The sequence below is a fragment of the Burkholderia sp. Bp9012 genome (assembly GCF_003853825.1).
Taxonomy (GTDB): domain Bacteria; phylum Pseudomonadota; class Gammaproteobacteria; order Burkholderiales; family Burkholderiaceae; genus Burkholderia; species Burkholderia diffusa.
Genome location: NZ_QTQA01000003.1, coordinates 230687 through 413525 on the forward strand (window position 1 = coordinate 230687; position 182839 = coordinate 413525).

The 182839-nt window shown below is 66.9% G+C and carries 172 protein-coding genes, 1 tRNA gene and 4 pseudogenes (1 of these 177 only partly in view); 78 read left to right on the forward strand and 99 right to left on the reverse strand.

The annotated features are described in order from the left end of the window. Positions 1–201, forward strand: the final stretch of a protein-coding gene (locus DIE11_RS05205) for an isochorismatase family cysteine hydrolase (protein ID WP_124622005.1). Its footprint begins 435 nt before the window's first position; the window shows 201 of its 636 coding nt (coding positions 436–636); its start codon lies off the left edge, out of view; its stop codon occupies positions 199–201. A 67-nt stretch (positions 202–268) separates the two neighbouring features. Here the strand turns inward: DIE11_RS05205 and DIE11_RS05210 are convergent, their stop codons facing one another. Continuing rightward, entirely contained in the window at positions 269–1000 is a 732-nt protein-coding gene (locus tag DIE11_RS05210; RefSeq protein WP_124622007.1) for a ribonuclease T2, read from the reverse strand. A 425-nt stretch (positions 1001–1425) separates the two neighbouring features. Then, positions 1426–2829: an HdeD family acid-resistance protein gene (locus tag DIE11_RS05215; protein ID WP_124622009.1), complete on the reverse strand. Its 1404-nt coding sequence runs from the start codon at positions 2827–2829 to the stop codon at positions 1426–1428. 322 nt (positions 2830–3151) lie between these two features. Here DIE11_RS05215 and DIE11_RS05220 point away from each other — a divergent pair, with 322 nt between their 5' ends. The 3 genes and pseudogenes from DIE11_RS05220 to DIE11_RS36820 form a co-directional block, all read left to right on the forward strand. Then, the gene (locus tag DIE11_RS05220) at positions 3152–3709 is read left to right on the forward strand and encodes a helix-turn-helix transcriptional regulator (RefSeq protein WP_059600331.1); all 558 of its coding nucleotides are present in this window, start codon (positions 3152–3154) and stop codon (positions 3707–3709) included. A gap of 85 nt (positions 3710–3794) precedes the next feature. After that, positions 3795–4376: an HD domain-containing protein gene (locus tag DIE11_RS05225; protein ID WP_124622011.1), complete on the forward strand. Its 582-nt coding sequence runs from the start codon at positions 3795–3797 to the stop codon at positions 4374–4376. Next, positions 4373–4471: pseudogene (locus tag DIE11_RS36820) on the forward strand (LysR family transcriptional regulator); the annotation flags it as partial. The gene DIE11_RS05225 and the pseudogene DIE11_RS36820, both read left to right, overlap by 4 nt. 71 nt (positions 4472–4542) lie before the next feature. Here DIE11_RS36820 and DIE11_RS05235 read toward each other — a convergent pair. From DIE11_RS05235 to DIE11_RS05260, 6 genes are all read right to left on the reverse strand, one after another. Continuing rightward, a complete protein-coding gene (locus DIE11_RS05235; protein ID WP_124622013.1) occupies positions 4543–5682 on the reverse strand; it encodes an enoyl-CoA hydratase/isomerase family protein in 1140 nt (379 codons plus the stop codon). Further along, the gene (locus DIE11_RS05240; RefSeq protein WP_124622015.1) at positions 5679–6470 is read right to left on the reverse strand and encodes an enoyl-CoA hydratase; all 792 of its coding nucleotides are present in this window, start codon (positions 6468–6470) and stop codon (positions 5679–5681) included. Before DIE11_RS05240 ends, DIE11_RS05235 begins: the two co-directional genes overlap by 4 nt. Then, positions 6467–7369 carry a 3-hydroxyisobutyrate dehydrogenase gene (mmsB, locus tag DIE11_RS05245; RefSeq protein ID WP_059600174.1) on the reverse strand — a complete coding sequence of 301 codons (903 nt, stop codon included), beginning with the start codon at positions 7367–7369 and terminating at the stop codon, positions 6467–6469. Before mmsB ends, DIE11_RS05240 begins: the two co-directional genes overlap by 4 nt. Positions 7370–7387: 18 nt before the next feature. Beyond that, a complete protein-coding gene (locus tag DIE11_RS05250) occupies positions 7388–8917 on the reverse strand; it encodes a CoA-acylating methylmalonate-semialdehyde dehydrogenase (protein ID WP_124622017.1) in 1530 nt (509 codons plus the stop codon). A gap of 107 nt (positions 8918–9024) precedes the next feature. Beyond that, a complete protein-coding gene (locus tag DIE11_RS05255; protein WP_124622019.1) occupies positions 9025–10731 on the reverse strand; it encodes an AMP-binding protein in 1707 nt (568 codons plus the stop codon). Between the two features lie 305 nt (positions 10732–11036). Continuing rightward, positions 11037–12170, reverse strand: coding sequence for an acyl-CoA dehydrogenase family protein (locus DIE11_RS05260; RefSeq protein ID WP_124622021.1), 1134 nt, complete (start codon positions 12168–12170; stop codon positions 11037–11039). 137 nt (positions 12171–12307) lie between these two features. On the opposite strand from DIE11_RS05260, the gene DIE11_RS05265 reads away from it, so the two are divergent. The 3 genes from DIE11_RS05265 to DIE11_RS05275 all read left to right on the forward strand — a co-directional run bounded on the left by DIE11_RS05265 (position 12308) and on the right by DIE11_RS05275 (position 15790). After that, positions 12308–13342, forward strand: coding sequence for an AraC family transcriptional regulator (locus tag DIE11_RS05265; protein WP_124622023.1), 1035 nt, complete (start codon positions 12308–12310; stop codon positions 13340–13342). A gap of 121 nt (positions 13343–13463) precedes the next feature. Beyond that, positions 13464–15020, forward strand: a complete 1557-nt coding sequence (locus DIE11_RS05270; protein WP_059600178.1) for a nodulation protein NfeD — start codon at positions 13464–13466, stop codon at positions 15018–15020. Next, positions 15017–15790, forward strand: a complete 774-nt coding sequence (locus DIE11_RS05275) for a slipin family protein (RefSeq protein ID WP_124622025.1) — start codon at positions 15017–15019, stop codon at positions 15788–15790. Before DIE11_RS05270 ends, DIE11_RS05275 begins: the two co-directional genes overlap by 4 nt. Before the next feature lie 93 nt (positions 15791–15883). Here DIE11_RS05275 and DIE11_RS05280 read toward each other — a convergent pair whose 3' ends face one another. Continuing rightward, complete coding sequence (locus tag DIE11_RS05280; RefSeq protein WP_124622027.1) at positions 15884–17161, reverse strand: haloacid dehalogenase-like hydrolase; 1278 nt, start codon at positions 17159–17161, stop codon at positions 15884–15886. A gap of 471 nt (positions 17162–17632) precedes the next feature. Between DIE11_RS05280 and DIE11_RS05285 the strand changes: the two genes are divergently transcribed. The 5 genes from DIE11_RS05285 (at position 17633) to DIE11_RS05305 (ending at position 22290) form a co-directional block, all read left to right on the forward strand. Then, on the forward strand, positions 17633–18511 hold the full coding sequence (locus DIE11_RS05285; RefSeq protein WP_124622029.1) for a M24 family metallopeptidase: 879 nt from the start codon (positions 17633–17635) through the stop codon (positions 18509–18511). A gap of 49 nt (positions 18512–18560) precedes the next feature. After that, positions 18561–20348: an SDR family oxidoreductase gene (locus DIE11_RS05290; protein ID WP_059600182.1), complete on the forward strand. Its 1788-nt coding sequence runs from the start codon at positions 18561–18563 to the stop codon at positions 20346–20348. 34 nt (positions 20349–20382) lie between these two features. Then, positions 20383–21288 (forward strand): metal-dependent hydrolase, encoded by a 906-nt coding sequence (locus tag DIE11_RS05295; protein WP_124622031.1) that lies wholly within the window; start codon positions 20383–20385, stop codon positions 21286–21288. A gap of 88 nt (positions 21289–21376) precedes the next feature. Beyond that, on the forward strand, positions 21377–21664 hold the full coding sequence (locus tag DIE11_RS05300) for a hypothetical protein (RefSeq protein ID WP_059600184.1): 288 nt from the start codon (positions 21377–21379) through the stop codon (positions 21662–21664). Between the two features lie 251 nt (positions 21665–21915). Beyond that, positions 21916–22290, forward strand: coding sequence for a DUF2917 domain-containing protein (locus tag DIE11_RS05305; RefSeq protein ID WP_059600333.1), 375 nt, complete (start codon positions 21916–21918; stop codon positions 22288–22290). Between the two features lie 173 nt (positions 22291–22463). On the opposite strand, the gene DIE11_RS05310 is transcribed toward DIE11_RS05305, so the two are convergent. Then, positions 22464–22742, reverse strand: coding sequence for a hypothetical protein (locus DIE11_RS05310; RefSeq protein ID WP_006480752.1), 279 nt, complete (start codon positions 22740–22742; stop codon positions 22464–22466). Between the two features lie 761 nt (positions 22743–23503). On the opposite strand from DIE11_RS05310, the gene DIE11_RS05320 reads away from it, so the two are divergent. After that, positions 23504–24805, forward strand: a complete 1302-nt coding sequence (locus tag DIE11_RS05320; protein ID WP_059600185.1) for an NCS2 family permease — start codon at positions 23504–23506, stop codon at positions 24803–24805. A gap of 109 nt (positions 24806–24914) precedes the next feature. Here the strand turns inward: DIE11_RS05320 and DIE11_RS05325 are convergent, their stop codons facing one another. Then, positions 24915–25766 (reverse strand): LysR substrate-binding domain-containing protein, encoded by an 852-nt coding sequence (locus DIE11_RS05325; RefSeq protein ID WP_124622264.1) that lies wholly within the window; start codon positions 25764–25766, stop codon positions 24915–24917. Between the two features lie 199 nt (positions 25767–25965). Here DIE11_RS05325 and DIE11_RS05330 point away from each other — a divergent pair, with 199 nt between their 5' ends. Genes DIE11_RS05330 through DIE11_RS05340 form a run of 3 tightly spaced genes read left to right on the forward strand, consistent with a single transcriptional unit; the run spans position 25966 to position 27703 of the window. After that, positions 25966–26496, forward strand: a complete 531-nt coding sequence (locus tag DIE11_RS05330) for a sugar ABC transporter (protein ID WP_124622033.1) — start codon at positions 25966–25968, stop codon at positions 26494–26496. 13 nt (positions 26497–26509) lie between these two features. After that, positions 26510–26836, forward strand: coding sequence for a hypothetical protein (locus DIE11_RS05335; protein WP_124622035.1), 327 nt, complete (start codon positions 26510–26512; stop codon positions 26834–26836). Between the two features lie 3 nt (positions 26837–26839). Beyond that, positions 26840–27703, forward strand: coding sequence for an MBL fold metallo-hydrolase (locus DIE11_RS05340; RefSeq protein WP_124622037.1), 864 nt, complete (start codon positions 26840–26842; stop codon positions 27701–27703). A gap of 152 nt (positions 27704–27855) precedes the next feature. Here the strand turns inward: DIE11_RS05340 and DIE11_RS05345 are convergent, their stop codons facing one another. Both DIE11_RS05345 and DIE11_RS05350 read right to left on the reverse strand, forming a co-directional pair. Beyond that, entirely contained in the window at positions 27856–28143 is a 288-nt protein-coding gene (locus tag DIE11_RS05345; protein ID WP_014898618.1) for a DUF1488 domain-containing protein, read from the reverse strand. Positions 28144–28384: 241 nt separating this feature from the next. After that, on the reverse strand, positions 28385–28576 hold the full coding sequence (locus tag DIE11_RS05350; protein WP_059527249.1) for a DUF2964 family protein: 192 nt from the start codon (positions 28574–28576) through the stop codon (positions 28385–28387). A 281-nt stretch (positions 28577–28857) separates the two neighbouring features. On the opposite strand from DIE11_RS05350, the gene DIE11_RS05355 reads away from it, so the two are divergent. The 8 genes from DIE11_RS05355 (at position 28858) to DIE11_RS05385 (ending at position 34209) form a co-directional block, all read left to right on the forward strand. After that, entirely contained in the window at positions 28858–30747 is a 1890-nt protein-coding gene (locus DIE11_RS05355) for a sigma-54-dependent Fis family transcriptional regulator (RefSeq protein ID WP_124622039.1), read from the forward strand. A gap of 104 nt (positions 30748–30851) precedes the next feature. Beyond that, the gene (locus DIE11_RS05360) at positions 30852–31154 is read left to right on the forward strand and encodes a 2Fe-2S iron-sulfur cluster-binding protein (protein WP_059527056.1); all 303 of its coding nucleotides are present in this window, start codon (positions 30852–30854) and stop codon (positions 31152–31154) included. A gap of 56 nt (positions 31155–31210) precedes the next feature. Continuing rightward, positions 31211–31705: an SRPBCC family protein gene (locus DIE11_RS05365; protein WP_124622041.1), complete on the forward strand. Its 495-nt coding sequence runs from the start codon at positions 31211–31213 to the stop codon at positions 31703–31705. Positions 31706–31809: 104 nt separating this feature from the next. After that, complete coding sequence (locus tag DIE11_RS05370; protein WP_124622043.1) at positions 31810–32187, forward strand: DUF2946 domain-containing protein; 378 nt, start codon at positions 31810–31812, stop codon at positions 32185–32187. A 226-nt stretch (positions 32188–32413) separates the two neighbouring features. Beyond that, positions 32414–32779 carry a copper homeostasis periplasmic binding protein CopC gene (copC, locus tag DIE11_RS05375; protein WP_124622044.1) on the forward strand — a complete coding sequence of 122 codons (366 nt, stop codon included), beginning with the start codon at positions 32414–32416 and terminating at the stop codon, positions 32777–32779. A gap of 52 nt (positions 32780–32831) precedes the next feature. After that, positions 32832–33278 carry a copper chaperone PCu(A)C gene (locus tag DIE11_RS05380; RefSeq protein ID WP_059600194.1) on the forward strand — a complete coding sequence of 149 codons (447 nt, stop codon included), beginning with the start codon at positions 32832–32834 and terminating at the stop codon, positions 33276–33278. 32 nt (positions 33279–33310) lie between these two features. Further along, entirely contained in the window at positions 33311–33487 is a 177-nt protein-coding gene (locus DIE11_RS36215; RefSeq protein ID WP_170296371.1) for a hypothetical protein, read from the forward strand. A 92-nt stretch (positions 33488–33579) separates the two neighbouring features. Next, positions 33580–34209 (forward strand): LysE family translocator, encoded by a 630-nt coding sequence (locus tag DIE11_RS05385; protein ID WP_124622046.1) that lies wholly within the window; start codon positions 33580–33582, stop codon positions 34207–34209. Positions 34210–34253: 44 nt separating this feature from the next. Here DIE11_RS05385 and DIE11_RS05390 read toward each other — a convergent pair whose 3' ends face one another. Then, positions 34254–35576 carry a leucine-rich repeat-containing protein kinase family protein gene (locus DIE11_RS05390; protein ID WP_124622048.1) on the reverse strand — a complete coding sequence of 441 codons (1323 nt, stop codon included), beginning with the start codon at positions 35574–35576 and terminating at the stop codon, positions 34254–34256. A 141-nt stretch (positions 35577–35717) separates the two neighbouring features. Between DIE11_RS05390 and DIE11_RS05395 the strand changes: the two genes are divergently transcribed. Then, positions 35718–35802, forward strand: a tRNA-Leu gene (locus DIE11_RS05395). 172 nt (positions 35803–35974) lie between these two features. On the opposite strand, the gene DIE11_RS05400 is transcribed toward DIE11_RS05395, so the two are convergent. Further along, on the reverse strand, positions 35975–36859 hold the full coding sequence (locus tag DIE11_RS05400; protein ID WP_185633725.1) for a LysR family transcriptional regulator: 885 nt from the start codon (positions 36857–36859) through the stop codon (positions 35975–35977). 78 nt (positions 36860–36937) lie between these two features. On the opposite strand from DIE11_RS05400, the gene DIE11_RS05405 reads away from it, so the two are divergent. Beyond that, positions 36938–38239, forward strand: a complete 1302-nt coding sequence (locus DIE11_RS05405; RefSeq protein ID WP_124622052.1) for an aspartate aminotransferase family protein — start codon at positions 36938–36940, stop codon at positions 38237–38239. Positions 38240–38323: 84 nt separating this feature from the next. Here DIE11_RS05405 and DIE11_RS05410 read toward each other — a convergent pair whose 3' ends face one another. Next, complete coding sequence (locus DIE11_RS05410) at positions 38324–39073, reverse strand: SDR family oxidoreductase (RefSeq protein WP_124622054.1); 750 nt, start codon at positions 39071–39073, stop codon at positions 38324–38326. Between the two features lie 41 nt (positions 39074–39114). On the opposite strand from DIE11_RS05410, the gene DIE11_RS05415 reads away from it, so the two are divergent. The 3 genes from DIE11_RS05415 to DIE11_RS05425 all read left to right on the forward strand — a co-directional run bounded on the left by DIE11_RS05415 (position 39115) and on the right by DIE11_RS05425 (position 41556). Next, positions 39115–40092 carry an AraC family transcriptional regulator gene (locus DIE11_RS05415; protein ID WP_124622056.1) on the forward strand — a complete coding sequence of 326 codons (978 nt, stop codon included), beginning with the start codon at positions 39115–39117 and terminating at the stop codon, positions 40090–40092. Positions 40093–40246: 154 nt separating this feature from the next. Then, the gene (locus DIE11_RS05420; protein ID WP_124622057.1) at positions 40247–41104 is read left to right on the forward strand and encodes an AraC family transcriptional regulator; all 858 of its coding nucleotides are present in this window, start codon (positions 40247–40249) and stop codon (positions 41102–41104) included. Positions 41105–41148: 44 nt separating this feature from the next. After that, positions 41149–41556: a DUF2000 family protein gene (locus DIE11_RS05425; protein ID WP_124622059.1), complete on the forward strand. Its 408-nt coding sequence runs from the start codon at positions 41149–41151 to the stop codon at positions 41554–41556. Positions 41557–41704: 148 nt separating this feature from the next. Here DIE11_RS05425 and DIE11_RS05430 read toward each other — a convergent pair whose 3' ends face one another. From DIE11_RS05430 to DIE11_RS05475, 9 genes are all read right to left on the reverse strand, one after another. Continuing rightward, the gene (locus DIE11_RS05430) at positions 41705–42406 is read right to left on the reverse strand and encodes an ABC transporter ATP-binding protein (protein ID WP_006484776.1); all 702 of its coding nucleotides are present in this window, start codon (positions 42404–42406) and stop codon (positions 41705–41707) included. Continuing rightward, positions 42406–43179 (reverse strand): high-affinity branched-chain amino acid ABC transporter ATP-binding protein LivG, encoded by a 774-nt coding sequence (gene livG / locus DIE11_RS05435; RefSeq protein ID WP_059600203.1) that lies wholly within the window; start codon positions 43177–43179, stop codon positions 42406–42408. The genes DIE11_RS05430 and livG overlap by 1 nt, the downstream gene beginning before the upstream one ends. Further along, positions 43176–44447, reverse strand: coding sequence for a high-affinity branched-chain amino acid ABC transporter permease LivM (locus DIE11_RS05440; RefSeq protein WP_059447699.1), 1272 nt, complete (start codon positions 44445–44447; stop codon positions 43176–43178). Before DIE11_RS05440 ends, livG begins: the two co-directional genes overlap by 4 nt. A gap of 11 nt (positions 44448–44458) precedes the next feature. After that, a complete protein-coding gene (gene livH / locus DIE11_RS05445; RefSeq protein ID WP_124622061.1) occupies positions 44459–45385 on the reverse strand; it encodes a high-affinity branched-chain amino acid ABC transporter permease LivH in 927 nt (308 codons plus the stop codon). Positions 45386–45559: 174 nt separating this feature from the next. Then, positions 45560–46678 carry a branched-chain amino acid ABC transporter substrate-binding protein gene (locus DIE11_RS05450; RefSeq protein ID WP_059534285.1) on the reverse strand — a complete coding sequence of 373 codons (1119 nt, stop codon included), beginning with the start codon at positions 46676–46678 and terminating at the stop codon, positions 45560–45562. 722 nt (positions 46679–47400) lie between these two features. Continuing rightward, the gene (locus DIE11_RS36220; RefSeq protein ID WP_185633726.1) at positions 47401–47862 is read right to left on the reverse strand and encodes a hypothetical protein; all 462 of its coding nucleotides are present in this window, start codon (positions 47860–47862) and stop codon (positions 47401–47403) included. 363 nt (positions 47863–48225) lie between these two features. Beyond that, positions 48226–48735 (reverse strand): OmpA family protein, encoded by a 510-nt coding sequence (locus DIE11_RS05465; protein WP_124622066.1) that lies wholly within the window; start codon positions 48733–48735, stop codon positions 48226–48228. Positions 48736–48819: 84 nt separating this feature from the next. Next, on the reverse strand, positions 48820–50088 hold the full coding sequence (locus DIE11_RS05470; protein WP_124622068.1) for a diguanylate cyclase domain-containing protein: 1269 nt from the start codon (positions 50086–50088) through the stop codon (positions 48820–48822). Beyond that, positions 50085–50792: a YfiR family protein gene (locus tag DIE11_RS05475; protein ID WP_124622070.1), complete on the reverse strand. Its 708-nt coding sequence runs from the start codon at positions 50790–50792 to the stop codon at positions 50085–50087. Before DIE11_RS05475 ends, DIE11_RS05470 begins: the two co-directional genes overlap by 4 nt. 609 nt (positions 50793–51401) lie before the next feature. On the opposite strand from DIE11_RS05475, the gene DIE11_RS05480 reads away from it, so the two are divergent. Then, positions 51402–52643 (forward strand): FAD-binding oxidoreductase, encoded by a 1242-nt coding sequence (locus DIE11_RS05480; RefSeq protein WP_124622072.1) that lies wholly within the window; start codon positions 51402–51404, stop codon positions 52641–52643. Between the two features lie 16 nt (positions 52644–52659). On the opposite strand, the gene DIE11_RS05485 is transcribed toward DIE11_RS05480, so the two are convergent. The 9 genes from DIE11_RS05485 to DIE11_RS05525 all read right to left on the reverse strand — a co-directional run bounded on the left by DIE11_RS05485 (position 52660) and on the right by DIE11_RS05525 (position 61903). Then, positions 52660–53421: a FadR/GntR family transcriptional regulator gene (locus DIE11_RS05485; protein ID WP_124622074.1), complete on the reverse strand. Its 762-nt coding sequence runs from the start codon at positions 53419–53421 to the stop codon at positions 52660–52662. Between the two features lie 71 nt (positions 53422–53492). Further along, positions 53493–54383 (reverse strand): amidohydrolase, encoded by an 891-nt coding sequence (locus DIE11_RS05490; protein WP_124622075.1) that lies wholly within the window; start codon positions 54381–54383, stop codon positions 53493–53495. Between the two features lie 48 nt (positions 54384–54431). After that, the gene (locus DIE11_RS05495) at positions 54432–55373 is read right to left on the reverse strand and encodes an ABC transporter substrate-binding protein (protein ID WP_059600212.1); all 942 of its coding nucleotides are present in this window, start codon (positions 55371–55373) and stop codon (positions 54432–54434) included. Between the two features lie 76 nt (positions 55374–55449). Further along, the gene (locus DIE11_RS05500) at positions 55450–56487 is read right to left on the reverse strand and encodes an ABC transporter permease (protein WP_059685655.1); all 1038 of its coding nucleotides are present in this window, start codon (positions 56485–56487) and stop codon (positions 55450–55452) included. 30 nt (positions 56488–56517) lie between these two features. Then, a complete protein-coding gene (locus DIE11_RS05505) occupies positions 56518–58086 on the reverse strand; it encodes a sugar ABC transporter ATP-binding protein (protein ID WP_260437090.1) in 1569 nt (522 codons plus the stop codon). A gap of 12 nt (positions 58087–58098) precedes the next feature. Continuing rightward, entirely contained in the window at positions 58099–58875 is a 777-nt protein-coding gene (locus DIE11_RS05510; RefSeq protein ID WP_124622077.1) for an SDR family oxidoreductase, read from the reverse strand. A gap of 81 nt (positions 58876–58956) precedes the next feature. Then, positions 58957–60234, reverse strand: a complete 1278-nt coding sequence (locus DIE11_RS05515) for an L-fuconate dehydratase (RefSeq protein ID WP_124622079.1) — start codon at positions 60232–60234, stop codon at positions 58957–58959. A gap of 23 nt (positions 60235–60257) precedes the next feature. After that, on the reverse strand, positions 60258–61100 hold the full coding sequence (locus DIE11_RS05520; RefSeq protein ID WP_124622081.1) for an ureidoglycolate lyase: 843 nt from the start codon (positions 61098–61100) through the stop codon (positions 60258–60260). 38 nt (positions 61101–61138) lie between these two features. Next, complete coding sequence (locus DIE11_RS05525; RefSeq protein WP_124622083.1) at positions 61139–61903, reverse strand: SDR family oxidoreductase; 765 nt, start codon at positions 61901–61903, stop codon at positions 61139–61141. 675 nt (positions 61904–62578) lie between these two features. On the opposite strand from DIE11_RS05525, the gene DIE11_RS05530 reads away from it, so the two are divergent. The 3 genes from DIE11_RS05530 to DIE11_RS05540 all read left to right on the forward strand — a co-directional run bounded on the left by DIE11_RS05530 (position 62579) and on the right by DIE11_RS05540 (position 64508). Beyond that, on the forward strand, positions 62579–62869 hold the full coding sequence (locus DIE11_RS05530; RefSeq protein WP_044847789.1) for a DUF3331 domain-containing protein: 291 nt from the start codon (positions 62579–62581) through the stop codon (positions 62867–62869). Between the two features lie 137 nt (positions 62870–63006). Then, positions 63007–63993, forward strand: coding sequence for an oxidoreductase (locus DIE11_RS05535; protein WP_124622085.1), 987 nt, complete (start codon positions 63007–63009; stop codon positions 63991–63993). A 212-nt stretch (positions 63994–64205) separates the two neighbouring features. Then, the gene (locus DIE11_RS05540) at positions 64206–64508 is read left to right on the forward strand and encodes a DUF4148 domain-containing protein (RefSeq protein ID WP_059600219.1); all 303 of its coding nucleotides are present in this window, start codon (positions 64206–64208) and stop codon (positions 64506–64508) included. Between the two features lie 191 nt (positions 64509–64699). Here the strand turns inward: DIE11_RS05540 and DIE11_RS05545 are convergent, their stop codons facing one another. The 7 genes from DIE11_RS05545 to DIE11_RS05575 all read right to left on the reverse strand — a co-directional run bounded on the left by DIE11_RS05545 (position 64700) and on the right by DIE11_RS05575 (position 71739). Then, positions 64700–65896 (reverse strand): TauD/TfdA family dioxygenase, encoded by a 1197-nt coding sequence (locus DIE11_RS05545; protein WP_124622087.1) that lies wholly within the window; start codon positions 65894–65896, stop codon positions 64700–64702. Between the two features lie 22 nt (positions 65897–65918). Beyond that, positions 65919–66875 carry an alpha/beta hydrolase gene (locus DIE11_RS05550; RefSeq protein WP_124622089.1) on the reverse strand — a complete coding sequence of 319 codons (957 nt, stop codon included), beginning with the start codon at positions 66873–66875 and terminating at the stop codon, positions 65919–65921. A 43-nt stretch (positions 66876–66918) separates the two neighbouring features. Beyond that, the gene (locus tag DIE11_RS05555; protein ID WP_124622090.1) at positions 66919–67407 is read right to left on the reverse strand and encodes a thioesterase family protein; all 489 of its coding nucleotides are present in this window, start codon (positions 67405–67407) and stop codon (positions 66919–66921) included. Positions 67408–67413: 6 nt separating this feature from the next. After that, a complete protein-coding gene (locus DIE11_RS05560; protein ID WP_059685629.1) occupies positions 67414–68379 on the reverse strand; it encodes an L-carnitine dehydrogenase in 966 nt (321 codons plus the stop codon). A gap of 87 nt (positions 68380–68466) precedes the next feature. Next, the gene (locus DIE11_RS05565; protein WP_124622092.1) at positions 68467–69396 is read right to left on the reverse strand and encodes a 3-keto-5-aminohexanoate cleavage protein; all 930 of its coding nucleotides are present in this window, start codon (positions 69394–69396) and stop codon (positions 68467–68469) included. Between the two features lie 100 nt (positions 69397–69496). Then, positions 69497–70450: a choline ABC transporter substrate-binding protein gene (locus DIE11_RS05570; RefSeq protein WP_059600224.1), complete on the reverse strand. Its 954-nt coding sequence runs from the start codon at positions 70448–70450 to the stop codon at positions 69497–69499. A 317-nt stretch (positions 70451–70767) separates the two neighbouring features. Next, positions 70768–71739: a LysR substrate-binding domain-containing protein gene (locus DIE11_RS05575; protein WP_124622094.1), complete on the reverse strand. Its 972-nt coding sequence runs from the start codon at positions 71737–71739 to the stop codon at positions 70768–70770. 135 nt (positions 71740–71874) lie between these two features. On the opposite strand from DIE11_RS05575, the gene DIE11_RS05580 reads away from it, so the two are divergent. Beyond that, positions 71875–74175 carry an NADP-dependent malic enzyme gene (locus tag DIE11_RS05580; protein ID WP_124622096.1) on the forward strand — a complete coding sequence of 767 codons (2301 nt, stop codon included), beginning with the start codon at positions 71875–71877 and terminating at the stop codon, positions 74173–74175. 266 nt (positions 74176–74441) lie between these two features. Here the strand turns inward: DIE11_RS05580 and DIE11_RS05585 are convergent, their stop codons facing one another. The 9 genes from DIE11_RS05585 to DIE11_RS05625 all read right to left on the reverse strand — a co-directional run bounded on the left by DIE11_RS05585 (position 74442) and on the right by DIE11_RS05625 (position 81248). After that, on the reverse strand, positions 74442–75011 hold the full coding sequence (locus DIE11_RS05585; RefSeq protein WP_124622098.1) for a YdeI family protein: 570 nt from the start codon (positions 75009–75011) through the stop codon (positions 74442–74444). A gap of 260 nt (positions 75012–75271) precedes the next feature. Continuing rightward, the gene (locus tag DIE11_RS05590; protein WP_059600227.1) at positions 75272–76399 is read right to left on the reverse strand and encodes an aminotransferase class V-fold PLP-dependent enzyme; all 1128 of its coding nucleotides are present in this window, start codon (positions 76397–76399) and stop codon (positions 75272–75274) included. Between the two features lie 249 nt (positions 76400–76648). Next, positions 76649–77026, reverse strand: a complete 378-nt coding sequence (locus DIE11_RS05595; protein ID WP_124622100.1) for a RidA family protein — start codon at positions 77024–77026, stop codon at positions 76649–76651. A gap of 264 nt (positions 77027–77290) precedes the next feature. Further along, entirely contained in the window at positions 77291–77755 is a 465-nt protein-coding gene (locus tag DIE11_RS05600) for a cytochrome c (protein ID WP_124622102.1), read from the reverse strand. A gap of 59 nt (positions 77756–77814) precedes the next feature. Continuing rightward, complete coding sequence (locus DIE11_RS05605; protein WP_124622104.1) at positions 77815–78315, reverse strand: cytochrome c; 501 nt, start codon at positions 78313–78315, stop codon at positions 77815–77817. Further along, positions 78312–78857 (reverse strand): methylamine dehydrogenase light chain, encoded by a 546-nt coding sequence (locus tag DIE11_RS05610; RefSeq protein WP_124622106.1) that lies wholly within the window; start codon positions 78855–78857, stop codon positions 78312–78314. The genes DIE11_RS05605 and DIE11_RS05610 overlap by 4 nt, the downstream gene beginning before the upstream one ends. 39 nt (positions 78858–78896) lie before the next feature. After that, the gene (gene mauD, locus DIE11_RS05615; RefSeq protein WP_124622108.1) at positions 78897–79532 is read right to left on the reverse strand and encodes a methylamine dehydrogenase accessory protein MauD; all 636 of its coding nucleotides are present in this window, start codon (positions 79530–79532) and stop codon (positions 78897–78899) included. Continuing rightward, positions 79529–80083: a MauE/DoxX family redox-associated membrane protein gene (locus DIE11_RS05620; protein ID WP_124622110.1), complete on the reverse strand. Its 555-nt coding sequence runs from the start codon at positions 80081–80083 to the stop codon at positions 79529–79531. The genes mauD and DIE11_RS05620 overlap by 4 nt, the downstream gene beginning before the upstream one ends. 7 nt (positions 80084–80090) lie before the next feature. Continuing rightward, positions 80091–81248, reverse strand: coding sequence for an amine dehydrogenase large subunit (locus DIE11_RS05625; protein WP_124622112.1), 1158 nt, complete (start codon positions 81246–81248; stop codon positions 80091–80093). Between the two features lie 241 nt (positions 81249–81489). On the opposite strand from DIE11_RS05625, the gene DIE11_RS05630 reads away from it, so the two are divergent. The 5 genes from DIE11_RS05630 to DIE11_RS05650 all read left to right on the forward strand — a co-directional run bounded on the left by DIE11_RS05630 (position 81490) and on the right by DIE11_RS05650 (position 87547). Further along, complete coding sequence (locus DIE11_RS05630) at positions 81490–82452, forward strand: helix-turn-helix domain-containing protein (protein ID WP_124622114.1); 963 nt, start codon at positions 81490–81492, stop codon at positions 82450–82452. Positions 82453–82594: 142 nt separating this feature from the next. Continuing rightward, a complete protein-coding gene (locus tag DIE11_RS05635; RefSeq protein WP_124622116.1) occupies positions 82595–83539 on the forward strand; it encodes a GlxA family transcriptional regulator in 945 nt (314 codons plus the stop codon). Between the two features lie 483 nt (positions 83540–84022). Next, positions 84023–85735, forward strand: a complete 1713-nt coding sequence (locus DIE11_RS05640) for a M36 family metallopeptidase (protein WP_124622118.1) — start codon at positions 84023–84025, stop codon at positions 85733–85735. A 78-nt stretch (positions 85736–85813) separates the two neighbouring features. Then, a complete protein-coding gene (locus DIE11_RS05645) occupies positions 85814–87067 on the forward strand; it encodes a M20/M25/M40 family metallo-hydrolase (RefSeq protein WP_124622120.1) in 1254 nt (417 codons plus the stop codon). A gap of 117 nt (positions 87068–87184) precedes the next feature. Further along, positions 87185–87547 carry a YbjQ family protein gene (locus DIE11_RS05650; RefSeq protein ID WP_059600237.1) on the forward strand — a complete coding sequence of 121 codons (363 nt, stop codon included), beginning with the start codon at positions 87185–87187 and terminating at the stop codon, positions 87545–87547. 6 nt (positions 87548–87553) lie between these two features. Here DIE11_RS05650 and DIE11_RS05655 read toward each other — a convergent pair whose 3' ends face one another. The 4 genes from DIE11_RS05655 to betC all read right to left on the reverse strand — a co-directional run bounded on the left by DIE11_RS05655 (position 87554) and on the right by betC (position 92919). Beyond that, positions 87554–88777, reverse strand: coding sequence for an MFS transporter (locus tag DIE11_RS05655; protein WP_124622122.1), 1224 nt, complete (start codon positions 88775–88777; stop codon positions 87554–87556). A 196-nt stretch (positions 88778–88973) separates the two neighbouring features. Continuing rightward, a complete protein-coding gene (locus DIE11_RS05660) occupies positions 88974–90113 on the reverse strand; it encodes a porin (RefSeq protein WP_059534205.1) in 1140 nt (379 codons plus the stop codon). 256 nt (positions 90114–90369) lie between these two features. Continuing rightward, complete coding sequence (gene choX / locus DIE11_RS05665) at positions 90370–91338, reverse strand: choline ABC transporter substrate-binding protein (protein WP_124622124.1); 969 nt, start codon at positions 91336–91338, stop codon at positions 90370–90372. Between the two features lie 45 nt (positions 91339–91383). Next, positions 91384–92919, reverse strand: a complete 1536-nt coding sequence (gene betC, locus DIE11_RS05670) for a choline-sulfatase (RefSeq protein ID WP_124622126.1) — start codon at positions 92917–92919, stop codon at positions 91384–91386. A 202-nt stretch (positions 92920–93121) separates the two neighbouring features. Here betC and DIE11_RS05680 point away from each other — a divergent pair, with 202 nt between their 5' ends. After that, positions 93122–94048, forward strand: coding sequence for a choline sulfate utilization transcriptional regulator (locus tag DIE11_RS05680; protein WP_124622127.1), 927 nt, complete (start codon positions 93122–93124; stop codon positions 94046–94048). 262 nt (positions 94049–94310) lie between these two features. Beyond that, a complete protein-coding gene (gene purU, locus DIE11_RS05685; protein WP_059600242.1) occupies positions 94311–95198 on the forward strand; it encodes a formyltetrahydrofolate deformylase in 888 nt (295 codons plus the stop codon). 150 nt (positions 95199–95348) lie between these two features. Here the strand turns inward: purU and DIE11_RS05690 are convergent, their stop codons facing one another. The 11 genes from DIE11_RS05690 to DIE11_RS05740 form a co-directional block, all read right to left on the reverse strand. Then, positions 95349–97004 carry an APC family permease gene (locus DIE11_RS05690; RefSeq protein ID WP_124622129.1) on the reverse strand — a complete coding sequence of 552 codons (1656 nt, stop codon included), beginning with the start codon at positions 97002–97004 and terminating at the stop codon, positions 95349–95351. 225 nt (positions 97005–97229) lie between these two features. Beyond that, positions 97230–98093, reverse strand: a complete 864-nt coding sequence (locus DIE11_RS05695; protein ID WP_059692033.1) for a glycine betaine ABC transporter substrate-binding protein — start codon at positions 98091–98093, stop codon at positions 97230–97232. A 138-nt stretch (positions 98094–98231) separates the two neighbouring features. After that, positions 98232–99380, reverse strand: a complete 1149-nt coding sequence (locus DIE11_RS05700; protein WP_059600245.1) for a hybrid-cluster NAD(P)-dependent oxidoreductase — start codon at positions 99378–99380, stop codon at positions 98232–98234. Between the two features lie 30 nt (positions 99381–99410). Next, positions 99411–100652 carry an aromatic ring-hydroxylating dioxygenase subunit alpha gene (locus DIE11_RS05705; RefSeq protein ID WP_124622131.1) on the reverse strand — a complete coding sequence of 414 codons (1242 nt, stop codon included), beginning with the start codon at positions 100650–100652 and terminating at the stop codon, positions 99411–99413. A gap of 52 nt (positions 100653–100704) precedes the next feature. Then, the gene (locus DIE11_RS05710; protein ID WP_124622133.1) at positions 100705–101490 is read right to left on the reverse strand and encodes an electron transfer flavoprotein subunit beta/FixA family protein; all 786 of its coding nucleotides are present in this window, start codon (positions 101488–101490) and stop codon (positions 100705–100707) included. Next, a complete protein-coding gene (locus DIE11_RS05715) occupies positions 101487–102656 on the reverse strand; it encodes an electron transfer flavoprotein subunit alpha/FixB family protein (protein ID WP_124622135.1) in 1170 nt (389 codons plus the stop codon). The genes DIE11_RS05710 and DIE11_RS05715 overlap by 4 nt, the downstream gene beginning before the upstream one ends. 4 nt (positions 102657–102660) lie before the next feature. Next, positions 102661–104586 carry a (Fe-S)-binding protein gene (locus DIE11_RS05720; RefSeq protein ID WP_124622137.1) on the reverse strand — a complete coding sequence of 642 codons (1926 nt, stop codon included), beginning with the start codon at positions 104584–104586 and terminating at the stop codon, positions 102661–102663. A 2-nt stretch (positions 104587–104588) separates the two neighbouring features. Next, on the reverse strand, positions 104589–106652 hold the full coding sequence (locus tag DIE11_RS05725) for an NADH:flavin oxidoreductase (protein ID WP_124622139.1): 2064 nt from the start codon (positions 106650–106652) through the stop codon (positions 104589–104591). 74 nt (positions 106653–106726) lie between these two features. Beyond that, positions 106727–107260, reverse strand: a complete 534-nt coding sequence (locus tag DIE11_RS05730) for a DUF5943 domain-containing protein (RefSeq protein WP_006488993.1) — start codon at positions 107258–107260, stop codon at positions 106727–106729. Positions 107261–107399: 139 nt separating this feature from the next. Beyond that, positions 107400–108371: a dipeptidase gene (locus tag DIE11_RS05735; RefSeq protein ID WP_034186088.1), complete on the reverse strand. Its 972-nt coding sequence runs from the start codon at positions 108369–108371 to the stop codon at positions 107400–107402. Positions 108372–108414: 43 nt separating this feature from the next. After that, positions 108415–109689: a serine hydroxymethyltransferase gene (locus tag DIE11_RS05740; RefSeq protein ID WP_059600252.1), complete on the reverse strand. Its 1275-nt coding sequence runs from the start codon at positions 109687–109689 to the stop codon at positions 108415–108417. 449 nt (positions 109690–110138) lie between these two features. Here DIE11_RS05740 and DIE11_RS05750 point away from each other — a divergent pair, with 449 nt between their 5' ends. Beyond that, entirely contained in the window at positions 110139–111164 is a 1026-nt protein-coding gene (locus DIE11_RS05750) for a GlxA family transcriptional regulator (RefSeq protein WP_059600253.1), read from the forward strand. A gap of 55 nt (positions 111165–111219) precedes the next feature. On the opposite strand, the gene DIE11_RS05755 is transcribed toward DIE11_RS05750, so the two are convergent. Beyond that, on the reverse strand, positions 111220–112632 hold the full coding sequence (locus DIE11_RS05755) for a discoidin domain-containing protein (protein WP_124622141.1): 1413 nt from the start codon (positions 112630–112632) through the stop codon (positions 111220–111222). Positions 112633–112916: 284 nt separating this feature from the next. Between DIE11_RS05755 and DIE11_RS05760 the strand changes: the two genes are divergently transcribed. Both DIE11_RS05760 and DIE11_RS36225 read left to right on the forward strand, forming a co-directional pair. Next, a complete protein-coding gene (locus DIE11_RS05760) occupies positions 112917–114338 on the forward strand; it encodes a PLP-dependent aminotransferase family protein (protein ID WP_124622143.1) in 1422 nt (473 codons plus the stop codon). 8 nt (positions 114339–114346) lie between these two features. Next, on the forward strand, positions 114347–115186 hold the full coding sequence (locus DIE11_RS36225) for an ATP-dependent serine protease (RefSeq protein WP_185633727.1): 840 nt from the start codon (positions 114347–114349) through the stop codon (positions 115184–115186). A 93-nt stretch (positions 115187–115279) separates the two neighbouring features. On the opposite strand, the gene fdhA is transcribed toward DIE11_RS36225, so the two are convergent. From fdhA to DIE11_RS05815, 8 genes are all read right to left on the reverse strand, one after another. Continuing rightward, complete coding sequence (gene fdhA, locus DIE11_RS05770; protein ID WP_059600256.1) at positions 115280–116476, reverse strand: formaldehyde dehydrogenase, glutathione-independent; 1197 nt, start codon at positions 116474–116476, stop codon at positions 115280–115282. A 268-nt stretch (positions 116477–116744) separates the two neighbouring features. Next, positions 116745–117935, reverse strand: coding sequence for an efflux RND transporter periplasmic adaptor subunit (locus DIE11_RS05780; protein ID WP_124622148.1), 1191 nt, complete (start codon positions 117933–117935; stop codon positions 116745–116747). Then, positions 117935–119713, reverse strand: a complete 1779-nt coding sequence (locus tag DIE11_RS05785) for an efflux transporter outer membrane subunit (protein WP_409364562.1) — start codon at positions 119711–119713, stop codon at positions 117935–117937. The genes DIE11_RS05780 and DIE11_RS05785 overlap by 1 nt, the downstream gene beginning before the upstream one ends. An 89-nt stretch (positions 119714–119802) precedes the next feature. Beyond that, positions 119803–120741 (reverse strand): glycosyltransferase family 2 protein, encoded by a 939-nt coding sequence (locus DIE11_RS05790; RefSeq protein ID WP_124622152.1) that lies wholly within the window; start codon positions 120739–120741, stop codon positions 119803–119805. Positions 120742–120751: 10 nt separating this feature from the next. After that, the gene (locus DIE11_RS05795) at positions 120752–122338 is read right to left on the reverse strand and encodes a DHA2 family efflux MFS transporter permease subunit (protein WP_124622154.1); all 1587 of its coding nucleotides are present in this window, start codon (positions 122336–122338) and stop codon (positions 120752–120754) included. Continuing rightward, positions 122335–123618 (reverse strand): glycosyltransferase, encoded by a 1284-nt coding sequence (locus DIE11_RS05800; protein WP_124622156.1) that lies wholly within the window; start codon positions 123616–123618, stop codon positions 122335–122337. The genes DIE11_RS05795 and DIE11_RS05800 overlap by 4 nt, the downstream gene beginning before the upstream one ends. Before the next feature lie 16 nt (positions 123619–123634). Next, a complete protein-coding gene (locus tag DIE11_RS05810) occupies positions 123635–124204 on the reverse strand; it encodes an isoprenylcysteine carboxylmethyltransferase family protein (protein ID WP_059685557.1) in 570 nt (189 codons plus the stop codon). Between the two features lie 67 nt (positions 124205–124271). Further along, positions 124272–125174 (reverse strand): alpha/beta fold hydrolase, encoded by a 903-nt coding sequence (locus DIE11_RS05815; RefSeq protein ID WP_124622158.1) that lies wholly within the window; start codon positions 125172–125174, stop codon positions 124272–124274. A gap of 720 nt (positions 125175–125894) precedes the next feature. On the opposite strand from DIE11_RS05815, the gene betI reads away from it, so the two are divergent. From betI to betA, 3 genes are read left to right on the forward strand one after another with little or no spacing between them, the layout of a single operon-like run. Further along, positions 125895–126479: a transcriptional regulator BetI gene (betI, locus tag DIE11_RS05820; RefSeq protein ID WP_059534154.1), complete on the forward strand. Its 585-nt coding sequence runs from the start codon at positions 125895–125897 to the stop codon at positions 126477–126479. Positions 126480–126511: 32 nt separating this feature from the next. After that, positions 126512–127981 (forward strand): betaine-aldehyde dehydrogenase, encoded by a 1470-nt coding sequence (betB, locus tag DIE11_RS05825; RefSeq protein WP_124622160.1) that lies wholly within the window; start codon positions 126512–126514, stop codon positions 127979–127981. 25 nt (positions 127982–128006) lie between these two features. After that, positions 128007–129707 (forward strand): choline dehydrogenase, encoded by a 1701-nt coding sequence (betA, locus tag DIE11_RS05830; RefSeq protein WP_124622162.1) that lies wholly within the window; start codon positions 128007–128009, stop codon positions 129705–129707. Between the two features lie 78 nt (positions 129708–129785). On the opposite strand, the gene DIE11_RS05835 is transcribed toward betA, so the two are convergent. The 6 genes from DIE11_RS05835 to DIE11_RS05860 all read right to left on the reverse strand — a co-directional run bounded on the left by DIE11_RS05835 (position 129786) and on the right by DIE11_RS05860 (position 136539). After that, positions 129786–130907: a hypothetical protein gene (locus DIE11_RS05835; RefSeq protein ID WP_124622164.1), complete on the reverse strand. Its 1122-nt coding sequence runs from the start codon at positions 130905–130907 to the stop codon at positions 129786–129788. 242 nt (positions 130908–131149) lie between these two features. Then, entirely contained in the window at positions 131150–131653 is a 504-nt protein-coding gene (locus DIE11_RS05840; protein WP_059534146.1) for a hypothetical protein, read from the reverse strand. Between the two features lie 123 nt (positions 131654–131776). Beyond that, the gene (locus DIE11_RS05845) at positions 131777–132601 is read right to left on the reverse strand and encodes an OmpW family protein (RefSeq protein WP_059600267.1); all 825 of its coding nucleotides are present in this window, start codon (positions 132599–132601) and stop codon (positions 131777–131779) included. A 73-nt stretch (positions 132602–132674) separates the two neighbouring features. Beyond that, complete coding sequence (locus tag DIE11_RS05850) at positions 132675–133928, reverse strand: DUF2957 domain-containing protein (protein WP_124622166.1); 1254 nt, start codon at positions 133926–133928, stop codon at positions 132675–132677. A 71-nt stretch (positions 133929–133999) separates the two neighbouring features. Next, complete coding sequence (locus DIE11_RS05855; RefSeq protein WP_124622168.1) at positions 134000–135613, reverse strand: DUF2957 domain-containing protein; 1614 nt, start codon at positions 135611–135613, stop codon at positions 134000–134002. Positions 135614–136242: 629 nt separating this feature from the next. Next, positions 136243–136539 (reverse strand): cupin domain-containing protein, encoded by a 297-nt coding sequence (locus DIE11_RS05860; protein ID WP_059600270.1) that lies wholly within the window; start codon positions 136537–136539, stop codon positions 136243–136245. A 429-nt stretch (positions 136540–136968) separates the two neighbouring features. Here DIE11_RS05860 and DIE11_RS05870 point away from each other — a divergent pair, with 429 nt between their 5' ends. The 3 genes from DIE11_RS05870 to DIE11_RS05880 all read left to right on the forward strand — a co-directional run bounded on the left by DIE11_RS05870 (position 136969) and on the right by DIE11_RS05880 (position 139535). After that, positions 136969–137913, forward strand: coding sequence for an ABC transporter ATP-binding protein (locus tag DIE11_RS05870; RefSeq protein ID WP_059600271.1), 945 nt, complete (start codon positions 136969–136971; stop codon positions 137911–137913). A 5-nt stretch (positions 137914–137918) separates the two neighbouring features. Further along, positions 137919–138689, forward strand: a complete 771-nt coding sequence (locus DIE11_RS05875) for an ABC transporter permease (RefSeq protein ID WP_121856849.1) — start codon at positions 137919–137921, stop codon at positions 138687–138689. A 144-nt stretch (positions 138690–138833) separates the two neighbouring features. Continuing rightward, complete coding sequence (locus tag DIE11_RS05880; RefSeq protein WP_059600272.1) at positions 138834–139535, forward strand: MBL fold metallo-hydrolase; 702 nt, start codon at positions 138834–138836, stop codon at positions 139533–139535. 42 nt (positions 139536–139577) lie between these two features. Here the strand turns inward: DIE11_RS05880 and DIE11_RS05885 are convergent, their stop codons facing one another. Continuing rightward, the gene (locus DIE11_RS05885) at positions 139578–139808 is read right to left on the reverse strand and encodes a hypothetical protein (RefSeq protein ID WP_124622170.1); all 231 of its coding nucleotides are present in this window, start codon (positions 139806–139808) and stop codon (positions 139578–139580) included. Positions 139809–140174: 366 nt separating this feature from the next. Here DIE11_RS05885 and DIE11_RS05890 point away from each other — a divergent pair, with 366 nt between their 5' ends. The 4 genes from DIE11_RS05890 (at position 140175) to DIE11_RS05905 (ending at position 143241) form a co-directional block, all read left to right on the forward strand. Next, the gene (locus DIE11_RS05890) at positions 140175–140606 is read left to right on the forward strand and encodes a YciI family protein (protein ID WP_059600274.1); all 432 of its coding nucleotides are present in this window, start codon (positions 140175–140177) and stop codon (positions 140604–140606) included. A 132-nt stretch (positions 140607–140738) separates the two neighbouring features. Next, entirely contained in the window at positions 140739–141545 is an 807-nt protein-coding gene (locus DIE11_RS05895; protein WP_124622172.1) for a DinB family protein, read from the forward strand. After that, positions 141542–142273: an alpha/beta fold hydrolase gene (locus DIE11_RS05900; RefSeq protein WP_124622174.1), complete on the forward strand. Its 732-nt coding sequence runs from the start codon at positions 141542–141544 to the stop codon at positions 142271–142273. The genes DIE11_RS05895 and DIE11_RS05900 overlap by 4 nt, the downstream gene beginning before the upstream one ends. A gap of 119 nt (positions 142274–142392) precedes the next feature. Continuing rightward, complete coding sequence (locus DIE11_RS05905; protein WP_124622175.1) at positions 142393–143241, forward strand: alpha/beta hydrolase family protein; 849 nt, start codon at positions 142393–142395, stop codon at positions 143239–143241. Positions 143242–143322: 81 nt separating this feature from the next. On the opposite strand, the gene DIE11_RS05910 is transcribed toward DIE11_RS05905, so the two are convergent. Both DIE11_RS05910 and DIE11_RS05915 read right to left on the reverse strand, forming a co-directional pair. Next, positions 143323–143553 carry a hypothetical protein gene (locus DIE11_RS05910; RefSeq protein WP_059600278.1) on the reverse strand — a complete coding sequence of 77 codons (231 nt, stop codon included), beginning with the start codon at positions 143551–143553 and terminating at the stop codon, positions 143323–143325. A gap of 280 nt (positions 143554–143833) precedes the next feature. Next, positions 143834–144739, reverse strand: a complete 906-nt coding sequence (locus DIE11_RS05915; RefSeq protein WP_059600279.1) for a hypothetical protein — start codon at positions 144737–144739, stop codon at positions 143834–143836. A gap of 78 nt (positions 144740–144817) precedes the next feature. Between DIE11_RS05915 and DIE11_RS05920 the strand changes: the two genes are divergently transcribed. Then, entirely contained in the window at positions 144818–145156 is a 339-nt protein-coding gene (locus DIE11_RS05920; RefSeq protein ID WP_044844401.1) for a helix-turn-helix transcriptional regulator, read from the forward strand. A 602-nt stretch (positions 145157–145758) separates the two neighbouring features. After that, the gene (locus DIE11_RS05925) at positions 145759–147705 is read left to right on the forward strand and encodes a Xaa-Pro dipeptidyl-peptidase (protein WP_124622177.1); all 1947 of its coding nucleotides are present in this window, start codon (positions 145759–145761) and stop codon (positions 147703–147705) included. A 156-nt stretch (positions 147706–147861) separates the two neighbouring features. Here the strand turns inward: DIE11_RS05925 and DIE11_RS05930 are convergent. Continuing rightward, positions 147862–148137: pseudogene (locus tag DIE11_RS05930) on the reverse strand (M28 family peptidase); the annotation flags it as partial. Between the two features lie 151 nt (positions 148138–148288). Then, a complete protein-coding gene (locus DIE11_RS05935; protein ID WP_124622179.1) occupies positions 148289–149218 on the reverse strand; it encodes a 2-hydroxyacid dehydrogenase in 930 nt (309 codons plus the stop codon). Between the two features lie 168 nt (positions 149219–149386). Here DIE11_RS05935 and DIE11_RS05940 point away from each other — a divergent pair, with 168 nt between their 5' ends. From DIE11_RS05940 to DIE11_RS05960, 5 genes are all read left to right on the forward strand, one after another. Beyond that, positions 149387–150310, forward strand: coding sequence for an ABC transporter substrate-binding protein (locus DIE11_RS05940; protein WP_124622181.1), 924 nt, complete (start codon positions 149387–149389; stop codon positions 150308–150310). Then, positions 150307–151485: an ABC transporter permease gene (locus DIE11_RS05945; protein WP_124622183.1), complete on the forward strand. Its 1179-nt coding sequence runs from the start codon at positions 150307–150309 to the stop codon at positions 151483–151485. Before DIE11_RS05940 ends, DIE11_RS05945 begins: the two co-directional genes overlap by 4 nt. Further along, positions 151482–152420, forward strand: coding sequence for an ABC transporter ATP-binding protein (locus DIE11_RS05950; RefSeq protein ID WP_059600285.1), 939 nt, complete (start codon positions 151482–151484; stop codon positions 152418–152420). The genes DIE11_RS05945 and DIE11_RS05950 overlap by 4 nt, the downstream gene beginning before the upstream one ends. Continuing rightward, on the forward strand, positions 152417–153184 hold the full coding sequence (locus tag DIE11_RS05955) for an ABC transporter permease (protein ID WP_124622186.1): 768 nt from the start codon (positions 152417–152419) through the stop codon (positions 153182–153184). The genes DIE11_RS05950 and DIE11_RS05955 overlap by 4 nt, the downstream gene beginning before the upstream one ends. Before the next feature lie 218 nt (positions 153185–153402). Continuing rightward, complete coding sequence (locus DIE11_RS05960; RefSeq protein WP_124622188.1) at positions 153403–154071, forward strand: lytic transglycosylase domain-containing protein; 669 nt, start codon at positions 153403–153405, stop codon at positions 154069–154071. Positions 154072–154146: 75 nt separating this feature from the next. On the opposite strand, the gene DIE11_RS05965 is transcribed toward DIE11_RS05960, so the two are convergent. Next, positions 154147–155022, reverse strand: coding sequence for a LysR family transcriptional regulator (locus tag DIE11_RS05965; RefSeq protein WP_124622190.1), 876 nt, complete (start codon positions 155020–155022; stop codon positions 154147–154149). A gap of 168 nt (positions 155023–155190) precedes the next feature. Here DIE11_RS05965 and DIE11_RS05970 point away from each other — a divergent pair, with 168 nt between their 5' ends. After that, the gene (locus DIE11_RS05970) at positions 155191–156297 is read left to right on the forward strand and encodes an alkene reductase (RefSeq protein ID WP_124622192.1); all 1107 of its coding nucleotides are present in this window, start codon (positions 155191–155193) and stop codon (positions 156295–156297) included. A 76-nt stretch (positions 156298–156373) separates the two neighbouring features. Here the strand turns inward: DIE11_RS05970 and DIE11_RS05975 are convergent, their stop codons facing one another. From DIE11_RS05975 to DIE11_RS06000, 6 genes are read right to left on the reverse strand one after another with little or no spacing between them, the layout of a single operon-like run. Then, the gene (locus tag DIE11_RS05975) at positions 156374–156814 is read right to left on the reverse strand and encodes a dihydroneopterin aldolase (RefSeq protein ID WP_059452158.1); all 441 of its coding nucleotides are present in this window, start codon (positions 156812–156814) and stop codon (positions 156374–156376) included. Then, a complete protein-coding gene (locus tag DIE11_RS05980) occupies positions 156811–157440 on the reverse strand; it encodes a sarcosine oxidase subunit gamma (protein ID WP_124622194.1) in 630 nt (209 codons plus the stop codon). Before DIE11_RS05980 ends, DIE11_RS05975 begins: the two co-directional genes overlap by 4 nt. Then, entirely contained in the window at positions 157430–160441 is a 3012-nt protein-coding gene (locus DIE11_RS05985) for a sarcosine oxidase subunit alpha family protein (RefSeq protein ID WP_124622195.1), read from the reverse strand. The genes DIE11_RS05980 and DIE11_RS05985 overlap by 11 nt, the downstream gene beginning before the upstream one ends. Beyond that, the gene (locus tag DIE11_RS05990) at positions 160438–160737 is read right to left on the reverse strand and encodes a sarcosine oxidase subunit delta (RefSeq protein WP_059534095.1); all 300 of its coding nucleotides are present in this window, start codon (positions 160735–160737) and stop codon (positions 160438–160440) included. The genes DIE11_RS05985 and DIE11_RS05990 overlap by 4 nt, the downstream gene beginning before the upstream one ends. Before the next feature lie 28 nt (positions 160738–160765). After that, positions 160766–162010, reverse strand: coding sequence for a sarcosine oxidase subunit beta family protein (locus DIE11_RS05995; protein ID WP_006480591.1), 1245 nt, complete (start codon positions 162008–162010; stop codon positions 160766–160768). A 15-nt stretch (positions 162011–162025) separates the two neighbouring features. Next, positions 162026–163411, reverse strand: a complete 1386-nt coding sequence (locus tag DIE11_RS06000) for an L-serine ammonia-lyase (protein WP_059600290.1) — start codon at positions 163409–163411, stop codon at positions 162026–162028. Positions 163412–163672: 261 nt separating this feature from the next. Here DIE11_RS06000 and DIE11_RS06005 point away from each other — a divergent pair, with 261 nt between their 5' ends. From DIE11_RS06005 to denD, 8 genes are all read left to right on the forward strand, one after another. After that, positions 163673–164746, forward strand: a complete 1074-nt coding sequence (locus tag DIE11_RS06005; protein WP_059600291.1) for a GlxA family transcriptional regulator — start codon at positions 163673–163675, stop codon at positions 164744–164746. Between the two features lie 206 nt (positions 164747–164952). Continuing rightward, positions 164953–165657 carry a FadR/GntR family transcriptional regulator gene (locus tag DIE11_RS06010; RefSeq protein WP_059452152.1) on the forward strand — a complete coding sequence of 235 codons (705 nt, stop codon included), beginning with the start codon at positions 164953–164955 and terminating at the stop codon, positions 165655–165657. An 84-nt stretch (positions 165658–165741) separates the two neighbouring features. Continuing rightward, positions 165742–166632, forward strand: a complete 891-nt coding sequence (gene ltnD, locus DIE11_RS06015) for an L-threonate dehydrogenase (protein WP_124622197.1) — start codon at positions 165742–165744, stop codon at positions 166630–166632. Between the two features lie 19 nt (positions 166633–166651). Next, positions 166652–167938: a 3-oxo-tetronate kinase gene (otnK, locus tag DIE11_RS06020; RefSeq protein WP_124622199.1), complete on the forward strand. Its 1287-nt coding sequence runs from the start codon at positions 166652–166654 to the stop codon at positions 167936–167938. Further along, on the forward strand, positions 167938–168576 hold the full coding sequence (locus tag DIE11_RS06025) for an aldolase (protein ID WP_124622269.1): 639 nt from the start codon (positions 167938–167940) through the stop codon (positions 168574–168576). Before otnK ends, DIE11_RS06025 begins: the two co-directional genes overlap by 1 nt. A 139-nt stretch (positions 168577–168715) precedes the next feature. Next, positions 168716–170041 carry an MFS transporter gene (locus DIE11_RS06030; protein WP_170296397.1) on the forward strand — a complete coding sequence of 442 codons (1326 nt, stop codon included), beginning with the start codon at positions 168716–168718 and terminating at the stop codon, positions 170039–170041. Between the two features lie 60 nt (positions 170042–170101). Next, positions 170102–170878 (forward strand): 2-oxo-tetronate isomerase, encoded by a 777-nt coding sequence (gene otnI, locus DIE11_RS06035; protein ID WP_059600295.1) that lies wholly within the window; start codon positions 170102–170104, stop codon positions 170876–170878. Between the two features lie 28 nt (positions 170879–170906). Continuing rightward, the gene (denD, locus tag DIE11_RS06040) at positions 170907–171878 is read left to right on the forward strand and encodes a D-erythronate dehydrogenase (protein ID WP_124622201.1); all 972 of its coding nucleotides are present in this window, start codon (positions 170907–170909) and stop codon (positions 171876–171878) included. A 79-nt stretch (positions 171879–171957) separates the two neighbouring features. Here denD and DIE11_RS06045 read toward each other — a convergent pair whose 3' ends face one another. From DIE11_RS06045 to DIE11_RS06055, 3 genes are all read right to left on the reverse strand, one after another. Continuing rightward, positions 171958–173046 carry a lysylphosphatidylglycerol synthase domain-containing protein gene (locus DIE11_RS06045; protein ID WP_124622203.1) on the reverse strand — a complete coding sequence of 363 codons (1089 nt, stop codon included), beginning with the start codon at positions 173044–173046 and terminating at the stop codon, positions 171958–171960. Further along, complete coding sequence (hpnI, locus tag DIE11_RS06050) at positions 173043–174212, reverse strand: bacteriohopanetetrol glucosamine biosynthesis glycosyltransferase HpnI (RefSeq protein ID WP_124622205.1); 1170 nt, start codon at positions 174210–174212, stop codon at positions 173043–173045. The genes DIE11_RS06045 and hpnI overlap by 4 nt, the downstream gene beginning before the upstream one ends. A gap of 68 nt (positions 174213–174280) precedes the next feature. After that, positions 174281–174679, reverse strand: a complete 399-nt coding sequence (locus DIE11_RS06055; protein WP_124622207.1) for a hypothetical protein — start codon at positions 174677–174679, stop codon at positions 174281–174283. Between the two features lie 231 nt (positions 174680–174910). Here DIE11_RS06055 and DIE11_RS06060 point away from each other — a divergent pair, with 231 nt between their 5' ends. The 3 genes from DIE11_RS06060 to DIE11_RS06070 all read left to right on the forward strand — a co-directional run bounded on the left by DIE11_RS06060 (position 174911) and on the right by DIE11_RS06070 (position 177616). After that, a complete protein-coding gene (locus DIE11_RS06060; RefSeq protein WP_059600300.1) occupies positions 174911–175570 on the forward strand; it encodes a response regulator in 660 nt (219 codons plus the stop codon). After that, positions 175567–177018: an ATP-binding protein gene (locus DIE11_RS06065; RefSeq protein WP_124622209.1), complete on the forward strand. Its 1452-nt coding sequence runs from the start codon at positions 175567–175569 to the stop codon at positions 177016–177018. Before DIE11_RS06060 ends, DIE11_RS06065 begins: the two co-directional genes overlap by 4 nt. 70 nt (positions 177019–177088) lie before the next feature. Beyond that, the gene (locus tag DIE11_RS06070; RefSeq protein ID WP_124622211.1) at positions 177089–177616 is read left to right on the forward strand and encodes a cytochrome b; all 528 of its coding nucleotides are present in this window, start codon (positions 177089–177091) and stop codon (positions 177614–177616) included. 269 nt (positions 177617–177885) lie between these two features. Here the strand turns inward: DIE11_RS06070 and DIE11_RS06075 are convergent, their stop codons facing one another. Both DIE11_RS06075 and DIE11_RS06080 read right to left on the reverse strand, forming a co-directional pair. Further along, the gene (locus DIE11_RS06075) at positions 177886–178164 is read right to left on the reverse strand and encodes a DUF4148 domain-containing protein (RefSeq protein ID WP_124622213.1); all 279 of its coding nucleotides are present in this window, start codon (positions 178162–178164) and stop codon (positions 177886–177888) included. A gap of 71 nt (positions 178165–178235) precedes the next feature. Then, positions 178236–178580, reverse strand: a complete 345-nt coding sequence (locus DIE11_RS06080) for a DUF4148 domain-containing protein (RefSeq protein WP_124622215.1) — start codon at positions 178578–178580, stop codon at positions 178236–178238. 204 nt (positions 178581–178784) lie between these two features. Here DIE11_RS06080 and DIE11_RS06085 point away from each other — a divergent pair, with 204 nt between their 5' ends. Next, positions 178785–179474 carry an aspartyl/asparaginyl beta-hydroxylase domain-containing protein gene (locus tag DIE11_RS06085; RefSeq protein ID WP_124622217.1) on the forward strand — a complete coding sequence of 230 codons (690 nt, stop codon included), beginning with the start codon at positions 178785–178787 and terminating at the stop codon, positions 179472–179474. A 28-nt stretch (positions 179475–179502) separates the two neighbouring features. Here DIE11_RS06085 and DIE11_RS06090 read toward each other — a convergent pair whose 3' ends face one another. Beyond that, on the reverse strand, positions 179503–180444 hold the full coding sequence (locus DIE11_RS06090; protein ID WP_124622219.1) for a LysR substrate-binding domain-containing protein: 942 nt from the start codon (positions 180442–180444) through the stop codon (positions 179503–179505). A 78-nt stretch (positions 180445–180522) separates the two neighbouring features. On the opposite strand from DIE11_RS06090, the gene DIE11_RS06095 reads away from it, so the two are divergent. Next, entirely contained in the window at positions 180523–180921 is a 399-nt protein-coding gene (locus DIE11_RS06095; RefSeq protein ID WP_124622221.1) for a nuclear transport factor 2 family protein, read from the forward strand. A 61-nt stretch (positions 180922–180982) separates the two neighbouring features. Continuing rightward, positions 180983–181060, forward strand: a pseudogene (locus DIE11_RS06100) (aspartyl/asparaginyl beta-hydroxylase domain-containing protein); the annotation flags it as partial. Between the two features lie 185 nt (positions 181061–181245). Here DIE11_RS06100 and DIE11_RS06105 read toward each other — a convergent pair. Further along, entirely contained in the window at positions 181246–181521 is a 276-nt protein-coding gene (locus tag DIE11_RS06105; protein ID WP_260437091.1) for an ASCH domain-containing protein, read from the reverse strand. A gap of 42 nt (positions 181522–181563) precedes the next feature. Here DIE11_RS06105 and DIE11_RS06110 point away from each other — a divergent pair, with 42 nt between their 5' ends. Beyond that, complete coding sequence (locus DIE11_RS06110; protein ID WP_260437092.1) at positions 181564–181812, forward strand: hypothetical protein; 249 nt, start codon at positions 181564–181566, stop codon at positions 181810–181812. A 362-nt stretch (positions 181813–182174) separates the two neighbouring features. Continuing rightward, positions 182175–182839: pseudogene (locus tag DIE11_RS06115) on the forward strand (RHS repeat protein); the annotation flags it as partial.

Consider the following 182839-nt stretch of genomic DNA (forward strand, 5'->3'; position numbering starts at 1 on the left):
CTGATCCTCGTCGGAATTGCGTCGACCGGCGTCGTGCTGTCGTCGGTTGCGCACGCAAGCGATGCGGATTTCCGGCTGTATACGGTGAAGGACTGCTGCTACGACCCGGATGAGGTCGTGCACGAGCATCTGTTCGCGACGGCGTTCGAGACGCGCACGACAGTGCTGTCGCTCGCCGACGCACTGCTGCTGCTCGCATAGACGCGCAACACCCGCACCACGCCGGCCGGAACGCTCCCGACCGGCGCATCCCGTGCAACTTCGCGCGTTACTTCGCGATATACACGCCCGACGTCGGGCACGTCCCCTGCGTATTCCCGTCCGTCACGAGCGAGGCCGCGCTCGGAAATTGCGTGGTCGCATTCGTCTTGACCGCGATCCACGCTTCCGTGAAATAGCTGACGCCGTTGGTCTTCGTGCACTTCAGCGACACCGCGCTGCGCGTATTGCTGCCGAACGCGCCTTCGAACGCGGACAGCAGCTGGTTGCGCGTCACGGTCTTGCCCGCGTTCGCCTGCAGGAACGCGTTGAACGACGTGTTGCCGAGCCGGCTGACCATGCCGGCCGCCTCGTTCCAGTATGCGTCGGGCGATGCCGAATTCGAGCAGGTGCCATGCTTGAACCATTCGTGCTTGTCGAGGCACGACGCCACGCCCGGCATGTAGGTTGACAGCGTGTTGCGCGTCGCGGTGCTGACCGGATACGCATCCATGCTGCACCACTGGTGCGCATTGTCGAGATCGACGTCGCTCTGCGGCACGCCACAGTAGAACGGCTGGTTGCCGTCGTACCTGTTCGGCCACAGGCCGTGCAGAGACAGGCTCGTCGCCGCGTACGTACCGGCGAGGTTCGTACACTCCGGCGTGTCGTGCGACGCGCAGAAGCCGGGCTCCCACGAAGCCGCGAGCAACAGGTAGTCGTAGCTGGTCTGCGCGACGGCGTGCAGCGAGGCGGATGCGACGGCGAGTGCGGCCGCGGCGCGGGCGAGCGTCTTGAGCATGGCGTTTCCTCGGAAAAGGCTTGCGGTCGCGGGATGCGCCGCAAGATTGTCGAATGTCTGCCCGCGATTGTTGTCCGCGCAACGTGGCATCAATATGAAGGTCGACGAAGGAATTCGTCGTGCAACGCCGAGCCCGTTATCGGCGGCACCGATCCCGACGCTCGCCTTCCTGCGCCTGCGACGCCGGCCTGCCCTGTCGCCATCTTCATCCTGCGACGGAGCATCCCAGGATGACGGCCTCCCGGCCAGGCAAGCCATACCGCGTCGAGATCGGGAACCGGGGAAGCTTCAAACGGGAATCAGGATGCGGAATGCGCTCGTGGAGTTCACTGTTGTTCGCCAGGCAAGTTCCGATAGCGGGCAACCACGCCGGATCGTCCGGCGGCGGAACCTGTCGCGCCCGGCCCTCGTCCGGCACCGCACGATTATTTCACCGACGCGGCTTCCGATTCACCCGGTGACAGTGCCGCGCTGTCCTGCTCTCGCCACGCGCGGCGCGACGCCATGATCGCCTTCACGGCCGAGCGCGCGACCTTCCACCACGCGAACGGCCGCGGATCGGCGAGCATGCTGAGCGCGCGCGCATAGTCGAGCGTGAGGCCGGGCGTCCAGGCCATCGTCACCGCACGCTTGCGGATCTGCGCGGCGACCCACAGCTCGGGCGTGAGCAGCAGCCGGATGAATGCGCCCCACCCGGCACGCGTGCCCCTGAGCCGCCACACCGCGCCGTCGAGTGCCGCTTCGAGCGCGTTCGAGACGGTGCTCGAGCAGTTGCGGTGCGTGAGGTTGTACGTGACGGTCTGCCGATACGACGACCAGAATGCGGCCAGCTTCGCCGGATCGTAATTGCGGATCCGCACGCGCACGGTCGACGGACACCACGCTTTCGACTCGGTCGCATAGTCGGGCTGGAACAGGCCCGGCACGTCGTTCTCGCGCGTCGCGCGCAGAATCCGCGTGAATTCGTCCGGAGAACGATCGATTTCCACCGCCGGATAGAGGCTGATGTAGATGCCCTCGGGCGACTCCAGCGCCGCATGGCCAGTGGAGATCACGCCGTTGACGTCCACCGCCGCGATGTAGCGGTCGATCACCGGATAGCGCTGGGCTTCGGCCTTCGACGTGCCGGTCGGCGTCCACACGTGCACGGTCAGCGCGTGCTCGTGGTCGGCCGGCGGGCCGTCCCATTCCGATTGCGTGAAGCGCGGGATGTCGGGCGCCGCGTCGATGTCGGGCACGATCGACGGCGCCGGCGATGTGACGAACGCGGGATTGCGCGTCAGCCGCCGCACGCGCGCGGCAAGGCTCAGCATGTGCATCCCGCCAAACATCAGCAGCAGGCCGAGGCAGTACGGCACGGTACCCACATAGTGGGTCGGATACGGCTGATAGAAGAAGACGGCCAGCAGGATCTCGACGACGCCCCACGCGAATGCAACGTTCCAGCGCCGGTAACGCACCATCCATGCGGACGTGCACTGCAGCAGCCCGTCGACGAGGAACAGCGTGCCGAAGATCATCGACAAGAGGAAGTGGCCGTGATGATGGCCCGCGAACACGAGCCCGGCGGCCACGACGACCGCGATGCCCTTCACGTAGCGCAGGATGCGCTGCCCGCCAACGCCGCTGCCAGCCACCGCGAGCGTCGCGAGCCCCTCGATCAGGAACAGCCAGGCGAACAGTTCGATCGGAAAATGCAGCGCACCGTCGAGCGCGTCGACGAAGATGCCGACGCCCGCGACGACCCACAACCAGCCCAGCACGGTCAGCCCGCGCGAGCGCGTTCGCAGATATTCGATGCCCAGCAGCAGCAAGACCAGTCGTACCATGGCGCCCTCGTATGTTTTTCGGGATACGCGCTGGCCACGTGTCCCGCGTCGTGCCGACCGCGCATTCGTGCGATGCGGAAGTCGGAAGACGGTACTGACCGGCGCATCATGTTTCAACATGAACAATGACAGCCGGCGCACTCCGCTTTCGCCGAATAATAAGATATGGAGGAGCCGGTTGAAAGCCTGGCGAAAACAATTCCGGTGAGTCCTGACGCCCGACGTCAAGCTCATCGTGATCCAGGCATCCCCGGAACAACGGCCGATTCATCCATTCGCAACGCGGCGCCAGCGCGGCCCGCATCCCGAACGGAGCACGAACATGCGCGCCTCACCGCTTCATACCCCGCCGCTCGGCCCGCAACTCAAGCGGTGGCGCACGCTGCATCGCATGAAGCAGAGCCACGCGGCCGAGTTGTTCGGCGTCGCGCAATCGACGATTTCGCGCTGGGAAGCCGGCATCCAGCAGATGTCGCCCGACGAGCGCGCGATGGCCGAGCGGCTGCTTGCCGCGCGCCTGGATTCAGCGGGCGACCACGCACTCGCCCGGCTGATCGCGAGCAGCACGGCCCGCATGCATCTCGTGTGCGACCTCACGCACCGCCTGCTCGCCTGCTCGCCATCGCGCGCGGCCGAGTTCTCGCGGCCGCTGCCGACGTTGCTCGGCACATCGCTGTGGCGCTACGCGACGCCGGAAATCGTCCGCATGGAAGCCGCGCTCGACCCGCTTGGCTGGCACGATCGCGCGGGGCCGCCGAGCGTCGAATTCGCGACCGGCGCAAATGCATCGCGCGTCGTGCCGATCCGCGGCAGCACCTGCCGATGGACACGGATGACGCTGTCGGACGGCTCCGCCGCGCGGCTCGTCGAAACGTTGTAGCAAGCGCGGCGCGCATATTTCATGCGTGGACGCATCGCGTCCGCGCGACGTACGCTTGAGGGCTCGAATCAAGCACTTCCCTGCCATGAACCTCGACACGATCCACGCGCGGCTCGATTTCCTGCGCGAAGCCGAACGCCTGAAAGACGTGCTGCGCAGCGGTCATACGTCGACCGGGCGCGCCGAAAGCACGGCCGAACACAGCTGGCGGCTGTGCCTGATGGCGCTCGTGTTTGCCGATGCGCTACCCGACGTCGACACGACGAAGCTGCTGAAGCTGTGCGTCGTCCACGATCTCGGCGAAGCGCTGCACGGCGACATCCCCGCGATCGAGCAGGCCGCGCATCCGGACAAGCACACACACGAACGCGACGACCTGCTGATGCTGACGGCCGGGCTGGATCGCGTGCTGCGCGACGAGATCGTCGCACTGTGGGACGAATACGAGGCGGCGGCATCACCGGAAGCGCGCGCTGCGAAGGCGCTCGACAAGCTCGAAACGATCCTCCAGCACAACCAGGGCAGCAATCCGCCGGATTTCGACTACGCGTTCAATCTCGGCTACGGCCGGCGCTACACCGACGCGGTGCCGCTATTCAGCACGATCCGCGCGATCGTCGACGCGGACACGCAACGCCGGATCGACGCTCGCGGCAACGGCGCGTAAGCGCGATCTGGCCGAAAACGCGCTACCTGCCGCGCAAGACGCGCTGCGTGATCGACGCGCTCGTGCAGGCGGTGCCGCCGATGATCGAGCGCTGAGCGCAGACGCGCAGAAAGGAAATGGGTTGAAGCCGACGCGCCGCACAGGCGCGTCGGTGCATCACGTCACCTCACGCCGCGCCAAGATCGGCGAGCGGATGTGCGAACAGTTTCCACGGCGACGTCAGGAAATGCCGCACGCGTTCGGCGCGCAGTTCGACGAGCGACGCCGGCGCCCAGCGCGGCTTGCGATCCTTGTCGACGAGGTGCGCGCGCACGCCTTCGCAGAAGTCGCCCTCCTCGATCGCGCGCGCCACGATGCCGAGCTCCATCCGGAACGACTCGGCGAGCGTCATCTGACGGCCGCGCAGCAGCGCTTCGCGCGTCACGCACAGCATCGTCGGCGAATGGCCGGTGAGTGCGTCGAGCGTCGCCTGCAGCCATTGGCGATGCTCGCGCGCGAGCTCGTCGCGTTCAAGCTCCTGCTTCAGCGTCGCGACGATCCGCTCGACGGTCGAGCGCTTGTCGAAGTGACGAACGATCCACGCCATCTGGCTGTCGAGCGCCGAATGCGGCACGACGTTGCACGGCGGCTCGAACACCTTGCGCAGCGCCGGCAGCACGTCGCCGTCCCATTTGACGCTTTCGATGCGCGTCTCGAACGTATCGAGCCACGACGACGGCACGCACAGATCGGCGAGCTTCGCGGTCAGCGCGTCGGCACCCGACAGCATCGCGCCCGTCAACCCCACGTACAGCTCGAGTTCGACCGGCATGCGCGACAGGAAATGCGTCGCGCCGACGTCCGGCACGAGGCCGATGCGCGTCTCCGGCATCGCGATCTTGCTGCGCTCGGTCGCGACGCGCAGCGCCGCCCCTTGCGCAAGCCCCATTCCGCCGCCCATCGTCACGCCGTCCATCAGCGCGACGACCGGCTTCGGGAACGCATGGATCGCGTAGTCGAGCCGGTATTCGTCGACGAAGAACGGCAGCCACGTCTCGCGCTGCGCGACCATCCGGTGCAGCGCGCGCACGTCGCCGCCCGCGCAGAAGCCCTTCTCGCCCGCGCCGCGCAGCACGACCGCGACGATCTGGTCATCGGTGCGGCACCGTTCGAGGTGTGCGGCCAGCTCGCCGATCATCGAATAGGACAACGCATTGAGCGCGGCCGGCCGGTTCAGCGTGATGAGCGCCACGCGGTTCACCACGCGGAACAGCACCTCCGGCGCGGGTTGCGCGAAGCTGTCATGAGTCTTGACCGGCGTGCTCATCGTTGCGTCTCTCCATCGGTATGCCATTGCGGCGCGCGCTTGCCGAGAAACGCGGCCACGCCTTCGCGCGGATCGTTCGTGTCGAACAGGTCGACGAAGCGTTCGCGCTCGACCGCGAGCGCCGCGCTGCGCGGCACGCCGCGGCGCGCGAGACCGATCAGTTCCTTGCTGTATGCAATCGCGTGCGGGCTCTGCCGCGCGACGTTGCGCGCGAGCGCCAGCGCCGCATCGCGTGCCGCGCCGCTTTCGACCACGTCCTCGACGAGGCCGATCCTGAGCGCCGTTGCCGCGTCGACGCGCGTGCCGGCCAGGATGATCTTCTTCGCCCAGCCCTCGCCGACGAGCCAGGGCAGTGTCTGCGTGCCGAGCCCGCACGGCAGCAGGCCGACCGACGGTTCGGGCAGCGCCATCTGCGCGTGCGTCTCCGCGATCCGCAGGTCGCACGCGAGTGCGCATTCGAGGCCGCCGCCCATCGCATAGCCGTTGATCGCCGCGATCGTCACGACACGCGCGTCATGCAGCGCCTCGAACGCCGCGCCAAAGCGCGCGGCCATCGCGCGCGCGACCGCGCGGTCACCGTCGGCGAACGTGTTGAGGTCGGCGCCCGCGCTGAAGAACTTCGGGCCGTCGCCGGTGATCACCAGCGCGCGCACGCGCGGGTTCGCGTTCAGTTCGGCGACGGTTTCCTGCAGTTGCCGCAGCCCGTCGGCGGTAAAGGCGTTCGCGGGCGGACGCTTGAGCGTCGCGCACGCGATCGCGCCGTCGTCGACGTAGTCCAGTTCGATCATGAGGCGTCCTTCTTCGTGGCCGGTTGGTACAGGCGGATCACCGCCGAGAAATCGAGTTGCCCGTCGCCGCGGCTGCTCATCGTCTGGTACAGCTGCTGCGCGAGCGCGCCGAGATAGACGGGCTGGCGCGCCTGCTTCGCGGCGTCGTTCGCGAGGCCGAGATCCTTCAGCATCAGGTCGGTGCCGAAGCCGCCGCTGTAGCCGCGCGACGACGGCGCGGTGTCGATCACGCCCGGATACGGGTTGTAGGTGTCCGAGCTCCAGCAACGGCCCGTCGACGTATTGACGATCCCGGCCAGCACCTTCGGGTCGATGCCGAGCGCGACGCCGAGCGACATCGCCTCCGACACGGCCGCCATCGAGATGCCGAGCACGAGGTTGTTGCATACCTTCGCGACCTGCCCCATCCCCGTCGCGCCGCAATGGACGATGTTCTTGCCCATGCCGGCGAGCACGGGCTTCACGCGCTCGAAATCGGCGTCGCTGCCGCCGACCATGAAGGTCAAGGTGCCTGCCGCCGCGCCGCCGGTGCCGCCCGACACGGGCGCATCGACGAACGCGCCGCCGCGCTCGCGCACGAGCGCGCCGAACGCCTGCGCGCTCGCCGGATCGATCGTGCTCGAATCGATCACGGTCGCGCCGGCGCCGAGGCCGGCCAGCACGCCGTTCTCGCCGGCGAGCACCGAGCGCACGTGCGGCGCGGCCGGCAGCATCGTGATGACGAAGGTCGCGCCCGATGCGGCTTCGCGCGGCGACCCGGCCACCTGCGCGCCGGCGTCCTGCAGCGCGCGCAATGCGTCGGCGCTCAGGTCGAACGCGTGCACTTCATGGCCAGCCTTCAGGAGGTTCAGCGCCATCGGCCCACCCATGTGGCCCAATCCGATAAATCCGATCTTCATGTTCGTGTCCTCCCCGGCTCAATGCAGCCGGATCGTCGTGTTCACCGGGCCGGCCGTCGTGTCGTCGTCGAACCAGCGCGCGGTGACCGTCTTCGTCTGCGTATAGAACTGCACGACCTGCTTGCCGTACGGGCCGAGATCGCCGAGCTTCGAGCCGCGCGAGCCTGTGAAGCTGAAGAACGGCACGGGCACCGGAATCGGGATGTTGATGCCGACCTGGCCGACGTCGATCTCGCTCTGGAACTTGCGCGCGGCCGCGCCGCTCTGCGTGAAGATGCCCACGCCGTTGCCCATCGGGTTCGCATTGACGAGCGCGATCGCTTCGTCGAGCGTGTCGACTTCCATCACGACCAGCACCGGCCCAAAGATTTCATGCGTGTAGATCGTCATGTCGGTCTTCACGCCGGAGAAGATCGTCGGGCCGATGAAGTTGCCTTCCTCGAAGCCGGCGACCTTCACGTCGCGGCCGTCGAGTTCGAGCTTCGCGCCTTCCTTGATGCCCGTGTCGATCAGCGACAGGATGCGCGCCTTCGCGCCGCGCGACACCACCGGCCCGACGTCGGTGCCCGCTTCCGAGCCCGCGTTGACCTTCAGCTGCTTGGCCTTCGCGACGATGTCCGGCAGCCACTCGCGCGCGTTGCCGACCAGCACCGCGACGGAGGTCGCCATGCAGCGCTGGCCAGCCGCGCCGAAGCCGGCGCCGACCAGCGCGTTGATCGCCTGCTCGCGGTTCGCGTCGGGCAGCAGGATCGCGTGGTTCTTCGCGCCCATCATCGACTGCACGCGCTTGCCGTGCTGGCTGCCGAGGTGGTACACGTGCGTGCCGACGGCGGTCGAGCCGACGAACGAGATCGCCTTCACGAGCGGATGCGTGCAGATCGCGTCGACCACTTCCTTGCCGCCGTGCACGACGTTCAGCACGCCCTTCGGCACGCCGGCCTCGATCGCCAGTTCGACGAGCGCCATCGTCGACATCGGATCCTGCTCCGACGGCTTCAGCACGAACGTGTTGCCGCACACGATCGCCATCGGGAACATCCACAGCGGAATCATCGCGGGGAAGTTGAACGGCGTGATGCCCGCGCACACGCCGAGCGGCTGGCGCAGCGTGTAGGTGTCGACACCGCCCGCGACGTTCTCCGCGAATTCGCCGAGCTGCAGCGTGCCGACGGAGCACGCGTGCTCGACCACTTCGAGGCCGCGGAAGATGTCGCCTTCGGCGTCGGGCAGCGTCTTGCCCTGTTCGGCCGTCAGCGTCTTCGCGATGCGCTGCAGGTTCGCGCGCACGAGATCCTGGAACTTCAGCATGATGCGCATGCGCGCGGAAATCGGCGTGTTCTTCCACGTCGCATACGCGGCGTGCGCGGCCTGCACGGCCGCGTCGACTTCCGCGACGGTCGCGAACGGCACGCGCGCGAGGACCTGCTGCGTCGCCGGATTGACGATGTCGCGCCACTCGCTCGTGGTGGACTCGACGAAGGCGCCGTCGATCAGCAGCTTGACCGTCGGCACGTCTTGCCCCGTGCGGGGCGTCGGATTCGCGTTCATCGATGCACTCTCCTTGCAGTGGGCCGTGTCGCGTCATGCAACGCGCGGCCGGTTCAATCGGTGCCGCGGGCGACGGCCGCGACATGCGGCACGCGGCCCACGGCCGGTCATTTCAGTTCGGCGGCGAAATCTTCTTCCCAGTATTCGCCGGGCATCCGCGTGGTTGCATCGTCGCCGCGCTCGATCTCGCGGCGGCGCAGCTCGACGCGGCGGATCTTCCCCGAGATGGTCTTCGGCAGCTCCGCGAACTGCAGGCGCCGGATGCGCTTGTACGGCGCGAGTTTCTCGCGCGAGAAGCGGAAGATCTCCAGCGCGAGCGCGGGACTTTCCTCATACCCCTGGCGCAGCGTGATGAAGGTCTTCGGCACCGACAGCCGCACCGGGTCCGGGCTCGGCACGACGGCCGCTTCCGCGATCGCCGGATGCTCGATCAGCACGCTTTCGAGTTCGAACGGGCTCAGCCGGTAGTCGGACGACTTGAACACATCATCCGCGCGGCCGATGTACACGTAGTAGCCGTCGTCGCCGCGCATCGCGATGTCCGACGTGCGGTAATGGCCGTCGCGCATCGCGTAGGCCGTCGCGTCCGGATTGTTCGCATAGCCGTTCATCAGGCCGACCGGGCGCGTCACGCCCGCGCCGATCGGCAGCGCGACCTCGCCTTCGCTGACGGGCGCGCCGTCCGGGTCGAGCAGCGCGATCCGGTAGCCGGGCAGCGGGCGCCCCATCGAACCGGCGACGACGGGCTGGCCCGGTGTGTTGCCGATCAGGCAGGTCGTCTCGGTCTGGCCGTAGCCGTCGCGAATCGTGATGCCCCATGCCTTCTTCACGCGCTCGATGATCTCGGGATTCAGCGGCTCGCCGGCGCCGACGATCTCGCGCAGCTTCACGTCGAACGACGCGAGCGGCTGCTGCACGAGCATGCGCCACACCGTCGGCGGCGCGCACAGCGTGGTCACCTGGTATTTGACGAGCGCGTCGAGCACGACCTTCGGCTCGAAGCGCGCATAGTTGAACGCGAACACGCACGCCTGTGCATTCCATGGCGCGAAGAAGCAGCTCCACGCATGCTTCGCCCAGCCCGGCGAGCTGATGTTCCAGTGAATGTCGCCCGGCTGCAGGCCGACCCAGTACATCGTCGACAGGTGCCCGACCGGATAGGTGCGGTGCGTATGCTCGACGAGCTTCGGCTTCGAGGTGGTGCCCGACGTGAAGTACAGCAGCATCGGATCGTTCGCGTGCGTGATGGCGTCGGGCTCGAACGCGGCGCTCGCCGCGTAGCCGTCGTTCATCGCGAGCCAGCCCGCGCGCGGCGCGCCGGCGACGATCTTCTGCTTGAGGCCGAGATCGGCCTGTTCGAATTTCGCGGTTTCGTTCTCGTCGACGATCGCGTATTTCGCGCCGCCGATCTGCACGCGATCGCGCACGTCGTCGGCCGACAGCTGCGTGGTCGCGGGCAACACGATCGCGCCGAGCTTCATCGCGGCGAGCATCGCGTCCCACAGCTCGACACGGTTCGGCAGCATCAGCAGGATCCGGTCGCCGCGCACGACGCCGATGCCGCGCAGCCAGTTCGCGACCCGCGACGAGCGCTCGGACATCTGCGCGAACGAATACGGATCGCCCATGCCGGTTGCCGCGTCGACGATCCACAGCGCGGGCTTGTCGTTGCCGCGCGCCATTGGGTCGAAGTAGTCGAGCGCCCAGTTGAACGCATCGAGCACCGGCCATTCGAAATCGCGGTACGCGGTTTCGTAGTCGGTGCGATGGCGCAGCAGAAAGTCGCGTGCGTCCAGGAATGCCTGTACCGTCATCGTGTCGTCTCCTGTCTCCTGTCGACGAGAGTCGGCGCATCAACGCTTGCTCTCATCCCATGCCTCGTGCGGTCGGTCCAGTGCAAATGCTTCAGCACTTGCGCCTGCCCCATGGCCGGGTGAATCTCCAAGCCCCGCGGCCAACCAGTGCATGTGCTGCAGCGCATGCCCGGTTCCGTGTCGCGCGGCGCACGGTCACGTCGTTGCGTGCCGCGTTTGCCGCGCTGCCTTCGTGCCCTGCCTGTTTGCCTGCCTGTCTGGTTCTTCGCGTGGTTGTCGGTGGAGCGCGCGTCGCGATTCGGGACTCAAAGCTCTCGCGCGATCACCATCCGCTGCACTTCGCTGGTGCCCTCGTAGATCTGCGTGATGCGCGCGTCGCGATAGTGACGCTCGACTTCGTAATCGACGAGGTAGCCGTAACCGCCGTGGATCTGGATCGCGTCCGAACACACGCGCTCGGCCATCTCGGACGCGAACAGCTTCGCCTGCGATGCTTCGGACAGGCACGGCAGCCCCGCCGTGCGCAGCTTTGCCGCGTGATGCACGAGCAGGCGCGCCGCGTTGATCTGCGTGGCCATGTCGGCCAGCTTCTGCTGGATCGCCTGGTGCTCGGCGATCGGCTTGCCGAACTGCACGCGCTCGCGCGCATAGCGGCGCGCCTTGTCGAACGCGGCACGCGCGATGCCGAGCGCCTGCGCGGCAATGCCGATGCGCCCGCCTTCCAGGTTCGACAGCGCGATCTTCAGCCCTTCGCCGCGATTGCCGAGCAGGTTTTCTTCCGGAATCGCGCAGTTCTCGAACGTGATCGGGCATGTGTCGGATGCGCGGATGCCCATCTTCTTTTCCGGCTTGCCGACGATGAAGCCCGGCGTGTCGGTCGGCACCAGGAACGCGGAAATGCCGCGCTTGCCGGCTTCCGGGTCGGTCATGGCAAAAACGATCGCGACCCCGGCGCGCTGGCCGTTGGTCACGAACTGCTTCGCGCCGTTCAACACCCACTTGCCGTCGCGCAGTTCCGCCCGCGTACGCAGGTTGTTCGCCTCGGAGCCGGCCTGCGGCTCGGTCAGGCAGAACGCACCGATGATGCGGCCCGCCGCCATCTCGGCCAGCCAGCGATCCTTCTGCGCGGGCGTACCGAAACCGAGGATCGGCCCGCAGCCGACCGAGTTGTGCACGCTCATCAGCGTCGCGCACGCGGCATCGCCGGCGGCGATTTCCTCAATCGCCAGCGCGTAGGCGACGTAATCCGTATATGCGCCGCCCAGCTCCTGCGGCACGATCATCCCGAGCAGGCCGAGTTCGCCGAGCTGCGCGACGACGGCGTCGGGCAGGTGCGCGTCGTGGTCCCACTGCGCGGCGTTCGGTGCCAGCACCTCGGTGGCAAAAGCACGCGCGGCGTCGCGGATCATCCGCTGGTCTTCGGTGTAAAGCTCGTCCATGGCGCTGCTGTCTCCTGCGGCCGCGTGCCGCGACCGACCTTTCGTTTCGATGCAACAAGTGTAGGCAAGCGCGCGCGACTGTTCGATGCTCGCGCCGCTCATTTACACTGAGCGTTTTTGCCATACCGGCGGCTTCGATGAAGCAGGAAGACAAGGGAACCGTCGCGATCAGCCTCGTCGCCTACAGCGTCGCGCTCGCCACCCGGCGCGGCGTCGCGGCCGAGCCGCTGCTCGCGCAAGCCGGCATCGCGCCCGCGCTGCTCGCGCAGCCGCGTGCGCGGGTGTCCGCGCAGCAGTACGGGGCGCTGTGGAACGCCATTGCGCGCGCGCTCGACGACGAGTTTTTCGGGCAGGATCGCCACCCGATGCGCAGCGGCAGCTTCATCGCGATGAGCCAGGCAGCGCTGTCCGCGAAGGACGGGCTGCATGCGATGGCGCGCGCGGTGAATTTCATGCACTGCGTGCTCGACGACCTGCACGCGGAGCTCGACGCCAACCCGCAGCGCGTGCGGCTGCGTTTTGTGCACCGCAACAGCACCTCGGCGCCCGCGATGTTCACGTACGCGACCTATTTCATCATCGTGTACGGGCTCACCTGCTGGTTGATCGGGCGACGCATCCCGCTGCTCCACGCGAGCTTCCGTTGCGACACGCCGCCGGCCGACCACGAATACCCGTCGATGCTGTGCGACGACATGCGGTTCAACCAGCCCGATTCGTATGTCGATTTCGATCCCGAATTCGCCACGCTGCCGGTCGTGCAGAACGCCAGGACGCTGAAAACGTTCCTGCGCAACGCGCCGGCCAGCTTCATCGTCAAGTACCGCAACCCGAACGCGCTCGCGCAACGCGTGCGCACGGTGCTGCGCGGCATGCCGCCCGCCGCGTGGCCCGGCGCCGACGGGATGGCCGCGCGGCTGCACGTGGCCGAGGCGACGCTGCGCCGCAAGCTGCACCAGGAAGGCCACGCGTACCAGTCGATCAAGGACACGCTGCGGCGCGACCTCGCGTTCGAGGCGCTGGCCGATCCGTCGCGGACCATCGCCGACGTCGCAGCGGCCACCGGTTTCGCGGAACCGAGCGCGTTCTACCGCGCGTTTCGCAAATGGAGCGGGCGCAGCCCGGCCGAATACCGGCAAGAAGCGCTCGCGCGCAGCGGCGGCGCCGGCTGAATCAGCGGCGCGCCGCCGCACCTTCGCGCTTTCCGCGGAAACCGCCTAATCTTCAATCATCGGGCCAACGCCCTTTACGCGAGCCGGACGGCGTGCGGCTGCGCGCCACCCGGACGCCCCGATGCGCATTCACCGTCATGGGCCGCCGCCGGCACCTGTATCGCCCGGCGGCCGTCCCCGTCACCCGCTGTCCGCGCGGGTCGCGCGCGCCGCGCTGTTCGCGGCGCTGCTCGTCGTGTGCGCGGCGGTTGCCGCCCCGCCCCCCGCCGCCGCACCCGCGGCCGCGCCGCCGGTGTTCGTGATTCCGGTCAACGGCGCGATCGGGCCGGCCAGCGCCGACTTCATCGTCCGCTCGCTCGAGCGCGCGGCGCGCGAGCACGCGCCGCTCGCGATCCTGCAACTCGATACGCCCGGCGGGCTCGACACGTCGATGCGCCAGATCATCAAGGCGATCCTCGGCTCGCCGGTGCCGGTCGCCGCGTTCGTCGCGCCGGGTGGCGCACGGGCCGCGAGCGCCGGTACCTATATCGTCTACGCGAGCCACATCGCCGCGATGGCGCCCGGCACCAATCTCGGCGCGGCGTCGCCGGTGCAGTTCGGGATCGGCGGTGGCGCGCCGGGGACGCCAGGCGCGCCCCGAGCGCCGCCAGCCGGGGCATCGGGTGCCGCCGGTGCATCCGCGACGCCGGCCGAGCTGCCGAACGATACGCAGTCGACCGAGATCCGCAAGGCGACCCAGGACGCCGCCGCGTACATCCGCGGCCTCGCGCAGTTGCGCGGACGCAATGCCGCATGGGCCGAGCGGGCGGTGCGCGAGGCATTGAGCCTGTCCGCGACCGAGGCGCGCGCGCAGCATGTCGTCGACCTGATCGCGCAGGACCCGGCCGACCTCGCGCGCCAAGTCGACGGTCGCACCGTGACGACGACCGCCGGCACGCTGCACGTCGCGACCGCGCATGCGCCGCTCGTCGTGCTCGCGCCCGACTGGCGCAGCCGCTTCCTGTCGATCATTGCCGATCCGAACGTCGCGCTGATCCTGCTGACGATCGGCATCTACGGTCTCTTCTTCGAATTCGCGAATCCCGGGTTCGTGCTGCCGGGCGTCGCCGGCACCATCTGCCTGCTGATCGGGCTGTTCGCGATGCAATTGCTGCCGATCAGCTATGCGGGCCTCGGGCTCGTGCTGCTCGGACTCGGCTGCCTCGTCGCCGAGGCGTTCCTGCCGACCTTCGGCGTGCTCGGTTTCGGCGGAATCGTGTCGTTTACGATCGGCGCATTGATGCTGATCGATACCGACGTGCCCGGCTACGGTATTCCGTGGCCCGTGATCGGGAGCCTCGCGCTCGGCGGCGGGCTGCTCGTCGCGGGCGTGTCGAGCGTCGCGCTGCGCGCGCGGCGGCGGCCGGTCGTGACGGGCGCCGAGGCAATGGTCGGCAGCATCGGCGAAGTGCTCGACGACGGTTTGCAGGCCGACCAGCCGCACGGCGCGGCCGGCCCCGCACCATCGGCCGCGGGCTGGGCGCGCGTGCATGGCGAGCGCTGGCGCGTCGCGAGCAGCGTGCCGCTCGCCGCGGGCTGCCGCGTGCGCGTCACCGGCCGCCAGGGGCTGACGCTCACGGTCGCACCGCTCTACGACGTGCCGGCACACGAACAACAACACCAGGGAGCACCGTCATGATGGGCTACACGTTTGGCTTCAGCAGCGTCCTGATCGTCTTCGTCGTGGTGCTCGTCGCATCGTCGATCCGCATCTTTCGCGAGTACGAGCGCGGCGTGGTGTTCATGCTCGGCCGCTTCTGGAAAGTAAAGGGGCCGGGGCTCGTGCTGATCATCCCGATCGTCCAGCAGGTCGTGCGGATCGACCTGCGCACCGTCGTGTTCGACGTGCCGCCGCAGGACGTGATCACGCGCGACAACGTGTCGGTGAAGGTGAATGCGGTCGTGTATTTCCGCGTCGTCGATCCGGAGAAGGCCGTGATCCAGGTCGCGCGCTTCTTCGACGCGACGAGCCAGCTCTCGCAGACGACACTGCGCTCGGTGCTGGGCAAGCACGAGCTCGATGCGCTGCTGGCCGAGCGCGAGCAGCTGAATGCCGACATCCAGAAGACGCTCGACGCGCAAACGGATGCGTGGGGGATCAAGGTGTCGACGGTCGAGATCAAGCACGTCGACCTGAACGAGACGATGGTGCGCGCGATCGCGCGGCAGGCCGAGGCCGAGCGCGAACGGCGCGCGAAGGTGATTCATGCGGAAGGCGAGCTGCAGGCGTCGGAGAAGCTGCTGCAGGCCGCGCAGCGGCTCGCGCAGGAGCCGCAGGCGATGCAGCTGCGCTATCTGCAGACGCTGACGACGATCGCGGCGGACAAGAACTCGACGATCGTGTTTCCGCTGCCGATCGATCTGCTGGGGGCGCTGCTGGACCGGTTGGGCCCGCCGCGCGAGCATTGAGTCGCGCGGGCGCCGGCCCGCACGGCGCCGCAGCCGATGCCGATGCCGATGCCGACGGGCGCCCGGCCGCGGCGGCCCGGCGCCCGGCCCGCGTCAGGCCAGCAGCTTGCGGTCGGTCTTGCCGTACTTGATCGACTTCTCGTCCGGAATCATCAGGCCCGTGTGCTCGTCGCGGCCCTGCAGCAGGAAGCGGGCGTCCCGGTTGCCGATCTGTTCGGCCGCGAGCTTGCTGTCCGCGCCGATCTCGCCCTTCTTCATCCGGTTGACGATCACACCGGCCGCGGTGTCCTTGAAGTCGCGCAGCATCCATGCGTCGCCGTCGCTGTCGCCGAACACCAGCAGCGGGCCGTAGCCCTTCTTCGACGCGAGGACGTTGCGGATGCCAATCGTCTTGCCGGGACCCCAGTTGAAATGCCAGCCGGCCGGATAGGTGCTCGTGTATTTGCCGTCCTGCATGTCGAGCCGCAGGCCGATCACGTTCTCGGGCGCCACGCCGTAGCCATAGTTCGGATTGCCGGCGAATACGCGCACGACATCGTCGAGCGACGCGGTGCTCACGTACACGTCGATGCCATTCGCACGCAGCGTATGCATCACCGCGCGGATTTCCTCGTGAATGCGGATGCCATGGAAATGCGTGTCGGCCACCACGCCGGCCTTGCCAGGCAGCGCCTTCGGGCTTTCGTAACGGACCTTGCGCAGCGCGTCGCCGATACCGTAGTTGTTCGACGCTTCCGCCATCGCCTGCAGCTCGGCGGTCGTCATGTTCTTGTAGAAGTAGATGATCCACTTGTAGCCGACTTCGAGCGGATGCGTGTCGCAGATCGCGTCGTACATGAAGTACAGCTTCGCGCGAAAATCCTTGAACTGGTCGGTCTCGCGAATCTCGTCGAGGCTCTTGTCGCCGCCGAGGCCCTTGTAGTTCGCATGGAGCCAGCGGTAGTCGGATTCGACGTCGGCGGCGAGATCCTCCATCGTCACCGGCTTGCCGTCGACGGTCGTGTAGTCCTTCACGAACGCGCCCTTCGGCACGTCCTTCCACATCACATCGACGAACTCGTCCGGGGTCAGCTTGTACTGCAGATGGTTGATCTGGTACATCAGCAACGCCTCTTCGCAGTCGTTCATGATGCACGTGTTGTCCCAGTCGAATACCGCATACGGGCGGCGCTTTCCGTCGTAGCGCGCGCTCGCGACGCCATGCTGGTCGAGCACCGCCTGCAGGCGCGCGGCGTTGAACGGCGACCAGCGGCCCGGGTCCAGCGCGTCCGGCGCGGTTGCGCTCTTCGCGCCGGCCATGCCGGCCTTGAGCATCAGCGGCGTCGCAGCGGCCGCCGCGGCAAGGGTGTTCATGAACTTGCGGCGTTGCATGGTCTCTCTCCGTGGAATTGTCGAATCGGCTTGGGTCATAGCCCCGCGAAGCCGGAAAGGCTTCGAATCGGGGGCGAATGATGTGACGAAATTATTTCGGCAATTTGACAGCGTCTCGCCACGACACGACGGGGAGTTGATCCGGCGCGACATTCCAGGCCTGCGTCGGCACCGCGCGGGGCGCACTCCGGCCGGCTCCCCCGCACGGGACACGCGCGCGGCGACAGCCCTCCGGCCACGATCGCCGGAAACCTAGAGCTTCCCCTCCATTTCGGCCTTCATTAGGAGAAGCCCTCACCTCCGCGCCAGGTCGAACCGGCTATGATCTTTACATCGATCAATGACACATTAAATGCTGACTGAATAATTCGCCCTGGATCACCGGCGAATGGATTCCGGATCAGCGCCCCAGCCTTGCACAGGCCCCGCGTCGCCGAAGCGCGAACGCGGGCCGTCACATGGAGACGCCTCATGCCCGACCATCCGCTGCCGGAAGTCCATCTCGACGAGCTGCCGCAATTCCGCGCGGTCCAGCAGCTTGCCTATCGCTGCGTCGAGACCGTCGGCGCGATGCTCTATCCCGGCATCACCGAGAAGGAAGCCGCGCGCCTGCTGACCGAATGGCTGCGGGACAACGGCGTGCACGACTGGCTGCACAAGCCATTCGCGTGGTTCGGCGACCGCACCGCGTTCGAAGGCTTCTCCGGCCTAAAGCACATGGGCGGCTTCAACCTCGCGTTCTTCCCGAGCAACCGCCAGCTCGAGACCGACATGCCCGTGATCCTCGACGTCGCGCCGGTGCTCGACGGCATCGTGGCCGACGTCGGCTACGCGCACTGCCTCGGCCACAACCCCATCCTTGAACAGTTGCAGGACGACCTGATGGACCATCGCGACATGATCGTGCGGCTCGTGAAGGAGCGCCGCCCGATGGCCGAGGTCGCGCAGGCGGTGGACGCGCTGTGCCGCCGCCAGGGCGTCGAGCCGCGCCACAAGGCGTATCCGTTCAAGGTGCTCGCGCATCGCGTCGCGAAGATCCACAAGCTGTCGACACCGCGCTTCGTCGCGCGCTTCGGGCTGAACGCGACGCGCAACCTGCTGCTCGACCAGGGCCGCGCGGCGAAGCAGCAAGGCTGGTCGCCGCTGTGGTCGATCGACCGCCGCTCCGAACACGCGCCGGTGCCGGGCCTGTGGGCCGTGGAGCCGCATCTCGGCTTCGCCGGCGTCGGCGCGAAATTCGAGGAACTGCTGGTGATCACCGACGACGACGCGTACTGGCTCGACGACGACCTGCCGCACGTGCGCCGTCGGCAGCGCCGCCAGGCCGAACGCATGCAGGCCGTCGCCTGACACGCACGCGTCTCGCCCACTTCCCGAATCCCTGAACGACGGACTCACGATGCAGCCTCTTTCCGATGAAGCGCCGCTGGCCCTGTTCGAATCGGTTCACAGCGAGACGGCCGTCGCTTCCGGCGACCTGACGCTCGCGGTCAGGACCTGGGGCGACCCGGCCCGCTCGCCGGTCGTGCTCGTGCACGGCTACCCCGACGACAGCAGCGTCTGGCAGCAGGTCGCGCCGCTGCTCGCGCGCAAGCACTACGTGATCGCCTACGACGTGCGCGGCGCGGGCCTGTCCGGCGCGCCCAAGCGCACGGCCGACTACCACCTCGCGAAGCTGACCGACGACTTCATCGCGGTGATCGACGCGCTCTGCCCCGGCCGCGCGGTGCACCTGATCGCGCACGACTGGGGCTCGATCCAGGGCTGGGAGTTCGTCACGGATCCGCGGCTCGCCGGCCGCATCGCGTCGTACACGTCGTGCTCGGGGCCGTGCCTCGACCACGTCGGCTTCTGGCTGCGCGAACGCGTGCTGCATCCGACGCCCGCGTCGTTAGCCAGGCTCGGCGGGCAGCTCGTGCGCTCGTGGTACGTGTATCTGTTCCATCTGCCGTTCATCCCCGAGCTCGGCTGGCAGCTGTGGCTCGGCCGCGCATGGCCGGGCCTGCTGCGCCGGGTCGAGAAGACCCCCGCCACGCCGCGCGCGACGCAGGCCGACGACGGCGCGCGCGGCGTACGCCTCTATCGCGCGAACTTCATCCGCTGCCTGTTCGCGCCGCGCGAGCGCTACGCGCACGCGCCGGTGCAGACGATCGTGCCGCTCGGCGACAAGTACGTGAGCCCGGCGCTGTCCGAGAACCTGTCGCGCTGGGTGCCGCAGTACTACCGCCGCGAAGTCGCGGCCGGCCACTGGCTGCCGCTCGCCGATCCCGCGCGCTTCGCGGGCCTCGCCGAACAGTTGATCGACGCGGTCGAATCGGGCGACGAGCCGCCCGCGCTCGCGAACGCACGCCGCCGCGCGACCAGCGGCCGCTTCAGCGGCAAGGTCGCGGTCGTCACCGGCGCGGGCAGCGGCATCGGCCGCTGCGCGGCGCTCGCATTTGCCCGTGAAGGCGCGACCGTCGTCGCGTGCGACATCGATCTCGCGAGCGCCGAGCGCACCGCCCTGCTGCTCGGACTCACCGGCGCGCAGGCGCATGCAAAACGCGTGGACGTCGGCTCCGCCGACGAGATGGAAGCGCTCGCGGCATGGGTCGGCAGCGAACTCGGCGGCGCCGACGTCGTGATCAACAACGCGGGCATCGGCATGGCCGGCGGCATTCTCGACACCAGCGAGCGGCACTGGGAGCGCATCCTGCACGTGAACCTGTGGGGCGTGATCCACGGCTCGCGGCTGTTCGCGCAGCAGATGGCCGCACGCGGCACGGGCGGCCACATCGTCAATACCGCGTCGGCCGCCGCGTTCGGGCCGTCGCGCGACCTGCCCGCGTACGCGACGACGAAGGCCGCCGTGCTGATGCTCAGCGAATGCATGCGCGCGGAACTCGCGGAAAAAGGCATCGGCGTGACGGCCGTCTGCCCCGGCTTCGCGGAAACCGGAATCATGGCGTCGACGCAATACGCGGGCGCCAGCGCACAGGACGAGGCGCGGCTGCGCAAACGCGCGACGAAGCTGTACCAGATGCGCGGCCTGAAGCCGGAAACCGTCGCGCAGGCGATGGTCGACGGCGTGCTGCGCAACCGGCCGGTCGTGGCCGTCGGCACCGAGGCGCACGCACTGCGCTTCGTCGGCCGCTTCATGCCGTGGCTCGGCCGGGTGCTTGCCCGCGTCAGCATGGCATCGCATTGACGGCGCGGCGCGCCGCACGGAAACGGAGACACAGATGACCTCTACCGCCGACTATCACAAGATCAAGGCCCGGCACGTGAAGTTCGACTTCAGCGACACGCCGATCACCTGGGTGCCAAACGACCCGGGCAGCACGCACATCATCAACACGCTGAACCTGCTGTTCCCGGAGGGCGAACTGTGGTTCTGCCGCGTGTACAACAAGGCACTGCCGAACATCACCGATGCGCGCCTGCGCGACGAAGCCGAAGGCTTCCTGCGCCAGGAAGCCGTGCATTCGCGCTCGCACGGCGGCGTGCTCAAGCATTACTACGACCGGCACGGGATCGACACGAAGCCGTTCACGCAGAAGCTGAACTGGCTGTTTACGCGCGTGCTGGGCGAAGCGCCGTTCGGGCTGAAGATCGGCCATACGCGTTTCTGGCTGCGTCAGCAGCTCGCGGTGATCGCATCGCTCGAACATTTCTTCGGCTATCTCGGCAACTGGGTACTCAATGCGCACGGGCTCGACGAAGGCCGTGCCGACCCGACGATGGTCGACCTGCTGCGCTGGCACGGCGCGGAGGAAGTCGAGCACCGGACCGTCGCGTTCGACATCTACAACCACATGGGCGGCAACTATCCGGAGCGCTGCGTGCACATGGCGTTCGTGATCGTGCTGTTGCTCTACTTCATCACGAGCGGCGCGAAATTCATGTACCGGCGAGATCCCGCCGCCGGCCGCTACCCGGGTTTCGTGCTGTCGTGGTGGAAGGGTTCTCGACGCGGGCACCTGCCGTCGTTCTGGAAAGTGATCGGCGCGGCGTTGCGCTATTTCAAGCCGGGCTATACGCCGCATCACGAAGGCTCGACCGAGCAGGCGCTTGCGTATCTGGCGCGCTCGCCGGCCGCGCAAGCGGCCGCGCATGGCGGCAACTGGGGCACGACGAAGGGCGTGTGACCGCGTCCGCAAGCGGGTTCGCGACAGTTTCGGCGGGGCGCCGGCCGAAATGCGTACAATCGCGGCTTCATTTCCCGGAGGTGCCGCGATGGCCATGAAGAAAACCGATCTAGAAAAGAACAAGGCGCTCAAGCTGACGCACGCGATGAAGCAGTCCAGCTCCGCCCGCTTCGGCAAGGCTGCCGAGGACGCAGCGAAGCTCGACCGCCGCGCGCAGCGCAAGCTCGACCAGGAACAGGGTCTCGTGCCGTTCGCGTGCAAGCTCAACGCCGAACTCGTCGAACAGCTGAAGGCACGCGCCGCCACCCATCCGAACGGGATGACCGGCCTGCTGTCCGAACTGCTCGTCAACGGCCTCGCCCAGCGCGACGCGTGATCGTCGCAAATCTCGAAAATAGTCGTTGACAACGCCGTACGACATCGACAAACTCGTTCGCATGCCTACGTTCAAGCTCATCGCCATCGCGAATCATTGCCCGGTGAACATTCGAAAGAATGGATCACGGGAGGCGCTTGTGCGTTAGCATCCGAGCAGTACCGCATGTCACACAAGGCCTCACCGGAAACGGATGAGGCCTTTTTGTTCTGGTGCGCGTCATCCGTCCGGTTCAACGAATGGAGCAGACGATGGACCAGGCAAGCCCGTTGTTCGACCGTCCCGATTCGCGCCGCGTCGGTGCGATCGCGTTACCGACCGTCGTGATCCGCTTCGCGGTCGCGCCGCGCACGACACTGACCTGGCGCGCGCCGAGCGATGCGGAAATTCGCGCGCACGGCGCACCGCTGTGGATCACGCGGCCGCCGAGCGTCGACGACTACTGGGTACAACCCGGCGACGTGCTGCGCATCGCGCGCGGCGATCGCATCTGGCTCGGCACCGATGACGACCGGCCGGCCGAAGCATCGATCACGACGGCGTACGTGAGGCGCGGCGAACGGCTGAGGCGCACGCTCGCGCGAATGCAACGTTTGCTCGCCGGACGTTGGCGAAGACGGGATTGACGATGCGCGCTCACGCGCGCGGCGGGGATGCCGGAACGCGCGGAATCACCGTATGCGGAAACGGACGCACCCGCGACGCAACGCGTCGCGGGTGCGCATCGAATGACGCGGCACGCACGTGCGTGCCGCGTGCGATCGCGCGCCGTGCGCAACCCTCACATGCATCACGTGCATCAGGTGCTGGCGGCGAGACGCGGGCCCGTGCTGCGAGGCGTGGAATCGAGGTCGGGGCGTTGCGCCGCCTGCGAGGTCACCCACGGGTCGATGCCTTGCTTTTGCACCTCCTCGAGAAATGACACTCGCGTACGCCAGTAATCCGCCTGTAATTTCGCATCGATGACGCGCTGTTCGGCTGCGAACAGTTCCATGCGCGCCGTCACGAGCATCGATGCAGCGGTTTTTTCCGGCGTGGGGGCGTGCCGCATCGCCCAACGGCTGATCCAGTTCAACATGCTGACCTCCGTGATGACGGGCGAACCCGCATCGGGCAATCGCAACCGGTCGCGCCTGCCCGAATGCGCAACGACCGTCACCGCGCTTCACCGCCCGGCCTGCACGGACTGCGACTCCCCCGCGTCGGCAACATCTGGCCGGCGTGTGCGCGCGGTGTATCTATCCTAGAAAGACTTGCCGGTTAACGCGATGACGTCTTGCAATCTTTTACACAGAAACCACAGTCGGGCTCGCACCGCGAAATGACAGTTGCGGACGCGACGGCTTCGGCGCAGGATAGCCCGATATCTGCAACCGCCTGGACTGACGAATGGCTGCTGCATGCCGCCGCGCACCCGCGCCGGTCATGCGCGCACTCGCGCACGTATTGCGTCCGTCCTGCGTTCGCCCCTCGTGCGGGCGTGCCATTGCAGTCGCATGCCGTCGCGTTGCGGCAGCCCCCCGCATGTCGATCATGCCGTTGCGCCCGCATCGGCCGACACGGCCCGCCCGTCGTCGAATCGTTTCCATCGTTTCTACCTGCCCGCCTCGTCCGAACCGGTAAAATGCGCGCCTTCCTCGCGCGGCCGGCCTGTCCAGCCGTTCGCGCGAACGCTGCCGATCGTGCCCCGCAACTATATCGTCCGAGCTATCCGCGCTATTACAATCCGCCGATAGCGTCGCAATAGTGGCTGGTTACAGTACGCCGGCCTCGCGCTGCCTTACAACAATTCGGCACGAACAACAAGCAACACGACAACCCGACCGGAGAAACGCCTTCATGGAATCCATCAAGCGGTATTTCGGCTTCGACGAAGCCGGCACCGACTTCCGCACCGAAATACTCGCGGGCGTCACCACGTTCCTGACGATGGCCTACATCATCTTCGTCAACCCCGCGATCCTGGGCGATGCCGGCATGCCCAAGGAATCCGTGTTCGTCGCGACCTGCCTCGTCGCGGCGCTGGCGTCGATGATCATGGGGCTGTACGCGAACTACCCGATCGCCTGCGCGCCCGGCATGGGCCTGAACGCGTATTTCGCGTACACGGTCGTCAAGGGGATGGGCTTCACGTGGCAGGCCGCGCTCGGCGCGGTGTTCATCTCCGGCTGCCTGTTCCTGCTCGTCACGCTGTTCCGCGTGCGCGAGGCGATCGTCAACGGCATTCCGAAATCGCTGCGCATCTCGATCACCGCCGGCATCGGCCTGTTCCTCGGCATCATCTCGCTGAAGACCTCGGGTGTGATCGTCGGCAACCCCGCCACGCTCGTCACGCTCGGCGACCTGCACAAGCACGATACGATCCTCGCGATCATCGGCTTCTTCACGATCGTCACGCTCGACCACCTGCGCGTGCGCGGCGCGATCCTGATCGGCATCATCGGCGTCACGATCCTGTCGTTCTTCTTCGGCGACAACCAGTTCCACGGCGTGTTCTCCGCGCCGCCGTCGATCGACGCGACGCTGTTCAAGCTCGACATCGGCGCCGCGCTGTCGACCGGCATCATCAACGTGATCCTCGTGTTCTTCCTCGTCGAACTGTTCGATGCGACCGGCACGCTGATGGGCGTCGCGAACCGCGCGGGCCTGCTCGTCGAGGGCAAGATGAACCGCCTGAACAAGGCGTTGCTTGCCGACAGCACGGCGATCGTCGCGGGCTCGCTGCTCGGCACGTCGTCGACCACCGCGTACATCGAAAGCGCGTCGGGCGTGCAGGCCGGCGGCCGCACGGGCGTGACGGCGATCACCGTCGCCGTGCTGTTCCTCGCGTGCCTGTTCATCGCGCCGCTCGCCGGCGTCGTGCCGGCCTACGCCACGGCACCGGCACTGCTGTACGTGTCGTGCCTGATGCTGCGCGAGATGGTCGAGGTGCCGTGGGACGATGCGACCGAAGCCGTGCCGGCCGCGCTGACCGCGCTGCTGATGCCGTTCACTTACTCGATCGCGAACGGCGTCGCGTTCGGCTTCATCGCATACGGCGGCCTGAAGCTGCTGACGGGCCAGGCCCGCACGGTCAAGCCGATCGTGTGGATCATCGCGGCCGTGTTCCTGTTCCGCTTCTTCTATCTCGGCAGCGAGTGACGCACGCGCGCCCCTGTGCGCTGCAAGATGAAACGAAAACGCCACCTTCGGGTGGCGTTTTCGTTTTGTTCTCGTTTCGGCTACGCGGGGTGGTGCAAGCGAGCGCCGGTCAAACGTCCGCCTGCCGGAGCACCCAGCGCGCGAAGGTCTGCAACGGCCCCTCGCCCAGTTCCAGCGCCTCGGGCAACACGAGACAGAAGCGCTTGACCACGCCCCGCCCGGCGGGCCAGGGCGCCGCTAGCAACCCTTGCGCGATCTCGGCGTCGACATAGAGGCGCGGCACCAGCGCGACACCGAGCCCGGCGAGCGCCGCCGCGATCAGCATCGAGTAAAGATCGTAGCGTGCGCCGGCGGCCGGATTGTTCACCGGCAGCCCCGTCTCCTGCACGTACGCCGACCACGCATCAGGCGTCTGGCGCTTGTGCAGGCGCGGCAGCGTGCCCAGCAATACGTCCGGCTGCCCGGCCGCGAGCAGCGACGGATGGCAGACCGGCACCAGCACCTCCTCGCACAACCGGTACGTATGCATGCCGGCCCAGGCCGGATGCTCGAAGTGAATCGCCGCATCGAAACCGCTGCCGGCCAGCACGAACGGCTCCGCGCGATCGGCGAAATGCACCGTGATGTTCGGATGCTGCGTCTGGAATCCCTTGAGCCGCGGAATCAGCCAGCGCGTCGCGAATGTCGGCGTCACGGCGATATCGACGCTGCCGCCGTCGCCGGGCTGCCCCATCATGTACTGGCTGTCGCGCTCGAGCCGGTCCAGCACTTCGCGAACCTGCGCCGCGTAGCGCACGCCGTTCGGCGCCAACCGCACGCGGTTGCCGACCCGCTCGAACAGCGCGACACCCAGGAACGTCTCCAGCCGGCCGATCTGCCGGCTGATCGCGCCTTCCGTCAACGCCAGTTCGTCGGCGGCGCGCGCGAAGCTTCCATGCCGCGCCGCGGCCTCGAATGCCATCAATGCCGAATTGCTCGGAATCCTGCGTCGCGTCACGATTGCTCCCGGTCCGACCGCCGTCGGTCATGGCTTGATCAAATGTCATTGAACGGTGACGAATCATCGTTTTTCTGCCGTACATCGGCTCATTATCATGACAAAAACTCAACCCGTCGAGCAGCCATCGGTCCCGAAGGCCGCTCGCCCCCGTGGAGAAACCATGATCTATGCCGTTGAATGCAGCATCGCCGAGCCCGCCGTCGAAGCCGAGTGGAACGACTTCTACAGCCGCGTCAAACTGCCGGCGCTCATCTCCGTATCCGGCTTCCGCACGTCGCAACGCTTTCGCGCACTCGGCGGCGACGGCCCCGTCTACCTCGCGCTGCATACGATCGACGGCCCGGACGTGCTGACGTCGGCCGAGTATCGCGACAAGGGCGGCGGCAATTTCGCGCGCTGGCAGCCGCACATCGTCGAGTGGCGCCGCAACGTCTACGACTGCGCGGCCCCCGCGCCGGCCGTCTCCGGCCATCAATGGCTGGCCGTTTGCGACGACCCCGCCCCGTTCGAGCGAGCAGCGATCGCAGCCACGGCCATGCATGCGGTCGCGCTGGATCGGCGGCCGGCCGCGCGCTGGCTGGCCGTCCTCACGCACGATCAGGCTCGGCTCGGGTCCGATGCCGCGATCCGGCTCTATGCACCGATGGGTGACCCACTCGTCAGCACACCGACGTCGGCAACCGCACGCTGACCGGAGCCCGACCATGCCCAGCGTCACGATCTTGATTCCCGAGGCGAGCATGCCGGCCAGCACGGCGCTCGACGCGTTGTCGTCGGCCTGCGAGAGGCTCTGCACCGACGTGCTGAGCGCCGCACCCGGCACGGTCCACGTCGTATACGTCCCGGTCCGGCACGGCTGCGGACATCCGGTCAGCGCGGAGATCCGCTTTCGCACCTCGTCATTTCGCACCCCTGAACTGATGGACCGGTTCATGACCGAACTGGATCGCGAGATTCTTCGCCACACCGGATTCGTCGCACGCATCCGCTGCTTCGGCTACGACGCCACCCACCTTCACGCCCGACATTGACCCGTGAGCACGCCTGTTCAACTCCCTTCCTTCCCGCGTCGCCAGATTGGCGATTTCACAGTGATCGCGATCAGCGACGGCACGCTGACGGCCGGCCTCGACCTGCTGTCGAACATCGACGTCGACGACGCGACCGGCATCATGCACCGGGCCGGCATACACGCGCCGTCCGACGTCAACATCAACTGCTACGTGATACGCGGGAACGGGCGCACCGCACTCGTCGACACCGGCGCCGGCGGCATCCGGAACTGGGGCGGCCTGCTGCGTCCGTCGCTGTCGCAAGCCGGCATCGATGCACGCGACATCGACACGGTCCTGCTGACGCACGCGCATCCGGATCACATCGGCGGCCTCCTGGACACGGACGGACATCCGGCCTTTCCGCAAGCGGAGGTGCTCATTCACGAACGGGAACGTGCGTTCTGGCTGGACGACGCCATGTACGAGCGGGCAAACGAGCGCGCACGCGTCAATGTCCGGATCGCGCGGCGCACGTTCGACGTGTATCGCGCGCATCTACGCACCATCGAGGCAGGCGACGTGCTGCCCGGTATCGTCGCGGTCCCGCTGCCGGGGCACACGCCCGGCCACACCGGCTATCGCGTCGAATCGCGCGGCGAGCGCCTGCTGATCTGGGGCGATCTCGTGCATTTCGCGCCGATTCAGGTTGCGCGCCCCGACGTGTCGATCGCGTTCGATCACGATCCGTCGCAGGCATCATCGACGCGCGCGGCCACGCTCGCCGAAGTCGCTTCGGATAACTTGCTGATTGCGGGCATGCACCTCGCCGACACGGGCTTCGCACGCATCGCGCGCACGAATGGCGCAACCGGCGGCGCGTATGTGCTTGGCGGGGTGGATTGAGCGAAACGGAACGCGGGCACGCCAGTGCGCCGCACGATGCTCGAATCGTGCCACGCACCGCTCCGGGCGAGCGCGCTACCGGACGAGCATGCGCCGATATGACACGGGCGCCGGTATCCGGCGCCCGCTCCGTCGCTGCCCGGTCGTCCGGCTCAGCGCCAGTTCGCTTCGTAGAAGCGCACGTAGCCGCTGCGCAGCGTCACGCATTGCGCGCGCGTCTCGGACAGCAACCGCCGTGCGGCCGCCTCGATACGCTCGCGGTGCTGATCGTACGCACCGACCATGTCCTCGAAGCGCGGCGATGCCGCACCGAAATGATCCTCCAGCGCCTCGGCGGTGATCTGACATTGAACGCGCTCGCCATTGACCAGCGCCGTGAAACCAAGCATCAGGTCGCGCCCCGAATATTCGGGCTTCTCATTCGTGAAATGAATCTGCATGGGAGCCGCCTTGTCCGGTAGAAAGCAAATGACCGCGTCCGTCGTCCGCTACCGGCCGGACGAAAATTTACGCGGGCTCGCCGGCAGAGGCAGGATCCACGGGGTATGGCGCGGACACCGCATGCCGGTTGCATTCCACTTTAGACGGTTTCGCGCAGGAGGCAAATTTTGCGATGTGCGGCGTTCCGACGCGTATTTTCATCAGACCAGCGCGACATCCGGCACCGTTTGCCGGGTGGCGTCAGTGGGGATCGGTGGGCCAGATGTTCAGTGCGATCGCGGCGGTCGTGGCGCCTACCGCGATCGCGGCCGCCCCGTATTGCACCGCGTCGCTCAGGTCGAACAACAGACCGTGGATCGCGACGGCGATGCCGCCCAGCATGATGAAGGTGGCGATGGCCGCCAGCACGACTCTCAGTTCCGTCCGAACCATGATGGGTCTCCCGAACGGATGCATGTCACGTCGCATGCATGTTGCGATGCGGAACACGGCGCGTGCGCGTTCCACTTTCATCATTGCATGCGGGCGCTTAAAAGCAAGGGGTTTTTGTACGCAGTCGCACAACGCGTGCGGCGCTTGTATGATGAGGCGATATCGATAGCGGCGGCCCGGGTGGCGGATGGTGCGGCGCAAAGCGTCAAGGCGGGGCGACCGCGAAGCATGGAGCCCCAGTAAGCGCTGAAGCGCCAACTGGGGCCGACAGGAGACAAGACATGCCTCAATCTTTCGTGCTGCCCGCCACCGCGGGCCGCAACGACCTGCTCGCGCAGGCGCATGCCCGTTCGACCGCGATCGGCCTGCGCGCCAACGAGCAACCCGATTTCTCGCCGCTGTCGCGGCTCGCGCTGCGCGAACTGCTCGACACGAACCATGCATTGTTCGCACACGCGCGCCCGGTGATGGAGAACCTCCACGCGCAGATCGCCGACACGCAAAGCCTCGTGCTGCTCACCGACGCCGACGGCGTGATCCTGCACAGCATCGGCGACGCGGACTTCATCGAAAAGGCGAACCGCGTCGCGCTGTGCACCGGCGTGTCGTGGGCCGAAGGCGCACGCGGCACCAATGCGATCGGCACCGCGCTCGCATCGGGCCAGGCGGTCGCCGTGCACGGGTCCGAGCACTTCCTGCGCGCGAACCATATCCTCACCTGCTCGTGTGCGCCGATCATCGACTCGTTCGGCCGCACGCTCGGCACGCTCGACGTGAGCGGCGATCCGCGCGGCTTCAGCTCCCATACGCTCGCGCTCGTGCGGATGTCCGCGCAGCTGATCGAGAACCATCTGTTCGCGAACCAGTGCGCGGAAGCACTGCGGCTGCGCTTCCACGCCCACGAGGACTGCGTCGACTCGCTGTTCGCCGGCCTCGTCGCATTCGGCCCCGACGGCGGGCTGATCGCCGCGAACCGCAGCGCGCAATTCCAGCTCGGCGCGACCTTCGATGCGTTGCAGCATCAAGGCTGCGATGCGCTGTTCGGCATGCGCTTCGGCCAGCTCGCGCAGCAGGCAGCCCGGGCACCCGGCGCACCGTTCAGCCTCACGCTGTCGACCGGCGTGCGCGTGCTTGCACGCTGCGAATTCGCGGAAGCGCACAAGACGGCCGTCGCCGTCACGCCGCCCGCGCCCGCCGTGCGCATGCGGGCTCCGGACCCCGACGCGATCACGTTCGCGACGCTCGACACCGGCGATGCGCGGATGGCCGCCGTGCTCGAACGCGTCGCGAAGATTCGTGGACGCGATCTGCCGTTGCTGATCCTCGGCCAGACCGGCACCGGCAAGGAATGGCTCGCGCGTGCGCTGCACCAGGCCTCGCCGCGCGCGGACGGCCCGTTCGTCGCGGTCAACTGCGCGGCACTGCCGGATTCGCTGATCGAGGCCGAACTGTTCGGTTACGAGGACGGCGCCTTCACCGGTGCGCGCAAGCGCGGCAGCCCCGGCAAGATCGCGCAGGCCGACGGCGGCACGCTGTTTCTCGACGAAATCGGCGACATGCCGCTCGCGCAGCAGGTCAGGCTCATGCGCGTGCTGCAGGAGCGCGCGGTGATGCCGCTCGGCGGCGCACGCGCGGTGCCGGTCGACGTGCGCGTGGTCTGCGCGACCCACCGCGACCTGCGTGCGATGATCGCCGAAGGCACGTTCCGCGAAGACCTGTTCTACCGGATCAACGGGCTCGCGGTCACACTGCCGCCGCTCGCCGCGCGCACCGACCTGCCGGCACTGGTCGAGCGGATCCTCGCGCGGCTCGGTCGCAGCGAGCCGATGCCGAGCCGCCTCGCGACCGACGTGCTCGACGCGTTCATGCGGCACCGCTGGCCCGGCAACCTGCGGCAAATGACCAACGTGCTGCGCACGGCCGGCATGCTCGCCGAAGACGAAGCCGAAATCACGCTCGCGCACCTGCCCGACGATTTCTGGCTCGACTGCGACGACACACCGGCGGCACAGGCCGCACCGGCCGACACGCGCGAAGCGACGACACTGCAGAGCCACCAGGCCGCGGTGATCGACGCGGTGCTCGCGCGGCACGGCGGCAACGTATCGGCAGCCGCGCGGGAGCTTGGGCTCGCGCGCAATACAGTGTACCGCTACCTGCGCCGACACTGACGTCCCGCGCCGGCTGCCCGACGGGCGCCGGCCGCGCCGCCTTCGGGTATGCTTGTCGGTTGCCTTGCCTTGTCTTGCCGCCGCGCCGGCACCCGCTTCGCCCCATGACCGATCCCGACCACCCGCCCCTCGTACGCATCGAGCCGCTCGGCGCGACGTTCGACGCCCCCGATTCGCTGACGCTGCTCGAGGCCGCCGCGTTCGCGCACGTCAGGCTGCCGCGCTCGTGCCGCAACGGCACGTGCCGAAGCTGCCTGTGCAGGATCGTCAGCGGCAGCGTACGCTATACGATCGAATGGCCGGGTCTGAGCCGCGAGGAAAAGGCCGACGGCTATACGCTGCCGTGCGTGGCCGTAGCGACCTCGGATGTCGTGCTCGACGTGCCCGACGCGGTGATGATCGACTGAACGCGGCGAGCGCGCGTGCGCCGTCCCGCGGCAAGGATGCCCGCCTGGAGAACGTGATGACCCAGTCCACCGATCGCATCGAGAAACAAGCCTTGCTCACCGCGCCGCTGGCGCGCGTCTGGGAAGCCGTCAGCAATGCCGGGGAATTCGGCATCTGGTTCGGCGTGACGTTCGACGGGCCGTTCGTCGCCGACCGGCCGCTGTTCGGCCGCATCACGCCGACGCGCGTCGACGACGACGTCGCCCGGGCACAGGAGCCGTATGCCGGCACCGTGTTCGAGATCGTCGTCGATCGCGTCGAGCCGATGCACCGATTCTCCTTTCGCTGGCACCCGTTCGCGATCGATCCGAACTTCGATTACGCGTCCGAGCCGATGACGCTCGTCACGTTCTCACTCGCCGAAGCGAACGGCGGCACGCTGCTGACGATCACCGAAACGGGCTTCGACCAGTTGATCGAAGCGCGCCGCGCAAAGGCTCGCGAGATGAACGATCAAGGCTGGGCCGCGCAGATGACGCTGATCACGAAATATCTCGCGAAGCACGCGTAAGCGTGCCGCGCGTCATGCCCGGTATCCGCGTGCCCGCATGCCCTCGCGGCGGGTGCGTGGCATAATCCGCTCCATCGCCGTTCATACCCCGCCCCGCGCATCGCATGCTGAGCCGTCGTTTCCGGAAGATCGTCAGTCTGATCGGGATGCTCGCCATCCTGATGACAACGCTCGCGCCGACGATCTCGCAGGCGCTGACGACGCAAGACCGCGTCGACTCGCTCCTTGCCGGTTACTGCACGGCCGGGCCAGCGGGCGGCAACCATGCCGGCGATGCGTCGTCGAAAAGCCTGCAGGCCCACCTGCAGGCTTGCGGCTATTGCAGCCTGCTCTCCCATACACCCGCCCTGCCCGCGCCCGAACTGACGTTCGCGGCCAACTTCCACCCGCGCGAGCATCGCGAAGCAACCCGCTTCGAAAGCCTGCGCCGCACGCTGCCGCTCACGGCCGCGCAACCACGCGCCCCGCCGTTCGCGTCCTGATTCGTCGTCACCGCGCGTGATGCCCTCGCGCATCACGCCGTGAGCACGCGCGCCGCGCGTGCATGCCGTGTCACGTTTCGAAGGACGATCTCATGTTCGACCGTATTGCTCGAGGCATCGTGCCGTGCGTGCGCTCGCCCGCCTCCGGTGGCCACGCGTGCACGCACGCGCGACCATTCGTCGAATGCATCGTTCTCCTTGTCATTTCCAACCGGATCATCCCGTCATGAAAACCACTGCTTTCATTCGCGGCGCACTCGTCGCGCTCGGCTTCGTCGTCGCACAGGCCGCTCACGCGCACGCACACCCGAAAAACCTGGACCCGGCCGCCGACGCCACGCTGTCGAGCGCGCCGCACGCGGTCACGATCGACTTCAGCGAAACGCTCGAACCCGCATTCAGTTCGATCGCCGTCACCGACAGCCATGGACAGTCGGTCGTCGACGGGAAAGCTGCCATCGACGCCGGCAACCGGAAGCGGATGCATGTGGAGCTGGCGAACCTGACGCCGGGCACGTACACGGTCGCTTGGGTTGCAGTGGCGACCGACGGGCATCGCACGCAGGGCCACTACACGTTCACGCTGAAGTAACGCACACGATGCCCGCGCGGCGATCTTCCCCACCCGATCAGGAACACACTCGATGAAACGCTCGATTCCGACCAGCCTGCTGTTTGCACTGCTGGCGCTGCAGGCGCCCGCCACGTTCGCCGCATCGGCCGTCCAGGCCGATGCCTGCTGGATCCGCACAATGCCGGCGACGGTGCCGTCGTCCGGTTATTTCACGCTGAAGAACGACGGCGACAAGCCCGTCACGCTCACGGGCATCGATACGCCCGCGTTCGGGATGGCGATGATGCACGAAACGCAAACGGCCGGCAGCACCGCGAAAATGGTTCACGTCGAAGCGGTCGACGTGCCCGCGCACGGCACGGTGACGTTCAGGCCGAAGGGCTATCACGTGATGCTGGAGGAACCGCGCCAGCCCGTCGCGCCCGGCGCGAAGGTACCGCTGCGGCTGCATTTCGCCGACGGCGCGACGGTGTCCGTGACCTGCGACGCGAAGGCGCCCTCCTACACCGGCCAGTAACGCCGCAACCGCATCGACCGAAGGAGACGCACATGAGCAAGGAACGCGTGCCGCTGGCCAGCCTGATCGTCCGCTACCGGACGCCGCTGAACGTCGCCGTGTTGATCGCCTGCGGGTTATGGGCGGCGTGGATCGCGTGGATGACGCGGCCTTCGGCGATCGATTCGCCGTCGTCGATCGCCGCATACTGCGTGCGCGACACACGCTGACGCGCCGCGCCGGTTCCGGCGGCGGTCCGCGTCATTTTGGCGTGGCATCATCGCTTCATCCCGACCGCCGGAACCCCCTCCCGGAGCAACGCATGTCCATTCAGACCTGGATGCTGTTTGCCGCCGCCTATCTCGCGACGACGCTGTCGCCGGGCCCCAACGTGCTGCTCGTCATCCGCAACACGGTGCGCTACGGCTCGCGCGGTACCGCCGCGACGATCGCGGGCAACCTCGTCGCACAAGGCGCGGTGGTCATGCTCGTCGCGCTCGGCGTCGGCGCGGTGCTGGCCGCGATGCCACCGCTATTCATCGCGATGAAGGTCGTCGGCGCCGCGTACCTGATGTTTCTGGGCATCCGGCAACTGCGCGGCGACCGCAACGCACGCTCGCCCGACGGCCGGGCCGAGATCGTCGAGCCCGACCGCAGGAAGCTGTTCCGCGAAGCGCTGTTCGTGTCGGGCAGCAATCCGAAGACGATGATCTTCCTGTCGGCGTTCATGCCGCAGTTCGTCGCACACGGTCGCCCGCTCGCGATGCAGTTCGTCGTGATGTATGTGACGATCGCATGCACCGTCGTCGTCGTGCACAGCGTCTATTCGTTCGGCGTGCGCCGGCTCCATCGTGGTATCGGCGTCAGCCCGTGGGTACGCGCGGCCAAGCGCGCCAGCGGGCTGCTGTTCGTTGGCCTCGGGATCAAGCTGCTGACCGCACGGCAGGCGTAAGCGTCCGCACGGCGACGGCCGGCGCCGCGGCGTGATCGGAACCGTCAGTCCTTGACGGCCAGCGTGGCCGCAATCTCGCCGAACGATGGCCGTGCGTCGATCTCCTCGTTCAGGCAGGCGGCGGCCAGCGCGTCGAGTACGTGCGAACCTTCCCACGCACGCGGCTCGCATCGCGCCAGCAACTCGCCGAGCAGATGGCCGAACGCCCTGACTTCCAGCCGTTCGAGCCGCGCCGCGCGCACGCGGTCGTTCACGTCGTAGACCGACGCCGCGCCGAAATCGCCGAGCAGCGCGCCGCCCTTGCCGTCGTGCAGGATGTTGTGCGCGTACAGGTCGCCGTGCATGATGCCGCGCGCGTGCAGATGCGCTGCAACCGACGCGATGCCGAGCGCGATCCGCGATGCCTCGGCCGGCGCGAATCGCTCATCGGCCGCATAGACGTCGCGCGTGCAAGACGCAAAGCTCGGCGGCTCGGCGAGGTTCGTCAGCGCCGGATCGACCAGTTCCATCACGAGGCCGTGCGTGCCGTCCGGATGGCCGCGCACCTTGCCGATCACCGGAATCATGTTCGGGTGACGCCCGGCGTGCAGGCACGCGGCCATTTCGCAATCGGGCAGCCCGTCGCTCGTCACGGCCCCCTTGAACAGCTTGACCGCGACCGCGCGCGGCGCTTGGCCGTCCACCCGCCACTGCGCGCGATAAATGACACCCGATGCGCCTTCGCCGAGCTTCCGATCGAGGGCGAGCGACGTCCAGTCGATATCCGCGACGCCCGGCTCGGCCGAAGCCGCCGCTTCCGGCGCGGTGCCGAACGGATTGCCCGCGGACGCGAGCCACGCGAGACGCGGCAGACGCAGCAACCAGTCGGGCAGTTCGTCCAGCCGGTTCGCCGACAGCCGCACCAGTTCGAGCGCACGGCACGCGGCCATTTCGGGCGGCAACGCGCGCAGCCGGTTGCCCGCGAGCATCAGCTTCTGCAAGCGCGAGCAGTCGCCGATCTCGGCGGGTAGCGCGCCGATTTCGTTGTCGGTCAGGATCAGCCAGCGCAGCGCGCGCGGCAGCGATCCGCGCGGCACCGTGCGGATCCGGTTCGCCTTGAAGCCGATCATGTCGAGCTGGGCGCATGTGCCGAGCACCTCGGGAAATTCGGTGAAGCGATTGCCGGACGCGAACAGGATGCGCAGGCGATGCAGCCGCGACAGGTCGTCCGGCAGCGCCGACAGCGCATTGCCGGACAGGTCGAGCACTTCGAGCGTGTCGGCCAGATCGAAGATTTCGCGCGGAAATTCGGTCAGCCCGCACGCGAGCTTGAGTTGCCGGGCGCCCGACAGCTGGCCGGCCTGCAGTTGTTCGAGGGTGGTGGTCACGGGGAGAAAGCGGATGGCAGTAGCGATGGTCGTCGGACCGATCGTCCGAATTCTACCGGGATCGCTTTCACGCATCCGCTCGCCGTGTCACACCCTCTTCACAAACGCGCGATGTAACGCTACAATTCGGCCCCTTGCAGTGCCGACGTGGTGAAATTGGTAGACACGCTATCTTGAGGGGGTAGTGGCGAAAGCTGTGCGAGTTCGAGTCTCGCCGTCGGCACCAAATACGGTTTTTCCGTGTTTCGTGCATTTGCAAAACCCGCGACAGCGCATGGCTTCGCGGGTTTTTTTATTGCTTCGGCGATGCGGAACGAAGCACTCGGTCAGATGGACGGCAAACGTCGATGTCTCGAATCCCGCGTCGATGCCTGCGTTTCCGGCGCGACGACTTCGCGTCACAGCATCGGCAACACGGCCCGAATATGCTCGGCGAACGCCGCCGTCAGATGCGACGGCCGTTTCCGGTCGAACCTCAGCGTAATGCCCACCGCCGGCAACGGCGGCAACCGCGGATCGCCGTTGACGATCGCCAGGTCGGCCGGCACGGCCGTCTGCGTCATCACCGCGAACGCCTGCCCCGAGCGCACCAGCGCGATCAGCCCCGCGAGACTGCTGCTCGCATACGCGACGCGGTAATCGCGACCGGCGCGATGCAACGCGTCGCAGGCCGCGATGTGATCGAGCGTATCGGGATCGGACAGCGCGAGCGGCAGCGGATCGAAATGCGCGGGCTCCAGCCCCGGATAGCCGATCCAGACCAGTTGCTCGCGACGAATGATGTCGTCGTTCGCCCCGTCGTCCGGCAATGAAATCATCGCGAGATCGACCGCGCGCTTCTCGAGCTGTTCGAGCAGCCGCGGCGTCGGCCCGCATACGATTTCGACGATCGCCTGCGGATGCTGGCTCGAAAACTGCCGCAGCAGCGGCGGCAGAAACACCTCCGCGTAATCGTCCGGGCACCCGAACCGGATCGTCCCCGTCAACCCCGTGCCGCACAGGTCGGCCATTGCCTCGTCGTGCTGCCGCAGGATGCGCTGCGCATGCACGAGCAGCCGCTCGCCGGGGTGCGTCAGCACCACGCCGCGGCCGGTGCGCTGGAACAGCGGCTGGTCGACGATATCCTCGAGCCGCTTCATCTGCTGGCTGAGCGCGGACTGCGTCCGGCCGACGCGCGCGGCCGCGCGGCTGAGCGCGCGCACCTCGGCGATCACGACGAACGAACGCAGCAGGTCGATTTCGAGCGAGCGTCCCAAGGTATTAGCTCCCTTTCTACCTTGCATAAGCACTATTCGTTTCCATCAAACCAGACGCGCGCCTAGACTGCAAGCGATCCCTGCCCCCTTGCCCGGAGAAGCCCGATGTCCCTGAACGACGACGCAACCTTCTGGCGCAACGCCAGGCAGCACCTGGTCCGCTACGGCGGCACGTTCGAGCCGATGATCATCGAGCGCGCGAAGGGCAGCTTCGTCTATGACGCCGACGGCCGCGCGATCCTCGATTTCACGTCGGGGCAGATGAGCGCGGTGCTCGGCCACTGCCATCCGGAGATCGTCTCCGTCATCGGCGAATACGCGGGCAAGCTCGATCACCTGTTCAGCGGAATGCTGTCGCGGCCCGTCGTCGACCTCGCGACGCGCCTCGCCGACATCACGCCGCCCGGGCTCGACCGCGCGCTGCTGCTCAGCACCGGCGCGGAATCGAACGAAGCGGCGATCCGGATGGCGAAGCTCGTCACCGGCAAGTACGAGATCGTCGGCTTCGCGCAGTCGTGGCACGGGATGACGGGCGCGGCCGCATCGGCCACGTACAGCGCGGGCCGCAAGGGTGTCGGCCCGGCCGCCGTCGGCTCGTTCGCGATTCCGGCGCCATTCACGTACCGGCCGCGCTTCGAGCGCAACGGCGCGTACGACTATCTTGCCGAACTCGACTACGCGTTCGACCTGATCGACCGCCAGTCGAGCGGCAACCTCGCGGCATTCATCGCGGAGCCGATCCTCAGTTCGGGCGGGATCATCGAACTGCCGGACGGCTATATGGCGGCGCTCAAGCGCAAGTGCGAGGCGCGCGGGATGCTGCTGATCCTCGACGAGGCGCAGACGGGCGTCGGACGCACCGGCACGATGTTCGCGTGCCAGCGCGACGGCGTGACGCCCGACATCCTGACGCTGTCGAAAACGCTCGGCGCCGGGCTGCCGCTCGCGGCCATCGTGACGTCCGCGGCGATCGAGGAACGCGCGCACGAACTCGGCTACCTGTTCTATACGACGCACGTGTCGGATCCGCTACCCGCGGCCGTCGGCCTGCGCGTGCTCGACGTGGTGCAGCGCGACGGGCTCGTCGCACGCGCGAACGTGATGGGCGACCGGCTCAGGCGCGGCCTGCTCGACCTGATGGAGCGATTCGACTGCATCGGCGACGTGCGCGGGCGCGGGCTGCTGCTCGGCGTCGAGATCGTCAAGGATCGCCGCACGAAAGAGCCGGCGGACGGCCTCGGCGCGAAGATCACGCGCGAGTGCATGAACCTCGGGCTCAGCATGAACATCGTGCAGTTGCCCGGCATGGGCGGCGTGTTCCGGATCGCGCCGCCGCTGACGGTCAGCGAGGACGAGATCGATCTCGGCTTGTCGCTGCTCGGTCAGGCGATCGAACGCGCGCTGTAACGCCGCCGCCCGGTAACGCCCTTCTCCGCATCGTGCGATTCGTCGTGCCGGTTCGAGCGACCGGCGCGACGGATTCCCGATCGATCAGCGCGTTTCGGCCGCCCACGCTTCGGCATCGGCACCGGCCGGAATGCGCATCGGGCTCGACGGGTCCGTCGCCGCGCGCCACACGGCGTCGGCAACATCCTGCGCATGGGTGATCGGCCCCGACGCATCGAGCATCCTCGCGACGGCCTTTCCGGCGAACTCCGCATACGCCTCGTGTTCGAAGCCATGCATGTGCGCACGCGCGTTGTCGCCGAAACGCGTGTCGGGTGCACGGCCCGGCAGCACGAGATGCGCGCGCACGCCGAACGGTTCGAGTTCGACCGCCATCGATTCGGTGAACGCATTGACCGCCGCCTTGCTGGCCCGGTACGCGCCGACCAGCGGCAACACCTTCAGCGTGACGCTCGACGTGACGTTCACGATCACGCCGGCCCCACGCCGGCGAAACTGCGGCAGCACGGCCTGCGTCACCGCAATCGTGCCGATCGTGTTGGTTTCGAACAGCGCACGCACCGTGTCGAGCGGCGTGAGCTCGGCCGGCGCGGCCGCGCCGAAGCCTGCGTTATTGACGAGCACGTCGATCGGGCCGGCCGCGTCGATGGCGGCGCGGATGCTGTCCACGTTCGTCACGTCGAGCGCCAGCACGCGCAGGCGTTCCGACGGCGGCAGCACGTCCTCGCGCGGTGTGCGCATCGTCGCGACGACCTGCCAGTCGCGGGCCAGGAAATGGCGGGCAATCTCGAGGCCGAAGCCGGAGGAACAGCCGGTGATCAGTACGGTCTTCATGCGAACTCCTGGGATGTGTTGGGCATGTGTCCGTACGATAGATGGCCGGACCCGTATTCGCTACAATCGAAAATCCGATTTTCTTTTGCGAGAGTCCGGCGATGATCGACCCGTTGACCGAAGTCGTGACGCTGCTGCAACCAGGCGCGCGGTACTCCAAGTCGGTTCACGGCGCGAGCCCGTGGTCGATCAACCGCACGGTCGCCGGCGAGCCGTTCTATTGCGCGATCCTCGACGGCGGGTGCCGGATCGCCATCGACGGGCACGCGCCGATCGAGCTGCTACCCGGCGATTTCGTGCTGATTCCGGCGGCCTACGGCGTCGCGATGTCCAGCCTCGAACCGCCGCCGCCGGGCGTCGAAACCGGGCCGCCGGTCGCACTCGACAACGGCGAATACCGGATCGGCGATCCGGGCAACCCAATCGACACGCGGATGATGGCCGGCAACTGCAGCTTCGGTTCGCCGGACGCAGCGCTGCTGGTGTCGCTGCTGCCGCAATTCGTGCACGTGCGCGGCGAACCGCGGCTGACCACGCTCGTGCAACTGGTGCGCGACGAATCGCGCGCGCAGCGGCCCGCTCGCGAGATCGTGCTGGCGCGCCTGCTGGAAGTGCTGCTGATCGAGGCATTGCGGTTCACGACCGAAACGAACGCGTCGCCCGGCCTCGTGCGCGGGCTCGCCGACAATCGACTGGCAGCCGCGATCCGTGGCATGCACGCGCGCCCCGCCTATCCGTGGACGGTCGTCGAACTCGCGAAGGAAGCGGCGCTGTCGCGCTCGACGTTCTTCGAACGCTTCAGCCGCGCGGTCGGCGTCGCGCCGATGGAATACCTGCTCACGTGGCGCATGGCGCTCGCGAAGGACCTGCTCCGCCGCAACGAAGGCCGCATCGCCGAAATCGCGGGGCGTGTGGGCTACAGTTCCGCGAGCACCTTCAGCGTCGCGTTCACGCGGCATGTCGGGCGGCCGCCGGCGCAATATGCGCGTGACGAGCAGGCGGTGACGAGCGAAGCATGAACCGCGCATGCACGCCACGCCGCGTGTCGCGACACGCGCCGGGATCCCGCTCCGCTTCTCGCCCGATTGCCGGACGAACGGCCCGCGTTTGCCACCGGCATCACGCGATCTGCGTACACTGCCCGACACGCAACAACGACGCGCGAGGCATTCGATGACGACAGCGGCAAAGGACATCGGCACGACCGACCACTGGCTCGTCGCGCGCCGCGATCAGGAAACCGGCATCGAAAGCCTGCACGCGCATTTCAACGGCCATGCGTACGATGCACACGATCACGACGACATGCTGGTCGGCTTCACCGAACAAGGCGTGCAGCAATTCCAGTGCCGCCGGTCGCTGCATACGAGCGTGCCCGGCCGCGCGATCCTGATCGAGCCGGGCGCGATGCACGACGGCCATGCGCCCGAAGCCGGCGGCTTCACCTACGGCATGCTGTACCTGCCGCAAGCATGGGTCGAGCGCGCGGCGCGCCGGCTGAATCTTCCCGGCATGGGTGGCGTCGAGGCCGCTTTCGGCAATACGCTGGTCGACGATCCCACGCTCGTCGACACGATCCGGCAAGCGTTTCTGGCGATCCACGGCAACGAAGGCAGGCTCGCGCGCGACCAGACGCTCGACCGCCTGCTGACGCGGCTCGGCGGCGAACTGCGCGGCCCGCTCGCGCTGGAAAGCGGTGTCGTGCCGCCCGCGATCGCGCGCGTGCGCGATCTGCTGCATGCGCAGATGGACGGCAACATCGGGCTCGACGAACTCGCCAGCGTCGCCGGGATCGACCGGTTCCGGCTGACCCGGCTGTTTCAGCGCGCGTTCGGCACGTCGCCGCACGCGTATCTGGTGCGCTTGCGGCTGCGCGCCGCGCGCCGGCTGCTGGCGATCGGCCGCACGCCCGCTCAGGTCGCGGCCGATGTCGGCTTCGCCGACCAGAGCCACCTGGGCCGCTGGTTCCGCCGCGCGTACCGGATCACGCCGGCCGCGTACCGGCAAATGTGCACAAACGTTCCAGACTGATCGCACGCGGCATCCGATCATGAGTGCCCCAATGAGGAGCAAGCATGTTCGATACGAAAGTGGCACTGATCGTGCGCGACGATCTCGCGGCGTGGCAGAAACTCAACGTGGTCGCGTTTCTCGCGACGGGCGTCGCGGCCGGCGCGCCCGACGCGCTCGGCGAACCGTACGAGGATGCGGCGGGCAACCGCTACGGCCGCATGTTCGGCCAGCCGATGCTGGTATTCGCGGCCGACCTGAACGGCCTGCAGGCCGCGCACCGGCATGCGCTGTCGCGCGACGTGAGGATCGTGCCGTACGTGCGCGCGATGTTTTCGACCGGGCACGATGCGGCCAACCGCGCAGTGTTTCGCGCCGAGGATGCGGAGAATCTGGATCTGGTCGGTCTGGCGTTGCACGGGCCGAAGAAGGCCGTGGACAAGGCGGTGAAAGGGCTCGCGTTGCACGCGTAAGCGGGTCGTGCAACGTCGTCGTTTTCGTTCGATTCGCGTTTGGGCCCATGTCGCCGAATCTGCGACGAATGACGCAAATCCGGCGACATTCTTCTTGCAAGATGATGGGCTGCGCCGCCGGCCCGTTGCAGGCCGGCGGCTTTCCCCATCAACCGCCGAGATACGCCTGCTTGATGCGGTCGTTCGCGAGCAGGTTCGCGCCCGTGTCCGCCAGCACCACACGCCCCGTTTCGAGCACGTAGCCGCGATCGGCCACGCCCAGCGCCTTGTTCGCGTTCTGCTCGACCAGGAACACCGTGACGCCCTCGTCGCGAATCGTCCGGATGATGTCGAAGATCTGCGCGATCACGAGCGGCGCGAGGCCGAGCGTCGGCTCGTCGAGCAGCAGCAAGCGCGGCTTGCTCATCAGCGCACGGCCGATCGCCAGCATCTGCTGCTCGCCGCCCGACATCGTGCCGGCCCGCTGCGCCGCGCGCTCCTTCAGGCGCGGAAACAGCTTGAACACATGCTCGATGCCGTCGTCGATTTCATGACGGCTCGCGAAGAACCCGCCCATCTTCAGGTTCTCGAGCACCGTCAGGCTCGGGAACACGCGCCGCCCTTCGGGCGAGATCGCCATCCCCTGCCGCATGATCTGGTGCGTCGACATCGCTGTGATGTCGTTGCCCTCGAACAGCACGCGGCCCGACGATGCGCGCGGCGTGCCGCACACGGTCATCATCAGCGTCGTCTTGCCGGCGCCGTTGCTGCCGATCAGCGTGACGATCTCGCCCTTGTTCACCTCGATCGACACGCCCGCGAGCGCCTCGACCGCGCCGTAGTGCGTATGGACCTGTTCCAGCTTCAGCATCACTCTTCCCCCAGATACGCCTTGATCACGCGCGGGTCGTTGCGGACCGCTTCCGGCGTGCCGATCACGATCGGCCGGCCGTGCTCCATCACGAGGATGCGGTCCGACACGCCCATCACGAGGCTCATGTCGTGTTCGATCAGCAGCACCGATACGCCGAACTCGTGGCGCAGCTTGTCGATCAGATGCTGCAACTCGATCTTCTCCTGCGGGTTGAGACCGGCCGCCGGCTCGTCCAGCATCAACAGACGCGGCTCGGTGATCATGCAGCGCGCGATCTCGAGACGCCGCTGGTGCCCGTACGACAGCGTGCCCGCCTGCCGGTTGGCGACCGACGTCAGCCCCATCCGGTCGAGCCATACGGCCGCGCGTTCGAGCGCTTCCTTCTCGGCGCGGCGATACGCGGGCGTCGCGAACAGGCCGTGCAGCATCCCCGACTTCACCTTGCGATGCTGCGCGACGAGCAGGTTCTCGACGACCGTGAGCGACTTGAACAGGCGGATGTTCTGGAACGTGCGCACCAGGCCCTTCAATGCGATCTTGTGGCTCGGCAGCCCGGCGATCGCGTGGCCGTCGAGCACGACGTCGCCGCCGGTCGGCTTGTAGAAACCGCCGACGCAGTTGAACACCGTGGTCTTGCCCGCGCCGTTCGGCCCGATGATCGCGAACACCTCGTTGCGGCGCACGTCGAAATCGATGCCGTCCACCGCGAGCAACCCGCCGAAGCGCATCTGCAGCCCGGCGACCTTCAACAGTTCTGCATTCGCGCTCATTGCGGCAGCTCCACGTGGGGACGGCTCGCGGGCAGCAGGCCCTGCGGACGCCACATCATCATCAACACCATCACCAGACCGAAGATCAGCATCCGGTACTCGGCGAACCCGCGCGCGACTTCCGGCAGCACGGTCAGCAGGATCGCCGCGAGAATCACGCCGAGCTGCGAACCCATCCCGCCGAGCACGACGATCGCGAGGATCAGCGCCGATTCGATGAACGTGAACGATTCAGGATTCACGAGGCCCTGACGCGCGGCGAAGAACGCGCCGCCGATGCCCGCGAACGCCGCGCCGAGCGTGAACGCCGACAGCTTGATGCGCGTCGGGTTCAGCCCCAGCGAACGGCATGCGATCTCGTCGTCGCGCAGCGCTTCCCACGCACGCCCCATCGGCATGCGGATCAGGCGGCTCGTCACGAACAGCGTGAAGCCGACCAGTACCAGCGCGATCAGGTACAGGAAGATCACCATGTGCTCGCCGCTGTATTCCAGCCCGATCAGTTCATGGAAGGTCTTCGCGCCTTCGACGCTCGCCGAGCGCGCCATCTCGAAGCCGAACACCGTCGGCTTCGGAATGCTCGAGATGCCGTCCGGGCCACCCGTGAGGCTCGTCAGGTTGTTCGCGAGCAGGCGGATGATTTCGCCGAAGCCGAGCGTGACGATCGCGAGATAGTCGCCGCGCAGACGCAACACCGGGAAGCCGAGCAGGAAGCCGAACGTCGCCGAGGCGATCGCCGCAATCGGCAGGCACTCCCAGAACGACAGCCCGAAATACTGGTTCAGCATCGCGTAGGTATAGCCGCCGACCGCGTAGAACCCGACATAGCCGAGATCGAGCAGCCCCGCGAAACCGACCACGATGTTCAGCCCGAGGCCGAGGATCACGTAGATCAGCGCGAGCGTCGCGACGTCCACGGCGCCGCGCGAACCAAAGAACGGCCACACGAGCCCGACCGCGAGCAGCACCCAGATGATCGCGCGCTGCTGCTGCGCGCCCATCGCGGGCATCGCCGGCAGCTTCACCGCGGATTTCGCGCGCACGAGCCACGGCTTGAACAACTGGAACAGGAACACGGCCGCGACCGCGATCCACACCGGGCGCCAGTGCGGCGTGAGCACCACCTGATAGCCGTCGAGCTTCAACTGCAGGCCGAGCACCGGAATCGTGAGGATCGCCGTCAGCAGCGCGGCGGCCGCGGCATTCTTCAGCGCCTGGCCGATCGAGGCGTCGGCGGCCGGGCGGCGAACGGAAATGACTTGACTCATCTGCGTCTCCCTCAAACCTTTTCGATGTCCGACTTGCCGAGCAGGCCGGTCGGGCGGAAGAGCAGGATCAGCACGAGCAGGCCGAACGCGACGACGTCCTTGTACTCGGCCGGCATGTAGCCTGCGGCGAAGGTTTCGGCAAGGCCCAGCAGCACGCCGCCGAGCATCGCGCCCGGGATGCTGCCGATCCCGCCCAGCACCGCGGCGGTGAACGCCTTGATGCCCGCGACGAAGCCGATGTACGGATTCAGCTTGCCGATCGTCAGCCCGATCAGCACGCCGCCGACGGCCGCCAGCATCGCGCCGAGCACGAACGTGAACGAGATCACGCGGTTCGTGTCGATGCCGAGCAGGTTCGCCATCTTCATGTCTTCAGCGCATGCGCGGCAGGCACGGCCCATCCGCGAATGCGAGATGAACAGCGTCAGCGCGATCATCAGCACGATCGTCACGCAGACGATCAAGAGACGCGCATACGGAATCGTCACGTCGTAGTCGCCGCCGAGATGGATGTCGAACGCGCCCGAGATCAGGATCGGCACGGATACGTCGCGCGCGCCCTGGCCGATCTGCACGTAGTTCTGCAGGAAGATCGACATGCCGATCGCGGAGATCAGCGGCACGAGGCGCGGGCCGCCGCGCAGCGGCCGATACGCGACGCGCTCGACCGCGAAACCGTACAGACCGGTGACGATCACCGACACGATCAGTGCGGCGCCGAGCACGAGCGGCAGCGGATAGCCGGCGGAGATGCCGATGGCAGTCAGGGTCACGAGGCCCACGTACGCGCCGATCATGTAGATCTCGCCGTGGGCGAAGTTGATCATGCCGATGATGCCGTAGACCATCGAGTAGCCGATGGCGATCAGCGCATAGATCGCACCCAGCGTCAGGCCGTTGACCAGTTGCTGAGCGAATTGAGGAAAGAAGTCAGTCATGTGCGGGAAGCTCCCGTTGGCGCTGGGTCGCATGCCGTCGCCGGATCACGGCGTTCGGCCGCGCGCAACGCACGGTGTCGTCTCGGGCCGCCCGTTGGCCGTGCAACGGCCAAATGCGCACGCACCCTGCCCGGGTGACGGGCAGAGCGGGTGCGCGGGGCGGATACTCCGTTGTTACTTGGCGGCGGTCTTCGTCGCGTCCTTGTGCCACGTGTAGACGACGAACTTGAACGCCTTCAGGTCGCCCTGTGCGTCATACGCGACCTTGCCGATCGGCGTGTCGAACGTCGTCTTGTGCATGTACGCGGCCACCTTCGTCGGGTCGGTCGTCTTCGCGCCGGCAATTGCGTCGGCGATGATCTTCACCGCTGCGTACGACGGCATCTGGAACGGGCCGTTCGGGTCGCGCTTCTTGTCCGCGAAGGCCTTCACCAGCGCCGCGTTGGCCGGGTCGGCCGAGAAGTCGGCCGGCAGCGTGACCAGCATGCCTTCCGAAGCCGGGCCGGCGATCGCCGTCACGTCCTTGTTGCCCACGCCTTCAGGCCCCATGAACGTGGCCTTCACGCCCTGCTCGCGCGCCTGGCGCATCAGCAGGCCCATTTCCGGGTGGTAGCCGCCGAAGTAGACGAAATCGACGCCTTGCGACTTCAGCTTCGTGATGATCGCCGAGTAGTCCGAATCGCCGGCGTTGATGCCTTCGAACAGGACGACCGGAATCTTCGCGGCTTCGAGGTCCTTCTTCACCGACGACGCGATGCCCTGGCCGTACGACTGCTTGTCGTGCAGGACCGCGACCTTCTTCGGCTTCACGTTGTTGATGATGTAGTGCGCGGCGGCCGGGCCTTGCTGGTCGTCACGACCGATCGTGCGGAAGATGAAGTGACGCTTCTTGCCTTCCGTCAGTTGCGGCGCGGTGGCCGACGGCGTGACCATCACGATGCCTTCGTTTTCGTAGATGTCGGATGCGGGGATCGTCGAACCCGAGCACACGTGGCCGATCACGTACTTGATCTTCTGGCTGACGATCTTGTTGGCGACGGCGACGGCCTGCTTCGGTTCGCATGCGTCGTCCATCTGCACGACTTCGAACTTGTTGCCGCCCGCACCGCCGGCCGCGTTGATCTGTTCGATCGCGGTCAGCGCGCCGGCCTTCACCATGTCGCCGTACTGGGCGACCGAGCCGCTCATCGGACCAGCGATGGCGATCTTCACGGTTTCCGCTTGCGCGGCGGCGGCGCCGGCGGCGAACAGCACGGCGGCGGCGGAAATGGACGTAAGACGGGACAGCGTCATCTGGGAGCTCCTCGATGTTGTTTAGTCATACGGGCAAAGGCGGCATGACTTGCGCAATCGAACAGCACCCGGGGCGAGGACATGGGACACGCCCGAGACACATGAAGACGGACCTGCGGATGGATGTTGCGTAGCGGGGCCCGGCTCTTGCAGTCCCCAACGGGGACGTCTGGTTCGGAAAGACATCGTGATGCGTCTTGCATTGCGCAAGCGTTTCGCCTGCCCCGCTTGCCAAATCGCTAGTTCGGAGGGATGGTCCGACAGCCGTTGGCAAGGCAGTCGAAATTATATGGGGGTTTTTAAATCGTCTGTCAAAAATGCTGCTTCTATGAGGGAAAACACGGAGAAACTTGGCTCGCGCGAGGTGGCGATTCGGGAGCAACCGAGATGGGCCGAGAACGTTTGCGGTGGGTGCAATTGGGTTGCGATTTTGGGTGAGTTGGTGGGCAGATTCCTTGCCGGGTATGGGTTTCGGCGATTTGGTGTCACGCGTTTCCTGCTTCTTTGGATGCTTGGGGGCCGATCATCGAAGATCAATCAACTGATGATTGTGTCGGCGCGCACCGAGTGGGGACGATGTATCTGTGCTGTCAACCATTCTTTTTGCCGACATCGACCATCAAAACGAAAGCAGATTGTTATTTTCATGAAATAATTCGCGCTCGCTTCTGCAATCCAGCCAGCCTTCCTGCGAGTCGCCCCCTCCGCGATTCGCAGTTGCTTCAGGGCCGCTTCGACACCCACACGTCGCCGAGCCGCCAGCCAGTGATCTGCCGTTTTTTCTCGATACATGTCACCTGGTTCGGATCCCGATGAATCATCCTCTCCGTTTTTCTTCCGCCGCCGCGCTTGCTTGTGCGCTTTCCGTTTCCATTGCCGACGCTTCGGGCCGCGATTCGCTGGTCGATCGTCCGGGCACTGCCAACGTGTTTCGTTCGGAACGTCGGGCTGGGGCTGCGCATGATGCGCGTGCGGCGCTCACGACGCGGCGCGCGAAGTACGCGGCGCCGGTTGAACGCAGTCCGTTCGATACGCCTGATACGCGGCCGTTGCGGGTTTCGGGCGATACGCTCGAGCCGCAGCCTTCGGTCGAACGCGAGCCCGGCGATTCTGTATGGCCCTCGAATCGCGTCGCGCTCGGCGCGGGCGGCAGCGATAGCTTCGGTCGCGCGTTGCCACGACACGAACAGCGTGCGCTGAACTGGGATGAATATCTGAGGGCCAACGGGTCGCACGCGCCTGGCGGCAGGAATTCGTATGCGCCCACGCGACCTTTCGATGCCGCGCGCGGTCCGCACGGCGCGCCGAATCCGCACGATCCGTCAGTGCCGCAGCCGGAGACGCGGACGTTCTATGACAACGGCGCGGGTTCGCATTGCACGGCGACCGGCGGTGCGGGAACGTCGCGGTCGTCTTGCAATATTGCTTGGTGAGGCACGGGGCGATCGGCAGCGGCCTCACACAGCAAGTTGCGCAATCTCAGTCTGGTCACGCACGCAAAGCGCACGATACGCATCGCCAAACGGCGACATCGCGCTAAAGCCGCTTCACCTCGGCGAAACCACAATCGCCGCCCGCCGATTCTGCATTCTCCCGGCCGGCGTCCGGTTATCCCCCACCGGATCGCTCTTCCCCTTCCCCACGATCGCAATCCGCTTCCTGTCCAGCCCGACGTCCACAAGCTCGATCGCCACCACTTCCGCCCGCCGCCGGGACAACTCGAGATCGTAGGCAGCCTCCCCCTCCTCGTCGGAGTACCCGTACACCCGCACCCCGTTGATCCCCGCCGACCTCAACGTCCTGCCAATCCGCTCGACGATCCGCCTGACATCCGGCTTGAGGTTATACCGATCGAAATCGAACAGAATCGGCCCCGTCGACCCGAACTCGAACCCCTGCTGCGTCTCCTGGAACCCGGCCGACTTCAGCGCCGTGACCTGCGTCTGCGTGAGCCCCCGATGAAGCGGCGGCGTCTTGCATCCGCCAAGCAGCAGGCACAGAAGCACCGCGCTCGCGACGCACATTCGCCCAATGCTCACCGGCAACGAGTCATCCATGATCGCCCCCTTCGTACGCGCCCGCTTCGCGCGCGCTTATTATCCCGCCGCCGCGGCCTCGCCCACGGCGCGAAACGACAGACATCAAACCCGTCCCGCTACGCCCTCCGCCAGCTGCCACGACCCCGGCCGCGCACGCTTGGCGCGGTACATCGCGGCATCCGACGCGCGCAGCAAGCCGCTCGCGTCGGACGCATGATCGGGATACAGCGCAATACCGGCACTCATCATGGTGGCCACCATGCGCCCGTCGGACAACTCGATCGACGGCACCATGCCGGACAAAATCTCATCGGCGATCTGGCACACGCTGTCCGTATCGCGCACAGCCGTCAGCATCACCGCGAATTCATCGCCGCCCAGCCGCGCGACGAGATCGGTCTCGCGCACCTGCGCGCGCAACCGCGCCGCGATGCCGATCAGCACCGCGTCGCCCGCATCGTGGCCAAGACCGTCATTGATTTCCTTGAAGCGGTCGCAGTCGAGATACAGGACGGCGACCCGCTGCCCCGTCACCACGGCGTCGCAGAGGGCAACCGACAGACGCGACTCGAACTGCACGCGGTTGGGCAGCCCCGTGAGCGCATCGTGCGTCGCCTTGTGTTCGAGCGACGCGTTTTCGTCGCGCAGCGTGTTCTGCCAGTCTTCGAATTCGTCGAGCAATGCATTGAAGTCGTCGCCGAGCTGATTCAGTTCGGCGATCGCCACTGGCTCGACGCGACGCGCGAACGCACGCTCGCGGCGCGCGGCGTGCGCGACGTCGGCCAGCGCGCGCAGCGGCGCAACGATGTTGCGCAACAGACGCTTGGAGCTGACATACGCGCCGATCACGCTGACTGCCAGACAACCGAGAATGCCGCCGATGCCACCGATCAGGAACCCGAAGAACTGGTGCCCCCGGCCACGCACGATGACCTGGCCGATGACGATGCCGTCGTGCATCACCGCGGCGCTCACTGGCCCGGGCAGCGCCAGCGCGGCGACGCCGCGCTCGAGACGGGCGATCCGGCCTGCGGCGGGCAGTTTCCACGTCGCGAACAACTGGCCTTTGCCATCGGTGACGACCACCTGCGCGACGTCCTCGTCGTTGGCGATCGTCGCGATCGCCTCGTTCGCCGCGACACGGTCGCCGAACACGAGCGCTGCCTCGACCGTGTAACCGAGCGAGCGCGCCAGCAGGTTCAGGTTGTTGCCGGCGTACGCGCGCAACGCGATCACGGCGACGACGATCAGCGACACGGCGGCCATCGCGACCGCGACGAACGCAAGACGCAAATGCGCGCGGCGCAACACGCTTTGCAGCGTCGAGCGCGATACACGTGAAGGCGAAATGGCGGGCCCCGAACGTGTCATGGCGTCAGCGTCCGCCGCGCGAGATTGAGCACGTTCGGATGCACGCGCACGCCACTGCGCGCGACGGCGTCGAGATTGATGTCGAACGTGACGCGTTCGCCTTCGACCGCGAGACAGAACATGCTGCCCGCGGTGCAGGACGGATCGTGTTCGGCGATGGTCAGCACCGGGCGGCCGACCAGCGCGGTCCTCACCCGCTTTCGCTCTTCGTCTCCGAGCACGCCGAGATACACGACGTCGCATGCGACGCCGAGCGCGGGGTCGTCGAAGCGGACCCGCTGCACGTCGAGCACGGTCGAGCCGGCCTGTATCGTGCCGGTCAGGTCGCCCGCGTAGTCTGACCTGCCCGTCACGCACAGATGCAGGCGAACCGGCGTCGTCGGCCAGCGCGTGAAACTGATGATGCCGAGCACGACCTGGCGCACGGCGGAGTCGTGTGACGAAAAGGCGGGACTAGTGGGATTGACGGGTGTCGTGGTGGCGACGAGCCGCACCGTGTCGATCGGCGCGTCGGCATCGCCAGGCGCCCCGGCGAGAACGGAGGGCGCGACGCTCAGAGCGCAAACGATTGCGATGCATGCGTGGCGCAGCGTGGCGACTCGGCCGGACCGGCCGGATGCCTTCCGCGCGGCGATTACCGCCGCGCCCGCTGGCGTCGATGCGGCCGCATGATTCTCGGCCGCCGCGCACATACTCGCATCCATGATGGAAACATCTGCTGCAGTCGTTCCCGGCGCTGCCCCTTCCTGCCATGCGCGTGCCGGCACCGTATCACACGCACGATTGCTTCCATCTTAGGTAAATATTCGTATCCCAAACCAGTGGGATACACCCGCGATTCATGTCGGAAAGTATGCGGAATCGGTGCTGTTCGTGGCGATGCGACGCCGAAGGATTGGCCAGCGAACAGGACGAACGTGCGAGTCAAACTTCATACGTTCCGCAGGGGTGCGCCAGACTGGTTTCCCCACGCAACGATGCGACGCCGGTGGAAGTTGCCGCGCGATTCCGTCGCCGGACGCAACGAATCCTTCACGCGATGCTCGACACAACGACGTTTCATTCGCCCCCGGAACGCATACCCGTTCCCGTCCTTCACGGACATGGCGGGCTCAGACGAGCGGTCGGCAAATTCGATCGAAGCAACCCGTCGCCAGATGCCCCCATCGCGCCGGACGAGGGAGCGCGATTCGCGCATCACCGCGTTCGCGAGTATCCTTGCTGATCATTCGATTGCAGTTCCGCGCACCCGGCCGAAGCGCGCGTCGCCGACGCCGAGTGTCGATCATCAACCGTCTATCTCGTCTTCCCTCATGGACTTCGACGTAATCGTTCTGGGCGCGGGCATCGTCGGCGTCTCCGCCGCGCTGCACCTGCAGGATCGCGGCCGCAAGGTTGCCCTCGTCGACCGCGGCGCGCCCGGCGAAGGCACGAGCTTCGGCAACGCGGGGCTGATCGAGCGCTCGTCGATCGAACCGTATCCGTTCCCGCGCAGCCCGTTCACGCTGATGCGCTATGCGCTCAACCGCTCCACCGATCTCTATTGGCACAGCGCGTCGCTGCCCGCGTTCGCGCCGTGGCTCGCGCGTTTCTGGTGGGAATCGGCGCCGCTGCGTCACGCGGCAGCCTCGCGCGACATGCTGCCGCTGATCGAGCGCTGCATCGTCGAGCACGACGCACTGATCGCGCGCGCCGGCGCCGGGGAACTGGTGCGCGCCAGCGGCTGGATGGAAGCGTTCCGCACGCCCGCCGCGTTCGAGCGCGCGGTCGCCGATGCGGGACTCACCGCGCGCCGCCACGGGCTCGGCATCACACCGCTCGATGCCGCGGCACTTCGCGCACGGGAGCCGAGCCTCGCTGCAGGCTTCTGCGGCGCGCTGCACTGGCTCGATCCGAAAAGCGTCGTCGATCCGTCCGCGCTCGTCAAAACCTACGCGCAACTCTTCGTGCAAGGCGGCGGCACGCTGCTCACCGGCGATGCCGCGAGCCTGGAGGCACTGTCGCCCGGCTGGCAGGTCACGACGGACGACGGCAAGATCGCCGCGCCGGCCGTCGTCGTCGCGCTCGGCCCGTGGTCCGACACGGTGTTCGGCAAGTTCGGCTACAAGATTCCGCTGCGCGAGAAGCGCGGCTACCACATGCACTACGCGCCGTCCGAACGCGGCGCGCCGTCGGCGCCGATCGTCGATCGCGAATACGGCTACGTGATCGCACCGATGCGGCGCGGACTGCGGCTGACCACCGGCGTCGAGATCGCGCGGCGCGGCCTGCCGCCGACGGGCGTGCAGCTCGATCGCGCGGAACGCGTCGCGCGCCCGGTGTTCGGCTTCGGCGAGCGGCTCGACCCGCACCCGTGGCTCGGCTTCCGGCCGTGCACGCCCGACATGCGGCCGGTGATCGGCCCCGCCCCGGCGCATCGCGGGATGTGGTTCTCGTTCGGGCACAACCATCACGGGTTGACGCTCGGCCCCGTCTCCGGCCGCCTGCTGGCCGAGATGATGACCGGCGAGACGCCGTTCACCGATCCGACGCCCTACCGCGCCGACCGCTTCTGATGCCGATCGCCCGCGCTCAGTCGAGGGCGCGGCCGAAGATCCGGATCACTTCGTCGAGATGCTCGGCCATCGCGCGGCGCGCGGCCTCCGGGTCGCGCGCGCGGATTGCATCGAGGATCGCGCGGTGTTCGAGCTCCGACCGATGCGGCATGTCGTTCGGCATGTACAGCGACTGCAGCCGCTGGAACATCAGGTCGTACTTGTGCGCGAGCAGTTGCTTGATCATCAGCGCATACGCGGGGTTGTCGCTGGCTTCCGCGATACGGATATGGAACAGCCGATCGCCCGGATGCGTGAGCGACCCGCTACGGTTGTCTTCCTGGTTGCGCAGGAACGCCTCGTGAATCCCCTCGATCTGCGCGTCCGAGCCGTGTTTCGCGGCGAGCGACGCGGCTTCCGGCTCGATCAGCCGGCGCGCCTGCAACAACGCGAACGGCGGGATTTCGGTATCGAGGTCGACAGCGATACCGAGCTCCGGATCGACCTCGACGATCGAGAACGGCGCGACCGTCGTGTCGATCCGCGGTTGCGGTGCGGTGGCCGCCTCGGGTTGGCGCACCTTCACGCCGTCGCCGACGCGCACGCTGACGAGACCGTTCACCTCGAGCGCGATCAGCGCCTCGCGCACCGATGTGCGCGACACGCCGAACTGCTCGGCCAGTTCGCGCTCGGGCGGGAGGTAACTGCCCGGCGGGAAGTCGCCCGACTCGATCATCGCGCTGAGCTTGTCGGCGATCTGCTGGTAGAGGCGGCGGTTCTGAATCGGCTGGATGGACATACGTTGATACAGGTAAGCGGTTGCGTTGCGGACGGTCTGACGAATGCCGCACCAGACTGATCGCGCCTATTCTATATGCCGGGCTTCATATCGTCCGGCACCGCATAGCACCGCGCGGCCGTACCGCCCCACAACGCGTCGCGCTCGGCCGCCGACAACCGCGCTTGTGCCCAGCGCTCGACCAGCGACGCCACTTCGTCGTACGACGCCGCGAGCAGACACACGGGCCAGTCCGAACCGAACATCAGCCGCTGCGGGCCAAACGCGTCGAGCGCCGCATCGAGGCATAGTTCGATGTGGCGGATGTCCTGCCCGCGCAGGCCGCGCCGCCAGTCCGTCTCGGTCACGAGCCCCGACAGCTTGCACACGACGTGCGACATCGCACCCAGTTCGCGCAACGCCGCGCGCCAGCGTGCGAGCGCGGTGTCGTCGCGGTCGAACTCGGCGAGCGCGGGCTTGCCTGCGTGATCCAGCACGAGCCAGTGCGCATCGTTGCGCGCACAGAACGCGCGCACGTCGCGCAACTGACGTTCGAACACGAGCACGTCGTACACGTAACCGTTCGCCTGCAGCCATGCGACGCCGCGATTGAACGCGGGATCCGCGACGTACGCGCCGACGTCGGCTTCGTCCTGCAGCAGGTGACGAAAGCCGCGAAGCTTCGGGCTGCGCCATTCCGCGATACGATCGGCGAGCGCCGGCGCACCGAGGTCCTCCCAGCCGACTACCGCCGCGATGCGCGCTTCGTCGCGGGCCAGATCGAGCAGGAATGCCGTCTCGTCGCGTCCGACGCGCGCCTGCACCGCGATCGACGCACCGAACGCCTGCGCACGCATCTGCGGCCACAGCGCGTCGGGCATGTAATCGCGGGCGAGCACGCCCATTCCGGCGCCGATCCATGGAAATTCGGCTGCGCGGTAACGCCAGAAGTGCTGATGAGAATCGATGCGCACTGCGCCCATGGTGTCCTCGCCTTTCGCCGTCGTCCGCCGTGTCAGGTCACGTCACGTTCAGTCGTACAGCACCGCCGTGATTTTCGGGTCGTCGATGTTGGTCTTGTCGTACCAGTAGAAACCGGTATCGATGACCTTCGGCAGCTTCTCGCCCTTGATCGCCTTCACGGCCGCCTCGACGGTCTTGTAGCCGATCCCGACCGGATTCTGCGTGATCGCGCCGGCCATGATCCCGCTGCGGATCGCATCCTTCTGCTGCTTGCCGGAATCGTAGCCGATGATCACGACCTTGCGCTTCATCTCGCGCACGCCGTTCACCACGCCGATCGCCGAGCCTTCGTTGGTGCCGAAAACGCCCTTGAGCTTCGGGTACGCCTGCAGGATCGACTTCGTCACTTCGGTCGACTTCAGCTGGTCGCCCTCGCCGTACTGCACGGTCACGATCCGCACCTTCGGGTGCGCCGATTTCATCCGTTCGAGAAAACCGTCGCGGCGATCGATGCCGGTGCGGCTCGTCTGGTCGTGCGCGACCACGGCCACCTCGCCCTCGTCGCCGATCAGCGCGGCGAGCTTGTCGGCGGCGAGCGCGGCGGCGGCCTTGTTGTTGGTCGCGGCGGTCGTCACCGGGATGTCGCTGTCGACGCCCGAGTCGAACGCGATGACCGGGATCTTCTCGGCCTGCGCCTTCTTCAGGAGCGGTAACGCGGCCTTGCTGTCGAGCGCCGCGAAGCCGAGCGCCGCCGGCTTCTTCGCGATCGCGGCGGACAGCATGTCGATCTGCTTGTCGACCATCGCCTCGGTTTCGGGGCCTTCGAACGTCACCTTCACCTTGTAGTCCTTCGCTGCCTGCATCGCGCCCGCCTTCACGGCCTGCCAGAACTGATGCTGGAAGCCCTTCGAAATCAGCGGGATGTAGGTTTCCTGCGCCTGCGCGCCGGCCGTCACGCCAACGGCGAACGCCAGTCCGACGATCGCGTTCAACACCTTGCTCCTGATCACTTCGCGTCTCCTTGGTTGGTATCGACTGAAATGCCGGACGGGCCGGCGGTGAAGCACATGTGTGTTCGTGCGTGCGTCAGCGGCGCCGCCGGCGCAGGATGTCCACGTAGACGGCGAGGATGATGATCACGCCCGTGACGACCGTCTGCCATTCCTGCGCGACCGACATGATGCGCAGGCCGTTGGTCAGCACGCTCATGATGAACGCGCCGATGATGGTGCCGACGATGCTGCCCGCGCCGCCCGACAGCGACGTGCCGCCGATCACGACGGCCGCGATCGCATCGAGCTCGTAGCCCTGTCCGAGCGCGGGCTGCGCGGAATTCAGCCGCGACGCGATCAGGAGCCCGGCGATCCCGCACACCGCGCCGCTGAACGTATAGACGGCGATCTTCCACGCGTCGACGTTCACGCCGGACAGCCGCAGCGCTTCCTCGTTGCTGCCGAGCGCGAACGTGTAGCGGCCGAAGATGGTCCGGTTCAGCACGATCGACGCGCCGGCCGCGACGAGGAACAGGATCAGCACCGCGTTCGGAATCGGCAGCGCGGGAATCAGACTGCCGATCAGCGAATCCTGCGCAATCGACGTGAAGCCCGGCGTGTCGTTGAAGTAAATCGGCCGCGTGCCCGAGATCACGAGCGACAGCCCCTTGAGCAGCATCATCATCCCGAGCGTCGCGATGAACGGCGGCACCTTCATCTTCGCGATCACGAAACCCGACACACTGCCCGACAACGCGCCGAAGCACAGCGCGGCCAGGATCCCGAGCGGCAGCGGCATGCCCCAGTTCGTCAGCACGACGCCTGCCATCACCGCGCAGAACGTCATCAGGGTGCCGACCGACAGGTCGATGCCCGACGAGATGATCACGTAGGTACACGCGACCGCCAGCACGCCGTTCACGGCGGTGGCCTGCAGGATCGTCACGAGGTTGTCGACTTCGAGGAAGTTCGACGACGCGAAGCTGAAGAACACGATCAGCAGCACGAGGCTCGCGAACGCGAGCAGCTTCTGCCGCGCGGCCGGGTTGAAGAAGCGCGACTTCAGGCTCGATGCGGCGGCCGGCGTGTCGCCGGAAGCCAGGGGCGGGACGGGATGCGTATCGTTGGACATGGTCGGTAGGCGTATGAATCGGCGTCTGAATCAGGACAAAACGGTCGACTCGCGCTGCGTTGCGAGCTGCATGATCTTTTCCTGCGTGGCGTCGGCCGCGCGCAATTCGCCGGTCACGCGCCCTTCGCACATCACGAGAATCCGGTGGCTCATGCGCAGCACCTCGGGCAACTCCGACGAGATCATCACGATCGCCTTGCCGTCGGCGGCGAGCGCGTCGAGCAGCTTGTAGATCTCGCTTTTCGCGCCGACGTCGATGCCGCGCGTCGGCTCGTCGAAGAACAGGATGTCGCAGTTGCGCAGCAGCCACTTCGCGATCACGATCTTCTGCTGGTTGCCGCCCGACAGGAGGCGCGCCGGCTGCGCGACCGACGGCGTGCGGATCGCGAGCTGCCGCACGTACGACTGCGCGGTGTCCCGCATCCCGCGCGCATCGAGGAACATGCCGCGGCGCACGAAGCGCTGCATGCTCGACAGCGCGATGTTGTTCTGCACGTCCATCCCGAGCGCGAGCCCGAAGTGCTTGCGGTCCTCCGACAGATAACCGATCCCGTGCGCGACCGCGTCGGCCGGCGTGCGGATCGTCACGGTCTTGCCGTGCACGCGAATCTCGCCCGCGTCGACCGGGTCCGCGCCGAACACCGCGCGCGCGACCTCGGTGCGGCCCGCACCCATCAGCCCCGCGAAGCCGAGAATCTCGCCGCGCCGCACCGTAAAGCCGACGTCGCGGATCGCGCGGCCGCGCGACAGCCCGCGCACCTCGAGCGCGACCTCGTTGGCCGACGTATCGGGCGGCGTGCGGAACGTCGTATCGAGCTGGCGACCGACCATCATCGCGATGATCGCGTCCATCGACGTATCCGCCATCGGCACGGTCGCGACGTACTTGCCGTCGCGCATCACCGTCACGCGATCGGCGATCTGGCGCAGCTCGTCCATCTTGTGCGAGATGTAGACGATGCCGACACCGTGCGCGCGCAGGTCGCCGATGATGCGGAACAGCTCGGCGATCTCCGCGTTGTTCAGCGCGGCGGTCGGCTCGTCCATGATCAGCACGCGCGAGTCGAACGACAGCGCCTTCGCGATCTCGACCATCTGCTGCTTCGCAACCGTCAGCCGGCCGACCGGCGTGCGCGGATCGAGATCGAGCCGCATCCGTTGAAAGATCGCGGCCGCGTCGCGGTTGAGCGTGTCCTCGTCGACGAACACGCCGAAGCGGCCGCGCGGCTCGCGCCCGATGAAGATGTTCTGCGCGACGCTCAGGTGGTTCATCAGGTTCAGCTCCTGATGAATGATGCCGATGCCGAGCGCCTGCGCGGCGCGCGGATCGTCGATCTCCACCGCGCGGCCGTCCATCCGGATCTCGCCTTCGTCCTTCTGATAAACACCCGCGAGAATCTTCATCAACGTCGACTTGCCGGCGCCGTTCTCGCCCATCAGCGCGTGGACTTCGCCGGCATGCAGGTCGAACCGGCAATCGTCGAGCGCCTGCACGCCCGGGAAGCGCTTGCCGATGCCTGTCAGCGCAATCAGCGCGGCGGGTCCGGCGGGCGCGGCGGGCGCGGCGGGTGCGGCGGTCGGGTTCAGATCGGGTTGCATGGCTCGATGGCCTCAGCCGATCGCGCGATCGAGATGCGTATAGCCGCCGTCGACGAACAGCCACTGGCCCGTCGTGTGCGACGCGCGCGCCGACAGCAGGAACACGGCCGTGTCGGCGATCTCGTCGGCGGTCGTGAAGCGCTTGCCGAGCGGCACCTTGCCGGCGATTTCCGCGAGCTTCGCTTCGGGGTCGTCGAAACCGGCGATCCAGGTCTGGTAGAGCGGCGTCATCACCTCGGCCGGAATCACGGCGTTCACGCGCACACCGTCGTCGCGCAGTGCGACGGCCCATTCGCGCGTCAGCGCGAGTTGCGCGCCCTTCGATGCGCAATAGCCGCTCGTGTTGCCCTGCCCGGTGACGGCCGTCTTCGACGAGATGTTGACGATCGCGCCGCGCGTCGCCTTCAGGTGCGGCACGCAGTAATGCGCCATCACGTAGTAGTGGATCAGGTTGCGTTGGAGCGATGCGACGAACGCGTCGCGCCCGGCGTCGAGCCCGACGCTGTCGTTGATGCCCGCGTTGTTGACGAGGCCGTCGATGCGGCCGAAGCGCGCGACGGTTTGCGCGACCGCGTCGCGGCATTGCGCGTCGTCCTGCAGTTCGACGGACACGCACGCGGCGCGCGGCTGTTGCTGCGTGAGGGCGCGCCAGAAGCCGTCGTCCGGCGTGTGGCGCGCGAATATCACCGGAATCGCGCCTTCGCCGGCCAGCCGCATCGAGATCGCGGCGCCGATGCCCGATGCGCCGCCGGTCACGATCACGATCTTGTCTTGCAGATTCAAATCCACTTCGCGTCTCCGTCGTTCATGTTGTCGCCGCGCGGGCCGCGCGCGGTGCATCGCGCGTCGTCGTGCTGCGTGCCGCGTGCTTCAGCCGCGGAATCGATACCGCTCCAGCGATTCCGGCTTCATCTCGATCGAGAAGCCGGGCGCCGTCGGCGGCATGTAGGCCGCGCCGCGCACGACGCACGGCTCGACGAAATGCTCGTGCAGGTGGTCGACGTATTCGGTCACGCGCCCTTCCTTCGTGCCGGCAATACACACATAGTCGATCATCGACAGATGCTGCACGTATTCGCACAGCCCGACACCGCCCGCGTGCGGACACACCGCCAGCCCGTATTTCGCGGCCAGCAGCATCACCGCGAGAATCTCGTTGACGCCGCCAAGCCGGCACGCGTCGATCTGCACGATGTCGATCGCGCCGCGCGCGATGAACTGCTTGAACAGCACGCGGTTCTGGCACATCTCGCCGGTCGCGACCTGCACGGGCGCGATCGCCTCGCGGATCTTGCGATGCCCTTCGACGTCGTCGGGGCTCGTCGGCTCCTCGATGAACCACGGTTTCGCGAACGCCAGCTCGCGCACCCAGTCGATCGCTTCGTCCACCTCCCACACCTGGTTCGCGTCGATCATCAGCTTGCGGTCCGGGCCGATCACCTCGCGCGCGATCGTCACGCGACGGATGTCGTGCTCCAGGTTCGCGCCCACCTTCAGCTTCACGTAGTCGAAACCGGCGTCCACCGCCTCGCGGCACAACCGACGCAGCTTGTCGTCGCTGTAGCCGAGCCAGCCCGCCGACGTCGTGTAGCACGGGTAGCCTTCGCGCTCGAGCGTCGCGATCCGCGCCGCCTTGCCCGGCGCCTGCCGTCGCAGCAGGTCGAGCGCCTCGTCCTGCGTCAGGCAGTCGGTCAGGTAGCGGAAATCGATCGCGCGCACGATCTCCTCGGGGCTCATGTCCGCGACGAGCCGCCACAGCGGCTTGCCCACCGACTTCGCCCACAAATCCCACACCGCGTTGACGACGGCGCCCGTCGCCAGATGGATCGCGCCCTTGTCGGGGCCGATCCAGCGCAACTGGCTGTCCGACGTCACGTGCCGCCAGAAGCGGCCCATGTCCTCGCGGATCCAGTCGAGGTCGAGGCCGACGACGAGGTGACGCATCGCGTCGATCGCCGCGCAGCAGATTTCGTTGCCGCGCCCGATGGTGAACGTGAGCCCGTGGCCTTCGAGCCCGTCGTGGTCGGTTTCCAGCACGACGTACGCGGCCGAATAATCGGGGTCCGGATTCATCGCATCGGAGCCGTCGAGCTGCTGCGAGGTCGGGAAGCGCACGTCGAGGACGCGCATCGATCGAATGATAGGCATGACGAACGGTCCGTAAAAGGAAATCAGGCCTGCACGGTGCGCTGGCGCTGCTCGCCGAGCCCGTCGATGCCGAGCGTGATCACCTGCCCGGCGCGCAGATAGACCGGCGGCTTCTGCCCGAGGCCGACGCCCGGCGGCGTGCCGGTCGAGATCACGTCGCCCGGCTGCAGGCTCATGAAGCGGCTCAGATAGCTGATCAGGTGCGGCACGCGGAACACCATCGTCGCGGTCGTGCCGTTCTGGTAGCGGTGGCCGTCCACCTCGAGCCACAGCCGCAGCGCGTGCGGATCGGGCACTTCGTCGGCCGTCACGAGCCACGGGCCGAGCGGGCCGAACGTGTCGTTGCCCTTGCCCTTGTCCCACGTGCCGCCGCGCTCGAGCTGGTATTCGCGCTCCGACACGTCGTTCACCACGCAGTAGCCGGCGACATGCGACAGCGCGTCGGCTTCGTCGATATAGCGGCCACCCTGGCCGATCACCACGCCGAGCTCGACTTCCCAGTCGGTCTTCTCCGAGCCGCGCGGAATCTCGACGTCGTCGTTCGGCCCGGAGATCGCGCTCGTCCATTTGCCGAACACGACCGGCTCCTTCGGGACTTCCATCCCGGATTCGGCCGCGTGGTCGGAATAGTTGAGCCCGATGCAGATGAACTTGCCGACGCGGCCGACGCACGCGCCAAGCCGCGGCGTGCCTTCGACGCGCGGCAGCGACGACGGGTCGATGTCACGCAGCCGCGCGAGCGACGCGGGTGTGAGCGCATCGCCTGCGATGTCGTCGATCACGCCGGACAGGTCGCGAATGTGGCCCTGCGCATCGAGCAAGCCCGGCTTTTCGTGGTGCTTGTCGCCAAATCTCAGCAGTTTCATGTTGTGTGAGGAAACGGAAAGTGAAGAGGAAGACGCGGTCAGTTCGACCAGCCGCCATCGATCAGGTGAATCGCGCCGGTCGTAAACGACGCTTCGTCGGACGCGAGGTACAGCGCGAGCGCGGCCACTTCTTGCGCGGTGCCGATGCGGCCGATCGGCTGGCGCGCGACGAACGCCTGGCGCACCTCGTCGGTCGACACCTGACGCGTGCGCGCCTGGTCCGCGATCCGCTGCTCCAGCGACGGCGACTCGATCGTGCCCGGGCAGATCGCGTTGCAGCGGATGCCCCGCTCGACGAAATCGGCAGCGACGGCCTTGGTCAGGCCGATCACGGCCGCCTTGGTGGTGCCGTAGACGAAGCGGTTCGGCACGCCCTTCACGCTCGACGCGGCCGATGCCATGTTGATGATCGACGCGCCGCCCGCTTCCAGCATCGCCGGCAGCAGCGCGCGGATCAGCCGGTACATCGACGTGACGTTGAGATTCAGCGAGAACGCCCACGCGGCATCGTCGCAATCGAGGATCGAGCCGTGGTGCACGAACCCCGCGCAGTTAAAGAGCACGTCGAACGCGCGCGCCTGCGCGGCGAGTGCCGAAACGTCGCCCGCATCGGTCACGTCGAGCCGCCGCGTGGCCAGCCTGCCGCCGGCGCGCTCGGCGTCGGCCGCGAGTTGCGCGAGCGCAGCCTCGTTGATGTCGGTCGCCAGCACGTCGGCCCCCTCGCTTGCGAACCGCAGCGCGGTCGCGCGGCCGATACCCTGCCCGGCCGCCGTCACCAGCGCGCGCTTGCCCTGCAATCTCATGAGCACCACTCCTGTAGAAGCCGGCCGAGCCGACTGATTGGCACAAAGGACCAAAGGTCCAACCAATCATAGGACAGATTCCGGATTTGTCACGATCGCGGGATTCAGTATTTTCCCGAACGGCAGAATCGGGGCGGCGGCGGTGCCCCGGACTTCGGCGACCGTCTTGTTCTGATTCCGGCGATCAACTACTTGTCCCGCAAAGCCAATGTCGGCGGGGGTTTGCGCCGGCCACGGGCGCCTGGGTCGCGCCGCCGTCGCGGCGAAACTGACAAAAAAGTCACGTTCCCGTCAGGGTGTCAACGGGGGGCGCGCGCGATCATGATGTTGCCGGACCGCGCTTCCCGGATCACCGCACCCCGCCCGTCGCCGATCCCTGACGGGCACCTCCGTCCCCCGCGGTGTCCACGTGACTGAGCGAGCAGACACGGTGGCGCGGGCCGATTTTCCGCCCCGGGCGTTCGCGTCCGGGGCGCTTTTGTCGTTGGTTTTTCGGGAAAATGCGCGTCGATTGTTTCTGAATCGGCAAAAGGTAATTTGAGCCAGACAGGATGTTTTTTCCGGTCACAGACGCTTACATTTAGCGCACCACTCATGGAAACCGCTACGGAATCGCCGTCGGGTAGTGACATCCACTGCCACGGCCGAAACCGCACGAGCTTTAGGAAACGGCAAATGAAGGCCTCCAAATCCCTGCCTGTGCTCGATCCCGCCGACGTCCACGTCGAAATTCTGGAACGTTCCGATACGCTGCTCGTCGTTCGCTGGGTCGAACCCGGCCGCTGTCATTACGGCGAACAGCGCTGGCGCCGCCGCTTCGCGCAGCGCACCGGCACCTGTGCGCTGTCGCGCCAGGTCATCCAGCGCGGCGACGAAGTCTTCCGCCCGGCCGAGCGCCCGGCACCGGCGAACGCGGCCGCGATGATCTCCGCCGCCGAAGTGCTGGCCCTGGCCGGCAGCCGGTAACGCACAACGCGCAAGCCGGCCTAGAACCACCGATCTAGTTCCCCCGCTTGTCTGCTCCGCCCGCGCGGACTATCGTTACAGCATTCGATGTAACGATTGCGCGTCGTGGCGCACCGGCCACGCCGATGGAGGCAGACATGCATGCATGGAGCGCGCGCCACGTCCCGGCGCAAGGCGGCAAAGTTGCGGTCGTGACCGGCGCCAACAGCGGGCTCGGCTGGCACATCGCGGAAACGCTGGCCGCCAAGGGCGCAACCGTCGTGATGGGCTGCCGCGATGCCGCGCGCGCCGCGCAGGCCGCCGATGCGATCCGTCGGTTCCATCCCGCCGCACGGGTCGAAGTCGATCCGCTCGACCTCGCCGATCTCGCGTCGATCCAGCGCTTCGCCGCCGACGTCTCCGACCGCCACGGCCGCGTCGACATCCTCTGCAACAACGCAGGCGTGATGTTCCTGCCGCTGCGGCACACGCACGACGGCTTCGAGATGCAGTTCGGCACCAACCACCTCGGCCATTTCGCGTTGACCGGCCATCTGCTGCCCGCGCTACGCGCCGCGCGGCGCGCGCGGGTCGTGACGATGTCGAGCGGCTTGAACCGCGGCGGCCGGATCCGCGTCGACGACCTTCGGGCCGAACACCGTTACAACCGTTATCTCGCCTACTGCGACAGCAAGCTCGCAAACCTCGTGTTCGCGATCGAACTGCAGCGCCGCTTCCAGGGAGCGGCGTTCGCGGGCATCAGCGTCGCCGCGCATCCCGGCTACGCGGCGACCAATCTGCAGTTCGCGGGCCCCGCGATGGACCGTTCGCCCACGCGCGCCGCGCTGATGCGCGCGGCGAACCGTTATCTCGCGCAACCGGCCGACCAGGGTGCGCTTCCCGCGATTCACGCAGCGACGTCGCCCGACCTCACCGGCGGCTCGTACGTCGGACCGTCCGGCTGGTTCGAGTCGCGCGGCCTGCCGGCACCGGCAAGCGTGCCGCGCGCGGCACGCGATGTAGCGACCGCCGCGCTGCTGTGGGAGGCCTCCGAAGCCGCGACGGGCGTGCGTTTCCTGAGCTCGGGCGTGGCCGAGGGTCGCCTGCCCGCCACGCCGCTCGACACGTCGGCCGAGACACGTTGAATCGCGCCCCTCGCCTCAACATTCATCATACTTATTACACTTACAGAAACGAAAGCTTGGTGAAAGCCTGATTGGACAGCCCACTGTTACCAGTCCGGAAACAATCTATCGTCAAAATCAGCGTTTACCCTCAACCACCCGGTGACTAAGATTTAGTCAATCGCTGCAGACATGGTGTCGCAAGCGAACCCAATAGAACACCGGAGGTCATCATGAAATCGCTCGTTTCCGCAGTCGTTGCCGCTGTCGCCCTGTCCGCTTCGTTCGGCGCTTTCGCACAAAGCACCGTGACCCGCGCACAAGTCCGCAACGAACTGGTCCAGCTCGAACAAGCCGGCTACAAGCCGGGCGTGTCGAGCCCGTATTACCCGAACGACATCCAGTCGGCGGAAGCGCGTGTTCATGGTGCCGACGCCAGCGGCTACGGCGCGCAACCGGCTCCGGTCGTCCACTCGGGCGCCCCGGTTGCCGCAGCGTCGTCGAACGCTCGCGACTCGATCTTCTTCGGCCAGTAAGCCGACGCGCCCTGACGGGCGCACCGCGCACGGCGCGACGAAGCTGTACCCGGACGAGCCCCCGATGCGGGCTCGTCTTTTTTTGTGAAACGCATACCTCCGCCGCCCGGCAGCGGGTGGCTTCGCCCGGGCGCGCTGCGTCCGGGCGCTTTTTCGCGGCGAGGTATGCGTGGCGATGCCGTATGCGCCGGTCAACGCCCCGCGGCTGCCGCAGGCGCCGCACGCGACAGCACGCGCCAGCGCGACAGCAGTTCGTCGCGATCGACGTAGCAGCCCTGCAGATGCCGGCGGCCCGTCGACGGATCGAACTCGGTGCGCGCGTGCAGCACGCGCCGGTTGTCGAATGCCCACATGTCGCCCGCCCGCAGCCGGCGCTGCACCCGGAAACGTGGCTCGCGCGCGAGCCCGAGAAAGCGCCGGTACGCGCGGTAGATGGCCGCGACCGAGCCGGCCGGCGCATCGAGCGGCCCGCGCAGGAAATTCGCGACGCGCACTTCCGTCACGTTGCCGCGTGCATCGAGGCCGATCACCGGCGCCGAACAGCGGTAGTCGCTGTTCGCACTCTTGTTCCAGAACTCGAACGGCGTCGAGGCAAGGTGTTCGAAATCGGCCGGATAGTCGCGCCGCAGCGCTTCCGCGAGCGCAAAGCCGTCGAGGAAAATGCTGTCTCCGCCCGTCGCGTCGTTCGCGAGGCAATGCAGGAACTGCACGCCCGGCTGCAATTCACGCGTCGGCAAGTCGGTGTGTGGCGGCAGGTTGAGCGACGTGTAGGCGTTGCTGTCCGGTCGCGGCTTCGACTCGACATCGAACAGCACGCCGAAATTGCTTTCGCGGATCAGACCGACACGACGCGCGATCTGGTCGACCCGGCCGCGTTCGGCCGGCACGCCCTCGACGAGCGTCAACCCCGTGCGCTGCAACGCGGCGAGCCACGCGCGCAACGCGCCATCGTCCTCCATCACGTCACGCCACGCGAACACCCCGATCGCCGTCGCATCGTCGCCGGCCCATACGTGCCGCCCGTGCGCGGCCTGGCGTTCCGCGCGCGACGCATCGTCGTATGCATGCGCGCGCAACCATCCCGGCGACCAGGTACTGCGATGCCCGTCGTTCCACTCGACGTGCAGCGCGCCGTCGGTTTCGACATGCACGGCGAGCGCCGACAGATCCTCGCGCGCGTCGGCGATCTCGAACACCTGTTCGCGCGTGAGCGCATGCACGCACGCGGAACACGCGCAGTTGTCGCGCAGCCAGTCGAAGTGAAACGGCGATCGTCGCGTGTCGCTCCACTCGACGTTCACCGCTCCATCGCCAATCGTCGCCGCCGCAATGGCCGCGTCGGCGGAATAGGTCCGCCAGTCCTCGATACGGTGTTGCGCTGCCTGCATCGTTGCCTCCCGGAAACGCCCGCTACGCGTGTGGTGCGAGCAGAAACCCGCCGATCATCCGGTGCATCCGCGCCGCCTGCGGGCTCGTTCCGAGCGCGCGCCAGCAACCGTGCACCAGCCCCTCTCCCCTCCAGTAACGCGCGGCGCCGCCGGCCGCAAGGATTCGTTCGACATAGACGCGTGCATCGTCGCGCAGCGGATCGTGTTCAGCGCCGATCGCGAGCACGGGCGGCAGCCCGTCGAAGCGCGACGCCGCGAGCGGCACCGATGCACGCAGCAGCGGATCGTCGTTCAATGCGGCTTCATCCGCATCGCCCCAGTACAGCGCGCGATAACGATGGACGTCGTCGAGCGTCAGCATCGGCGCGCGCGCTTCCGTTTCGCGCGCCGGCGATTGCGGCTCGATGCCGAGCATCGGATATACGAGCGCGATCCCGTCGATGCCGCCTTCGCCCGCGTCGCGCAGCGCGGTCGCGACGGCCGCCGCGAGATTGCCGCCCGCGCTGTCGCCCGCGAGTGTCAGCGGTCGTGCGCACGAGTCGAACGGCCAGTTGACTGCGTCGCGCGCGGCACGCGTGACGGCCAGGCAATCCTCGAGCGCGGCCGGCGCACGATGCTCGGGCGCGAGCCGGTAGTCGACCGCGATCACGGCAAGCCCCGTGTCGGCCGCCAGTTGCGCGGTGATCAGCGCGTGACTGTCGAGCGAGCCGACGACGAAGCCGCCGCCATGAAAGAACAGCACGGTGCCGCGCGGCTCGCCCTGCGCGGGCGCGTAGCGCCGTAGTGCGATCGCGCGTCCGTCCGGCGCATGCCACACGGCGTCCTGCCGCACGATGCCGGCCGGCAGTTCGGCGGGCGTCCATGCGGCCGCGAAGCGATCGTAGACGCGGCGTTGCTCGACGGGCGAGCGCGCCGCCGCGTCGGCTGGATACCACGCGTCGACGGCCGCAACGAACGCCGCGATTTCCGGTTCGAGCATCGTGTGCGCTCCGCAGTCGACGGTCGAAAGTTGAACGCCGATGCTAGCGACGCGGCGGCAGCCCGATCACGCGGCCCGCATACGCGGGCGCCGCGCAATCGCGCTGCAACGCATGCAGTTCGGCCACGCGCGCGGCGACGTCGTCGTCGAACGGCGCCGATTTCGCGCCGTCGCGCGTGTCGACGTGCAGCAGCATCTGCTCGCTCGCCGACACCGCGCCGTCATGACCGTCCGCGAACAGCTCGAGATACAGGTGCAGCCGCTTCGCGTCGTGCGCGAACACCCGCGCGTCAACGCGTACGCGCGTGCCTTCCTTGATCTCCTGCAGATAGTTCACGTGCGCCTCGAGCGTGTAGACCGAGCGGCACCGCTCGCGACGCACGGCGTCGTCGAGGCCGATGCGGTCGAGCAGCGCATCGGTCGCGAAACTGAAGATCAGCAGATAGAACGCGTCGCGCAGGTGGCCGTTGTAGTCGACCCACTCGGGCCGCACGACGTCGTGGTAAATCGTCAGCGGGGTATCGCCGGTCATGTTCGTTCAGTCCTCGAATCGCATCCCGTGCCGCGCCTTCACCGCGGCGATCGCCTTCAGCACCTCGGTGATGCACTCGTCGCGATAGCGTTCGAGCTCCTTGATGCTGCGCGTGCCCTGCTGCTCGCTCGTGCCTTCGACGACGCTGTCGATCAGTTCGTCGGTCAGCTTCGGCGCGACCAGCTTGGTCCATGGCAGTTCGAGCGCGGGGCCGAACTGCTGCATGAAGTGTCGCATGCCTGCGTCGCCGCCAGCCAGCGTGTAGGTCAGGAACGTGCCCATGAACGACCAGCGGATGCCCGCGCCGAAACGGATCGCATCGTCGATCTCGCCAGTCGTCGCGACGCCTTCGTTGACCAGATGGAGCGCCTCGCGCCACAGCGCTTCGAGCAGCCGGTCCGCGATGAAGCCCGGCACCTCCTTGCGCACGTGCAGCGGCCGCATGCCGAGCTTGCGATAGATCGCCATCGCCGCCTCGACCGCTTCCGGCGACGTGCGCGCGCCGCCGAGCACCTCGACGAGCGGCAGCAGGTAGACCGGATTGAATGGATGGCCGACCACGCAGCGCTCCGGATGCGTCGCGCGCGCGTAGAAGTCGGTCGGCAGCAGCCCCGATGTCGATGACGCGATGATCGCGTCGGGCTTCGCCGCGCGGCTGATCTGTTCGTGCAGTTCGAGCTTCAGCGCCTCCCGCTCGGGCGCGCTTTCCTGGATGAAGTCCGCGTCGGCGACGCAGGCCTCGATCGTCGACTCGAAACGCAGCCGCGCGGGATCGGCGCCCGGCGCGAGGCCGACGCGTTCGAGCGCAGGCCAGGCATTCGCGACATTCGCGCGCAACCGCGCCTCGGCGCCCGGCGCCGGGTCCCACACGACCACGTCGAGACCGTGCGCGAGCGCACGGCAAATCCATCCGCTGCCGATCACACCGGTGCCGATCGCGGCGAACGTCTTGATGTCGGTCTTCACTGCCATGTCAACACATCCTTCAAATCGAGGGAAATCGGACGGCGACCGCGCTCGTGCGCGCCGCCGCATTGAATCGGAATCAGCCGTGAACGCTCACGCGAATTCGGTCACCGCGCGGCGTTCGAGCAGACGCTCGCCGCGCGCCGGCAGGCCGAGCTTGCGACGCCCTTCGGCCGGCGTCAGCACGCGGCCGCCGAGGCGTTCGACGATTTCCCGTGCACGCTCGACGAGCGTGCCGTTGGTCGCATGCACGCCACGATCGAGCCAGATGTTGTCTTCGAGGCCGACGCGCACGTGACCGCCGAGCAGCATCGCCTGCGCGACCATCGGCATCTGCATGCGGCCGATCCCGAAGCCGGCCCAGTGCGCGCCCGGCGGCAGGTTGTCGACCATCGCCTTCATCGTGCCGGTGTCGGCCGGCGCGCCCCAAGGAATGCCGAGGCACAGCTGGAACAGTGGCGGATCGTCGAGCAGCCCTTCCTTCAGCAATTGCTTCGCGAACCACAGATGGCCCGTATCGAAGATTTCCAGCTCCGGCTTCACGCCGAGTTCCTGGATGCGCTTCGCGCCGGCGCGCAGTTGCGCGGGCGTCGATACGTAGATGTAGTCGCCGTCGCCGAAATTCAGCGTGCCGCAATCGAGCGTGCAGATTTCCGGCAGCAGTTCCTCGACGTGCGCGAGGCGCGTGAGGCCGCCGACAAGATCGGTGCCCTTGCCGAAGCGCATCGGGTCCTCGCCCGGGCCGATCTCCAGATCGCCGCCCATGCCGGCCGTCAGGTTGATGATCACGTCGACGTCCGCCGAGCGGATCCGGTCGACCACTTCGCGGTACAGGTTCGGGTCGCGGCTGCCGCGGCCCGTCTGCGGATCGCGCACGTGGCAGTGCGCAACCGTCGCGCCGGCCTTCGCCGCTTCGATCGCGGCGGCCGCGATTTCCTTCGGCGTGACCGGAATCGCCGGATGCTTGCCGACCGTATCGCCCGCGCCGGTCACCGCGCAGGTGATGATGACTTCGTGGTTCATGCTGAATGCCCTCGCTTGATTCGTTTCGTGTCGCTCGACTTCTGTCGTACTGCAGATTATTTGTCGCTGCGCGCCGCTCGCTTGCGGCGCGCACGGGCCGTTACAGGCCGAGGTACGCCTTCACGGCAGGCAGGCCGTCCTTGCCGTCGAACGTCTTGACGCCGGCGAGCCAGGCATCGAGCACCTGCGGATTCTTCTTCAGGTATGCCTTCGCGGCGTCCGCCGGTTTCGTCTTGTTCATCACCGACTGCATCAGCTGGTTCTCGAGCTGCGTCGTGAAGCGCAGGTTCTCGACGAGCTTGCCTGCGTTAGGGCAGCGCGAGATGAAGTCGGGCGCCGTCAGCGTGTACACGCGCGCTTCGCCATAGTTCGGGCCGAAACTCGCATCGCCGCCGGACAGGTAGTTCATGCTGATCTGGATGTTCATCGGATGCGGTTCCCAGCCCAGGAACACGACCCACTTCTTCTCGCGGATCGCGCGCTCGACCGTGACGAGCATCCCGGCTTCGCTCGATTCGACCAGCTTGAAGCCACCGAGACCGTATTGATTCGTGTCGATCATCTTCTGGATCGTCGCGTTCGCGCTGCTGCCCGGTTCGATCCCGTAGATCTTGCCGTCGAGTTCCGCGCGGTGCTTCGCGATGTCCTCGAAACTCTTCAGGCCGGCCTGGTATGCGTAGCTCGGCACCGCGAGCGTCGCCTTCGCACCCGACAGGTTCGGCGGCTCGACCACGTTGATCGACTTGCTGTCGAGGAACGGCTGGAGCTGCTTTTGCTGCACCGGCCACCAGTAGCCGAGCGAGATGTCGAGCTGCTTGCTCTTCAGGCCGGCGAACGAGATCGGCACCGATGCGATTGTCGTCGTCGGCTTGTAGCCGAGCCCTTCGAACACGGTCGAGGCGAGCGCCGTGGTGGACGTGATGTCGGTCCAGCCGATATCCGCGAAGCGTACGTTGCGGCAGGTCGCGGCATCCGTTTCGGCGTGCGCCGCGGTCGCGAATGCGCCGGTCGCCAGCACGGCCGCGACGAACGCGGCGATCTTTGTCGACTTCATGGTTTCTCTCCCGATTGGACCGATGTCCGACGGGTTCGCGGAGTGCGTCCCGGCCTGCATCGTGGGAGTAAAAGTAACGAGCCATATTGGTCGAAAGACGACCGGCGGCGACCTTTTCTTGACTATTTGCGACTATGGGTGAAAACCACTACGCTCGGGCAATGGCTTGTATGGCGGGGGTTTGAGGCGAATTACGGTGAAGATGGGTTTGTCCGGATGCGGCGTAACGGATGCCGACGGAGCGTGCTTCGGCGGCGATGCCGGAGCGGGCGTGGCGCCGCTTCCGGCCGGGCGGGTGCGGGCCGGCGCCCGACGCGTTATCGCGGTCCCTCGACGTAGGTTTCCCTGCAGATCTCGCGCAGCGCCTGGACGAGCAGATCCCGCGTCGGCGCATGCGTTTCGGCGGCGCGGGTAAACAGCGCGATGGGCGGCAGCGTCCAGACCAGCGAGTAAGGCACGATCGCCACGCCGGCGATGCGCACCATTTCTTCCGCGATATCGGTCGGCACGATCGATACGGCGTCGTCGCTCGATGCGATCATTTCGCCGATCAGCTTCGACGAGTAGCTTTCGACGATCGGCACGGGCGGCGCGATGCCGGCCGACAGGAACAGGTCGGTCACCTGCTCCCGCATCGGCGTGTGCGGCGCGCCGAGAATCCAGTCCAGCTCGTGCAGCTTCTCCCAGTCGAGCTTCATGCGGGCCAGTTTCGCGGCGAGGCGCCGGCTCGCGATCATCCGGGGCTGCTGCTGGTACAGGACTTCGAAGGAAACCTGTCCCAGATCGACCGCCGACGACGCCCGCCCGATGACGAGATCGACGCTGTGGTCCTTGAGCTGGAGCAGCAGCTGGTCGCTGGTGCCTTCGTGGATCGTCACGGTCAGGCGCCGCTCCATCCGGGATTGCAGCCGCTTGAGCGCCGCCGACAGCATCTGGCCCGAGATAAACGGAATCACGCCGATATGCAGGTGGGCGGCGTGGCCAGCGGCGACCGCCTCCATCTCGCGGGCGAGATGGTCGAGGTCCTTCAGCATCGCCCTGGCGCGCTCGAGCACGACCGAACCGAGCGCGGTCGGCCGCATCCCGCGCGACGAGCGCTCGAACAGCGGCGTGCCGAACATGCTTTCCAGCTCGGACAGCGCGTTCGTCACGGCGGGCTGGCTGCTCGCCATGTGCTCCGCGACGCGCGTGAGCGACCCGTGCTGCTGGATCTGCAGCAGCAGCATCAGGTGCCGCATCTTCAGGCGCGCACCGAGCCGCCTGACCACGTCGTTCGCGTCGAATGTCATTGCCGGACCGCCACATCATCATGAAAAAGTGATGGACCGATATTAAAACAGAATCATCTCCTTATGGACGATCCCTAGAATCACCTCATGGATCGCGTCGGGACTGGCCTGGCGCGCACGCCCGGACCCAAAAACATGAAACAGACAGAGACTCAGCAGCAGGCCGCGTACGACTATCACGAGTTTCCGACCCCGGGGAAGATCTCCGTCGTCGCCAGCAAGCCGCTCGTGACGCAGCGCGATCTCGCGCTCGCCTACACGCCCGGCGTCGCCAGCGTGTGCGAGTCGATCGCCGCCGAGCCGCTGAACGCGCATCGCTTCACGAGCCGCGGGAATCTGGTGGGCGTCATCACCAACGGCACCGCCGTGCTGGGTCTGGGCAACATCGGCGCGCTCGCGTCGAAGCCGGTCATGGAAGGCAAGGCCGTGCTGTTCAAGAAGTTCGCCGGGATCGACGTGTTCGACATCGAGATCAACGAGACCGATCCGGACAAGCTCGTCGACATCATCGCCGGCCTCGAGCCCACCTTCGGCGGGATCAACCTCGAGGACATCAAGGCGCCGGAGTGCTTCACGGTCGAGCGCAAGCTGCGCGAGCGCATGAAGATTCCCGTCTTCCACGACGACCAGCACGGCACCGCCATTACCGTGGCCGCCGCGTTCATCAACGGGCTGAAGGTGGTCGGGAAGTCGATTTCCGAGGTGAAGGTCGTGACGTCGGGCGCCGGTGCCGCGGCGCTGGCCTGTCTGGACCTGCTCGTCGACCTCGGGCTGCCGGTCGCGAACATCTGGGCGACGGATATCGAAGGCGTCGTCTATCGCGGCCGCACCACGCTGATGGATCCCGCCAAGGAACGCTTCGCGCAGGAAACCGACGCGCGCACGCTGTCCGAAGTGATCGGCGGCGCCGACGTGTTCCTCGGGCTGTCGGTCGGCGGCATTCTGAAGCCGGAAATGCTGAAGGCGATGGCCGCGCGTCCGCTGATTCTCGCGCTCGCCAATCCGACGCCGGAAATCTTCCCTGAACTCGCGCATGCGACGCGCGACGACGTCGTGATCGCGACAGGCCGTTCGGATTTCCCGAACCAGGTCAACAACGTTCTCTGCTTCCCGTACATTTTCCGCGGCGCACTGGATGTGGGCGCAACGACGATCACCCGCGAAATGGAAATTGCCGCGGTTCACGCGATTGCCGGCCTCGCGCAGGAAGAGCAGAACGACATCGTCGCGGCAGCCTATGGCGGCGATGAAGTGTCCTTCGGTCCGCAATACCTGATTCCCAAGCCGTTCGATCCGCGCCTGATCGTGCGTATCGCGCCGGCCGTGGCCAAGGCCGCGATCGAAGGCGGTGTGGCGACGCGCCCGCTCGCGGATCTCGACGCGTATGTCGAACAGTTGCAGCAGTTCGTCTATCACTCGGGCGCGTTCATGAAGCCGCTGTTCGCGACCGCGCGTCAGCTCGTGCGTGACGGCGGCAAGGCACGCATCGTGTTCACCGAGGGCGAAGACGAGCGCGTGCTGCGCGCGGTGCAGGTGATCGTCGACGAGAAGCTCGCGCGTCCGATCCTGGTCGGGCGTCCGGAGGTGCTGCTCGCGCGTATCGAGCGATTCGGCCTGCGCCTGCGTCTCGGTCAGGATGTCGAAGTGACCAATCCGGAATATGACGAACGTTTCCCGCAATACTGGACGACGTATTGGGAATTGCGCTGCCGCGACGGCATCTCGAAGGAAATGGCGCGCGTCGAAATGCGGCGCCGCCTGACGCTGATCGGCGCGATGATGGTGCGGCTCGGCGATGCGGACGGGATGATCTGCGGGACGGTCGGCGAATATCACAATCACCTGCGGTTCGTGGACGAAGTCATCGGCAAGAAGCCCGGTGCGTCGACCTACGCCGCGATGAACATCCTGCTGCTCAATCAGCGGACGGTCGCGCTGGTCGATACGCATGTCAACGACAACCCGGATGCGGAGCAGATCGCGGAATTCACGATCGCGGCCGCGCGGCAGATGGAGTGGCTGAATCTCTCGCCGAAGGCTGCGTTGCTGTCGCGGTCGAACTTCGGGTCGGGGAGCGCGGCTTCGGGCGTGAAGATGCGCCGAGCGCTCGAAATCATTCGCACGCATGCGCCGGATATCGAGGCGGATGGCGAAATGCACGGCGACTGTGCGCTCGACGAGGCGCTGCGGTCGCGGCTGCTGCCGATGTCGCCGCTGAAGGGTGCGGCGAACCTGCTCGTGTGTCCGAACGTGGATGCGGGGAATATCGCCTATAACCTGCTCAAGACCGAGGCCGGCAGTAACGTTGCGGTCGGGCCGTTCCTGCTGGGGGTCAATGGGCCGGTGAACATTCTCACGTCCAGTGCGACCGTGCGACGGATCGTGAACATGACGGCGTTGACGGTGATCGAGGCGAATCGCAACGCGGCCGTGTAATTGCAGTTGATGCGGGTCGGCTACGGCCGACCCCGTCGGTCATCGGGCCGTGGTCCGCTGAAAAAACGATATCCGCGATTCAGGTATCAGGATCGTCGGCAAGCGGCGCCGGCTTCGGCAGCCGCCCCTGTTCGCGAGCCATGGCGATGACGGTAACGACTGCGTACATCGACGAACCGCCATCTGGCTGGACCGCTGCAGAAACGAATCGGCCATGACAGGTTCGGTGCCCGCGTTTCGCAAGATCTCCATCAGACGCACGAGATCTACGGATGGAGGGTTTCACCGCGGTTCAGCATGTCGACGAATTCCGCAATTTTACGCGCCCGTGTTTCCGGCTTTTTCGCATTCTGTATCCGGAACAGGATGGCGTAGCGGTTGCGGCTATTCAGGGTTTCAAAGAACGCCTTGGCTTCCAAATTTGCGTTCAACGCAACCTGCAGGTCGTCCGGCACGGTCGAGTTGCCGGCCGACGTATACGCAGCCTTCCAGCGGCCGTCCTGCCGCGCCCTCTCGATCTCGCGCATGCCCGGCGCGCGCATTCTGCCCGCGGCGATCAGCGCTTCGGCCCGGTCTTTGTTGAGTTTGGACCAGATACTTTTTGCGGAGCGTGGAGTGAAGCGTTGTAGCCAGTGCGTCGCGCTCTCGGCCTGCTTTTGGCCATCGATCCAGCCATAGCAGAGCGCGCTTTCCAACGCTTGACCATAGGTGACGGTTCGCTGCGTGGCGCCCTTTTTCGCCAGACGCAGCCATACTCCGCTCGACGTGCCGCCATTTTGCGCTAACCAGCTTTCCCATTCGGTCTGACTGGCAAATGTCAGCGCGCATTCGGTCATGTCACTGTCCTGAATGGTTGAGTACGGGCGTGGGAAACCGTCCGCAGTCCAACAGTGCTTATACGAATAGCAGCGTCCGTGGTGCGACCCAATGCGGGCGTGCAGTCGCCACTATCCGTCGGCTCGTTTGGGTCGGAAGCCGCCGCCGAGTCTGGCGGCTTCCAACCTCGGTCGATCGTTCGGATGGCACATCCCTTCGATGGCCTCGATCATGTCGAGCGCACCATGCGTGCGCCCCACCCTTGGATCGAAAGCACGCCCTACAGAATCCGTTCCAACGCGCTGGCAAACCTACGGACCGCGGCATCGACGTCATGCAGCTTGTCGAGACCGAACAAGCCAATGCGGAACGTCTTGAAATCCGCCGGCTCATCGCATTGCAGCGGCACACCGGCCGCGATCTGCATGCCGACATCGACGAATTTCTTGCCGGACCGGATGTCGTCATCGTCGGTGTAGCTGACCACGACGCCAGGCGCCTCAAACCCTGGCGCCGCCACGCTCCTGAAACCCTTCTCGGCCAGCAACGCGCGAATCCGCGTGCCGAGTTCGAGCTGTTCCGCCCGCACCTTGTCGAAGCCGTATGCGTCCGTTTCCTTGATCACATCGCGCAGCGTCGCAAGGCTGTCCGTGGGCATCGTCGCGTGGTACGCGAAGCCACCGTTCTCGTAGGCTTCCATGATCTGCAGCCACTTGCGCAGATCGCAGGCAAAACTGGTGCTGGTCGTCGCATCGATGCGCTCGCGAGCGAGCGGGCTGAGCATGACCAGTGCGCAACCCGGCGACGCACTCCAGCCCTTTTGCGGCGCGCTGATCAGCACGTCGACACCGCTCTTCTCCATATCGACCCAGATCGTGCCGGACGCGATGCAATCCAGCACGAACATGCCGCCGACCGCATGCACGGCGTCGGCCACCGCGCGCAGATACGCATCGGGCAACATCATCCCGGAGGCGGTTTCGACGTGCGGAGCGAACACCAGGTCCGGTTTGTGTTCCTGAATCGCGGCGACGACTTCTTCGATCGGGGCCGGCGCAAACGCCGCCTGCCGGCCTGATTCGACAGGACGCGCCTTCAACACGATCGATTCGGACGGAATGCTGCCCATGTCGAAAATCTGCGACCAGCGGAAGCTGAACCAGCCGTTGCGGATGACCAGACACTTCTTGTTCGTCGCGAACTGCCGCGCCACGGCTTCCATGCCGAACGTCCCGCTGCCGGGGACGATGACGGCCGCCTTCGCGTTGTAGACCTTCTTCAGCGCGGCGGAAATATCGCGCATGACGCCCTGAAAGCGCTGCGACATGTGATTGATCGACCGGTCGGTGTACACCACCGAATATTCGAGAAGCCCGTCGCGGTCGACATCGGGAAGTAATCCTGGCACGTTCGCCTCCGGTAAAGGATGAAGCATGGGATGAGGGGGCGCGGTATTCGTGAGTGGCTACCGCTGCGCCCATGCAAATCTGCATGATTGCCTTGACGACGAACGATTCTAACGAATGCAGTCTGACGTTGGGGATTTGCGTGTTTTGTGCGGTGCACGCACGAAGCAATCATGTGGCGCATGTCTCGGCGCATCCGACCGCGTCGCTTGCAAGACCGGCTCTCGTCGGTTTTCCGGCATTTCCCGCGCTCAAGGCCTGCAGGCAATCGCCTCGATCTCGATCTTGGTGCCCACCATGTTCGTCGCCTGCAAGGTCGATCGTGACGGCTTGTTCCCCGGGAAGAACTCCCCATAGACACGATTGAATTCGGCGAAGTCGCGCGCGTCCTCGAGCCAGACGGTGGTTTTCACCACGTCGCCGAGTGTGCATCCCGCCAGCGAGAGTACGTGGGCGACGTTCTTCAATGTCTGACGCGTCTGCGCTTCGATTCCGCCCGCGACGAGGCTCCCGTCTTCGTTTCTCGCCACCTGACCGGATACGAATACCAGATCGCCGGCTTTGGTCGCCAACGATCGGGGCAGGTTTCGTGTGACCGGATTGCACTCTGCAAAGTATTCGATCGCCATTTGAGCCTCCCACGATCCATCCGGCGCCGGTGTTGGCTTACGAAAACGAGCGTAACGCGGAAATGGCGCGCTGCCAATTCGGTATTCTCGGTCGGGAAGCCGCTACGCGCCGCAGCATCCGGTCAACGCAATGCGCATCGCCTGCGCGGCGTGCCCGATCCTCGGCGTCGAGTTGATCCGCGCGTGACGGCGCGGGGATACCGCGCCGCCCCGAATACCGGCAATCCGCCGTGCCCGGTGCCGAATCTCCATCAGCGAAGTCGATCAGTACCGATCCGACACGCCGTCGATCCCACGTTCGTGCAGCGCACGAACCAGCCTGGCACGTACCGTCGCGACGTCCGAAAACGCCGGCCGTCGATGCGAGGCGACTTCGGCGGCGGTATAAGGCTTGAAGCCACGCGGCAGCGCATCGCGGTTCATCGTCGTGAGCACCCAGTTGAGCACGTCGGCGAGTTCCTCGTCGGACAACGCCGAGTTCGACGCGCCGGGCACGCGCATCACGTACTCGCGCCCCGCCGGCAGATGCGTGAAATAACCGAGCGAATTCGCGAGAGGCGGCACCTTGCCCGGAATGCCGCCACCTGTCGCCGTGTGGCAGCCCATGCAATTGAGCACCCAGTGTTGTCGCGCGAGTGTGGCGTCGGCCACGCCGTCGGCATGTGCGGGTACGGCAATCGCGAATGCCGCGGCAGCGACCGCCAGCATCGAAGACAGACGGCGTGCCATGAACGCTCCGATCCGCGACGCCGCCACACGCCGGCCGCGACCACGAATGCGCAGGGTATTCAAAGCCCCAGCCCCTTCGTCACGACCGCACGTTGCGCATGAACGGCCGTGCCGTCCATCTCCTTCGCGCGTGCCGCGCGAATGTCGGCCGCCGTGAACGGCTTCGCGTCGCCGTGCTTGTCGTTGAGATCGAATACGACATAGTTGAGCACGTTCGCAATATCGTCATCGCTCGCACTCGCGAACGACGGCATCTTGAAGTTGTAGCGCTTGTCGTGCACCGTGATTTCGCCGAACATCCCGTGCAACAGTGTCGCGACAAGCTGCGCACGGCCCGCATCGGCCGTTGCATACCTGCCCGGGTATTCGGTCAGCGGCGGCGCGAGGCCGTCCTGCCCCTTGCCGCCCGCCTGGTGACACACCGCGCACTGCGCATCGAACAGGCTCTTGCCCGCCGGGTAGTGGACGGCCTGCTGCGCACCGGCGAGACCCGGCCACGCAAAACCCGCAACAGCCGCCACGCACGCGACAACCATCGTTCCAGCTTGCTTCATTTTCATTGCTTCGCCGCCCCCAGCAGGACCGAAACCGAACAGTGGTAATTCGAATTGCCGTTCGCCATGCACCAGTTGATGTCGTTGTTCAGCGACAGCTTGTACAGCGGCTTCTCGCGCTCATTGCGGTTGCAGAAGCACTTGCCGCACGACGTCTTTCCGCAGCAATCGTTGTACGACACGATGTAGTCCGAACCGTCGTGCGGGTTGCGGCACGTGCCGATCCACGTGATCGGCGACGGCGTCGTGCCCGGCGGGCAACTGCTCGACGTACCGCCGCAGCAGCTGCACAGCCAGCCGTCGATGGCGCAGTATTTCCAGTAATCGCAGCTCATCGGATCGTCGCTCGCGCCCGGCGCGGCAGCACCCGAAGCCGCCGATGCGCCCGACGTTGCATCCGCTGCATATGCGGTGCGATCGACGGGCAAGAGCGGCAGCATCGCCGATCCGACCAGCACCTTGCCGAGCTTCGCCATCGCGCTGCGCCGCGAACTATGCTGCGCGACGCCGCGCGCCGACCGCTCGAACCATGAATCAAACAGCCCCATGTGGTTGTTCTCCGTTGACGTTGAAAGAGAGCCGGCCGATCACGCGTGCTGCGCGTGCCCTTCGTGACCGCCATGGTCGAGATTGCCGTGCACGAACTGCTGCAGCGATGCAACGCCGCGCTCCTTCGCTTCGAACAGGCTCTCGAGATGCTCGCGGGTGTTGACGAGACCCTTTGCGCGCACGGTACCGGTGTCGTCGAGCAGCACCGCGTACGGCAGCTTGCCGATCTGGTACGCGAGGCCCAGCTCCTGCGACAGCACGTACGGGAAACGCGCGAGGTCGTGCTTCCGTGCGAAGCGCGTGTGGTCGTCGAGATCGCCGTCGCTCGCGAGCACGATGTTCACCGGCGTCGATTCGCTCGCCTGCAGCGACGGCAACAGCGGCAGCAGCTTCTTGCAGACCGGGCACGTCGGCGACAGGAAGAACAGCAGCGTCGCCTTGCCCGATGCATCGATACCGCCGACCTTCACCTGCGAGCCGCGAATGTCGGTCAGCTCGAACGTCGGCGCGATCGCGCCGACCGCCGGCCCCTTGTCGATCATCAACGCGCCGGCCGGCATGATCCGTTCGTACAGGATGCCGATCTGACGCACGAGCGCGAGACAGATCGCGCCGAGCGCGAGAACGGCGACCCACAGCAAGGCGGTGGAAACGGTGAGAGCGGTTTGCATCATGAATTCCTCAGATGGGAAAGGCGCGGTACGTTGGCGAGCAGCACGTCGACGGTGAGCAGCGCGCAGACGATCAGAAGCACGGAAGAGAACAGCGTCAGGTAGTCGAACCACACGATCGCGCGGCTGCCCGGTTCGACGAACGCGATCGCGGCCAGCACGACGAGCAGCAGCACGCGCGCGACATGCAGCCAGCCGATGCCGCGCGGCGCGGCCGCGCGCGCGGCGGCAAAACCGGAGCAGCCGCAGTCGATGTCGGTATGGCCGCGCAGGATGTTGATCGTCATGCCGGCCGCGAAGACGAGCAGCAGTGCAATCAGGCCGAGCGCACCGGTCGTGCGCGTATCGGGAAACAGCAGCGCTGCGGCGCAGACGGCTTCCGCGAGCGGAATCGCGAACGCGGCGGGCGCGTTGAGTACCTCAGGCAGCAGGCGATAGCCGGCGAGCGCCTGCCGGAACGCCGCGGGCCGGCGGATCTTGGCGAAGGCGCCGAGCAGCACGACGACGGCAGCGCCTGCCTGCGCGCTGGTGGCAAGTACGGGATCGAGCGTCATCGCGGCCTCACGGGTTCACGAGCAGCGTCGACGTACTGCCGATCTGCTTCTCGATGTGCTGCGGCTTACCCGTTTGCGCGTCCATCACGGCAAGATCCGACGTGCCCGTCAGCCCGTAGAACAGCGGCTTGTCGTCCTCGCTGACCTGGATCGACACGAGCGGATCGACCTTCAGCTGCGCGAGGTCCCAGCGCGCGACACGCTGTTTCGACTTCAGGTCGTACACCCAGACCTGCGTGCCGGGATCCTTGTGCGTGCCGTCCCCGCCCTTGTGCATCAGCACGTAGTAGCGGTTCTGCTTCACCTGCACGGCCGTCTGCTGCATGCCGCCCGGGCGCCAGCCTTCGGCTCGCTCGGCGTCGGTCAGCAACGACCACGACTTGCCGAACGCCGGCTTGTCGCCGCTGAAGTCGGCGCTGCGCACGTTGCCGTGGTACGTCGTGAACAGATAGCCGCCGTGGTAGCGCGAAGCGTTGATGAAGGCCGGATCATTGTCGACGTCGATGAATGCATCGGACATCGTGCGCTTCATCTCCTTGCCGTTCGCGTCGAGCGTAACGGTGAGCGCCTTGCCGCTCTCGCACAGCGCGGTGAACCGGTCGTTCCCTGACGGATAGGCGAGCACGCATGCCGCGGTATCGATCTCCGACAGCACCGCCCTCGACACCGCGTCGATCACCGTCACCGACGCGGCCGGCGTGATGTTCGCGACGTACAACCGCTTGCCGTCGGCGCTGAACGCGGTGTTGTACGGTGACGGCACGTGCTGCCCGTGCTTCGCCGGAATCACGATCTCGCCCGTGTGATCGAGTGTCGTGTTGTCGGTCATCTCGACGACGTCGGTGCGCGTGCCGTGCGAGCCGCGCGAGAAATAGGTCGTCGCGATGAAGCTCGTCTTGTGGTCGGGCGAGATCGCGAGGCCGGGCGCGAAGCCGCCATCGATCTGGCCGAGCAGCTTCTTTGCGTCGGCGTCGTACACGAAGATGCGTCCGTCGGTCATCGTCGGCATTGCGATATCGACAACGTACACCTCGTGCGGATGCCACGGCGGCATCTTCTGCACGACCAGTTCCTCGGGCTTTTCTGTCGCGTATGCGCTGCCGGCCCACGCCGCCGCGAACGCCAGCGTCGCCGCGAAAGCCGCGGTGCGTCGCCTTGTTCTCATGTCGCCTCCAGTTGGGATTCACGTTATGTTGGGCGACTGTAGTTCGACAATAAATCCGTTCAGCACCCGGACCGGCAACGCGTGCGTGCCGATTCGGGATATTGGAAAACCGCCTGAAAGGCACCCGCGGTCGAGACCTTCCGCCCCCTCCAAAACCCCCATGGAAATAGCGCTCATCCGTATTGCACCGACCGTGCGGTCGGTTTAATCTTGCGCGGTCCGAACGACCGCCGGAGGCGCCATGCTCGTGTTTCATCAGATGTTCGACGACGCGGACCGGCATGCCGAGGCGCTGCGCGGTTGGGATCAGCGCTATGACCAGATCGGCTCCGGCTCGTATCGCAGCGCGGTCAAGCACGCGGAGTTCGACGGCGTGCAACTGTTCCAGGAAGCGGCGAACGTGCGCATCATCCAGCGCGGACGCCTGCCGCCCGGCCATACGGTGCTCGGCATGCCGCTCACCGGCTCGGGAACCTTCGCATTCGGCGATGCGCGCATCGAGCGCGGCACGATCGTACTGGCGCGCGGCGGCTCGCCTTTCGAACTCCATTCGCCCGACGACATGTCGCTGATCGGCGTGGTCGTCGATTCCGAGCTGATGCAGCAAATCGAGGATGCCGCCGATGTCCGGCTCGACGAGCGCGCGTTGCGGCGCGGCGTCGTCGACGTGCCGGTCGCCGCACGCGAACGCGCGAGCGTGCAGCTCGCGACGCTGCTCGAACGCGTGCTGTCGGCGCCCGATACGTTCGATACGGCGCGTGCGAAGTCCGGGCTGCGCGGCGATGTCGCGAACGTGCTCGTCGATTTGCTCACGTATCGCATGCCCGAGCCGTCGAATCGTCTGACGCATGCGTGCCATGCCGACATCGTGCGGCGCGTGCACGACTACGTGATCGAGCACCCGGAGGCGCCCGTCGACATCCTGAGCCTGTGCACGCAACTGCGCGTGAGCCGGCGCACGATGCAGAACAGCTTCCAGTCGGTCGCGCAAACCGGCCCGCTGAACTACACGCGCTCGCTACGCCTCGCGCAGGTGCGACGTCTGCTGCTCGACACGCGGCAGTCCGACCTGCCGATCAGCGAAGCGGCCGCGCGCTGGGGCTTCATCCACCTCGGGCATTTTGCGAACGCGTACAAGGCCCAGTTCGGCGAACTGCCTTCGACGACAGCGCGCCGCGCGGTGCGCGGCGCAAAAACGCGCTGAGCACCTGAAAAACCCGCGATAATCGTGCGTTGAACGTTCGGCTTGCGCGAGCCGGGCGCGGCATGCGCGTGCCTGCCCGCTCGCCGTGCCACGTTGCGTCGCGCCCGTACGTGACGACCACCCGATTCCACCCCACGCCCCGATGCCCGAGGATTTCCACTTTCTGTTGCTGCCCGGCTTCTCAGCGCTCGGCTTCATGTCGGCGGTCGAACCGCTGCGCGTCGCGAACCGCTTTCGCACCGAGCTGTACCGCTGGCACGTGATCAGCGCGGACGGCTCGCCCGTCGCCGCGAGCAACGGCATCCCGGTCGCCGCCGAAGCCGCGTACGCGGACGTCGCGCAGGTCGAGACGGTGTTCGTCGTCGCCGGCTTCGATCCGCTGGTGTGCTACGACCGCGCACTCGGCGACTGGCTGCGCCGCCAGAACCGGCACGGCGCGACGCTCGGCGGCATCGACACCGGCAGCTTCGTGCTCGCGGAAGCCGGGCTGTTCGACGCATCGCAAACGCTCACGCTGCACTGGGAAGCGCTCGCCGCGTTCCGCGAACGCTATCCCGGCCTGAACGCGACGCAGGAACTGTTCGAGATCGATGACCGGCGCATCACTTGCGCGGGCGGCACCGCGTCGATCGACATGATGCTCGACCTGATCGGGAGACGGCACGGCGCCGATCTCGCGGCGGCGATCTCCGAGCAGTTCGTCGTCAGCCGCATCCGGCAACGCTCGGACAGCCAGCGGCTCGAGATCGCCGCGCGCTACGGCGTGCACAACCGCAAGCTGATCCAGGTGATCGACATGATGCAGCGGCATATGGAGAGCCCGCTCGGCTCGGACGCGCTCGCGCAGGACGTGTCGATCACGCGGCGCCAGCTCGAACGGCTGTTCAGCGCGACGCTGAACGACACGCCGACACACTTCTACCTCAACCTGCGCCTCGATCGCGCCCGCGAGCTGCTGCAGCAGACCGACATGAGCATCACGTCGGTCTGCGTCGCATGCGGCTTCGAATCGCCGTCTCATTTCTCGCGCGCGTATCGCTCGCGTTTCGGCGTGAGCCCGCGCAGCGACCGCCGCGCGACGCGCTGAGCAGCGCCGCTTTTACGTACAATCCGGCGCGCTATTGCGCGCTTCGACAGCGTTTCACGTCATTCGATGAACAATGCCGCCGATTGATCGACTGACCGAAGCGGCCTTCGAAAATAAATTGCAATGTCGCCGAAAATATTCTGTAACATACCTCGCAATTAATTAGATAGGCAGCCCTAAGGAGATGAGAGCCCGGGCCTGACACACGTCGCGCCACGCAGGCTGCCGAACCGCTATCAATGCCGATCCGAGGGGTATGACATGACGATGCTCGCTTCGCCGTCGCCGCACCTGCCTTCCGTTCGCTTCCCCGCCGCCTTTCCGCTTCAATTCGTTTCGACCTGACGCTTAGTCGTCCTCAGTCAGTCGAATCTCCCTGCACCGCTTTCTCGCACCGGTTCCATCGAGCCGGCGCGTGGGCCGTGTCGTGCCTGCTCGCCACAAGCGCGCGGGCGTGTTCAACCGTTGAGATGAGGATCACGTATGCAGACATCACGCAAAGCATTGCCGCTCGCCCTGGGTCTCGCGCTCGGCTTCGGCATCGTCGGCGGCAGCGCGGCCGATACCAAGGTCGCGAACCCGCAGGCGTCGAGCCTGCGCGAAAGCCTGACGCGCGGCGTGGCACCGGCCGCGACCAAGGCCGACACGGCCGCCGGCCAGTTCCGCGCGGACGGCGTCGCCGTCACGCTGTACAACCCCGCGTATCGCGCAAAGAAGGCGGCCGCCACGCCCGCCGCCGCCGCGCGCGATTTCGTCGCATCGCAGGCAACGCAGCTCGGGCTCGACCCAGCCGCGCTCGCGAGCCTCGCGGTGACGTCGGAGCGCGACGACGCCGATTTCACCGTCGTGCGCTTCCAGCAGCAGGCGGCCGGGCTGCCCGTATACGGCAGCGATATCGCGGTGACGGTCGCGAAGGACGGCCGCATCCTGTACGTCGCGAGCAACACGATCAACGGCGTGGTCGCCACCGCGCGCAAGGCGCAGGCCGTCGACCAGCAGCAGGCGCTCGACCGCGCGCGCGCGTATCTCGGCGTCGGCGGCTTCACGAACCTCGACGCGCAGCTCGTCGCGTTCGTCGACAAGGCCGGCACGCATACCGCATGGAAGGTGCGCGGCCGCCCGCAGGACGGCCCGAAGGGCGACTGGGAACTGCTGATCGACGCGGGCAGCGGCGAAGTGCTGCGCGCCGAGGACAAGGCGTTCTATGCGACCGACGGCACCGGTTTCGTGTTCCGGCCGGATCCGCTTTCGTCGACGAAGAGCAGCTACGGCAGCACGGGCTACAAGGACAACAACGATGCGGATTCCACGCAGCTCACGGCCTCGCGCGTACGCGTGACGCTGAAGGATCTCGCGCAGTCGAATTCACGCTACGTGCTGTCGGGCCCGTATGCGTCGTGCGTCGACTTCGATGCGCCGCGCGACAACGCCTGCCCGGCACAGGCCACGCCTACATTCGAGTTCACGCGCGGCAACCTGTACTTCGAGGCGGTGAACACGTACTACCACATCGACACGTTCCTTCGTTACGTGAATCAGACGCTCGGCATCAAGGCGATGCCGTACCAGTACACGGGCGGCGTGCAGTACGACCCGCACGGCGAATCGGGCGACGACAACTCGTCGTACTCGTCGAGCAGCGGCCGGCTCACCTTCGGCCAGGGCGGCGTCGACGATGCGGAAGATGCGGACGTCGTGATCCACGAGCTCGGCCACGGCATCCACGACTGGGTGACCAACGGCGGCCTGTCACAGCAGGAAGGCCTGTCGGAAGGCACCGGCGACTATCTCGCCGCCGCGTACAGCCGCGACTTCAACCAGTGGAGCCCGTCCGACGCGCAGTATCACTGGGTCTACAACTGGGACGGCCACAACGAATACTGGGGCGGCCGCGTGACGAACTGGAACGTCGGGCGCACCTACGCGCAGGCACGCGGCGCCGAGATCCACACGGCCGGCCAGTACTGGGCGTCGTGCAACCTCGTCGCGCGCGACGCGATCGGCGCACAGGCGATGGACAAGGCGTTCCTGAAGGGCCTGTCGATGACCAACAGCTCGACGAACCAGAAGGCCGCCGCGCAAGCGGTGCTGACAGCCGCCGCCGCACTCGGCTACAGCAGCGCGCAGCTCACGGCGATCGGCAATGCGTACAACAAGAGTTGCACGTACGGCGTGACCGTGCCGCAGAAGTCGTAATTCCGTAGCAGGCGGGGGGCGTCGCACGACCTGCGGCGCGCCCACTTCCTCGACATCGCCATCCTCACGAGATCGAACATGCCTACTCTGACATTGACCCGCCTGAGCGCCGCGCTGGGCGGCATGCTGCTGACCGCCGCCGCGCACGCCACGCCGGTATGGATCACGCTCGGCGACACCGCTTTCCGCCAGCTTCAACGCATCGATGCGAGCGCAACCGCGCAATACAGCACCACGCTCGACGCCGGCAAAGCGGCCGACGGCGCCGCGCGCCGCGAAACCGTGCACGTCGTCGAGATCGACGACGCGCGGCTCGGCGAACTCGCCCACGCGGTACACCATGCGCGCGGCCACGGGCCCGGCTACATCGTGCACGACTCGTTCGACGACGCACGCCTGGCGTTGCAGCCGGTATCCGCGGCGCTCGCGAAACAGGTGGCCGCGACCGCTTACACGGTGTCGAACGCGCCGCAGATCAAGACCTGGGTGCAGCAACTGCAGGCCAGTAACATCGTCGGCACGATCGCATCGATGTCCGGCTTCACCAACCGCTACTACACGACGTCGTACGGCGTCGCCGCATCGGACTGGCTCGCGCTGCAGTGGAAGCAACTGGCCGGCTCGCGCACCGACATCGCCGTCGAGCAGTTCGCGCATACGGGCTTCCCGCAGAAATCCGTGATCCTGACGATCCGCGGCAGCGATCCCGCCGCAGGAACGGTCGTGCTGGGCGGCCACCTCGATTCGACGGTCGGCCGCACGACGGAAAACACGCGCTCGCCTGGCGCCGACGACGATGCGTCCGGCATTGCCAGCCTGACCGAAGCGCTGCGCGTGCTGCTCGCGAACGACTACCGGCCGAAGCGAACGATCAAGTTCGTCGGCTACGCGGCCGAGGAAGCCGGGCTGCTCGGATCGAAGGCGATCGCCAAGCAGTTCCGCACGCAGAATGCGAACGTGGTTGGCGTGCTGCAGCTGGACATGACGAACTACAAGGGCGATCCGAAAGACATCTACCTGATCACCGACTACACGAACGCCGCGCAGAACACCTACCTGACGAACCTGGCGAAGACCTACCTTCCGGAACTCGCGATCAGCACGTCGCAATGCGGATATGCCTGTTCGGACCACGCGTCCTGGAATGCGCAGGGTTATCCGGCGTCGTTCCCGTTCGAGGCCGACCAGAACGACAGTCCGTACATCCATACCGTGAACGACACGCTGGAGAATTCGGACCGGCAGGCGAACCACGCGCTGAAGTTCGGCAAGCTGGCGCTCGCGTATGCAGTCGATCTCGGCGGTGACGGCAGCGCGACCGTCAAGCGCTGACGCGACCTCGCCGCCTCGAGCCGCACCGGGCGCGCGCGTCGTGCGCGCCCATTCGAGTGCGTTTCCCGTTCCGGATAGAATCGTCGTTCGATCACTTCCGCAACACGGTGCACATCCATGACCGACCTCCCCCGCTCCGCCGACGATCTCTCGCCCGAGCGCGTCACGACCGCGTTCGACCTGCCCGGCCACACGACCGTCCGTTCGCTCGGCGTCGCGCAGGGCATCATCGTGCGTTCGCGCTCGATCGTCGGCTCGTTCGGTGCGGCGCTGCAGACCATTTTCGGCGGCAACATCACGCTCTATACGTCGCTGTGCGAGAAGGCGCGCGAGCAGGCATTCGACAAGATGCTCGCCGACGCGCGCAAGCTCGGCGCGAACGCGATCGTCGCGATGCGCTACGACTCGACCGAGATCGGGTCGGGCGTGACGGAAGTCATCTGCTACGGCACGGCCGTGCGCGTGACGCAGGATGCCTGACGCACGTCATGCGTCGCGTTCGAGCGACTTCATGTTGGTCAGCTGAGGAAACAGCTTCATCCATGTCAGCGCGACGGCGATCGTCGCCGCGCCGCCGACGACGATCGCGGCCGGCGCGCCCCACCACGCCGCCGTCACACCCGATTCGAATTCACCGAGCTGGTTCGACGTACCGATGAACAGCGAGTTGACCGCGCTCACGCGGCCGAGCATGTCGTCGGGCGTACGCAGTTGCACGAGCGACAGGCGCACGACGACGCTCACGACGTCCGACGCACCCAACGCCGCCAGCGCGACGAGCGACACCGCGAAATGCCTCGACAGCCCGAACACGATGGTTGCGATGCCGAACGCGATCACGCCGCCGAACATCGCGCGGCCGGGCCGCCCCTTCAACGGAAAACGCGTGAGCCACAGCGTGCCCGCGAGTGCGCCGACCGCGGGCGCCGCGCGCAACGCGCCCAGCCCCCACGGCCCGACCTGCAGAATGTCGCGCGCATAGATCGGCAGCAGCGCGGTCGCGCCGCCGAACAGCACCGCGAACAGGTCGAGCGACAACGCACCGAGGATCGCCGGTTCGCGCCGGATGAACGCGATACCGGAAAACACCGAGCGCAGCGTGACCGGCTCGCGCGCGGGGGGCGCGCTGCGCAGCGGAATCGTGCCGCTCAGCACCGCCGCGATCGCGAACGCGACGACGCTCGTGCCGAACGCGGCGGGCGCGCCGACGCCATACAGCAGCCCGCCGAACGCCGGCCCGAGAATCTGCGCGGCCTGGTTCGCGGACGTCGATAGCGCGGTCGCGCGCGGCAGGTCGCCGCGCGGCACGACGGCCGGCAGCAGCGACGACACCGACGGCGATTCGAACGCGCGCGCGGTGCCGACGATCGCCGCAAGCGCATACACGCCCGGTGCGGTGAGCCCCCCTTTCGCAGTGCCGAGCAGGAATACGCCGGCGGCCAGCGCCTCGACGCTCTGGCAGATCGTCGCGATGCGCCGGCGATCGTAGCGGTCGGCCACCTGCCCGACGACGAGCGTCAGCGCGAACATCGGCACGAACTGCGCGAGCCCGACGAGACCGAGCGCGAACGCGCTGTGCGTGAGCGCATAGACGTACCAGCCGATCGCGACCGACAGGATCTGGAACGCGAGCGACGACATCACGCGCGTGCCCCAAAAGCGCTGGAACGGTGCGTGGCGGAACAGGTTGGCGGGTAACGGTGCGGTCATCGGAGGGATGTGTGGAAGCGGGCGATCGGCGAGACACGGGGCGCGTCAAACCGCGATGATATCGCCAACCGCCGAAACCTCGTCTCGCGCGCGTCCGCCACGCGCGGCACCACACCGTACAAAAAAAAAGCGCGAACCGCGGTTCGCGCCAAAGAGAGACCTCGCTGAAGACGTCGAATGAACTACCCCACCCCGCTCAGAACGAATGCCGCATCCCGATCCGCACATCGGCCTGCGTCTGCGTCGTCGACGGCGTGAAGCTGTAGCCGATCACCGCATCGACACCCTGCGAAGCACGCAGGTAATCGCCGGAGATGTACACGTCGGTGCGCTTCGACAGCAGGTAGTGCAGGCCGGCCGTGCCCTGGTTCCAGTGGTGGCCTTCGAAGCGCGTGTGCTGGTAGCCCGCGATGAAGCTCAGCGCCGGCGTGAACTGGTACAGGCCGCCGCCTTCGTACACCTGCATGTGCGACGACTGGCCGAAGCCCTTGATCGTCGTGTACGAGAAGTTCGCGTCGAGCGACAGCTTGCCGATCGTGTAGCTCGTGCCGATGCCGAACGTGCCCTGGCTGTCGACGTCCATCGCGGTGTTCGCGAACAGGTCGGTGCGGGCGCCGGTCGCCGGATCGACGGTCACGGTCTGCTGGCCGAGGAACGTATGCGTGCCGATCATCGCGTACGGGTCGAACGCATAGATGCCGTTCGGGTTGTTCAGGCGCGTGTAAGCGGCGCCGATCGAGAAGTCGCCCTTCGTGTAGCTTGCGCCCGCGCTCCATGCGCTGTTGCGATGGAAGTTGCCGGCGACGTTGCCGAACGAGTACATCGCGCCGAACTTGAAGCCGCTCAGGTCGTTCGACAGGAACTTGACCGAGTTCGGCAGGCGGTCGCCATTGAAACGGTCGAAGTCGCCCTGGTGGATCGCGTAGCCGCTGCCCCATGCCGAGATGTTGTAGATCGACACGAGCTCGTTGGTGATGTCCAGCTGGTTGCCGAACGACAGCGTGCCCCAGTCGTTCTGGAGACCGACATAAGCCTGCCGCCCGAACTCCGCCCCGCCGAAGCCGAGCTGGCCGTTGCCGAGGTGGAACCCGCTCTCGAGCGCGAACACGGCCTTCAGGCCGCCGCCGAGATCTTCCGTGCCCTTCAGGCCGAAGCGGTTCCCGTAGGAAACGCCGTCATCGAACTTGACCACGTGCGAACCGCCCGTGTTGTTCACGTACGTAATGCCCGCATCGAGAATCCCGTATAGCGTCACGCTGCTCTGCGCGTGGCCGATGGCGGGAATACAGGCCGCGCATGCCAGCGCGGCGGCTACGGCAACTTTCTTTTGCTTCATTGTCGACCACCCTCCCTGAACCCTTCGATGGAAAGAACCGTGGCCTGGCGCGCGCAGCAATACGCCGGCTGATTCGAATTCGTTACGTCCGCTGGCTTCGGCATTTCGTTTTCCGCAATAACGCAGCCATTGGCGAAAAATACAAACCCATATTTCAGGCCACCAGTCTGAAGGCGACACCAAATGGTCTTGATGCGACTGGTCGGGAAAACACCGAGACGGGCGGCACGGCAAAAACCGGCCGCCCGGAGGCAGGTCAGCGGGCGTCGAGCGCCGCGCGCACGGCCGGCAGGGCCGGCGTGCCGGATGCGGTCGTCACGCCGTCCAGCCAGCCCTCGACGAGCGCCGGGTCGGCCTTCAGCACATGCTGCGCCGCGAGCGCGGGCGACGTTTTGTGGTCGAGCATGTCCGCGATCATGCGGTTCTCGACGTCCACGGAAAACGTCATCTGCCGGAACAGCCGCGCCAGGTTCGCGCACTGGCCGGCAAAGCCCGGGCGCGTCACCGTGTTGACGGTCGCACCGCCATAGTTCGGGCCGAAATACGCGTCGCCGCCCGACAGGTAGGTCAAGTGGAACTTCGTGTTCATCAGGTGCGGCTCCCACGCGAGAAAGACGATCCAGCGCTTGTCCCGCACCGCGCGCTCGACCTGCGTGAGCATCCCCGTCTCGCTCGATTCGACGAGCGACCAGTTCGCGGACCCGAGCGCATGATCGGACAGCATCCGCTTGATGTTCTGGTTCGCGGGCGCGCCGGGCTCGATCCCGTAGATCTTGTCGCCGAAGCGGTCCGCGTAGCGCGCGAGATCGGCGAACGTGTGCACGCCAGCCGCCGCGACGTAGTCGGGCACGGCCAGCGTGAACTTCGCGCCGCTCAGGTTCGCGTGCAACACGTCGATCGACTTCTCGTCGACGAACGGCTTCACGAGCGGCGCCTGCGCGGGCATCCAGTTGCCGAGGAACACGTCGACCTGCCCTTTCTTCAAGCCCTGGTATGTGATCGGCACCGACAGGTTCGCGACGTCCTGCCGGTAGCCGAGCGCCTTCAGCACGACGCCGGCCATCGCGTTCGTCGCGTCGATGTCGGTCCAGCCGGGCGCCGCCATCTTCACGTCGCGACACGTCTGCGGATCGGCGGCGTGTGCGGACTGCATCGCCACCACGCACGCGGCCGCGGCCAGCGCCGTGCCGAGCCTCCGGATTGCTGCATTGCATTGCCGTTTCATGATTCGCTTCCTCCGTCGTTCGTCAATGACCGCGATGCAGTACGTTCAGCGCCCGACGCGCGGAAAGCGCGCCATCGCTTCGAGCGTGTCGAGTTCGATGTGATTGCGCATGTAGCGCTGGCTCGCGTCGGTGAACGGCTGCCAGTCCCATGCCTGGATGCGGCCCTGCGTCGTCGCCGCGTAATGGAACCGGCGCCGCCGCTGGCTCGCGCGCACCTGGGCGTCGAGTTCCGGCAGGTTCCAGCGCCGCGCCGCCTCCGCACGGAATGCGGCGAGCACGTCGGCAGCTTCGGGCAGACCGGCCAGATTCGTACGCTCGCGCGGATCGTCGGCGAGGTTGTAGAGCTGGTCTGGGTCGGCCGGGCAATGCACGTACTTCCAGTCGCCGCGGCGGATCATCACGACCGGCGCGACCGCCCCTTCCGCGAGGTATTCGCCCAGCGCGACGTCGTGCGCGCTCGCGCCCCGCAGATGCGGCACGAGGCTCGCGCCGTCGATCGCGTCGGGCCAGCCGCCGGCCGGCGCCGCGCCAGCCAGGTCGACGAGCGTCGGCAGCAGGTCGACGTGCGATACCGGTCCGCGCACGCGCGCGGCGTCGAAGCGGCCCGGCGCGTGAACGATCAACGGCACGCGGCAGCCGCCCTCGAAGAACGTCATCTTGTACCAGAGTCCGCGCTCGCCGAGCATGTCGCCGTGGTCGGACGTGACGATCACGATCGTGTCGTCTGCGAACCCGCATTGGTCGAGCGCGGCCAGCACGCTGCCGAACTGCGCGTCGACGTAGGACGTCGCGCCATAGTACGCGCGGCGCGCGGCGCGGATCTGCGCGTCGGTCGGCGGCGTGCGGTCGTTTTCGCAGACGAAGCGCAGCCGCTGCGAATGCGGATCGCTCTCGGCCGCATCGAGCCGCACGGCCGGCATGTCGATCTCCTCATCGCTGTACAGATCCCAGTATTCGCGCGTGATCGCGTACGGATCGTGCGGATGCGTCAGCGAGACGACCATGCAGAACGGCCGCTCGTCATGCCGGGCCGCACGCTCGCGCGCGACGTCATAGAGCTTCTGCTTCGCCGCGAACGTGACTTCGTCGTCGAAGTCGAGCTGGTTCGTGCGCACGCACGGGCCGGCCTCGAGCACCGAGCTCATGTTGTGATACCAGCTCGGCCGCTCGGTCGGGCGGTCCCAGTCGGGCACCCAGCCGAAGTCGGCGGGATAGATGTCGGTCGTCAGCCGCTCCTCGAAGCCGTGCAGCTGGTCGGGGCCGCAGAAATGCATTTTGCCGGACAGCATCGTGCGGTAGCCGCCCGCGCGCAGGTAGTGCGCGAAGGTCAGCGTTTGCGCCGGCAGTTCGGCGGCGTTATCGTAGGCGCCAATACCCGACGGCAGCTTGCCAGTCAGCAGGGAGAAGCGCGATGGCGCGCACAGCGGGCTCGCGCAATACGCGGCATCGAACACCACGCCTTGCGAGGCCAGCCGGTCGAGCGTCGGCGTGCGTGCGACGCGATTGCCGTAGGCCGGCAACGCGAACGGCGTCAACTGGTCGGCCATCAGGATCAGGATGTTGGGAGTCGGGTTCGTCATCGGCGGTCGTGGGGAAATCGGTGTTCGAACGGAACGGTGCGACGCCTGGGCAGCGGCGCAGCCAGCATGACGGACGCAGCGTGAAGAAAGTGCCGCGCGCACCGGCCGCGACTGGCTAGAATCGCGGAAGGATCGGCACGGTGCCGTGCCGTCCGAAGCACTATCCCCCGCCCGAATTCGCGCGGGAAGGCGTCCGGCCCTTATGAGGCCATTAGAGAGACTTATGTCGAAATCCGAACCGTTACCGTCGATGCAGGCGCTGCGCGCGTTCGAATCGGCCGCCCGTCTCCAGAGCTTCACGGCCGCCGCGCGCGAGCTCGGCTCGACGCAGCCGGCCGTGAGCCAGCAGGTGTTCCAGCTCGAGGCGGAACTCGGCGTGCCGCTGTTCGAGCGCAGCCCGCGCGGCGTCACGCTGACGAGCGACGGCCAGTGCCTGTACGAAGCCGTGCGGGTGAGCCTCGACACGCTGCGCGGCGCCACCGCGACGCTGCGTGCGCGCCGCGAGCATGGCGCACTCACGATCGTCACGGATTTCGGTTTCGCGACCTACTGGCTGATGCCGCGCCTCGCGGGCCTGAAACGCGTGATGCCGGACGTCGACGTGCGGGTCGTCACGTCACAGGACTTCGACGCGCAGCGCGACCACGCCGACATCGCGATCCTGTTCGGCGATGGCCACTGGCCGTCGTGCACGGCCGCGCGGCTCTTTCCGGAATCCGTCACCCCGGTCTGCTCGCCCGCGTTCCGCGCCGCGCACCCGCACGTCGCCCGGCCCGACCACCTGCATGCGCTCCCGCTGCTGCACGTGCAGCCGACGCGCCCCGAACGCTGGCTGTCGTGGGCCGGCTGGTTCGACGCGCACGGCCAGGACGCGCCGGCCGCCGCGCGCGGCGTGACCTTCAACAGCTATGCGCTCGTGATCCATGCTGCGCTGCTCGGCGAGGGTGTCGCGCTCGGCTGGTCGCCGCTCGTCGACGAGCTCGTCGCGTCCGGGCAGCTCGTGAAGCTCGTCGACGCGCCCGTCGTCACGTCGCGCGGCTACTTCCTCGTGCGTCCACCGCAGCGCCCCGAGCCGGACGCGACCCACGTGTTCCGGCGCTGGCTGCTGGATGCGTGCGCACCTGCCTGAACGATCGTCCGGCCGGCCGGAGGATATGCGCCCGACGCCGGCCGTACCGGCTGCGCCCCGCCGCCCAACGCCCGCCGGCGAGCCCGCACATGAAGCGCCGCCCCCGCCCGGCCGCGCTGGCGCGCCGATACCAGCCACACGGCGGGTTGGTTCTATCCGCGCCGAAAACGTCCTGATTTACTTGAGTCTCCCGCTACCCGCGTAGCCTGGCGCCCCGGTGCGCCGCCGCGCGGGTTCGCGCCCCATGACTCCGAGGAATTTCATGACCGCCGACTCACGCCCCGATCAATTCGTCCTGACGCTGTCGTGCCCGAGCGCTGCCGGCCAGGTCGCCGCCGTCGTCGGCTTTCTCGAGCGCCATCGCTGCTACGTCGATGCGCTGAACGTGTTCGACGACGATCTCAGCAACCACTTCTTCGTGCGCTGCGTGTTTCATCCGACGGATGAGACGCTACAGATCGACGCGTTGCGCCAGGAGTTCGGGCCGATCGCGACCGGGCTCGCCGGCGGCGGTGAAGGCGACACGCAATGGGCGATCCACGACGTGAACGCGCGCCCGAAAGTGCTGATCATGGTGTCGAAGCTCGAGCATTGCCTCGCGGACCTGCTGTTCCGCTGGCGGATGGGCGAGCTGAAGATGGACATCGTCGGCATCGTGTCGAACCATCCGGATTTCGAGCCGCTCGCCGCGCAGCACGGGCTGCCGTTCCGCCACTTCCCGATCACGGCCGACACCAAGGCGCAGCAGGAAGCGCAGTGGCTCGACTTCTTCGAATCGAGCGGTGCCGAACTCGTGATCCTCGCGCGCTACATGCAGGTGCTGTCGCAGGAAACCAGCGCGAAGCTCGCGAACCGCGCAATCAACATCCATCACTCGTTCCTGCCCGGCTTCAAGGGCGCGAAGCCGTATCACCAGGCGCATGCACGCGGCGTGAAGCTGATCGGCGCGACCGCGCACTTCGTGACCGACGATCTCGACGAAGGTCCGATCATCGAGCAGGTGGTCGAACGCGTCGATCACGCATTGCGTCCCGAGCAACTGCTCGCGGTCGGCCGCGACGTCGAATGCATCACGCTTGCACGCGCGGTGAAGGCGTTCATCGAGCGCCGCGTGTTCCTGAACGGCGACCGGACGGTGGTGTTTCCGTAAGCACATATATTCGGCGCGCAGCCAACAAAAAACCCGACCGGCAGCAACAACCGGTCGGGTTTTTTATCGCCTGACGTTCGACGCTTCGCGCGACGGCTCCGGGTGCGGTGTCCGGATTCGTCACGCGCCGCGCGTGCCGTGGTCAGGTGCTCACTTCACCCACGCGAAGTGGTACGACAGCCAGATCGTGAGGCCCGCGCCTACCAGCGCCGCATACGGCATCAGGTTCAGCCACATCGCGCGCTTCGGCACCTCGAGTTCCATGTCGCGCTGCATCTGCGCGGGGAACCGGCCGCGATCCTGCCAGTAGTGGCGATAGAGAAACACCGGCACGATCAGCAGCATCGCGATCAGCCCGTTGCGCAGCGTGCCTTCGCCCTGCAGGTTCGCACCCGTGCCGACATAGACGAGGTTCGCGTAGCCGCAGATCGAACCGGCGACGAGCAGCCAGGTCGGGCAGCGGAACGGCCGATCCCAGTCGCCGCGATCCATCCGGTGGATCCAGCCGGACTGAAGGTTCAGGAATACGAACAGCATGTAGCAGACGTTCGAGATCGACAGCACCGTCATGTAGTCCGACATCATCAGCAACACGAGGTTGAAGCCAAGATCGGTCCACATCGCCCGCGTGGGCGAGCCGTGCTCGTTCACGTGCGACAGATACTTCGGCAGCCAGCCGTCGACCGATGCCTGGTACAGCGTGCGCGACGAGCCCATCATCGACGTCATCACGATCAGCAGGATCGACAGCATCAGCATCACAACGACCGCATTCGCGACCCATGCGCCGCCGCCGACGATCTTCGCCATCGCGGCCGCGACGCCGGTGCCGTCGCCGATCGACGGATCGAGCATCGCCTGCGTGCCGAGTGCGCCCTGGAACGCCATCGGCACGAGCGTCATCACGACGAGACACAGCGCGCCCGACCAGAAGATCGCTTTCGCGGTGTCGCGACGCGGATCACGGAATTCACGCGTATAGCAGACGGCCGTCTCGAAGCCGTACGACGCCCAGCCGGCCATGAACATCGCGCCGAGCGCCATCGTGACGCCCTGCCCGTTCCACGACCCGAAGGTCGCGGTCGTGAGGTTGCCTTGCGCATCATGACCGAGCGGCAGCAGCGGGAGCAGGTTCGACATCGGCACGTCGCCGGTGACGAACGGCACGATGCCGACGATCAAGAGCGGCGTGAGCGACGCGATGCCGAGGATGCGCTGCGTGCGTGCCGCCTTCGACGCGCCGCTGTGCTGCAGTTTGAACGTGATGAGAAGCAGAATCGTCGCGATGATGAATGTCGCGTTGATTCGAAGGGAAAGACCCGGCTTGATGAACCCGAGGTCCGCAACCTTGAGCTGCCAGTGCAGCACCGCCGCATCGGCGGGAAAGAGACTCGTGAGCGCATAGCTCGCCGCGAGGCCGCAGCCGAGCGCGAGCATCGGCGACCACGCGAGCCAGTTGCACCACACGGAAACCGGGGCAATCAGCTTGCTGTATCGAACCCAGCCGATCGCGCCATACACCGACGCGCCGCCCGATTTATGGGGAAATAGCCCCGATATTTCCGCATAAGTCGCGCTTTGAATCAGCCCCATCGTGATCGCGGCGATCCAGATCGCCCACGCGGGCTGGCCGATCGTCGCGCATACGCCGCCGATCGTGAACAGCACGCCTGCCGGCACGCCGCTCGTTACCCAGAATGCGTCTTTCCAAGTCAGGCCACGGTGCAGCGTGTGGCCCGTCGAATCATGTGAGATGGTTGCCTCAACACCACTGGTGCGATTAGCACGCAGTCCTGCCTGATTCATCCAATTCCTCCTCTCGATCAGCGTGAGCGCTTCAGCGCTTACTCCGGTCCGATGCAAAGCAGATGATTCCGCACAAGGGCGCTAGTGTAACAACTTACGCGCATTTTTGCAGAATCGGAAATAGAAAACCGGGATATGGCCGCATGAATTCACGATTATTTCGGATTCCTGCTGACCACTCCCGGCGTGTTCTTTTATGATTTCGCGCGACGAATCGCCGCGGTCTTACTGTGCGCCTTCAGTCCACGAATTCACGCGGTCCGCATGCGCCGCAATCCATGCATCGGCGGCCGCTTCCGGCTTCGAGCCGTTCTGGATCGCGAGCATCACGCTGTCGATCTCGCCCGGCTTCCACTGGAACTTCTTCAGGAACGCGACGACCGGCTTGGCCTTCGTTTCGAGCTGCGGGTTCACGACGCTGTCGACGTGCTCCGCGCCGCCGAACACCTTCTTCGGATCCTCGAGGAAGCGCAGCTTCCACTTCGCGAACATCCAGTGCGGCGCCCAGCCGGTCACGATCACCGGCTTGTTCGCGCCGACGGAGCGCGACAGCTCGGCCGTCATCGCGCTGCCCGAGCTCGGCATCAGCGTGTAGTTCAGGCCGTAGCTCTTGATCGCTTCGTCGGTCTTGCGCATCACGCCCGCGCCCGCGTCGATGCCGACGATCCGGCCGCCGAAGCTGCTTTTCTCGGCATTCAGGTCGTCAATGCTCTTCGCCTTCACGTAGTCGGGGACGATCAGGCCGATCTTCGCGTCGGGGAAGTTCGCGCCGAGATCGACAACCTTCGCCTTGTATTCGCCCCAGTAGGAACCGTGCGTGACGGGCAGCCACGCGGACAGCGTCGCGTCGAGGTCGCCGCGTGCCACGCCCTGCCACATGATCCCGGCAGCGACCGGTACGAGCTGGACCTGGTAGCCGAGCTTCTTCTCGATCACGCGAGCCGCGACGTTCGACGTCGCGACGCTGTCGTCCCAGCCCTCGACGTAGCCGATCTTCAGCGTGGGCTTCGTATCGGCGAGCGCCGACGCGCTCAGTGCCACCATCGCCGACAGTGCGCCGGTCCACAACAGTTTTCCGAACAACTTCATGGTCGATCTCCTTGAAATGCGCACCGTGCGCGTTGTCTCTCTAGGTTCTTCAACCACAATTCCGCGGTATCGTTGTTTTCCGACGGATGCTTGTCCGGGCGCGACGCGACGCCCCCGGACATGCAATGGCTTTTTTGACTATTTGTCGATCACAAGATCCGACAGCGGCTTGCTGCAGCACAGCAGCACCATCCCCTGATCGATCTCGCGCTGGCGGATGCCGCCGTTGTGCTTCATCTCGACCTGCCCCGACACGAGCTTCACCTTGCAGGTGCCGCACATGCCCTGCGTGCACGACGCCGGCAGCCGCACGCCCGACTGGCGCGCCGCGTCGAGCACGTGCTGCTCGGAGCCGCACGAAATCTCGCGGTTGCTCTTCGCGAAGCTGACCGTGTACTGCTTCGTCGCGACATCGGCGCCGTCGGCGGCCGGCACGAGTTCGGCGAGCACGTCGTCGCTCGCGGTCTGCGCGAGCGTTTCGAACGAGAAGCTTTCCTCGTGATACTGCTTGCGATCGAAGCCGGCTTCGTCGAGCAGGTCGCGCACGGCCTTCATGTATGGCGCGGGGCCGCACGTGAAGATCTCGCGCTCCATGAAGTCCGGTGCGATCAGTTTCAGCAGCGGCAGCGTCAGGAAGCCCGTGACGCCCGGCCAGTTGGTGCGTGCACCGACACGCTCGACGACGAACGACGTGCGGAAATTCGTATGGTTCGACGCGATCAGATCGAGTTCGCGCGCGAAGATGATGTCGTCCGGCGTGCGTGCGCTGTGCACGAACAGGATGTCGCGATCCTCTGCAAGATCATGGTGCGCGCGGCTCATCGACATCAGCGGCGTGACGCCCGAACCGGCCGACAGGAACAAATACTTGCGCGCCGGATGCCGCGCGCACGTGAATTCGCCGGCCGGGCCGAGCACACGCACCGACGCGCCCGGCTGCAGGTTGTCGTGCAGCCAGTTCGACACCTTGCCGCCCGGCACGCGCTTGACCGTGATCGAGATCGTGTGCGGCCGCGCCGGCGACGACGAGATCGTGTAGCACCGGTTGATCGTCTCGCCTTCGATGTCGAGCTCGAGCGTGATGAACTGCCCGGGCTCGAACGAGAACGCACGGCCCTGCGGCGAACGGAAGAAGAAGCTCTTCACGTCGTGGGTTTCCTGCCGCACGTGGCAGCACACCAGCGTTTCCTCGACGTCGCTCGTCCAGCGCTCCGGGAGCGCGTTCCAGAACGCCGGGTGTGTAACCCGGCTGTCCGCCGGCTCGAAATTGGCCGCATCTCGCATCATGTGTAACTCCGCTTGCTGTTCCGCTGACTACTACGCGCCGGTCTTTTCGGCGAGCCGGCCGATGTACCAGGCCGAGAATTTTTCGACGAGACCTTCCGTGTACGGCGAATACGGGCCCGGCTCGTACGCGCTGCTGGTCGCGCCGCGCTGCGAGAACTCGACGAGCGCGCGATCCTGGTCGTTGGTCGCGTTCCACACGGCCGTCAGGTTCTTCACGTCGTAGTCGATGCCTTCCTTCGCGTCCTTGTGCACGAGCCACTTGGTACGCACGAGCGTCTTGCCGGCCGACAGCGGAATCACCGAGAACGTCACGATGTGATCGCTCATGAAGTGGTGCCACGAGTTCGGCTGCGTCCAGAACGACAGGCCACCGAGGTCTGCCTGTTCGAACTTGCCGAGCAGCTTCTTCGACGCGACCTTCGCGTCGAGCGTTTGCGATTCGCCGCTACGGTCGAGCGGCAGGCGCTGCGTGCGGAAGCCCGTCACGTCGAGCAGCTTTTCGATTTCGGCGGACGGCAGGCCCATCTCGGCCCACTCCTTGCCACGGCGCACGCAGGTTTCCGCGAATGCGTCCATGCCTTCGGCGTTCGCGTCGGAGCGCTGGTAGCCGAAGCCGTATTCGTACAGCGAGATCGTCAGCTCGGGATGGTTCGCGACGCAGTGATAGCACTCGCGGTTGTTCTCCATCGTGAGCTTCCAGTTGCCTTCCTCGATGATGTCGATCTGTGCGGCGATCTTCGTGCTCGGCAGATCGTGCGGCAGCAGATACGGCTCCATCTGGGCGCGCAGCTGCGCGAAATCGACCGGCGGCTCCTCGGCGAGGCAGATGAAGATCAGCCCCGCGAGGTTCTGCACGTGCACCGACTTCAGGCTGTGCTTGCAGCGATCGAACTGCTCGCCCATGTGCTCGGCGAACATCAGCTGGCCCGTCAGGTTGTAGGTCCAGCTGTGGTACGGGCACACGATGTTGCCGACCGAGCCTTTATCCTCGTTGCACAGGCGCGCGCCGCGGTGGCGGCACACGTTGTGGAACGCGCGGATTTCCATGTCGTCGTCGCGCACGATCAGGATCGAGTCGCTGCCCAGTTCCACGGTCAGGTAGTCGCCCGGCTCGGGAATGTCCGGTTCGACCGCAACCTGGATCCAGTGCTGGCGGAAAATCGCCTCCATGTCGAGGGCGAAGATTTCCTCGCTCGTATAGAACGGCGCTTCGAGGCTGTAACCTTCCTTGCGTCGCTCGATCAGTGCACGAATGTCTGCCGATACTTTCATCGTTTGCTCCGGATTCCTTGCGTCCCAGTGTGGTTGCCGACAGGCATCAAAATCAGTAGTCGATGAGCTGATGCTCGCGCAAATACGCGAGGATCACTTGTGCTTTTTCGACTGAACTCCCTTCATTTACGACGTTGCCGCCGCGGCTTTCGGTCGTCGTCGCCGACAGCATCCGGGCATGCCCGGAGCGCTTCTCGGCGGCGACCAGCTTTACGGGTTTACGCTCGATCGGGCCAACCTTCCACGCGCTGGCATCTGCATCCGCGCCGGTCGACGTCAGCGCCGGGCGGATCGCCCCGGCCCGCAGCCGCGCATACGCGTAGCGCGGCGCCACGTTGGCGAGCGGATGGACCGCGACGACGGCAGGCAGCGCCGCGTCGACGCGCCGCCGCAACCCTTTCGGCAAGAATTGCCGGACCGCCGCGCGGCCGCCGTCGATCGTCACGTCGACGGCCGCGCCGACGAGCGGATAGCCGAGCGTCGCGGCGACGCGATACGGCAGCATCCCGGTGTCGTACGCGCCCTCGGCGCGGGTGCCGGTCAGCACGAGGTCGTAGCCTTCGACGCGCGCGGCGAGCGCATGCGCGGCATCGTCGCCGTCGTGGCAGGCCAGCACCTCGACCTGCCGCGCACCGAGCGCGAGGTATTCAGCAAGCGCTTCATTAGCGGGGTCTCCCGCATGGAGCACGTCGAGCTGCGCGCGATGCCGCTCCGCGAGCTGACGGCCGACCTCGAGCGCGGCCGCGTCGTTGCGGCTGTAGCGCGCGGTGCCGCTGACCGGGTGCCGGCCCACGGAGACGAGCACCGCGATGCGTTGCAACTGGCGGGGGGCGTTCATGCTGCGACTCCTTCGGATTCACGGGCGCCGACCGCGGTCGGCGATTGTCCGCGCGACGCGCGCGCGGCCTGCACCTGTTCGATCAGCGCGGCGATCGTCGCCTGCGCGTCGCCCACCACCGTCAGGTTCGCGCGCTTGGCGATCGGCGCGCTGCCGTCGAGGTTGACCGCGATCACGTGGCGGCAGTCCTTGATCCCCTGCAAGTGCTGCACCGCGCCCGAGATGCCGAACGCGATGTACACGCTGGCCTCGACCGTCTTGCCGGTCGCGCCCACCTGCTTGTCGCGCGTGAAGTGACCGTTGTCGACCGCGACGCGGCTCGCGCCGATCGCCGCGCCGAACGCGCCGGCGAGCCGCTCGAACGCGCCGATGTCGGACACGCCGTTGCCGGCCGACACGATGAAGTCAGCTTCCTCCAGCGCGACCTGCGCCGCGTCGATTTCCTCGAGGCCGAGATCGCGGTACGGTTGCGCCGCGTCGCCGGCCGGGCGGATGAAGTCGGCGGCCAGGCGCTCGCCGGCACCGACGAACGGCAGTTTTGCTTCGACTGCGTTCTGCGCAAGCAGGATCACGTCGGGCAAGCCGCGCGTCGCGAACGCACGGCCGGCCTGCGCATACGCGCCGACGTGCTTCGCGTCGATCTCGACCACGTGGGTCGCGACGCTCGCGCCGGCAGCCGCCGCGTAACGCCGGCCCAGATCGCCGTCGCCGGTCGCGTTGTCGGGCACGAACACGTGCCTCGGCGCGAGCGCCGCGGCGCAGGCCTGCAACGCTTGCAATTCGCTTTCGGGCGCAAAGGCGCGACGGTCGAAGTCGGCCAGCTCGATCAGCTTGTCGACGCCGAGCTCCGCTGCGTCATCCTTCAGTTCGCCGAACGCCAGCAGCGCGACTTCCGTCTGCGCGTCGGCGAGCACCGCGGCGGCGGCGACCGCCTGCCGCGCATGGTCGTCGAGCGCGCCGCGCTCGGTGTGCGCCACCACCAGCATCACGTGCTTCGGGTCCTGCACCGCGCGGCGCGGCTTCGCGGCCGCGGCGCCGTGACCGTGCGCGGACCACTGCGTGGCGCTCGCGTCGGCGCTGCCTTCCTCGCCCAGCGTGATGCGCTTCAGGCCCGCGGCCGTGATGATGAACGGCCGGCGCGGATCGATTCGTTTGATCGTGTTCATCGATTCACTCCAGCGAGGCGGCAACGAGTTCGGCCACGTCGAGCACGTCGGGGCGCGGGCCCACGACGCCTTCGAGCATCGCCGTGCAGTTCGGGCATCCGACCGCGACCACGTCCGCGCCAATGGCGCGCGCGTCGGCGATGCGGATGTCGGGAATGCGCTGCTTGCCCGGGATGTCGGTCAGCGGCGCGCCGCCGCCACCGCCGCAGCAGCGGCCGCGCATGCCGTTGCGCTCCATCTCGACGACCTGGATGCCGATCGTCTTCAGCAGCTTGCGCGGCGATTCCGTCTCGCCGTTGTAGCGGCCGAGGTAGCACGGGTCGTGATACGTGGTGCGCTTCTCGCGCAGCGCCTCGACGGCCTTCGGTGCGATCTTGCCGCTGTCGGCCAGCTCCGCGAGGTAGGTCGTGTGATGCTTGACCGTCACGCGCAGCCCGAGCGCGCGGTATTCGTTGCGCAGGCTGTGCATCACGTGCGGGTCGGCCGTCACGATCTGCTTGTACGACAGCGAGCCGAGCGTGCCGATCAGGCGCTTCGCCATCTGCTGGAACGTCGCTTCGTCGCCGAGGCGACGTGCGACGTCGCCGGTGTCGGTCTCGGTTCCGCCGAGCACCGCGTAGTCGACGCCCGCCTTGTTCAGCACCTTCACGAATGCGCGCAGCGTACGCTGGTAACGCATGTCGAAGGCACCTTCACCGGCGACGAACAGCACATCGACCGGCTTGCCGGGTTGCGCGACGGGTGCGTTCAGGTCGACCGACCAGTCGTAACGTGCAGCCGTGTCGTAGCCGCCCATCGTGCCGGTCTCGCGCAGGTTCGCGAGCACTTCCTGGCCCTTGCCCGGCACCGTGCCGTGCACCAGGGTGCGGTTGCGGCGCATGTCGACGATCGCGTCGACGTGCTCGATCAGCATCGGGCACTCCTGCACGCAGGCACGGCAGGTCGTGCACGACCAGAGCGTCTGCTCCTCGATCAGGCCGGACACGATCGGGCCGTTCGGCTCGCCGCGATGCTGGCCGACCGCGAGGCCCGGCGTCGGGCTGCCGGCGTACGCGGCATCGGTGCCGCCCGCCATGCCGACGACGAGATCCTGGATCAGTTTCTTCGGGTTCAGCGGCTGGCCCGATGCGAACGCGGGGCACGCGGCCTCGCACTTGCCGCACTGCACGCACGCGTCGAAGCTCAGCAGCTGGTTCCAGCGGAATTCGACCGGCTTCGCGACGCCATACTCCTCGTGCTCGATGTCCGGCAGCTTCAGCGCGGTCGGCGGGGTGGCCGTGCCGTTGCCCGTGAACGATTCGCGGGTGGCCGCGAAACGTTCCTGGCGCGGGTGGAATGCGAGGTGCAGAAGGCCGGCGATCGCGTGCTTCATCGGGCCGCCCTTCGCGGCGCCGACGGTCATCGTGAATGCACCGGCGCCGATCAGCAGCGCGCAGAGCACCGCGAACGCACCCGACATCGCGCCGGCCGGCACGACCATGAACAGCACGAGGCCGAGCGCGAACGAGCCGAGCAGCCAGGGCAGCGCGTTCCACGGGCCGCGCGACAGGCGGGCGGGCACGTCCTTGGCCGCGCGGCGGCGCCAGACGAACACCACGCCGACGAGCATCGCGAGCGCCGCGAGGAAGATCAGCTTGTCGAGCCACGGCGAGTAGATCGCCAGGCCGTAGTTGACGAACACCAGCGCGAGCGCGGCGATCGCGCCGCCGGCGGTCGCGACGTGGGTCTTCGCGATGTACGGATCGCGGGCAACCACGTGGTGCAGGTCGACGAAATAGCGCTTCGGGATCGCGAACAGGTTCGCGACGCCGAACGAGCCGGGCGCCGTCGCGCGCCCGAGACGCCAGTAGGACGAGCGCTTCGCGACCGCGAACGCGAGCCCCGCCACCGACAGCCACAGCAGTGCGGTAATGAGGAAAGCCGGATTCATCTTTAGAAATCCTTGACGAGACGCAGCGAGTCGTAGATCGCACCGTGGACGTTGTGCATCGAGATGCAGTCGCCGACACGGAACAGCAGGAAGCGGCCGTTGCCCAGTTCTTCCGACAGGCACGGCTGCGGCTCGGCCGCGAACAGCGTGTGCGGATCGATCTGGCCGTGGTTCACCGACTCCGGCTTGAGCTTCCAGTACAGCTCGTCATTCGGCGACGAACCGTTCTCGATCACCACCTGGTCGACCGCGCGCTCTTCCAGTTCCTCGGTGTATTCGTTGCGCAGCACGGCGATCATCTTGCCGTTTTCCTCGTACACGCGATCGAGCATGGTGTTCGGCGTCGGGATCACGCCGAGCGCATACAGGCGGCGATAGAAGATCGGGAACGTCGTGCCGCCGCAATCGTCGGCCACCTTCACGTCGGGGGTCACGACCTCGACCTTCGAGCCGCGGCTCGCCATGAAGTCCGCCACGCCGGCGCCCGCATGGGTGCTCACGCCGTCGAACAGCAGCACGTTCTGCTTCGGCTCGACCTTGCCGGTCAGGATGTCCCACGAGCTGACGGCCAGCCCTTCGGCCACGCCCCAGGCCGGCACCTGCCACGTGAAGCTCGATCCGCCGGTCGCGAGCACGACGATGTCCGGCTTCTCGGCCATGATCATCTTCTCGTCGGCGGCGACGCCCAGGCGGCGATCAACGCCCAGGCGCTTGGTTTCCATGTCGAACCAGCGAATGATCCCGGACATCTGTTCGCGCTGCGGCGCCTTCGCGGCGATCATCACCTGGCCGCCCACTTCGGTGTTCTTCTCGAACAGCACCACGTCGTGGCCGCGCAGCTTCGCGACGCGTGCGGCCTCGAGCCCCGCGGGGCCCGCGCCGACCACCACCACCTTGCGCTTCGGGCCGCGCGACTTCTCGATGATGTGCGGCATCGTCGCTTCGCGCGACGTCGCGGCGTTCTGGATGCAGAGCACGTCGAGGCCGTTGTACTGGCGGTCGATGCAGTAGTTCGCGCCGACGCACTGCTTGATTTCGTCTTCCCGGCCGTCGCGGATCTTGATCACCATGTGCGGATCGGCGATCTGCGCGCGCGTCATGCCGACCAGGTCGATCATGCCGGTGGCGAGCAGGCGCTCGGCCTGGCCCGCGTCACGGATGCTCTGCGCGTGCATCACGGGAATCTTCACCACCGACTTGATGCCGGCCGCGAGGTGCACGAACGGCTCCGGCGGCAGCGCCATCGGCGGCATGCAGTTGGCGATCGTGTTGTGCGTGTCGCCGCCCGACCCGACCACGCTCAGGTAGTCGATCAGGCCCGTCTCCGACATCGCCTGCGCGATTTCCTTCAGTGCCTCGTGATCGAGACCGTCCTCGTGGAATTCGTCGCCGCACATCCGCAGGCCGACGCAGAAGTCCTTGCCGACCGCTTCGCGCACGGCCGTCAGCACTTCGATGCCGAAGCGCAGACGGTTTTCGAGGCTGCCGCCCCATTCGTCGGAGCGATGGTTCGAACGCTTGCTCCAGAACTGGTCGATCAGGTGCTGGTGCGCGGCGGAGATCTCGATGCCGTCCATGCCGGCTGCCTTCACGCGCTTCGCGGCCGCCGCGAAGTCGCCGATGATGCGGCGGATTTCCTCGATCTCGATGATCTTCGCGTTGCCGCGGTGCACCGGCTCGCGCACGCCCGACGGCGACATCAGATGCGGCCAGTGCTCGCCATGGAACGACGAGCGGCGGCCCATGTGCGTCGCCTGGATCATGATCTTCGCGCCGTGCTTGTGCATCGTGTCGGCCAGACGCGTGAGCGGGTCGATGATCTTGTCGTTCGACAGGTTCACCGACTTCCACCAGCCCTGCGGGCTGTCGATCGACACGGGGCTCGAGCCGCCGCAGATCGCGAGGCCGACGCCACCCTTCGCCTTCTCTTCGTAATAGCGGATGTAGCGGTCGCCCGGCAGGCCGCCCGGCTCGGCATACACCTCCGCGTGCGCGGTGCTGACGATCCGGTTGCGCAGCGTCAGCTGGTTCAGCTGCATGGGTTTGAACAGGTGGGGATAACGCATCGCAGGCGACCTCTGGCGTTCGAATGTCTCGTGTTGCGGGTGTTGTTGTGTTGCTGTGTCGTGATGTCAGCGCATCAGTGCGCGATCGGCGACACTTCGAAGACGCAGTGGTCGTGGTGCTCGGCCGCACACTGCACTTCCTTCGATTGCGCGCGCGGCGCGCCCTTGCCTTCCGGCGTCGTGTCGTTGACCCAGTCCATCGCGCCGGCGAACCAGCCCGCGAACATGTAGCAGAGCTTGCCTTCCTTGCCCGGCTGCTGGAGCACGAACGACGAGTGGCGCAGCTCGATCTTCGCGCGCGCGCTGGCCGGATCGGCCTCGATGATCGAGAACAGGCCCCAGCCGCGTTGCGACAGGCGCTTCAGGTAGTGCTCGAACACGGCCATGCCGGTCAGCCCGTGCAGCTTCGCTTCCTTGTCGCACCAGTGGTATGCGGACTTGTAGCCGGCCTTGTAGAGGATCTCGGCATACGCCTCGACGCCGAGCGCTTCCTCGACGGCGACATGGTTGTTCGTGAAGAAGTGGCGCGGCACGTACAGCATCGGCAGCGCGTCGGTGGTCCAGACGCCGGTATCGGGATCGACGTTGATCGGCAGTTGCGGTTGCATCGTGGTGACTCCGTGAGGAAAAAAGGCCGCGCGGTTCTAGCGCAGGCACGACATCGTCCGCGTGCCCGCGCTGCAAGCGCCGGCACGTCCCGATTGTTCTTGTGTTGAATCGCGGGCGGCGGTTCGGGTCGGCGGGCGCTTACGCGCCCCACACGTCCTTGAACACGCGCACCCAGTTCTCGCCCATGATCTTGCGGATGCGCGACTCCTTCCAGCCGTGGCGTTCCATCGCCGCGGTCAGGTTCGGGAATTCGCCGATCGTGCGGATGCCGTCCGGGTTGATCACCTTGCCGAAGTTCGTCAGCTGGCGATAGCGGCCCTTGTCGTGCGTCAGCATGTCGAAGAATTCCTTCGCGAAATCCTGCGTGAAGTCCGTGCCGATGCCGACCGCGTCTTCGCCGATCAGGTTCACGACGTAGTCGATCGCCTCGATGTAGTCGTCGATGTTCGCCTCGATCCCGCGCTTCAGGAACGGCGCGAACATCGTCACGCCGACGAAGCCGCCGGCGTCGGCGATTTCCTTCAGCTGTGCATCGCTCTTGTTGCGCGGATGTTCCTTCAGGCCCGACGGCAGGCAGTGCGAGTAGCACACCGGCTTCTTCGAGAACGCGATCGCTTCCGACGACGTGTTGCCGCCCACATGCGACAGGTCGACCATGATGCCGACGCGGTTCATCTCGGTGATCACTTCGCGGCCGAAGTCGGACAGGCCGCCGTCACGCTCGTAGCAGCCCGTGCCGACCAGGTTCTGCGTGTTGTAGCAAAGCTGCACGACGCGCACGCCCATGTCGGCGAACGCCTCGATGTAGCCGAGGTTGTCCTCGAATGCGTGCGCGTTCTGGAAGCCGAGGATGATGCCGGTCTTGCCTTCCTTCTTCGCACGGAAGATGTCGTCGGTCGTGCGCACCAGCGTCAGCAGTTCGCCGTTGTCGCGGATCTTCTTCTTCATCACGCCGATGTTGTCGACGGTCTTGGTGAAGTTCTCCCACACCGACACCGTGCAGTTCGCGGCCGTGATGCCACCCTTGCGCATGTCCTCGAACACCGGCTTCTCGAACTTCGAGATGTTCAGTCCGTCGATGATGATGCTGTCCTGATGCAGCGTGCTCATATCTGCCTCTCGCTCCAGTTTCTGCTTTTGTGGGGGTCGTCGATCAGTAAATCGGGAAGCGCTCGCAGAGCGCGAAAATCTCGCGGCGCACGCGCTGTTCGGTCGCGTGGTCGCCTTCCGGGTTCGCGCGCAGCGCGTCGAACACTTCGAGAATCAGGCGGCCGACCTCGCGGAACTCTGCGACGCCGAAGCCGCGCGTCGTGCCGGCCGGCGTGCCGAGGCGGATGCCCGACGTGACGGTCGGCTTCTCGGTGTCGAACGGAATGCCGTTCTTGTTGCAGGTGATGCCCGCCCGTTCCAGCGCCTGCTCGACCGGCGCGCCCTTCAGGCCCTTCGGACGCAGGTCGACCAGCAGCAGGTGGTTGTCGGTGCCGCCGGTGACGAGGTCCACGCCGCCCGCCTTCAGCACTTCGCCAAGCGCCTGCGCGTTTGCGAGCACGTTGTCGATGTAGGTCTTGAAGTCCGCGTGCAGCACTTCGCCGAACGCGACGGCCTTGCCGGCGATCACGTGCATCAGCGGGCCGCCTTGCAGGCCGGGGAACACGGCCGAGTTGATCTTCTTCGCGATCTCTTCGTCGTTGGTCAGCACGAAGCCACCGCGCGGGCCGCGCAGCGTCTTGTGCGTGGTCGACGTGACGACGTGCGCATGCTCGACCGGGTTCGCATGGCGGCCGGCGGCGATCACGCCCGCGATGTGCGCCATGTCGACCATCAGCTTCGCGCCGACGCTGTCGGCGATCGCACGGAAGCGCGCGAAGTCCAGCGCGCGCGGGTACGCCGAGAAGCCGGCGATGATCAGGTTCGGCTTGTGCTCGTGCGCGAGCGCTTCAACCTGGTCGTAGTCGATACGCATCGTGTCGCGGTTCACGCCGTATTGCACGGCATTGAACCACTTGCCCGACAGCGCCGGCTTGGCGCCGTGCGTCAGGTGGCCGCCGGCGTCCAGCGACATGCCGAGCACGGTGTCGCCCGGCTTCGCCAGCGCGAGCATCACCGACCCGTTCGCCTGCGCGCCCGAGTGCGGCTGCACGTTCGCGTAGCCGGCGTTGAAGATCTGCTTCACGCGCTCGATCGCCAGCGCCTCCACCTCGTCCGCGAATTCGCAGCCGCCGTAGTAACGCTTGCCCGGATAGCCTTCCGCATACTTGTTGGTCAGCACCGAACCCTGCGCCTCCAGCACCGCGCGCGACACGATGTTTTCCGACGCGATCAGCTCGACTTGCGACTGCTGGCGCTCGAGCTCCTTCAGGATGGCGCTGCGCACCGGAGCGTCGCGCTCGGCGAGGGGCTGCGAGAAGAAAGGCTGGGTGTTCGACATAGTGCGTCCGTGACGAAGAATAAAGGGCGTGCAACCGAAGCTCGAGGCCCGCCATACCTGGGTTTCCAGCGCATCCAGTGCAAGGCTGCCGACGGCTCTATTCTTGTCGTTCGGATTTTCGGCGGATTGATGAATTTAGACGCGTTCTTTGCCTTTTCCGCCATGCGCGTCCGTTTTGTACAAGTGACCGGTCGTGCTTTTTCCGATGACGAAGCAAACCGGCGTGTGCGGTTTGTCCACGGACAGGCACTTCGCCGGTGCCTGAGCTGCGCGTCAAGGGTGCAGCGCAGCCCGCTTACGGTGCAGTGCAGCATCCGCCTTCCACCCTTACAACGTATGCAGCTAGGGTTTAGCCGTATGGCACGCTTGTTGCGCTCGCTCACACAATACGGCAGCCCGATCCGTGCCTCTCGGGCCAAAAGCTATTAGAGATTCAAGGAACGCCCCCCATGTCGCCCGACCGCACAGCGTCGCTGTCCCACTTCGCGTTCATGCCTTTACCGAACTTCACGATGATCGCGTTCACCAATGCGATCGAGGTGCTTCGGATGGCGAACTACCTGAGCGGCCAGCCGCTCTATCGCTGGTCGATCATCAGCCCGGAAGGCGGCCCGGTCACGGCGAGCAACGGCCTCACGGTCGACACGGGCCCGGCCGAATGCGTGGGGCAGCCGGATATCGTATTCGTGTGCGGCGGTGTCGACGTGCAACGCGCGACCACGCCCGCCCATCTGTCGACGCTGCGCCGCTTCGCGCGCATGGGACTGCCGCTCGGCAGCCTGTGCACGGGCACCTATGCGCTCGCGAAGTCGGGGCTGCTCGCGGGCTATGCATGCGCGATCCACTGGGAAAACATGTCGGCGCTGAAGGAAGAGTTTCCGGACACGCGCTTCCTGAAGGAACTGTTCGTGGTCGACCGCGACCGCATCACGTGCACGGGCGGCGTCGCGCCGCTCGACATGATGCTGAACCTGATCGCCGCGCGCGTGGGCACCGCGCGCGTCACGCAGATCGCCGAGCAGTTCATCGTCGAACACGTGCGCGACACGAGCGCGCAACAGCGGATGCCGCTCGTCGCGCGGCTCGGCTCGGCGAACAAGTCGCTGTTCGAAGTGATCTCGCTGATGGAAAACAACATCGAGGAGCCGCTGTCGCGCGAGGAACTCGCACGACTCGCGAACATGTCGCAGCGCCAGTTGCAGCGCCTGTTCCGCGAGCATCTCGGGATGACGCCCACGCACTATTACCTGACGCTGCGGCTGCGCCGCGCGCGCGAGTTGCTGCTGCAGACCGACATGTCGATCATGCACATCACGATGGCGTGCGGCTTCCAGTCGGCCTGCCACTTCAGCAAGAGCTATCGCGATGCGTTCGGCGTCGCGCCAACGCGCGAGCGCCGCAAGCAGGTCGCGCCGCTCGCGCAGGGCGCGGCAGCTGCCGCACCGGCGTTTCCGGCGCATGTGATTCACGCGTGACGCGGGCGTGGCGCGATAAAAAAGGCGGCCTCGAGGGCCGCCTTTTTGCTGGGGCTTACGATCCCCACACCTGCATTTCGTCGAGCGAGTAACCCCACTGCGTCGCCCGCTTCGTGCCGAGCATCCGCACGTAGCGGCCCTGCGCGTTCAGGTTCGGCAGCGTGACGTGACCGTACGACACGCCGTTGTTCGTCGAGTAGACCGTCGTCCAGTTCGCGTTGTCGGTCGACGTCTGGATCTGGTAGACGAGCGCGCCCGCGTCCCAGTAGAGATCGACGCTGCTGATCTTCTTCACCGCGCCGAGATCGACGGAGATCCATTGCGGATCGACGCCCGCGCCTTCCGGCGAATCCCAGCGCGTGCTCGTCGTGTTGCCGTCGAACGCCTTGTCCGCCGTCAGCGATGCGTTGTAGCTCGCCGACGCAGCAGCCGGACGACCTTGCGACAGCAGCATCGGCTGCGCGGCGGCCGGGCCACCGTAGTAGCTCGAGCCGAGCTTCGCCTTGGTCGTGTCCGCATTCACGCCGAACTGCGACAGGCTCCAGCGCTGGCCGGTGGTCACGTCGCCCACATAAAGCTGGTAGCCGCCCGCCGTCGTCGACGAGAAGAACACGTAGTTCGTGCCGCTCACCGGCGCCGGATCGGAGTTGTTGCTCATGCAGTCGCTGATCGGCAGCGCGTTCGGCGTCGACGCCGGATCCGCGGTCTTCGCATAGATCTGGTCGGCACCGCCCGTGTCCTTCCAGCGCGCGTAGAACACCATGCCGTCGCCGCGTACGATCGGATAGTAGGTCTGCAGACCGGCCGGATGATCGAACACCGCCGTCGTGCCGGTCGTGATCGTGCGCTTCATCAGCCCCATGTTCGAGCCGGTGCCCGTCGCGTAGTAGACGGCGCTCGCGTCCGGCGCGAGGAACGGCATCGAGTATTCGGCGCCCGCCGGTGCGTTGGTCAGGCTCACGACCGACGTGAACACCGGGCCCGTGCTCGTGTACGACAGCGTGCCCTGCTTCACGTCGCCGTTCTGCTTGAACACGAGCGTCTTGCCGTCGGCGCTGAACTTCGGATCCTCGTTGCGCGTCGCGCCCGTGCTGTTCGTCAGGTTGACCGGCGGCGTGCCGGCGCCGAGCTGCAGCATGAACACGTTCCAGGCGCCATTGCTGATACCCATGAATGCAAGCCACTTGCCGTCGGGGCTGAACATGCCGTTCATCGGATCGGTGATGCCCCAGCTGCTCTTGCTCAACTGCGTGAGCGTGCGGGCCGAAAAGTCGTACAGGAACAGCTGGCTCGTGCCGTCGCCGTACTTGACGTAGCTGTGATAGACGAGCTTGCCGGTCAGTGCGGCGGGAAACGACGCATTGGATTGGGTCGGGGGATTGTTGATGCAGGCCGCTTCGGCGGCGCCGCCGAGCAGGTTGAGCGCGAGGCCGCCAACGAGGCCCGCGACGAGGAACTTCGATTTCACGCTGATTGCTTCCGGGTAAGGTAAGGACGTTGCGCACCCGGTCCCGCACATGGTGCGCGGTCGTCACGGATCCGCCGTCAGGGGGCGTGAAGACCGTATCGATCACGCATCGGGAATAAGGCTTGCGAAGAATGCCGGTTCGCTGGTCTGAAGAAAAGGATCAGAGTCGGCCGAAAACGTGCGTATCAGCGGGTTGCGGATGAACGATTGGGGGCGGGATTGAACGCGGCGGACGCCGTGCTACTCTTTTTTCAGCGACGGCCGTGATCGGCCGGAGGCCAGGCATGAAGCGATATGCGGTGCTCGCACAGACGATTGCCGATTCGATCCGGCGCGGCGACCTGCCGGCAGGCGCACGCATTCCGACCGTGCGCTCGGCATGCAGCGCCTATCGTGTCAGTCCTTCCACCGTGTTTCGCGCGTACTACGCGCTCGAAAGCGAGGGCTTGATCGTCGCGCGCGCGCGTTGCGGTTATTTCGTTGCGAACCTCGATGACAAGCGCGTGCGCGCGGGTCGCGACACACCGCGCAAACCGGCTGCATCGCAGACCGGCGGCGACGATGCGCTGTTCCAGCTGATCGACTCGCTCAAACGCGACGACATCGTGCCGCTGGGTTCCGCGTTCGCCAGCTATTCACTGTTTCCGATGAGCAGCCTGTGGCGATATGCGGCGACGGCCGCCCGCAACATGGACCGCGAGAAACTGCTGGCCGGCCTGCCGCCCGGCAACGAGGCGCTGCGCCGCCAGATTGCGTTGCGGTACCTGAACGCGGGCGCGTCGTTGCCGATGGAAGAAATCGTCATCACGACCGGCGCGGCGGAAGCGCTGACGCTGAGCCTGCAGGCGCTCACGCGCCCTGGCGACCTGGTCGCGATCGAGCGCCCTGCCTTCCCCGCGGTGCTGCAAGCCGTGCAGCGGCTGCACCTGAAGGCCATCGAGATTCCGGTTGACCCGCGCACCGGCCTCGACCTCGACGCGCTCGCCGACGTGCTCGACACTCATCCGGTGCGCGCGTGCTGGTTCATGACCTCGTTTCACAACCCGACCGGCGCGACGCTGCCAGACGAGCGCAAGCGCCGGCTGATCGAACTGCTCGCATCGCACCAGGTGCCGCTGATCGAGGACGACGTGTTCGGAGAACTACATTTCGGCCCGACGCCCACGCGCCCCGCGAAACTGTATGACGACAACGGGCTCGTGCTGCATTGCGGTTCGTTCTCGAAGTGCCTCGCCCCCGGTTTCCGGGTCGGCTGGGTCGCGGCCGGACGTTACGTGAAGCAGATCAGGCAGGTGAAGAACGCGAGCGCGCCGGCGGCGGACGTGCCCGCGCAGATGGCCGTGTCCAGCTATCTGCGCAACGGCGCGTACGACCGCTTCCTGCGCAGGCTCCGGCTCAACCTCGCGGCCCACCAGGCGCAGATGCTCGCGGCCGTTCGCGCGTACTTCCCGGCCGACACCGAGGTGTATGCCCCGCGCGGCGGATATTTCCTGTGGATCGAATTGCCGCCGCACGTGGATGCGATGCAGTTGTTCGGCGACGCGATGGAGAATGGGGTCAGCCTCGCGCCCGGGCCGATCTTTTCGATGACGGGCGCCTTTCACCGCTACGTCCGGCTGAACTATGGCCGACCGTGGACCCCTGCCGTCGAGGACGCGATGCGCACCATCGGAAGGCTCGCGGGGCGGCAACAGCAGACGAGGTAGCAACGATCATGCAAGTCCTGCCCAACCGGAAAGTCCGCACGCGCGACACGCTGCGCGGCGCACTGAACCTGCGTGCCGAGCCGCGCGCCACCGTCAGCCAGCGCTGCCGGCAGTGCGGCTTCATGGCGTTCCGCGCCAGCGAGCAGTGCCCCGTCTGCGGACAGGGAGGCTGGCCGTTCGCGCCGCTGCGCCGATCGAACGACGATGCGCCCGCCGCGCAGGCCACGCCCCCGCACGAGGCGCAGCCCGTCCCGACGTGGTCGTCGCGCGTCGCGGCCGCGGTGCGCGGCGCGGCGGTCCAGCGGCCGCGGGCGTCGAGCGCGCCGCTGCTGAGCATCCTGACCCTCGTGATGCTGGTCGGCGGCTATGTGACGTATGACCGGACGTGCCGGGTGGATCCCGTCTGTCGCGGACCGGGCGCGTCGCGCCCGGTGACGGCTTACGCCAGTCTGCATGCGGCTGACGCGCCGACGTTGCCGGTCGGGCCCGCGCCCGCGCCCATCCAGGCATTTCATCCGGCCGAGCGCGCGGCAGTCGACGCCGATCGGCTCGCCGACGCCAACGTCGACACCGACGCCGATCGGTCGAGCAAGGCCGCTCAACCCGGCAATGCGGGCACGCCCCGACACGCGGCAGGACGCCCGATGACGACGCTCGCGCGGCACGCGCCGCCGGTTCACGGACCGGACAGCGCGCGCGGCGGCGGCATCCGCGTCGCCGACTGGAAAGGCGGTGCCACCGCGACGCGACGCGGACACGCGATACGCCGCGTGACCCTGCATACGCGTCATGGTCGGCGCGCGATGGCGAGCGGGGCCGAAACGGCGATGATCTATCGCGGGCATTGAGCGCGCGGCGCACGGCGACCGCAGCCACGCCCACAACGAAAAACGGGCGGCACCGTCTCCGGTGCCGCCCGCTTCGTGCCCGTCGTTCGTGCGTCAGGCCGCCAGCAAGCCGTGCGGATCGATCACGAATTTGCGCGGCGCGCCGCCGTCGAACTTCTTGTAGCCTTCCGGCGCCTGGTCGAGCGAGATCACTTCGACGTTGACGATCTTCGCGATCGGCAGACGGTCGAACAGGATTGCCTGCATCAGGTTGCGGTTGTATTTGAGCACCGGCGTCTGGCCCGTGAAGAACGAGTGCGACTTCGCCCAGCCGAGGCCGAAGCGGATGCTCAGGCTGCCGTGCTGCGCGGCCTTGTCCTTCGCGCCCGGATCGTCCGTCACGTACAGACCCGGGATGCCGATCGCGCCGGCCGGCCGCGTGATTTCCATCAGCGAGTTCAGCACCGTCGCGGGCGCTTCCTCAGAATGGCCCGACGAACCGTGGCCGTGCGCCTCGAAGCCGACGCAGTCGACCGCGCAATCGATCTCCGGCACGCCGAGGATCTGCTCGATCTGCTCGCCGAGCGACGCGTCCTTCGACAGGTCGACCGTCTCGAAGCCCATCGCCCGCGCGTGCGCGAGGCGTTCCGCGTTCATGTCGCCGACGATCGTCACCGCCGCGCCGAGCAGGCGCGCCGACGCGGCCGCCGCCATGCCGACCGGGCCCGCGCCCGCAATGTAGACCGTCGAGCCCGGCTTCACGCCCGCGCTCACCGCGCCGTGATAGCCGGTCGGAAGAATGTCGGACAGGCAGGTCAGATCGCGAATCTTCGCCATCGCCTGGTCACGGTCGGGGAATTTCAGCAGGTTGAAGTCCGCGTACGGCACGAGCACGTACTCGGCCTGGCCGCCGATCCAGCCGCCCATGTCGACGTAGCCGTAAGCACCGCCGGCACGCGACGGGTTCACGTTCAGGCACACACCCGTATGCGTGTCCTTGCACATCGCGCAGCGGCCGCATGCGACGTTGAACGGCACCGACACGAGATCACCGATCTTCAGCGTCTCGACGTCCGGGCCCACCTCGACCACTTCGCCCGTGATCTCGTGACCGAGCACGAGGCCGACCGGAGCGGTCGTGCGGCCGCGCACCATGTGCTGGTCGGAGCCGCAGATGTTCGTGCTCACCACTTTCAGGATGACACCGTGGCCGATCGCGCGGCCGGTCGGATCGACCATTTTCGGATAATCGATCTTCTGCACTTCGACCTTGCCCGGCCCAAGATAGACGACACCTCGATTGCTGCTCATCGTATTGTCTCCATGTCTCGTTGATGGCGCTGCCGCGCGCCGACGGATGCGGCGCTACGCAACGTGCTGTTCGAGAGTAGTCCCGGAGGTGGGGGCCCCGATGTCTCAAACGCGACATGCGTTTGAACGGTGCCGACATCCATGGCGGAAACACGAAAGTCGGGGCAGGAAAGACGGCCGGAGTGCGCGATCGTGCACGGCACGGAACGCGTGAGCGCGCGACCCGGCCGATCGGCGCGAGCAGGCCGCCCCGTCGGTCGGGTGCGCGTTACCCGCCCTGATTCTCGCGAACGATCGCGGCGGCCGCCGCTTCCGCGTCGCTCGCCACCCCGTCGTGCACGCGCGTACTGACGGCCGGCGTCGGCGGCTCGCTGTCGAGCGCATGGCCGTCGCGGTTGCGCGTATCGACCGTCGCACGCATCGACAGCCCGACCCGCAGCGGATGCGCGGCCAGATCGCGGGGATCGATCGCGATCACGACCGGCACGCGCTGCACGACCTTGATCCAGTTGCCGGCCGCGTTCTGCGAGGGCAGCATCGAGAACGCGCTGCCGGTGCCGGCCGAGAAGCCCTGCACGCGGCCGCGATAGGTCACGCGCGAGCCGTAGAGATCCGACACGATCTCGACCGGCTGCCCGATGCGCATGTGGCGGATCTGCCCTTCCTTGAAATTTGCCTCGATCCACAACTGACTGAGCTGCACGATCGACATCAGCGGCACGCCGGGCCCGACCTGCTGGCCGACCTGCACCGAACGTTGACCGATCGTGCCGTCGACCGGCGCGACGATCGTCGTGCGCTTCAGGTTCCGGTACGCGAGCTTGAACTGCGCGGCCGCCTGCACGACGGCCGGGCTTTCGTCGACGGGCAACCGGGTGCCGAGCGCGCGCGCCGCATCGAGCTGCGCCTGTGCGGCCGCGAGATTGGCCTGCGCACCGGCGACCGCCGCGCGCGCGCGCGCCAGTTCCTCCGGCGCGACGATCTCGACCGACGCGCCCGAGCGCGCGGCGAGCGCGCGCTGCGCGAGCGACAGGTCGGCCTGACGCGCGGTCACGGCTTCGACGTACATCGTGTTCGAGATCTTCGCGTTCGCGACCTGCCGCACGGCCTGCACGAGCTGCGCCTTCGCCTGTGCGAACGCGACGGACGCCTCGGTGTCGTCGAGCCGCACCAGCGTCTGCCCGGCACGCACGGCCTGCGTATCGGCGACCAGCACGTCGGTCACGGTGCCCGGAATCTGCGCCGCGACCTGCACGATGCTGCCCGCGACGTACGCGTCGTCGGTGTCTTCGTAATAGCGGTCACGCAACAGCCAGAACGCGATCCAGACGAGCGCGGCCAGCAGCACGACCGCGAAGAACAGCGTGAAGCGCTTGCGGCGCGTCGCCCGGCGCGCGTCGAGTGCGGGATCGTTCAGGGCAGCCGGCTGCGCGGCGGTATGAAGGTTGTCGTGGTGCATCAGTCGCTTTGCGTAACGATCAGGCGGTCATGCTGGAACAAGGGGATCGGCGGCATGGCCGACGGGCCCGGCGCTGGATTCACTGCCGCCGTGCGCGCGGAAACGGGGGCGCCGCGAGGCGTCGCGCCGACGGCCGGCGTGCGGGCCGCGTCGTCGCGTCGTGCGGCCGCCGCATTCGATGCTGCGACGACCTGCGGGACGGCCACGCTCCGCGCACGCGCATCGGCCGACGGCCCCGCCACCGACTGGCTGGTGGTCGCGGTGGCGGTCGCAGCGGCCGCGGCGGGCGCTGCGGATGTGGCGATCGAAGCACCGCGCTTCGCCGCCCCGCCGCGCGCCCGATGCACGGGCGGCGCCTGCGCGACCGTCGCGCCCGCGTCGAACCCGCCGCCCAGCGCACCGATCAACCCGACACGCAGCGTCCGCTGCCGGCCGAGCAACGCGATCATCTGTGCGCGCTCGTCGATCAACGTGAGATCCGCGACATCGACGTCCTTCTGCATCAGCACGCCGCGCCGATGACGGTCAGTCGCAATCTCCACGATCTTTTGCGCGGCCGCGACCGCGTCCTGCTGCTGCGCGACGAGCGTCTGCGACGTACGCAGAGACGTGACGATCTGCGCGACCTGACCGAGCGCGTCGTCGACGGTCTTGTTGTACAGGCCGATCGCGACGTCGGCCTGCGCGACGTCCGCGCCGAGCTTCGCCTTCAGCCGGCCGCGATCGAACACCGGCAGCGAGATCGCCGGGCCGACGGAGCCGCCAAGCGCGTCGCGCGAGAACAGCGACGCGGGCGTCAGCGCGAACACGCCGCCGAGCGCGACGAGATTCACGTCCGGATAGAACTGCGCGCGTGTCGAATCGGCATTCGCGAACGCGGCTTCGACACGCAGCCGCGCGGCGACGATGTCGGGCCGCCGGCCCAGCAGATCGGCCGGCAGCCGCGCGGGCAGCGCGCCGCCGGCCAATGCGCCGACGCGCGGCCGCTGCAGCGCGAGCCCGCGCTCCGGGCCGCGGCCCGACAGCACACCGAGCTGCAGTTGCGCGAGCTTGATCTGCTCGTCGTTCAGCGCGATCTGCGCGAGCAGCTTGCTGCGCTTGATCGATGCGTCGCTCGCGTCGTACGCGTTGTCGAGCCCGCGCGCGGTACGCTCGCGCAGCACGGCCGTCACGCGCTGACTGACCTTCAGCTTCTGCTGCAGCAGATCCTGCGTCGCGTACGCCTGGTCGAGCTGGCAGTACACGGTGACGATCGCGACCGCCAGCGTGAGCCGCACCTGCTCGGCCTCGACCCGCGCCGCTTCACGCAGCGACATCAGGCTCTTCGTCGCCGCGCGGTTCTTGCCCCACAGGTCGAGCTGGTAGTTGAGCCCGACGAACACCGACGACGGCGATACGTTCGGATCGCCAAATATCTCGACCGGCACGCGATAGCCGCCGACCGACACGTTGGCGACGTCGTCGCCCGGTTTCGGCATCCGCGCGCGGCTGACCGTTGCGCCGGCCGTGCCCGTCAGCCCCGTCAACGAATCGAACTGCTGAAGCTGCGCCTGCGCGATCCGCAAGCGCGCCTGAGCGACCTGCAGGTCGGGATTGTTTTGCGATGCCTCGGCGACCAGCGCGTCGAGCTGCGGATCCTGCAGTTGCTTCACCCAGTCGGGTGCGGGCCACGCACCGTTCACGCCGGGGCCGGCCGTGTGCGCGAGCGCATCGTCGGCCGGCGCGCGCAACGACAGCGACGGCAGGAAGCCCGTCGGCACACATCCGCCCAATGCCATCGCCGCCGCCGCGGCGCCGATCAACGCACCGCCCTTCACGCCACGCGCCAGCGCTGCCGTATTTTCTTTCACACGCCGCATCGTTTCCCTCATCCCTGCTGGACGCGCTGCGCACGCGCGGCCAGACGCGGCCGCGTGCGCTCGAGCGGACCGAGCCGGCCGAACAGGCCGTCCGCGATACCGAACAGGATGCCGGCGAGCTTGTCGCGCTTGTCGCGCTCGACGAGCGCGATCTGCACGACCTGCCACACGGTCAGCAGGTTCGGCACGATCGCCACCGGAAAGCGCAGCCCGTACTGCATCCCGAGCTGCACCGCATTGCGTGCGCTGTAGTAGCGCCGTTGCCACGAGTGATTCATCGACGTCATTTCGAAAGGGCCGAACGCGTGACGCTGCTTCGCGCCGATCCGGTGCGGCAGCACCAGCGACGGCACGACGTAGAGCGGCACGTTGCGCGCGAGCGCGCGGAAGCTGTATTCGGTATCGACGTGATCGATGAACAGCGTCTCGTCGAAGCGGCCGAGCACGTCGAACGCGGCGCGCGACACGACGCAGCCCGACGAGATCAGGAACGCACAGCGCTGCAATTGCGCATCGGGATCGACGCGCAGCCGGCGTAACGCGATCCCGTTGGTCGCGAGCTCGGGCAGGAAGCTGCGCGCGTTCTCGTCAAAGATGCGCGGGCCGGCAAGGAATGCGCGCCCCGCGAGCCCCGCGCAGGCGTCGCGCATCGTCGCAAAGTAACCGGCCGGCACGGACGAATCCTGGTCGAACAGCGCGACCGCATCGACGTTGTCGCGAAACAGCGCCGCGAGCCCCGCGTTGTACGCGCCCGCGATTCCGCCGCGATTGCCGTGATGCAGCAGCGCGATGCCGTCGCGCGCGCACAGTTCGCTTGCGCGCGGATCGGGCTGCGGCGTGTTGTCGACGACGAGCAGCGCGTCGCACGCGTGCCGCCACGTGCCGAGCGCCGCGAGCTGCGCGTCGGTCGGGTGATACAGGATCACGAGTGCGCCGAGTGTCGTCATGCCGCTCTCCTCAATGTCCGAACGAAGCTGCCGCGCCGCGCTTCGGCCGCGTGAGCCACATCATCGCGGCGAGCACGAGGCAGGTCATGCTCGCCATCCAGAACATATCGCCCGTCGCCATCATGTACGCCTGCTGCATCACGACCTGGTGCAGCGTGGATAGCTCGCGTACGCCGTCCACACCCATCGCGTTCAGCGTGTGCACGAAGCGCTGCGTGTTCGCCGACGCGTGCGTGACCGATTGCGACACGACGTCGTAGTGATAGGTCGCACGGTTGTCCCACAGCGTCACGCTCATTGCGGTGCCGAACGCGGCGGACAGCGTGCGCAGGAAGTTCGACAGGCTCGACGCCGCCGCGAGCCGGTCGTCCGGAATGCGCGACAGCGTCGCGGCGGTCAGCGGAATGAAGAAACACGGCAGCCCGATGCCCTGGATCAGCCCGGGCGCGGCGATCTGCGCGAACGTCATCTTCAGCGTGAAATGCGCATCCCATGCGAGCACGGCCGCGAACACGAGGAAGCCGAAGGTCGCGAGCACGCGCGCGTCGAAACGGTGCGCGTGCAGGCCGACGAGAATCGAGAACACGAGCGCGAGCACGCCGAGCGACGCGGTGGCGAGCCCCGCGTGGAATGCGTTGTAGCCCATCACCGCCTGCATCCACAGCGGGAACACGACACCCACCACCGAGAAGCTCATCATCCCGAGCGAGATGATCAGCACGCAGAACGAGAACGTGCGATCGCGAAACAGGCTCAGGTCGACGACCGGATGGGCCTCGCCCGCCTCCCAGATCAGCAGCGACACGATCGCGAGCCCCGCGACCACCGCGAGCGTGACGATCAGCGGCGAATCGAACCAGCCCTTGTCGTGGCCGAGATCGAGCATCGCCTGCAGCGAACCGACGCCGATCACGAGCAGCACGATGCCCGGCACGTCGATCGGGCCGGCCTCACCACGCTGCGCGTCGGGGCGCAGCATCGCGGTGCAGACCGCGAACGAGAACAGCCCGATCGGCAAATTGATCAGGAAAATCCACGGCCACGAGAAGCTGTCGACGATCCAGCCGCCGACCACCGGCCCGAAGATCGGCGCGAGCAGCACCGTCATCGCCCATAGCGCGAGCGCGACGGTGCGCCTGTCCGGCGGGAACGTGCGCAGCAGGATCGTCTGCGACAGCGGCACCATCGGCCCCGAGCACAGCCCCTGCAGCGCGCGGCAGACCACCAGCACGTGCAGGTCGCGCGCGAGGCCGCACAGCAGCGACGTCAGCGTGAACAGCAGCACCGCGCCGACGAACAGCCGCAGCTCGCCGACGCGCCGCGCGAGCCAGCCGGTCAGCGGCACCGCGATCGCGGCCGCGACCGAATACGAGCTGATCACCCACGTACCCTGGCTGTTCGAGACGCCGAGACTGCCCGAGATCGCGGGCACCGCGACGTTGGTGACGGTCGAGTCGAGCACTTCGATGAAGGTCGCGAGCGACAGCGCGAACGTCAGCAGCGCGAGCCGGGCGCCGCGCACCGGCGGCGCAACGGGTACGGGTTCGCTCGCGTCGAAGGCGGCGGGCGTGTCCTGAAGCGGCGGTGCCGTGCTCATGCGCCCGCCAACGCGACAACGGGCGGCAAGATCGCGCGTCCGCGGCTCGGCACGAAGCGCTCGATGTAATCGGCAGCCGTTTCGCAGCCGTCCGGCGCCGCGTTGATCAGCGCACGCGTGCGTTCCGCATGCAAGGACAATTCGGGTTCATCCAGCACGCGCGCGAGCGCCGCACCGAGACGCACGCCGTCGACCGCACCGTCGACGCGCACACCGGCGCCGCTTGCCGAGACGCGCTGCGCGTTGTCGAACTGGTCGTGCGCGAACGGTGTCACGACCTGCGGAATTCCGGCTTCGAACGCGAGCGCCGCCGTGCCGATTCCGCCGTGATGCACGAGCGCGCGGCAACGCGGCAGCAGCGTGCGCATCGGCACGAAGCGGCGCACGAGCAGCCGATCGCCGTCCGGCGCCGCATCGTGCGGGCTCAGCAGGATCCCGCGCGCGCCGGTCGCGCGCAGCGCATCCGCCACCGCGCGCGCATACGCCGCGTGATCGACGCGTGTCGAACCGGCCGTGAACACGACCGGGGGTTCACCGGCCGCGAGATACGCATCGAGTGCCACATCTTCGTCGGGTGTCGCAATATCGTTGAACAACGGGAAACCGCTTTGCAGGTGATTCGACGGCCAGTCTGGCTGCGGCGGCGCGAACCAGCCGGGAAACAGGCACAGCACGCCGTCGGTCGAATGCAGCCAGCGGCCCAGCACGCGCCGCGCGGGCGCGAGCCCGAGCTCGCGGCGCACCGCGTTGAGCGCGGGGCCGCAGGTGCGATCGAGCACCTGGCGCTCGATCAGCGTCATCAGCGCCGCCTTCACCGGCAGCGGCCAGCGTGCGGGAATCGTCAGGCGCGGGTGCGTCGGCGGCGCATGGGCGGACAGCAGCGTCGACGGCGACACCTGCACCGAAACGTACGGCGTGCCGTGCAGTTCCTGCATGAAGCGCGCGGAAAATGCCCACAGCGTGCCGACGAGTACCGTATCGCCATCAGCCAGTGCGCGCAGCGCGTCGTAGTGCGGGCGCAGCGTCGGCGCGATCACCTGCCACAGCGTGCGAAACGACGTGCGTGAATCCCACAGCGCGGGGTTCGCCATCGCGGCCTCGTATTCGGCCGCGGTGCCGATCGGCACGAACGCGAACCCGCAACGGCGCACGATCGCCTCGAATGGCGCGTGCGTGCAAAACACGACGTCGTGGCCGCGCAGCGCGAGCGCACGCGCGACGCCGAGCAGCGGATGCACGTCGCCCGCCGACCCGATCGCGGTCACGATCACCTTCGCCATCGCGCGCCTCGCGGGGTCAATAGAAGCCGGGGATCAGCGCCGCGACCTCGCGGCGGTATTGCGCGTACGCCGGCCCGAAATACCCGGTCAGCCAGCTTTCCTCGACACGTACCTTGTACGCGAGCGACGCGAACACGAGCGCGACGCCAAGCGCGCCGCGCCACTCGCCGCCGATCAGCGCGGCGCCGACAAGCGCGATCAGGCAGCCCGTATAGATCGGGTGACGCACGAGCGCATACGGCCCGGTGCGGACGAGTTCGTGGTCTTCCTTCAGCGTGACCGACACGCTCCAGTTCGTGCCGAGATGCAGCCGCGCCCACACGGAGAACAGCAGCCCCGCGACGAGCACCGCGAGCCCGCATTGCGCCTGCAGGCCGAAGCGCTGCCAGTCGGGCACGAGTGCCTGCCACGACGGATCGGGCAGGATGATCAGCGCGCCGCCGACGATCAGCGGAATCGACTGCAGCGTGCGCGAGCGCGACGCCTCCTTCCGCACGGTCGTCTTCACGGCCTGCGACGTCGCGATCCAGTAGGCGAGCCACGCGGCCCAGGGAACGACGATGGCGATGGTCTGAACGATATTCACGGCTGGCCTGCCTCGTGTGAAAGAAAATTCGGATGCGCCCGGTGTGCCCGGTGCGCGACGTGCTGCGTCATGACGACAGCGCCGGCATCGGCGCGGACACGCATGCGTGTGCGGCGCCGAGCGCGATGCCCGCGGCGACGGGCGGCGAGTCGCAGAAGAAGTCGAGCAGCGCCGCGCGCGTGGTTTCGCGCTGCGCGCGGCCTTCGATGTCGAGGAAATGGCCGGCGTCGGGAATCGTCGCGAAGCGCGCGCGCGGCACGTGCGTGGCGAGCTGGCGGACATCGGCCGGCGTCGTGTATTCGTCGCGCTCGCCGTTCAGGAACAGCAACTCGCAGCCGATGTTGGAAAACTCGCTCAGGTAGCGCTCCGGCTGCAGCGACAGGATCTGGTCGACGTGGAACGCGACCTGGTCCTGCTCGTCGCGCGGCAAGCGCGTCAGATAGCGGTAGTTGTAGAGCTTCATGATGCGCGGCAGGTAGCGGCCGACCGTATCGTTCAGCAGCTGCGCGGCCTTCAGGTTCTCGCCTGCCGCGATGTGGTCGCGGGCGCGCGTCACGTAGTCGACCATCGCGTCGTTCAGGAACGGCGAGAACGAACAGATCGCGGCGCGCCGCACGCTCGGGCAGCCGCGCGCGAGCGCGAACAGCGACGCGACACCGCCCCACGACACCGATACGAGGAACGCCGGCGCGAAGCGTTCGACCAGATGCTGGAGAATCGCGGCCTCGTCGTCCTTGGTCAGAATGAAGCAGCCGGGGTTGTGCTGGCGCGACTGCCCCGCATACGGCAGGTCGAAGCAGATCGTGTTCATCCGCTCGCCGAGATACTGGACGGTCTGCCCGAACGATGCGGTCGTCGCGAGCGCGCCGTTGACGAGCATCGCCGTGTCGAACGACGGATCGAACACGTTCCGTTCGACGTAGACCTTCAGACCATTCGGTAGCGGGACCACGTGTTTTTCGGTCGGCATCGTCGTTCTCCGGTGGATGCGGCGTCTCGGCGTCGCGGCATGCTGCAGGTGCGCAATGGCGGGCGCCGGCCCTGTCGCGGTCGTTGGCCGCGCCCATTGCCGACGCACCGCGGGAAAAACCCGCGGCGCCGATTCATTCCTTTTGGTTCGGCGCCATACTAATACGGGCAATATTACTTACTCAAGTCATTCCAACGATCCCCTCTACTCCGCCCGGAAATACGCCGGATTCAATTATATTTTGCATTTTTTATGGTAGACGGACACGGTCCCGAGTTGACCGCAATCGTTTGCCATCGAGCCGACAAGCAATCGACAATCCAAACTATTTCCTTTAATTTCAATGCCATATGAAGTTTCAATCGATTGATTGAAACGAATTCCAGGAAACTACCAACGACGGAATCTGAGACTCGAATTTTCGGCTTTCCGAAAATCTCACATAGCTCGACATTCTTTCGACGTGTAATAAATCGATTCAATTAACTTTCGCAACCATTGCGCCGTCTTTTCGGAAATCGTTTTAAACAAACTTCAAGTTATTTAACCTTCTTTCAACGCGTTTTTCCGCACCTGCACAATCGCGGCGGCAGCGTCTGCTCGCCCAACCGATCGCTCGATTCACCGTCGGACCCTGTTTTTTTGTTGATTGAACGGTCAATAAAAAACCGATAAGCTGTCGACTTCCAGGAACGGCCCGTTCGGGCGAAGGGGATCGCAATGCCGAAGGTCGGAATGCGGGAGATTCGTCGCGCGCAGTTGATCGACGCGACGCTGCGCTCGATCGACGAGGCCGGCCTCCCCGGCACGACGCTCGCATCGGTCGCGCAGCGCGCGAACATCTCGACGGGTATCGTCAGCCATTACTTCGGCGACAAGGACGGCCTGCTCGAAGCCACGATGCGGCACGTGCTGCGCGATCTGTGGGCGGCCACCACGCGCCGCCGCGTTGCGGCACGCAAGGACCCGCGGTCCCGGCTGCGCGCGATCGTCGCCGCGAACTTCGACGACACGCAGGTCAGCGCACCCGTGATGAAGACCTGGCTCGCGTTCTGGTCGCAGAGCATGCACGACGCGATGCTCAAGCGCCTGCAGCACGTCAACACGCGGCGCCTCCATTCGAACCTGTGCGCGGAATTCGCCAAGGCGTTGCCGCGCGCGAAGGCACGGGAAGCCGCCAGCGGCCTCGCCGCGCTGATCGACGGCCTGTGGCTGCGCGGTGCGCTCGCCGGCGGCCCGATCGACACACGGGCTGCACTGAAGCTCGCCCACAATTACATCGACCTGCTCCTCGCGTCAGACTGACGCGTCACGCAGTCGCCCTCAAGGAGATCCTCATGTCCGTATACGGTTTGCAGCGCCTCTACATCGGCGGCGGTTACGTCGACGCCACCAGCGGCAAGACTTTCGACACCTTCGACCCCGCCACCGGCGAACTGCTCGCACAGGTGCAGCAGGCAAGCGCGGCCGACGTCGACCGCGCGGTCGCATCGGCACAGGAAGGCCAGCGCGAGTGGGCCGCGATGACCGCGATGCAGCGCTCGCGCATTCTGCGCCGCGCCGTCGACCTGCTGCGCGAACGCAACGACGAACTCGCGGCGATCGAGACGCGCGACACCGGCAAGCCGATCGGCGAGACGCTCGCGGTCGACATCGTCACGGGCGCGGACGTGATCGAATACTACGCGGGCCTCGCGACCGCGATCGAGGGGCTGCAGGTGCCGCTGCGCGCCGAGTCGTTCGTGTATACGCGCCGCGAGCCGCTCGGCGTGTGCGCGGGCATCGGTGCATGGAACTACCCGATCCAGATCGCGTGCTGGAAGACGGCGCCCGCGCTCGCGGCCGGCAACGCGATGGTGTTCAAGCCGAGCGAAGTCACGCCGCTCACCGCGCTGAAGCTCGCGGAAATCTATACGGAAGCCGGCGTGCCGGCCGGCGTGTTCAACGTCGTGCAGGGTGACGGTTCGGTCGGCGCACTGCTGACGGGCCATCCGGACATCGCGAAGGTGTCGTTCACCGGCGGCGTCGAGACCGGCAAGAAAGTGATGTCGCTCGCCGGCGCATCGTCGCTGAAGGAAGTGACGATGGAGCTCGGCGGCAAGTCGCCGCTGATCGTGTTCGAGGATGCCGACCTCGACCGCGCCGCCGACATCGCGGTCACCGCCAACTTCTTCAGCTCGGGCCAGGTCTGCACCAACGGCACGCGCGTGTTCGTGCACGGCTCGGTGAAGGACACGTTCACGCAGAAGGTGCTTGAACGCGTGAAGCGCATTCGCGTCGGCAAGCCGACCGATGCCGACACCAACTTCGGCCCGCTCGTGTCGGCCGCGCAGCTCGACAAGGTGCTCGGCTTCATCGAGAGCGGCAAGGCCGAAGGCGCGAAGCTGCTCGCGGGCGGCACGCGCCTGACCGACGGCCACTTCGGCAGCGGCCAGTACGTCGCGCCGACCGTGTTCGGCGACTGCCGCGACGACATGAAGATCGTCCGCGAGGAAATCTTCGGGCCGGTGATGAGCATCCTCGATTTCGCATCGGAAGACGAAGTGATTGCCCGCGCGAACGACACGCACTACGGCCTCGCGGCCGGTGTCGTGACCGAGAACCTGTCGCGCGCGCATCGCACGATCCACCGCCTCGAAGCCGGCATCTGCTGGATCAACACGTGGGGCGAATCGCCGGCCGAGATGCCGGTTGGCGGATACAAGCAATCCGGTGTCGGACGCGAGAACGGCATCACGACGCTCGAGCACTACACTCGAATCAAGTCGGTGCAGGTCGAGCTCGGCCGCTACAACCCGGTGTTTTAAGGATCACGAAAGGAGATTGACCGTCATGACGACACGCGAATACGACTACATCATCTGCGGCGCCGGTTCCGCGGGCAACGTGCTCGCGACGCGCCTGACGGAAGATCCGAACGTCACGGTGCTGCTGCTCGAAGCGGGCGGCCCCGACTACCGCTTCGACTTCCGTACGCAGATGCCGGCGGCACTCGCCTATCCGCTGCAGGGCCGTCGCTACAACTGGGCCTATGAGACCGACCCCGAGCCGCACATGGACAACCGCCGGATGGAATGCGGCCGCGGCAAGGGGCTCGGCGGCTCGTCGCTGATCAACGGGATGTGCTACATCCGCGGCAATGCGCTCGACTACGACAACTGGTCGACGCACAAGGGGCTCGAGAACTGGACGTATCTCGACTGCCTGCCGTACTTCAAGAAGGCCGAGACGCGCGACGTCGGCCCGAACGACTATCACGGCGGCGACGGCCCCGTGTCGGTCACGACCAGCAAGCCGGGCGTGAACCCGCTGTTCGAGGCGATGGTCGATGCGGGCGTGCAGGCCGGCTATCCGCGCACCGACGACCTGAACGGCTATCAGCAGGAAGGCTTCGGCCCGATGGACCGCACCGTCACGCCGAAGGGCCGCCGCGCGAGCACCGCGCGCGGCTATCTCGACCAGGCGAAGGTGCGGCCGAACCTCGAGATCGTCACGCACGCGCTCGCCGACCGCATCCTGTTCGACGGCAAGCGCGCATCGGGCGTCACGTACCTGCGCGGCAGCGAGCGCGCGACCGCGCATGCGCGCCGCGAAGTGCTCGTGTGCAGCGGCGCGATCGCGTCGCCGCAACTGCTGCAGCGCTCGGGCGTCGGCCCCGGCGCGTGGCTGAAGGAACTCGACATCCCCGTCGTCCTCGATCTGCCCGGCGTCGGCCAGAACCTGCAGGATCACCTGGAGATGTACATCCAGTACGAGTGCAAGGAGCCGGTGTCGCTGTATCCGGCACTCAAGTGGTGGAACCAGCCGAAGATCGGCCTCGAGTGGATGCTGAACGGCACCGGCCTCGGCGCGACCAACCACTTCGAGGCGGGCGGCTTCATCCGCACGCGCGACGACGATCCGTGGCCGAACATCCAGTATCACTTCCTGCCCGTCGCGATCAACTACAACGGCTCGAACGCGATCGAGATGCACGGCTTCCAGGCGCACGTCGGCTCGATGCGTTCGCCGAGCCGCGGCCGCGTGAAACTGCGCTCGCGCGATCCGAACGATCACCCGAGCATCCTGTTCAACTACATGGCCGAATCGCTCGACTGGCGCGAGTTCCGCGATGCGATCCGCGCGACACGCGAGATCATGCGGCAGCCCGCGCTCGACCGCTATCGCGGCCGCGAGCTGAACCCGGGTGCCGACTGCAAGAGCGACAAGGAACTCGACGCGTTCGTGCGGGCCCGCGCGGAAACCGCGTTCCATCCGTCGTGCTCGTGCAAGATGGGTTACGACGACATGGCCGTGGTCGACGAGGAAGGCCGCGTGCACGGGCTCGAAGGGCTGCGTGTGGTCGATGCGTCGATCATGCCGATCATCACGACCGGCAACCTGAACGCGCCGACGATCATGATCGCGGAGAAGATCGCCGACAAGATCCGCGGCCGCACGCCGCTGGCGCGCGTGGACGTGCCTTACTTCGTCGCGAACGGCGCGGCGGCGCGCAATATCGCGAAGGCGGTGCGGCAGCCGGAAACGGCGTAACCGCGCAAGCGCCCTTCCCCGGGGCGCAGCAGCAACATGCACGGCTCGCGGCGGTCTCGCCGCGAGCCGTTTTTCATTTCATCGGGCGCGCTCGCCGCCCGTACTGAAGCGCTTGATCGCAGCCACCCTCGGCCGCACGCGTTTCGCGCGCACGATCGGATTCGATCGCGACGTCAGGCTCATCGCGCCGCTCAGACGCTCGAACGCGACATCCTCCTTCATCCCGAAGCGACCGACCGCCGGCCACGCGAGCACTTCATCGAGCCACGCCTGCCACGCGTCGCCATGAAAGCGCCGCGCGAACTCGCGCACCATGCCCGGCGCCGCGATCACGATGCCCGCCAGCAGGTAATACGCCCAGAAACTGCCCGCGCCGACGAGCCGGTCGAGCCGGCACACGAACACCGCCGCAAGCAGGCCGTCGACCGACGCGAGATCGGCACGTCGTTCGCGAATCGCGCGCGCGACGAGATTGTGCCGACCACCGTACGCGGCAAAGGAAGCCCCTTTTCCGGCAGCCAGCTCCGCGCAGAACATCGCGAGCGCGGCCATCTCGTCGATGCGGGCGGCATCGTCGCGCGGCCCGCAGATGCGCAGCACGATCGCGTCGATGATCGCGCCGGGCCGCGCGGACGGGTCCACGCACGCAGCCACGACTGCCGCCCGTCGTTCTCTCAGGTTCTTCGCGGGCTGTGCTTCGCCGCTCGCGGGTTGTTTTCGGCCGTCGTGCCCGTCGGCGCCGTCGACACCGCCAGGTTCGATGCCGCCGGCAATGCGCTCCAGCGCAGCCCAGCCGTCGGCGGGATCGTCGAAGGCCCACGCATCGACGACACCGTGCGCTGCTTCGAATACTGCACGCGATCCCGGGCAGCATCGTTCCGCGTGCGCAAGTTGCCGCGCATTCGGCACGTGGATGCACGCGCCGAGCGGCTCGGTCGCGTCGCACGCGCAACCGCCGCCGTCCGTTGCCGTCCACGGTGCGAGTTCGTGGAGGACGGCAAGCGCTTCGTGCGGCAGCGTCACGCTCGTGCGCACGCTGGCCGTACGCGACGACCGCGCGGTCGTTGCGCCAGCGTCGTCCATCGCCACGCAAGCCGCTGCGTTCAGGTATTCGATCAGGTACTGCAGCCACGCGGCCGTGCGCAGCCGGTCGGGCGTCGCAGCGCGGGCATCGCCATACTTCGCTGGGTCGGTGAGCATGGGTGGTCCGGAATGGTTCTGGCAAATCGAAATGATTGTTCTATGTCCGTCGACGCAGGCGGCACGGTGCGTCGCACCGGCCCCCCGCGTGGCCGCCCGCATCGGATCGCGAAGCAGGCGGCCAGCCGGTCGTCACGCGGAACCACGCGACGACGCGAATGCATCGCGAAACCGGCACGCCCGCCGCGCATCGTTGCACGGCCCTCGTCCCTGGCGGGCGCCCGGTTCCGATCGCGCGACGCTTACTGCACGTGGAACTTCGGCGACGTGGCGACCGTGCCGCTAACCGTGCAGTCCGGTGTCAACACCGCGTTGTTGAACGTCAATGACGAGTTCGGATCGCTCCACGTCGTCACGACCTTGCTCGGCCCGCAGGCGCCGAGCAGCGAAACGGTCACCTTCGCGTTGTTGATCGACAGCTGCGTCGTACTGTCGGCCTGGCCCGTCCACGGCGATGCGCTGGTCGCGCTGCCGCTGATCAGGCCGCACGTCGCGGCGCCCGTAAACGTCGTCGACGTGATGTTGACGATGCCCGTCGAGGAGATCGTGCCGTTGAACGTCGCGTTGCAGGTTGCGTTGATCGACCCCTTGGCCAGGACAGTGAGGCCCGTCGCGGAGAACGGCTCCCCGTTCGGGTTCATGGCCTGCCCGTCGGCGCGCGAGACGGTCACGGCGAAAGCAGGCGCGGCCGAAACCGCGGTGAATGCCACTGCAGCAACAAGCGATACGATTTTGCGAATGCTCATTTGAACTGCCCCCTCTCTCTTCACAAATGGCGGCATGCCGCCAGGAACGCGACGCCCCGGCCGGATCGGCCCGGCCGCTCGGTCGCAGGAAACCGCCGGCGTACGCAATGCACGCCGGACGGCTCAGAACTTGTAGGAAATCCCGACGAAGGTGATCAGCGGATCGGCCTTCAGCCGCGTGCGCGTGGTCGCGAGCGTCGAACCGTCGGCGGCCTTGATCACAAGCGACGAGTAGGTCTTCAGCGGCATGTAGGTCAGCGTCGCCGTCAGCCCCCAGTGCTTGTCGATCGCATAGCTCGCGCCGACGTTGTAGACCGGCGTGAACGACGACGACGCCTTGCCCTCCACCGACGTCGGCCCCGGCTTGCCGGCGCCGGCCGCGAGCACGCTGCCGAGGTTCTCGTTGATGTCCTTCGCGAAGTTGCCGTTCAGTTCGATGTTGCTGAACCAGCTGTAGGCCACGCCGATCCCGACGAACGGACGGAACTTCGCCGTCGGTGCATTGAAGTAGTACTGCAGAATGATCGTCGGGCTCCATTGCCGCGCATTCTTCACGGCCGGCTGGTTCGACGGATTGTCCATGTTGACGCTGCCGAGCGACCCGGCCGGGCCCGGCGGCCGGATCACGCCGTGCCCGGTCAGCGTGAACTCGGGTGGCACGCCGAGCACCGACGTCACCGCGATATGGTCGGTGAAGAAGTGCGTGAGCGTGAGGCCGACCGTGTCGGCGTTGTTGACCGTCAGGCTGGTGCCCGGCGACGTGAACGACCCGGGCAGCCGCAGCGGCCCGTTGATCGGCATGCTCGCGAGATTCGTCGTCAGCCCGTTGGTCGAATCCTGCGGCATGATGTGCAGCCACCCCAGCGTCGCGACATTGTCGCCCGCCTGTTGGGCCGATGCGAGCGTCGACACGCCTGCGACGACACTCGCGACAATCAGCTTCTTCATGAAGTCTCCCCCTCATTCCATCCGGGCGCCGCGCAGCCATGCGCGACGCCGCCGTGTCTCCATCCGCGTGTGATCACTGCACGAACGCGCCGACCGTGAAGTACGGATTGCTCGTATCGGCCATGTCGAGGAACCCGAACACGCCGCCCGTGAACACGAACTTGCCGGTCGCCGGCCCGGACGCCGCGTCCGCGTGCACGGTCGTCACGACACCCGGCACCTTCTGCGTGTAGTCGAGGTTCAGCGCACGCGTGAGCGCGGCCTGGGACGCGTTGAACGGATCGAGCAGCGTCGCCTGCGCACCGACGAGCGCGGTCGCGCGGTAGTTGAACGCGCTGTCGACGCCCGTGTACTCGCCGTTCTCCGAGCCTTGGGTGATGGCCGTCTGCGGGCTCAGGAACGAGATGCCCGATTCGTCGTCCGCGCTCGGCGGGCCCTGCGTGAGGTCCGCGTTCGCGGCACCCGTGCGGATGAAGACCGGCACGAGCTGATTGCGCAGCTTGCCGACGATCAGGATTCCCTTGCCGCCCTTCGCCGGATCGAGTGCGGCGAGCGTCGGCGGAATCTGCGGCTGGTAGTTCAACGACTGGAGCGCCGGTGCGTCCGGGCGCAGCGTGAACGGCTGGTTCACGGTCGCGCTCGATGCGAGCGGCTGCCCGCCGTTCTTCTTGCCGAAGTTGTCAGTCTCGACGTAGCTGCCGTCCGCGTTGATCGTCACCTGCTGGTCGAGCGCCACCGGCCGGAAGTTCTGCGACGGCACCTGGTGGTAGCCGAGCTGGTTATACGTGCCCGCGATCTTCGTCAGGTCGGTTTCGAGCGACGAGAAGCTGATGAACGGGTAGTACGGGAACGTCGTCTTCGGAATCTTGCCCACGCCGATCACACCGTCGAACTGGATCGTCGCGCCCGGAATCGCACCGCCCAGCACGCCTTCACCGAGGAACAGGCGCGCCGGCCGGCTCGGGTCGAGGCTCGCGTTCTGCATCCGGAACGTGCACTGGTTCAGCTTCACGGTCGGCAGGCCCGTTTCGTCGGCCAGCGTGCCGTCGACAACGTTGGCCGGCGCCGTGTCGCGCGTCGGCTGCACCGTGCCGGTGGCCGTCGGCACCGGCGATGCGAGGTAGGTCATCCGGTACGTCATCTTCGTCGTGTCGAGCTGCACCTTCACGAGTTCGCCCGAGCCGGAGCCGCCGATGAACACAGTGTTGTAGTCGATCGTCTGCGGACACAGCCTGACCACCGGCGCGGGCGGCGGGTCGCCGTCGCCACCGCAGGCGACCAGCACGGGCGCGAGCGACGCCGCGGCCATCCAATTCTTCACATTCATAGGAATCCTCTAGAATTTCGATTCGCCGGCGGCGACGCGTGCGCCGCCGGTGTTCCGTGTTCAGTCCGCCGTTACTGGACGAACGCGCCGACCGTGAAGAACGGGTTGACCTTGTTGTTGTTGACGACCATCGCGTAGATGTTCCCGGCCGTCACGAGCCAGCCGGTGTCGCCCTTGCTGAAGATCGCCACGTTGCCGTTCGCCCCCTTCGCGTTGAAGTCCTGCGACGCCGTGACCTTGATCTTGCCGGGCGTGGCCTGCGTGTAGTCGAGCGCGAACTGCGACGTGACCGACGACGTCTGCGGGTCGATGAACGCCGCGGTGGCGCCCTGGAACAGCGTCGACGTGTAGTTCGCGGCCATTGTCGATACGGCGGTACCGTCGTTGCAACTGCCGGCCTGCGCCAGGAAGAAGGTGCCGTCGAAGGTGCCGGGCAGATCCGGATGCGGGACGTTGTTGTTGAAGCTCGGCCCCGCGGTCGCGATCGCGAACGTCGCGGTGCTGGGTGCCACGACACCGCACGCGGATGCGCTCGTTGCGCCGATGAAACCGCCCTTCAACGAATTGGCGGAGACGGCCGTCGTCCGCGACAGCATCGAAATCCCCACCTCGGCATCGGCGACCGACGCCAGCAGGTTGCTCGCGTCGATATGCGTGTAGCCCACGCGAATCACGACCGGCACCAGAACGCCGTTCAGCTTGCCGACGATCATGATGCCCTTCGCCTGACTCGGCGCGACGATGACGATTGCCGAGCCCTGCCCCGCGAACGGATAGATGAGGGTGCCGCCCGCGTTCGCCACCGCGTGGCTCACGAACACGTTGTCGGACGAGCCGTCCGCGTTCTTGCGCAGCGCCCACGGCGTTCCGGTGGTCTGGCACGAGTAATCGCTGCCTGCCGTGATGGTGCACGAGCCGTCGGCATTGAACGTCTGGTTCCAGTTGACGACGTCGGGTTGCCAGCCGACCGCCCCCGTGCTGCTCTGCGCGCTGCCGCCGACCGGCGACAGGTGGATGCCGAGTTCGTTGTAGTTGCCCGCGACCTTCGAGAAGTCGGTTTCGGTATCGGTGAAGCCGATGAACGGATAGAAATCGAAGGTGCGCGACGGCACGGTGCCAAGCACGATGCCCGGGAACGGCTCGAGACCGGCGAACGCGATCGTTGCGCCCGGAATCCCGCCGCCAACCACCCCGTTGCCGACGAACAGCATCGGCGGATCCGCGCGATTGATCGTCACCGCATACGCGCCGTCGCTCGTCGCGCCGCTGTCGAGCACGAACGCACAGCGGTTCTGCTCGGCGGTCGGCAGATTGGTCGGATGATGGAATGCACCGCTGATCGTCAGGCCCGCGCGCGTGTTGTTGACCTGCCCCGCCGAGGTCGGCACCGACGATTCGATGAACTGCATCTGGTAGGTGAGCTTCGTCGTGTCGAACTTCACCTTCACGTATTCGCCGCTGCCGGCGCCGCCCGTGTAGGTCGTCGTGTAGTCGAGCGAATCCGGACACAGCTTCGTCACGACGGGCGGCGTCGTTTCCGCGCCGCTCGGCCCGCATGCGCTGCCTGAGCACTGCGGCACGTTGATCGGGCCCGGATCGTCGCCGCCGCCGCAACCGGCAACGAACGGCAGCGCCAGCACGGCGCACGACAGGATCGCCTTCCGCCAATCAGGAATGCAAATCATCAACCCCTCCTTTTGAGGTACGACAGGTCTCGCCCGGATGAGCTGCGTGGCCCACCGGTTGGTATCGCGCCGACGCGACGATGCGCGGCACATGACGATGCGCACGATGTGCGCCGCGTTGCCGGTCACGCAAATGCGATCAGGATCGACGTGGCTGGCAAGCGCTATCCGGCGCCGCCGTCATGCGGCAAGGCGCCATCGGGGAAATCGAAATGGAATGGGGTGCGTCGCTACCGCGGCAACGCGATGCGATGACGCGGGCAGCGCGCAATGCGCGGCGCGCCCGCATCCGGCGAAAAGCAGGGAAACGGCAGTGCGGCAAGGCCCTCGGATAGGCATGTCATGTATTGGTCTCCGTACGTACGCTTGATTCGTTATCGTGATGCGTCGTTTGTCGAGACTATGATCGGACGATCCGCACAAGTAAATGGATGCAGAGTTCCAAACGTGCCGAACCGCGCGATCCTCGGTGCGAGCAGGGTGTTTGACAGTTTTTCAAACAGCCTTCAATTTATTTGCTCAGACAAATACCCGGGCTGTATAACGCGCGTTTGAATGTCGGTGGTCGACCTCGCGCAAGGCCCGGCGTGCGGACCTCCGGCGGCCCGCGCGCATGCCGCGGCGCAACCTCACACGTCGATGATCGCGAGCGTGCCGTGACTGCCCGGCAGCACCGCGTGGCGCAAGCCGGCGGCAGCAAGGTACATCTGCCCGGCTTCGACGACGACCGTCTCCGCGTCGACCTCGAGCATCAGCCTGCCGTCGAGCACCAGCAGCCCTTCGTCGTAGTCGTGCACTTCCGCTTCGTACGGCTGTGCGTCCATGCGCAGCACCTTGATCCGTGCCGGCCCGACTTCGCCGACGATCGTGGATTTCCATGCAACGGCCTGCGCGGCCGCGACGGACTTGAAATCGATCAAGGACATGTGCTTCGCTCCGGGACGTGAGAGGAATGCATTATCGCGAGCGCGCCGCATACCGTCCCGGTACGGCCCGACGGCGTTCGAGCGGCACAGTCGGCCTGGTGCCCGCCCCGCTGCCGCGCGCAAGCGCGCTCGCCATCCCGTTGCCCGAAAACCGCGCGCATTGTTCGCCCGATTCGAATAAAGCGCCGCTTTATTGAATGACGCACACACATTTTCCGCAAATCCGACACCGGCATCGCATGACCTTTGCGTCGAAATGCATTTCCATCTTCCGATTGCTAATATGGCGGTCCTGCGATCCCGCACCACAACGCCGTTCGACATGACGCCCGTTCGCCATGCCGCACCCGACACCGGCCGCTTCGCAGCGGCGGCACCGGGCACGCGCGGCGGGCAGCGTCGGACCGACCGGCCGTGCCATCCGTGAGCATGCAACCGATCCTTTCCGTCTCCGACCTCTCCAAGACTTACGCGTCCGGCTTCCAGGCGCTGAAGCACGTGACCCTCGACATCCGCCCGGGCGAGATCTTCGCGCTGCTCGGACCGAACGGCGCTGGCAAGACCACGCTGATCGGCTCGATCTGCGGCATCGTCACGCCGACCGAAGGCCGCGTGACCGTCGGCGGGCACGACATCCGCGATCAATACCGCGCCGCCCGCGAAATGATCGGCCTCGTGCCGCAGGAGCTGACGACCGACGCGTTCGAAACCGTCTGGGCGACGGTGTCGTTCAGCCGCGGCCTGTTCGGCAAGGCCCCCGATCCCGCTTACATCGAGAAAACGCTGAAGGCGCTGTCGCTGTGGGACAAGCGCGACAACAAGCTGATGACGCTGTCGGGCGGCATGAAGCGCCGCGTGATGATCGCGAAGGCGCTGTCGCACGAGCCGCGCATCCTGTTCCTCGACGAGCCGACGGCCGGCGTCGACGTCGAGCTGCGCCGCGACATGTGGAAGCTGGTCGACTCGCTGCGCGAAAGCGGCGTGACGATCCTGCTGACCACGCACTACATCGAGGAAGCCGAGGAAATGGCCGACCGGATCGGCATCATCCTCGGCGGCGAGCTCGTGCTCGTCGAAGAGAAGCGCGAGCTGATGCGCAAGCTCGGCAAGAAACAGCTGACGGTGCAGCTCGAGCATCCGCTCGCGACCGTGCCGGGCGAACTCGCCGCGTTCGGGCTCGAACGCGCGGACGACGGCACCGCGCTCGTCTACACGTACGACTCGCAGCGCGACGACGCGAGCATCGCGAAGCTGATCAACGCCCTCGGCTCGGCCGGCATCGGCTTTCGCGACCTGCACACGACGCAGAGCTCGCTCGAGGACATTTTCGTCAGCCTGATCGACAACCGCCGCAACGGCACACAAGGGGCCTGACGCACATGGCGAACTGGAATCTTCACGGCATCCGCGCGATCTACCGCGCCGAAATGGCCCGCACGCGCCGCACGCTGATGCAGAGCATCATCGCGCCGGTGATCTCGACGTCGCTGTATTTCGTCGTGTTCGGCTCCGCGATCGGCTCGCGCATCAGCGACGTGAACGGGATCGGCTACGGGTCGTTCATCGTCCCGGGCCTCGTGATGCTGTCGCTGCTGTCGCAGAGCATCTCGAACGCGTCGTTCGGCATCTACTTCCCGCGCTTCACGGGCACGATCTACGAGATATTGTCCGCACCCGTGTCGTATTGGGAGATCGTGATCGCGTATGTGGGTGCGGCCGCGTCGAAGTCGTTGCTGCTCGGGTTGATCATCCTCGCGACGGCAGGCCTGTTCGTGCCGCTGCACATCCTGCATCCGTTCTGGATGGTGCTGTTCCTCGTGCTGACGTCGATCACCTTCAGCCTGTTCGGCTTCGTGATCGGCATCTGGGCCGACAGCTTCGAGAAGCTGCAGCTCGTGCCGCTCCTGATCATCACGCCGCTCACGTTCCTCGGCGGCAGCTTCTATTCGGTCGACATGCTGCCGCCCGCGTGGCGCATCGTCACGCTGTTCAACCCGATCGTCTATCTGATCAGCGGCTTCCGCTGGTCGTTCTACGGGCTGGCCGACGTGCACGTGGGGATCAGCCTCGCGGCCACCTCGCTGTTCCTCGCGATCCTGCTCGCGATCGTCGCGTGGATGTTCCGCACCGGCTACAAGCTGAAGAACTGACGCGCCGTGGGGTTGCCCCGGTTCGCGGATCCGGGGCGGCGCTGCTAGACTGGATCGGAAGATCGACTGCCGCCGTCTGCCGCACCGCAACCCGCGGTGCGCGGGCGGTGCGGCTCCCGCCCCTTCCCTGCGCGAGGATCCCCGATGAGCGCCTCCCGAATCGACGCCGTCCGCGACGGCCTGTTTCGCGCCACGTCCTACGTCGACACGCTGAACCTGAGCTTCAGTCAGTTCTTCGTACGATCGTCGCACGGTGACGTGCTGTGCGTCGAAACGGGCACGCGTTCCAACTTCACGCAACTGAGTGCGGCGCTCGACACCGTCGGCATCGCGCCGTCGATGGTCAGCAACGTGATCGTCCCGCACTTCGAGGCCGACGAAATGGGCGCGCTGCCCGACTTCCTCGCGGCCAATCCGGCGCTCGTCGCGTACGGACATCCGATGTGTACATGGGGGCTTGCCGACGTGTTCGGCGTACGCGCGATTCCGTTGAAGGACGGCGAGCCGACGACGCTCTCGGGCATCGACGTCGTGCCGGTCTTCACGAAGCACGTGCATCAGTGGGACGCGCTCGTCGTGTATCTGCCGGCGTACAAGGCACTGCTGTCGTCGGACATCCTGATGCGCTTCGGCAGGGAGGAGACCGACGACCCGCTGCCGGCAATCCTCGACGCGATCACGCGCTCGGACTACCTCCCGTCGCTCGCGCACCTGGCGAGCGCGCTGCGCCGCATCCAGGCGCTCGATCTCGACATCATTCTGCCGATGCACGGCCCGGCGATCACGCATGACATCGCGCGCGTGATCGCCGGTGTGATTGCATATTGCGAGGCGGCCGCGGCGTAACGCACGCGCTGCCGTGTGCGGCCGTCCGTCGTACGTCGCCGGTCAGGCGCCGGTCACGACGAATTCCGCAGCGGCCTTGCTCTGGATCGCGGCCATCACTGCAAGTTCGCGCTTGCTGCGCGGCTCGCCGGATATGACACCCGTCGCATGCTTGGCCTTCGCGCCGAGCGGGAAGAACACGAACGACGCGCCGGCCGGCGCTTCCGGCTCGGCACGCAGGCGTTTGTTCAGAATCTTCAGGTACTTTTTCTTCGAGACTTCCTTCGTTGCCATGGCGCCCTCCACATGAACGTAATGCTGACCAGCATACCAGTTTTGACCGGGGGCTCCGGCACGTCGCCGCACGATCGTCCCGTGCTGGAATCGACCGGGTTGCGCGACTCGCCACGCCGGGCCGCGGCCGGTGCCGGTGCCGTCCGCCTCCGGTTTCACGCGGGCGAATCCTCCACTCCGCGCGCCTCGTCCGTTACGCGATGCTGCCCACGGCTGCCACCTCCCCGTCACCGGTCATCAGAATTGTTTGCGCGCGATGTCGATTCGCGCGCATGTCATGCGTCGTAGTGTCGTAACCGATCGTTTTGCCGTCCGCACGGCAGGCCGATTGCGGATGTTCCCTTTCCCGTTCAAGGAGTAGCGACAATGCGCGTCATGGTGATCGTCAAGGCAACGGCCTTTTCCGAATCGGGCACCATGCCCGATACCGAACTGCTGGCCGCAATGGGCCAGTACAACGAGGCACTCGTGAAGGCCGGCGTGATGCTGGCCGGCGAAGGGCTGCACCCGAGTTCGCGCGGCAAGCGCGTGCACTTCTCCGGCAAGGACCGGACCGTCATCGACGGCCCGTTCGCCGAGACCAAGGAACTGATCGCCGGCTACTGGCTGTGGCAGGTGAATTCGATGGAAGAAGCCGTCGAATGGGTCAAGCGCTGCCCGAATCCGATGCCCACCGAATCGGACATCGAGATCCGCCAGGTCTTCTCGCCCGAGGATTTCGGCGAGGCGTTCACGCCGGAGCTGCAGGAACAGGAAGCACGGCTGCGCGCGGAGATGGAAGGCAAGCGGGACGCATAAGGCTGGCCCGGCCGGGGCGCAGCAGCGCAATCGAAGCGGGTGCCCCGGCCGAATCCTCTGCATAAACGGATTGACGGCGCCTCGCCGTGTAACGTAGCATTTTGACACGTTACACGGCGAGGCCTTGTCGTCATGCATTCCCGTTTTGACCGTTTTCGCGCGACGCCACTCGGCGCGCAGCTCGAAGCCCTGATTACGCAGCCCGCGCGCTATCTCGAATTCGCGGCGCTGTCGCGCGTCGGCGTCGCGGCGATCGGCGCGATCCAGCACGAGATCGCGCACAAATTCCCCGAAATCGAAGCCGATACGACCGCCCGGCAGTTCTGCGGCGCGATGGTCGCCGACGTGATGCGCCGCCACGGGCACGACGTCGTGCAGGCGCGCGGCCGGATCGGCGGCACGCTGTTCAGCTACGGCGCGGTATTCAGCGCGTTTCCGCTGGTGCTGCCGTTCGCCGACGTCGTCGCCGCGCTGGCCGCGATGCCCGACCGGGTCGCCGCGTATGCCGCTCGCGTTCCCGCCGCGCTGGCCACGCGCCGCCCCGCCGGCACGGGCTTCTCGCTCGTCGAACATGCGTGCCACCTGCGCGACCTCGACGCGGTGTTCGCCGAACGCATCGATGTCGTGCGCACGCACGAACTGCCGGTGATCGCGTCCGTCGACGGGACCGCGCTCGCCGCGCAGCGCGACTACCTCGCACAGCCGCTCGACGGCGCGCTCGCCGCATTCCGCGCCGGCCGCGCCGCGCTGTGCGCGTCGGCCGCGGCGCTGCGACCGTCCGAACGCCAGCGCTGCGGGCTGCGCGACGGAATCCGCCGGATGTCGCTCGACGAACTCGTGCGCGAGCTGCTCGACCACGATCGCACGCACGCGCTCGAACTCGACGAACTGCTCGCCGAATTCGAATTGCCGCCCCTTCCGTTGCCGAACGCCCAATGAGCCAGCCCGCTCCGCCCGTCGTCTTCGTTCACGGTTTCATCGGCACATTCGACGTGCCCGGATGGCCAGGCCCGCATCTCGCCCCCGACCTGCTCGGTTACGGCATCCATCGCGACGCGCCGTCCGACGCGATCACGCTCGCCGCGCAAGTCGAGCATGTCCGGCAGGCAATCGACACGCACTTCGGCACGCTGCCGGTCGATATCGTCGGTCACTCCGTCGGCGGCGCGATCGCGATGCTGTTCGCCCACGCGCATCCAGCGCGCGTGCGCCGGATCGTCAACGTCGAAGGCAACTTCACGCTCGACGATGCGTTCTGGTCGGCGTCGGTCGGCCGCATGTCGGCCGTGCAAGCCGACGCGATGCTCGACGGCCTGCGCGGCGATCCGTTCGGCTGGCTGCGCGGCTCGATCGACGATCCGTCGCCACGCCAGCTCGACGACGCGCGCCGCTGGCTCGCGCATCAGCCGGCGTCGACGCTGCGCGCGACGGGACGCTCGGTCGTCGCGACGACGGGCGACCCCGATTATCTGCAGGCGCTCGCCGAAGTATTCGAGCGCCATCCGGTGTGGCTCGTCGCGGGCGAACGCTCGCGTGCGGGCTGGCACGTGCCGGACTGGGCGCTCGTGCGCTGTGCAGGCTTCGAAACGATCGCCGGTTGCGGGCACCTGATGCCGGCCGAGCAGCCTGGCGCGTTCCTGGAGGCGCTCGCACGCTGCCTCGGCTGACGCGAACGGCCCCGGCCGTGCGCCCCCGCCACCTGACAATCCGTAGGTTTCGCCGAAATATGGCTGAAAGGGACGGTTGCTAGAGTCGCCGAACAGGGTTTTCCCGATGCGAGGGCTCCATGAATCTGGTACGCGCGTTCTGGCTACTACTGCTGCTCGCCGCCGCGGGCCCGGCCCTCGCCTATCAGGCGCGGGTCGTCGCGATTCCGAGTGCCGCGATGAACCAGACGCTGAAGGCGACCGTCGTGCTGCCCGACGACTACGCACGCCTGCGCCACGGCCCGGAACGCGGCGTCGAGCGCTTTCCGGTCGTCTACCTGTTGCACGGCTCCGGCGGCGACCACACCGACTGGACCGCGAACACGCACATCGCGGCACTGGCCGATCGCTACCGCGTGATCCTCGTGATGCCCGACGGCGGACACGAAAGCTGGTACATCGACAGTCCGTTCGACTCGGGCAGCCGCTACGAAACCTTCGTCGGCGACGAAGTCGTGTCGTATGTCGACATGCACTTCAGAACGATCGCGACCAAGGGCGCGCGCGCCATCACCGGGCTCAGCATGGGCGGCTTCGGCGCGCTGCGCATCGCGCTCGACCGGTCCGACACGTTCGGCGCGGTCGGCAGCATCAGCGGCGCGGTCGATCCGCGCTGCTGCGAGGACGAACCGGGCATCGACCACGTATTCGGCGACCCCGGCCGCCATCCGTCATTCTGGAACCGCAACGCGATCGTCGAAAACGCGCGCGCGTTCGTCCGCGCACATCTGGACCTGACGATCGACTGCGGCCGCGACGACTCGTTCGTCGGCTCGAACCGCACGCTGCATCAACGACTCGTCGCGCTCGGCGTGCCGCACGACTATGCGGAGCGTCCGGGCGGACATACATGGGACTACTGGGCACACGCGATCCGCTACCAGATGCAGTTCTTCGCGACGTCGTTCCAGCACGGCGGCTACGCGTAGCATCCGGCAGGCGCGACACGGGCGTGTCGCATTTCTCACTCAGCCATACGCGCAAGTGAAGGTAGAAGCCGCGAATCGAGTTCAGTTGCCGTGCGCCGCGTCGGCCCCCACCACGCGATCGAAGAACTCCTGCGCACGCGCCAGTTCGTCGAGCGCGCGATCGAGGCGCGACATCGCACGTGCATATTCGGCCGACGAGACGTCGTCGTCGCTTTCGCCGCGCACCGCGCGAAACGCCTGATCGACGTTGCGCGTCGCTTCGACGAAGCGTTGCGCCGCTTGGGCTTCCCTCGAACAGATGTGGATCGACATCGACACGTCTCCCTCAGGATTGCAGTGTGAAGCAAGCCGACGCCCAGCGTGCGTGGTGCGCATGTCAGCGGCGTGAACGACGGCGAGCAGCCTGTCGGCGCACGAGCCTCCGCGCAGCACGCTTCGTGGCGATTGTCTCGCGACGCTTGCCGATCTGCCACGGCGAATTTGCAACACATTCTTGCGCGCGCCGCGATGGCGGCCACACGCATGCGTGTCGTTGCACGCGCATTCAGCGGTCCTGCTTCACGTCACGCACCGCACATGCGCGGCGCGAACGTCATGCGCGCCCGATACGCGGATGCGCGAGACCGCCGAACGCGGCCGCTTCGCCGGGCGACAGATCGAACAGATCACCGGTGAGCCCGCTCGGATGCTCGGCCGTGGGCCGGCTGCGCAGTCGCGCGACATGCGTGGGCGCGACGTAGGCGGCCGCCGTTTCGATCGGCGGCACGTCGAACAGGTCGCGCGTGACGCCACGCACGGCATCCGTCGGCGAACGGCCGCGCAAGCGCGCGACCAGTTCGACGAAGCGATCGAAATCGCCGGCGCGCGTCGCCTTGTTCACCTCGGCGAGATCGCGCGCCTTCAGCACGCACGGCTGCGCGAGTCGCACGAAATACGGTGCTTCGAGTTCGACCGACAGCGCAAGCGGATAGCTCTTGCCAGTTTGCTCCTTCGCGCGCCCGATGCAATCGACCACGGCCGCGCCCTGCGCGACGCCGAGCGGCTTGCCCGTGCTCACGCTGCGCAGGTGGTCGGGGAACACGCGCAGTTGCGTGCCGACCGTCAGTGCGGTGGACGATGCGCAGACGAGTGCGTAGTGCTGTTCGCGGCGCCGGCCCGACGGCAGCGTCGAGCGGCTCGCGATGAAGGTGTGCGCCGGCAGCGGCCGCACCTGGCCGCTTGCGTCGACCCATGCATTCCACAGCAGCGCGTCCTCGCGCCTGCGCTCGCCGGGCCGCGTGCGCGACGCGACCGGCGAAAACAGTGCGAGCAGCGAACCCGTGCGATGCGCGGCGACTTGCGCGCTGCTGCCGAGCGGCTGGTTGATCCCCCACAGAAAACGCCCGCCCCCGAGCCGGCGCTCCCATTCCTTGCGGAGCACGACGGTCGGCAGTTCCTCGCCGGACTCGGTACCGATCTTCGTCCAGCAGAACGTGGGAGGGAGGTGTTTCAGTGTCATCAACTTTCTCGGGATACAGCCTCGCTGGTGACAGCAAGCCCATTCAACAACCGTAACTGTATAGGTATAATGCATCGCATGGAAGCCCCGGACCATGATTTTCCTGTACAAGACCTGTTGCGCCGTCTGATGGCGGACACGCGCTCGTCCAGCGAAATTGCAAGGCTTTCCGGCGTCAGCCAGCCGACCGTGTCGCGCCTTCGGCTGTCGAACGGGCATCGGCTGCGACGTAGCGCGCCATTCAATAAGCTATGCAGTTTCTACGGCGTCGATACCGGCCCGGCGCGCCGCCGGTACAACGACCTGCTGCGCGACGCGATCGTCGACGCGTGGGACGGCTCCGACGAGCACGGGCGGGCGCTGCTGGTCGTGATTCAGGGGTTGAAGGATCTGCAGGCGAAGGCCGACGACGGCTGACCCTCACAGGCGTTCATGAATGGATGCAAGACTGAAAGCATCCGGCGAGCGGGCGATGGCGAACACGATTCGTCATCGCCCGTTTTGCATCGGACGACGCGGCGCGAAGCGGCGGCAGACGCGCCGCCAGCACACCACGCGCCCCGCATCGACGACGTCTCAAATATTTTTTACTCACAGTTAAAAAAGTTTGACACGCCGTTTTCACTGAGATAACTTTTGCGCAAGCTTCCGGAAAGCAAACGCGAACCGGCAAGCCATCACGATGCGTGGCGCGGCCGAAACCGCCAATCCGTTTCATTCCGTCGCCGCACGCGCATCGCGTCGTGTTTTTCCGCAGCGCAGCACCGCAGCTCGCAACATCCCCGTTTCATCGAATGATGTCGTTCCGCCTCACCTGGAAGGACGCGCGGCATGCGCACATTTACTTTGCAGTCCTGCATGACATGCAGGCCGAAGCCACGGCTTTCCGGCCGGCGCATGTCGTCTGTGATGTCCCGATGGTGCGGTTTCCTTTTCGTTGCATGCAGTAATCGGCCCGGCCCGCAGGGGGCGTATCGCGGAACGGTCGTATCCACACAATCAAAAGAACGAGGTCGGCAATGCAATTTCATTTCAGAGGATCGCGCCGCGCATGGCTACCCGCGCTCGTTGCAGCCGCGACGCTCGCCGCGTGCGGCGGAGATGACGGCGGCAGCGTGGCGGGCGTGTCCGCGCTCGCGCAAGGTCAAGGGCAAAACCAGGATCAGCAGGGTGACAATGCACAAGGGCGCGTGTCGCCGTCCGGCGTCCCGTACGCGAATCCGGCCAGCGGCGGACGCTACAAGCCGGTGATCACCAACGGTCAGGTACAGCCGTCGCTATCCGGCGGCACGATCGAGGAAAACGCGTGGGTCGACACGTCCGTCGACTCCGACGGCGACGGCACGCGCGACCGCATTCACGTGCGCATCGTGCGTCCGTCGGAAACCGCCAGCGGCGCCCGCACGCCAGTCATCGTGCTCGCAAGCCCGTACTATGCAGGGCTCGCCGACAGCCCGAACCACGACGTCGACGTCGAACTCGACGGCACCCCGCATCCGGCCACCACTGCGGCCGCGGCAGCCACCGGCGCCTCGGCGCGCATCATGGCCGCGGTGCCGCAGACGCGCATGCTGCAGCAGCTCGAGGCGGCCGCGGCCGGCCGTTCGTGGATCGAGGGCTACTTCATTCCGCGCGGCTTCACGATCGTCTATGCGGATTCGCTCGGCACCGCCGGTTCCGACGGCTGCCCGACGATCCTCACACGCGACGAATCCGTCGCGATGGCGTCGGTGATCCGCTGGCTCGGCCGCGATGCCGCCGCGAAGGATGCGAGCGGCAAGCCGATCGTCGCGAACTGGTCGACGGGCCACGTCGGCATGTACGGCGTGTCGTACGACGGCACGCTGCCGAAGATGGTCGCAAGCCTGCGCACGCGCGGGCTCGACGCGATCGTGCCGATCGCCGGCCTGTCGAACATGTATGGCTACTACCGCTCTGGCGGGCTCGTGCGCGCGCCGGAGGGCTATCAGGGCGAGGACGTCGACGTCTATATCAAGGCACTGCTGACGAACGCGCATCCGGAGCGCTGCACGCACCTGATCGACGAGGCGTTGCAGCAGGAAGACCGCAAGACGGGCGACTATTCGCCGTTCTGGGCCGCACGCGACATTCCGACCGCGCACGCGGTCGCGCCGGCACTCGTCGCACAGGGGCTGACCGACGACAACGTGCGCGTCGACCAGTCGACGTCATGGTATCTGGCGATGCGGCGCCAGGGCGTGCCGACGCAACTGTGGCTGCATCGCCTGAAGCACACCGACCCGACCCGCGTGCCGGCGATGGCCGATGCGTGGACTGCCGAGGTGAACCGCTGGTTCACGCGCTACCTGATCGGCGTCGACAACGGCGTCGAACGCGATCCGCGCGCGGTGGTCGAGCAGGCCGACGGCACGCTGCTGAAGGAAGCTGACTGGGCCGCGCGGCACGCCACGCCGGTCGCGTACTTCGCGGGCGGTGACGGCACGGGCACCGGCACGCTGTTGCGGCTGCCGAGCGGCGGTCCGCTCGCGCGCTTCACCGACGATGCGTCGATCCCCGCGCTCACGCTGGCGAACGCCGCGACCGGCGAGCATCGCAGCCGCTTCGAGACAGCGCCGTTCGCGGCCGCGACGCGCCTGTCCGGCACCGCAACCGCACGCGTGCGGCTGACCTTCACCGGCGTCGCGAACGTGACGGCACTGCTGGTCGACCGCGCACCGGATGGGTCGGCCACGATCGTCACGCGGGCATGGACCGATCCGCGCAATCGCGTGTCGGACTGGTTCTCGCAGCCCGTACTGCCGGGGATGCCGTATGACCTGAAGCTGACGTTCATGCCGCGCGACTACACGCTCGAAGCGGGTCACAAGCTCGGCCTCGTCGTGCTGTCGAGCGACAACGAGGCGACACTGCGGCCGACGCCCGGCACGGGTCTCGCGCTTGATCCGGCAGGCACGTCCGTGACGGTGCCGCTGGTTTCGTCCTGAGCCGGCGCGGTCCGGCACGACTGACCGCCACGCGCATGCGATCGCGCCCGATCGCATGCGCATGACGCCGGGTGACACGTATCGAAGGCGCCGCGCGACGATGCTTCACCGTCGCACGGCGCCGTTCTTCGTCGGCCACGCGATCGCGTCAGCCATGCGACGCCCCGCACGACGAAAGGCTCGCACGACGGCGAGGCCGGCGAGCACGCCGTAGCAGCCGTCGAGTGCGCCAGCGTTGGTCACGGTGTCGATGTGCGAGCCCATCATCAGCGGCCGCTCGCTGCCGTCGCCGGAGGCGGAACGCAACGTGCCCAAAATGTTGCCGATCCGATCGACCTGAACGTCGAGGTCAAGCTCGCGCATCCATTCGACGACGAGCTCGCGCCCGGCCCGCTCGTCGTCCGTCAGCGCGATGCGCGTCCGGCCGAAAGCCTGACTTGATGGAGGGAAATGCCATTTCAGCAGGATCGATATTTCGACGCTGAATTAGCGGCCACGACGCAATGTTCTCTCCCCTTGGCGGGCCGGTTCATCTTCGTGCCGGTGCGTCCTTCATCCCTTCCGCACGCGGCGGCGGCGCCGCTCACACCGGCGTCAGCACCGGCTCCCCCGCGAAATGCCGCGCGGCGTTGTCGAGAAACTGCTGGACCGAACGATCGAGCGCCTCCGGCGACCAGCCGCCCATGTGCGGCGTCAGCACGATATTGTCGAGCGCCGTGAGCGCGCGCGGCGGCTCCGGCTCGCCTTCGTACACGTCGAGCCCGGCGCCCGAGATGCGCCGTTCGCGCAGCGCATCCGCCAACGCAGCAGAATCGACAACGCTGCCGCGCGACACGTTGACGAGAAACCCGCCCGGGCCGAGCGCGTCGAGCACCGTGCGGTCGATCAGATGATGCGTGCCCGCGCCGCCCGGCGTCGCGACGATCAGGAAATCGGCCCATTGCGCGAGCGCCTCGACACGATCGAAATAGCGATACGGAACATTCTTCGCGGAACGGTTGTGATAACCGATCTCGATGTCGAAGCCGGCCGCGCGCCGCGCACACTTCTCGCCGATCTTGCCGAGCCCGACGATACCGAGCTTCTTGCCCGACACGTTCGGCGGCATCGGCAGCGCGTCGCGCCATACGCCGGCGCGGGTGTTCGCGTCGAGTTGCACGACGTTGCGCACGGCCGCCAGCAGCAGCGCGAACGCATGATCGGCGACACAATCGTCGTTGGTGCCCGCGCCCGTCACCACGGTGATGCCGCGCGCCTTCGCATGCGCGACATCGATGTGCTCGTAGCCCGCGCCGAGCGCGCTGACGAACGTGAGCTGCGGCAGACGATCGATTTCGGCGGCAGTCAGGCCCGTGCTGCCGTTGGTCAACACCGCGCGGATCGTGCTGCCGTGTTCGGCGATCGCGCGCTCGCGTTCATCGGCGAGCGGTGCATGATGGACGTCGTATGACGCGGCGATCTGGCGGTGCGCGTCGCCGCGCAGCGCGATAAGGACCAGCAGCTCAGGCTTCATGTCAGCAAATGTCCGCAGGCGGGGGAATGCGTTCCAGTTTAACAACGGCGCGTGACGCGCGCGGGTTATCCCCACGCGCGCTGTGGACGTGCCGCCGCACATGGTTTGCCAAAGCCGACTCAGTCAAGTAACTTTCGGCGTACGTCCCCGTTCTGGAGAATGGCCCCGATGAAGCTCGCCCTGCCCGCCCGAATCCTGGGCCTCGCGTTCGCCGCCGCTGTCGTGGCACCCGGCGCGCACGCCGACACGCCCGTCGTGGTGTCGTCGAAGATCGACACCGAAGGCAACCTGCTCGGCAACGTCATCGCACAGGTGCTGAAGTCCCATGGCATCCCCGTCACCGAAAAGATCGCGCTCGGCACGACGCCGATCGTGCGCAAGGCGCTCACGAGCGGCGAGATCGACATCTACCCCGAATACACGGGCAACGCCGCGTTCTTCTTCAACAAGGCCGACGATCCCCTCTGGAAGAACGCAAGCCAGGGCTACGACACCGCGAAGAAGCTCGACTATGCCGCCAACCATCTCGTCTGGCTCGCACCGGCGCCCGCGAACAACACGTGGGGCGTCGCCGTGCTCGCGCCGGTCGCGCAAGCGCAGCACCTGAAGACTTTCTCGGATTTCGGCAAGTGGATCGCGGGTGGCGGCAAGCTGAAGCTCGCGGCGTCGGCCGAATTCGTGAACAGCGCGTCCGCGCTGCCGTCGTTCGAGAAGGCCTACGGCTTCAAGCTGAAACCGGATCAGCTCGTCGTGCTGTCGGGCGGCGACACGGCCGCGACGATCAAGGCCGCCGCGAACCAGACCGACGGCGTGAACGCGGCGATGGTGTACGGCACCGACGGCGGAATCGCATCGAGCGGCCTCGTCGTGCTCGACGACGACAAGCACGTGCAGCCCGTCTACGCGCCGACGCCGGTGATTCGCGAAGTCGTGCTCAAAGCGCATCCGCAAATCGCCGAGTACCTGAAGCCGGTGTTCGAAAGCCTCGACCTGAAGACGCTGCAAATGCTGAACGCGCGCATCCAGATCAACGGCGAGCCGGCCGCCGGCGTGGCAAAGAGCTACCTGAAGTCGAAAGGCTTCGTCAAGTGACGGGTCGCGCGGTGGCGTCCGCGCGACGCATCGCGCTGGATAAAGTCGGCATCCTGATCGGTGTCCTGACGATCGTCGCGGTGTTCGGCATGCCGTTCATGGTGCTTCGGCCGAACCGGATCGCGGCCGGCACCGGGCTGTCGGCGTTCGCCGCGCTGCCCGCGATGCAGGGGGCCGCGCTCGCCGCATTGTGGGTCGTCGGCGCGTTGTGGGCGATGACGGCGAGCCGCCCCGCATGGCGGCTCGCGGCGGGCTGCACGTGGCTCGCGACCCTCGCCTACGCGGTCGGCGCCGCGGCGACGCACGTCGTCGCACCCGACGACGTGCTCGCGCGCGTGTCGCCCGCGGCAGGCGTCTGGCTGTTGCTGTTCGCCTGGGCGGTGCTGGTCGCCGACGCACTCGCGCGGCTCGCATTCGGCCCGTGGCGCCGCCTCGTCGCACTCGTCGTCGCTATCGCGGCGATATCGGTGCCGCTTGCGACCGGCTGGTGGGACGGCCTGTCCGTGATGCGCGAATACGCGGTGCGCAGCGACGACTTCTGGCGCGAAGCAATCCGGCACGTGTCGCTCGCGGGCGGATCGGTCGCGGCCGCGCTTGTCGCGGGCCTGCCGCTCGGCATCGCGTGTGCGCGGGTCGCACCGCTGCGCACCGTCGTGATGCCGGTGCTCAATATCGTGCAGACGATCCCGAGTATCGCGATGTACGGGCTGATGATGGCACCGCTCGGCCTGCTCGCCGCGCACGTGCCGCTCGCGGCCGCGCTCGGCATCCGCGGGATCGGCGTCGCGCCGGCCGTGCTCGCGCTGTTTCTCTACTCGCTGCTGCCGATCGCGTCGAGCGTCGTGGTCGGGCTCGAGCAGGTGCCGCCGCATGTGACCGAAGCGGCTCGCGCGATGGGCATGACGCGCGCGCAGCGGCTGCTGCGCGTCGATCTCGTGCTCGCATTGCCGGTGATTCTGAGCGGCGTGCGCATCGTGCTCGTGCAGAACATCGGGCTGACCGCGGTCGCCGCGCTGATCGGCGGCGGCGGTTTCGGTACCTTCATCTTCCAGGGGATCGGGCAATCGGCCGCCGATCTCGTACTGCTCGGCGCGATCCCGACGATCGCGCTCGCACTGGCGGCCGCCGTCGTGTTCGAAGCCGCGACCACGCTTGCGAAGGGACGTACCGCATGATCGAGATCGAACGCATCGGCAAACGCTTCGGCGACGTCGTCGCCGTCGACGACGTCTCGCTGACGATGAAGCAAGGCACGATCACCGCGCTCGTCGGCGCATCGGGCAGCGGCAAGTCGACGCTGCTGCGGATGATCAACCGGCTGATCGCGCCGACCGCCGGCACGATCCGCATCGACGGCGTCGACACCGCGAGCGTGCCGCCCGAGCAGTTGCGGCGGCGCATTGGCTACGTGATCCAGGGGCACGGCCTGTTTCCGCACTGGAGCGTCGCGCGCAACATCGCGACCGTGCCGCGCCTGCTCGGCTGGCCGGCCGAGCGCATCGACGCGCGCGTGCGCGAACTGCTCGACCTGTTTCATCTTGCTCCGTCCGAGTTCGCGGACAAGCTGCCGCATGAACTGTCGGGCGGCCAGCAGCAGCGCGTCGGCGTCGCGCGTGCGCTCGCGGCCGAGCCCGCGATGCTGCTGATGGACGAGCCGTTCGGCGCGCTCGATCCGATCATCCGCAACAAGGCGCAGGACGACCTGTACGCGCTGCAGCGCCGCCTCGGCATCACGGTCGTGATCGTCACGCACGATATCGAGGAAGCGCTGAAGCTCGGCGACACGATCGCGGTGATGGACGGCGGACGGCTGCTGCAGGTCGCGCCGCCGGCCGAGATTCTCGGCAAGCCGGCCGCGGGTGTCGTCGAGCAGCTCGTCGCCGGCGTCGACCGGCCGCTGCGCCTGCTCGCGCTGACGCCGATCGACGCGGTGGCCGAACCCGGCCATGCCGACGGCGAACCGATCGCCGCGACGCGCACGCTGCGCGACGCGGTGTCCGAACTGCTGTGGCGCGGAGCGGACGCTTTGCCAGTCGACGACGGCAACGGGCACGCTGCGCGCCGCATCACCCTCGATGCGATCCGCGCGCATGCGAGGAAGCCCGCATGACGATGAAGCCCGCGCGTTCGACCCTGCCGCGGCGGTTTCCTGCGTATGTCGCGCGTGCGGCCGCCCTTGCGCTGCTGCTCGTGCTGCTGCTGCGCCCCGCATGGCTGCAGAGCGTGTTCGCGCCGTTCGCGGACAACGGCGCGCCGGTCATCTACGATCGTGCGAGCCTGCTCGATCTCACGCTCGCGCATCTCGGCACCGTCGCGCTGTCGAGCCTGATCGGCACGCTGGTCGCGGTCGCGGCCGGCATCGCGGTCACGCGTCCGGCCGGCGCGGATTTCCTGCCGGTCGCGCGCAGCGTCGTCGACATCGGCCAGACCTTTCCGCCGGTGGCAGTGCTTGCGCTCGCGGTGCCGGCCGTCGGCTTCGGGCTGAAACCCGTGCTGATCGCGCTCGTGTTGTACGGGCTCCTACCGATCTTCGAGAGCACGATCGCGGGGCTCGAAGACGTGCCGCGCGACGTCGTCGACGCCGCGCGCGGGATGGGAATGAGCGGCTGGCAGCAATTGGTGTCGGTCGAGCTGCCGCTCGCGTTTCCGGTGATCGTGAACGGGATCCGGCTCGCGGTCGTGATCAATCTCGGCACCGCGACGATCGGGTCGACGGTCGCCGCGCGCGGGCTCGGCGATGTGATCATCGCAGGCCTGCAGACATCGAACACGGCGTTCGTGCTGCAGGGCGGCGTGATCGTCGGGCTGCTCGCGGTGCTGGTCAGTGATGCGATCGGCGCGCTTGCACGGGTGGCGAGCGCGCGGCGGGCGTAGCACGCATCCGCGATCGCGATACGCGTGTGAAATGGGGGACGCGAGAGAAAATCCGGCCGTTCTTCATCCGGACTCCGATACGTGTTCGTGCAACGATCGAGTCTGTACGAGGCACCCGCCGACAAAAGCCTACATCGCGCTTTCATTCGAGCCCACGCTCGCACACGCCAGATGATTGGCCGATATACTATGCGCCTCCCATTTCCCCGCACTTCACCATGCGACGACGGTTTCTCTGGCTGATCGTGTTTTCGCTCGGCATCGCGCACCAGGCCTCGGCGCAGCAGGCGCCCGCATTGCCTGCCTCCGCGCCCGAAGCCGCCGCATCCGCGCCGACCGAGGCCTCCGCCCCGCTCGCGAACGATCAGCCCAACGAAGCAAACCGTCGCATCACGTCCTACCTGACGAAGAAATTCGGCGTCGCGCGAGAGCGCGCCGCGAAACTCGCCGATATCGTGAACATGACTGCGACGAAATATTCGCTGCCTCCGGCACTCGTTTACGCCATTATCTCGATCGAATCGCGCTTCCAGGAAAAGGCGCGCGGCCAGCGTGGCGCGACCGGACTGATGCAGGTCGTGCCTTCCGCGCACCGCGGCATGCTGCGCAACGTGAAAGACCTGACCGAACCGAATGCGAACGTCGAAGCCGGCTCGAAGATTCTGTCGGGCTATGTGCGGGCGGCCGGCGGCAACGTGCAGGCCGGGTTGAAAAGCTACGGCGGATCGAATGCGTATGCGGCGAAGGTGATGCAGCGGGTCGACACGTTCCGCTTCGTGCTCGAACCCGAAGACGGCGCGAAAGGCGCGAACGATACGAACGCGCGCATGATGCCGGTCAGCGATCTGTCGACCGCAGCGCCCGCCGCGAACCGCAACGCGAAGTAAGCGCACCTCACGCTACGCACCGCGCGTACCTGCGTATCCGCCAGCGGCGGGACGCACGACGGCACGTACCGCCGCTCACTCGCGTGCGAAATGCGCGCGCAGAAATTCGATGAAATGCTGCGTTTTCGCGGGCAGCAAACGCGTTTCGGTCATCGCATAGATGGGCACCGGGTTGCCCTCCCATTCCGGTAACACGCGGCACAGCCGGCCGGCGACCACGTCGTCGGCCACCACTTCCTCCGGCAACTGGATGATCCCCGCGTCGTGCACGGCCAGTTGCCGGTTCATGCCGACGCTGTTGACGACGAACCGCCCGCCCACCGGCACGTCGACCGTGCGCTCGCCGCGACGCAGCGTCCACGCGGTGACGCGTTGCACGCTCAGACACTGATGGCGCGTCAGGTCGCCTGGTTCGAGCGGCTCGCCCGAACGTTCGAGATAGCGTGGCGACGCATACAGGTTGCTGCGCAACGTCGCGAGCCGCCGCGCGACGAGCTGCGAATCCGCGGATTCGCCGATGCGGATCGCGACGTCGAACGGCTCGCTCACCAGGTCGACGCGCCGCGACGTCAGCTCGAAATCGAACGTCAGCTTCGGATACCGTTCCGCGAATTCGACGACCAGCGGCGTCAGGTAGATCACCGCGAAATCGACCGGAAACGACGCGCGCAGCACCCCGGACGGTTCGGCCAGCAGCCCGCCGAGCTGTTCGTGCGCGAGCCGCGCCTCGTCGACGATGCGCTTGCAGCGCTCGAAGTACAGCTGCCCGGCCTCCGTGAGCTCGATCCGCCGCGTCGTGCGATGCAGCAATCGCAGGCCGATCGCCTTTTCCAGCGCGCCGATCCGCCGCGACAACGTCGAATTCGGCATCCCCAGCGTCTGGGCGGCACTACGAAAGCCGTGCGCCTTCACGACCTCCACGAACAGCGCCATGTCGTTCAGCAGTTCCATGCCGACTGCTCCATCAATGGATCAATGATCTCCACGATACCCGGTTTATCTCGAAAAGGAAGCAATGGATGATGCTGACGTGGCGGCGAGGCCGGCGCAACGCGCGCGCCGCCGCCCGATGCGGCATCGCCCCGGTGGCGCATCCCGAACTTCGATGAGGAAAACGCGATGAAACAACTGTTCGTTCCGGCCCCTACCGATCAGGACACGCCGCAACTGTTCACCCCGGTGCGCGTCGGCCGGTACACGCTCGACAACCGCCTCGTGATGGCGCCGATGACGCGCAGCCGCGCCGCGTTCGACGGTACGCCCGGCGCGTGGGCCGCCGAGTACTACGCGCAGCGCGCGGGCCTCGGGCTGATCGTCACCGAGGGCACGCAACCGTCGGCCGACGGCCAGGGCTACCTGACGACGCCGGGTATTTATACCGACGCACACGTCGCCGGCTGGAAGAGGATCAGCGACGACGTGCACGCGCGCGGCGGCCGCCTGTTCATCCAGCTGATGCACGTGGGCCGCATGTCGCATCCCGACAACACGCCGCACCACCGGCAAGGCGTCGCGCCGTCGGCGATCGCGCCGGGCGTGCCGATGTTCACGGCGACGGGCATGCAGGAGATTCCGGCGCCGCGCGCACTGACGACGGCCGAGGTGCGCGACACCGTGAGCGACTTCCGCTTCGCCGCGCGACGCGCGATCGAGGCCGGCGCCGACGGCGTCGAGATTCACGGTGCGAACGGGTATCTGGTCCAGCAGTTCTTCGCGCCGAACGCCAACACGCGCACCGACGAATACGGCGGGTCGATCGAGAATCGCGCGCGCTTCGCGATCGAAGTCGCTGCCGCGATCGCCGACGAGATCGGCGCGGATCGCACGGCGATCCGCCTGTCGCCCGGCACCACGCTGTGGGGGATCGATGAAGGTCCGGAAAGCGCCGAGCTTTACCGCTACCTGGCGACGCAGCTCGACGCGCTCGGCCTCGCCTATTTGCATGTGATGCATCAGGGCGATGAATCGCTGCTCGCGGACCTGCGTGCGCGCTGGCGCGGCACGCTGATCCTGAACCGCCCGGGGCGCACGCGCGACGCGATCGGTGCCGATGTGGCATCGGGTCTCGCCGATCTCGAAGCGTATGGCCAGATGGTGCTCGCCAATCCGGATTTCGTGACGCGCGTGAAGACGGGCGCGCCGATGAACGACGCGCAGCGCGAGACGTTCTTCGGCGGTGATGCACGCGGGTATGTCGACTATCCGGCGCTGAGCGGCGCGGCATAGGCGCTGCAAAGAGAAACGGCGCGTCGTGACTTCGTCATGACGCGCCGCCCTGGGACGATACGGGCTGCTCAGCCCGTTACAGCTGCCCCGCCGCCCCCGTCCACCGCAGGTAATCCCCACGCGTCCAGTCGAGCGACACGCCGACGCGTTTCGTCCCCGGACGGATCTTCGGCTTGTACATCGACAGCGTCAGCGACTCCAGCGCGGGCCATTCGCGGAACGACATCACCGCGAGATCGGCGACGAGCGTTTCGAGCAGCCGCGTATGCGGCTTGTGCGACAGGAACGACGCGACGCGGGCGCAGTAACCGTCGTAGTCGATCCACTCGCCCTGCTCGCTCGGCTCGCAGCGATACCCGAGCCGCGCATCGATCACGATCGGCTGCGGCGCCTCGTGCTCGTGCGCGTGGATGCCGATCCGCGCGGGCACCTTCAGTTCGTCGACGAACACGCTCCAGCCGCGCCCGCGCAGGCGCGGCGCGTCGATCGCCACGAACGGTTCGTCGAACGGCTTCATGACGCGAGCGGCGCCGCGGCGTCGAGCATGATGCGCACGAAATAGTCTGCGAAGCTGCGACGCAGGACGATCTCGAACGTATCGTCGCCGGTCGGGATCAGCGTGATCGGCGACTTGAAGTAGTGCGACTGCGCACACTGGCCCGGCTTGAGCACGCGCGGATGCAGATCGAGCGGGCAGCCGCGCGCGATCACGTCGCGCACGCGTTCGCCGCTGACCTCGACGACCGTGTAGCCGCTGCCGACGTCGACCGCCGCCGCATACGAACCCTGCACGGCCTCCGCGAGCTGCGCCTCGAGCACGCCCGCCTGCACGGGCCCGTTCGAGCGCACGAGCCACTCGTCGGGACCGAGCCACAGCACGTCGTACTCGGCGCCGCGCGCCACCGTGTTCGGTGCCGACGGCGGCCGGCAACCGACCACGCGCTCGAACGCGCTGACGAATGCCGGGTCGCTCAGCTCGCCGCGCACGTTCACGAGATCGAGGAAGGCCCGCTCGCGCAGCATGAACTTCTTCGATGCGCGCGCCTGATGCGCCTTCAGCACATCGGCCGCGCCGACGAACGGCGATTCAAGCGTCACGCCAGCGCCGGCCACTTGCGACTGGTTTCTCGTTTCATTCCACATGCTGGCGCACCCCTTCGGTATCGTAGAAAACCGGGCTCGAGATCTTCGCGGTGACGCGCTTGCCGTTGGCCAGCGGAATCACGACGCTCTCGCCCATCTTGTTCAGGCCGCCCTTCACCACCGCCAGCGCGATCGAGCGCTTCAGGATCGGGCTGTAATAACTCGACGTCACGTGGCCGATCATCGGCGTCGGATCGACCGCCGACACCTGCGTGTCCTTCGCGATGATCTGCGCGCCTTCGGGCAGCACGAACTGTTCGTCCTCGGTCAGCAGGCCGACGAACTGCTTGCGGCCTTCCTTCGACGTATCGGAGCGCGACAGCGAACGCTTGCCGAGGAAGTCCTTCGACTTCGCGACGAGCCCGCCCATCCCGAGGTCATACGGCGTGACCGAGCCGTCGGTATCCTGGCCGACGATGATGTAGCCCTTCTCCGCGCGCAGCACGTGCATCGTTTCGGTGCCGTACGGCGTGATGTCGAACTCGGCACCGGCCGCCATCAGCGCTTCCCACACCGCGCGGCCCGCATTGGCCGGCACGTTCACTTCATACGCGAGTTCGCCGGAGAAGCTGATCCGCATCACGCGCGCCTTCACGCCCGCGACGGTGCCGTTCCGGTAGCTCATGAACGGGAACGCGTCGTTGCCGAAGTCGATGTCCTGGCACACCTTCTGCACGACCTTGCGGCTCTTCGGGCCGACCACCGCGAACGTCGCCCAGTGATCGGTGACGGACGCGAGCCGCACCTTCATGTCGGGCCATTCGGTCTGCAGCCAGCGCTCAAGCCACGTGAGCACGCGCGCCGCGCCGCCGGTGGTGGTCGTCATCATGAAATGCTGGTCGGCGAGGCGCACCGTCACGCCGTCGTCGAACACCATCCCGTTTTCGTCGAGCATCAGCCCGTAGCGGCACTTGCCGATCTCGAGCTTGTTCCACGGGTTCGTGTACATCCAGTTCAGCAGCTTCACTGCATCCGGACCCTGGATGTCGATCTTGCCGAGCGTCGACGCGTCGAGGATGCCGACGCTGTTGCGCACCGCCAGGCATTCGCGCTTCACGGCCGCATGCAGGTCCTCGCCGTTCTTCGGGAAATACCACGGCCGCTTCCAGTTGCCGACGTCTTCGAACATCGCACCGTGCTCGACGTGCCATTCGTGCACGGCCGTCTTGCGGATCGGGTCGAGGAAGTCGCCGGTCTCGCGGCCCGCGAACGTACCAAACGACACGGGCGTGTAGTTCGGGCGGAACGTCGTCGTGCCCGTTTCCGGAATCGTCTTGCCCAGCGCCTGCGCGAGGATCGCCATCCCGTTGATGTTGCCGAGCTTGCCCTGGTCGGTGCCGAAGCCCATCGCGGTGTAGCGCTTCACATGCTCGACCGACTCGAAACCTTCGCGCGCGGCCAGCAGGATGTCGGCGGCCGCCACGTCGTTCTGGAAGTCGACGAACTGCTTCGGCCCGCGTGCGGCGGCCTCGCGGCTGCCGACGAGCCACAACGGCTGCAGCGCGCCTTCGACGGTTTCCGCGACCTGCGGCGCGACGGGGCGCTGCGCGGCCGTGAAGCCCGCTGCCTTCGCCGCTTCGGCGCCCGCGTCGACCGCGAGCCGCAGCGCACGGGCGAGACCGAACTCGCCAGCGGCCGCACCGATGCTCGCTTCCGCCTGCACGGGCTTGCCCGGCAGGAAGCAGGCCTTCTCGTCGTTCCAGCACGCCTTGCCGCCCGACTGCGCGAACAGGTGCAGCACCGGGCTGAAGCCGCCCGACATCGCGACGAGGTCGCACGGCAGCGACTGCAGCTTGCCGCCGGTCTGGCCGTTCGTGTAGGACGCGACGTCGACCGACGATACGCGCCACTTACCCGAAGCAGCCGTCACGACTGCACCGCTCATCACCGTCACGCCCTGTCGCTTCGCGGCCGCGGGCAGCGCGCCGTTCGACGACGCACGCGAATCGACGACCGTCACCTTCGCGCCGCACGCCTTCAGGTCGAGCGCGGTCTGGTATGCACGGTCGTTGTTCGTGAACACGACCACGTTGCGGCCCGGCAGCACGCCGTAGCGATGCACGTAGGTGGACACCGCGCCGGCGAGCATCACGCCCGGCAGGTCGTTGTTGCCGAACACGATCGGACGCTCGTGCGCGCCGGTCGCGAGGATCACGCGCTTCGCGCGGACCTTCCACAGCAGCTCGCGCGTGCCCTTGCGCATCGACACCGGCTGGTGATCGGTCAGACGCTGCGTGACCGTCACGAGGTTGTGGTCCTGATAACCGAACGCGGTGCTGCGCGACAGGATCGTCACGTCGGGCAGCTTGCGCAGTTCGGCCTCGATCTTCTCGACCCACTGCAGTGCCGGCTTCGCGTCGATTTCCGCGCGGCACGACAGCAGGCTGCCGCCGAGCTCGCGCTGGTCGTCGACGAGGATCACGCGCGCGCCGGCCGTCGCGGCCGCATGCGCGGCGGCGAGGCCCGACGGGCCACCGCCGACCACGAGCACGTCGCAGTGCGCGTAGCATTTGTCGTAGCGATCGGCGTCGAGCACCTCGGGCGCCTTGCCGAGGCCGGCGGCCTCGCGGATCTTCTCCTCGTACTTCGGCCACATGTTGCGCGGCCACATGAAGGTCTTGTAGTAGAACCCGGCCGGCATGAAACGCGAGAACTTCTGGTTGATCGCGTACTTGTCGTTCTCGAGCGACGGCTCGGCGTTCACGCTCGTCGCGACGAGGCCCTGGTACAGCTCGATCTCGGTCGCGCGCGCGTTCGGCACCGTGTACGGGCCGGTCTCGAGCTGCACGACGGCATTCGGTTCCGCAACGTCCGCCGTCACGATCCCGCGCGGACGGTGGTACTTGAAGCTGCGCGCGACGAAGTGCACGCCGTTCGCGAGCAGCGCGGACGCGAGCGTGTCGCCCTGGAAGCCCTGATACGTGCGGCCGTTGAACGTGAACGTCAGCGGAATCGCGCGATTGATGCGGCCACCGGTGCCGAGGCGGTCTTTCTGGCTCATTTGCTCGTGCCCTCTTCGTGTGCGTTGCCGGCGGCTGCGCCGCCGAACTTTTCGTAGCCCTTGATATCGTAGGTCACCGTGTCGCGCGTGACCTTGAACCAGCGGCGGCAGCCCTGCGTGTGCAGCCACTGCTCGCGGTGGATACCGCGCTTGTTCTCGCGCATGAACACGTATTCGCCCCATTCGCGGTCGGTCATGTTCTCGTTCGCAACCGGGCGCACGATGTCGGCTTCACCGCCGCACGTGAACTCGGATTCGGCGCGCGGCCCGCACCACGGACATTCGATCAGCAACATGTTTCTTTCTCCTCGTTCAGTGCGGGGGTCAGTGCGCGACGGCGGCTGCGCCGTGCTCGTCGATCAGGTGGCCCGTGTAGAAGCGGTCGAGCGCGAACGGCGCGTTCAGCGGATGCGGTTCGTCGCGGGCGATCGTGTGCGCGAACACCCAGCCCGAGCCCGGCGTCGCCTTGAAGCCGCCGGTGCCCCAGCCGCAGTTGAAGTAGAGGCCCTTCACGTCGGTCTTGGTGATGATCGGGCACGCGTCCGGCGACACGTCGACGATGCCGCCCCACTGGCGGTTCATCCGCACGCGCGAGAACACCGGGAACATCTCGACGATCGCCTGCAGCGTGCTTTCGATGATGTGGAAGCTGCCGCGCTGGCCGAAGCCCGTGTACTGGTCGATACCCGCGCCGATCACGAGGTCGCCCTTGTCGGACTGGCTGATGTACGCGTGCACCGCGTTCGACATGATCACCGAGTTGACCACCGGCTTGATCGGCTCGGACACCAGCGCCTGCAGCGGGTGGCTCTCGATCGGCAGGCGCACGCCGGCCATGTCGGCGAGCGTCGTCGTGTTGCCGGCTGCGACCACCGCGACCTTCTTCGCCTTGATGAAACCCTTCACCGTATCGACGCCGACCACCGCGCCGCCTTCGCGACGAATGCCCGTCACCTGGCAGTTCTGGATGATGTCGACGCCGGCGCGGTCGGCGCCGCGGGCGAAGCCCCAGGCCACCGCGTCGTGACGCGCGACGCCCGCACGGCGCTGGATCGATGCGCCGAGCACCGGGTAGCGGCTGTTCAGGTTGATCGTCGGCTCGATTTCCTTGATCTGCGCGGGCGTCAGGAATTCGGCGTCGACGCCGTTCAGGCGGTTCGCGTTCACGCGACGCTCGGTGTCACGCACGTCCTGCAGCGTGTGCGCGAGGTTCATCACGCCGCGCTGGCTGAACATCACGTTGTAGTTGAGGTCCTGCGAAAGCCCTTCCCACAGCTTCATCGCCTTCTCGTACAGCGCGGCCGATTCGTCCCACAGGTAGTTCGAGCGCACGATCGTCGTGTTGCGCGCGGTGTTGCCGCCGCCGATCCAGCCCTTCTCGAGGATCGCGACGTTCGTGATGCCGTGCTCCTTCGCGAGGTAGTAGGCGGTCGCGAGGCCGTGGCCGCCGCCGCCGACGATCACGACGTCGTATTCCTTCTTCGGTTCCGGGCTCTTCCACTGCTTTTCCCAGTTCTCGTGATACGAGAGGCCGTTGCGGAACAGGCTGAATATCGAGTAGCGGCTCATGTTAGTGATCCTTCGTTAGCATTCGATGACGTTCACGGCAAGACCGCCGCGCGACGTTTCCTTGTATTTCGTCTTCATGTCGGCACCCGTCTCGCGCATCGTCTTGATCACCGAATCGAGCGATACGTAGTGCTGGCCGTTACCCTTGAGCGCCATCCGCGATGCGTTCAGCGCCTTGATCGCGCCCATCGCGTTGCGTTCGATGCACGGAATCTGCACGAGCCCGCCGACCGGATCGCAGGTCATGCCGAGGTTGTGCTCCATCCCGATCTCGGCCGCGTTCTCGACCTGGTCGGGCGTGCCGCCCATCACTGCGGCGAGCGCGGCCGCGGCCATCGAGCACGCGACGCCCACTTCGCCCTGGCAGCCGACTTCCGCGCCCGAGATCGACGCCGTTTCCTTGTAGATGATCCCGATCGCCGCGGCCGTCAGCAGGAATTCGACGATGCCGGCTTCGTTCGAGCCCGGCACGAACTTCACGTAGTAGTGCAGCACCGCGGGGATCACGCCGGCCGCGCCGTTCGTGGGCGCGGTGACGACCCGGCCGCCCGCCGCGTTCTCCTCGTTGACGGCCATCGCATACAGGTTGACCCAGTCGAGCATCGACAGCGGATCGCGCAGCGACTCCTCCGAACGCGCCCGCAGGCGCCCGTTCAGTTCGGCCGCGCGGCGCTTCACGCGCATCGGGCCCGGCAGTTCGCCCTCGACCTTGCAGCCGCGCTCGACGCATGCGGCCATCGTGCGCCAGATCGCGAGCAGCCCGGCGCGCACTTCGTCTTCCGGACGCAGCGTGGATTCGTTGCGCAGCATCAGCTCGGCGATCGACAGCCCGTGTTCGCGGCACTGGCGCATCAGGTCGTCGCCCGTGCGGAACGGGTACGGCACTTCGGCCGCAGCACGTACGCCGTTCACGCGATCGCCGTCGCGGTTCACGACGAAGCCGCCGCCGATCGAGTAATACTCCTTCTCGACGAGCAGCTGGCCGTGCTCGTCGAACGCCTGGAAGCGCATCCCGTTCGGATGCACGATGCTGGTGCCGCTCATCAGCTTGCGATAGAAGCCGATGTTCTCCTTCTCGTCGAAGCGAATCGTCTGCTTGCCGAGCAGCGCCAGCGACTTCTCCGCGCGGATCGCCGCGAGCCGCGGCTCGATCAGGTCCGGATCGATCGTGTCGGGCAGATGGCCCTCGAGGCCGAGCAGCACCGCCTTGTCCGTGCCGTGGCCCTTGCCCGTTGCACCGAGCGAGCCGTATAGTTCGACCCGCACGCGGCGCACGAAGCCGAGCAGGTTCGCGTCCTCGATGTGCGACGCGAACCGGCACGCGGCGATCATCGGGCCAACCGTATGCGAGCTGGACGGGCCGATACCGATCTTGAACAGGTCGAACGCGCTGACGTTCATCTGACTTCCTCTGGGTGGGCGTACGTGAAATGTCGTTGGCATCAGTACATCAAAGCGTAAAATTGGCCGATAGAACAAAAACGGCATCGGCGTGGGATACCGCCGCCAAGCCCTGCGCAGGACGGCCGGAAAGTGCGTTTTGACGATGGTTGGCGACGAAAAACCACAAGTCGGCCGGGGTCCGCGCCAGCCGGCAACCGTGCCCGCGAACAGATTGCAACGAGTGAGACCCGCCTTCCCGGCGTGACGAGATTGACCGCGATGACACCCGACGTACCCGCTTCCCCCCTCGCCGAACCCGCGCCGCAGCGCATCCGTTTCGGCATCGTGCTGCTGCCGAACTTCACGCTCACGGCCTTCTCGGGTTTCGTCGACATGCTGCGGCTGTCGGCCGACGACGGCGACTACAGCAAGCCGGTGCGCTGCGCGTGGAGCGTGATCGGCGAAACGCTGGCGCCGGTGCGCGCGAGTTGCGGGATCCAGATCACGCCGTGGGAAACCTTCGAGAGCGCCGAGCCGTTCGACTACGTCGTCGTGGTCGGCGGCCTGCTGCATTCGGGGCCGCAAGCCGGCCCCGAAACGCTCGACTTCATCCGCCGCGCGGCGACGGGCGGCGCGACGCTCGTCGGGATCTGCACGGGCGTGTTCACGCTGATGCGCGCGAACGTGCTCGACGGCTACCGCACCTGCGTGAGCTGGTTCCACTACTGGGATTTCATCGAGCGCTTCCCGCACGCCGATCCCGACATGCTGATCGCCGATCGCCTGTTCGTGATCGACCGGCGACGGATCACCTGCTCGGGCGGGCGTGCGTCGATCGACGTCGCCGCCGCCGTCCTGCTGCGCCATTTCGATCATGCGACCGTGCAGAAGGCACTGCGCATCCTGCTCGTCGGCGAGATGCAGAAGGGCAATGCGCCGCAGCCGCATCCGCCGGGCCTCGAGCCGGCCACGCACCCGAAGGTCAAGCGCGCGATTCTCCTGATGGAACAGCATGTCGGCCGCGCGCTGCCGCTCGAGGAACTCGCGTGCAAGCTCGACATGTCGACGCGCCAGCTCGAGCGGCTGTTCAAGGCCGAAACGGGCAAGAGCCCGCAGGCGTTCGCGAAGCAGGTGCGATTGCGCACGGCCGCCTGGCTGCTGACCAGCTCCGACCGCACCGTCGCCGATATCGCGTCGAGTTGCGGGTTCGCCGACGCATCGCACCTCGGCCGGGAGTTCCGCAAGCAGTTCGGCGTGCCGCCGGCGACCTATCGCGAACGCGGCGGGGACAGCACGGAGGCCGGCGCACCGATGGCGGCTGATCCCGATCCCGTCGAAGACATCGCCGACTGACGGTCGCGCGCGCCGCCGGCGCGCGTCCCCTTTCCTTCCCCTGCCCACGCCTCGACGCCACACACGATCGCGGCAGTTTCAGGTCAATTGGAACCGGTTCCAGTCAATTTCACCGACGTTACAGCCCATTGACCGAGGGTTATCCCGGATGCTGACGCACCTTCAAATTTGTATGATGACCACATCACCTTACAAACCTGAGCGCCATGTTCGAGAAAATTCCCGCCCGTGCGATGAGCGACCACGTCGCGCAGCAGCTGCTGAAGCAGATCGAAGTCGGCAGTTTCTCGGCCACCGGCAAGCTGCCGACGGAAGCCGTCCTCGCGCAGGAATTCGGCGTGAGCCGCACCGTGATCCGCGAAGCGATCTCGCGGCTGAAGAACGAAGGCGTGGTCGAGCCGCGCCAGGGCAGCGGCGTGTACGTGAACCAGCACGGCGCAATCCGGCCGCTGCGGATCGACTACGCGGAGGCCGTCGAGGCCAGCTCGCTGCCGCACCTTCTCGCGGTGCGCCGCGCGATCGAGGCTGAAGTCGCGGCCGAAGCCGCGCTGCACCACACGGCCGACGACATGGCCGACATCGACGACGCGCTGCGCAAGATCGACGATGCGGTGGCCGAAGGGCGCGACGGCGTCGCGGAAGACGTCGCGTTCCACCGCACGATCGCGGCCGTCACCGGCAACCCGTATTTCCTGAAGACACTGCAGTTCCTGAACCAGTACCTCGAGGCCGGCGTGAAGGTCACGCGGCGCAACGAAGCGACGCGTGAGGATTTCTCGCGGCAGGTGCGCGAGGAACACGCGGCGATCGCCGACGCGATCCGCGCGCGCGACCCGATGGCGGCACGCAACGCGGCGCGCACGCACATGTACAACGCCGCCCGCCGTCTCGCGGAAGCCGGCATCTGCTGATGAACGATTGCTGAATGCGGCGGCCCGGGCCAGACCGGTGCCGTCGTTGTCCTGAACCTCTTCCCGAATCGATCAAGGTTGACCATGTCACGAAATGTTGGAGTCATCGGCCTCGGCGCGATGGGCCTCGGCGTCGCCCGCTCGCTGCTGCGCGCGGGGTTCCGCGTGCATGCATGCGACGTGCGCGACACCGTGCTGCAGGCGTTCGCGGCCGAAGGTGGCGTGCCCTGCGCGAGCCCGGCCGAACTCGGCGCGCAGTGCGATGTCGTCGTCACACTCGTCGTCAATGCCGCGCAGACCGAAACGGTGCTGTTCGGCGAGCATGGCGCGGTCGCGGCGATGAAGCCCGGCGGCGTCGTGATCGCGAGCGCGACCGTCGCACCCGATTTCGCCGTCGCGCTCGGCGCGCGCATCGAGGCCGCGGGCCTGCAAATGCTCGACGCGCCGGTGTCCGGCGGCGCCGCGCGCGCGGCCTCCGGCGAGATGACGATGATGACGTCGGGTCCCGCCGCCGCGTATGCGGCCTGCGACGACGTGCTCGACGCGATCGCCGGCAAGGTGTATCGCCTCGGCGACGCGCACGGCATCGGCTCGAAGGTGAAGATCATCAATCAACTGCTGGCCGGCGTGCACATCGCGGCGGCCGCGGAGGCGATGGCGCTCGGCCTGCGCGAAGGCGTCGATGCCGACGCGCTCTACGACGTGATCACGCACAGCGCCGGCAACTCGTGGATGTTCGAGAACCGCGTGCCGCACATCCTGAACGGCGACTACACGCCGCTGTCTGCCGTCGACATCTTCGTGAAGGATCTCGGCCTCGTGCTCGATACCGCGCGGCGCAGCAAGTTCCCGCTGCCGCTGTCGGCCACCGCGCACCAGATGTTCATGAGCGCGTCGAGCGCCGGCCACGGCGGCGAGGACGATTCCGCCGTGATCAAGACTTTCCCCGGCATCACGCTGCCGCCCGCCCGCTGATTCGAACGACGTTCCTGCCATGACCGCTTCCGCTTCCCGTCCCCTGCTCGGCTGCATCGCCGACGATTTCACCGGCGCGACCGATCTCGCGAACATGCTCGTCAAGAGCGGCATGCGTACCGTGCAGACGATCGGCGTGCCCGCCGGCGACGCCGCAATCGACGCCGACGCGATCGTCGTCGCGCTGAAGTCGCGCACGATTCCCGCCGCCGACGCCGTCGCGCAATCGCTCGCCGCCCATGAATGGCTGCGCGCACAGGGTTGCCGGCAATTTTTCTTCAAGTACTGCTCAACGTTCGACTCGACCGACGCGGGCAACATCGGGCCCGTCGCCGATGCACTGCTCGATGCAGCCGGCGGCGGCTTCGCGATCGCGTGTCCGGCGTTCCCGGAGAACGGGCGCACGATCTTCCGCGGCCATCTGTTCGTCGGCGACGTGCTGCTGAACGAATCCGGCATGGAGAACCACCCGCTCACGCCGATGAAGGACGCGAACCTCGTGCGCGTGCTGCAGCGGCAAACGAAGTCGCATGTCGGCCTGATCCGCTACGACACGATCGCCCTGGGCGCCGCCGCCGTGCGCGCGCGGATCGAGCAGCTGCGCGCGGAAGGCGCGCGCTTCGCGATCGCCGACGCGTTGTCGGATCGCGACCTCTACGTGCTCGGCGAAGCGTGCACGGACCTGCCGCTCGTCACCGGCGGCTCGGGCGTCGCCCTCGGCCTGCCCGCGAATTTCCGCCGCGCTGATCAACTGCCCGAGCGCGACAACGCAGCCTCGCTGCCGCGCATCGACGGGTTGTCCGCCGTGCTCGCCGGCAGCGCTTCGAAGGCGACCAACGCCCAGGTCGCCGCGTGGCGCGAAAGCCGCCCGAGCTTCCGGATCGACCCGCTCGCGGCCTCGCGCGGCGAACCCGTCGTCGACGCGGCACTGGCATTCGCGCGCTCGCACCTGCCCCAACCCGTGCTGATCTACGCGACCGCGACGCCCGACGAAGTGAAGGCTGTCCAGCAGGCGCTCGGCGTCGAGGCGGCCGGCCAACTCGTCGAGAGCACGCTCGCCGCAATCGCCAGGGGCTTGCGCGACCTCGGCGTGCGCAAGTTCGTCGTTGCCGGCGGCGAGACGTCCGGCGCGGTCGTGCAAGCGCTCGACGTGAAGTCGCTGCAGATCGGTGCGCAAATCGATCCGGGCGTGCCGGCGACGGCCACCATCGACGCGCAGCCGCTCGGCCTCGCGCTGAAATCCGGCAACTTCGGCACGGTGGACTTTTTCGACAAGGCGCTGCGCGCGCTCGACGGAGCCGCATGATGAGCCACGAAGCGAAACTGCGCGAAGAGATCTGCGTCGTCGGCGCGAGCCTGTATGCGCGCGGCCACGCCGTCGGCAGCGCCGGTAACATCAGCGCGCGTCTGGATGACGGCTGGCTGATCACGCCGACCGACGCCTGCCTCGGCCGGCTCGACCCGAACGACATCGCGAAGGTCGGCCTGGACGGCCAGCCCGTATCGGGCGGCAAGCCGTCGAAGACGCTCGCGCTGCATCGCGGCATCTACGCGCGCAACGCGGAAGCAAACGGCATCGTCCACACGCATTCGACGCACCTGGTTGCGCTGACGCTCGCGGGCGTGTGGCGCGACACCGACGTGCTGCCGCCGATCACGCCGTACTACGTGATGAAGGTCGGCCACATTCCGCTGATCCGCTATCGCCGCCCCGGCGATCCGGCGGTCGCGGCCGAAGTCGCGGCGCTCGCCGACCAGGTGCGCGGCGTGCTGCTCGACCGCCTCGGCCCGGTGATGTGGGGGCAGTCGGTGTCGCACGCGTCGTACGCGCTCGAGGAGCTCGAGGAAACCGCGCGGCTCTGGCTGATGACGAACCCGAAGCCCGAGCCGTTGTCCGACACGGCGCTCGACGAGCTGCGCCAGACCTTCGGCGCACGCTGGTAACGCAACGCATCGCGTCCGGATCACGCAGGACTACGAACCGAGTACCATGCCCGCCGTGTGCGCGGGCCCCTCCATCAGCACACACGACACAATCCGGCGGCGTGCGCGCCGCCGGCACATGACATCCCAGGAGACGACAATGACTGCTCTCGACGCGGCCGCAGGCCGCTCGCCCGCCGCGCCCGCCCAATCGGCCGAACTCGACCGCACCTACAAGAAAGTGTTCTGGCGCATCGTGCCGTTCCTGATGCTCTGCTACGTGGTCGCGTATCTCGACCGCGTCAACGTCGGCTTCGCCAAGCTGCAGATGTCGCAGGACCTCGCGTTCAGCGAAACCGTGTTCGGCCTCGGCGCCGGCATCTTCTTCCTCGGCTACTTCCTGTTCGAGCTGCCGAGCAACATGCTGATGCACCGTATCGGCGCGCGCATCTGGATCGCGCGGATCATGATCACGTGGGGCCTGCTGTCCGCGCTGTTCGCGTTCGTGAAGACGCCGACGCAGTTCTACGTGCTGCGCTTCCTGCTCGGTCTCGCCGAAGCCGGCTTCTATCCGGGCGTGATCCTGTACCTCACGTACTGGTTCCCGTCGCATCGCCGCGCGAAGATCATCGCGGTGTTCATGTCGGCGATCCCGGTGTCGGGCATCTTCGGCAACCCGCTGTCGGGCTGGATCATGGAGCGCTTTCACGGCGGCTCGGGCTTCCACGGCTGGCAATGGATGTTCATGATCGAGGCCGTGCCGGCCGTGCTGGTCGGCATCGCGACGATCCTGTATCTCGACAACAGCATCCGCAGCGCGAAATGGCTCGACGAGCGCGAGAAGCAGATCCTCGAGGATGAAATCGCCGCGCAGCCGCAGGAACAGCAGAAACACGGCCATTCGCTGAAGGCCGTGTTCTCCGACCCGCGCATGTGGTGGATGTCGCTGATCTACTTCGCGTTCGTCACCGGCCAGTACGGTCTCACGTTCTGGATGCCGACGCTCGTCAAGTCGACCGGCATCACCGATACGTTGCAGATCGGCCTGCTGTCGGCGATTCCGTTCGTCGTCGCGATCGTCGTGATGAACCTGTTCGGCCACAGCGCGGACAAGCGCCGCGAACGCCGCTGGCACCTGATCGTGCCGGCGCTGATGGGCGCGGTCGGGTTTGCGGTCGCCGCGTCGTACTCGCACAATACGGCGGTGTCGATCGTGTTCCTGTCACTCGCGGCGGGCGGCGTGCTGACCTGCGCACCGCTGTTCTGGTCGCTGCCGACCGCGTTTCTCGCCGGCTCCGCCGCGGCCGCCGGGATCGCGATCATCAACTCGGTCGGCAACCTCGCCGGGTTCGCGAGCCCGTACGTGATCGGCTACCTGAAGGACGCCACGCACAGCACGGCGTCCGGCATGTACGTGCTGGCCGCCATGCTGGTGATCGGCGCGATCGCCGTGTGGCTCACGCCCGCGAAACTCGTGAACCGCTGATCCGTCATTCGACGCGGGGCGCCGTGCGCCCTGCCCCATTCATTCATAGGAACCGCTGCCATGCCCCGCTTCGCCGCCAACCTCTCGATGATGTACACCGAGCACGCGTTCCTCGAACGCTTCGCCGCTGCCTCGTACGACGGCTTCAAGGCCGTCGAGTACCTGTTCCCGTACGACTTCGCCGCCGAGGACATCCGCGCACGCCTCGACGCGCACAACCTCGAGCAGGCGCTGTTCAACGCGCCGCCCGGCGACTGGGCCGCCGGCGAACGCGGGATCGCGTCGCTGCCGGGCCGCGAGGACGAGTTCCGGCGCGGCATCGACCAGGCGCTCGACTATGCGCGCGTGCTCGGCAACAAGAAGCTGCACGTGATGGCCGGGATGGTCGCGCCGGGCGCCGACCGCGCGCGCCATCGCGATACCTACGTGGCAAACCTGCGGCATGCGGCGCAGGCGGCGGACGCGCATGGCATGACGATTCTGATCGAGCCGATCAACCAGCGCGACATGCCCGGCTATTTCCTGAGCCGCCAGGACGATGCGCATGACATCCGCGCGGAAGTCGGCGCGCCGAACCTGAAGGTGCAGTTCGACTGCTATCACTGCCAGATCGTCGAGGGCGACCTTGCGATGAAGCTCAAGCGCGATTTCGCGGGCATCGGCCACATCCAGATCGCCGGCGTGCCCGAGCGTCACGAGCCGGACATCGGCGAACTCAACTACCCGTATCTGTTCGCGCTGATCGACGCGCTCGGCTACGACGGCTGGATCGGCTGCGAGTATCGCCCGAAGGCCGGCACGTCCGAAGGGCTTGGCTGGCTCAAGCCTTATCTGTAATCCAGGCATTCCGAAGAGGGCTCACAACATGAAAGTACTGATCACCGGCGGCGCCGGCTTTCTCGGCCAGCGTCTCGCGCGCAAGCTGCTCGAGCGCGGCGAACTGACCGGCCCCGACGGCCGGACCGGCAAGATCGACGAGCTGGTGCTGCTCGACGTCGTCAAGGGCAGCGATTTCGGCGACGCCCGCGTGACGTCGATCGTCGGCGACATCGCCGATCGCACGGTGCTCGAAAGCGCGATCGACGCGCAGACGGGCGCGATCTTCCATCTCGCGGCAATCGTCAGCGGGCAGGCCGAAGCCGATTTCGATCTCGGCATGCGGATCAACCTCGACGCGTCGCGCACGCTGCTTGAAGTGTGCCGCGCACGCGGCCATCGTCCGCGCGTCGTGTTCACGAGCTCGGTGGCCGTCTACGGCGGCGTGTTGCCCGACGTCGTGCAGGACGACACCGCGCTGAATCCGCAATCGTCGTACGGCGCGGAAAAGGCGATCGCCGAACTGCTGCTGTGCGACTACGCACGGCGCGGCTTCGTCGACGGCCGCGTGCTGCGGCTGCCGACCATCAGCGTGCGGCCGGGTCGCCCGAACGCGGCCGCGTCGTCGTTCGCGAGCGGTATCATCCGCGAACCGCTGAACGGCGAGGAAAGCGTATGCCCGGTGCCCGGTTCGACGCGGCTGTGGCTGCTGTCGCCGCGCGGCGCGATCGACGCGCTCGTCGCGGGTTGCGAAATCGACAGCGAGAAGCTCGGCAACAAGCGCGTGATCAACCTGCCCGGCCTGTCGGTGTCGGTCGACGAAATGATCGCGGCGCTGCGCGAAGTCGCGGGCGACGACGTCGTGAAGCTGATTCGCCATGCGCCGGACGAGCGCATCGAGAAGATCGTCGGCAGCTGGCCGGGCCGCTGGGACACGGCGCGCGCCGAAGCGCTCGGACTGAAGGGCGACACGTCGTTCGCGGACGTGATCCGCAGCTACATCGCCGACGAGCGGCGTTGATGGCCGCGCCGCCCGGCGGGGCACGCGGCCGCGTCGGCGAGCCGCTTCCCGCCCGGCTGGCAGGCAACGTCGGGCCGCATCAGCGCGGCCCGGCGGACTCCCCGACGGGCATCGATGCGCGCTTCGCCTCGTACGGCGAGCGCGCCGCGCCGGCCGCATGCTGCCATGCCAGCAAGCCCGGCAGATAGAACAGCAAGTCGCGCACGCGCCGCGCGCCGGCGAGCGCCAGGCAAGTCGTCGCGTCGAACCCGAGCAGCCCGCCGATCAGCACGAACCCGCCCTCCTGCACGCCCAACCCGCCCGGCATCAGGAACGCGATGCTGCTCAGGAGCTGGATCAGCGCTTCGATCGCGAGCGCCTGCGCGAATGTAGGATCGGCGCCGAGGAAACGCAGCGCGAGCCAGATTTCCAGCGCATAACCGACGAATTGCAGCGTCTGCCAGATCGCCAGATAGCGGACGACGATACCCGTCTTTCTCCAGATCATCCGGATCGACTGATCGGTGCGTGCCGATTCGCCGACCAGCGCCACCACCTTGCCGCTCGTGACGCGGTTGACCACGCGCATCGCGCGCTCGAACGGCCGCGCGTGCTGAACCAGCGCGAACAGCAGCAGCACCGGCACGAGCGCCGCCATGCCGATGGCGAGGCGCGCGGCCACCTGCGCGGCGTCGGACGACACGTGTTCGAGCACGTAGCCGATCGCGACCAGCGCGAACACCAGCTGGCTGATCAGCGTCAGCTGCATGTCCGCGACGAGGCTCGCCACGGCGGTCGCCGGGCGCACGCCCGCCTGCCGCAGCAGGCTGAACGACACGATCTCGCCGCCGATCCGCGCGACCGGCAACAGCCCGTTGATCGATTCGCGGATCCACACGAGCTTGAGCATCGTCGCGAACGACGGCCGGCGCGGGCCACGGATCAGCATCCGCCAGTCCCACGCATTCGCGAGCATCGGCAGGATGTGGGCCAGCGCGGCGATCAGCAAACCGGCGCCGGCGATCCGCAACCGGTGCAGGATCTCCAGCGGATGCTCGCGCCAGATCAGCCACACCGCGAGCACCAGCCCGGCCAGCGCCGCCGCGCGCCCCGCATGCCGCAGCCGTGCGTCGCGACGCGCGGACCGCCGGTCCGCGCCTTCGACATCGAAATGCGTGTCCTGCATCATGATTTCCCTGCCGGCGACAGCAAGCCCTCGCGATCGACGCGAAAGCGCGTGCCGCGCCAGACGACGTGCGACGAGAAGAAGCTCGACACGAACACCAGGAACTGCAGCAGATCGACGAACGGCAGCCAGAGGGCGCCGCGCAGCCCGGCACCGGTCGCACGGCTCGTTTTCAGCATCAGCAGCGCCCGCGCGGCGAGCGCCGCGACCGTCAGCCAGCAGGCGGCGCGCGTGCCGCCGGAGAACAGCACGGCCAGCAGCGCGAGCGGCACCGGGTGCATCAGCACCGACCCGGCGTGACCGAGCCGGTCCGCCGCGCGAATCGTGCAGCTCCAGCGCAATTCGTGCGCGTACAGGCTGGCGAAGGTCTCTTCGACACAGGCATGTCCGACGACGAACGACGGGACGACGACCTGCGCGCCGACCTGCCGCACCGCTTCGCCGAGCGCGTGATCCTCGGCCAGGTGATGCGCGAAACGCACGAGCCCGCCGATGCGTTCGAGCGTTGCGCGCGTGATCGCAATCGTCTGGCCAAAGCACGGACGGGCGCGTCCGATGAAAAGCCCGGTAATGACGCCCGGCAGGAAATGGTAGTTCGTCATCGCGACGGCGACACCGGGCCAGAAGCCCGGCGACGCGATGCCGCGATACACGCTCGTCACGATGCCGACTTCCGGCTGCTGTAGCGCGCCGACGACGGCACGCAGATAATCGCGCTCGACCAGCACATCGCTGTCGGCGAGACACAGCACCGAATGCTCCGCATGTTCGAGCATGTTGACGAGATTCGCGATCTTGCGGTTCGGCCCGTACAACCGCGCATCGGCGACGACCTTGATGTTCGCGTCCGGATAGCGCGCGCGCAGCGTCTCGACGGCCGCGAGCGCCGCGTCGCCCGCATCGTGCACCCCGAACAGATGCTGTACCGGCCCCGGATAATCCTGGACGAAGAAGCTTTCAAGATGCTGTACGAGATTCCATTCGTCGCCGTGCAGCGGTTTCGCGACGGTGACGCCCGGATAATCGCGCGGCATCGCCCGCGCGCGCGAAAAGAACCGGCCGACGAGCACGCTGGCCGTGACAGTGTAGGCAATGCCGAGCAACACGCACAACCCGCAGGCGATCGACATCGCGCCGGCCAGCGCGTACAGCACATGCAGCAATACCATGCTTCTCCCCAGTGGTGGCCCAGTGACCGCGACGCCCGGGGCCGGAACGCGCGAACGCGCGCTCACCCTTACACGCCGCCGTATCGATTCCCGTTGAGCCGGATATGCAGGACGATCAACCAACGGTACGCGCAATCAGATGACACGACTACCGTGCGGCGATCGATTCCGGACACGCGCACATGGCCGCACACGTCCGCGGCCCTGAACGCCGCGTCGGCCACCTTACGGGCTGACAGGATCGCGGTCGCGACCGCGACGACGGTCCAGATGCGGAATGTCATCGTCGTGAAAAACGCTTCGGGTACGCGCAGCGCAAACAACGAAACCAGCACGAAACACTGAATGAACATACCGGCGAGCGCGGCGATCAACAGGTAGGCGCGCCATCGCTCGATCGTCGAGGGTGCCATCAGGAATGAACCTCCCGTGCGGACGGCCCGCATCGATCGTGCGTCGATCGACATGGTCGCGGGTGGACGGGCAAGCGCGTGCCGGACGCGCCGAACCCGGTTCGGGATCAGGGGAAGCGAAGATCGTCCCGAGAAATGTTGTGGGCGATGGTAGCGGGAATGCCGGTGCCGAACCTTAAGCGTTCTTCAGAATCGGGCGATATTTGAGGGAACGCAATTACAATCCGTTGCACGGCGCGCACAGTCGGGCTCGTACAATTGCACGTATCTGCACACGAATCGACCATGCGACTCCTCCTTGTCGAAGACGACGACCTGATCGGCAGCGGCCTCGAAATCAGCCTGAGTCAGGCCGGTTACCAGGTCGACTGGCTGCGCGACGGTCATGCCGCCGCCGCCGCGCTCGCGACGACGCGCTTCGCGCTCGTCGTCCTCGATCTCGGCTTACCCGGCAAATCGGGAACGGAACTGCTGCGTGCGATGCGGGACGCGGGCGATACCACGCCGGTGCTCGTCCTGACCGCGCGCGGCACCGTGGCCGATCGGGTCCGCGGCCTCGACGATGGCGCCGACGACTATCTCGCCAAACCGTTCGAGCTATCCGAGGTGCTCGCCCGCTGTCGCGCGCTCGTGCGGCGCTCGCAGGGCCGCGCCGGCGACGAAATCGTGTGGCGCGACATCACGATCGACCTGACCACCCAGACGGTGACACGCGATGCCGCGCGCATCGCGCTGACGTCACGCGAATGGACCATCCTCGTTCAGCTCGTCAGTCGTGCGGGCATGCCCCAGTCGCGGGCGCGTCTCGAGGACGGCCTGTATGGATGGCAGGAAGGCATCGAAAGCAATGCGATCGAGGTTCACATCTCGAACCTGCGCAAGAAACTCGGCGCGGAACTGATCCGGACGGTGCGGGGCATCGGCTACGTCGTCGACAAACCATGACCTCGCGCTCGATACGACGCCGCGTTTCGTCGATGGCGCTCGGCTGCGTGACCGTCGTGTGGATCGTCGCCGTGTTCGGCAGCTTCCGGCACGCGACACGCGAGATCGGCGAATGGGAAGACGCCCGTCTCGTCGAATATGCGTCGCTGCTCGTCGATCTTGCACCGGCCGACCTCGAGCGCCTCGCCCGCTTCCCGCCCGACGCGCGCATCGAACTGGCGCACGGCACGTCGGCCGCGCCCCGAGACAACGACGGCGATCGTCTGCCGCGCGACGTGCTGTTCGAAGTCCGGGACGCTCGGGGCAACGTCATTGCGTCGAGCCTTCCGGTCGACGCCGCCGGCCAGCCCGATGCAGCGGGCCGACGCGACACCCCTGCAACGATCGACGTGCGCGGCACGCAATGGCGCACGCACACGCTGCGCAACGACGTGTCGGGGCGATGGATACGGGTGATGGAGCCGGCCAACACGCGCAGCGATCTCGCGACGGGCATCGCGCGCGGCATCGTCTGGCCGCTGATCCTCGCGCTCCCGGTGCTGGCGTTGCTGCTCTGGTACCTGATCGGGCGCAGTCTCGCACCACTGAAAACGCTGTCGACGCAGATCGGCGCGCGCGATGCGCGCTCGCTCGAACCGCTCGCCATCACGACCGTCCCGGAAGAAGTCCGCACGCTGGTCGACGCGATCGACCGCCTGCTCGCCAGACTGCGGCAATCCATCGTGCGCGAGCGGGCATTCACGTCCGACGCGGCGCACGAACTCAAGACGCCGCTGGCCGCGATCAAGGTGCAGGCCCAGGTGGCGCTCGCGACCGACGATCCGGTGCGCAAGCAGCTCGCCATGCAGCGCGTGGTGCAAGGCGTCGATCGCAGCGCGCGTCTCGCCGAACAGTTGCTGCTGCTCGCGCGACTCGACGAATACGAACGCATTCCGGTGCGCGCCGTCGTCGTCCGCGAACTGGTCGACGCGGCCATCGAGCGGCATCTCGCGAAGGCGTCGGATCACTTCATCGACATCGTCGCCACCGGCACGCCCGGGCGAGCGATCCAGGCCGATCCGATCCTGCTCGGCATCCTGCTCGACAATCTGCTCGACAACGCGGTCAAGTACGGCCGGCAAGGTGGCCGCATCGAGATCGACGTACACGACGACGGCACCGCGCAGCACATCGTCGTGCGCGACGACGGGCCCGGCGTCGCCCCGGGCGAGCACGAGCGGCTTGGTGATCGTTTCTATCGCGGCGTCGGCACGCAGTTGCCCGGCAGCGGACTCGGGCTGTCGATCGTCCAGCGCATCGCGCAATACTTCGGCGGAACCGTGCAGTTCGGGCCCGGCATCGGCGGCCGCGGCCTCGGCGTCACGATCGCGGTGTCGTCGGCTGAATCCGCTCGGATCGATGGCACGCAGGCGTTATCGGGCGAAGCCGCTGCGCGGCAGCACGCTTAACGTTTCGTTAAGGATTCGGCCGTAAAATCCGCCGGAAGATACGGTCCTCATCCGCTTGCCAGGAGCTTTTATGTCTACAACCGCCCGATACGACGCAGTCGCACGCCTTCTTCACTGGCTGATCGTGGCGTTGGTCGTCGCGCAGTATGCAATCGGCTGGACGATGCCCGACGTGCATCGCGATACTCAACCGGTCGGCCTGATCGCCACGCACCTGATCGTGGGCACCGCGCTGCTTGCCGCAATGGCTTGCCGCGTGCTCTGGCGCGTGACGCATCGCCCACCCGCCGACGAACTGTCGCCCGCGATGCGCGCGGTGTCCGGCGTGACGCACTTCGGGCTCTATGCACTGCTGATCGCGGTGCCGTTGCTCGGCTGGATCAATGCGTCGTCGCGCGCATGGGCCGTGACGCTGTTCGGCGTCGTCCCGTTGCCGGCGCTGTCGGCGGCCGGCTCGGGATTCGGGCACGCGATGGGCGATGTGCACGGCATCCTCGCGTGGGCACTGTTCGGCGGCATCTGCCTTCACGTCTCGGCCGCGGTCGCGCATCGTTTCGTCCTGCGCGACAGGGTCATGCAACGGATGATGCCCTGGTAATTTCGCCGCCGGCCCCCCCTTGTGCACCGTCACGGGCAGATACCCCGCAATGGCCGATCGCACGCTCGCCTGCATCGCGACTCATCCTGCAATCCACCTGCGCGCCCGTCGGAATCGGGCAACGAGCTGATCGCGGCGCCGCGCGAAGCGGCGCGCGATCGACGGCCTCGCCGTCCGTGCAGTCCGGCCAGACCGCATGCCGCGAACGGCATGCGTATCGCCGTACCGCGAACACGTCGGCCTGAAGACACACACGTACATGTCGACACCTAGTTGCCGGTCTGCACCGGCATGACGGAAGCCGGCGCCGGCGCGGCGGGCAAAGCCGCCATCCTCGCCCGATCCTGCTCGGCGAGCTTCGCCAGCGCGGCCTGAATGTCCGCGGGATATTCGCCGTCGTCCCCCTTCGACGGATCGTAGCCCGCCGCTTCCAGACGAATCAGTTCCTCGCGAACCTGGGCGCGCGTGAGCGGCGCATTCGATTGCGCGAATGCAGCTTGACCGGATATCACGCCGACCATCATCAGTAGTGCGATACATGTTTTCATCATCAACTCCTTCAATCTTGCGCGACGATCAACCTTCGTGGATTTCGGGCCGGCCGCGGCAGTCCGCTACGTCAGCTTCCGAAATACGGCGTGCAGAAGCTCTCGGGGCCCACGCACGCGGCCGAACGCGGACGCGACGGCAGTACCGTCGGCCTTCCCGCATCCGAAGTCGCGGCCGGATCGCTGCCGACCGCCGTTTCGGCCTGATGCCGAGGCATCTGTTCGGCTTGCTGCTGGAACAGCGGGCTCACGTCCGGATACGACGTATCGGTCACGAAGCGCAGCCCCTTGTTTTCGGCGTCGATCAGTTGCTGCCTGACCTGCGCGCGCGTCAGTGCCTGTGCCGACGCTTGCGGCACGATACCCGCGAGAGAAATCGCCGCCACGGCGGCGGCCACCAGCCAATGCGTGTTCATGTTCCACTCCTTGAGAAGTCAACGAGACGACGTGCTACACCCGTATGACGACGCTGGGTGTCCGTTTATTCCCGGAAAGGCGAACCGTTTGTGCCGGACGTTCATCGAACTGTCATTCTTTCGTCAGCCGGCGTAACCTGACGTAACGCAAGCCCCACCGCGCGTGGGGCAGACTGACGACACCTTGTGGATCGCGCCTCGATCATGTCCGTCGCTTACGACTATGCAGCCGGCCTGCTCCGCACGCTGTTCGACCGTCATATCGACAGCGGTGCCGTGCTCGATTCGGCCATGTTCCCCGACGCCGAGCGATTCGTCCGCGCGTGGCCGGCCATTCGCGCGGAAGCGCTGGCCGTCGCGCGCGACCTGCCGCGCATCCCGCGTTTCCACGAGATCATGCGCGAGCAGCACGACATCTCGGCCAACGATGCGCGCGACTGGCGGATGTTCATCATGCAGGCTTACGGCCAGCCGTTCCCGCGCAACCTGTCGCGCTGCCCGACCGTCGCGTCGATCGTCGCGGCGTCGCCGGACGTATTGTCCGCGTCGCTGTCGTTCCTCGCGCCCGGCAAACACATCCCGCCGCATCGCGGACCGTTTCGCGGCATCCTGCGCGGCTATCTCGTGCTGTCGATGCCGAAGCGCGCCGACGGCACGCCGGCCGCGGTGCTGAAGGTCGACGGTCATGAATACCGGCTCGACGAAGGCCGCTTCCTGCTGTGGGACGACACGTTCGTGCACGAGGTATGGAACGACAGCGATGAAGTGCGGATCGTGCTGCTGCTCGATATCCGACGGCGCGGGATGCCGCGCTTGCTCACGTGGGTGTCGAATACGGTGATCGGCGTCGTGCGGCTCGGGATCAGGATTCGCGGGCGGTCGATTCCGGTTTAGCCAACTGCACGACGCGCGCCCTTCGCGGTCAATCCTCGCGCGCGAGACGCGTCAGAACCTCCGCGAGCGCTTGAATCGCGGGTTGCGCGGCGCGCTGCGCCGGGTAGACGAGGTAGTAACCCAGACCGTTGCGCACCACCTCCGGAAACGGCGCGACCAGCGCGCCGGCCGCCAGCCGATCCGCCGCCATGCGCGGATCGCCGATCGCGACGCCGTGTGCGTGAGCCGCGGCCGTCAACGTCAGTTCGAGCGTATCGAATACGAGCCCGGTGCCCGGGTCGATCTGCGTTGCGCCGACGGCGTCGAGCCAGCATCGCCATTCGTCGCGATTGCGCGCGGGATGCAGCAGCGTCGCATGCGCGAGATCGGCGAACGACTTCAACGACGTGCCTGCGTCGCGCGTGCACATCGGCGTAAGGCACTCGTCGAATAAAGGCACGACCACCATTCCTGGCCAGTTTCCGGTACCGCGCACGACGATGGCATCGAAATCGGCGTCGGTGAAATCCGGTGTGTCGTCTGCCGACGTGTGAATACGCAATTCGGTTCGCGGCAACGCGTGATTGAGGGCCGAGAGCCGCGGCAGCAGCCACCGGATCGCGAACGTGGAAGGCAAGCGCAACGTCAGGGTCGACGCGGAATCCGCATGCGCGTGCGCGTGTTGCGCCAGTTGCGCGAGCACGTTGACGGCCACCGTCAGCAACGCGCCGCCTTCCCCGGTCAGCGTCAATCCCGACGGATGACGGACGAACAACGCACATCGGTAGTGCGCTTCCAGTTGCTGCACCTGACGGCTCACCGCACCCTGGGTCCGGCACAGATGCTCGGCGGCCCGGTTGAAACTGCCGAGTTCGGCGGCGGCGACGAACGCCTGGAACGCCGTCAGCGGCGGCAGCGCACGCGTCAGATCCGCCAGCGGATATGCGCGGGCGACATACCCGGGTTGCGGATTATTCGTTTGTTCGGTCATCGCGGCATCGCTATCGTGGTTGAACCGGTTCGCGGCGGCTGTCGCGGCAGGCTCGTCAACAATCAGCGGAGAAATACCATGGTCTCGTCGTCCGACGCACTATACACGCGGCAGGTCGATACCTACCTGAAAGCACTCGAACGCGGCGACGTCGCCGAGATCTGCGCGCTGTTCGCGCCGGATGCACGGATATTCTCGCCGTTTCTCGGCTGGATGGCGCCGCAGCCCTTTTTCGAAAAAGTCGCGGCGGCATCCGGGCAAAGCCGGATCACGCCGCTCGACATCTGCGTCAGCACGACGGGCGCACGTCGGGCCACCGGCTATTTCGTCTACGACTGGGGACTGAAGGACGGCTCCGAGGTGCGGTTCGAGTGCGTCGACGTCTTCGAATTCGACGACGACGCGCGCATCGAGCGCATGGTCATCATCTACGACACGCATCCGGTGCGAAGTACCGTCGGCGACAAATATGCCTAGCCGGATCATTGCGCGACGCAGCAACGTCGTCGCGCCGCCGGCCGCACGGCAAATGTCGCTGCTTACGTGGCTGTCGAATGCGGTGATCGGCGTCGTGCGGCTCGGGATCAGGATTCGCGGGCGGTCGATTCTGGTTTAGCGCACGTCACCGGCGCGCGCCGGGTGATCGATCGTTTCTACCGGCCGCTTGTGTGTCGAAAGGGGACGCGGCACGCCCGGGATGCCGGCGCAATCATCAGGATACCTTGCCGGAGTCATCCGCCAACGCATAGATACCGCGCCTGGCGACGCACGGAAGAGGTGGATCGATCGCACGCACATTCGTCAGTTCCCAGCATACGTATCCGGCGCACCATTGCTAGCCTTGCGCGCGGGCTTCATCAGGCGTTCAGTCGTATTCCCCACGACGTCGACCCACGCGAGCGCGATACCATCGGGATCCTCCTGTCCGTCCTGTCGCAGGAAGATCGTGTTCTGCACCAGCACGAGATCGCGCAGCGGCAGGGCCGGCGGCGCCCACGACCGGATTTCCACCCGCTTGCGGCCCGCAACGATATCGTCGACGGCGGGTTTGACGATCGACAGCGCGGATCGCGGCACGGCAACGGTTTTCTTCCTCGTAAATAACGTCACTTCCAGGCGTTGAAGGTTTCATTACAGGCGCAGGAGATTTCCGCCTTCACGATCCATGATCTGCGGCGCTCAGCCTCCAAGTTGCTGCATGAACAGTGCTGGGAGGCGGACGGGGTGGAGAAAGCGTTGAATCACACCATCGGCGGTGTGCGCGACGTCTACAACCGGGCCGACTATGTTGACCAGCGGCGGAAGATGCTGCAGGCGTGGTTGGGCTACATCGACGGGCGGGCGTCGGCGCGCAATCTTGTGGTGTGAGCAGGTACTGGCGCCGGGCCATGGCAAAACCGCTGCCCCTTGTGCGCCCTTCACGACGCAGAATCAGCCGACCTACGCCATGCGCAATATTAGTCCAGGACCCGGCCGAGACTCCCCCCAGCATTACTGACGCACGCCTTTTTTCGCCCCCGGCCAACGAGAATGGCTGTGCGCTGAAATGAATTTTGTACAGTTAGCCGCCCATCTAAACGGCTTTTCAGATCGATCCTATATTCAAATCGCGAGTAATTGCGCACGCTTGTGCCTGGAGAATTTCATGTACGTCCACATGCTGAGAGCCTGCTGCTAGTCATTCCTTCACTAGAGGCAGTAGTTGTAGGTGCTCAGTTCCTGGAGCACCGATGGCAAGCCAAGCACCTGAAGCGTCCGCATCTTCCGCACGTCCCGTCACAGTCGCTCCGCTCAACCAGATCCAACTGGGTGACGTCGCGCTGACCATCGATGCATTTGGCCAATGGCTGCGCGCAATCACCGACGGAGCAGTGACCCTGGATCGCCTGCGCACCGTTGCAGGCAATCTGCCAGCGGTCCGTAACATCCTCAATCTGGCAGACCTGCTAGGCGATATCGTCACCCTCACCACACGCGAGGACCGTGATACCTCGGACTGGGCGATCGCGAGCATCAATCTGATCGGTCTGATGCCGGCCCCGGCCACCGCGCCTGCCCGCATGACGCTGCGGCCTACACTTTTTCTCGCGCGACAGGAACTGACTGGCGAAAAATCCCTGGTCAGCGAGGCCCTGCTCAACACGTTGACAGTCAATCTGAACAGCGGCATTCGGGGCGAGTTGGACGACTTTGTACAGCAGACCCAACAAAGGCTACCCGGTTTACTGGATGAAGCCGCCACCTTTGGCGAAAGCCTCGTGCTGGATCTCGCCAGCGGTCTGGAGACCCTGACTCAGGCGAACAACGTTGTCGGTACAGCGCCCGGCAAAAGCGAATCAGGGAAGTCGTGGCGCGACCCCTCCGACTTGTTTTCCAACCTCTATGACGCGGCGCT

Bases quoted from the DNA above. Each gene is read 5' to 3' on its own strand.
- DIE11_RS05210 (WP_124622007.1), bottom strand. From the start codon at position 1,000: ATGCTCAAGACGCTCGCCCGCGCCGCGGCCGCACTCGCCGTCGCATCC.
- DIE11_RS05215 (WP_124622009.1), bottom strand. From the start codon at position 2,829: ATGGTACGACTGGTCTTGCTGCTGCTGGGCATCGAATATCTGCGAACG.
- DIE11_RS05220 (WP_059600331.1), top strand. From the start codon at position 3,152: ATGCGCGCCTCACCGCTTCATACCCCGCCGCTCGGCCCGCAACTCAAG.
- DIE11_RS05225 (WP_124622011.1), top strand. From the start codon at position 3,795: ATGAACCTCGACACGATCCACGCGCGGCTCGATTTCCTGCGCGAAGCC.
- DIE11_RS05235 (WP_124622013.1), bottom strand. From the start codon at position 5,682: ATGAGCACGCCGGTCAAGACTCATGACAGCTTCGCGCAACCCGCGCCG.
- DIE11_RS05240 (WP_124622015.1), bottom strand. From the start codon at position 6,470: ATGATCGAACTGGACTACGTCGACGACGGCGCGATCGCGTGCGCGACG.
- mmsB (WP_059600174.1), bottom strand. From the start codon at position 7,369: ATGAAGATCGGATTTATCGGATTGGGCCACATGGGTGGGCCGATGGCG.
- DIE11_RS05250 (WP_124622017.1), bottom strand. From the start codon at position 8,917: ATGAACGCGAATCCGACGCCCCGCACGGGGCAAGACGTGCCGACGGTC.
- DIE11_RS05255 (WP_124622019.1), bottom strand. From the start codon at position 10,731: ATGACGGTACAGGCATTCCTGGACGCACGCGACTTTCTGCTGCGCCAT.
- DIE11_RS05260 (WP_124622021.1), bottom strand. From the start codon at position 12,170: ATGGACGAGCTTTACACCGAAGACCAGCGGATGATCCGCGACGCCGCG.
- DIE11_RS05265 (WP_124622023.1), top strand. From the start codon at position 12,308: ATGAAGCAGGAAGACAAGGGAACCGTCGCGATCAGCCTCGTCGCCTAC.
- DIE11_RS05270 (WP_059600178.1), top strand. From the start codon at position 13,464: ATGCGCATTCACCGTCATGGGCCGCCGCCGGCACCTGTATCGCCCGGC.
- DIE11_RS05275 (WP_124622025.1), top strand. From the start codon at position 15,017: ATGATGGGCTACACGTTTGGCTTCAGCAGCGTCCTGATCGTCTTCGTC.
- DIE11_RS05280 (WP_124622027.1), bottom strand. From the start codon at position 17,161: ATGCAACGCCGCAAGTTCATGAACACCCTTGCCGCGGCGGCCGCTGCG.
- DIE11_RS05285 (WP_124622029.1), top strand. From the start codon at position 17,633: ATGCCCGACCATCCGCTGCCGGAAGTCCATCTCGACGAGCTGCCGCAA.
- DIE11_RS05290 (WP_059600182.1), top strand. From the start codon at position 18,561: ATGCAGCCTCTTTCCGATGAAGCGCCGCTGGCCCTGTTCGAATCGGTT.
- DIE11_RS05295 (WP_124622031.1), top strand. From the start codon at position 20,383: ATGACCTCTACCGCCGACTATCACAAGATCAAGGCCCGGCACGTGAAG.
- DIE11_RS05300 (WP_059600184.1), top strand. From the start codon at position 21,377: ATGGCCATGAAGAAAACCGATCTAGAAAAGAACAAGGCGCTCAAGCTG.
- DIE11_RS05305 (WP_059600333.1), top strand. From the start codon at position 21,916: ATGGACCAGGCAAGCCCGTTGTTCGACCGTCCCGATTCGCGCCGCGTC.
- DIE11_RS05310 (WP_006480752.1), bottom strand. From the start codon at position 22,742: ATGTTGAACTGGATCAGCCGTTGGGCGATGCGGCACGCCCCCACGCCG.
- DIE11_RS05320 (WP_059600185.1), top strand. From the start codon at position 23,504: ATGGAATCCATCAAGCGGTATTTCGGCTTCGACGAAGCCGGCACCGAC.
- DIE11_RS05325 (WP_124622264.1), bottom strand. From the start codon at position 25,766: ATGGCATTCGAGGCCGCGGCGCGGCATGGAAGCTTCGCGCGCGCCGCC.
- DIE11_RS05330 (WP_124622033.1), top strand. From the start codon at position 25,966: ATGATCTATGCCGTTGAATGCAGCATCGCCGAGCCCGCCGTCGAAGCC.
- DIE11_RS05335 (WP_124622035.1), top strand. From the start codon at position 26,510: ATGCCCAGCGTCACGATCTTGATTCCCGAGGCGAGCATGCCGGCCAGC.
- DIE11_RS05345 (WP_014898618.1), bottom strand. From the start codon at position 28,143: ATGCAGATTCATTTCACGAATGAGAAGCCCGAATATTCGGGGCGCGAC.
- DIE11_RS05350 (WP_059527249.1), bottom strand. From the start codon at position 28,576: ATGGTTCGGACGGAACTGAGAGTCGTGCTGGCGGCCATCGCCACCTTC.
- DIE11_RS05355 (WP_124622039.1), top strand. From the start codon at position 28,858: ATGCCTCAATCTTTCGTGCTGCCCGCCACCGCGGGCCGCAACGACCTG.
- DIE11_RS05360 (WP_059527056.1), top strand. From the start codon at position 30,852: ATGACCGATCCCGACCACCCGCCCCTCGTACGCATCGAGCCGCTCGGC.
- DIE11_RS05365 (WP_124622041.1), top strand. From the start codon at position 31,211: ATGACCCAGTCCACCGATCGCATCGAGAAACAAGCCTTGCTCACCGCG.
- DIE11_RS05370 (WP_124622043.1), top strand. From the start codon at position 31,810: ATGCTGAGCCGTCGTTTCCGGAAGATCGTCAGTCTGATCGGGATGCTC.
- copC (WP_124622044.1), top strand. From the start codon at position 32,414: ATGAAAACCACTGCTTTCATTCGCGGCGCACTCGTCGCGCTCGGCTTC.
- DIE11_RS05380 (WP_059600194.1), top strand. From the start codon at position 32,832: ATGAAACGCTCGATTCCGACCAGCCTGCTGTTTGCACTGCTGGCGCTG.
- DIE11_RS36215 (WP_170296371.1), top strand. From the start codon at position 33,311: ATGAGCAAGGAACGCGTGCCGCTGGCCAGCCTGATCGTCCGCTACCGG.
- DIE11_RS05385 (WP_124622046.1), top strand. From the start codon at position 33,580: ATGTCCATTCAGACCTGGATGCTGTTTGCCGCCGCCTATCTCGCGACG.
- DIE11_RS05400 (WP_185633725.1), bottom strand. From the start codon at position 36,859: ATGCAAGGTAGAAAGGGAGCTAATACCTTGGGACGCTCGCTCGAAATC.
- DIE11_RS05405 (WP_124622052.1), top strand. From the start codon at position 36,938: ATGTCCCTGAACGACGACGCAACCTTCTGGCGCAACGCCAGGCAGCAC.
- DIE11_RS05410 (WP_124622054.1), bottom strand. From the start codon at position 39,073: ATGAAGACCGTACTGATCACCGGCTGTTCCTCCGGCTTCGGCCTCGAG.
- DIE11_RS05415 (WP_124622056.1), top strand. From the start codon at position 39,115: ATGGCCGGACCCGTATTCGCTACAATCGAAAATCCGATTTTCTTTTGC.
- DIE11_RS05420 (WP_124622057.1), top strand. From the start codon at position 40,247: ATGACGACAGCGGCAAAGGACATCGGCACGACCGACCACTGGCTCGTC.
- DIE11_RS05425 (WP_124622059.1), top strand. From the start codon at position 41,149: ATGTTCGATACGAAAGTGGCACTGATCGTGCGCGACGATCTCGCGGCG.
- DIE11_RS05430 (WP_006484776.1), bottom strand. From the start codon at position 42,406: ATGCTGAAGCTGGAACAGGTCCATACGCACTACGGCGCGGTCGAGGCG.
- livG (WP_059600203.1), bottom strand. From the start codon at position 43,179: ATGAGCGCGAATGCAGAACTGTTGAAGGTCGCCGGGCTGCAGATGCGC.
- DIE11_RS05440 (WP_059447699.1), bottom strand. From the start codon at position 44,447: ATGAGTCAAGTCATTTCCGTTCGCCGCCCGGCCGCCGACGCCTCGATC.
- livH (WP_124622061.1), bottom strand. From the start codon at position 45,385: ATGACTGACTTCTTTCCTCAATTCGCTCAGCAACTGGTCAACGGCCTG.
- DIE11_RS05450 (WP_059534285.1), bottom strand. From the start codon at position 46,678: ATGACGCTGTCCCGTCTTACGTCCATTTCCGCCGCCGCCGTGCTGTTC.
- DIE11_RS05465 (WP_124622066.1), bottom strand. From the start codon at position 48,735: ATGGATGACTCGTTGCCGGTGAGCATTGGGCGAATGTGCGTCGCGAGC.
- DIE11_RS05470 (WP_124622068.1), bottom strand. From the start codon at position 50,088: ATGACACGTTCGGGGCCCGCCATTTCGCCTTCACGTGTATCGCGCTCG.
- DIE11_RS05475 (WP_124622070.1), bottom strand. From the start codon at position 50,792: ATGGATGCGAGTATGTGCGCGGCGGCCGAGAATCATGCGGCCGCATCG.
- DIE11_RS05480 (WP_124622072.1), top strand. From the start codon at position 51,402: ATGGACTTCGACGTAATCGTTCTGGGCGCGGGCATCGTCGGCGTCTCC.
- DIE11_RS05485 (WP_124622074.1), bottom strand. From the start codon at position 53,421: ATGTCCATCCAGCCGATTCAGAACCGCCGCCTCTACCAGCAGATCGCC.
- DIE11_RS05490 (WP_124622075.1), bottom strand. From the start codon at position 54,383: ATGGGCGCAGTGCGCATCGATTCTCATCAGCACTTCTGGCGTTACCGC.
- DIE11_RS05500 (WP_059685655.1), bottom strand. From the start codon at position 56,487: ATGTCCAACGATACGCATCCCGTCCCGCCCCTGGCTTCCGGCGACACG.
- DIE11_RS05505 (WP_260437090.1), bottom strand. From the start codon at position 58,086: ATGCAACCCGATCTGAACCCGACCGCCGCACCCGCCGCGCCCGCCGCG.
- DIE11_RS05515 (WP_124622079.1), bottom strand. From the start codon at position 60,234: ATGCCTATCATTCGATCGATGCGCGTCCTCGACGTGCGCTTCCCGACC.
- DIE11_RS05520 (WP_124622081.1), bottom strand. From the start codon at position 61,100: ATGAAACTGCTGAGATTTGGCGACAAGCACCACGAAAAGCCGGGCTTG.
- DIE11_RS05525 (WP_124622083.1), bottom strand. From the start codon at position 61,903: ATGAGATTGCAGGGCAAGCGCGCGCTGGTGACGGCGGCCGGGCAGGGT.
- DIE11_RS05530 (WP_044847789.1), top strand. From the start codon at position 62,579: ATGAAGGCCTCCAAATCCCTGCCTGTGCTCGATCCCGCCGACGTCCAC.
- DIE11_RS05535 (WP_124622085.1), top strand. From the start codon at position 63,007: ATGCATGCATGGAGCGCGCGCCACGTCCCGGCGCAAGGCGGCAAAGTT.
- DIE11_RS05540 (WP_059600219.1), top strand. From the start codon at position 64,206: ATGAAATCGCTCGTTTCCGCAGTCGTTGCCGCTGTCGCCCTGTCCGCT.
- DIE11_RS05545 (WP_124622087.1), bottom strand. From the start codon at position 65,896: ATGCAGGCAGCGCAACACCGTATCGAGGACTGGCGGACCTATTCCGCC.
- DIE11_RS05550 (WP_124622089.1), bottom strand. From the start codon at position 66,875: ATGCTCGAACCGGAAATCGCGGCGTTCGTTGCGGCCGTCGACGCGTGG.
- DIE11_RS05555 (WP_124622090.1), bottom strand. From the start codon at position 67,407: ATGACCGGCGATACCCCGCTGACGATTTACCACGACGTCGTGCGGCCC.
- DIE11_RS05560 (WP_059685629.1), bottom strand. From the start codon at position 68,379: ATGGCAGTGAAGACCGACATCAAGACGTTCGCCGCGATCGGCACCGGT.
- DIE11_RS05565 (WP_124622092.1), bottom strand. From the start codon at position 69,396: ATGAACCACGAAGTCATCATCACCTGCGCGGTGACCGGCGCGGGCGAT.
- DIE11_RS05570 (WP_059600224.1), bottom strand. From the start codon at position 70,450: ATGAAGTCGACAAAGATCGCCGCGTTCGTCGCGGCCGTGCTGGCGACC.
- DIE11_RS05575 (WP_124622094.1), bottom strand. From the start codon at position 71,739: ATGACATTCGACGCGAACGACGTGGTCAGGCGGCTCGGTGCGCGCCTG.
- DIE11_RS05580 (WP_124622096.1), top strand. From the start codon at position 71,875: ATGAAACAGACAGAGACTCAGCAGCAGGCCGCGTACGACTATCACGAG.
- DIE11_RS05585 (WP_124622098.1), bottom strand. From the start codon at position 75,011: ATGACCGAATGCGCGCTGACATTTGCCAGTCAGACCGAATGGGAAAGC.
- DIE11_RS05595 (WP_124622100.1), bottom strand. From the start codon at position 77,026: ATGGCGATCGAATACTTTGCAGAGTGCAATCCGGTCACACGAAACCTG.
- DIE11_RS05600 (WP_124622102.1), bottom strand. From the start codon at position 77,755: ATGGCACGCCGTCTGTCTTCGATGCTGGCGGTCGCTGCCGCGGCATTC.
- DIE11_RS05605 (WP_124622104.1), bottom strand. From the start codon at position 78,315: ATGAAAATGAAGCAAGCTGGAACGATGGTTGTCGCGTGCGTGGCGGCT.
- DIE11_RS05610 (WP_124622106.1), bottom strand. From the start codon at position 78,857: ATGGGGCTGTTTGATTCATGGTTCGAGCGGTCGGCGCGCGGCGTCGCG.
- mauD (WP_124622108.1), bottom strand. From the start codon at position 79,532: ATGATGCAAACCGCTCTCACCGTTTCCACCGCCTTGCTGTGGGTCGCC.
- DIE11_RS05620 (WP_124622110.1), bottom strand. From the start codon at position 80,083: ATGACGCTCGATCCCGTACTTGCCACCAGCGCGCAGGCAGGCGCTGCC.
- DIE11_RS05625 (WP_124622112.1), bottom strand. From the start codon at position 81,248: ATGAGAACAAGGCGACGCACCGCGGCTTTCGCGGCGACGCTGGCGTTC.
- DIE11_RS05630 (WP_124622114.1), top strand. From the start codon at position 81,490: ATGCTCGTGTTTCATCAGATGTTCGACGACGCGGACCGGCATGCCGAG.
- DIE11_RS05635 (WP_124622116.1), top strand. From the start codon at position 82,595: ATGCCCGAGGATTTCCACTTTCTGTTGCTGCCCGGCTTCTCAGCGCTC.
- DIE11_RS05640 (WP_124622118.1), top strand. From the start codon at position 84,023: ATGCAGACATCACGCAAAGCATTGCCGCTCGCCCTGGGTCTCGCGCTC.
- DIE11_RS05645 (WP_124622120.1), top strand. From the start codon at position 85,814: ATGCCTACTCTGACATTGACCCGCCTGAGCGCCGCGCTGGGCGGCATG.
- DIE11_RS05650 (WP_059600237.1), top strand. From the start codon at position 87,185: ATGACCGACCTCCCCCGCTCCGCCGACGATCTCTCGCCCGAGCGCGTC.
- DIE11_RS05655 (WP_124622122.1), bottom strand. From the start codon at position 88,777: ATGACCGCACCGTTACCCGCCAACCTGTTCCGCCACGCACCGTTCCAG.
- DIE11_RS05660 (WP_059534205.1), bottom strand. From the start codon at position 90,113: ATGAAGCAAAAGAAAGTTGCCGTAGCCGCCGCGCTGGCATGCGCGGCC.
- choX (WP_124622124.1), bottom strand. From the start codon at position 91,338: ATGAAACGGCAATGCAATGCAGCAATCCGGAGGCTCGGCACGGCGCTG.
- betC (WP_124622126.1), bottom strand. From the start codon at position 92,919: ATGACGAACCCGACTCCCAACATCCTGATCCTGATGGCCGACCAGTTG.
- DIE11_RS05680 (WP_124622127.1), top strand. From the start codon at position 93,122: ATGAGGCCATTAGAGAGACTTATGTCGAAATCCGAACCGTTACCGTCG.
- purU (WP_059600242.1), top strand. From the start codon at position 94,311: ATGACCGCCGACTCACGCCCCGATCAATTCGTCCTGACGCTGTCGTGC.
- DIE11_RS05690 (WP_124622129.1), bottom strand. From the start codon at position 97,004: ATGAATCAGGCAGGACTGCGTGCTAATCGCACCAGTGGTGTTGAGGCA.
- DIE11_RS05695 (WP_059692033.1), bottom strand. From the start codon at position 98,093: ATGAAGTTGTTCGGAAAACTGTTGTGGACCGGCGCACTGTCGGCGATG.
- DIE11_RS05700 (WP_059600245.1), bottom strand. From the start codon at position 99,380: ATGATGCGAGATGCGGCCAATTTCGAGCCGGCGGACAGCCGGGTTACA.
- DIE11_RS05705 (WP_124622131.1), bottom strand. From the start codon at position 100,652: ATGAAAGTATCGGCAGACATTCGTGCACTGATCGAGCGACGCAAGGAA.
- DIE11_RS05710 (WP_124622133.1), bottom strand. From the start codon at position 101,490: ATGAACGCCCCCCGCCAGTTGCAACGCATCGCGGTGCTCGTCTCCGTG.
- DIE11_RS05715 (WP_124622135.1), bottom strand. From the start codon at position 102,656: ATGAACACGATCAAACGAATCGATCCGCGCCGGCCGTTCATCATCACG.
- DIE11_RS05720 (WP_124622137.1), bottom strand. From the start codon at position 104,586: ATGAATCCGGCTTTCCTCATTACCGCACTGCTGTGGCTGTCGGTGGCG.
- DIE11_RS05725 (WP_124622139.1), bottom strand. From the start codon at position 106,652: ATGCGTTATCCCCACCTGTTCAAACCCATGCAGCTGAACCAGCTGACG.
- DIE11_RS05730 (WP_006488993.1), bottom strand. From the start codon at position 107,260: ATGCAACCGCAACTGCCGATCAACGTCGATCCCGATACCGGCGTCTGG.
- DIE11_RS05735 (WP_034186088.1), bottom strand. From the start codon at position 108,371: ATGAGCACGCTGCATCAGGACAGCATCATCATCGACGGACTGAACATC.
- DIE11_RS05740 (WP_059600252.1), bottom strand. From the start codon at position 109,689: ATGTCGAACACCCAGCCTTTCTTCTCGCAGCCCCTCGCCGAGCGCGAC.
- DIE11_RS05750 (WP_059600253.1), top strand. From the start codon at position 110,139: ATGTCGCCCGACCGCACAGCGTCGCTGTCCCACTTCGCGTTCATGCCT.
- DIE11_RS05760 (WP_124622143.1), top strand. From the start codon at position 112,917: ATGAAGCGATATGCGGTGCTCGCACAGACGATTGCCGATTCGATCCGG.
- DIE11_RS36225 (WP_185633727.1), top strand. From the start codon at position 114,347: ATGCAAGTCCTGCCCAACCGGAAAGTCCGCACGCGCGACACGCTGCGC.
- fdhA (WP_059600256.1), bottom strand. From the start codon at position 116,476: ATGAGCAGCAATCGAGGTGTCGTCTATCTTGGGCCGGGCAAGGTCGAA.
- DIE11_RS05780 (WP_124622148.1), bottom strand. From the start codon at position 117,935: ATGCACCACGACAACCTTCATACCGCCGCGCAGCCGGCTGCCCTGAAC.
- DIE11_RS05785 (WP_409364562.1), bottom strand. From the start codon at position 119,713: ATGGCATTGGGCGGATGTGTGCCGACGGGCTTCCTGCCGTCGCTGTCG.
- DIE11_RS05790 (WP_124622152.1), bottom strand. From the start codon at position 120,741: ATGACGACACTCGGCGCACTCGTGATCCTGTATCACCCGACCGACGCG.
- DIE11_RS05795 (WP_124622154.1), bottom strand. From the start codon at position 122,338: ATGAGCACGGCACCGCCGCTTCAGGACACGCCCGCCGCCTTCGACGCG.
- DIE11_RS05800 (WP_124622156.1), bottom strand. From the start codon at position 123,618: ATGGCGAAGGTGATCGTGACCGCGATCGGGTCGGCGGGCGACGTGCAT.
- DIE11_RS05815 (WP_124622158.1), bottom strand. From the start codon at position 125,174: ATGCCGACCGAAAAACACGTGGTCCCGCTACCGAATGGTCTGAAGGTC.
- betI (WP_059534154.1), top strand. From the start codon at position 125,895: ATGCCGAAGGTCGGAATGCGGGAGATTCGTCGCGCGCAGTTGATCGAC.
- betB (WP_124622160.1), top strand. From the start codon at position 126,512: ATGTCCGTATACGGTTTGCAGCGCCTCTACATCGGCGGCGGTTACGTC.
- betA (WP_124622162.1), top strand. From the start codon at position 128,007: ATGACGACACGCGAATACGACTACATCATCTGCGGCGCCGGTTCCGCG.
- DIE11_RS05835 (WP_124622164.1), bottom strand. From the start codon at position 130,907: ATGCTCACCGACCCAGCGAAGTATGGCGATGCCCGCGCTGCGACGCCC.
- DIE11_RS05840 (WP_059534146.1), bottom strand. From the start codon at position 131,653: ATGAGCATTCGCAAAATCGTATCGCTTGTTGCTGCAGTGGCATTCACC.
- DIE11_RS05845 (WP_059600267.1), bottom strand. From the start codon at position 132,601: ATGAAGAAGCTGATTGTCGCGAGTGTCGTCGCAGGCGTGTCGACGCTC.
- DIE11_RS05850 (WP_124622166.1), bottom strand. From the start codon at position 133,928: ATGAATGTGAAGAATTGGATGGCCGCGGCGTCGCTCGCGCCCGTGCTG.
- DIE11_RS05855 (WP_124622168.1), bottom strand. From the start codon at position 135,613: ATGATTTGCATTCCTGATTGGCGGAAGGCGATCCTGTCGTGCGCCGTG.
- DIE11_RS05860 (WP_059600270.1), bottom strand. From the start codon at position 136,539: ATGTCCTTGATCGATTTCAAGTCCGTCGCGGCCGCGCAGGCCGTTGCA.
- DIE11_RS05870 (WP_059600271.1), top strand. From the start codon at position 136,969: ATGCAACCGATCCTTTCCGTCTCCGACCTCTCCAAGACTTACGCGTCC.
- DIE11_RS05875 (WP_121856849.1), top strand. From the start codon at position 137,919: ATGGCGAACTGGAATCTTCACGGCATCCGCGCGATCTACCGCGCCGAA.
- DIE11_RS05880 (WP_059600272.1), top strand. From the start codon at position 138,834: ATGAGCGCCTCCCGAATCGACGCCGTCCGCGACGGCCTGTTTCGCGCC.
- DIE11_RS05885 (WP_124622170.1), bottom strand. From the start codon at position 139,808: ATGGCAACGAAGGAAGTCTCGAAGAAAAAGTACCTGAAGATTCTGAAC.
- DIE11_RS05890 (WP_059600274.1), top strand. From the start codon at position 140,175: ATGCGCGTCATGGTGATCGTCAAGGCAACGGCCTTTTCCGAATCGGGC.
- DIE11_RS05895 (WP_124622172.1), top strand. From the start codon at position 140,739: ATGCATTCCCGTTTTGACCGTTTTCGCGCGACGCCACTCGGCGCGCAG.
- DIE11_RS05900 (WP_124622174.1), top strand. From the start codon at position 141,542: ATGAGCCAGCCCGCTCCGCCCGTCGTCTTCGTTCACGGTTTCATCGGC.
- DIE11_RS05905 (WP_124622175.1), top strand. From the start codon at position 142,393: ATGAATCTGGTACGCGCGTTCTGGCTACTACTGCTGCTCGCCGCCGCG.
- DIE11_RS05910 (WP_059600278.1), bottom strand. From the start codon at position 143,553: ATGTCGATCCACATCTGTTCGAGGGAAGCCCAAGCGGCGCAACGCTTC.
- DIE11_RS05915 (WP_059600279.1), bottom strand. From the start codon at position 144,739: ATGACACTGAAACACCTCCCTCCCACGTTCTGCTGGACGAAGATCGGT.
- DIE11_RS05920 (WP_044844401.1), top strand. From the start codon at position 144,818: ATGGAAGCCCCGGACCATGATTTTCCTGTACAAGACCTGTTGCGCCGT.
- DIE11_RS05925 (WP_124622177.1), top strand. From the start codon at position 145,759: ATGCAATTTCATTTCAGAGGATCGCGCCGCGCATGGCTACCCGCGCTC.
- DIE11_RS05935 (WP_124622179.1), bottom strand. From the start codon at position 149,218: ATGAAGCCTGAGCTGCTGGTCCTTATCGCGCTGCGCGGCGACGCGCAC.
- DIE11_RS05940 (WP_124622181.1), top strand. From the start codon at position 149,387: ATGAAGCTCGCCCTGCCCGCCCGAATCCTGGGCCTCGCGTTCGCCGCC.
- DIE11_RS05950 (WP_059600285.1), top strand. From the start codon at position 151,482: ATGATCGAGATCGAACGCATCGGCAAACGCTTCGGCGACGTCGTCGCC.
- DIE11_RS05955 (WP_124622186.1), top strand. From the start codon at position 152,417: ATGACGATGAAGCCCGCGCGTTCGACCCTGCCGCGGCGGTTTCCTGCG.
- DIE11_RS05960 (WP_124622188.1), top strand. From the start codon at position 153,403: ATGCGACGACGGTTTCTCTGGCTGATCGTGTTTTCGCTCGGCATCGCG.
- DIE11_RS05965 (WP_124622190.1), bottom strand. From the start codon at position 155,022: ATGGAACTGCTGAACGACATGGCGCTGTTCGTGGAGGTCGTGAAGGCG.
- DIE11_RS05970 (WP_124622192.1), top strand. From the start codon at position 155,191: ATGAAACAACTGTTCGTTCCGGCCCCTACCGATCAGGACACGCCGCAA.
- DIE11_RS05975 (WP_059452158.1), bottom strand. From the start codon at position 156,814: ATGAAGCCGTTCGACGAACCGTTCGTGGCGATCGACGCGCCGCGCCTG.
- DIE11_RS05980 (WP_124622194.1), bottom strand. From the start codon at position 157,440: ATGTGGAATGAAACGAGAAACCAGTCGCAAGTGGCCGGCGCTGGCGTG.
- DIE11_RS05985 (WP_124622195.1), bottom strand. From the start codon at position 160,441: ATGAGCCAGAAAGACCGCCTCGGCACCGGTGGCCGCATCAATCGCGCG.
- DIE11_RS05990 (WP_059534095.1), bottom strand. From the start codon at position 160,737: ATGTTGCTGATCGAATGTCCGTGGTGCGGGCCGCGCGCCGAATCCGAG.
- DIE11_RS05995 (WP_006480591.1), bottom strand. From the start codon at position 162,010: ATGAGCCGCTACTCGATATTCAGCCTGTTCCGCAACGGCCTCTCGTAT.
- DIE11_RS06000 (WP_059600290.1), bottom strand. From the start codon at position 163,411: ATGAACGTCAGCGCGTTCGACCTGTTCAAGATCGGTATCGGCCCGTCC.
- DIE11_RS06005 (WP_059600291.1), top strand. From the start codon at position 163,673: ATGACACCCGACGTACCCGCTTCCCCCCTCGCCGAACCCGCGCCGCAG.
- DIE11_RS06010 (WP_059452152.1), top strand. From the start codon at position 164,953: ATGTTCGAGAAAATTCCCGCCCGTGCGATGAGCGACCACGTCGCGCAG.
- ltnD (WP_124622197.1), top strand. From the start codon at position 165,742: ATGTCACGAAATGTTGGAGTCATCGGCCTCGGCGCGATGGGCCTCGGC.
- otnK (WP_124622199.1), top strand. From the start codon at position 166,652: ATGACCGCTTCCGCTTCCCGTCCCCTGCTCGGCTGCATCGCCGACGAT.
- DIE11_RS06025 (WP_124622269.1), top strand. From the start codon at position 167,938: ATGAGCCACGAAGCGAAACTGCGCGAAGAGATCTGCGTCGTCGGCGCG.
- DIE11_RS06030 (WP_170296397.1), top strand. From the start codon at position 168,716: ATGACTGCTCTCGACGCGGCCGCAGGCCGCTCGCCCGCCGCGCCCGCC.
- otnI (WP_059600295.1), top strand. From the start codon at position 170,102: ATGCCCCGCTTCGCCGCCAACCTCTCGATGATGTACACCGAGCACGCG.
- denD (WP_124622201.1), top strand. From the start codon at position 170,907: ATGAAAGTACTGATCACCGGCGGCGCCGGCTTTCTCGGCCAGCGTCTC.
- DIE11_RS06045 (WP_124622203.1), bottom strand. From the start codon at position 173,046: ATGATGCAGGACACGCATTTCGATGTCGAAGGCGCGGACCGGCGGTCC.
- hpnI (WP_124622205.1), bottom strand. From the start codon at position 174,212: ATGGTATTGCTGCATGTGCTGTACGCGCTGGCCGGCGCGATGTCGATC.
- DIE11_RS06055 (WP_124622207.1), bottom strand. From the start codon at position 174,679: ATGTCGATCGACGCACGATCGATGCGGGCCGTCCGCACGGGAGGTTCA.
- DIE11_RS06060 (WP_059600300.1), top strand. From the start codon at position 174,911: ATGCGACTCCTCCTTGTCGAAGACGACGACCTGATCGGCAGCGGCCTC.
- DIE11_RS06065 (WP_124622209.1), top strand. From the start codon at position 175,567: ATGACCTCGCGCTCGATACGACGCCGCGTTTCGTCGATGGCGCTCGGC.
- DIE11_RS06070 (WP_124622211.1), top strand. From the start codon at position 177,089: ATGTCTACAACCGCCCGATACGACGCAGTCGCACGCCTTCTTCACTGG.
- DIE11_RS06075 (WP_124622213.1), bottom strand. From the start codon at position 178,164: ATGAAAACATGTATCGCACTACTGATGATGGTCGGCGTGATATCCGGT.
- DIE11_RS06080 (WP_124622215.1), bottom strand. From the start codon at position 178,580: ATGAACACGCATTGGCTGGTGGCCGCCGCCGTGGCGGCGATTTCTCTC.
- DIE11_RS06085 (WP_124622217.1), top strand. From the start codon at position 178,785: ATGTCCGTCGCTTACGACTATGCAGCCGGCCTGCTCCGCACGCTGTTC.
- DIE11_RS06090 (WP_124622219.1), bottom strand. From the start codon at position 180,444: ATGACCGAACAAACGAATAATCCGCAACCCGGGTATGTCGCCCGCGCA.
- DIE11_RS06095 (WP_124622221.1), top strand. From the start codon at position 180,523: ATGGTCTCGTCGTCCGACGCACTATACACGCGGCAGGTCGATACCTAC.